This is a genomic window from Chryseobacterium sp. FG46, from assembly GCF_057809135.1.
Map to the genome: position 1 here is coordinate 1 of NZ_JBMDJJ010000002.1, position 230,686 is coordinate 230,686.

175 protein-coding genes and 1 pseudogene (1 of these 176 cut by a window edge) are annotated in these 230,686 nt (G+C 35.8%); 87 read left to right on the forward strand and 89 right to left on the reverse strand.

From position 1 onward, the window contains the following. The 16 genes from ACODR7_RS01610 to glsA all read right to left on the reverse strand — a co-directional run. Window positions 1-3,110 (reverse strand): type IIG restriction enzyme/methyltransferase (locus tag ACODR7_RS01610; RefSeq protein WP_488836741.1); only part of this gene is annotated, 3,110 nt, incomplete at its 3' end. Between the two features lie 411 nt (window positions 3,111-3,521). Then, window positions 3,522-6,278 (reverse strand): COG1470 family protein, encoded by a 2,757-nt coding sequence (locus ACODR7_RS01615; RefSeq protein WP_488836742.1) that lies wholly within the window; start codon window positions 6,276-6,278, stop codon window positions 3,522-3,524. 41 nt (window positions 6,279-6,319) lie between these two features. Further along, window positions 6,320-7,348, reverse strand: coding sequence for a hypothetical protein (locus ACODR7_RS01620; protein ID WP_488836744.1), 1,029 nt, complete (start codon window positions 7,346-7,348; stop codon window positions 6,320-6,322). Further along, the gene (locus ACODR7_RS01625) at window positions 7,341-8,144 is read right to left on the reverse strand and encodes a fimbrial biogenesis chaperone (RefSeq protein ID WP_488836746.1); all 804 of its coding nucleotides are present in this window, start codon (window positions 8,142-8,144) and stop codon (window positions 7,341-7,343) included. The genes ACODR7_RS01620 and ACODR7_RS01625 overlap by 8 nt, the downstream gene beginning before the upstream one ends. Before the next feature lie 75 nt (window positions 8,145-8,219). Continuing rightward, complete coding sequence (locus tag ACODR7_RS01630; RefSeq protein ID WP_076595538.1) at window positions 8,220-8,741, reverse strand: hypothetical protein; 522 nt, start codon at window positions 8,739-8,741, stop codon at window positions 8,220-8,222. Between the two features lie 314 nt (window positions 8,742-9,055). Beyond that, window positions 9,056-9,472, reverse strand: a complete 417-nt coding sequence (locus tag ACODR7_RS01635) for a hypothetical protein (RefSeq protein ID WP_076595539.1) — start codon at window positions 9,470-9,472, stop codon at window positions 9,056-9,058. 46 nt (window positions 9,473-9,518) lie between these two features. Continuing rightward, window positions 9,519-10,349 carry a helix-turn-helix domain-containing protein gene (locus ACODR7_RS01640; protein ID WP_488836748.1) on the reverse strand — a complete coding sequence of 277 codons (831 nt, stop codon included), beginning with the start codon at window positions 10,347-10,349 and terminating at the stop codon, window positions 9,519-9,521. 206 nt (window positions 10,350-10,555) lie between these two features. Next, window positions 10,556-11,038, reverse strand: a complete 483-nt coding sequence (locus ACODR7_RS01645; RefSeq protein WP_488836750.1) for a hypothetical protein — start codon at window positions 11,036-11,038, stop codon at window positions 10,556-10,558. Window positions 11,039-11,100: 62 nt separating this feature from the next. Next, window positions 11,101-12,354: a phthiocerol/phthiodiolone dimycocerosyl transferase family protein gene (locus tag ACODR7_RS01650; protein ID WP_488836752.1), complete on the reverse strand. Its 1,254-nt coding sequence runs from the start codon at window positions 12,352-12,354 to the stop codon at window positions 11,101-11,103. Continuing rightward, the gene (locus tag ACODR7_RS01655; protein WP_488836754.1) at window positions 12,351-13,634 is read right to left on the reverse strand and encodes a condensation domain-containing protein; all 1,284 of its coding nucleotides are present in this window, start codon (window positions 13,632-13,634) and stop codon (window positions 12,351-12,353) included. Before ACODR7_RS01655 ends, ACODR7_RS01650 begins: the two co-directional genes overlap by 4 nt. A gap of 3 nt (window positions 13,635-13,637) precedes the next feature. Beyond that, window positions 13,638-16,040: a glycosyltransferase gene (locus ACODR7_RS01660; RefSeq protein ID WP_488836756.1), complete on the reverse strand. Its 2,403-nt coding sequence runs from the start codon at window positions 16,038-16,040 to the stop codon at window positions 13,638-13,640. Further along, window positions 16,033-16,815, reverse strand: coding sequence for an alpha/beta fold hydrolase (locus ACODR7_RS01665; RefSeq protein WP_488836758.1), 783 nt, complete (start codon window positions 16,813-16,815; stop codon window positions 16,033-16,035). Before ACODR7_RS01665 ends, ACODR7_RS01660 begins: the two co-directional genes overlap by 8 nt. Beyond that, window positions 16,806-17,105 (reverse strand): acyl carrier protein, encoded by a 300-nt coding sequence (locus tag ACODR7_RS01670; protein WP_110366628.1) that lies wholly within the window; start codon window positions 17,103-17,105, stop codon window positions 16,806-16,808. Before ACODR7_RS01670 ends, ACODR7_RS01665 begins: the two co-directional genes overlap by 10 nt. After that, window positions 17,093-21,346, reverse strand: coding sequence for a beta-ketoacyl synthase N-terminal-like domain-containing protein (locus ACODR7_RS01675; RefSeq protein WP_488836760.1), 4,254 nt, complete (start codon window positions 21,344-21,346; stop codon window positions 17,093-17,095). Before ACODR7_RS01675 ends, ACODR7_RS01670 begins: the two co-directional genes overlap by 13 nt. A gap of 19 nt (window positions 21,347-21,365) precedes the next feature. Beyond that, complete coding sequence (locus ACODR7_RS01680) at window positions 21,366-28,388, reverse strand: SDR family NAD(P)-dependent oxidoreductase (RefSeq protein WP_488836761.1); 7,023 nt, start codon at window positions 28,386-28,388, stop codon at window positions 21,366-21,368. Window positions 28,389-29,332: 944 nt separating this feature from the next. Then, entirely contained in the window at window positions 29,333-30,346 is a 1,014-nt protein-coding gene (gene glsA / locus ACODR7_RS01685) for a glutaminase A (RefSeq protein ID WP_488836763.1), read from the reverse strand. 515 nt (window positions 30,347-30,861) lie between these two features. Between glsA and ACODR7_RS01690 the strand changes: the two genes are divergently transcribed. The 3 genes from ACODR7_RS01690 to ACODR7_RS01700 all read left to right on the forward strand — a co-directional run bounded on the left by ACODR7_RS01690 (window position 30,862) and on the right by ACODR7_RS01700 (window position 38,520). Further along, window positions 30,862-35,733: a PKD domain-containing protein gene (locus ACODR7_RS01690; RefSeq protein WP_488836765.1), complete on the forward strand. Its 4,872-nt coding sequence runs from the start codon at window positions 30,862-30,864 to the stop codon at window positions 35,731-35,733. Window positions 35,734-35,805: 72 nt separating this feature from the next. Then, on the forward strand, window positions 35,806-37,671 hold the full coding sequence (locus ACODR7_RS01695; RefSeq protein ID WP_488836767.1) for a T9SS type A sorting domain-containing protein: 1,866 nt from the start codon (window positions 35,806-35,808) through the stop codon (window positions 37,669-37,671). Window positions 37,672-37,821: 150 nt separating this feature from the next. Beyond that, window positions 37,822-38,520 carry a DUF1826 domain-containing protein gene (locus tag ACODR7_RS01700; RefSeq protein ID WP_488836770.1) on the forward strand — a complete coding sequence of 233 codons (699 nt, stop codon included), beginning with the start codon at window positions 37,822-37,824 and terminating at the stop codon, window positions 38,518-38,520. A gap of 235 nt (window positions 38,521-38,755) precedes the next feature. On the opposite strand, the gene ACODR7_RS01705 is transcribed toward ACODR7_RS01700, so the two are convergent. From ACODR7_RS01705 to ACODR7_RS01725, 5 genes are all read right to left on the reverse strand, one after another. Further along, window positions 38,756-39,022, reverse strand: a complete 267-nt coding sequence (locus ACODR7_RS01705) for a heme oxygenase (protein ID WP_488836771.1) — start codon at window positions 39,020-39,022, stop codon at window positions 38,756-38,758. A 29-nt stretch (window positions 39,023-39,051) separates the two neighbouring features. Beyond that, a complete protein-coding gene (locus ACODR7_RS01710) occupies window positions 39,052-39,858 on the reverse strand; it encodes a hypothetical protein (protein WP_488836773.1) in 807 nt (268 codons plus the stop codon). 7 nt (window positions 39,859-39,865) lie between these two features. Beyond that, a complete protein-coding gene (locus tag ACODR7_RS01715) occupies window positions 39,866-40,096 on the reverse strand; it encodes a hypothetical protein (RefSeq protein ID WP_488836774.1) in 231 nt (76 codons plus the stop codon). After that, window positions 40,089-40,427 carry a cupin domain-containing protein gene (locus ACODR7_RS01720; RefSeq protein ID WP_488836776.1) on the reverse strand — a complete coding sequence of 113 codons (339 nt, stop codon included), beginning with the start codon at window positions 40,425-40,427 and terminating at the stop codon, window positions 40,089-40,091. The genes ACODR7_RS01715 and ACODR7_RS01720 overlap by 8 nt, the downstream gene beginning before the upstream one ends. A gap of 140 nt (window positions 40,428-40,567) precedes the next feature. After that, entirely contained in the window at window positions 40,568-40,786 is a 219-nt protein-coding gene (locus ACODR7_RS01725) for a hypothetical protein (RefSeq protein WP_488836778.1), read from the reverse strand. A 440-nt stretch (window positions 40,787-41,226) separates the two neighbouring features. Here ACODR7_RS01725 and ACODR7_RS01730 point away from each other — a divergent pair, with 440 nt between their 5' ends. Continuing rightward, the gene (locus ACODR7_RS01730; RefSeq protein WP_488836780.1) at window positions 41,227-42,324 is read left to right on the forward strand and encodes a calcium:cation antiporter; all 1,098 of its coding nucleotides are present in this window, start codon (window positions 41,227-41,229) and stop codon (window positions 42,322-42,324) included. A 353-nt stretch (window positions 42,325-42,677) separates the two neighbouring features. On the opposite strand, the gene ACODR7_RS01735 is transcribed toward ACODR7_RS01730, so the two are convergent. Further along, on the reverse strand, window positions 42,678-42,809 hold the full coding sequence (locus tag ACODR7_RS01735; protein WP_488836781.1) for a hypothetical protein: 132 nt from the start codon (window positions 42,807-42,809) through the stop codon (window positions 42,678-42,680). Window positions 42,810-42,972: 163 nt separating this feature from the next. On the opposite strand from ACODR7_RS01735, the gene ACODR7_RS01740 reads away from it, so the two are divergent. Further along, window positions 42,973-43,533, forward strand: coding sequence for a helix-turn-helix domain-containing protein (locus tag ACODR7_RS01740; RefSeq protein WP_488836783.1), 561 nt, complete (start codon window positions 42,973-42,975; stop codon window positions 43,531-43,533). 204 nt (window positions 43,534-43,737) lie between these two features. Continuing rightward, on the forward strand, window positions 43,738-44,007 hold the full coding sequence (locus ACODR7_RS01745) for a heme oxygenase (RefSeq protein WP_488836785.1): 270 nt from the start codon (window positions 43,738-43,740) through the stop codon (window positions 44,005-44,007). A 109-nt stretch (window positions 44,008-44,116) separates the two neighbouring features. Here the strand turns inward: ACODR7_RS01745 and ACODR7_RS01750 are convergent, their stop codons facing one another. The 5 genes from ACODR7_RS01750 to ACODR7_RS01770 all read right to left on the reverse strand — a co-directional run bounded on the left by ACODR7_RS01750 (window position 44,117) and on the right by ACODR7_RS01770 (window position 49,920). Then, window positions 44,117-45,439: a hypothetical protein gene (locus ACODR7_RS01750; protein ID WP_488836787.1), complete on the reverse strand. Its 1,323-nt coding sequence runs from the start codon at window positions 45,437-45,439 to the stop codon at window positions 44,117-44,119. A gap of 78 nt (window positions 45,440-45,517) precedes the next feature. Then, window positions 45,518-46,204 carry an ABC transporter ATP-binding protein gene (locus tag ACODR7_RS01755; RefSeq protein ID WP_488836788.1) on the reverse strand — a complete coding sequence of 229 codons (687 nt, stop codon included), beginning with the start codon at window positions 46,202-46,204 and terminating at the stop codon, window positions 45,518-45,520. 1,067 nt (window positions 46,205-47,271) lie between these two features. Continuing rightward, window positions 47,272-47,430 (reverse strand): helix-turn-helix domain-containing protein, encoded by a 159-nt coding sequence (locus tag ACODR7_RS01760; RefSeq protein WP_488837121.1) that lies wholly within the window; start codon window positions 47,428-47,430, stop codon window positions 47,272-47,274. A 221-nt stretch (window positions 47,431-47,651) separates the two neighbouring features. Beyond that, window positions 47,652-49,037, reverse strand: coding sequence for a tRNA uridine-5-carboxymethylaminomethyl(34) synthesis GTPase MnmE (gene mnmE, locus ACODR7_RS01765; protein WP_110367003.1), 1,386 nt, complete (start codon window positions 49,035-49,037; stop codon window positions 47,652-47,654). A 412-nt stretch (window positions 49,038-49,449) separates the two neighbouring features. Further along, complete coding sequence (locus ACODR7_RS01770; RefSeq protein ID WP_076595553.1) at window positions 49,450-49,920, reverse strand: Lrp/AsnC family transcriptional regulator; 471 nt, start codon at window positions 49,918-49,920, stop codon at window positions 49,450-49,452. Window positions 49,921-50,062: 142 nt separating this feature from the next. Here ACODR7_RS01770 and ACODR7_RS01775 point away from each other — a divergent pair, with 142 nt between their 5' ends. The 3 genes from ACODR7_RS01775 (at window position 50,063) to ACODR7_RS01785 (ending at window position 54,841) form a co-directional block, all read left to right on the forward strand. After that, window positions 50,063-51,451 carry an MFS transporter gene (locus ACODR7_RS01775; protein WP_488836790.1) on the forward strand — a complete coding sequence of 463 codons (1,389 nt, stop codon included), beginning with the start codon at window positions 50,063-50,065 and terminating at the stop codon, window positions 51,449-51,451. A 122-nt stretch (window positions 51,452-51,573) separates the two neighbouring features. Further along, window positions 51,574-52,323, forward strand: coding sequence for a metallophosphoesterase (locus ACODR7_RS01780; protein WP_488836792.1), 750 nt, complete (start codon window positions 51,574-51,576; stop codon window positions 52,321-52,323). A 331-nt stretch (window positions 52,324-52,654) separates the two neighbouring features. Further along, window positions 52,655-54,841: an outer membrane beta-barrel protein gene (locus ACODR7_RS01785; protein ID WP_488836794.1), complete on the forward strand. Its 2,187-nt coding sequence runs from the start codon at window positions 52,655-52,657 to the stop codon at window positions 54,839-54,841. Window positions 54,842-55,207: 366 nt separating this feature from the next. Here ACODR7_RS01785 and ACODR7_RS01790 read toward each other — a convergent pair whose 3' ends face one another. From ACODR7_RS01790 to ACODR7_RS01810, 5 genes are all read right to left on the reverse strand, one after another. After that, complete coding sequence (locus ACODR7_RS01790; RefSeq protein WP_488836795.1) at window positions 55,208-57,472, reverse strand: glycoside hydrolase family 3 C-terminal domain-containing protein; 2,265 nt, start codon at window positions 57,470-57,472, stop codon at window positions 55,208-55,210. Window positions 57,473-57,726: 254 nt separating this feature from the next. Continuing rightward, entirely contained in the window at window positions 57,727-58,536 is an 810-nt protein-coding gene (gene metQ / locus ACODR7_RS01795; RefSeq protein WP_488836796.1) for a methionine ABC transporter substrate-binding lipoprotein MetQ, read from the reverse strand. A gap of 87 nt (window positions 58,537-58,623) precedes the next feature. Further along, the gene (gene metI, locus ACODR7_RS01800; RefSeq protein ID WP_488836798.1) at window positions 58,624-59,280 is read right to left on the reverse strand and encodes a methionine ABC transporter permease MetI; all 657 of its coding nucleotides are present in this window, start codon (window positions 59,278-59,280) and stop codon (window positions 58,624-58,626) included. Continuing rightward, a complete protein-coding gene (locus ACODR7_RS01805) occupies window positions 59,273-60,301 on the reverse strand; it encodes a methionine ABC transporter ATP-binding protein (protein ID WP_488836799.1) in 1,029 nt (342 codons plus the stop codon). The genes metI and ACODR7_RS01805 overlap by 8 nt, the downstream gene beginning before the upstream one ends. 18 nt (window positions 60,302-60,319) lie before the next feature. After that, a complete protein-coding gene (locus ACODR7_RS01810; RefSeq protein ID WP_488836801.1) occupies window positions 60,320-61,315 on the reverse strand; it encodes an EamA family transporter in 996 nt (331 codons plus the stop codon). Between the two features lie 595 nt (window positions 61,316-61,910). On the opposite strand from ACODR7_RS01810, the pseudogene ACODR7_RS01815 reads away from it, so the two are divergent. Further along, window positions 61,911-61,967: pseudogene (locus ACODR7_RS01815) on the forward strand (hypothetical protein); the annotation flags it as partial. Window positions 61,968-62,017: 50 nt separating this feature from the next. On the opposite strand, the gene ACODR7_RS01820 reads toward ACODR7_RS01815, so the two are convergent. Next, window positions 62,018-62,215, reverse strand: a complete 198-nt coding sequence (locus ACODR7_RS01820) for a hypothetical protein (RefSeq protein ID WP_488836803.1) — start codon at window positions 62,213-62,215, stop codon at window positions 62,018-62,020. Window positions 62,216-62,416: 201 nt separating this feature from the next. Between ACODR7_RS01820 and ACODR7_RS01825 the strand changes: the two genes are divergently transcribed. From ACODR7_RS01825 to ACODR7_RS01835, 3 genes are all read left to right on the forward strand, one after another. Next, complete coding sequence (locus tag ACODR7_RS01825; protein WP_488836805.1) at window positions 62,417-63,130, forward strand: DUF3575 domain-containing protein; 714 nt, start codon at window positions 62,417-62,419, stop codon at window positions 63,128-63,130. A gap of 347 nt (window positions 63,131-63,477) precedes the next feature. Then, window positions 63,478-63,630: a hypothetical protein gene (locus ACODR7_RS01830; protein WP_488836807.1), complete on the forward strand. Its 153-nt coding sequence runs from the start codon at window positions 63,478-63,480 to the stop codon at window positions 63,628-63,630. 96 nt (window positions 63,631-63,726) lie between these two features. After that, entirely contained in the window at window positions 63,727-65,853 is a 2,127-nt protein-coding gene (locus ACODR7_RS01835; protein ID WP_488836809.1) for a type IA DNA topoisomerase, read from the forward strand. Window positions 65,854-66,071: 218 nt separating this feature from the next. Here the strand turns inward: ACODR7_RS01835 and ACODR7_RS01840 are convergent, their stop codons facing one another. After that, complete coding sequence (locus tag ACODR7_RS01840; protein WP_488836811.1) at window positions 66,072-66,494, reverse strand: hypothetical protein; 423 nt, start codon at window positions 66,492-66,494, stop codon at window positions 66,072-66,074. Between the two features lie 165 nt (window positions 66,495-66,659). Here ACODR7_RS01840 and ACODR7_RS01845 point away from each other — a divergent pair, with 165 nt between their 5' ends. The 4 genes from ACODR7_RS01845 to ACODR7_RS01860 all read left to right on the forward strand — a co-directional run bounded on the left by ACODR7_RS01845 (window position 66,660) and on the right by ACODR7_RS01860 (window position 70,653). After that, window positions 66,660-67,082: a PaaI family thioesterase gene (locus tag ACODR7_RS01845; RefSeq protein WP_488836812.1), complete on the forward strand. Its 423-nt coding sequence runs from the start codon at window positions 66,660-66,662 to the stop codon at window positions 67,080-67,082. 118 nt (window positions 67,083-67,200) lie between these two features. After that, complete coding sequence (locus ACODR7_RS01850) at window positions 67,201-67,545, forward strand: phage holin family protein (protein WP_488836814.1); 345 nt, start codon at window positions 67,201-67,203, stop codon at window positions 67,543-67,545. A 491-nt stretch (window positions 67,546-68,036) separates the two neighbouring features. Then, window positions 68,037-70,031 (forward strand): S9 family peptidase, encoded by a 1,995-nt coding sequence (locus tag ACODR7_RS01855; protein ID WP_488836815.1) that lies wholly within the window; start codon window positions 68,037-68,039, stop codon window positions 70,029-70,031. Window positions 70,032-70,161: 130 nt separating this feature from the next. Next, window positions 70,162-70,653: a DNA-deoxyinosine glycosylase gene (locus ACODR7_RS01860; RefSeq protein WP_488836817.1), complete on the forward strand. Its 492-nt coding sequence runs from the start codon at window positions 70,162-70,164 to the stop codon at window positions 70,651-70,653. Window positions 70,654-70,778: 125 nt separating this feature from the next. Here ACODR7_RS01860 and ACODR7_RS01865 read toward each other — a convergent pair whose 3' ends face one another. The 6 genes from ACODR7_RS01865 to ACODR7_RS01890 form a co-directional block, all read right to left on the reverse strand. Beyond that, window positions 70,779-71,813 (reverse strand): phosphotransferase enzyme family protein, encoded by a 1,035-nt coding sequence (locus ACODR7_RS01865; protein WP_488836819.1) that lies wholly within the window; start codon window positions 71,811-71,813, stop codon window positions 70,779-70,781. Then, window positions 71,804-72,718, reverse strand: coding sequence for a nucleotidyltransferase family protein (locus ACODR7_RS01870; RefSeq protein ID WP_488836821.1), 915 nt, complete (start codon window positions 72,716-72,718; stop codon window positions 71,804-71,806). The genes ACODR7_RS01865 and ACODR7_RS01870 overlap by 10 nt, the downstream gene beginning before the upstream one ends. Next, entirely contained in the window at window positions 72,708-74,105 is a 1,398-nt protein-coding gene (locus tag ACODR7_RS01875; protein ID WP_488836822.1) for a Gfo/Idh/MocA family protein, read from the reverse strand. The genes ACODR7_RS01870 and ACODR7_RS01875 overlap by 11 nt, the downstream gene beginning before the upstream one ends. A gap of 203 nt (window positions 74,106-74,308) precedes the next feature. Next, window positions 74,309-75,844: a M61 family metallopeptidase gene (locus tag ACODR7_RS01880; RefSeq protein ID WP_488836824.1), complete on the reverse strand. Its 1,536-nt coding sequence runs from the start codon at window positions 75,842-75,844 to the stop codon at window positions 74,309-74,311. Window positions 75,845-75,900: 56 nt separating this feature from the next. Beyond that, window positions 75,901-76,593, reverse strand: coding sequence for an AIM24 family protein (locus ACODR7_RS01885; RefSeq protein WP_488836826.1), 693 nt, complete (start codon window positions 76,591-76,593; stop codon window positions 75,901-75,903). Window positions 76,594-76,615: 22 nt separating this feature from the next. Next, a complete protein-coding gene (locus ACODR7_RS01890; RefSeq protein ID WP_488836828.1) occupies window positions 76,616-76,897 on the reverse strand; it encodes a hypothetical protein in 282 nt (93 codons plus the stop codon). Window positions 76,898-77,051: 154 nt separating this feature from the next. Between ACODR7_RS01890 and queA the strand changes: the two genes are divergently transcribed. The 8 genes from queA to ACODR7_RS01930 all read left to right on the forward strand — a co-directional run bounded on the left by queA (window position 77,052) and on the right by ACODR7_RS01930 (window position 85,560). Then, on the forward strand, window positions 77,052-78,101 hold the full coding sequence (gene queA / locus ACODR7_RS01895) for a tRNA preQ1(34) S-adenosylmethionine ribosyltransferase-isomerase QueA (RefSeq protein ID WP_488836829.1): 1,050 nt from the start codon (window positions 77,052-77,054) through the stop codon (window positions 78,099-78,101). A gap of 101 nt (window positions 78,102-78,202) precedes the next feature. Then, window positions 78,203-79,237, forward strand: coding sequence for a dual-specificity RNA methyltransferase RlmN (gene rlmN / locus ACODR7_RS01900; protein WP_488836831.1), 1,035 nt, complete (start codon window positions 78,203-78,205; stop codon window positions 79,235-79,237). Window positions 79,238-79,311: 74 nt separating this feature from the next. Next, window positions 79,312-80,262: a sterol desaturase family protein gene (locus ACODR7_RS01905; protein WP_062672048.1), complete on the forward strand. Its 951-nt coding sequence runs from the start codon at window positions 79,312-79,314 to the stop codon at window positions 80,260-80,262. A gap of 205 nt (window positions 80,263-80,467) precedes the next feature. After that, on the forward strand, window positions 80,468-81,376 hold the full coding sequence (locus ACODR7_RS01910; RefSeq protein WP_488836833.1) for a hypothetical protein: 909 nt from the start codon (window positions 80,468-80,470) through the stop codon (window positions 81,374-81,376). A 72-nt stretch (window positions 81,377-81,448) separates the two neighbouring features. After that, entirely contained in the window at window positions 81,449-82,426 is a 978-nt protein-coding gene (locus tag ACODR7_RS01915) for a polyprenyl synthetase family protein (protein WP_488836835.1), read from the forward strand. A 251-nt stretch (window positions 82,427-82,677) separates the two neighbouring features. Next, window positions 82,678-83,472, forward strand: a complete 795-nt coding sequence (locus ACODR7_RS01920) for a hypothetical protein (RefSeq protein ID WP_488836837.1) — start codon at window positions 82,678-82,680, stop codon at window positions 83,470-83,472. A 340-nt stretch (window positions 83,473-83,812) separates the two neighbouring features. After that, window positions 83,813-84,610 carry a hypothetical protein gene (locus tag ACODR7_RS01925; protein WP_488836838.1) on the forward strand — a complete coding sequence of 266 codons (798 nt, stop codon included), beginning with the start codon at window positions 83,813-83,815 and terminating at the stop codon, window positions 84,608-84,610. Window positions 84,611-84,765: 155 nt separating this feature from the next. After that, window positions 84,766-85,560 (forward strand): hypothetical protein, encoded by a 795-nt coding sequence (locus tag ACODR7_RS01930; protein ID WP_488836840.1) that lies wholly within the window; start codon window positions 84,766-84,768, stop codon window positions 85,558-85,560. A gap of 210 nt (window positions 85,561-85,770) precedes the next feature. Here the strand turns inward: ACODR7_RS01930 and ACODR7_RS01935 are convergent, their stop codons facing one another. After that, a complete protein-coding gene (locus ACODR7_RS01935; RefSeq protein ID WP_488836842.1) occupies window positions 85,771-86,064 on the reverse strand; it encodes a hypothetical protein in 294 nt (97 codons plus the stop codon). A 138-nt stretch (window positions 86,065-86,202) separates the two neighbouring features. On the opposite strand from ACODR7_RS01935, the gene ACODR7_RS01940 reads away from it, so the two are divergent. Continuing rightward, entirely contained in the window at window positions 86,203-88,635 is a 2,433-nt protein-coding gene (locus ACODR7_RS01940; protein WP_488836844.1) for an alpha-ketoacid dehydrogenase subunit alpha/beta, read from the forward strand. A 230-nt stretch (window positions 88,636-88,865) separates the two neighbouring features. Here ACODR7_RS01940 and ACODR7_RS01945 read toward each other — a convergent pair whose 3' ends face one another. The 10 genes from ACODR7_RS01945 to ACODR7_RS01990 all read right to left on the reverse strand — a co-directional run bounded on the left by ACODR7_RS01945 (window position 88,866) and on the right by ACODR7_RS01990 (window position 102,594). Further along, entirely contained in the window at window positions 88,866-89,396 is a 531-nt protein-coding gene (locus ACODR7_RS01945; protein ID WP_488836846.1) for a hypothetical protein, read from the reverse strand. A 65-nt stretch (window positions 89,397-89,461) separates the two neighbouring features. Further along, window positions 89,462-90,016, reverse strand: coding sequence for a hypothetical protein (locus ACODR7_RS01950; RefSeq protein ID WP_488836848.1), 555 nt, complete (start codon window positions 90,014-90,016; stop codon window positions 89,462-89,464). A gap of 282 nt (window positions 90,017-90,298) precedes the next feature. Beyond that, complete coding sequence (locus tag ACODR7_RS01955; protein ID WP_488836849.1) at window positions 90,299-90,676, reverse strand: hypothetical protein; 378 nt, start codon at window positions 90,674-90,676, stop codon at window positions 90,299-90,301. 56 nt (window positions 90,677-90,732) lie between these two features. Then, window positions 90,733-91,206, reverse strand: coding sequence for a hypothetical protein (locus ACODR7_RS01960; protein WP_488836851.1), 474 nt, complete (start codon window positions 91,204-91,206; stop codon window positions 90,733-90,735). Window positions 91,207-91,274: 68 nt separating this feature from the next. After that, the gene (locus tag ACODR7_RS01965; protein ID WP_488836852.1) at window positions 91,275-91,937 is read right to left on the reverse strand and encodes a hypothetical protein; all 663 of its coding nucleotides are present in this window, start codon (window positions 91,935-91,937) and stop codon (window positions 91,275-91,277) included. A 96-nt stretch (window positions 91,938-92,033) separates the two neighbouring features. Next, window positions 92,034-92,615 (reverse strand): hypothetical protein, encoded by a 582-nt coding sequence (locus ACODR7_RS01970; RefSeq protein ID WP_488836854.1) that lies wholly within the window; start codon window positions 92,613-92,615, stop codon window positions 92,034-92,036. A 9-nt stretch (window positions 92,616-92,624) separates the two neighbouring features. After that, on the reverse strand, window positions 92,625-99,356 hold the full coding sequence (locus ACODR7_RS01975; RefSeq protein ID WP_488836855.1) for an RHS repeat-associated core domain-containing protein: 6,732 nt from the start codon (window positions 99,354-99,356) through the stop codon (window positions 92,625-92,627). Window positions 99,357-99,364: 8 nt separating this feature from the next. Continuing rightward, the gene (locus ACODR7_RS01980; protein WP_488836857.1) at window positions 99,365-100,528 is read right to left on the reverse strand and encodes a lamin tail domain-containing protein; all 1,164 of its coding nucleotides are present in this window, start codon (window positions 100,526-100,528) and stop codon (window positions 99,365-99,367) included. A gap of 69 nt (window positions 100,529-100,597) precedes the next feature. Then, window positions 100,598-101,935 carry a tetratricopeptide repeat protein gene (locus tag ACODR7_RS01985; RefSeq protein WP_488836858.1) on the reverse strand — a complete coding sequence of 446 codons (1,338 nt, stop codon included), beginning with the start codon at window positions 101,933-101,935 and terminating at the stop codon, window positions 100,598-100,600. A 305-nt stretch (window positions 101,936-102,240) separates the two neighbouring features. Further along, a complete protein-coding gene (locus tag ACODR7_RS01990; protein ID WP_488836859.1) occupies window positions 102,241-102,594 on the reverse strand; it encodes a winged helix-turn-helix transcriptional regulator in 354 nt (117 codons plus the stop codon). Window positions 102,595-102,760: 166 nt separating this feature from the next. Between ACODR7_RS01990 and ACODR7_RS01995 the strand changes: the two genes are divergently transcribed. Then, window positions 102,761-103,822: an NADH:flavin oxidoreductase gene (locus ACODR7_RS01995; RefSeq protein WP_488836861.1), complete on the forward strand. Its 1,062-nt coding sequence runs from the start codon at window positions 102,761-102,763 to the stop codon at window positions 103,820-103,822. Window positions 103,823-104,050: 228 nt separating this feature from the next. Here ACODR7_RS01995 and ACODR7_RS02000 read toward each other — a convergent pair whose 3' ends face one another. After that, entirely contained in the window at window positions 104,051-105,253 is a 1,203-nt protein-coding gene (locus ACODR7_RS02000) for a C1 family peptidase (RefSeq protein ID WP_488836863.1), read from the reverse strand. Between the two features lie 195 nt (window positions 105,254-105,448). Between ACODR7_RS02000 and ACODR7_RS02005 the strand changes: the two genes are divergently transcribed. The 12 genes from ACODR7_RS02005 to ACODR7_RS02060 all read left to right on the forward strand — a co-directional run bounded on the left by ACODR7_RS02005 (window position 105,449) and on the right by ACODR7_RS02060 (window position 125,842). After that, entirely contained in the window at window positions 105,449-105,967 is a 519-nt protein-coding gene (locus ACODR7_RS02005; protein ID WP_488836865.1) for an RNA polymerase sigma factor, read from the forward strand. A gap of 12 nt (window positions 105,968-105,979) precedes the next feature. After that, window positions 105,980-108,388 carry a vWA domain-containing protein gene (locus ACODR7_RS02010; RefSeq protein WP_488836866.1) on the forward strand — a complete coding sequence of 803 codons (2,409 nt, stop codon included), beginning with the start codon at window positions 105,980-105,982 and terminating at the stop codon, window positions 108,386-108,388. An 82-nt stretch (window positions 108,389-108,470) separates the two neighbouring features. Beyond that, complete coding sequence (locus ACODR7_RS02015; protein ID WP_488836868.1) at window positions 108,471-110,378, forward strand: vWA domain-containing protein; 1,908 nt, start codon at window positions 108,471-108,473, stop codon at window positions 110,376-110,378. Between the two features lie 64 nt (window positions 110,379-110,442). Continuing rightward, on the forward strand, window positions 110,443-113,211 hold the full coding sequence (locus ACODR7_RS02020; RefSeq protein WP_488836869.1) for a TonB-dependent receptor: 2,769 nt from the start codon (window positions 110,443-110,445) through the stop codon (window positions 113,209-113,211). 3 nt (window positions 113,212-113,214) lie between these two features. After that, window positions 113,215-117,735 (forward strand): TonB-dependent receptor plug domain-containing protein, encoded by a 4,521-nt coding sequence (locus ACODR7_RS02025; protein ID WP_488836870.1) that lies wholly within the window; start codon window positions 113,215-113,217, stop codon window positions 117,733-117,735. A 123-nt stretch (window positions 117,736-117,858) separates the two neighbouring features. Continuing rightward, on the forward strand, window positions 117,859-118,362 hold the full coding sequence (locus ACODR7_RS02030) for a GbsR/MarR family transcriptional regulator (protein ID WP_047433713.1): 504 nt from the start codon (window positions 117,859-117,861) through the stop codon (window positions 118,360-118,362). A gap of 426 nt (window positions 118,363-118,788) precedes the next feature. Continuing rightward, window positions 118,789-119,199 (forward strand): hypothetical protein, encoded by a 411-nt coding sequence (locus ACODR7_RS02035; protein ID WP_488836871.1) that lies wholly within the window; start codon window positions 118,789-118,791, stop codon window positions 119,197-119,199. Between the two features lie 153 nt (window positions 119,200-119,352). Beyond that, on the forward strand, window positions 119,353-119,829 hold the full coding sequence (locus tag ACODR7_RS02040; protein ID WP_488836873.1) for an SRPBCC family protein: 477 nt from the start codon (window positions 119,353-119,355) through the stop codon (window positions 119,827-119,829). Window positions 119,830-119,848: 19 nt separating this feature from the next. Further along, a complete protein-coding gene (locus ACODR7_RS02045) occupies window positions 119,849-120,553 on the forward strand; it encodes a YqjF family protein (protein WP_488836875.1) in 705 nt (234 codons plus the stop codon). A gap of 233 nt (window positions 120,554-120,786) precedes the next feature. Beyond that, window positions 120,787-121,686 carry a TIGR01777 family oxidoreductase gene (locus tag ACODR7_RS02050; RefSeq protein WP_488836876.1) on the forward strand — a complete coding sequence of 300 codons (900 nt, stop codon included), beginning with the start codon at window positions 120,787-120,789 and terminating at the stop codon, window positions 121,684-121,686. A gap of 50 nt (window positions 121,687-121,736) precedes the next feature. Beyond that, window positions 121,737-123,179, forward strand: coding sequence for an alpha-L-fucosidase (locus tag ACODR7_RS02055; RefSeq protein WP_488836878.1), 1,443 nt, complete (start codon window positions 121,737-121,739; stop codon window positions 123,177-123,179). Continuing rightward, window positions 123,179-125,842 (forward strand): beta-glucosidase, encoded by a 2,664-nt coding sequence (locus ACODR7_RS02060; protein ID WP_488836880.1) that lies wholly within the window; start codon window positions 123,179-123,181, stop codon window positions 125,840-125,842. The genes ACODR7_RS02055 and ACODR7_RS02060 overlap by 1 nt, the downstream gene beginning before the upstream one ends. Window positions 125,843-125,892: 50 nt before the next feature. Here the strand turns inward: ACODR7_RS02060 and ACODR7_RS02065 are convergent, their stop codons facing one another. Beyond that, a complete protein-coding gene (locus tag ACODR7_RS02065; protein ID WP_488836882.1) occupies window positions 125,893-126,780 on the reverse strand; it encodes a hypothetical protein in 888 nt (295 codons plus the stop codon). 515 nt (window positions 126,781-127,295) lie between these two features. Here ACODR7_RS02065 and ACODR7_RS02070 point away from each other — a divergent pair. The 3 genes from ACODR7_RS02070 to ACODR7_RS02080 all read left to right on the forward strand — a co-directional run bounded on the left by ACODR7_RS02070 (window position 127,296) and on the right by ACODR7_RS02080 (window position 129,825). Beyond that, window positions 127,296-127,559: a hypothetical protein gene (locus ACODR7_RS02070; RefSeq protein ID WP_488836883.1), complete on the forward strand. Its 264-nt coding sequence runs from the start codon at window positions 127,296-127,298 to the stop codon at window positions 127,557-127,559. A gap of 228 nt (window positions 127,560-127,787) precedes the next feature. Then, a complete protein-coding gene (gene lpdA, locus ACODR7_RS02075) occupies window positions 127,788-129,176 on the forward strand; it encodes a dihydrolipoyl dehydrogenase (RefSeq protein ID WP_149832829.1) in 1,389 nt (462 codons plus the stop codon). Between the two features lie 58 nt (window positions 129,177-129,234). Then, a complete protein-coding gene (locus tag ACODR7_RS02080; protein ID WP_488836885.1) occupies window positions 129,235-129,825 on the forward strand; it encodes an SH3 domain-containing protein in 591 nt (196 codons plus the stop codon). Between the two features lie 260 nt (window positions 129,826-130,085). Here the strand turns inward: ACODR7_RS02080 and chrA are convergent, their stop codons facing one another. Next, entirely contained in the window at window positions 130,086-131,213 is a 1,128-nt protein-coding gene (chrA, locus tag ACODR7_RS02085; RefSeq protein WP_488836886.1) for a chromate efflux transporter, read from the reverse strand. A 283-nt stretch (window positions 131,214-131,496) separates the two neighbouring features. Between chrA and ACODR7_RS02090 the strand changes: the two genes are divergently transcribed. Next, a complete protein-coding gene (locus ACODR7_RS02090; RefSeq protein WP_488836887.1) occupies window positions 131,497-132,297 on the forward strand; it encodes a patatin-like phospholipase family protein in 801 nt (266 codons plus the stop codon). A 120-nt stretch (window positions 132,298-132,417) separates the two neighbouring features. Here ACODR7_RS02090 and ACODR7_RS02095 read toward each other — a convergent pair whose 3' ends face one another. Next, complete coding sequence (locus ACODR7_RS02095) at window positions 132,418-132,855, reverse strand: hypothetical protein (protein WP_488836888.1); 438 nt, start codon at window positions 132,853-132,855, stop codon at window positions 132,418-132,420. A 448-nt stretch (window positions 132,856-133,303) separates the two neighbouring features. On the opposite strand from ACODR7_RS02095, the gene ACODR7_RS02100 reads away from it, so the two are divergent. Next, a complete protein-coding gene (locus ACODR7_RS02100; protein WP_488836890.1) occupies window positions 133,304-135,241 on the forward strand; it encodes an SPFH domain-containing protein in 1,938 nt (645 codons plus the stop codon). A 99-nt stretch (window positions 135,242-135,340) separates the two neighbouring features. Here the strand turns inward: ACODR7_RS02100 and ACODR7_RS02105 are convergent, their stop codons facing one another. The 3 genes from ACODR7_RS02105 to ACODR7_RS02115 form a co-directional block, all read right to left on the reverse strand. Next, a complete protein-coding gene (locus ACODR7_RS02105; RefSeq protein WP_076595620.1) occupies window positions 135,341-136,036 on the reverse strand; it encodes an ABC transporter ATP-binding protein in 696 nt (231 codons plus the stop codon). A gap of 80 nt (window positions 136,037-136,116) precedes the next feature. Beyond that, window positions 136,117-136,677 (reverse strand): hypothetical protein, encoded by a 561-nt coding sequence (locus ACODR7_RS02110; RefSeq protein ID WP_488836893.1) that lies wholly within the window; start codon window positions 136,675-136,677, stop codon window positions 136,117-136,119. Window positions 136,678-137,021: 344 nt separating this feature from the next. Further along, window positions 137,022-138,059: a serine hydrolase domain-containing protein gene (locus tag ACODR7_RS02115; protein WP_488836894.1), complete on the reverse strand. Its 1,038-nt coding sequence runs from the start codon at window positions 138,057-138,059 to the stop codon at window positions 137,022-137,024. Between the two features lie 111 nt (window positions 138,060-138,170). Between ACODR7_RS02115 and ACODR7_RS02120 the strand changes: the two genes are divergently transcribed. Further along, on the forward strand, window positions 138,171-138,683 hold the full coding sequence (locus ACODR7_RS02120) for a hypothetical protein (RefSeq protein WP_488836896.1): 513 nt from the start codon (window positions 138,171-138,173) through the stop codon (window positions 138,681-138,683). A gap of 549 nt (window positions 138,684-139,232) precedes the next feature. Here the strand turns inward: ACODR7_RS02120 and ACODR7_RS02125 are convergent. The 7 genes from ACODR7_RS02125 to ACODR7_RS02155 all read right to left on the reverse strand — a co-directional run bounded on the left by ACODR7_RS02125 (window position 139,233) and on the right by ACODR7_RS02155 (window position 150,886). Beyond that, window positions 139,233-140,696: a RagB/SusD family nutrient uptake outer membrane protein gene (locus tag ACODR7_RS02125; RefSeq protein ID WP_488836897.1), complete on the reverse strand. Its 1,464-nt coding sequence runs from the start codon at window positions 140,694-140,696 to the stop codon at window positions 139,233-139,235. A 9-nt stretch (window positions 140,697-140,705) separates the two neighbouring features. Then, window positions 140,706-143,660, reverse strand: a complete 2,955-nt coding sequence (locus ACODR7_RS02130) for a SusC/RagA family TonB-linked outer membrane protein (RefSeq protein WP_488836899.1) — start codon at window positions 143,658-143,660, stop codon at window positions 140,706-140,708. Between the two features lie 193 nt (window positions 143,661-143,853). Continuing rightward, window positions 143,854-144,006: a hypothetical protein gene (locus tag ACODR7_RS02135; RefSeq protein ID WP_488836901.1), complete on the reverse strand. Its 153-nt coding sequence runs from the start codon at window positions 144,004-144,006 to the stop codon at window positions 143,854-143,856. A 624-nt stretch (window positions 144,007-144,630) separates the two neighbouring features. Then, window positions 144,631-146,100 (reverse strand): TolC family protein, encoded by a 1,470-nt coding sequence (locus ACODR7_RS02140; protein ID WP_488836903.1) that lies wholly within the window; start codon window positions 146,098-146,100, stop codon window positions 144,631-144,633. Further along, the gene (locus ACODR7_RS02145; RefSeq protein ID WP_488836905.1) at window positions 146,093-149,254 is read right to left on the reverse strand and encodes an efflux RND transporter permease subunit; all 3,162 of its coding nucleotides are present in this window, start codon (window positions 149,252-149,254) and stop codon (window positions 146,093-146,095) included. The genes ACODR7_RS02140 and ACODR7_RS02145 overlap by 8 nt, the downstream gene beginning before the upstream one ends. 15 nt (window positions 149,255-149,269) lie before the next feature. Continuing rightward, window positions 149,270-150,355, reverse strand: a complete 1,086-nt coding sequence (locus ACODR7_RS02150) for an efflux RND transporter periplasmic adaptor subunit (protein WP_488836907.1) — start codon at window positions 150,353-150,355, stop codon at window positions 149,270-149,272. A 105-nt stretch (window positions 150,356-150,460) separates the two neighbouring features. After that, on the reverse strand, window positions 150,461-150,886 hold the full coding sequence (locus ACODR7_RS02155; RefSeq protein WP_488836908.1) for a hypothetical protein: 426 nt from the start codon (window positions 150,884-150,886) through the stop codon (window positions 150,461-150,463). Window positions 150,887-151,206: 320 nt separating this feature from the next. On the opposite strand from ACODR7_RS02155, the gene ACODR7_RS02160 reads away from it, so the two are divergent. Continuing rightward, on the forward strand, window positions 151,207-152,715 hold the full coding sequence (locus tag ACODR7_RS02160; protein WP_488836909.1) for an amidohydrolase family protein: 1,509 nt from the start codon (window positions 151,207-151,209) through the stop codon (window positions 152,713-152,715). A gap of 249 nt (window positions 152,716-152,964) precedes the next feature. Here the strand turns inward: ACODR7_RS02160 and ACODR7_RS02165 are convergent, their stop codons facing one another. Next, on the reverse strand, window positions 152,965-153,795 hold the full coding sequence (locus ACODR7_RS02165) for a hypothetical protein (RefSeq protein WP_488836911.1): 831 nt from the start codon (window positions 153,793-153,795) through the stop codon (window positions 152,965-152,967). A gap of 274 nt (window positions 153,796-154,069) precedes the next feature. On the opposite strand from ACODR7_RS02165, the gene ACODR7_RS02170 reads away from it, so the two are divergent. Continuing rightward, window positions 154,070-155,119 (forward strand): helix-turn-helix domain-containing protein, encoded by a 1,050-nt coding sequence (locus tag ACODR7_RS02170; RefSeq protein WP_488836913.1) that lies wholly within the window; start codon window positions 154,070-154,072, stop codon window positions 155,117-155,119. A gap of 104 nt (window positions 155,120-155,223) precedes the next feature. Here the strand turns inward: ACODR7_RS02170 and ACODR7_RS02175 are convergent, their stop codons facing one another. The 4 genes from ACODR7_RS02175 to ACODR7_RS02190 all read right to left on the reverse strand — a co-directional run bounded on the left by ACODR7_RS02175 (window position 155,224) and on the right by ACODR7_RS02190 (window position 158,864). Next, window positions 155,224-156,126, reverse strand: a complete 903-nt coding sequence (locus ACODR7_RS02175; RefSeq protein WP_488836915.1) for a hypothetical protein — start codon at window positions 156,124-156,126, stop codon at window positions 155,224-155,226. Further along, window positions 156,092-156,256, reverse strand: coding sequence for a hypothetical protein (locus ACODR7_RS02180; protein ID WP_488836917.1), 165 nt, complete (start codon window positions 156,254-156,256; stop codon window positions 156,092-156,094). Before ACODR7_RS02180 ends, ACODR7_RS02175 begins: the two co-directional genes overlap by 35 nt. 338 nt (window positions 156,257-156,594) lie before the next feature. Then, entirely contained in the window at window positions 156,595-157,806 is a 1,212-nt protein-coding gene (locus ACODR7_RS02185; RefSeq protein WP_488836918.1) for a winged helix-turn-helix domain-containing protein, read from the reverse strand. Between the two features lie 110 nt (window positions 157,807-157,916). Then, entirely contained in the window at window positions 157,917-158,864 is a 948-nt protein-coding gene (locus ACODR7_RS02190; RefSeq protein ID WP_488836920.1) for a beta-1,6-N-acetylglucosaminyltransferase, read from the reverse strand. Between the two features lie 445 nt (window positions 158,865-159,309). Between ACODR7_RS02190 and ACODR7_RS02195 the strand changes: the two genes are divergently transcribed. From ACODR7_RS02195 to ACODR7_RS02210, 4 genes are all read left to right on the forward strand, one after another. Further along, on the forward strand, window positions 159,310-160,026 hold the full coding sequence (locus ACODR7_RS02195; protein ID WP_488836922.1) for a DEAD/DEAH box helicase: 717 nt from the start codon (window positions 159,310-159,312) through the stop codon (window positions 160,024-160,026). A gap of 55 nt (window positions 160,027-160,081) precedes the next feature. Then, window positions 160,082-160,276, forward strand: a complete 195-nt coding sequence (locus ACODR7_RS02200; protein WP_076595634.1) for a cold-shock protein — start codon at window positions 160,082-160,084, stop codon at window positions 160,274-160,276. A 344-nt stretch (window positions 160,277-160,620) separates the two neighbouring features. After that, a complete protein-coding gene (locus tag ACODR7_RS02205) occupies window positions 160,621-161,082 on the forward strand; it encodes a MaoC family dehydratase (RefSeq protein ID WP_488836923.1) in 462 nt (153 codons plus the stop codon). A 369-nt stretch (window positions 161,083-161,451) separates the two neighbouring features. Further along, window positions 161,452-163,122 carry a lamin tail domain-containing protein gene (locus tag ACODR7_RS02210; RefSeq protein WP_488836924.1) on the forward strand — a complete coding sequence of 557 codons (1,671 nt, stop codon included), beginning with the start codon at window positions 161,452-161,454 and terminating at the stop codon, window positions 163,120-163,122. Between the two features lie 153 nt (window positions 163,123-163,275). Here ACODR7_RS02210 and ACODR7_RS02215 read toward each other — a convergent pair whose 3' ends face one another. Then, window positions 163,276-163,746 (reverse strand): hypothetical protein, encoded by a 471-nt coding sequence (locus ACODR7_RS02215; RefSeq protein WP_488836926.1) that lies wholly within the window; start codon window positions 163,744-163,746, stop codon window positions 163,276-163,278. Between the two features lie 406 nt (window positions 163,747-164,152). On the opposite strand from ACODR7_RS02215, the gene ACODR7_RS02220 reads away from it, so the two are divergent. From ACODR7_RS02220 to ACODR7_RS02230, 3 genes are all read left to right on the forward strand, one after another. Further along, window positions 164,153-165,517, forward strand: a complete 1,365-nt coding sequence (locus ACODR7_RS02220; protein ID WP_488836928.1) for a hypothetical protein — start codon at window positions 164,153-164,155, stop codon at window positions 165,515-165,517. Window positions 165,518-165,895: 378 nt separating this feature from the next. Next, window positions 165,896-167,035 (forward strand): helix-turn-helix domain-containing protein, encoded by a 1,140-nt coding sequence (locus tag ACODR7_RS02225; RefSeq protein ID WP_488836929.1) that lies wholly within the window; start codon window positions 165,896-165,898, stop codon window positions 167,033-167,035. Window positions 167,036-167,189: 154 nt separating this feature from the next. Then, entirely contained in the window at window positions 167,190-168,248 is a 1,059-nt protein-coding gene (locus tag ACODR7_RS02230) for a serine hydrolase domain-containing protein (RefSeq protein ID WP_488836931.1), read from the forward strand. A gap of 77 nt (window positions 168,249-168,325) precedes the next feature. On the opposite strand, the gene ACODR7_RS02235 is transcribed toward ACODR7_RS02230, so the two are convergent. Then, window positions 168,326-170,722: a hypothetical protein gene (locus ACODR7_RS02235; RefSeq protein WP_488836933.1), complete on the reverse strand. Its 2,397-nt coding sequence runs from the start codon at window positions 170,720-170,722 to the stop codon at window positions 168,326-168,328. A 484-nt stretch (window positions 170,723-171,206) separates the two neighbouring features. Between ACODR7_RS02235 and ACODR7_RS02240 the strand changes: the two genes are divergently transcribed. The 6 genes from ACODR7_RS02240 to ACODR7_RS02265 all read left to right on the forward strand — a co-directional run bounded on the left by ACODR7_RS02240 (window position 171,207) and on the right by ACODR7_RS02265 (window position 177,665). Beyond that, the gene (locus ACODR7_RS02240) at window positions 171,207-173,117 is read left to right on the forward strand and encodes an amidohydrolase (protein WP_488836935.1); all 1,911 of its coding nucleotides are present in this window, start codon (window positions 171,207-171,209) and stop codon (window positions 173,115-173,117) included. 221 nt (window positions 173,118-173,338) lie between these two features. Next, window positions 173,339-174,163, forward strand: a complete 825-nt coding sequence (locus ACODR7_RS02245) for a helix-turn-helix domain-containing protein (RefSeq protein WP_488836937.1) — start codon at window positions 173,339-173,341, stop codon at window positions 174,161-174,163. 76 nt (window positions 174,164-174,239) lie between these two features. Next, window positions 174,240-175,538, forward strand: coding sequence for a serine hydrolase domain-containing protein (locus tag ACODR7_RS02250; protein WP_488836939.1), 1,299 nt, complete (start codon window positions 174,240-174,242; stop codon window positions 175,536-175,538). A gap of 249 nt (window positions 175,539-175,787) precedes the next feature. Further along, complete coding sequence (locus ACODR7_RS02255) at window positions 175,788-176,459, forward strand: hypothetical protein (protein ID WP_488836941.1); 672 nt, start codon at window positions 175,788-175,790, stop codon at window positions 176,457-176,459. Window positions 176,460-176,662: 203 nt separating this feature from the next. Next, window positions 176,663-177,145, forward strand: a complete 483-nt coding sequence (locus ACODR7_RS02260; RefSeq protein WP_488836942.1) for a hypothetical protein — start codon at window positions 176,663-176,665, stop codon at window positions 177,143-177,145. Further along, window positions 177,120-177,665, forward strand: coding sequence for a helix-turn-helix domain-containing protein (locus tag ACODR7_RS02265; protein WP_488836943.1), 546 nt, complete (start codon window positions 177,120-177,122; stop codon window positions 177,663-177,665). Before ACODR7_RS02260 ends, ACODR7_RS02265 begins: the two co-directional genes overlap by 26 nt. 177 nt (window positions 177,666-177,842) lie before the next feature. Here the strand turns inward: ACODR7_RS02265 and ACODR7_RS02270 are convergent, their stop codons facing one another. Further along, window positions 177,843-180,500: a restriction endonuclease gene (locus tag ACODR7_RS02270; RefSeq protein ID WP_488836944.1), complete on the reverse strand. Its 2,658-nt coding sequence runs from the start codon at window positions 180,498-180,500 to the stop codon at window positions 177,843-177,845. 378 nt (window positions 180,501-180,878) lie between these two features. After that, on the reverse strand, window positions 180,879-181,112 hold the full coding sequence (locus ACODR7_RS02275; RefSeq protein ID WP_047486272.1) for a helix-turn-helix domain-containing protein: 234 nt from the start codon (window positions 181,110-181,112) through the stop codon (window positions 180,879-180,881). Window positions 181,113-181,202: 90 nt separating this feature from the next. Between ACODR7_RS02275 and ACODR7_RS02280 the strand changes: the two genes are divergently transcribed. Next, entirely contained in the window at window positions 181,203-181,754 is a 552-nt protein-coding gene (locus ACODR7_RS02280) for a hypothetical protein (RefSeq protein ID WP_488836947.1), read from the forward strand. Window positions 181,755-182,142: 388 nt separating this feature from the next. On the opposite strand, the gene ACODR7_RS02285 is transcribed toward ACODR7_RS02280, so the two are convergent. Next, a complete protein-coding gene (locus tag ACODR7_RS02285; RefSeq protein ID WP_488836949.1) occupies window positions 182,143-183,360 on the reverse strand; it encodes a hypothetical protein in 1,218 nt (405 codons plus the stop codon). Window positions 183,361-183,934: 574 nt separating this feature from the next. On the opposite strand from ACODR7_RS02285, the gene ACODR7_RS02290 reads away from it, so the two are divergent. The 3 genes from ACODR7_RS02290 to ACODR7_RS02300 all read left to right on the forward strand — a co-directional run bounded on the left by ACODR7_RS02290 (window position 183,935) and on the right by ACODR7_RS02300 (window position 188,785). After that, window positions 183,935-186,439, forward strand: coding sequence for a PIG-L family deacetylase (locus tag ACODR7_RS02290; protein WP_488836951.1), 2,505 nt, complete (start codon window positions 183,935-183,937; stop codon window positions 186,437-186,439). A gap of 100 nt (window positions 186,440-186,539) precedes the next feature. Beyond that, window positions 186,540-188,231, forward strand: a complete 1,692-nt coding sequence (locus ACODR7_RS02295; RefSeq protein ID WP_488836953.1) for a sodium:solute symporter family protein — start codon at window positions 186,540-186,542, stop codon at window positions 188,229-188,231. Between the two features lie 35 nt (window positions 188,232-188,266). Beyond that, window positions 188,267-188,785 (forward strand): DUF2911 domain-containing protein, encoded by a 519-nt coding sequence (locus ACODR7_RS02300; RefSeq protein ID WP_488836955.1) that lies wholly within the window; start codon window positions 188,267-188,269, stop codon window positions 188,783-188,785. A gap of 227 nt (window positions 188,786-189,012) precedes the next feature. Here ACODR7_RS02300 and ACODR7_RS02305 read toward each other — a convergent pair whose 3' ends face one another. The 9 genes from ACODR7_RS02305 to ACODR7_RS02345 all read right to left on the reverse strand — a co-directional run bounded on the left by ACODR7_RS02305 (window position 189,013) and on the right by ACODR7_RS02345 (window position 197,203). Continuing rightward, window positions 189,013-189,663: a MarR family winged helix-turn-helix transcriptional regulator gene (locus tag ACODR7_RS02305; protein ID WP_488836957.1), complete on the reverse strand. Its 651-nt coding sequence runs from the start codon at window positions 189,661-189,663 to the stop codon at window positions 189,013-189,015. A 33-nt stretch (window positions 189,664-189,696) separates the two neighbouring features. Beyond that, a complete protein-coding gene (locus tag ACODR7_RS02310) occupies window positions 189,697-190,395 on the reverse strand; it encodes an SDR family NAD(P)-dependent oxidoreductase (RefSeq protein WP_488836959.1) in 699 nt (232 codons plus the stop codon). Window positions 190,396-190,689: 294 nt separating this feature from the next. Further along, window positions 190,690-190,971, reverse strand: a complete 282-nt coding sequence (locus tag ACODR7_RS02315; RefSeq protein ID WP_488836961.1) for a TIGR03643 family protein — start codon at window positions 190,969-190,971, stop codon at window positions 190,690-190,692. Window positions 190,972-191,123: 152 nt separating this feature from the next. After that, the gene (locus ACODR7_RS02320; protein WP_488836963.1) at window positions 191,124-192,602 is read right to left on the reverse strand and encodes a cryptochrome/photolyase family protein; all 1,479 of its coding nucleotides are present in this window, start codon (window positions 192,600-192,602) and stop codon (window positions 191,124-191,126) included. Continuing rightward, window positions 192,587-193,885, reverse strand: coding sequence for a DASH family cryptochrome (locus tag ACODR7_RS02325; RefSeq protein ID WP_488836965.1), 1,299 nt, complete (start codon window positions 193,883-193,885; stop codon window positions 192,587-192,589). Before ACODR7_RS02325 ends, ACODR7_RS02320 begins: the two co-directional genes overlap by 16 nt. Beyond that, window positions 193,837-193,992 carry a DUF2256 domain-containing protein gene (locus ACODR7_RS02330; RefSeq protein WP_488836967.1) on the reverse strand — a complete coding sequence of 52 codons (156 nt, stop codon included), beginning with the start codon at window positions 193,990-193,992 and terminating at the stop codon, window positions 193,837-193,839. The genes ACODR7_RS02325 and ACODR7_RS02330 overlap by 49 nt, the downstream gene beginning before the upstream one ends. Before the next feature lie 151 nt (window positions 193,993-194,143). Then, on the reverse strand, window positions 194,144-195,460 hold the full coding sequence (locus tag ACODR7_RS02335) for an ABC1 kinase family protein (protein WP_488836969.1): 1,317 nt from the start codon (window positions 195,458-195,460) through the stop codon (window positions 194,144-194,146). 227 nt (window positions 195,461-195,687) lie between these two features. Next, the gene (locus ACODR7_RS02340; protein ID WP_488836971.1) at window positions 195,688-196,347 is read right to left on the reverse strand and encodes a TetR family transcriptional regulator C-terminal domain-containing protein; all 660 of its coding nucleotides are present in this window, start codon (window positions 196,345-196,347) and stop codon (window positions 195,688-195,690) included. Window positions 196,348-196,777: 430 nt separating this feature from the next. After that, on the reverse strand, window positions 196,778-197,203 hold the full coding sequence (locus ACODR7_RS02345; protein ID WP_488836973.1) for a helix-turn-helix domain-containing protein: 426 nt from the start codon (window positions 197,201-197,203) through the stop codon (window positions 196,778-196,780). Window positions 197,204-198,141: 938 nt separating this feature from the next. On the opposite strand from ACODR7_RS02345, the gene ACODR7_RS02350 reads away from it, so the two are divergent. From ACODR7_RS02350 to ACODR7_RS02460, 23 genes are all read left to right on the forward strand, one after another. After that, window positions 198,142-199,647, forward strand: coding sequence for an RCC1 domain-containing protein (locus tag ACODR7_RS02350; protein WP_488836974.1), 1,506 nt, complete (start codon window positions 198,142-198,144; stop codon window positions 199,645-199,647). A gap of 161 nt (window positions 199,648-199,808) precedes the next feature. Beyond that, on the forward strand, window positions 199,809-200,249 hold the full coding sequence (locus ACODR7_RS02355; RefSeq protein WP_488836976.1) for a transposase: 441 nt from the start codon (window positions 199,809-199,811) through the stop codon (window positions 200,247-200,249). Between the two features lie 28 nt (window positions 200,250-200,277). Beyond that, window positions 200,278-200,604: a helix-turn-helix domain-containing protein gene (locus tag ACODR7_RS02360; protein ID WP_488836978.1), complete on the forward strand. Its 327-nt coding sequence runs from the start codon at window positions 200,278-200,280 to the stop codon at window positions 200,602-200,604. A 314-nt stretch (window positions 200,605-200,918) separates the two neighbouring features. Further along, window positions 200,919-201,461, forward strand: coding sequence for a peptidoglycan-binding protein LysM (locus ACODR7_RS02365; RefSeq protein WP_488836980.1), 543 nt, complete (start codon window positions 200,919-200,921; stop codon window positions 201,459-201,461). Window positions 201,462-201,663: 202 nt separating this feature from the next. Next, window positions 201,664-202,209 carry a peptidoglycan-binding protein LysM gene (locus ACODR7_RS02370; RefSeq protein WP_488836982.1) on the forward strand — a complete coding sequence of 182 codons (546 nt, stop codon included), beginning with the start codon at window positions 201,664-201,666 and terminating at the stop codon, window positions 202,207-202,209. A gap of 336 nt (window positions 202,210-202,545) precedes the next feature. Continuing rightward, entirely contained in the window at window positions 202,546-203,091 is a 546-nt protein-coding gene (locus ACODR7_RS02375; protein ID WP_488836984.1) for a peptidoglycan-binding protein LysM, read from the forward strand. A gap of 202 nt (window positions 203,092-203,293) precedes the next feature. After that, window positions 203,294-203,839, forward strand: a complete 546-nt coding sequence (locus tag ACODR7_RS02380; RefSeq protein ID WP_488836986.1) for a peptidoglycan-binding protein LysM — start codon at window positions 203,294-203,296, stop codon at window positions 203,837-203,839. A gap of 81 nt (window positions 203,840-203,920) precedes the next feature. Then, on the forward strand, window positions 203,921-204,721 hold the full coding sequence (locus tag ACODR7_RS02385) for a fimbrial biogenesis chaperone (RefSeq protein WP_488836988.1): 801 nt from the start codon (window positions 203,921-203,923) through the stop codon (window positions 204,719-204,721). Between the two features lie 9 nt (window positions 204,722-204,730). After that, on the forward strand, window positions 204,731-207,535 hold the full coding sequence (locus ACODR7_RS02390; RefSeq protein ID WP_488836990.1) for a hypothetical protein: 2,805 nt from the start codon (window positions 204,731-204,733) through the stop codon (window positions 207,533-207,535). Window positions 207,536-207,545: 10 nt separating this feature from the next. After that, window positions 207,546-208,979 carry a hypothetical protein gene (locus tag ACODR7_RS02395; RefSeq protein ID WP_488836991.1) on the forward strand — a complete coding sequence of 478 codons (1,434 nt, stop codon included), beginning with the start codon at window positions 207,546-207,548 and terminating at the stop codon, window positions 208,977-208,979. A 644-nt stretch (window positions 208,980-209,623) separates the two neighbouring features. Beyond that, window positions 209,624-210,358, forward strand: a complete 735-nt coding sequence (locus ACODR7_RS02400; RefSeq protein WP_488836993.1) for a sensor histidine kinase — start codon at window positions 209,624-209,626, stop codon at window positions 210,356-210,358. After that, complete coding sequence (locus tag ACODR7_RS02405; RefSeq protein ID WP_228402655.1) at window positions 210,355-211,002, forward strand: response regulator; 648 nt, start codon at window positions 210,355-210,357, stop codon at window positions 211,000-211,002. Before ACODR7_RS02400 ends, ACODR7_RS02405 begins: the two co-directional genes overlap by 4 nt. A gap of 309 nt (window positions 211,003-211,311) precedes the next feature. Then, a complete protein-coding gene (locus ACODR7_RS02410; RefSeq protein ID WP_488836995.1) occupies window positions 211,312-212,580 on the forward strand; it encodes a phage integrase SAM-like domain-containing protein in 1,269 nt (422 codons plus the stop codon). An 18-nt stretch (window positions 212,581-212,598) separates the two neighbouring features. Then, window positions 212,599-214,089 carry a hypothetical protein gene (locus ACODR7_RS02415; RefSeq protein ID WP_488836997.1) on the forward strand — a complete coding sequence of 497 codons (1,491 nt, stop codon included), beginning with the start codon at window positions 212,599-212,601 and terminating at the stop codon, window positions 214,087-214,089. A gap of 129 nt (window positions 214,090-214,218) precedes the next feature. Continuing rightward, entirely contained in the window at window positions 214,219-214,494 is a 276-nt protein-coding gene (locus ACODR7_RS02420) for a helix-turn-helix domain-containing protein (protein WP_488836999.1), read from the forward strand. A gap of 123 nt (window positions 214,495-214,617) precedes the next feature. Then, on the forward strand, window positions 214,618-214,941 hold the full coding sequence (locus tag ACODR7_RS02425) for a hypothetical protein (RefSeq protein ID WP_488837001.1): 324 nt from the start codon (window positions 214,618-214,620) through the stop codon (window positions 214,939-214,941). A 149-nt stretch (window positions 214,942-215,090) separates the two neighbouring features. Further along, window positions 215,091-216,320, forward strand: a complete 1,230-nt coding sequence (locus ACODR7_RS02430) for a BT4734/BF3469 family protein (protein ID WP_488837002.1) — start codon at window positions 215,091-215,093, stop codon at window positions 216,318-216,320. Between the two features lie 208 nt (window positions 216,321-216,528). Beyond that, on the forward strand, window positions 216,529-219,051 hold the full coding sequence (locus tag ACODR7_RS02435) for a DEAD/DEAH box helicase (RefSeq protein WP_488837004.1): 2,523 nt from the start codon (window positions 216,529-216,531) through the stop codon (window positions 219,049-219,051). A 221-nt stretch (window positions 219,052-219,272) separates the two neighbouring features. Continuing rightward, window positions 219,273-220,793, forward strand: coding sequence for an LA2681 family HEPN domain-containing protein (locus ACODR7_RS02440; protein ID WP_488837006.1), 1,521 nt, complete (start codon window positions 219,273-219,275; stop codon window positions 220,791-220,793). Next, the gene (locus ACODR7_RS02445) at window positions 220,790-222,526 is read left to right on the forward strand and encodes a DUF4209 domain-containing protein (RefSeq protein WP_488837008.1); all 1,737 of its coding nucleotides are present in this window, start codon (window positions 220,790-220,792) and stop codon (window positions 222,524-222,526) included. The genes ACODR7_RS02440 and ACODR7_RS02445 overlap by 4 nt, the downstream gene beginning before the upstream one ends. 143 nt (window positions 222,527-222,669) lie before the next feature. Beyond that, window positions 222,670-222,939 carry a hypothetical protein gene (locus ACODR7_RS02450; RefSeq protein ID WP_488837010.1) on the forward strand — a complete coding sequence of 90 codons (270 nt, stop codon included), beginning with the start codon at window positions 222,670-222,672 and terminating at the stop codon, window positions 222,937-222,939. Between the two features lie 30 nt (window positions 222,940-222,969). Continuing rightward, window positions 222,970-223,911, forward strand: coding sequence for a HamA C-terminal domain-containing protein (locus tag ACODR7_RS02455; RefSeq protein WP_488837012.1), 942 nt, complete (start codon window positions 222,970-222,972; stop codon window positions 223,909-223,911). Continuing rightward, window positions 223,911-226,160 (forward strand): DEAD/DEAH box helicase, encoded by a 2,250-nt coding sequence (locus tag ACODR7_RS02460; RefSeq protein WP_488837014.1) that lies wholly within the window; start codon window positions 223,911-223,913, stop codon window positions 226,158-226,160. Before ACODR7_RS02455 ends, ACODR7_RS02460 begins: the two co-directional genes overlap by 1 nt. A gap of 89 nt (window positions 226,161-226,249) precedes the next feature. On the opposite strand, the gene ACODR7_RS02465 is transcribed toward ACODR7_RS02460, so the two are convergent. The 5 genes in view from ACODR7_RS02465 to ACODR7_RS02485 are tightly spaced (at most 35 nt apart) and all read right to left on the reverse strand, a layout consistent with a single transcriptional unit that may run on beyond the window. Beyond that, complete coding sequence (locus ACODR7_RS02465) at window positions 226,250-227,140, reverse strand: hypothetical protein (protein ID WP_488837015.1); 891 nt, start codon at window positions 227,138-227,140, stop codon at window positions 226,250-226,252. 12 nt (window positions 227,141-227,152) lie between these two features. Then, on the reverse strand, window positions 227,153-228,214 hold the full coding sequence (locus tag ACODR7_RS02470; RefSeq protein ID WP_488837017.1) for a hypothetical protein: 1,062 nt from the start codon (window positions 228,212-228,214) through the stop codon (window positions 227,153-227,155). Further along, window positions 228,214-228,753: a hypothetical protein gene (locus ACODR7_RS02475; RefSeq protein ID WP_488837018.1), complete on the reverse strand. Its 540-nt coding sequence runs from the start codon at window positions 228,751-228,753 to the stop codon at window positions 228,214-228,216. Before ACODR7_RS02475 ends, ACODR7_RS02470 begins: the two co-directional genes overlap by 1 nt. Next, window positions 228,740-229,951, reverse strand: a complete 1,212-nt coding sequence (locus ACODR7_RS02480; protein ID WP_488837020.1) for a JAB-like toxin 1 domain-containing protein — start codon at window positions 229,949-229,951, stop codon at window positions 228,740-228,742. Before ACODR7_RS02480 ends, ACODR7_RS02475 begins: the two co-directional genes overlap by 14 nt. Before the next feature lie 35 nt (window positions 229,952-229,986). Next, window positions 229,987-230,686: the final stretch of a hypothetical protein gene (locus ACODR7_RS02485; protein ID WP_488837021.1), read on the reverse strand. Its footprint extends 749 nt past the window's final position; the window shows 700 of its 1,449 coding nt (coding positions 750-1,449); its start codon lies off the right edge, out of view — the gene reads right to left on this strand; its stop codon occupies window positions 229,987-229,989.

The window sequence follows — 230,686 nt, forward strand, 5'->3', positions numbered from 1 at the left end:
GGTCGTATGATTTCGGCAGATTTTGGATCTTCGGCAATTAATTCACTTTTCTTTTTTCCATCTATAATGAAAGCTTCATTATATCCAGTCAATATTCCCCTATAAATATTGATATCCCAATCTCTCAATGGAGTTCCTACGGCTTCGATTTTATCTTTTATACTCTTCTCTATATTACTTAAAATTGCCCAACTTTCTGAAGAATTAAAACTAGTATTTTGAGTATTTTGATTAAAATAATCGCTCAAATTTTTTAACTCCTTTTCTTTTACAATACAAGCTAAAGTTTGTTGTCTATTTTTATCCCTTGAAAACATTAGAATATTAGTGTCAACAGTAGCTGTATCAAATATCTGGGTACCACCAAAATCTATAAGAATTTCTGGATTTGTTTTATCTACAAAAAATTTTCTGAGGCTTTCGCCATAAGCTGCACGCATCCACTTGTTAGAAGTGATAAATGTAAGAAGTCCTTTTTCTTTTAAGACATTATATCCTAGCTCATAAAATAAGCTGTAAATATCTCCCGTTCTGGCAAAAGTTTCATAACCTAATGTTTGTAATGCATCACTTGCAACTCCCATTTTCTGTAATTGAATGTATGGAGGATTCCCAATAATGACATCAAAACCTGTAAAGTTTCCATCATTATCCAGTACTTCTGGAAATTCAAAACGCCATTCAAAAGCATTGCGATAAATAACATTGTTTAGAATTTCTTCTTTTTGCTTTTTAGCTTGTTCAGCCTTCAGTTTGAGTTTTTTGAGTTTATCTTTCTCTGCTTTTTTTATAGTTTCTCCAAAAGCAATTAAGTTGTTTTGTCTTTGTTCTTCATTTTGGTATTCCCCTAATGCTTTAGAAACTTTTTCCTTTTCCTTATTGTCAAGACTGGATTTGAGATTGTTTTTGATGGTACTTATAATATCTTCAATTTCTCTTTTTTTAGTCTTTGAGTTAGTCGTCTTATAGTCTTTTACAGCTTGTTTGTAATCTTCGACAGAAAATGTAATTTCCTTACTTTTGAAAGCATTTTTTAAACTGTCATTCAGTGCAAACTTACTGATGAGTGAGTTTCCACATTTGATATTAATATCAATATTAGGAAGTGTCTGTAGTTCTCCCTCATCTGTATAATAAGCATTTTTAAGAAGCTCAATCCATAATCTCAATCTGCAAATATTTACTGAGTTAGGATTAATATCTACACCAAACAAACAGTTTTCAATAAGAGTTTCCTTTTCATGAAAAATTGCTTTTTGGATTTTTAAACTTTGTGGATCTTTGCGGTTATAACTAAATAATTCTCCATCAGCATCAGAAATATAAATTTCATCATTATCAATTTCTATTGTGCATGGTAGTTTTTTTCCATCGTCGTCTCCTAAAATTCCTAATTCGCTTTTAATGACAATCATTTCATTAAGAGCAGAAACCAGGAAATGCCCTGAGCCTACCGCAGGATCACAAATCCTGATAGAGTTAACTACTTCATTGAATTTCTTACGATCTTCTTTCTTGAAAAAAGTATTACAATAATCAATAACATCTTCAAATGTATCAACGGTTTGAATAATCTCTTCTTTAAATTTTTTAACAACAGATTTTCTTAGTGTTTCTCTACACATAAACATGGTAATAGTACCGGGAGTGTAGAAAGATCCATCTTTGTAACCATTAATTTTTTCAAAAATCAATCCCAGAACAGAAGCATTAATTAATGTTTTATTTTGTTGCTTATCATTAATTTCAACAGACGCATCCGCGGAAAAATCATAAGCATCTAAAAATTTAAATAGATATTCTAAAGTATTAAGCTTTCCTGTTTGTTTTTTTCCATTGGAATTTTTTAATACTGTAGATGAATAAACCTCCATTTCTTCATCCATCAGTGCTGTAATGTCAAAGGTGAGGTCTTCGAGTTCACTCTTTTCAAATAAGCTACTATTAAGGTAGGGGATATATTTAAACTTTTCTGCGTATCGTTGGTGGCGTTCTTTTACTGGTTTTGCTAATGCTGAGAAAAACATTTCATTGAGCGCATCAAAGCCAGGAATAAATTCTGAATTTAAAAATTTATATTCCGGAGAATCATTATTATAACTTCTCAATTGGGATTCCAGTAACTTTAAGAAAAGAATTCTGTTAACCCATGTCAGACAAAGTTCTAACCCAACGGTAAACGATTTTTCTTCACTATTAGGGATATTTTTAACCTTGATAAGATAATCTTTGTCTTCAAGTGTAAAAATTGTATTCTCTAATAAAGGGCCATAATCTGCCTCTTTAGTTTTTTTCCGTTGAATAATCTTCTTACCACTTTCTTTTACTTCTTCAAGCCCGATGATATGGAGAAGTTCATTATAAAAAGCTTTATTAAGCTGATTACTGTCATTACCAAAGCTTTTTCCAAGTAAATGAACATCAGAGAATAACTTGTAAATATTAATAAGCTCTTTATCTTTAAATTTTGAAACTTCTTTATTTCTAAAATCGAGATAAACAAAAGGAAGAGTATCTTCTACCTTTTCTATATATTTCTTTGCTATTTCATTATAGAAAAGTTCGTTCTTTATGGTGTCTTTAAGACCATCTCTAAATGCTTTGTATTCCTTAATTAACTCACTGTTTTTATAAAATAAGTTGTAGAAATCACTTGCATTGAAAAAGAACCACTCAAAACCATTTGTTATAATAAGGTGTTTAATATTGTTGTTCTTATAATCAACTCTTTCTCTAAGATAATACAACAGCATTTCCTGAAATGCCTTTTTATTAAGCTGTTTTTCGGTCGGAAATTCAGCTCTGTTACTTGGTTTTTTTGCTTCTATCAAAACTCCCACGTCAGAAGTTGCATCTTTACCCAAATAAATTGCCAGATCAATTCTTTCCTTTGTATTGATTTCATTTTCAGAATAGAAAGTAGATGAAAGGAATTTCGATATTGGAGATTTTAAATGTTCTTCACTTTCATTTCTACTATCTACTAAATTAATAGAATTGATACAGTCTTGAAGTTTAACTGAAAAATCGTCAATATCGGTTCTTAAAGGTTTGAATTTTTTATATGCAGGGTTTAATGCTTTCTGAGGTTCGAGTTTATTAATTTTCATGTATTATTTGTCTAATAAAAGAGGGGATTAATTTAGACAAAATTGTGATATAAAACAAACGGGAAACCTTTATATATCTATATTTTATAGTATTTAAATAAAACAAAACCTCTTAAATATTAATAAAAGAGTTTTTATTGCTTCATTTCTAAAACTATTCCAGCTGTTCTCCTGCAAATCTACCTTCTCAATCTCCACACCAGCAAATACACAAAGGAATTACATCCTATCTTCTCAGAAATAGAAGCCACTAAGAATAAAATGGTGTCTGTAATGGTATAGGGAGGTTTCATATTCTTGATAGTATCATATAATACTATCAAAGATAGGGATTTATATGAGAACCGGATAGATATTTTGAAAATAAACTAGTGATTGAAGTCTACAAATAATGACTTTTATTCTATCATTCTAATTCCCAAACTTCTTCACCCTGATCACCTTCTCCCTTACCTTAATCACAAAAGGTTCCAGTTTTACTATTTTCCCGGCTTCCACTTTGAAGGTATCTGTAGAGCGTTCGCAATAGGTGTTGGAAGGCAGAGAGTTTTTGTTCAGTTCAATCCTGTAATTTCCAGAGGGCAGGAAAGAGGCAAATTCCCCGTTGTCATCGGTGATGATGTGCTGTACTAACTGTTCGTTGCGGTAAATATTGAAGAGAACACCTCCGGTTTTGGGTGTGAAATCTACTGCAGTTTTGGAATCAAAATCATAGGTTACCTTTCCCTGGGTCGTTCCGTTTTGATGGAGAGGAATCTCAAAAGAGTAGTGGTGTTTGTCTACCGTAAATTCGGTTTCATCATAATACCAGCCTTGCTGGATTACCTGTTTCAGGGCATACTTTCCGTAAGGAATGGAGCGGTAACTGATAGAACCGGACGGGTCGGTTTTAAATGAAATATTGTTGAGCATAATCAGGTAGCCTGCCGCTTCTTTGTCGCCTTCATCATAGACATTATTTTCATTCAGGTCATAATAAACAAAGGCTTTGATATTGCCTTTTTTACCCGGATCCAGCGTGCTGTTTCTAAGATTGACGGTTACACCGGCTTCAACGGTCAACAGATTATTGGTGAAATTTCCTGCAGTATAGCTGAAGTAGGAAGAGTTCAGATACAGGGCATACTTTTCCCTTGAGTACTTCAGGTTCATAAAGCCGGAAGGTGATTTTCCATACAGAACATCATCCGTATAAGAAACACCTGAGGTGACATTCAGCTGACGGTTGAAGAAGTTTTTATTCACAAAAGCAGAAAGGGACAGCTTTTCGTAGGGAATGCTTTGGTTCATCATTTTTGAAAAAGCATATTCGGAAAGGAAATAACTTCCGTGCTGATAAATCCCGTTCACGGTAAGCCATTTGTAGCTGTAAGTTCCGCTTACTTTCATCTGGAACTGCTGTTTGTCGTTGTCCGGATAACGCACCAGTCCTGTTTCCATGCTCAGGATGGAAGTGTGCTGTTTATCAGGACTTAGCCAGGTAAGGTATTCCGTAAAACGCTGGGCCTTCAGCTGTTTCGTGTTTTCGTAGGGCTGTGCATTGAAGAAATTATTATAAGAGTTGGAGTTTTCTTCCTGATACTGATAGCCAAGTCCCATCCCGAAATTCCCTTTCTTAGGGAAGTTGATTCCTGTATCCAGTCTTACGTTGCTTGAATTCAGGGTGTTGTTGTAAAAGTAAAATTTAGGGGAAAAGTTGGAAACCATGATGTTGGCATATACATAATGGTCTTTGAAAATCATGGTAGAGAAATTCTGCTGGATCTGCAGGATTCCCCTTCGGTTTCCGGGATAATAATCTGTGCTGTAGAAATAATTTCCGTTCAGATTCACCTTTTTGATCATTCCCGAATACTGCGATTCCAAAGCTAAAGAAGGTTTGGAGGGCTGGTTATTTTCGTAGAAACTCAGTCCGCCATATAACTTGGTATTCGTTTTCCAGTCTTTGCCGAAGGCATACTGAAGGTCTGTTCCGGCTACATGATGTCTGGCTTTTTCGTAAGGATCATCCCTGAAAATATACGTTCCGGAGATATTACGGGAAGCATTTTGAGCCCCAAGAGTTCCTCTGGTGTAAAATCCATAGCCATACTTCAGAAAAGAATTTCTTTCGATGAGGCTGTACGTCTGGTCTACAAAACCAGCTTCAATTTTCTTGTTTTTATCCGGAGAAGTGTAGGCATATTCCAGTCCTCTTCCAAACATAGAGAGTTCCAGTAATTTATTGATATTTCCGATCGTGAATTCGCTGTTTTCCCTGTGATAGGTAAGATAGGTGTTGTTCACAATAGGATCGCTCTGATTCGTCATGGTATAGATATTCCCCCGGATGAAAATATATCCTGAAGGAAGATTAAAGCCTCCCGAACCTACTAATTGATACATATCCAGATTTTCTCCGGCATGTCTGTAGCTTGCAGTGATGGTGTTCCTGGTAAAATTGGAAAAAGCGGTGGATTCCATATCTTCATAACGCTGCACTGAAGAAACATTCTGGATAGAGACACTGGTATTACCGAATATTTCTCTGTCCGGCTCTCTGAAGCCTGCAATAGTAACGGAAATCTGAGGACTGCGGGATCTGATTCCGGAAGGCAGAAAACGGAAGACAAACACAGAGTCTTTCTGTACACCAATACTTCCTTTTTTTTCTATAAAAGCATTTCCCTGCTCAACTTCCGGAATTTTAAAGACGACTGTTACATTCTGCTTTCTGTTCCCAAGGTTGGAAACCCTTGCCCTTACTTCTACTGAATCGGTAGCCTTATTCACATAGATCAGAGGATTTTCCGCAGTGATGCGCATGGCATTGTTTTCAGTAACCGTGTGCAGTATTTCTTTTTCTGTAGTTGTTTTATTCTGAAGGTCCGAAAGACGGAAACCCAGACGGGATTCTCCCGAAACGGCATTATTGCTGACCAGTATTTTTACAGGTAAGAAAAGGTGTTCACCAGGTTTCATATCGACCTGAAGATTGTTTCCTGAAATATTCCTGAAACCTTGAGGAATGGTAATATTTATTTTTCCTTTGAAATCATTGGTGCTTTGATTGTCAAGGACGATGATCAGATCCAGTATCGCTGTTTTATCTGTTCTGGACTCATTCCGGATATCAAGACTTACTCCGGAGCTGCTTTGTGCCGGAATCCATATCTGAAGCGAAATCAAAAAAATGAAAAAGATTTTTTTGAACAGGTCTTGAAGCATGGTTATTGGGGGATAATCTCGTATTGAAGGGTGGTGGAATATTCTTCCGATTTGGCATTAATCAGCCTTTCATCATTGGCTTTGGTGGAATATCTGATATCGTAATATAGGCTTGAATTTCCTGTTGAGCCTCCTGTAGCAATAAGCTGCGGAGAAGCACTCAGTAGGATAGGATATACATTCCCATTGTTTCCAGAAACGGGGATGAGATTCATTTTTACGGTTCCTAAAGGAATGTAGTTTCCGGCCGGAGAGCTGAACTGCCCCTGAAGAGAACGTAATTTGATCTGATAATTGGTATTGCTTTTTACAATCAGTCCATTGGAATAAGTGACGCTTACTCCGTTTACATAATCCGACATGCTCTTGAATTCCAGTGAACCGTTGACCGCTTTTGCGGAAAATTGAAGTGACATTTCGGGTACATCGGTCGGAGTTCCGCTTAGCGTTCCGATGTGAATCTGAAAATTATGATCAGCTCTGCCAATAATATTGTTGTACTGATCATACGCAGTAAACTGTACCGGAGCGTTAAATCTGGTCCAGGAAGGGTAGCTTCCCAGATAAGATCCTCCCATAACGGTCAGACTGTATTTTACCTGCAGGTTGTAGTAGCCATTGGGCTGGGGCGGCTGATTATACAGCGCTGCATTGGATTGTGGAATTAAAAAGACTTCCTGGTTGGCCTGAAGAAAAGTATTTAACGGCATTCCGATCTGAGGAATGGTGGGCACAGGTCCCGGATAAGCCTGTCCTGAAGTGGAAACCGGCTGAAATGATATTTTGCCGGCAGGGATCGTATAGTTTCCGTCTGTAGAAGTGATAGGCTGTTTCAGCCTCATAGATATTTTCCAGTAAGGAATATTAAATGCACCGTTACCGGCCAGGGTAAAGGTATAAGCATCCGGATTGGTATTTCCGCTGTAAGAATTAATCTGTAAGTAGCTGTTCACCCATGAGTTGTAATTTACCTGTGAGAAACAGTGCAGAGAAAACAAAAGAAAGAACCAGAAGAATTTTTTACTATTCATAGCTGAAACTTAATTCTCCTAATTCCAGATTGTTGTTGTCTCCGTAATCAATCATTACAGAAGCGGTATACTTTCCTTTTTCAAGGCCTGCCGGAAGCGGGATATCCATTTCCCTTTTGTTTCCGGGCATGGTATAAAAGATAACAGGGTCCAGTGACACTTTTTTTCCGGTTTGGGTATTCACAAAGTCAGTGTATATTTTTCCGTCACCCCATACATCTCCCTGGTTGTCAAAAAAGAGGTTGACTGTATTGGTTGTTTTTCCGTATACCAGATTCTGGATTTCAAGTTTTTTAGTTTTGGCAGCAGGCATCTTGTGGAATAATTTGATTCCTGAACGGATGCTTACTTTGATGTTGGTGCCTTTATGGTCCACGTCATCTACCGGATTCATCTGGCTTACATACAGAACAGCCGTATGGGCAGCCAATTGGTCTGAAAGCGCATTAGGAACTGTAATGGTTACCTCAATATCTTTTTTTTCTCCCGGAGCCAGCGTGAAGTAATTATCTTCTTTTTTGACTGAAACCCAACTTGCGCAGGAAGAGGGAAGGGTATTGGCAGGATATGTTACATTCTCACCTTTGCCGTCATATTCCCAGTCTCCAAGGCTTATGGCAAGATCCAGAGAATTTTTGGCACTTACATTGGTTACCGTTATGGTCTGGGTATTGCTGTTTCCGTTCCCCGATTCAAAATACAGTCTTGGCGGTGAAACCGAAACTCCTGTTTGTGCATATCCATAAAAAGAGGATAGGAAAAGAAGACTGAAAAGGAGAAGAGAAAGTCTGCTCATGACGGAGATTAGTTTTTAAGTGTTGATAAAGTGTTGTGGTAGGTACAACACTTTATCATTACATAATGATAGCTATTATTGAGAAATAATGGTATACGTAAGTTGAGTAGTGTATACTGTAGGATCCTGTCCGGCAATATAATTGTTCAGGTAAGTGTTACCTCCGGCTCCTGTGTATTCAATGTTAATTTTTTTGTCTACCCCTCCGGCAGAAGAAGTTACCAAAGTTGCTTCGTTAGTTGATAACTGTACATTCTGAGCATATTGAGCACCGTTTACAGCGTCAGAACCTGCGCTTGCTTTAATCTGGATGCTGTTAGCCTGGATGTTTTTACCTCCATACTCTAATACATCGTTACCACCTTTTACTTTTACCTGGAATCCTCCTGTACTGTAAATGCTTAAGTGATCTGCGTTTACAGAAGTTACACCGTTTGCGTAGTCATCTTTAGTTACGTAGTCTAAGTTAACGATTTTCTGAGCGTTGTTAACGACAAGAGTCTGGATGGGCTTAAGTCTAACATTCAGTGTTACATTTTGTGCTTTTAATGTAGAGAATCCTACGATAGCGAAAGATGCTAAAATAAATTTTTTCATAAGGTTAAAGACGTTTTTTTGTATTAATTATTTTAAAATTGCGGATGCAAAGGTAAATACAAAGAACATCAGGATCTTTGTGAAAAAATACTTATTATTTGTGAATTTTTACAGAGAAATAAGCACACATGCATGAATTCTTTTTATGAATAATTACATAAAAAGTATCATTTAAATGCTGATAAAATCACCATAAAGTAAAAAAAATGCTTTATTGATATCAAACATTAATTTTACTTAATATAAAGGGAATGAATAAATTGCAAGATTGTTATTCAGTGCATAATTATTTTTTTAAGGCTTTGCTTGATTTTTTACTGAGAAATTAGAGTTAGTATTAAAAAATTTTGCTCATAGTTGGTGTTGGAGCTTAAATTTTTTATTGCATCTTCTAACTCATGATCGATAATATATCTCTTTTGCACCACTCCTTTGTGATGGCTGATAAGATGATATTCTTCAGATCTTTCTCTGTTGGTATCGGTATTACCGATTGTACCTAAATATTCATCATACTGTGCATTAAGCTGAAACCCTGACGGACTTGAGATCATTACAGACTGAACCTCCCGGAAGGAAGACTCATTCCCCTCATCCGAAAATCCTGTGCCCACAGCAAGCATCTGTACCGGATAAAGCCTTACATTAAGTCTTAAACCGTCTGCTGCCTGTGCAAAAGATTTTGTAAAAGCAAAATATAACAAAATGAATAAAATGTACTTTGCAAGCATATAACCTATATTTTTCCCCAAAAGGTTACTTATGTAAATATACAAATTATTTCATTTCGGAGGGATTTTTTCCCGTATGTTTTTTTATAAAATTGGTAAAATTTCCTTCATTGCTGAAACCCAGGTCATAAGATATCTCAGAGATTGTGGAGTTTGAGAAACTCAGGGCTTTTTTGCATTCGATAATGAGCTTTTCAATGATGATATGTTTGGCTGTTTTGCCAAGTACATACTCTGTCATCTCAGTGAGTTTCCTTGGTGAGATATTAAGTTCTTCTGCATAGTATGCTACTTTCTTTGCCTTTTTGTAGTCTCTTTGCAGCAGAACTTTGAAGCGGTTCACATAATACATATAGTCAAACTTGATATCCTTTTTGATTTCTTCAGTGGGAATATGTAAAAGGGCGTCCAGCATCAGTCTTTCTATGGCATTATGGGCAGCAGAGATATATAGGCTTTCATCTTTTTTCCGGAAAGTTTCCATACGTTCCAGGAATATCACTCTCATCTGTTCTACATCGAGGAAAGGGGCTATAAATATGTCGGAATTATAATTATAAAAAAGTTGGGAATTGATAAAAAGGCTGTCTTTGTTTGATCTTTCATAAAAACTGGATGAAAATGCAATGGAATAGACATCTGATCTTTTGGTTTCCCCAAAAACGATTTTCTTTTGCGGGCCTACGAAGGCAATATTTCCCCCTTTTAATGGGTATGGAACATTATTTATCGTTAACTGGATATCTTCCAGAATAATATAGATACAAAAATATTCTAAGGTATTGAATTCTCTTTTGTTGTTATTTCTATTGATAAGGTAATCTAAACGATTGATACTGAATCCTATATTTTTTAACTGATCCGTTATTTTGTACATACATTATTGGTCATTCTGTTCAATAAAAATTCTTGCAAATTTTTCATATAAATATAAAAAATTTACCAAATACTAAGTTTCAAAGAAAAAAATTAATTAAATCTGTGTGTAAAAATAGCCGGTGACCTCATGATCATCCGGTTATAGTTATTTTTTTTATTTTTAATTAAATGATATCCAGTATTGTAGCTGTTTTTATTTGAAAATTATGGGTTTATATCTGCTGGTACTGGTGTTACTTTGCACATCCATCTTCTTAACCTCCATACTGGCAAATACACAAAAATCACAGATAATATTCCCGCCAGTATTCCCACTACCACAGCCATTGCTGTTGCATCCAGTTTATAGTCTTTTGAGAAATTATACTGTCCTATAAAGAGGATGGATAATACCAGTAATCCTGTAATCAAACCATGTAAAATGCTTAGTTTGGTCATCAGTTTTTTGATATTCAACTGTTCGTCTACCGTAAACTCTATGGCTTCCTGGCTGGCGGCATCCGTTACTCTTTTGATGATATCAATGGTAAGAACTACCGGAAGGAAGACGGCCATCGGCAGGGTAAGACGAGCCAGGTTTTGAGTTCCCGAAAAGAAATGCGTGTAGCCCAATTCTTTGAAACTGGCATAGGCAATAATGAAATTAAAAAATACATTCGGAAGGACATAGTAAATTGTACGCCTCATGAGAAAGCGTTTGAGGGTGGTTTTCTTTATAGGTCTGGGTTTCGGAGGCTTTATTTTAAATTTCATAGAGAGAGGGTCAATAGCTCGATGGCTTTATCTTTGATCAGATGAGCTTCTTCTTTGGGAAGAAAGTTTTCATTGGACATGAAAGTGAAGTCCATCTGTTGGTTGTATGTACTGGTGACTAAAGTATTTGAATTCAGCCATGGGAAAGCTACGGTAGGACTAAAGACTGTTTCCAGACTGAAATTTTTGTAATCATTAGGAATATTTACCTTTCCCATATTGGATAAGGTGATATCATGTCCGCCTTCACTGGATTTCAGCATATTGATCATACGTCCCACAACAGGATGCATATGCTCACCCATCCACAGAAGTTCACGGGCTTCCATCTTGTTGATTTTCTCAGTAAGATCCTTTTTGATCTCTTTGGCATTGCTCATAACATCCTTGCTGTTTTTTTTCACAGACAGTTCTACTGTCGGAGCAAAAGCAAATAAATGATCTTCTTTAATCTCCGGAATAAAATGGCGCACATCTACAGGACTGATCACTTTGCCTTTGGCACGGTCTCCCTGAACTTCACGGAAGGCCTGCATCACCGAAGAACACAACAAAGCATGCACAGAAATTCCGTTAACTTTACATTTTTCAGTGATCAGTTTGGTGTCCTCTTGAGTCATTTTCCAGTGAATCGCATAATTTTTTCCCTGGTTTCTCTTTTTACTTTTTCTTTGGATGGAAAAGAATACTTTGGCAAACAGCAGGTAAAGGCTGGCTTTGTATTTTTTTATTCCAGTGTTAAAATCCGAAGGCAGGAAATCATCAACAGATTCAAAAGCAACATAAGGAATTAATGGAGCATATGGATTGTCCAGCAAGCTTAAGAGTTCACGAATTAAGGTTACTCCGGTTGTTCCGTCTGAAATACAGTGGGGGATGATCCAAAGAATTTCAGAAGTATCCTGTCCCTTTACCCATACTACTTCGGCCAATGGCTTTTTGGGTGTTTCAAAAAGTTTAAACCATCCTTTTTCAGATTCTTTAAACCAGTCCTCGTCTGTTTTACGCTCAACAATACGAAGTGGAATAGGTTCAATATCTCTTTGTCCCATAAAAAAAGGATAGTATCCTATGTTATGATCAATATTCGTTCTCAGAATAGGATGCTTCTGCTGGATTCTTACTAAAGCAGCTTTAAAATTTTGTTCGGGAATTTCTCCTTTGATTCTTGCCGTGTAAATACAGTTTAAGGGCGTTTCCGGATCTACATACATAATCCTTTCCACCATCATTAAAGGTCTTTTGATCATGATACTGCCATTTGTTTTAGTTGTGAATGAATGGTCTGTATTACCTCATCACGGACGGCTAATGCATCGGTGTAAGGTAAATATCCTTCGCTTCCCATGAATGAAAAATCCATTTCACCACGGTAGGTTGAGGTCACCATCGTAGTTGTATTTCCTAAAGGTCCTATTACTGTAGGGCTGAAAATAGTATCTACACTGAAAGCTTTATACTGATGAGGAATCTGAATACGTCCCAGATTGGAAAACATACAGTCATTGGATGATTTTCCGTTCTTTAAAAGCCTGGTGAAATTATTCAGCGCATCGTGCCCGGATTCCATCACCATCATCGTGATATAAGGATTCAGTTTTGAGGTCTTTTGTTCCACAGATTTCTGCATCGCACGAAGGTTATCTGAAAAACTCAGTTTTTCATCGGAAGAAACCACTATCATTAATCCAAAAGCAAAAATATGATCTTCTTTAATCTGCCTGGCGAAACGTCTGATATCTACCGGGCAGGAAACTTTATTGAAAGATTTTTCTCCTCTTACTTTTTTAAATGCCTGCAATACTGCTGCACTCAAAAATGTATTGACGGTTACTTTCTGAGATTTGCAGTAATCAATTAATTGTTTGCTCACCGTTTCATCCAGTTTCCAGTGGATCAGATAGTCATTCTGTCTTTCCACGGCTTTCCTACCTACGGGAATGCATTTGATGGCAGTAGCAGCCAGTCTTCCGATAAATCTGGCTTTCAGTTTCTGCCTGCGGCTGTTCAGAATACTGGCCGGAACTACATCTTCGATGCCTAAAATTGGTTTTTCTACCCCGATTTCAGCAGCAGGATTGTCCAGTACCTCCAGGAATTCATGTGAAAAAGCCATGGCAGAGCCACCATCGCATAAACAATGGTGGAACGTAAACAGCATATCAGAAACGTTTTCACCCTTGATCCAGATAAACCGGATCAGGGGCAATTTTTCGTAATTAAAGTTGGTGTTCCATTCTTTTCTGGATTCTTCCTGCCACTGATCTTCACTTTGTCTGGTGATGATTCTTACAGGGATAGAAACAGGTTTTTCAGGAACATTGAACCAGGGAATATTTTTTTCGTCATGACTGATCAATGCTCTCAGCCATGGATGTTTATTTTGGATTCGTGCCAGAGCCTGCTGGATTTCTTTTAATGTAAAAGAACCTCTCAGCCGGAACGCAATGACTACGTTGAAGGGTTCTGTTCCGTCTCCCAGCAACATACGCTCACCAAATAACAGTCTTCTTTTTATAGGTGGATTCATAGGCTACACAGAAGCTAATGTTGAATGTTCCTGTACAAAATTTTCTAACAGTTCTACCGCTTTATCGTTACCTCCTGCAAGAGTAAATGTATTTCTGACTTCCTGAGCGGCGGCTCTGTATTTAGGATTTTCCAATAATTCAAAAACGGTTTCACGAAGAGCATCTACGCGGAGTCTTTTGTATCGTATGCTGATTCCGCAGCCTGCCTGCTCAATCAGTTTTGCAATATGGAAATGATCGTAAGCGATTGGCGTGATCAACATTGGTAATCCGTTACGGAAAGTATCATTTACGGTATTGAAACCACCGTGGCATATCACCATATCCATTTGCTGCATCACCGCAGATTGAGGGACAAAGCTGTTCACAATAAAATTATCCGGCCATTGTTCAAAAATTTCCGGTGGAGTAGCGGCAATTACGGTAACCGGCTGGTCTTTAAATGCCGCGATGATTTTTTCAAAGAATGCTTTTCTGATATCTACCAGCAGTGTTCCCAATGATACAAATATCTTTGGAGTGGCAGAAGCATTCAGTTTATCCCAATCGAATGGAGCATCATTGGGACGGCCTTTTACCGGGCCTACAAATTTCATATGGGGCGGAACGGTTTCAAATCCGGCGAACGCCTGTGAAGTAAACACCATATTCAGTTTGTGAGAATGGATATAAATGCCTTCCTCATGAATGCCCACTTCTTTTTGAAGGTCTTTGATCAGGTTTTGCTGCCATTCCCAGATTTTAGGAGCACTTTTTTCTGTATCTCCCATGACATCCGGTGGAACTGGCGTTGTGGTTACACAAGGAATATGATGTTTGTGAGCGAAAAGAGCGCCTCCAAAAGTGATACAGTCGTTTACAATCACATCCGGCATCCAGCTTTCAGTAAGTCTCGTTAATCCTGGCATCATCATTTTAGCAAAAGGAACATAGGTTTCTTCCAGTGCCAGTTTCATGACTTCAGGTCCGGAACACGCGGGTCCGTCATCCTGTCTTTTTAAAATCCGGGCAATTTCCTCCTGGTATGGAATAAGATCTTCTTCAGGATAGAAATAGGATCCTCCTTCAGGAATATGCTTATTGTCTAAAGGGGTAATTCCGAACCATTTTACTTCGTGTCCACGGGCAATCAGACTTGCTCCCACACTTAAAGTAGGACTTACATGTCCGAAAAACGGAGGAACTACGAATAAAAATTTTGATGGTTTTTCAGGTTTTGAAGCTCTTGATAAAGCCTGTTCCAATAGGTTGGCTGCTGTAGCTGAACCTCCTGCTTCCACAAAAGACTGTCCAACTTTTTGGGCTGCTTCACGGTAGCCTGGATTATTTAATATCTGTTGTACAGCTTCTCTCAGGTGGTTGGCTTTAAATCGGTTAAAATTAAGACGTTCACCGGCTTCTGTACGCACCACACGTCCTGCAACGTGCGACTGGTCATACGCAATCGGGATCACAACCAAAGGAATTCCGTTGGATAATGTTTCAGAAACGGTATTATGACCGCCATGGCAAACTACGCCGTCAAGATGAGGCAGCAGATCCAGTTGCGGAACTTGTTGATACACCATAAAGTTATCCGGCCACTGTTCGAAAAGTTGTGGATCGGAGACTACTACAACAGTTAGATCTTCATCTTTAAAGGCATCAACGACCTTTTGGAAAAATGCTTTTTTATGATCATGATCGAAGGTTGTTCCGATACTTACTAAAATCTTTTTGTTGTCAGCACTTTTTAATCGGTCCCAATCAAACTCACATGAGATACGTCTTTCCGTAAGAACCGGACCTGTGAACTGGTATTGAGAAGGCAGATCATCCATTTCACCAAAGAAATAATTAGAGGTCAGAACAAGTGTCAGCAAGTCTGAAGTCGCCAGAGAACGTTCTTCATGGAAACCCAATTCTTTCTGTAAATCTAGGATCTGATTCACTTCCCATTCGTGTACTTTTGGAAGCTCATTCATGATTTTAATGGCGGCCGGAGCGGTAACAGAAGTGGCATAAGGAATACCAAGAGTTTTGGCTGCAACCGGGGCTGCGAATAACTGATGATCCCCGATAATCAAATCGGGTTGCTCTATTTTTAATAAAGAAACAATTCCATTATAGCAATGTCTGTTCAGCGGAATAAGCACCTCTTCGTACAGGAACTTAACGCTGTCTATACCGTACACTACTTTTTTTGAAATAATATCGAGATATTGTTCACTTTCTTTCTTTTCTTCGTCGGTCTGGTCGTATTGGATCAGTAATAATTTTCCTCCCTCGGGAAGTTTAGCCTCCAACGTTGGGTCAAGGCTGATCCAGGCTACTTCATGTCCTCTTTTCAGCAGCGTAGCACCGATGCTTAAGGTAGGGTTGACATGTCCTGTCAGAGGTGGAACTATAAATGCAAATTTAGCCATGGTTTTGTGTTAAAATTTTAGATAAAAATTGAGCGATCGTTTCCGCAATCAGATTCGGTTCCTGGATAGGAATGTTGTGATCGCCCGGAATTAATTCAAGTTCAGATCCGCTGATTTGAGACTGAAGCCATTCACCTGTAGGTCTGCAGTTGGAATCAGCGCCATAAAGCAACAGAGTGGGAGCTGTCAATTCATTGAAACAGGCTTCACCAAGGAAATGTTTTTCCTTAATCATATCTGCTTTAATGCTGGTCTGGTTAAACAGAAATTCATACATACGGTGGTTCTTCTCCATTTGTCTTTTGCCCATCTGTACTTTGGTGGTGTCTGTAAAGTTGGCTACATAGTGCTCAAGAAATTCTTTGCTGTATTCATCAATGATGTTACGGGCTTTTTCGTCCTGAGGATCCGGAGCTTCCATAACTACAAGCTGATTTACTCGGTCTGGATATTCTAATGCTGTTTTCAACGCAATAAGACCTCCGAAGCTGTATCCGACAAGGTGTACTTTTTCCAGTTGAAGGTGATCTATTAAACCTATTAAATCGGATGACATATTGTCAAGGTCGTACCCATCCGGAAAGCGTTCACTCATACCGTGGCTCTTCAGATCGTACATTACTACATGGAAATGCTTCGCCAGCACCGGTGCAATATTAAAATAATAGATGGACAGGTTGCTGAACATACCGTGGATGAGTACCACGGTTTGTCCGGCTCCTTTGTTGAGTTCCTGTATATGAACTTGTCTGTTATTGACAGTGATTATTGGCATTCGTAGATATAATTGATGATCATACTAAGGTCAAGATTAATCAGCTGGTCAAGATCCATAGAAGATAACCAACCTGTAAAGTCGATCTGATCGCCAAAATGCGCTTTGATCTTTTCAGAGAAAGAGACAATCTCGATGCTGTCCATTTCAAGATCTTTGGTGAATGAACTTTCAGGAGTAATATCCATCTCTTCTACAAATTCGGCCCCAATCACTTCAGTAATAAAACCTTTTAATAAAATAAAAAGTTCTTCGTGGTTCATTTTTAATGTTGCGTTTACAGTGTCCATCCGATAATATAATTTTTATGTTTAATAGTTTTGATTTCAATATTGTTGATCCACAGGTGATCGTCTTTTATCATTTCGACTTCGAAGGCTTTAGGATTTCCTTTCAGTCCTGTTCCCAGGAACTTTCCGTAAGCTTCCTTGGCTACCCAGAAACGGGTGGTCCATTCTGCCTGATCTCTGTCTTTTAATAAGGTTAATTCTTTGGCGGTAAATACCATGTCATAGAATCCTGAACTGCGTTCTTCCATCAGTTCCATATCGATTCCTACAGATTTTCCATATCTCGCGATTCCCACGGCTTCTTTTCCTTTGTGAGCTAAAGAAATATGAATGTCTTCTGTAAAATCGCTGATGAGGTAAGGTTTCCCCACTTCATCGGAACGGATTTCAAACGTGATCGGGAAGCAGGCAAGATTTTTTTCCTGACGAAGAAGGTTTCTTACAGCATCTTTCACCGCCACACGGCTTACCATCCAGTTTTTCTTCTTGTTGGGTAATAACTGCTGGTGATGCTGTTTTTCCGTTTGGTTGAAGTATCTTTTCAGGATAAAATCCCATGAAGCAACTCTGGTGTAGGCCTGATGAAAGAAGAAAACTTCAGGGGCAATCTCTTCCGAAAGGCGGTTGTGCAGTGGTGACATGGAAACATTCCATAAAGGAGCATCAATTTCCAGTCTTCTGTTTTGCCAGCCGGTAATGGCACACCATACTTTTCCGTCTCTTTTCAGGATGATATCTGCAATGGCAAATTCATCATTCAGTTCGGTCAGCATGCAGGTACATTCAAAAATACCTTCCTGATCATGCATATCTCCGAAGAATTCAATATCTCTGATTTTTACAGGAAATGCAATACGGTCTTTCACTAAAGTAAGCTGAAGCCAAAGTCCGAACAGCTGTCCTGCATTGTCCAGTAAAGAACCTTTGCCGTCGTTTCCTTTTATTTTTCCGATGATTCCTTTGTCTCCAACGGCTGAAACTTCAGTAATTCCCTGGTATTTTTCTCCATGAAACATGTGCATGTCATAGATTTCTTCAGGGGTTCTTTCGATAGGTAAAAGATTACCGATGGAAAGATTGACGTCAGGTGTTGGAACAGGAGCAGATTTTAAGACTACTTCTGCGTTCGCAAAGTTTTCAATATCGAGATAAGCGTGATTCGGTGAGCGCCATTCTCCTTTTACCGTTTTTTCAAATGGTTTGGCAACGTTCATCCATTGGAATACGCTTACGTTCATGATTTTATGAACCAGCGTTCCCGGAATTTCTGCTTCTGCAATTTCTGCCAACTGCTCAAAAATCATGGTCATCGGAATTACCGGTTCCATATCTGCTACATGAGCCCATCCTTTAGGCTGTCTCAATAAGCTGTGGTCGATCAGGTAAGGATGACTTTCTAAGGTTACGTACAAATCTTTTGAGAAGGTTGTGCTTCTTACGGGTTGTGGAGCTGCCTGAACTACAGGAGCAGGTCTTTGGATGGTAATTTCCGGACGGTTCTGGAATAAAGTCAGTACTTCTTCCTGCATACGGATCATATCTGCAACGTTTTCCTGAAATGCCTGTACCAGCGGATGACCGCTTTTTGTGGCGATAGCTGAAGCCGTTGCTGTATATTGTTTTGGCGTGTCAAAAGACTGAGCCAAAGCTTTCACTTCTTTAAAATTACGGATGATGGGAGAACCTAATTCCAGCTTAATGCCTTTTCCTGAAGGTCTTTTCGAATGATTTTGAATCTCCAGAAAATCAAGAGCAATTGTTTTTCCTTCTACAAATAAGGAAGCTACAACACGTTGTAGTTGTGCTAATGCAGAACGGGTAGGAACGCTGGAAGCAATGGTACTGAAAGCTTTTCCTTTTAAGGTATCATCAATAAATCCAATCAGACCGCCAGTTCCGACTTGAATGAAGACTCTTGCACCTTCTTCGTACAATTTATCGGTTAGTTCACGGAAACGGACAGGTTCTACCAAATGTTCTGCACTCAGTTTTCTGATCGCTGCCTGATCTGCAGGATAAGGTTCTAATGTTGTAGCAGACCACAATGGAATTTTTGTCTTCTGGAATTGTGCCTTTTCCATTCCTGCAAGGATCACATCCAGTTTATCAGCGATAAATGGAGAGTGGAATCCGGATTGGAACGGTAATACCTGATGGAAAATCTGATTGGCTTTTAACAAAGGAACCAATTCATCTAAAGCAGCATTACTTCCGCAAAGAATCACCTGGTTAGGGCAGTTGTCATTGGATACATAAAGGTTTGAAATTTCTACAATAAAAGGTTTTATCACCTCAATTCCGGCTCCTATGGCAATGAACTTGGAATCTTTTAATTCAAAAGTTTCAGGATTCAGTACATCAATTAAAGCTTTTACTGAGTTGGCTTCTGCCAGCTCAGATGAATATCCTGCCAGCCATTCTCCTAAACTGTGCCCGGCATTCATATCAGGGATAATTCCCAGTTTTTTCAGTGAATTATCAAGGATACTGCAGTTGTTGAAAATGTTTAAGGCATCGGTTAAAAGGCCTTCACCTTCCGTTTCGATAGGAGCTGTCAGTCCAAAATAACGGCTTACTGTTTCTACCTCACCTTTTGCCAGACCATCTAATCCAGGGAATACAAAGGCTACTTTACCTCCATCTTTTAATAATGGGGTAGAAGTGTACCAGATATCCTGTTTGTTTTTCCAGATGATATTTTTGGAAACAATTTTTATGGCTTTTTCTATTCTGGCAGGAGTTGGATCGAATATCGCAACTCTGAAATCTCCTTCGCCGATAGTTGTTTCATTATTTTGTAATGCAGATAGCAGTTCTTCATGAGTAGGTCTGGCCAAGATCAATACCTGATCTTTTTTAGGCATATCATACCCTTCCAAAACAACGTGTGCATTGATTCCTCCGAATCCGAAAGCATTCACCGCAGCTACTTTTGGTAGTCCTGTTTTTGACCAGTTTCTGGCTTCCTGTACCGGTTCAAACCTTGTATTCTGCATCTCCGAAGTCGGATTTTCGCAATATAAGGTTGGTGGTAAAGTATCGTGATGTAAGGCAAGACAGGTTTTAATTAATCCAGCAATTCCGGCAGCTGGCATCGCATGCCCGATATTGGACTTTACAGATCCGATACCCGCGGCTGGAGCTGATGCTTCTTTTCCGAAGAACTGAGCTAAAGTCTGAAGTTCAGTTTTATCTCCAAGGGGAGTTCCTGTGCCATGAGCCTCAAGATATCCCACTTTATTTTTATCTAAATCAGCATTGATCCATGCCTGTTCCAACGCCTTCAGCTGGCCTTTTACGGATGGGCTCATCACACTGGTTCCGGTACCATCACTGCTTACACCCACTCCTTTGATCACAGCATAGATTTTATCCTGATCCCGAACGGCGTCTTCCAGTCTTTTTAACACGACGAAACCACAACCTTCACCGATCAATAGGCCGTCAGCATCCACACTGAAGGGTTTGATCTGCTGTTGACGGGACATGGCTCCCAGCTGGGCAAAAATACTCCAGAAAGCAGCATTCTGTCCTGTGTGTACGCCTCCTGCGATCATGATATCAGAACGGCCTCTCTGAAGTTCCTGTACGGCATGATCTACAGCAATTAAGGCAGAGGCACAAGCGGCATCTACAGTGAATGCGGCTCCTCCTAAATTGAAGCGGTTGGCTACAAGAGAGGCAACAAGATTGGGTATTAATCCCATCGCAGTATCTGCTGCGAAACGTCCTTTACGCTGTTGAAAAGCATGTTTTACTTTTTCAATATCCGCAGAAGAAACTTGAGGCAGTAACTCTTGTAACAATGAAGAAATCTGTTCTCCTGTTCTTACAATTTCTATAGCTCGGGTCGCACCTGGACCTGTATAATTTCCTTTACCGATGATAATTCCCGCTTTTTCAAGAGAGGTATTCTTTTGGAATACGCCGGCATCTTCCAGGGCTTTCTGCACCAGATCAAGGGTAAGCAGATGATCAGGTTCCGTTCCTTCAACGGCTAATGGCAGAATACCAAAAGCGGTAGGATCGAATGTATACTCAGGGATAAATCCTCCACGCTGACAGTAAAAACGATCAACTGGACTGGTGGCATCACTGAAATGAACCGGATCTATCCGATCTGCCGGAGCCAGCTCGGTAGAATCGACTTTATTGACAATATTCTGCCAAAAAGTGTTGGCATCCTGTGCCCCGGGAAAGACACAGGATAGACCAATTACAGCAACATCTGTTTTTTTCATACTTCGTTTATACAGCGTTTTACCAATTATTTCCTGACATGATCAGCACCTGGCTTTCCGTTCCGTATTTAATCTCGTTAAGGAAGATTTCTTTTCCTTCATCCAATGGAATCATAGAAATACCTCTGCGTTCGTACTCAGATTCAAGGGTGGAAGAAACCATTCCGGCACCTTTCCAAGGTCCCCAGTTGATCGAGATTACTTTTCCTTTCAATCTTTTATTTAAAGCATTGGCGTAATCATCCAGTACACTGTTGGCCGCCGCATAATCTGTCTGGCCTTTGTTACCGTATACGGAAGCAATACTTGAGAATAATACTACAAACTGACAGTCTGAACGAAGCTGTTCTGCCAATACACGAAGGGGTTTTACTTTGGTATCAAATACACGTCCGAAAGAGCTTGTCGTTTTTTGCTTGAATAATTTATCTTCTAAAAGACCTGCTCCGTGGATGACTCCGTCAAGACGGTCGTATTTTTCATAGATATTGCTGATTAATCTGCTCAAACCTTCTTCGTCACAAAGATCCAATGATTGGTAAATGATGGTATTTCCAAGGTTTTCCATGTCACGGATAGTACGCAGGATCTGATTGTTTTTGAAAATTTTTGTCGTTTCTTTTTCTATTTCTGCAGGAGAAGTGAATTGTCCGGATCTGATCAGGAAACCTCTGATTTCCTCTTTGGTTTTCATTCCTTCGAAATCTTTCGCAGAAAGTTCATTTCTCGGGTCAGCTGATCTTCCTACCAGAATATAAGTACAAGGATAGGCCTGAGACATGTGTTTTACCAACTCGGCAGTGATTCCCTGTGCGCCTCCCAATACCAGTACCACAGATTTTTGATCTAACTGGATATGCGCTTCATGTAAGCTTGTAGATAATGGAGAAGGAATGATGTCTACCTGGTGTCTCTGATCATTCTTATAAATCACTTCAGCAGGTTTATCGTTGGTAAGGATTTCTTTTAAAGCGATTTCAGCAATCTGATCTACTTCCTGAGGTGTATTAAGGCTGATTAATCTGCAGGTTGTATTGTCAAATTCTCTTGCTAAACTTTTGAAAAGTCCCGGATATCCCTGATGGTGGCGTAATACGCTTACATCAGTAATTTCCTGAAGATGAGCCGGAATATCTGAGATCAGGTATACCCATTTTGCTTTATCAAAATCCAGTTTCTTGATCAGATCTACGTGATCGATGATGCTTGGTTTATCAACTGCTGAGAATAGGTCCAGCATAATTAATCCGTCAATATTGGAAAGATCTTTTTCTGTATCTGCCAATTCTACAATAGCTCCATGTTTTTCCAGCGCTTCTTTGATCGCTGAGGTTTGTTTGCTGTCATCCTGTGTAATGGCAAAACGTTTTCCCTGTAAAACTTCTGTATTTTGTATTTTAGAAGAATCTGTTGGAGTGATGTCAAAACGAAGACGTGAGAGTACATTTTGGGTTGGCTCTGCAGTATTTTCTTCTTTCGCTTCGTGAGTGGTTTCGTTGTTTTTACCATTCATTTCGCTGATCCAGCTTGCCAGACCGCGAAGGGTTTTGATGGCAGCCAGTTTTTCCATAACATCATCCGCCTGTTCAAGGTTTTGACCAAATCCGATCTTGATTTTAAGATCACCAATGATTTCCATACGTTTAATGGAGTCTATACTCAAATCTGCTTCCAGATCAAGATCCAGACCCAGCATTTCTTTCGGATATCCTGTTTTTTCGCTTACAATATTCAGAATAGCATTTTGAAGGTCTTCAAGAGAGAATGCCGGCTGAGCTTGTGATTTTGAAACTGCAGGCTCAGTAGCTGATCCTTTTTTTTCAGTCGCAGCAGTGGTTTCAGCTCCTGAAAATTCAGTAAGCCATGAAACAAGTCCGCTTAAAGTTTTTATTCCGGCAAGCTGCTCCATAACGGTATCTTCATTAGCATTTCCGTTACCCAGAGTTCCCAGTTCGTTACGAAGTGTTCCGATGATTTCAACTCTCTTAATAGAATCAATACTTAAGTCAGCTTCCAGGTCCATTTCCATACCCAGCATTTCCTGAGGATATCCTGTTTTGTCGCTTACCACCTGTAGTAATAAGGATTTAATATCTCTTGAAGGAGCTTGCTTTACAGGAGCTACAGCTACAGGTTGCTGATGAACTGGCTGAACCGGAATAGCAGATATAGGCTGATGCGCAGCTACTGGTGCTGGTGAATGGTATACAGGAGCAGGGAATGCCTGAGGATTCTGTCCCATAAAGGAAAGCATCACATCACGCTGTGCCTGTATCATTAATTTCATGCTGTTTAAATATTCCTGCAGCATACGTTCAGCGGTAGACTGAGCTTCAGTTGCTGGTGTCTGTGGTTGATGGGTAAAATTGTTCATGGGAATAGGGTTTATAAGTGGCAACGCACCATTGGATGGCAGATTACCAGTAGTTGGGTGGGCTGTCTGCCCGTTAACACGCCAGATGGCAGGGCTTTTCTTGTAAAGCTCAGGCTGGTTAAGATCAATGATCGTAACACTTCTGCCATCGAAAAGTTTATCAATATTAAAGCTTCGGCCTGTTCCTAAATATTGGGCCAGCATGCAAAGCAGGTGACTGAATTTATTACGGCTGTTGTCTTCTACATATAAGGTCAGCTGATCTTTTTCAAGGCAGGATTTGGTTAGTCCGGTAAGAACTTTTCCTGGTCCTACTTCAATGAAGATTCTTGCCCCATCGTTGTACATCGCCTGAAGCTGTTCTACAAATCTTACAGGCTGTACCAGATGGTCGGTAAGTCTTTCTTTTATTTCCGCCGGATTTGCCGGATATACTTCCGCCGTGGTATTGGACCATACAGGAATCTGCATTTCACTGAAAGGAATATCCTTCAATATTTCCGCATACAAATCCTTGGATTTTGCCAATAATGGGCTGTGGAATGCACAAGCAACTTCCAGTTTTTTAGCAGAGATTCCTTCCTGTTTAAGTACTTCCAGTAAGGTATTGATGGCTTCCGTACTTCCGGCAATAACACATTGTGCAGGAGCGTTGAAGTTGACAGGATAGCAGCCTTCCACTTTAGCAATGATCGGTTGTAAGCGTTCCGCTGTAGCGCTTGCCGCCAGCATTGATCCCGGATCTCCGCCTTCTACTGAATCTAAAATAGACTGAGCTCTCTTAACACTTAAGTCAACCAGTTGATCTTCTCCAAACACTCCTGCAAAACATAAAGCGGGGATTTCACCATAGCTGTGACCTGCCAGCATATCTGGAATAATGCCTAATGATTCTAAAAATTTAGCCAGTGCAAGGTCTACAATTCCTAAAAGCGGTTGTGCTAAACGCGTATCTTTAATGGTTTCTTTCTGTTGTTTTAAATCAGCTTCATTAAACGTTTTCGATGGGAAAACTACTTTTTCAAGTTCAGGATACTCATCAATAATCTTACGCATGGCCGGGAAAACAACAAATAAGTCACGAGCCATATTGATTCTCTGACTGCCCTGTCCGGGGAATGTGAAGGCTACTTTACCTTCTTTTTTATTCACGGTAAAAGTGTCTTTTGTCTCAATCCCCAGCAATACCAGTTCAAGCTTCATCATCAGGTCTTCAGCGGTGTCTGCAACAATACTGAACTGGATTGGCTTTTCTGAACTGATGCTTAAACTGTAAGCAATATCTTTTAAGGGAATACCATCGTTAATTTCTAATAATACTTTAACCTGACTTGCCTGTCCTTTAGCTTCTTCATAAGTTTCTCCACGGAAAACAAACAATTCCGAAGGCCATGACTGCATGGCAATTGAATTGTCCTGTTTAGGATGGTTTGCAATGACTGTATGAAAGTTTGTTCCTCCAAACCCGAAAGCACTGATTCCTGCATAACGGTTTTTCTCCGCCCACAATCCGCTTTCCGCATGGAAGGCAAACGGACTGGTTTCTGCATTATAATACGCATTAGGCTGCTGAAGGTGTAGAGTAGGTGGTTTTACTCCGTGATATACTGCAAGCGAAGCTTTGATTAATCCTGCTAATCCTGCCGCACATTTGGTATGCCCGATCTGTGTTTTCACAGAACCTAAATGAGTCTGTCCGGGTAAAGCTCCTGAACGGCTGAATAGATTTGTCAAAGCACTAAGTTCAGTTTTGTCACCCACTACCGTTCCTGTACCGTGAGCTTCTACAAGACCTACGGATGCAGGACTTATTCCGGCTTGAGAATAAGCACGTTCTAATGCTCTTACCTGACCTATTTTTCTAGGAGCGGTCAAACCTAACGCTTTTCCGTCACTGGATCCGCCAACTCCTTTGATTACTGAGTAAATACGATCTCCATCGCGTACAGCATCTTCATATCTTTTTAAAACAAGGATCGCAATACCTTCTCCAAGAGCAATGCCATCTGCATCACTGTCGAATGTAGCACATCTTCCTTTTCTGGATAAGGCATGCGTGCTGGAGAACATCAGATAATCATTGATACCGTTATGTAAATCTGCACCTCCGGCAAGAACCATATCAGATTTTCCTAATACAAGTTCCTGGCAAGCCAGATCAATAGCTGCCAAAGAAGAAGCACAGGCTGCGTCTACTGTGAAGTTTCTGCCTCCAAGATCCAGTCGGTTTGTAATTCTTCCAGCAATTACGTTGGCAAGAATACCAGGGAAAGAATCTTCGGTTGTATGTGGAAAGGCTTCTTTTACTTCTTCGTGAAGTTCTCCGAAAACCTGTTTATAATATCCTCTGAAACTATAGCTGTTGGCAAGATCATTTCCTCCTTCAGCACCTATAATGACAGAAATGTTTTCTCTGTTGATGTGTTTTTCGCCATAACCGGCATCTTCCATGGCACGCTTGGCAACCAATAAAGTTAACAGTTGAGTAGGTTCAATAGCGGCAAGAGATTGTGGCGGAATCCCGAATGCCAAAGGATCGAAATCGATTTTAGGAATAAATCCTCCCCATTTGGAATGAGATACATCCGATTCGTTGGAATCAGGCTTATAATAAAGGTCTTTATTCCATCTTTCATCCGGTACTTCGGTAACACTGTCTTTTCCTAAAATGATATTTCTCCAGTATTCATCAAGATTTTTAGCGCCAGGGAAAATACATTCCATCCCTACGATTGCGATATCAAGAGGTTTTTCTGTAGAAACCGGTTCTTCTGGTAATACTGCATCCTGAATATATTCGTAATTGTCTACCACACTTTGATGAAGGGTTGCCAATGAGATCACACGATTCTGCATGGTGGCTACCTGCCCGATCATATACATTCCTAAGTCCAGTTGGTCATCTTTAGGAATATTGACCAATTTGTCGCCCTGACGTTCTATTCCTTTAGCGGCAATACGTAAACGGCCTACATTTAATTTTTCAAGCTGTTCCCATACCTGCTTTTTGTCCATACCTGCGGCAAGAAGTTTTGCTTTTTCTGTATTAAAGTGGTGAGCAAAAGCTGTATTTAAACAACGGGTTTCATGTCCGGGAGCAGTTTCCAGTAAAACGGTATCCTTCGCCTGCATGGCCTGAGACTGGAATTCTTCCTGAATAGCTCCCGTTTGTACAGCTTCATGGGTATACAGATAAGCTGTACCCATCAGTACCCCGATTTTCACTCCTCTTGCGGCCAATGGTGCAGCCATGATAGAAACGAATGCGGTTGAAAAGGCGTTGTGAATTCCTCCTGCAAAAAAGACACTGATGTTTTCAGGATGATCTTCTTTTAAAATACGTTCAATTTGTTTTTCCCAGAGAACTGTACTGGACAAAGGGCCTACGTGGCCTCCGCACTCACGTCCTTCAAAAATGAAGTTTTTCGCGCCTTCTTTCAGGAAAATATCCAGAAGAGCAGGGGAAGGAACGTGTAAGAATGATTTTATTCCCGCTTTTTCAAATACTTTAGCTTGTGCAGGTCTTCCTCCGGCAATCAAAACTACAGGAGGTTTTGCTTCTAATATATATGATGTCTGTTCATCTCTTAATTCCTGTGGAGCAAATCCTAAAATTCCTACACCCCATGTTTTTTCACCAGCCAGTTTTTTGGTATCCATTACCAAAGATTTTGCAGATTCTCCTTTCAATAAGGATAAAGCAACAAAGGGTAAGGCTCCCGCATCTGCTACTGCATTGGCAAATGAAGGAACATCACTTACACGGGTCATAGGACCTTGAGCAATAGGGTAGTTCAGACCCAATTCCTGAGCTAAAGGGTTGTTTTTATCAATTACTTTCAGTGCTTTTGCCTGCTTCAGGTGTCCATACATGGCTTCTTTGAAACCGAAAATCAGTTTTTTCAGGGTTTTAAAGTCTTCATACAGATCTGTAGCTAATGAAATGTCTTGTCCCATAGGGATGTAACATGTACTGAGGTCTAGACCTGTAAAATATTGTCTCAGATCTTCGGCGGTTGCATTTTCAGGTAAAACCGGTGAATGGGGTCTTACCAGTACACGATGGTTAGCAATCACTTTAGTTTCTGTACCATTCAGTTTTGAGCAGATTTCTTTCAGATCCTGAGGGACCGAACTTTCCGGAAACAGAGCCAGTTGGCTGTCCAGTACAATTCCTGTTGCTCCCAAAGCTTTTGCTGCTGCTGCGGTATGGAGACCTATTCCTCCCTGTACCCACACCGGAATGCTCTGAATTTCTTTGATCACACGCTGGAATAATACAAACGTGGATTCATAGCCTACTAATCCACCCGCTTCATTTCCTTTGATAACGATTCCTTCTGCTCCCGACTGTTCAGCCTGTCTGGCCTCTTCCAAGCTGGTTACCTGAAAAATAACAGGTATATTGAGTGGCTTAGACATTCCGAACGGAAGGATCGCAAATCTTACTTTTTCCGGAATTTGAAGAGTGGTGAAATCGTCGTTAGAAAAATAAATACCATACGATGGTACGTCTATCTGATCAAGTTGATGTAACGCTTCCTGGGCTTTCGTTAGCTCATTTCCTAAACTTAGTACGGGTAATGCACCCGCCTGGTGCAGTCGGGATACAAGATTAACGTCCGGCTTTTCAAAAGGCGTCAGTCCAATAATGGTTAATTTTTTCATGGCGTGTTAATTGAATTATTGAATGATAGCAAGAGTTTAATAACAGAATGCAAGGTCTTTACATAGTAAGACCATTACTTTTTGTTAGGATATAATAAAATTGGTTTTTATCAAATCGTTAATAATTGCTATTGTTTTATGGTAATTATTTAATAATCTATCGGTTGTAGATAGATTTTGGGTTATAGTAATTATACCTGGCTTTTCAAAGGATAATAGCCAGATTTTGGTCAAGTTTTTCATAGCATTTACGGTATAGAAATGATTAATGATATCTCATGGCAAAATGCTGATATTATTTGCATAAATAGCAATTTGCAGTTATGAGAAAATAAAAATAATAAAACTATAATATATCTTTAATCATAAATGCTATTTGATAACGATTTTTTAATATTAAAAGATCTGTTATTCAAATGTTATTAAAGTATATTTATTGTTTCCTTATTCTTAGAAACATGGCCGGTACAATCTTTAAAATTTTAACTATAAATAGTTATAGTTTAAAAAAACGTTAAGCAAATATAGAAATAAAAAATAAAATATTTCAAAAACAAGAGAATTGTTTTTAGGTATATTACAAAAAGATAATATACCATGGATAATATACAAAAATGTAAAAAATACCTTTATGAATCTGATAAAATGAAAAAGCGAATTTAATTAAAATTAATCAATATATTGTGATTTAACTTAAATTATTCATGAACTTTTTATATCTTTTTGATAAATAATTAGAAAGATATTTTTAAGGATAATTTAAATATCTTTCCGAAATTCATAAAAAAAACAGTAAGTATCTGATATGCTTACTGTTTTTGTATGTGTTGATTGTTGAAGTTTTTTTGACTAATAAGCCATTTTGCGGATGTGTGTGTCGTTTATATCGATGTTTTTTGAATAACTGATAAACGATCTGCTCACTAATAGGGATGCTGAAAATATTAAAATATAGTTAATCCGTACTGCTTTGCCAGATCTAATATCATATGATACCCGGCCAGAGAATTTCCATGTTGATCTAAAGCAGGGCTGAATACCCCGATTCCTATTTTTCCGGGAACACTTACCGTAATTCCGCCCCCGACACCGGATTTGCTTGGCAAACCAACTGTTCTGGAATATTCACCGCTGAACTCATACATTCCGGCGGTCAGCATTTGTGATTCTACTAATTTTGCTGTATCTGCGTTTTTATAAGTGGTATCTCCGTCGAATCTAACGCATTGGTTGGCAAAGAAGTAGCCTATTTTTGCAAGATCTTCAGCAGTAAGTTCAATGGAACATTGCTTGAAATAATTGTCCAGCTGGTCTTCGTTTCCTGAAATCAGTCCGCTGTTTTTCATGATGTAAAACATACCACGGTTGCGGTGGCCTGTTGATTTTTCAGATTCATAAACTGATTTGTTATAATCTATGGATGGGTTTTTGGTAATGTATCTTACCATATCCAGTATTTTAAGGAATGGTTTTTCGCCATCTCCGGAGATTAATGAAGTGGTAAGAATTGCTCCGGCATTCATCATTGGATTAAGCGGCTTTCCCGTAGTCTCAAGGTTTGAAAAGTGGTTGAAGGGTTTATCTGATCCGAAATACCCCATTTTGTCGAAAATATGAGCTTCTCCTTTTTCGTTTACTGCTACCATTAATGATATGATTTTGGAAATACTCTGCATGGTGAATTTTTTATTGACATCACCGGCATTGAATACTTTTCCATTTTTATCAACTACTGAAAAAGCTATTGCCTTAGCATCCATTTTCCCTAGTTCAGGAATGTAATCTGCCACTTTTCCCTGAGTGTAATACGTTCTGTTTTTTTCCAGAATGGTACTTAATGTTTTTTCTGAAAGGGTTGAGATATCTGCTGCTTTCTGTGCATAAAGGATTGTGTTTAAGGAAAGAAAAGCTGCAGTACAGATTCCTTTTGCGGAGAGTAAAAAGCTGTTGTTTTTCATATAGGAGGTTTTGAAATATAATTTTTATGATAAGCCTCAGGAAACAAAGATAAATTATTTAAATCTTGTCGGCAATTCTCATGATTTTTCTTGCAGATTATGATAGATACTTATGGGAGAAGACCGCATTGTTGAAAACACTAGAGATTTTTAAGAAGAAATGGATAGAAAGTTTGCTGTTTTTATCTTTTTTTTAAATGTGATTAATTTTAATGTCAATCGTTATTTTTAAGTAAAAAAGTAATTTAATTTGGTTTTTAGTTGTTTATTTTGGTTTTTAATAGGTCAAAATGTATGATTTTATTCTGTTAAAATCAGGTTGTTGTTCTCAAATTGAGCAAAGACAAGGATTTTTTCACATAACTAATAGGCTGGTGAAATAACATATAATCATGAATTTATCTATATTGTTGGAATTCAATTGTGAAATAATGTTGTTTTTTTCACGATTAAATGACTTTTGTATTATTATTTTTATTAATTTGACAAAAAATTAATAACACTTTTTAATAACTATGAAAAACAACACCTATTTTGGTAGGCAGCACATCTTCAGATGGCTCCTGCTATGTTGGCTTCTGGTACCGTGGGTACTACAAGCACAAGCTCGAATTACATGGACCGCCCAGGTTGGATGCCAGGAATTCCGCGGCGAAAAAGACGGTCAGATCCCTGACAACGGAATCGCCTATTCCTACATCAATTCATCCCAATGTCTCCGTGTCTGTGAACAATCAACGGTAAAATATGAGATTCAGGGACCGAATGTTTCCAATGTGCAATGGACGGTTTCCGGAGGTACTGCAGCTATTTCAGGACCCTCGAATACCGTGGCCAATGTAAGCTGGGGAGCAGCGGGTAATGGATCTTTACAGGCTGTCATCACCTATAATGACGGAACAGTGGAAACACAGACTATTTGTATTGAAAAGATTAACAGGCCAATTGCTAAATTTGAAATGTTAAATCTTGCCGATACTGTATGTAAGAATACGACAATCTATTTCGATAACCTTTCTGAACAGAACGGTGGGTCTGATATTGTTAATTATTTCTGGGACTTTGGAGATGGTACAACTTCTACCGCTTTTGAGCCTTCTCATTTGTATGCTAATCCCGGAAACTATACTATTCAGTTGACGGTAACGAACAAGTGTGGCTGCCAGGATAGAATTAAAAAACAAATCAAGGTATTAAAAGCAGATCCTGTACAGATCAACTGTGCTTCCGTAGTATGTGAAGGCAGTACTGAAAAATATAATGTACAGGATGGATGTAACAAAGGACAATGGAAAGTTATCGGAGGATCAATTGTTAACAATAACGGTAACGAAATCGAAGTTGTTTGGGATCAGGTTGATCCGCTTGACGGCTTCGGATATGTAATGTACATGTCAGAATGTGCTTGTCCTGAGTGGACGACAATTAAAATTCCTGTTGTTTTAAAAAATGCAAAAATTAAAGGACAGGAAGTGATATGTACTGGCAGACAGTATACCTATTCAATTCCTCAGTGGCCTACAACGAGCGTTCAGTGGAATGTGACAGGTCCGGCAGGAGGTCAGCTGACGAACACCCAGCAGAGAAATGAAATTGTTTTCAGAGCAAATCAGCCAGGTACTTATCACCTTACGGCAAATTATTTCAATACTTTATTGACATGTGAAGGACAGGCTTCTATAGATATCGTAGTAGAGGAACCTGTACTGGTAAGTGGTGGTGTGGATGAAATCTGTGCAGGAACAAGCCAGGGATTTACAGCAGTCCCTAATGTACCGGTGATCTGGAAGGTGACAACGGGAACATCTACCTATACTTCTCCACCAATGACAGGAATATTCAACTACAACTTTGCAACAGCGGGAACTTATACTGTGACGGCTACCAAGCAAGGAGGAGGTTGTGAAAGTAATGGAAGAATTATTAAGGTATTACCAATTCCGCAGGCACCAAACGGAACCATTTCCGGAGAAACAAAAGTATGTCCCGGAAAACCTTATGTTTATACCATCAGTTCAGTAGATCCTGGTATGGTACCGGTTTGGAATGTTACCAACGGAACGATTCAGGGAAGTAATGCAGGACAATCTGTTACTGTTATATTTAATGCCGGTGCTACATCGTATACAGTATCTGCACAGAACAAATCTATCAGCAGTGCGGCATGTCTTTCAGCTCCAAAATCATTCAATGTAACGAAGCTGGATCTTAGCACGGTTGTTATTAATCCAAACTCAGGACCTTTCTGCCCGAGTAGCACTCAAACTTTCAGTGCTAACCTGAACGGTATTGTTCCGGATTTTATGGAATGGTCATTTGCAAGTTCCAACTTCGGAAGTGTAGTGGGAGGACAGGGTACAGCTAATATCACGGTAAACTTCAACGAGATTTCTTCAACGAGTACTACTGATCTTATTTTGAAAGTCGTAAAATGTGGAGTAACACAAATTATCACGATGCCGGTATCTTTAATAACGCTTCCGGTAGTGAGCTTTACAAGTGTTGGCGGAGTTTGTTTAGGTTCAAACCTTACTTTTACAGTAAATCAGGGAAGCATTACTTCAGCAACAAATGTGACTTTCACTTTTGCTAACGGAACAACGTTTACCACAGCGTTTAATCCGGCTGGAACTTACAGTTTCCCGAACAACGGCTATATTCAGAATAATTCAGGAAACAATGTTTCTCAAACCGTTACGGTAGCTTATACAGGAACAAACGGATGTAATTATAAGCCTACAGCAAGTGCTAACTTTATTATCTATCCGGAAACTATTATTACAATTTCTCCGGTATATAATATTGTGGTTTGTGATCCTGTAACGATGACACCGTATACACTTACGGCTAACAGTTCTACAGGGCTTACGAATATTTCATCATGGCAATGGTATAAAAACAATTCTATTATACCAGGTGCCACTACCAACTCATATACCATCTCAGGAGCAGGTGCTTTTGGAACGTATAAAGTACAGGCAGTAGATATTAATAACTGTGTGGTTTATTCCCAGAATGTTAATGTAACACAGTCCTGCCCGAGCAGTGGAAGCTGTACAGCGGATCCACAGATTAATTTCGTTCCTGCATGGTCTGCTTGTAACAATATTACGGTTTCAGGATTAACTTATAATGGAGTTCCTGACGAAATCCAATGGCTGTCGGATACGGTACTTACTTTAGTTTCCGGTCAGGGAACGGCTTCACCGGTATATCAGACTAATCTTGCAGGCGCGCACATTGTTTTTGTACGTCTGAGATACGGTTCATGCTGGTACAGTAAAGGGGTAGAAGTGAGAAAGAACTATGAGCCTAAATTCAATATCAGTACAGTTTGTAACGGAAGCGGATATACAGTAACGCTTTTCAATACCTCTACGATATTTGAAATCAATCCGGCGTCTATTACCTATACATTTACTTCGCCGGGACAGCCTGCCCAAACAGGACAATCGGCCACGTATAATCTTGCGCCGGGTACTTATACCTTTACAATGACAGTGTCTGCACCAGGGAAACCAACGTGTACCACTACACAGACTATTACATTAGCTCCGGTTCCTGATACCACCTTCCTGGTTCCAGGCTGGCTATGTGCACGTTCACCTGTTACGTTCAGCCCTATAAACTATGTTCCGGGAAATACATATACCTGGATCTTTGATGGTACCTCTTACGTTACAACAGGACCAGATGCTACAATAACATATAATACTGCAGGAACAAAAACCATTCAGCTGAAAATTAAAACTCCTATGGGATGTGAATATACTTCTGGTGTAATTGGTGTTAATGTAAAAGAGGCGACTCTGGATGGTACTATAGCACCTCCTTCACTTATAGCTTGTATGGGAAGCGCTCCTAATATCGTATTTACCAGTACGCTTGGATCTCCTAACCAGTATATCTGGATGAATGGTTCTCAGGCTGTACCAGGTGCACCAAACTCTCCGGTATTTACTCCAACACAATCTGGTAACTACTGGCCGGTGCTGGTATCATCAGACGGATGCAGAACAAGTATTATGAGTACTAAAGCCATACCTGTAACGCTTAAAAACCCTCCATATGTTAATATAGCAGGAACAGCTAATATCTGTGAAGGGTCATCAGCAGTACTTACTGGTATTGTAACGGATAATACATTGGAATATCAATGGAAAAAAGGAAATTCGGTAGTTGTACCATGGGCTTCTGCTCCTTATCCGATTGCTCTAAGTACAGGACCATTAGCTGCAGGTACTTATGTGTATACACTGGAAGTTAGAACTCCGGGTACTTCAGGATGTACAAGCAGTAAAAGCTTTACAGTTACTGTAAATAGCCCTCCGGCACCAGTTTCGGTAACTTATAATATGGTAAGCTGCCAGCCTTATCAGGTTGTGTTAACAGCATCAGGACCGTCTGCAGGAGTGTATAACTGGAGCAACGGAATGACAGGTCAGTCTATCACAGTATACGAAGGTGGTGCTTATCAGGTTATTTACACCGCACCAAGCGGATGTAAAGTTGTAGGTAATACACAGGTGCCATTAAGTCTTGAAAGCCTGATGTGGGTATTCCCGACAGGATGTTATGATGAATGTCTCAGAAAGAATTATGTTTTAGGACCAAAAGGAGTCTTTGATCATCATGACTGGCAGCTGTTCGGAAACAGTATCCAGAGTGGAAACAATGATTATATTTATCCTTTGTATATTGGTGCTGCAGGAACCTATCAGTTACAGATTAATCATCTGGGATGTCAGTTTACTTCCGGAACCATGAATTACTATCCAGGTAAAGAATGTGGATTCGAAACAGAATGTAAACTGGAAGCAAGTATCAAAGACATGAAATGGGTTGGAGATCACTATAATGTGTATGGTATTATCCACAATGGCGGAAGCCAGCCAATCAGCCTTACCGTTTCCAGTCTTAATGGATTTGGAATTTATCTTCCATCTATTATTACGATTCCGGCAGGCGGAGTGTATGATATGAACGCTAATCCATTGGCATTCTATCCAAACTCAGGCTTCCAGGGTGCTGATGAGATTTTATTCTCCAATGAAACATGTAAGTTTACTACCAAAGCGGTAGATCCTAACTGGATGGGTATGAAAAATGCAGGAAGAAGTGTGATGGCAACTTCAGTTTCTTCTCTGAAAATGACCCCAAATCCTGCAAAGGAAAAAGTGAAAATCTCGTATAATACGGGCAATGAAAAATTACTGGCAAAACAGGTTACGGTTTTTGATGCCATGGGCAATGTCAAATTCCGTAAGGAACTGAAAACGGCTTCCGGAGAGGTAGACGTGGAAGTTACCAGCTGGCTGCAAGGTGTTTATATTGTTATCGTACAAACGGGAGACACCTCATTACAAGGAAAACTAATTAAAAATTAGTAGCTTATCAAGCAGTGTTCTCTCCGGAGAACACTGCTTTTTTTATAGTATGTGATAATTAAATGAATTTTTATGATACAATTTAAAAACAAACTTTGGGCACTCCTTCTCATACTACCGGGATTATCTTTTAGCCAGGCTTATCAATGGCAATGGGGAAAACAGGCAGGAGGATTAACAGGTTCAGCAGATCCGGGCTTTCATTATGTCTTTGATGAATCCATAAGGGATATTGTAATAGACAACAACAATAACACTTATTATCTTGCAACGATGCGCGAACAGGGACAAAACCTGAATGGTACTTCTGTAACCAATTACGGGCTGAGTGATCTTTTTCTGTTCTCTGCTGATTGTGCGGGAAATATAAGATGGTCCAGACCCATTGGTGGTTCAGGAGATGGAGAAAATGCATGGCATATTAAAGTGGATAACAACGGAGGATTATACGTGATGGCAACCCTTTATAACAATTCATATGTAGGAGATCCTAATGCGGTTCCTGTACATTTTGATGATACTCATACACAGCCCCTGTATACTTATTATGATCAGACAATAGAACCCGCCCATAAAGCAGCTTTTCTGTTAAAATATAATACTTCGGATGGTACACTGGCGTGGAGCAAATCTTTACAGGGAGATGTTAACTATTTCTCCCGTATGTGTGATGTTCAGATGATGTATATGGATTCTTCCAAAAATATTCACGCTGTAATGGGATTCAGGGCAGGAACCCATTTGAACGGATTAATTACCGTACCTTCCTCCTTTACATCAACGTATCAGTATTATGCAGTTAAGTTCAATTATGATAATGGAAATATGACCCCGGCGGCTCCTTTGCTTCTTCCTATTACAGGAGATGCAATAAATGCTGTAGGAAGAGAAGGGAAAGTGAATGTTGTATACGATGAAAGCTTGAATCGTTATTATATTGCCGGTAAAAGAATGGATCCGGGATTCAGTAATCTGGTTGATCTTTCCTATAATAATGTTCCTTTTACGAAAGCTGCTTATGTATTTGCTTTTGACGGTACTACAGGGGCTGAGGTATGGAGAAAAGAACTTAATAATGGGACAACAAGTACGGATGACGAAATTCATTCTATTATAAAAGATCCGGTGACTTCAGATATTTATATTTCCGGACGTTATTACAACGGAATAACGGTGCCTGCTACTTTCGGAAGTTATACTTTTCCTCTGAGAAGCTATGTGGAGGCCGTTCCGTTTGTTATGAAAATGAATGCTTCAGGTGCGGTACAGTGGGCAAGAACTCCGGAAGCAATGTCTGGTCTTCAGTTTGGCTATCGTTTTACCAAAGGAACAATTGCCATTAATGGAAACGAAATAGCATTTGCTAAAGGAAGCTGGTCTGATGTCTGGGGCAGCTATGCAATGGTACGTCCTGATGGAGACAGATCAGATCCTTTATTGGTGAGACTTAACAAAGATACCGGAGATGTTTTGGGAACAGGAGAGATTCGCAGTAACTTTTATGTTATCGATGAATTTACGGCGGTTGCAGCAGATAATGACGGTAATTATGTAGTGGGAGGCTTTTTTCATGATCAGTTATTTACAGATGCCAATGATAATGTCAATACAATGGCTGTTAATGTAGCAGGAGGGAAATCTCAATCTTTTTTTACAAAATATGCTAAATCGGCGTGCAGCCAGATGTCGGTAGAAGAAACTGCTGCTCAGGCCGGAATGCAATTATACCCTAATCCGGTTCAGGATGTACTTACCATAAGGAGCAAAGAGCCTTTGGTTTCTTATGAAATCTTTGGAGCAGCCGGACAGCTGGTAAAACATGGAACTTTGAATATGATGCAGGAACAGATCGTATTATCTTCTCTTCAAACAGGAGTATATTACATCAAACTTCAAACAAAATCTTCTACAGTAACGGAAAAAATACTAAAGAAGTAACAAAAACAAAACTGAAAATTAATACCCTTATATATAAACGGCATTCTTTGAAAAGGATGCTGTTTTTTTGTAGAGTTTATCTGATGTAATTGAAAAATCTATTCCGTATTTTTGTACAGAATTAAGCAGCGAAATTGTTTATTCCAACATATGAGTAAAACGTTTTCCGGCCATCATCAAGTAGGTGTGGTTTCTTCCTTTTCTGAACTTGTGAATACCCATTTTCAAGGCACTGTGAATGCAGTTTGCTGGCTTAGAAATTTAGTGGGTGACTTTAAAGAAATTGTCACAAAGCTTCAGCTGAAAGATGATATTACAGAAGTTTCCGGCGAAGATCTCTTAGCGTTGGAATTGTCGGAAGAGGGGAGTATGGCGAGAGAAATTATCCTGAATGACCTGCAGTTATTAACAGATTTCGGAGCATCTCCGGTTCTTAATTTGCTTAAATGTTATGAGCGCGATGAGGAACTCGGTTTTATTTCAACAGATGTGTACTCCTATCATGTTGACCGTTCACCTGTAGGAACAGACACTTTTCTTTGTACTTATCATGGAACAGCGAGTGATATTATACCCAATGATCAGGTAGAACAGAAAATTTTAATTCCTGAAATCCGGGAACAGCTCAGAAAATTACATGACGGTACTGAAGAAGAGTTTGAAGACTTCCTGAAAGAATATTTCTTTGATCTTCATTATCAGCCTAAACCCGATGCAGAGCCTGTCAATTTAGGGGTTGGTCATCTTTGGCGCATTGCAGTAGATCATCCTGATCAGAAGGCTTTACCTTGTGTTCACAGAGCGCCTGTTGAAAATGATGGAGAGTACAGGCTGCTGTTGATTTGTTAAGTGATCTGCTATATTTTCAAAGACAGAAAAAATCCAACATCTCTGCTATTGGATTTTATTTTTGATAAAGATACCTCTGTAACCCAATACTAAAACATTACCCTTTTTCGCTATTTATTTAAGCATGAAAGAAGGACCGATTCTAAATCAATCCCCTGCAGGTGGTACTTGTTTGCCTGTTAAAAATGGTAAAAACAAATAAGTTCAAGTTAATGAACCTAGCCCTTTAATTGCATTACATTTTTATCTCATAATTATCCATTCTGATCACAAAGTAATGTTCAATTGTTTTTTGAGCTTTTTTACACATTGACAAAAGATCGTTTCTGGAAGTGTTATCAAAAGTAAAATCATCTTGGGTTTTAACAATATACTCCGTTACTATTTCAATATTCATTATATCGAATTCTACTGCTTCATTTTTTAACCTCTGGTCTTCATGGAAGAAAGGAAGGTTACGGAAAATGGAATTTTTAAACTGAAAAAGGTGTATGATCTTCACTGTGCTAATATTTATTAAATTAAGTTGATTTAGGGTTTTTTCGGAAAACTTTCTTTCATTTTTACATTCATCCATCGGTTCAGCATAACTTGTTCTGAAGGAAGCTGGTAAATACCTCCTGAAAGTATATGCAGTAAGCTTTCCCAAAGGTTACCTTTTTTACTGTATGCATGGCTGTAATCTGTTAATATTTTCAAATATTCCTGTTCGTATTTTCTGGCTTCTTTTAACGTGTAATTTTGGGGTATGTTTTTAATAATATCAAAAGTAGTTTTATTAAAGATTTTTGGGGTGTATTTATCTATAAAGTCAGATTCAAGTCTGCATATATTTATCAGAGGCGTGAGTAAAGATAATATTTCGTCATAAAAGCTGCATATACCGGTTTTCCAGGGTAACATTTCTTCTTTTGGTAAAATCTGATCACCTAGTTGAATGAGTTTTTCATGGTTACCTTCTAATGCATTGATATAGATTTTATTTTGCTGCCAGAATATAGAGTAATTGATTTTGTTTTTTGTTAAAATATTCTCTGCTATATATTCAAACTGTAGTCTGATATATTGTATATTATCATTGATATCAACCAAAACAGACTGCCAAAGATTATGTTTGCAGAGACTGCAGTGGGTAATGAAAACTAATCTTGATTTATTATTGAGAATCTGTAATTCCCTTAACATGCGAATAACTTCCCTGGCATCCCTTTCTAAGGTGATGCTGGTATTTCTGATGTAAAATAAAGAGATAAATTGTGTATAAAAGGCTCTTCTTGAAATATTTTTTTTATTTCTGAGCCCCAATTTGCTCTTTGGATGCTTAGTCAGCTTTTTCATTATAATTTTATTGTAAATCATTTTTTTTGATAGGCCCTTTTTCAAAGTACTTTTGTTGTATTATAAGGGAGATAAGATATTGTCTTAAATCTCTGGTCGTGATTTCTTTATCTGTAAAAGAAAAGAATAATGGTGTCTCGTCTAAAAGCTCATACAATTCAGGAAATTCTTTTTGAATTTCAACCGTTTTTTTTAATATCTTTTTGGTTAAAACTGATAGGGTATCTATATTATTCATAGCCATTTTTTATTATCGTTAATATCATCTTAAAACGCTTATTCCCTTTTACAGAATGAGATTTATGAGCAGGAATTACGATACATTCACCTTTTTCCATGAAATAAGAAGCTCCGTCTATAATGATTTCTGCTTTACCGTCAATAATCTGTGCAATCATATCAAAAGGAGAAACTTTTTCGGGCAGCCCATTGTCTTCATCAAATGACAAAGCAATGATATTGCCGGTTGGTTTTTCCAGTATTGTCTTGCTGACAACGGAATTGGGTATATATTCTACAATCTGGCTGGTAATATATATTTTTGATTTTTTGATTTCTTTATCATTCATCACGGTTTGTTTAAGCATGAAAGAGTAGAAGCTACTGAACATAAAAGGGATAGAACTGTCTAATATCCCATCCCTTTTTTACAGTTAAAACTTTTGATAAATGTACCTTTTCATTGGTTTTAACTGTTTTTGAAAACAATTTATGAAAGATTAATTTCTTTTATAATACTGAGAACCTCTTCACGATTTTTTCTTAGTCTGTTTCCAATTCTTTCCAGCATTTCCTTTTCTTTACCTTCTTCAAGTTTCAGGTCGTGATCCGTTAATATTGAAAATTTTTCTTTCAATTGTTTTGACTGTTCAATCCAGTCTCCGGGAGTTTTGAAAAATTTGTCGCCTTTGTTGTGGTTTGTGTCCATAAGGTTGAATTTTAATGTAACATAATTGCTACAGTACAAAGTTGGATGTTTTATAATCTATTGTTTTACAGATTGTTTTTTTAATGTTGCACATATCACACTTTATAAAAATTTTGGATTGTTAGGTGTCTGGGATTGGGGTTCAAAAAAGAATGAATATGATCTGGAGTTTTAATAGGAAAGACAAGAATTAGAAAATTTAAAATACTAATAATATATAATTCTAAAATAAGTGGTTGATTATTCGTACCTTGTTAAATAACTATTCTGAACTGTTGAGCAGGACTCTAAGTTTGTTTTTATTTACTTCTTTTTCTTTCATTATTTGATATTCCTCCAGAGTATATTCAAATCATTTGTAAAAACTGTTTTAATGGAAATATCTATCCTGTTAATTTTTTTAAGAATACAGTTGATCGCAACAAAAATTACTGTTTTATATGGATACAAAAAAATATTTAGGAATGTGGACGTTTTTGGTTCCCATTCTGGCATGGCTTTCTTATATTGGAAATTCTGTTTTTTCTTCAGGGTATTACTCCGTACTTCTGGCTTTATTTTTAATGGGAAGTGTTTTGGCCGCCGTGTATCATTCCGAAGTCATTGCCCATCGTCTGGGTGAACCATTCGGAACTTTGCTTCTGGCATTTGCCATTACAGTGATAGAAGTAGGGCTTATTATTTCAATCATGATGGGAGCTAAAGGGTTAGAAACTATTACCCTTGCCAGGGATACGGTTTTTGCAGCAGTGATGATAATCCTTACCGGAATTATCGGAGGCTGCATTGTAATTGGCTCTTTAAGATATAGAGAACAAAGTTTTACTTTACAGGGGGTAAGTACTGCACTCATTACTCTTACCTCTGTTGTTATTTTTGTGCTTATTCTGCCCAATTATACGGTTAGCCATCTCGGAGGAGAGTATACTTCCTTTCAATTGCTTTTTATTGCTTTGATTTGTTTAGGGCTTTACCTTGGCTTTACCATGATCCAGACCTTCAGACACCGAAGCTTTTTCATTTCTCCACAAAATAAACTATCCGGTAGCCAGCCTGTACAGAATACTCATGAAAAGATTTCCCGCAAACAATTGTTTATCAGTTGTATATTATTGATCCTATGCTTGGGGGTAGTTGTTTTTTTGGCAAAACTTCTTTCAACGGATGTTGAACATATAGTAGTTTCAGCAGGTGCTCCAAAATCTCTGGTGGGTATCATTATTGCCGGAATTGTTTTGCTTCCGGAAGGGCTGGCAGCATTCAGAGCGGCAAATAGTGATCAGATCCAAACCTCACTCAACCTGGCTTTTGGTTCTGCTTTGGCAAGTATCGGACTGAGTATTCCTGCCATTGCCATTATATCTGTAATAACCGGGATAAGAATGTCATTAGGAATAGACATTAAATCAACAATACTTTTGGGACTATCCCTTTTTATCATTACCGTTTCACTGGCAACGGGCAGAACGAACATCATGCAGGGAATTGTACTGATCGCTATATTTTTAATTTATCTTTTCATTACGATAGTGCCATAAGTTCCTGTTTTTAAATTTTAAATTAAGTACATTAATATCTAAGGATAGCTATTTTGGAAAACAGCGCCTTGCCATGAGATAGCTGCCGGTTGATTCCGTTCCCTGATTGAGGTTAATATTTTTTTCTTGAGTTGTCATAACACACAACCGTTGTAGGGCTATAAATGATCTGATGTAAATGATTTTTTCCTGGAAAATAAGTAAAAGCACTCCTTATCATCTTTTATAATTTTTGGATCTTCAGAACCTTGTTTTTTGTATTCAAACTAGGGGATGATACCCGGACTGCCTAGCCGGGGTTTAAAACAGCTTCAGTCCCAAAGTCTAATGTCGTTTTTGATCAGAGATAGTATTCAGTTATGGCTATTTCGGGCTTCGTTTTCCCTGTCTCTTCGTTTATTCATTTTATCTTCCCGTTTCTCTTTTGGAGATTTCGCAGGTGGAGTTTTATCTGATTTCTTTTTTCCGTCTTTTTCTTTTGACATTGTGAAATATTTTTTGTAGCGGTAAATTTCAACCCTTAAAAAAGGAAAGCTTTGCAATTGTTTTTCAATTTGTTATATAAATCATAGATATTTCAGATTTAATAGACTAACTTTGGGTAAATATCTGTTAATGAAATAATTGCAGATGTAAACAGTAAGGGAGATGAAGTTGTACATAAAATATATGGTAAGTTTGCGCTGCAAGATGGTTGTTCATCAGGAATTAGAAAGACTGGGCATTAAAAATGCTGTTGTAGATTTGGGAACTGTGGAATTATTGGATGATATCAGCACCGGACAAAGACAGCTTCTGAAAGAAAATCTACTTAAAACGGGCCTTGAGGTATTGGATGATAAAAAAAGTATACTGATAGAAAAAATAAAAAATGTAGTCATAGAAATGATTCACTATTCAGATGCTCTTCCAAAAGAAAATTTCTCCGATTATGTAAGTGAAAAATTAGGCTATGATTATACCTACCTGGCCAATACCTTTTCTGAAGTGAAAGGAATGACTCTTCAGCATTTTATCATCATTAATAAAGTAGAAAAGGTAAAAGAATTATTATTGTATGATGAACTCAATCTTACAGAAATCTCTTATAAACTTAACTACAGCAGTGTAGCACATCTCTCTAATCAATTTAAAAAAATTACGGGCCTTTCCCCTTCATTCTATAAACAATTGAAACAAAGGCGTCTTGGAAATCTGGAAGACTTATAAAAGGTAGGATATATGTAAAACTATTCTGGATATATAGATCTTTTTATATACTGAAACGGTCATCTTTGTAATGTAATTATCTTTTTATCCCCTGTTTATTACCATAAAAAAATCTAACCGCTGAATCCATAAAAAAGCCTGTTTGAGCATTAATACAGTTTATACGATAAACAGATTTATATTATTAACCCAATAGAAGAAGCTATGAAAACAATACATCTTTTTCAGTTTAAAAATTCCATTTCCCGAAAGCTTCCCTTTTTTAAGGAAGAATGCAGATTAGATAACTTAAATGATTTAATGGCGTATGATCTCATGAATACTGAAAAAGTGACCGAGTTCATTATTGAGATTCATGATGATTTTATTTTTGAAGATACGAATAGAGAAGATCTTTTAGTGATGTGCCAAAATGCTAAGGAAATAATTGAACATTATTTCGTAACAACAATGAATGATTATGATGTTATCTGAACATTGATTACAATGAAGTACTTCATACATTCACCTGATTACTGTATGACATTTTTAAAATAGATAGGTAATTTGAACTATTTCTATCATAAATATAGTAAGGGATTTTTTAAAATTTATAATAAAGTATATCAATTAATGGAGATTTTGAAACATAGCTTACATACATAACAATTAATATAATATTTGCTACAGTAGTATTTTTTAGTAAATGAATACTTGCTAATTGGAAAATTGAAATAATTGAAAAATTTAATATAAGTAATAAAATAACATGTATTTCTCCAATACGGAAAAAATATGGGACAAGTAATAAACAATATAAACTCAAAACAATTATAAATTTTGATATAAAATATAATATATATGGAAAGCTATACAATTTTTCATAAATAAACGTATTATAAAAATAGGGTTTACCTAAGAAGAAATCATTTACCTTGCTACTTAATAATAACAATATCACTAATGTAAAAAGGAAAAAATTTTCCTGTACAATAAATGAGAGAATCCAAAAAAGGAAAAAAAACGATAATGATTTATTACTAACACTAATTCTGAATAGAAAGAAATCTTTTTTCAAATAACTAATCAAGGATAAGTCTGTTTGATTACCATTAGATCTATTTTCAATTGAAAAATTATCATTTTTAATACCAGTCGAAGAATTATTCAAATATATCAGATCATCATTACTATTATTAGTGGTAAAAATCCTTTTAATTTTAATAAAGGACAAAATATAAGTAATAAGGATAGTTAAAAATATTATTAATAATTTATAAAATGTAAAGTTGGGTTTTATAAAATGTTTTACTGTTATTAGATTTAGTACTTTTTCTTTAGAAATAAAACCAAGTGCAAAGTTTTTCACAGGAACATTTAGGTTCTTATAAAAAAGAAAAAGTTCTGAATGGCCTGTAATGTATAAAAGCTTATCGTCATAAATAATAAGCAGTATAAAAATGGAGTAATAAATAAAATATTTGAGATACTTATTCTCTACAAGATATTCTATGAAATAACAAAGAGCAGAAACAAATAACAAAAATGGAATACAAAAATATAAAATTGGGGTAATGAATAATACAATATTAACATTTTGACTATTGGCTAAGATTAATGATAAATTTAATACCAAAAGCAGCAATAATGAGATTAGATATATTGCTGAAATTTTGTATAAGTTTTTAAAAAAAGGATGTAATGGAGACAGATCTTCATTTATATAATAACCAGCAACAATGTCTTTTTCTTTATCTCCTGCTATGATAAAAAAAAGTAATACATAAATAATTAAATTAGAGAAAACACCTGAAAGATTACCAATCCAATACTCATTACTAACAATTGATGAATTATTGCAATAAAAAGTAACATAATTTGAGTTTTCATTAGGAATGAGAAAAAAGCCTAATAAGCCTGATAACATAACACATAATAAAAATATTTTTTTATTAATTAAGTGTCTGAAATAGATTGTGGTTAATTGTAAAAAAGACAACAGCATTTAAAAATAATTTTTTATATCTAAATTTTTCATATTCACTATACTTTCATTTAATGAAATATTACCGTCCTTCATTACTATGACTTTATCACAATGCTTAATAGCCTCATCTATTAAATGGGTTGAAAATATAACGATTGTATTAGCACTTATACTTTTTAGCAATTGATATAAACGATTCCTTTCTATTTCATCTAAGTTGTTAGTAGGTTCGTCCAATATCAATAATTTTGGATTATTGATAATCGAAATAATGATTGATATCCGTTGTTGTATTCCTCCGGATAAATTTTGAACTCTAATATTTTTGAATGGAAGTATACTAAAGGATTCTAAAAATAAATCTATTTTCGCCCCAATCTCTTTTTTTTTAGCCCCTTTGAGAAGCCCAAAATACATTATATTTTGATAAACTGTTAAATCTAAATATAAATTAGGTTGTTGGGGCATAAACCCTATTTCCTTTTTTATTTGGCGATTTTTTTTTACACTTATCTGATTGTATTGATAAATACCAGAAGTAGGAGGCGTTAGTGTACTCAAGAGCCTTAAAATGGTAGTCTTTCCAGATCCATTACTGCCTAATAATATGTGAAGTCCATATGACAGTTTAAAAGAAATATTTTTTAATATTTGGGTATCTTTTATTTTATAAGATATATTATCAAGCTCAATGTTTGTTGTCATTTAATCTATATTTTTTTAAAAGTGTAAAATCAATATTTATATAATTACCCCATGCTATATAATTTAATAAAATCATTATAGTACCAAACGTATAAAATTGCATTGTAATCGCTATCATCAGATGTAATATAATCTTTACTCGGCTTATATGTTAATTCATAAAAAAAACGATTTGCTGTGATTTGTGAGAATATTACTGATGAAAAATTAACTAAAATTATAGTGATAATTTTCAGTGTAATTTTATGAATACTATTCATGGTTTTATATTTTGTGTTTTTAATGTTTCTTGTAGCCCTTACTAAGAGACGGATAAAGATAGCTGAATATTTCATAGTTGTTGGAAATATTTCCATTATCTTAAAAGTTTTTGAGCCATTTGCTGATATCTTAACTTATGGATTAAAATTTTTCTATTTTTGATTTTAATTATAGGTTGTTTGTTAATCAAAAAATAAAAAAATCATATTTTCCAAAATTGGTTACATTTGAACTACCGTCAGAACTTCACATTTAAAGTAATGATGTGCAGAGGAATCACTTAAATCCCCAATAATTTCAGCGGTGTAATTTAAATAGAACATATCTTTAAATAATCGCTTCCAATTGATTTAATGGTTTTAATTTCTTTACAATTCGACGTATTTAATTCTACGATCTGATGATTATCGGGAGTATTTTAAATCCGTATAACTGTCCGTTTTTTGAAATAGCTAAATGATCATATCCGAAGTAGCTAAAAGATTCCGTACTACCTTGTAGTATTGATTGTATAAAGAGATTTTGTGGTGTTATTTTCACAAATAAATGGTATTGGTATTTTGTGAAAAAGTTTTCTTTGAGTAAAAAACAGAATGTTCCAAGCCGTAAAATTATTTATCGTTTGAGAAAAAAGATGAAGGAAAATCAATGTTATATAAATTATTCGAATGGAATTCAAATATTTATAGAAAATATATTTAAACACCATTTAAGTGAGATAGAACTTTGTTTTTAATATTTCTTCAAATATTAAATCTCCGATTTAAAATTGTGGTGACTTAAGATAAATAGCATTCTACAAAGAATTAAATGAATCCTTCCAAGTGAGATTTAGGAATAATATGTTTCTTCCCAAGCCGGAACGTTTTAATTTTATCCTGTTTAATTAATTTCCTTACCGTAGAATCCCAGATATTCAAAAGGACGCAAACTTCTGATATGCTTAGGTTATATTTAGCTTTCAGTTTTTATATATCAAAAGTAGCAGTAGTTTTTTTAGTGTATTAATTTTTGAATCTGTACTGAATTCTTCTTTAGATTAATGAAGTTTTTCCTCCTTGACTTTTACTTGTAATCCCTTTGATTACAGGTGTGAGAACAATATTTTGTAGTAAATGTTTGGGCTACGAATGTTTTTATCATAATAGCTACAAATACGATTACTCCTGATGTTACTGCTTATAGTTTACTTTCCAATACAAAACTTAGAAAAAATATTCCCCAGCACTTCATCATTGGTCACCTCTCCGGAGATTTCTCCAAGATGTTCCAGGGCATTTCGAAGCTCATAAGCCAGTAACTCTGTGGAGATCTGGAAAGAAATAGCTTCTTTCACTTTATGAACGGCATCCATTGACTTTTTTAAGGCTTCAAAGTGACGTTGGTTGGTGATCACAACATTATTTTCTTCAGTTTTTAAATGCTCCACATAGGAGGAAAGCTCATTTTTAAGATCCTGAATATTTTGATTTTCAACTGCTGAGATTTTGATGAAATCAAATTCGTGAGAAATAGCTTCTCTGAAAATATCTTCTACCATTTCGTATTGGGTAGGAATCACTTCATCAATTTTTGTAGCACAGATAATCAGCTTAAGATCTTCTCGTAACAAGGATTGAATCATCTCAATATCCTCAGAAAAATCCTCAGTAGCAGCATCCGCCAGATACACAAGAATATTGGCATTTTCTACCTTTTCTTTAGCTTTTTTTACTCCGATCGCTTCAATTTCATCCATGGTTTCACGAAGTCCGGCAGTGTCAATTAATCGGAAGGCATTACCTTTAATATGAAGAACTTCCTCAATCGTATCTCTCGTTGTTCCCGCAATATTACTCACAATCGCCCTTTCTTCCTTCAAAAGCGAATTCAGCAGCGTAGACTTTCCGGCATTCGGTTTTCCGATGATGGCAACGGCTGTTCCGTTTTTAATGGCATTTCCGTATTGGAAACTTTCAATCAGAGAGTTTAATTTGACTTCAATTTTATCCAATAATCCGCTTAGGGCACTTCTGTCTGCAAATTCCACGTCTTCTTCAGCGAAATCAAGCTCCAGTTCAATTAAAGAAACGAAATTTAAAAGATCAGTTCTTAATACTGATATTTCATTGGTAATTCCTCCCTTCAGTTGATTGATCGCTACCTTTCTCGAAGCTTCATTTTCAGATGCAATGACATCGGCAATTGCTTCTGCCTGAGAAAGATCAATTCTGCCGTTGATAAAGGCACGAAGGGTAAATTCTCCCGCTTTGGCCATTCTCGCTCCGTTTTTGATCAGGGTTTCAAGAATACGTTTTCCAATATGCGGGGATCCGTGAAAAGCAATCTCCACAGAGTTCTCAGTGGTGAAACTTTTCGGTGCCAGGAAGATGGAAAGCATTACTTCATCAATAGCTTCCTCCTCATCCATAAAATAACCGTAATGAATGGTATGGGATTTTTGTTTTTCCAGATTTTTTGCCGGAAAACTTTTCTGAACTACAGATAAAGCTTCATTTCCTGAAACCCGGATGATGCCTAAAGCACCTATTCCATTGGCAGTAGCCAGTGCACATATCGTATCGTTATTCATGCTGCAAATTTACGGTTTTTAATGTGAATTTTCATTCAGGTCTTTTATTCAGATTATCTATTGCCTTATTCAGTTTAAAACAAGGAAGATTTGAAATTTGCCATGTTTTAAATGTTGGTACATAGTAAGTGTGCTTGCTGTGTTAGAAAATAAAGAATTTCTCTTATTAAACAGCTAAGGAAAACACCATGTTAAATCTAGGTTATATAAAATAATTCTGTTGAATGTAAATCGCATTTCAATGTAAAAATCCTTATCCGGGGATGATGTGCTGTAATACAGTGAGTAAAACACTGGCGGTATTTGAGGGATCAGTCTGGAATTACTGGAAATAGATGATAAGAGATTAATACAAAAGATTGGGTTTACAATAAAAAGCAGCTGTATGAAAACGCTTAGGTGCTTTTGTTGCTCAAATAATCTGCGCGCTTTCTTTGATGCTGTTCATCACAAAAATACTTTTAGTTTGCCCTATTCCCTCGATTTCTGATAATTTGTTGACGAAAAACTCATGAAATTCATCCATATTGGGAGCCAGGATCTTCAGCATAAAATCAAAATCTCCACTGATATTGTAAAATTCTACAACTTCCTTTAGTTTACCAACTTCCTCAATAAATTTTCCCGCTGTTTTTTTATTATGAACATTTAAAGCGATCATACAGATCACCATCATCCCTTTATTGACCTTTTTGCGGTCTACCACAGCAGTATATTCTTTAATGATTCCTTGCTTTTCCATACGTTTGATACGTTCGTGAGTAGGCGTAGGACTCAAATTGATCCTTGCTGAAATATCGCGGACACTCATCTTCGCATCTTTCTGAAGCAGGCGTAGAATGGAGAGGTCTTTTTCATCAGGAATATAATTTTCTGCTGCCATTTTGTTCTGTTTTAATAGGTTTTATCTGATGTTTCAGGTGTTTTGTTCTTTTAATTATTTTATATATTAAATATTGTTCCAAATTTACGATAAAATTTCCAAATACGTTCTGTTAATTTTAATTTTGCAGGAAATTTAAAACATGGATAGAAGGAAGAATTTAGTATTAATTTTAGCATCGGTAGGAACATTTGTAGAGGCTTTGGATATTGCCATTATTAATTTAACAATTCCTTCTATCCAGCAGCAGTTTCAGATTGGAGCTGAGACTGTTCAGTGGCTGCAGACACTCTATGTTTTGTTCTTTGGAGGATTTCTGATCATCGGTGGAAAACTTTCAGACCAGATGGGAAGAAAGAAAATGTTTTTATGGGGAGCTTTGATTTTTATGCTGACTTCATTGGGGGCAGGATTGTCCCCGAATTTTGAAGTCCTGGCGATATTCCGTGCTTTACAGGGATTGGGAGCTGCATTGGTAATGCCTTCTGCATTGTCTATTGTTACCAATACTTTCAGAGGGGAACAGGAGAGAAACCGTGCCATCGGAATTTTCAGTTCATTTGCCGCCATTGGTTCAGGAAGTGGTCTTTCGGTAGGAGGGATTATCAGTACATACCTGAGCTGGCATTGGGTCTTTCTGATTAACGTTCCCATTCTTTTAATCACATTGGTGTTATCGTATTATTATCTGCCGGCAGATGATAAAAATGAAGCCGCTCAGAAAACAGATATCATATCCGGGATATTGATGGTATTTGGACTTTTAAGTCTGACTTACGGTACGCATGAATTGGTTCATATTAAAGAACAGCCTTTCCTGATAGCGGGTTCTTTGGTTTTAGCATTGGTACTGCTTGTCATGGTATACTACCGTTTACAATCTGTAGCGGAGCCTTTGGTAGATTTAAAATTGTTTAAACATCAATCCTTAGTAGTTTCCAATGCTGTATTCTTTACCTTGGGAGCATTTTTTATCGGATTTTTATTCCTTATTTCACTGATGCTTCAGAAAGATATGGGATTTAGTGCTGCTTCAGCAGGATTAATGCTTGTTCCGTTCAGTATCATATCGGCTTTAACGGCTAAATTTATTCTGCCACATGTATCAAAACGTCTGAGCTCTTCTCAAATGGGTGTTTTAGGATGGCTGTTTATGCTGGCGGGAGGATTGCTGCTGTTGATTTCTGTTTACGCGGGACATCCGCTAACGATAGTTTTATTGGGAGCTGCATGTATTTCCGGAATTGGAATGACATTTTGTTTTACCGCACTTTCAGTAATGGGGATCCAGGATGTTGAACCCGCGCATTACGGACTGGCATCAAGTTTGAGTTCTACAAGTTACTTTTTGGGAGCAGGAATTGGATTGTCATTCATGACGTTAATGAGCCAGATCTTTCCTTCGGAACTATCAGTGGGAAGCCTGAATCTGATTATTTTGATCAGTTACGCTCTGCTGGCTCTCGGAATGTTATTCTTTTTTATAATAAAAAGCCTTAAAGTGAAGCAGACAGAAGTTGCTGTTTTATAATAAACGGTCTTAAAAATTTACAAACTATATGACGAAAGAACCGGTGCTTAGGGATCGGTTCTTTTTTTGGCTTTTTGCGATTCTGTTTCCCTTTACTATCTTTGTTTTTTTTACTTTTCATCATGAAAATACAGGTTATCAGCGATCTTCACAAGGAATTTGGAAGTACGGAATTATGTTTTGATCATTCGGATATGATTGTGCTGGCGGGTGATGTCAATTTGGGAACCAAAGGGATTGAATGGATTAAAAATGCAATTCCGGATAAACCTGTAATTTACGTTCTTGGTAATCATGAGTATTATAAAGGTTCATATCCTAAAACACTCCATAAAATCAGAGAAGCAGCGCTTGATTCCAATGTTCATGTGCTGGAAAATTCATCTATAGACATTAACGGTATTCGTTTTCATGGGGCAACCCTGTGGACGGATTTTTCGATCTTCGGAAATCCTGTTCAGTACGGCATGCTTTGTCAGCCGAAGATGAATGATTATAAAATGATCAGAAGAGACCCTTCCTATTCGAAAATGAGAACCCTGGATACCTTTAAAATTCATCAGCTTTCAAAACAATGGCTGTTAGAAAGCCTTGAAAATTCGAAAGGGTTTAAAAATATAGTGGTTACCCATCATGCTCCCAGCATACAATCTGTTCCCGAACATTACAAAGAGGATCTGCTAACAGCAGCGTACGCTTCTGATCTGGAAGATTTAATTACAGAATACCAGCCATTATACTGGATTCATGGGCATATTCATACCCCATGCAGATATAAGATCGGAGAAACAGAAGTCATTTGTAATCCTCATGGTTATATTGATGAAAAATATAACGGTTATGATAAGGAACTGCTTATTGTTGTTGAGTAAATCAGTAAAAAGAAAAAATCCAGTTATTTTCTTTTTCTTATTTTTTTAAATATCCAGAGATGATTAATGCTTTTTCATGAACTGCTTATAAAAAATTAAGTGTTTAGGATAAATTTTAAATTTTTTTTTAATTGAAGATAAAAACTGTTTTTAAGAATAATTGGTATGAATGTGATTCGTATTAAGTTTCTTTTTTGTGGAATTTGTATCTTTTCTTAATTTATGTTTAAAATATATTTAGTTATATTGCTGGAAATTAAGTATTTATTTTATTTTTTGATGTAACGAAATTATGGAGATAGTGGTCTTATAGATAAAACTATTATCTCACATGAAAATAATATTATTTCCTATAGCAATATTAACAGGCTCATTAGCAATGGCTCAGCAGGCTTCGGCTCCCGCAGCCAAAGATACTGTAAAGGGAAATGCAAAAGAAATAGAAGCTGTTACTCTGGTTGCCAGAAAGCCAACAGTAGAATCTAAAGTAGACAGAACTGTATTCAATGTAGCGAATAGTGCAATTCTGGCAGGAAATACAACATGGGATGTTCTTAGAATGACTCCTTTGGTAAGTATTGATAACAATGATGAGGTAAAAGCCGAGGGACAATTGGTTACCGTATACATCAACGACAGGAAATCTGTTTTTACAGGAAAAGAATTGAAGGAATACCTTAAAACAATTCCTGCAGACAATCTGATGAAAATTGAAGTGATTACCAGCCCGTCTTCCCGTTATGAAACTTCAGGGTCCGTTATCAATATTGTTCTTAAAAAAAGGGATGACGAAGGCCTAAAAGGCAGTATTTCTCTCAACAACAGGCAGAGTACCAAGAATTCACAATACACGAATTTCAACCTGAACTACCATAAGAAAAAGTTTACCCAAACCCTTACAGGAGGATACAATAACGGAAATTATGTACAGAAAACCCAAACCTGGGATAACCGTTATGAAAAAAATAAGCTTACCCGGTTCAACCTGGAAAACTTAATGAGGAATGAAAGTCCTTCTATTTCTTCTACCTCGGAGTTTGAAATTAATGATAAAAATAATTTCGGACTTGTATTGGAGTATTCACAAAACAGAAATTTGCTTTCAGCGGAATCTGATGGGATGACTTCAAAAGATGGAGATCCTGGAGAATCTTTCCTCCAAAGCCAGAACAATTGGGGATTCAGCCGTACTCTGGGAACAAATGCTTTCTATAAATACTATGATAAAGAAAAGAACAGAATTTTAGATATTAATTTGGGAACCAATTACTCCGGTGATAACAATGATAACCTCATAGATAAACTAATGGATAAACAGGGAGTGAAAACAGCCCAGCAGCTAGGAGTTATCAGTTCAAATCAGATGCGTAATTATTACCTGAAAGTGGATTATACACAACCTTTTGGTAAATCAGGCGGTACAATGGAAGTGGGTGGTAAAACGGAAATAAATAATCATGCAATTTCCAATAGCCTTTATGGATTCAGCATGAATAATCCTACCCCGGAATTTGCTAATCTATCCCAAAATGACAGATTCCGTTATGAAGATCATCTGAGCTCTTTATATGCCAATTACAGTAAAACATTTTTCGAAAAACTGGAAACGAGAATCGGAATCCGATACGAATATATTGACTATAAAGTAAGACAGGAGGTAGCAGGTACAGAGAGGAGAGATTCTTACGGCACTTTTCTTCCCAATCTATTACTGAAATATAATTTTTCGGAGAAATTTGACTTGAGTCTTACCTATAACCGAAGCATCTGGAGACCCTGGTATTCTGAGTTTAATCCTTTCCTGATGCCTGAAATTAACGGAACGTATTCCAGAGGAAATCTTTATCTGAATCCCAACCCGAATGACCGGCTTTACCTTAAATTAGGAATTCTGAAGAAGTACTTTATTTCTGCAAGATATATGCATACCAATCAGGATTACTGGACAACTTATGTAACGGAAAACGGAAGAACGGTTTCATTACCCGGAAACTTTGACGGTAAGGTTGAAAAATATTACCTTTTTGCCAATACCAATCAGAATTTCCTGAAAAATAAACTGAATGTGAATGCCGGATTTGGATGGTATTACATTAATAATAAAGATTTTAATGTGAAAAATAAACTGGGTGCCAAAGACTATATCAGTTATTGGGGAGCTTCCGCCAATGTATCTTATACGAATCTTTTTAATAAAAACATTAATATAAGTGCATGGATGGAATTGGCCAATCAGAACAACGGAAATTCATACGCGAACAATACCAATGTCTTCCATAATATTTCAGTGACTAAAATATTCCCGAAAACTCAAATGGAGCTAAGTATGCAGCTGATGAATATTTTTAAAAGACCTTATGGAGATAACACAACGTATAGTGCGGATGGAACTTTCAGAGAGTACTCAAAATGGGACTGGTATGGTGTTTCGCTTACTTTTGTAAAACGTTTCGGAAACCAGAAAGTAAAAGAAAATACAAAGACCGATGTAGAGAAAAACGGAGGCGGCGGAAAATAATTCAAAATTTGTTAGATAAAAATAAAAGCAGGTTTCAATTAGGAACCTGCTTTTTGTTTTTGGCAGGAAACAGGAAACTCAAAGAGGGGAATAGCAAGATCTATTCTTGATGATTGTCAAAAAAACTGTGCAATCTCTGTGATCTGTAGGAGAAAAAGAATTTAACGCAAAGTTTTCATCTGAAATTCTGACAATTCTAAGGAAGCAGGATGATAATATTTCTTTGCGTTTAAAACTTTATCCCGCAAAATTTACAGGTCAAAATATCGTAATTCACGATATAAATAAAAAACAGATCCCAATTGGAATCTGTTTGCATTCTATCAAATAATTATTAAATAGAGTTTATACTCTTAACTCTCAGTTTTATTTAAGGGTAAACTTCACTTTAGTTTTAATGGCATCTGAAGAATTTCCAATCAATGCTTCAAAGTCTCCCGGTTCAGCTACCCAATCGTGTTTTTGAGCATCAAAATAGCTTAAAGCCGTTTTATCAATGGTGAAAGTCACTTCTTTTTGTTCTCCCGGATTCAGGTACACTTTTTCAAAACCTTTCAGCTCTTTTGCAGGACGGGGAACAGATGATTTTAAATCGCTGATATAAAGCTGCGCCACTTCAGCACCTGCTTTTTTACCTGTATTTTTAACGGTTACGGTAAATGTGATTTTACCATCCTGTGAAATAGTAGTCTGGTCGGCTTTCGCTTTCCCGAATTCAAAAGTGGTATAGCTCAATCCATGTCCGAAACTGAACAATGGTTTTATATTCTTAGTGTCATGCCAACGGTACCCTACAAAAATGCTTTCATTGTAAGTAATATTGATAGGATTTTTCTGGTCTTTCCCTTTTCCTGCCGCCAGCTCATCTTTCTGTCCCGGATATTCTCCAAGCTGGTGCGCTGAATTGTCTTCAAGTTTTACTGGGAAGGTAAACGGAAGTTTTCCTGATGGGTTGGCGTCTCCGGCTAAAATGGCAGCAATAGAATTCCCGGCTTCAGAACCCAGATACCAGGCCTGTACAACCGTTGGAACATCTTTAATCCATGGCATGGCCACTGCATTTCCGGAAACTAAAACCACAGCAAGGTTTTTGTTAGCTTTTGCAAGAGCAGAGATGATTTGATCCTGATTGTAAGGCAATCCATAGCTTTTTCTGTCGTTTCCTTCACTGTCCTGGAAGTCAGCTTTGTTCAGTCCGCCTACGAAAATGACGTAATCTGATTTTTTTGCCAGTTCTACGGCTTCATTCAGTAATTCAGTTTCAGATCGCGTATCTTTTAAGTCCTGTCCGGATTTTACTCCGTTATATTCACCTCTTATATCACCTACATAACCTCTCGCATACTGTACGTCTGCCTGTTTCCCGAATCTGGATTTGATTCCGTCCAAAGGAAGTGTTTCATATTTCACTTTTAAAGATGAAGAACCACCGCCAACAGTCATTATTTTAATAGCATTCTCTCCGATAACGGCTATTTTTTTAGCTTTATTTATATCAATTGGAAGAATATTTCCCTGATTTTTTAATAAAACGATTCCTTCTTCACCAATTTCTTTGGCAATGGCTTTATGCTCTTCAGAAGCAATATTTCCGAAAGGTTTGTTGCGGTTCATCGTCGTTTTATAAGCAAGACGAAGCAATCTTGTTACCTTGTCATCCAATTCTTTGGTGCCTACTTTCCCTGCTTTAATCAGATCAAGATAAGGTTTTGCCAGATAATAGTTGTCGTAGGCATTTTTAGTTCCTGCGGAAAGTCCGTTGGTCCATGATCCGAATTCCAGATCAAGACCATTGTGGATGGCCTGTTCAGTATTGTTGACAGCACCCCAGTCGGATACTACAACGCCTTTATAGTTCCATTCTTTCTTCAAAATATCATTTAAAAGATACTGATTCTGGCTGGCATACTGGCCTTTGTACATATCATAAGCACCCATAATGGTCCAGGAATCACCCTCTGTTACCGCTGCTTTGAAAGGAGGAAGGTAGATTTCATAAAGTGCTCTGTCATCCACATTCACATTGCTTGTATGACGGAACATTTCCTGATTATTCAGGGCAAAATGTTTTACAGAAGTTGCTACTCCGTTGGATTGTACCCCTTTAATATAAGGAACTACCATTTTTGAAGTCAGATAAGGATCTTCACCCATATATTCAAAATTTCTTCCGTTTAACGGAGTTCTGTAAATATTGACTCCAGGTCCAAGAAGAATATCTTTTTTTCTGTAACGGGCTTCTTCACCCAAAGCTTTCCCATAGTTCCATGACATTTTTTTATTCCATGTTGCGGATAAAGCAGTCAGGGCAGGGTAGGCGATGATAGAATCGTTGGTCCATCCGGCCTGATCCCATTCGTCCCACATTACTTCAGGACGAACTCCGTGAGGACCATCTGTTGTCCAGAATTCAGGAATTCCCAATCTTGGTACCCCCGGCGAACTGAATTTCGACTGCGCATGAAGCATTGCTACTTTTTCTTCCAGGGTCATTCTTGATAATGCATCCTGAATACGCTGTTCTACAGGTTTGGATTCATCTAAATAAACGGGTATGGTAGTATTGGTCTGAGCCATGTAAGAAGCAGAGATAAGAGTGAATAAACTTATAATGACGGTTTTCTTTAACATATGCCTTTCTATTTGATTAAAGGCAAAAATAAAGAAAATTTCTTTATTATCTCAAATTGAGAAAATAAAATTTTAGCGAATAAAAAACTGCCTGCTTATTTACAGACAGCTCATTATTAAATATTTTATTTGTAATGACGAAAAAAATAAAGAGAAGCATACGAGTGAAAAGCAATACTCTGAATCCCGAAAACTCGTACCCTGAATCTCAAATCCACTCTCACAACTCTAATACTCTCAAACCTTCACACTCATCAATCCCAGCCCTTCACAGCACCTCCTTTGAAAATTTCTTTAGCTTTCTTTTCCACTTCGGGAGACTGATAGGCTTTTACAAAGTTTTTTACTTTCTGGCTGTTTTTATTATCCTGCCTGGCAACCACTACATTGACATACGGTGAGTCTTTATCTTCAACAAGGATACCTTGTTTCTCCTGATCAAGGCCGGCCTGAGCGGCAAAATTATTATTAATCACTCCCACAACAACATCTCTGTCTTCCAGCACTCTTGGAATCTGAGCACCTTCAATCTCCATGATTTTCAGTTGTTTCGGGTTTTCTGTAATATCTGTTACTTTGGGTAGAAGTCCAACACCGTCTTTTAATTTTAAAAGACCGCTTTTCTGCAAAAGAAGTAAAGAACGTCCTCCGTTGGTAGGATCATTCGGTATAACAATGGTGTTGCCTTCCTGTAACTGGCTGATATTAGTAATTTTTTTTGAATAAGCTACAATAGGATAAACGAATGTATTTCCCACTGGCACAAGGTTGTAACCTCTCTGCTTTGACTGTTCTGTTAAATAAGGAATATGCTGAAAGGCATTGGCATCAATATCTCCGTTAGTCAGTGCTTCATTGGGAACTACATAATCATTGAAAGGGATAAGCTCTACTTCCAGATTATATTTTTCTTTAGCCACTTTTTTCGCCACTTCGGCAATTTCCTGTTCCGGACCATACGTAATGCCTACGCGGATAAAGTTCGGGTCATCTTTTCTTCCCGAGCATGCACTGAACAGCAATATTCCTGCAGCCAATAAACCAAAAATCTTTATTTTTTTCATTCTATTATTTTTTTTTAAATGCTATTGAGGTAAAAGATAAAAGATGAATGAAGGAACTCTCATACACTCAAACCCTCCAACTCAAAACTACCTGTGATCAAATCTTTTTGAAAACCTGTCGCCCATAAACTGGATGATGAAAACCAAAAGAACAAGAAGAATCAGAACGGTATTCATAATGACAATGTCATACCCGATATATCCGTATTGGTAACCTACCTGTCCAAGTCCTCCTGCGCCTACAGCACCACCCATTGCAGAGTACCCTACAAGAGTAATTAAAGTAATGGTGGCATTGTTGATTAAGGAAGGAAGTGCTTCAGGTAGCAATACTTTTCTGATGATCTGTAACGGAGAAGCTCCCAAAGCTCTTGCTGTTTCTATAAGACCGTGAGGAACTTCAATAAGGCTGTTCTCCACGAGTCTTGCAATAAAAGGTGCTGCTCCCACACTTAGCGGAACTAATGCGGCATTCACACCAATAGAAGTTCCTGCCAGAATTCTGGTGAAAGGAATCATCCATACAATGAGAATAATGAAGGGAATGGCACGGAAAATATTAACCAGAATAGATAGACTTCTATGGTAGACTGCATTTTCCAGCAGTTGTCCTTTTCTGGTTAAAAATAACATGATTCCTACCGGAAGTCCCAATACAAATCCAAAAAATCCGGATAAAAATGTCATATAAACCGTTTCCCAGGTTCCTTTTGCCAAAAGGGCAATTACCGTATCACTAAGCATATCCTTTTACTGTATTTTGAATTTTATTTTGGTTGAAATAATAGATCGCCTGCTGGTTTTCTTCAGTTTCACCCTGAAGCTGCAAAAGCAGTTTACCGAAATTGGAATCTCCAAAATATTCTACATCTGCTTTTAACAATTTATAAGGGATTTTATATTGATTATATAGCGTTGAAAGAATTTCTTCAACACTGATGTTTTCGTTAAGTTCTATTTCGATCAGCGGAAATAAACCTTCTTTAGGCTCTTTCTGCAGTCTGTTGATGAGTTCCTGTGGCAGGGTCATGATGTCTGAATTGATGAACTGGCGGATGATCGGGTTTTCTTTATCCGAAATAATCTCGCTTAAAGTTCCTTTTGTTAATAATTTTCCTTTGTCGATAACGGCCACATGGTTGCAGACCGCTTTGATGACTTCCATTTCGTGGGTAATTAAAAGAATGGTAATTCCCAGTCTCTGATTGATATCCCTTAAAAGCTGCAAGATAGACTGCGTTGTAGCAGGATCCAGTGCGCTGGTGGCTTCATCACAAAGTAAAAGGTGAGGGTCGTTGGCTAAAGCCCTGGCAATAGCTACTCTTTGTTTCTGCCCTCCTGAAAGGCTTTTGGGATAATCGTTGGCTTTATCTTCAAGTCCTACAATCTTCAGGAGTTCATTTACTTTTCTGTTGATTTCGTCCTTGCTGGTATGATCCAGTTCCAATGGAAGCGCTACATTATCAAAAACAGTTCTTGAAGAAAGAAGATTGAAATGCTGGAAGATCATTCCGATTTTTTTACGCTCTTCAGCCAGTTGTTTGGAATTGAGCTTTGTAAAATCTTTTCCATGGATAATAATCTGCCCCTCATCCGGTCTTTCCAATAAATTGACCGTACGGATCAGCGTACTTTTACCTGCACCTGAAAAACCTATAATTCCTACAATATCTCCTTTATCTATAGTAAGACTCACCTTATCCAGTGCCTTAAACGACTGTTTTTTCTGGTGAAATGTTTTGGATATGTTTCTGATTTCTATCATTCTGATTTTATATACTTTTTAAATAGGCTGATAGGGTCTGCCTGCTTTGTTTAAAAATCTCCTTACTCTTCTGATTTTGACCTTGGCCCGTTTTGAAAGTCTGAAATACTTGGTGACATTGGTTAGAAGTACTCCCAGCAATATAATAAATAAACCATACAGCTGACCTCCATTGATGCTTTGGTTCGCAACAATCCAGCCTGCAATCACTGTTACAATAGGATTGATGTAGGTATGGGTGCTTACCAAGGCAGCGGGTTTTACGGACAGAAGCCAAATGTACGACAAATAAGCGATTATCGATCCAAAGAAGATCAAAAATAGAACCCCAAACCATGCCGATAACGGAACCGCAGAAACTGAAAAATCAGTCCATTCCTTTCGGAAAAAAGCAATCAGAAAAGAAGCTAATCCTGCTACTATAAGCTGTTGGGCAATATTCATAAACGTAGATTGGGAAGCAGGATTTTTCTTTGAATAGAGAGCACCAAGTACCCAGGCAATGGAGCTTAATCCCAAAACTATAAACGCAGTAATACGCAGACTTCCGTCAGCAACTACATGAATATTAGAATTTATGCTGCCTTTTAAAAAGAGCACTAATCCTACAAATCCTATGACCAGTCCTATCGGAATAAATTTATCCGAAAAATAATATTTCCAGTTCTTTTTGTCGATCGCAATAAACCAGAATGGGCCGGTTGCAATAGAGATAGCCGCTTCTGAAGCCGTTACATATTGTTCTCCCCACGCAACAAGCCCGGTTCCTCCTGTAAGAATAAGAACCCCGATAACTGCATTTTTCTTCCAGTTGATCAGAGAATTTGCTTTTTCTCCTTTAGACAGAAGATATCCGATCATCAGAATTCCGGCAACCAGAAACCTTAATCCCGAAAGAATGAATGGCGGAAAACCTTTTAAGCCAAATGAAATCGCTAAAAAAGTAACTCCCCATATCACATAGATGTTTGTAAAAGCTAATGGAATTAACCATTTGTTTTTGGAATTATTCATTTTTATGTTTTTAATGTTGTTGTATTTAACAAAAAAAGGCTCTACCACGTGGTAAAGCCTTTGAAAATATATCTAAATAAAAGTAAGGTCAACCACAGTGTTCTTCATGTACAGGCATACAGATATCCTTCATCATATTTTTGATGGTATATTTCTTCATTGGATTATTCTTTAATTCTGCCTTCATTTTTTTTTATTTCCTGAATACGTTTGCAAATATAGAATATAATTTTTATTAGTCTACTAAAAAAGTAGATGTTTTGAATATTAAATTATTGTTAATGATTTAAATTGTTGTTTGTCAATATATTATATATTTTTTTATTTTTATTTTTTTTGGTAGAATATATTGATTTCATATCTTTTTGTTCCAGTTAGATCAAAATTTTATTAAAATAGATGTTATGGAAAAGTCAATATAAATTGAAATTTATGAGAATTATGCAATTGTGAAATGCCGGTAAAGGTGATTACAGAAACACAGGTGTTGCATTTATTAAACCAGTTAAATGCACAGGATTTCTGTTCACAGTAATTCAGCATCAAAATTAAAAGAAATAAAAAGAAATAAACGGTAGAATATTAGGCCTGTCATATTACTCCTGTTGCAGACAATGCCAAAAGAAATTTAGATTTTTATACCAAAGTTTTAGGAGTAAGACTGGTAAAGAAAACCATAAATTTTGATGATCCGGGAACGTATCACTTTTGTTTTGGAAATGAAAACGGAACACCGGGAACGATTCTTACATTCTTTCCCTGGGAAGGAATAGGTAAAGGAATAAACGGAAGTGTTATGGCTATCCATATCGGATCTTCAGTACCGAAACTACGCTCGAACTTATTAACTCGAATCCCGAAATCCCGCCTTCCATCATAATAACCAATTAACAATTTCAATACATGGTTATCCGATATTTTCAATGTAAAAAAACAAAGGCTTCAATAGTATGAATTTTATCATGCAAGTGAAAATATAATGAAATATTGTTGGGGAAACCAGTATTTTTGAAGTACTTTTTGTATATAATAAAACACAAATTTACGATTATTTCAGAAAACAAAATCAATGGCTTTTTGTTTTTAAATAATAGAATCTTTATGAAAAAAACAATTATTTTTAGTGGATTATTCTTATCCATTCTAATCAATGCTCAGAAGAATAACGTTATGTTTAATCCTTTTTCCCTCGCTTTTGGAAAAATTCAGATAGGGTATGAGCGACCCATTAATTCTAACATGACTTTAGGCTTAACTATAGGGGCAAAGATGTCATCAGGTGTTTTTAAAATCTCGGGGTTAAATACAAATGCAATCCAAACTGATGATTTTAATTATAAAGGTATTGAGCTGCAACCAGAATATAGATGGTATTTACAGAAAAATGTAAAAAATTACACCGGATTTTTCTTAGGAAGTTATTACAGATACCGGAATTATAATAACAAACTTGCTATTGTATATAGACCGAATTCAGCCGATGATTCTAAAAATTACAACCTTGAATCTGGTCTTATATCTCATACCTTAGGCTTTGAAGTAGGCTATAAGCTTCCTGTTTATAAAAATTTGTTTGTTGATTTTATCATAGCGGGACCAGGGGTGAGTTTTAATAAAGTTACCTTAGATACTTCTGGTGTAAACATTGAAGATCAGTTTTATACTGATTTGGCTGGTGCTATTAAAGAAAAATATAGTTTTGTAAATAATTTAAATCCAAACTTAAACTTCAAAAACGAGGGTAATTCAAACAGGAGTTCAAAAATTGTATTACCAGCTTTTAACTATGGAGTAAAAGTGGGGTATTCTTTTTAATTCTGGATTTGTAAAATACAGTAAAAAAAGCCAAGGGAGGCAGCGTTATGAATAATACATTAATCAAAAAGCTCTTCTCCTTATTAAAGAGGTTGGGAATTCACAGTATTACAGAGAATTTAAATAAAGTTATTCTTTAAAATATTCTATAAAATTAAATAGGTTTAAGAATAAAACATACCCGTGTGTTTTCCAAAAACAACAATCCAATATAACCATACTGCCGGATGCAAAAAGTTTCCGGCATTTTTTTTTGCAGGAAAGTCATTTATTAAACTAGTTAAATGTGCAGGGTTTCCAGTCTCTCTAAATCTGTCCTGACAAACAAGAACAAATAACAATCTGATATGGACAGAAAAGATTTTTTAAAGAAAGGATTATTGGGAACAGGAATGTTTGTAGCATTAGCTTCTCTGGCAGGCGCTATGAAAAATGACATCGACGAGATCGAATCCCTTAGAACCGATCGGATACAATCATCTTTACAATACAGAACCTAATTTACTCTCTTTCAACTTTAAGCCCTCAACAATCAACTAAATTTGAAAAGTCAAAAAAAATCCCGATTTTTGCACTCCTTCAATAAACCCGAGTTCATGAAATTATGTATTGCCGAGAAACCCAGTGTTGCCAGAGACATCGCCAAAGTATTGGGCGCTACCACGCCTAAACAAGGCTATATGGAAGGAAACGGCTATTGCGTAACATGGACGTTCGGACACCTCTGCACCCTGAAAGAACCTCACGACTACGGTCCGCAGTTCAAATCCTGGAATCTCTTTTCACTGCCGATTATTCCCAGCAGCTTCGGAATCAAGCTGATCCCGAATAAAGGAGTGGAAAATCAGTTTAAAGTGATTGAAAGATTGGTAGAAGAATGTGATGAGGTCATCAACTGCGGGGATGCCGGGCAGGAGGGAGAACTCATTCAGCGTTGGGTATTGCAGAAGGCAAAATGCAACAAACCTATCCAGCGTTTATGGATTTCTTCATTGACGGAAGATGCTATTAAAGAAGGGTTTGCAAGTTTAAAACCTGCCGAAGATTATAAAAATCTATATCTGGCCGGAAATGCCAGAGCCATAGGAGACTGGTTATTGGGAATTAATGCTACCAGACTTTTTACCAAGAAATTCGGGGGAAATAAAGCGGTTCTTTCCATTGGAAGAGTGCAGACTCCCACACTGGCCATGCTGGTTCAGCGTCAGAAAGAAATTGATGCTTTTACCGCAGAAGAATACTGGGAGCTGAAGACCAAATACCGTGATGTCATTTTCAATGCAGCGATCGATCGTTTAAAAACATTGGAACGGGCAGAAAAAGGGCTGGAATATCTTAAAGTCAATCCATTTGAAATTGTTTCTTTCGAAATTAAAGAAGGAAAAGAAAAAAATCCACGACTTTTTGACCTTACCGGACTTCAGGTGGAAGCTAATAAAAAATATGGATACTCAGCAGAAAATACGCTGAATTATGTACAAAGTCTTTATGAAAAGAAGCACGTAACCTATCCGCGTGTTGATACCACCTACTTATCCGATAGTTTATATCCGAAAATTGCAGGAATTCTTCAGAAAATGTATCCTTATCAGGATCTGATTGCTCCGTTGCTGGAAGCTCCGATTCCGAAATCGAAAGCGGTTTTCGACGATACAAAAGTAACCGATCACCATGCGATCATTCCTACAGAAATTCCACCTTCACAGAATCTGAGCAGGGAAGAAAAGCTGATTTATGATCTGATTGCCAAACGTTTTATAGCTGTGTTTTATCCGGAATGTAAAATTTCCAATACCCTGGTAGAAGGAAAAGTAGGAACCATTCCTTTCAAAACAAGCGGAAGACAGGTTCTTGAAGCAGGATGGAGAGCCGTTTATGCCAAAGAACCCAAAGAAGAAACTACCGATAAGGAAAAAGAAAAAGAGGAGGAACAGACGATCCCTGAATTTATTGTAGGAGAAACGGGACCACACGATCCGATGATTCACCAGGGAAAAACCACACCTCCAAAACCTTATACCGAAGCAACCCTGCTGAGAGCCATGGAAACAGCCGGAAAGCAGGTTGAAGATGAAGAGCTTCGTGAAATGTTGAAAAACAACGGAATCGGAAGACCATCTACCCGTGCGAACATCATCGAGACCCTTTTCAAAAGAAAATACATCGAGAAAAAAAGGAAAAATCTCATCGCTACTCAAACCGGAATACAGCTGATCGATACCATCGAAGACGAGCTGTTAAAAAGCCCGGAACTTACCGGAGAATGGGAATCAAAACTTCGTAAAATTGAGAAAGGCGAGTACGAAGCCAATCTTTTCAAAGAAGAACTGATTCAGATGGTTACAGAACTGACTGAAAAAGTGGTGTACGGAAAAGGAAAAGTGATTACCCTTCAGGAAGAAGAAAAAGAAGAAGTGAAGGAGAAGAAAAAAAGAGAACCTGCCCAGAAAAAAGAACTTCAGTCCTGGGAAGAAACAAAATGTCCTAAATGTAAAGAACACAATCTGATCAAAGGAAAAACAGCGGTAGGCTGCTCTGATTTCAAAAACTGCGGCTTTAAAATTACCTTTGAAATTTTCGGTAAAAAATTATCAGATAAACAGCTCCTGGATCTCGTATTAAAAGGAAAAACCTCAAAACTAAAAGGTTTTTCTACCCATCCGGAAGCTATCACAGAAGGTGTTCTCATTTTAAATGATGATTTTCAGGTACAGCTTAGTTGATCAATTTCAAATCGACAATTCCATTCGGAAAAACAGTTAACAAGAATGATTAAGTAGAGAATACGGGATTCGAACCCGTGACCTTTTGACTGCCGGTCAAAGGTAGTAAATCTTTGTATACGCTAGTTCTATTGGGAATGACAAGCTTTAGGGATAGACTAAAAGCTGTATTTGTCATTCCGCGGGTTGCAGCTTTATACTTTCTCTGACAGAGTGGTTTATCGGAACAATCTCCTGTACCAGCCATCAACATCACTCCTAATCTCCTCATGATGCTTGCATAAAATGACTGCCAGCTCCAGCTCAGACCTCTCAGGTTGATAAGGATTCAAAGTAAGAAATCCGAAGAAATTTCCATCCTGATCAACAATCGCCGGAGGATAAGAAGCGTAAGCATTCCATGGAGAATATGCACCATATGTACTACCGTAGTTTCCATAGGTATTCCAGATAGATTTTGAACCGAAGGTATTTCCGTAATCGCTAAACTTGTTCCAGATCGAATTTTTATCAAAATTATCACAGTTTAGGCATCCCAGATATTGATCATGATCTGCACCGCCATACAAATGCAGCGTTTGCGCATGAAAAATACTGGCTGCCAGAAAACTTAAAAACAGAAGTGCTTTTTTGATATCCATAGAAGTATTCCTTTATTACAAAGCTAACTCTTTGAACCGGAATTTTGATAAAGCAAAAATAATGAGGTTGCCTGCTCAAAAGTTCATACCCTTAGAAATTTTTTACGCTTTAAATTCTTTACTCTTTAAATCAATCTTTAAATTTACATGCAAATTCAAAAAATAATGACTCCAGAGAAAAGAAAACTCATTACAGACAGCTTTGGCCGTTCAGAAACCCTGAAATTCTATCAGGCAGAACTGCTGGAAGCAGAAACTGATTTTATCTCCATGAAAATCCCTAAAATGAAAATGATGACCCGAAAAGCAGGAATGTTCAATGGAGCAATGATTGCCTCTCTGGTGGATGTTTCTTCAGGATATGCTGCCGTGAGCCATTATCCTGAAGACTGTTATGTAGTGACCGTTGAGCTGAAAGTGAATTACCTTCGTCCTGCAATGGGGGATGCATTGGTTTCAAAATCTTATGTTATCAAAGGTGGAGGAAAAATTGTTGTAGTGAGAACAGAAATTTACGTTCAGACCGAAGGCTCTGATTCAGAAAGTCATGTGGCCACCTCATTAGTTACCATGATGAAAATAAAATAAGAATTTAAAGGAAATAAAAGACGGAATATTCCTTCAATAAAGGGTTTCAGAGAATTCTTTTTTCCGAAATGGAATGGCTTTTGCTCCACAAATCCCATAAACATTAAAAAATATCACAATGAACTTAATTATCCGACTATTTATCACAGCGATTGTCGCTTACCTTTTAACTAAAATCTTACCTGGAGTACAGTTTGAAGGATTCTCTTCAGCCGTCATCTTTGCTATTGTACTTGGGGTTCTTAACATATTTGTAAAGCCTGTTTTAAGTCTGTTTGGCCTTCCGTTGACCATTCTTACCTTAGGATTCTTTGCTTTGGTAATTAATGCTGCAATTGTCCTTATTGCAGACTATTTTATAGACAGCATGGTAGTAGATGGCTTCTGGTGGGCATTTATCTTCAGTATATTATTGTCAATCGTAACCTCCCTGGCGAACTCCATGTTCTCAGATGGAGAATAATTCATGATAAACAATCAAATAAGTTCCGCTCTGTTTTAGAGCGGAATTTTTTATTTCTTAATGAATTTTACTACTGCTAAATCACCTTGTTGATCTTTTATTCTTAGGTTTCATTCTAAAACACTTGGGTTCACTTAAGTAAGTTTAAAATGATACCGCAGAAAAGTTTACATAAGATGAACATTTCGACTTCGCTCAATAGGCAAAGATTATCACAAAACTTAGGTGTACTTATTACACATAAGTTATGGTTCTGAAAAAACTTGAGTGTTTAAAACTTTTGTGCCTAAAATAATGATTATAAAAGTTTAAACAGCCTCAAAGTTTTGCCCTACATACATCAATTATTTTTTCAGGTTTAAAAACTTAAATGTTAATTCTTTCGTCCGTTTTTATTTTAAATATTAACTTTGGCAATCTTTGAATTTAATAAAAGGATTTCATGAAATCACTCCAATTTCATAGATCCGTTAAAAAATGAATATCAACATATGAAACTTAAGTACAGTCTGCTGGCTTTGGCAGCTCCGCTTTTAATGAATGCACAACAAGTAATGACGCCTGAAATTCTTTGGACTTTGAAAAAAGTTGGAGTACAGGCAGTTTCACCGGATCAGGCTTCTCTTATCTATAAAGTAGGACAGGTTGATCTGAAAACAGAGAAAACAAAAAATGAGAACTATTTTCTGAATGTTCTTAATCATCAGTCTTCTAAAATTGATTTCGGTAAAAAAGCACTTATTCAGTGGGATAAAAACGGAATTTATGCTCAGGAAGGTGATAAAATCTATCTTTCTAAAGATGCCGGAAAAACCTGGACAGAATTTTATACCATCGGGGAAGCTGATAATATTGTCATTTCTCCGGATGGGAAGAAAATTGCCTTCAGTAAGCAGGTGCTGGTGGAGAAAGTAATGGGGAAAGATAAATTCAGTGATACTCCCAAAACTACGGCACAGGTATACACGGACCTGAACCACAGACACTGGGATTATTTCAATGAAGGAAAATACAACCACGTATTTGTAGTGAATACTTCGGATAAAGTAGAAGGTGCTAAAGATCTTCTGGAAGGTAAAACCTGGGATTCCCCGCAAAGACCTTTCGGTGGGGCTGAAGATTTTATCTGGAGTCCGGATTCTGCACAGCTTCTATATGTCACCAAACCCAAAAGCGGGAAAGAGTACGCTACCAGTACCAATACCGATATCTTTGCTTATGATTTGGCATCAGGTACAACCAAAAACCTTACAGAATCAAACAAAGGATATGATGTAAACCCAAAATTCAGCCCGGACGGAAAATCTTTAATCTGGCAGAGCATGGCCAGAGATGGATATGAAGCAGATAAAAATGATGTGAAAATTCTGGACTGGAAGTCAGGGAAGACGACTAATCTTACTTCAGGATGGGATGAAAGCGTTTTAGGAGATGTGTTTTGGGGAGCAGATTCAAAAACAATCTACTTCACAGCAGCATTCAGAGGGACGAAACAGCTTTTTGCCCTGGATTCAAAATCAGCAAAAGTACAGCAGATTACCAAAGGAGATTTTGACGTAAACGAAATCTTTACAGACAATAAAACTTCACTTTTAGTAGGAAGAACAGACGTAAACCATGCCACAGAATTATTCTCTGTAAACATTAAAAACGGAGAAATGAAGCAGGTTACTGAGGCGAACAAAGAAACATATGCTAAGTTAGCTCAAGGGAAATCTGAACTTAAAATGGTGAAAACGTCAGATGGTAAAGAAATGGGAGTCTGGTTTCACTATCCACCCAACTTTGATCCAAACAAAAAATATCCTACTTTGGTATACTGCCAGGGCGGTCCGCAGTCTGCATTGACACAGTATTTCAGCACAAGGTGGAACTTTGCTTTGATGGCTGCCAACGGTTATATCGTAGTAGCTCCGAACAGAAGAGGTATGCCGGGCTGGGGAACAAAATGGAATGAAGAAATTTCAAGAGACTGGGGCGGACAGCCAATGAGGGATTATCTGGCAGCCACAGACTTTGCGAAAACTTTACCATACGTAGATGGAGACAGAGTAGCCGCTGTAGGAGCAAGTTACGGAGGATACAGCGTATTTATGCTGGCAGGAATCCATGAGAACAGATTCAAAACATTCATTGCTCATGACGGATTATTTGATATGAAATCATGGTATCTGACTACCGAAGAACTTTGGTTTGCCAACTGGGATCTTGGTTCTCCATGGGAAAAGCCACTTCCAAAAGCATACACAGAATTCAACCCAAGCAATTTTGTAGAAAAATGGAACAAACCCATCATGATTGTTCAGGGAGGAATTGATTTCCGTGTTCCTTACGAACAGGGGCAGGAAGCTTTCCAGGCTGCAAAATTAAGAGGATTAAAATCTAAACTGGTGTACTTCCCGAACGAAAATCACTGGGTACTTCATCCGCAAAACGGATTGGTATGGCAGCGAGAATTCTTCGACTGGCTGAAGGAAACTTTATAAGGCAAACAACAATTTATGATCAATAGAAACGGGCTTTAGCCCGTTTTTTTATAATGAATAATCTGACTAACTTCCAGCCTCTCTCTTCCAGCTTCCTAATCTGCAAGTAATAAAATCTCTATATTTGAATATGCAAAACCGTATTTCTTCATTTCCACCTCTTATTGATATCCAATCTGAAATTTTAATTTTAGGCTCAGTTCCCGGAGTAAAATCACTGGAAAAACAGCAATATTATGCTCATCCACAAAACAAATTCTGGAAAATCATTTTTGAATTGCTGAACGAAGAATTTACAGAGGATTATTCTCAAAGAATTGCAACAATAAAGAAACATCATATTGCCCTCTGGGATGTCATTGATTCCTGTGAGAGAAAAGGAAGTCTGGATTCTGAAATCAGAAACGAAGAAGCTAATCAAATTGAAGAATTGCTTGAAGAATATCCAAATGTCAAAGCCATTTTTTGCAATGGCGGAAAATCTTATAAAAACTTGCTGAAACTCTTGGGTAAAGAGTATAAACTGCCCATTTTTTTATTGCCCTCTACAAGTCCGCTTCATACTGTTTCCTTTGAAAAGAAGCGGGAAGAATGGAAAAGAATTCTGGAGTTTTTGGTTTGAGAGTGAGAAGATAAAGCTAGATTCTTACCGGAATGACAAAGTGTTCGGATAAATAAAGCGCTCTGTTTGTCATTCCGTAGGAATCTTCGTATGTAATCTTAGTACAAATGATAAGAATTTAAAAATCATTTACTTCCCAAGTATTCTCTCAATCCTTTCAACAGTTCCAGCTGGTTTTTGGTTCTGTCCAGATTGTGTTCAGGATGTGTGATAGAATAGTAGGTACTTCCGTTAAGGTAATCCGTCAAAAAACGAAGTTCCTGAATGTAAATAGCGACCTGTGCTGCATAATCAAGATTGTCAGATTCTGTCTTAGTCAGTTTTTCTTTTAGATAAAATAAAAAGCCTTCTTTTACAACCTTATACATTTCAGGATTGAAATTGTTTTGGGCAGCTCCGTCATCTTCCTGTGTGGTATTGGTATAAGATTGGATCATTGTTCCAAAATCATATAAAATGGTAGAAATCATCATGGTATCCAGATCAATCACAGCCAGCGGCTTATGATTCTGATCAAAAAGAATATTACTGATTTTTACATCGGCATGAATAATTCTTTTAGGAATCTGATGGGTTTTCTCCATTTCGATCCATTGATCAGGCAAGGACAGAAGCTGGTTGGTGATTTCTATTTCAGCCTTTGCATTTTCTTTTAATTGAGGTGCTGCATCTTTGAGTGCATTTTTATAATCTGCAATCCTTTTCTCGAAATTGAGGAAATTGGGAAGAGAATCTTCAATGGCAGGCAGTTTTTCAGTATTTACAGTGTTCAGAAAATAACTGAAGGTTTTAGCAGCATCAAAAGCGGTCTGTAAAGATGGAGCAGTAAGAAAAGTAAGGCTGTTCTCTATAAAATTAAGCATACGCCAGGGCTCGCCATTTATATCTTCTACCAGCAGCTTATTAGCCAGAGACGGAATAGACTCAATAATCTGAAAATGATAATTATTGGACTTCAGAACTTCATTAATCAATAAATGATTATTAACGACAACCTCCGGCTGTTTAAAAACATGATTGTTGATTTTCTGCAGAATAAACTTTTTCCCCTGATCTTTATCCTCCAGAAGATAAGTTGTATTGATCAATCCGTCATTAATAGGAGTGAGTTCATAATTATCCTTACCAATAAATTCAATAACAATATCATTTATTTCCATAAATCTTTCGGGTATCTGTTGTTGTTAGTTTCTGAAATCAGAAAATCTTGAATTTCTTTTTTATCATCAGCATAGGTAATTCCCATCCATTGGGATGGAGAGGCTTTCACTTTTACTTTTACTCTGTTTTCGTCTATCATTTTTTGTACTGCGGAAGGAATGTAAAATTCCTGATTGGGAAGCGGATCAGATTCAATGAAATCATAGAAATAGGCTTCCAGATAACAAAAAATATGAGGATGAAAAATAAAAAAGTTCATAGATACCAATGTTTCGGGATCTAATTTTATATTTTTTCCGTTGTCCACATAAATGATTGAACTATTGATTTTTTGGATAGACGTTTGTTCCTCTACTTTAATCAGGTAATTTCCGGCATCCAGAGTACATATTCCCCTCGCCACAGTACCGTTATCACTCAATGTTGTATCTACAGGGTAAGCAATCATCCCCAATTGTGTATCTGAAATATAATGATGATTAATTTCATGGGCAGCCAGTTGATAGGCTTCTTTTCCATAAAAATCATCCGCATTGATCATAACAAAAGGTTCCTGTACTGAATATTTAGCACAAAGTACGGCATGAGCAGTTCCCCATGGCTTCTCACGATCAGGATAATCAAAGCCTTCCAGTAAAATAGGAATAGTGTCTTTCTCCTGATATACCCAAAGCAATTCAAAATTTTTAGCTTTTGAAATGCTGTTGAGCCTTTCAATATAACTTTCAGGAATCAGTTTGTTCACAATGATAACTATTTTTTGAAAACCGGCTTCCAGAGCATCAAAGATAGAATACTCAAGAATCGGCGAACCGTTATCAAGTATTCCATCCACTTGCTTGAGACCTTTGTATCTGCTGCCTAATCCACCAGCTAATATGAGTAATGTTTTCTTAGAACTCATCGGTCATTCCAAATACAGGTTTACGGGTTTTCCATTTTCCATTGGTGAAATCAGGAATATCAACTACCTGACCGCCTTTGGCAATAGACTCTTCACTCAGTGGTGTAATGGAATACCATAAAGCAAGATCGTACACATCCATCGGGAATTCTATATTTCGTTTGATACATTCAATAAAAGTATTCATCACAAAGAAATCCATTCCGCCATGTCCGGCTCCTGCAGCGGTAGCTTCAAACTTCTTCCACATTGGATGATCGTATTCTTTCATCCATTTTTCAGTATTATCCCAACGATGGGTATGGTTCATTGTTTTTTCAAAATAGATGTGTCCCTGGTTGAAATCTCCCCACCCGAAATCCTGCCACAATCCTTCAGTTCCCTGAACTCTGAAACCAAGATCATAAGGTCTTTGTAAGCTTGTATCATGAGTAAGAAGAATGGTTTCTCCATTAGCACAGGCAATCTGTGTAGTTACAATATCTCCCTGGTTGAATTTTACTTTCGCACTCGGATGGTTTTCTCCGCCTTTTGGATGCTCAACAATGTATTTGTGAAGCCCTACGGATTTTGAAGAGAATGAAGAAAGCCTTGTTAAACGGTTTCCTCTGTTGATATCCATCATCATGGCAACCGGTCCTAAGCCATGCGTAGGATAAAGTTCTCCGTTACGTTTTACATAATGTTCAGTTCTCCATTTAGCCTCACTGAATCCTTTTTCTCCAAATTCAGCACCGGAATTGTACGGAGTAACTCCGTCATTGAAAAGGACACCTCTCAGATCATGCTGATAACCGCCTCTTCCATGTACCAGTTCCCCAAACATTCCTTTACGGACCATATTCAGGATGGCCATGATATCTCTGCGGTAGCACACATTTTCCATCATAAAGATGGGAACTTTCGTTTCCTCATATACCTTTACAAATTCCCAGCAGTCCTGAAGCTTTATTGCTCCGGAAACTTCCATACCCACAATTTTCTTAGCACGCATAGCTTCCACCCCTTGGGTAAGATGCCATTCCCATGGAGTAGCAATAACAACAGCGTCTATTGTTTTTAATTTTAAAAGATTCCGATAGTCATATTCTCCGTTGGAAAACTCCTGAGCAGTCGGTTTATTATTGTCTTTTAATATTTTTTGAGAAGCAGCAAGCATCCTTTTCTCCGGATCTGCAAACGCAACAATCTCTACATCATTTCGTTTTGCCAGTAATTTTACATGCTCCTGACCACGAAGGCCTACGCCGATAAAACCTACGCGGACTTTTTTATCTGTTTTAAAATCATTGGAATAAGCAAATAAGGAATTGGGTAAAACCAATGCCCCAAAGCTTGCTAAAGCAGCAGTCTTAAGAAAGTTTCTGCGGGAATTACTATCGTTCATCTATTTTTTTTCTTAAATATATTAAAACTTTTGTAAATCCCCATAACGTGATGGATAATCAGATAATGAATTGAGGGAGGCGGTTTGTAAGAATTTGAAGGTTGTTGGATTTTAAAGTTGAATGGTTTTGGAGTTGTTGAATTATAGGTTATTAATTTTCACTATTTTGTTTATTTATGTTTTTTTTTTATCTGCCTGAAAATTTATTGATTAATCCAGGCCTTTCTTAATGCAATTTGTTTTGAATCAGGATGGGACACTGAAGTTACCTTTCCGGTAGCTTCATCATAATTGAATCCTGCTTTTTCCAGATATTCTTTCAAAGGAACGGGTTGGGTACCTTCAATATAGTCTCTGAAAAATGTACGTATTTCGGGATAAGTCATTTTTGTAATTTCAGCAAAAAGTTCATCGTCGTTAAAATATTTACCTGCTCCATACTTTTTCATAAGCATCTGCATCATATCCTGAGTTCCCATTTTTCCGTTGGAAAGTTCTCTTAGCCGGATGTCTAAACAGAGTCCGAGTAATGCTCCTTTCATATAAAAGTTCATATACTGATCCTGCCTTTCCATGGATTTTTCACTCATTTCTGTAAAAGACAGGGTGTTATCAAATTCTTTCATGCCTTTGATCTTTTCTTCCAGACTTTTTTCAAAATCTTCCAGACTGATCATTTTTTGTTTGATAGGCATATGAATGGTCGCATACTCCGTCATCCCTTCGTATAGCCACAAATGTTCAGACATGACAGGATTCAGGAAATCATAATGCTGAATTTCCCCTGAATGAATGTTGAGCGGGGTAACAACATGAAAAAACTCATGGGAAGCAACCCTGTTTAAAGCATGCGGAAGAAATTTCATATTTCCGGAACGGTAGAGGCAGACTGTAGAGTGAGAATGTTCCAGGCCATCGCCCAGGTATCCGTTTTCATTGGAAGATTCATAATAAATCAGAAAAGCATATTTGTTGACAGGCAATGTTCCGCCAAGATAAGCCTGCTGATTTTTCAGAATGTTTTCTATTTCGTGAGCAATCGTTTTGGAGTAATGTCTTTCCTTTTTATTGTAGAATGAGACAAGTACTTTGGTATGGCCTATTTTCAACCACGTGGTATCAGGAACGGAATATAAAACAGGAGAGTCTACCAGTTCGCGGTAATCCTTTGCCCAAACCATGTCCGTAATTTTATCTTTCTGTTTGTAATCCAGAGCAGAGGAAGCATAAAAACCCTTGTTTTTTGTAATGGTAATGTGATAGGGAATATCTTTCAATTCTTCAAAATATCCCACCAAAGAATTATAATTGATGACAAAAACGCTGTCTTTTATAAACATGGTGCCGGCAGATCTGGCTTCATGAGATTCTTTTTCCAGAGAATCCCATCCATCAGCTACCTGATAAGATATTTTCTTTACCCGGCTGAGATCATGTACCATCCAGCTGTTTTTGTCCAGGCGTTCCGTTAAGACTTTTTTACCGTTTTTATCAGTGGCTGTGAAATCGGAAATATATTGTCCGAAATTCATAGCCTGATAAAATCCGGGTACCAGTTTGGGAATGATAAATTTGCCCTGTTTAAGATTATTCTTTGGAGGCGAAAAAGATACCCGGACTTCGTCATTGGACATATGAAGAAGATCAATAGAGTATTCGTAATTTTTCTTTGACGTTTGGGCAATCATTAGGTTGGGGAGCATAATGATCACAAAAAATAACTTGATAAGGGTATTCATTGTGTGCAATTTTGATGATTACGAAAATTCTAAATCACTTCTAGGTTTTGTTGGTTTTATTTTTCCATGTAGTATACTTCTTCATAAGGCTGAATCAGTACCCATCCATGTCCTGAAAACTTCATCTGAAATTCTTCACCGCTTCCTCTTCCGATAAGGCTTTTGAAAGAAACATTGGTTTTGAGTTCCGGGCTTAGGTTTCCGGACCATGCAACAGTAGCATTAGGATCTGTGAAAACAGGAGTGTCGGGAGTTACCAACAGCGTAAGAGGATCTCCATGAGTGGTAATGGCAATATGCCCTGTTCCTGAAAGTTTCGCCTGAAAAAGTCCTCCGGACATCATTCCTGCGATACTTTTCAACATGGTGATATCGCTTTTTACAGTTTGTTCATGCGCAAGAATGTCATTTCCGTTTACGCAAACAGATTCATTGTTCAGATAGAGAATACGGACTTTCTTCCCGGAATCTGCAACATATAATTTTCCGGTTCCTTCTGCTTTCATCAGCCTGGCTCCTTCACCGCTTATAGCTTTCTTTAAGAGGTTTCCAATTCCTCCAGACAGCATTCCCTGTCTTTCAAAATTAATATTTCCCACATAGCTTACCATGCTTCCTCTTTTCGTCCATACTGCCTGATTATTAAGGTTGATTTCCAGAAGATGTTTCGTTTCCAGCTCAAAATAATCTCTTTGCTGCGGATTTTCTTTTGTTTCGTTGATAAATGCTTCAATCGAATATTTGCTCATAATTATATTTTTGTTAGCGTTATTACTTTAGTTTGTCGAGTTTATACTCTCTTTTGTTACTTTTAGGATTCAGATCTACAAACCCTGAGTTCCGGGCAGACACATCTTTACCTTCTTCCTCACTCTTTTCATCATCATTGGCATAATAATTTTCAGTTTTTAAATGAAAATCAAACCAGATAAATCCATATTCATCAGTCCGTCCGCTGCAGCTGAAATTTTCAATTGTATGACCGTCAGGATACGGATTATCAATGAAGTATATTTTACTTACAGATTCCATATTGAATTTTAATTTTTCCAAAAATACTCTTTTTATACCTTGAAACTCCCTGTAAAATCACGGTTTTATATTTGATTGTAAATAAAACTTGACAAAGGGGTGTTCAATGTCGTATATTTGCACTCCGAAAATTACACCTTGTAATTTCAATAATTTTTAAACCGTAATTTAAAAAATGAAAACATCAGATTTTAATTTTGATCTTCCTGCGGAATTATTAGCAGAACACCCATCAGAGCACAGAGACGAAGCGAGATTAATGGTACTTGATAGAAAAACACAAACTATCGAGCACAAATTATTCAAGGATGTTGTGGATTATTTTGATGAAGAGGATTTGTTTATCTTCAACAATACGAAAGTTTTCCCTGCACGTCTTTACGGAAATAAAGAAAAAACAGGTGCTAAAATTGAAGTTTTCTTATTAAGAGAGCTTGATAAAGAAACCAGAGTTTGGGACGTTTTGGTAGATCCGGCAAGAAAAATCAGAATTGGTAACAAATTATTCTTCACAGAAGATGAGTCTTTGGTAGCTGAAGTTATTGATAACACTACTTCAAGAGGAAGAACATTAAGATTCTTATTCGACGGTTCTTACGACGAATTCAGAACGAAACTTAAGGAATTAGGAGAAACTCCGCTTCCAAAATATATCAAAAGAGCTGTAGAACCGGAAGATGCAGAAAGATATCAGACAATTTATGCAAAAGTAGAAGGAGCAGTTGCTGCACCTACAGCGGGTCTTCACTTCTCTAAGCACTTGATGAAGAGATTAGAGATCAAAGGGATCAACTTTGCTGAAGTTACCCTTCACGTAGGATTGGGAACATTCAACCCAATTGAGGTGGAAGATCTTTCTAAGCACAAAATGGAGTCTGAAGAGATCATTATTGATGAGAAAAATGCTCTTATCATCAACAAGGCAGTAGAATCTCACAGAAAAGTATGTGCAGTAGGAACTACTACCATGAGAGCATTGGAAACTTCTGTTTCTTCAAACAAAAAAATCTCTGCTTTCAACGGATGGACAAACAAATTCATTTATCCTCCTCACGATTTTGGAGTTGCTAACTCAATGATCACGAACTTCCACACACCGAAGTCTACTTTGATCATGATGATTGCTGCATTTGCCGGAAGAGATTTCGTAATGCATGCTTATGAAGAAGCCGTAAAAGAAAAGTATAAATTCTATTCTTACGGTGATGCAATGCTTATTTTGTAATTAATTTTAAATTATAGATTATAAATTTTAGATTGGATTCTAAACTTTGGAAAGGATTTTAATCTAAAATTTATAATTTAAAATCTATAATCAACACTATTTTGAAAGATATCCGTACATTATCATTAGACCAGCTTAAAGACTACTTTGTGTCTTTAGGAGAAAAGCCGTTTCGTGCAAAACAGGTCTATGACTGGCTATGGAGTAAAAACCTCCATTCGATTGAAGAAATGACGAATCTTTCAAAATCACTTCGTGAGAGAATTTCGGAAGAATATACCATTAATCCTGTTTCCGTAGACCTTCTTCAGAAAAGCTCTGACGGAACCATCAAAAACGGAGTGAAACTTCACGACGGGCTGATGGTGGAATCTGTTCTTATTCCTACAGAGACAAGAACTACAGCCTGTGTATCTTCGCAGGTAGGATGCTCATTAAACTGCGAATTCTGTGCTACAGCAAGACTGAAAAGAATGAGAAACCTTGAAGTCGCTGAAATTGTAGATCAGGTAGCCCTGATTGACAGCCAGAGCAGAATGTATTTCGACAGACCGCTTACCAATATCGTATTTATGGGGATGGGAGAGCCGATGATGAATTACAAAAACGTAGTGGAAGCCATCAAAAAAATTACCCAGCCGGAAGGTTTGGGAATGCCTCCAAGAAGAATTACCGTTTCCACATCCGGTATTCCTAAAATGATCAAAATGCTTGCAGATGACGAACTGCGCGTAAAGCTGGCTTTATCCCTTCACTCTGCTATCGAATCCAAGCGTAATGAGATCATGCCTTTCTCTGATAAATTCCCGTTAACGGATATTATGGAGGCGCTTCAATACTGGTATCAGAAGACAGGCTCTGTTATTACTTTTGAATACTGCGTATGGAAAGGAATCAATGACGGTGATGAAGACATTAAAGCTTTAATCAAATACTGTAAACAGGTTCCTTCAAAAGTAAACCTGATTCAATACAACCCGATCGGAGATGGAAAATACGATCAGTGCAACAAACAGGCTGAGGAAAATTACATCCGGCAGCTTGAAAATGCAGGCGTAACGGTAATGGTCAGAAGAAGCCGTGGAGGTGATATAGACGCTGCTTGCGGACAGTTAGCCAACAAAACAACAGATTAAAATTTCCTTAAAAAAAGCCTAAAACTTTCTTAAAAAATAGGTTAAAACCCTACCTTTGCACAAATTATTTTGTGATGATGGATTTTCTTATGAGCGAGGACGGGCTGGAAAATGTGTATGCATGGGCAATCCCATTGCATGCTACTGTTATTTTAGCTGAAATGATTTACAGCCACGTTTCAGAAGCTAAGTTATATAGTGGGAAAGATCTCGCCACCAATGTTTATCTTGCATTGATGAACTTTGGCCTAGACCTTATCATGAAGGCATTTGCCATGGGAGTGATGTTTTTCTTTTACCATCACAGACTTTTTTCCTGGGATCTTAGTGTGTGGTATTTGCTGGCATGCTTTATCATCACAGACTTTGCTTATTATGTACTGCATTATGTAGACCACCGTTCCAGAGCATTCTGGGCAGTTCATATTACGCACCACAGTTCAGAATATTTTAACCTGACAACAGGATTCAGAAGCCCTGTATTACAGCCACTTTACAGATATTTATATTTTTCACCATTAGCATTTTTGGGATTCAATCCATGGCATATTATGGTAGCATATGCTATCGGACAGGTGTATGGAACATGGGTGCACACACAGACTGTAAAGAGTATGGGATTCCTGGAATATATTCTGGTAACGCCTTCTCATCACCGTGTACACCACGCATGTAATGTGAAATACCTGGATAAAAATATGGGAATGTGTCTCATTATCTGGGATAAAATATTTGGAACTTTCCAAAAAGAAGATCCGAATGTACCTGTGAAGTATGGAATCTATCCAAAGATGCCGGATAACAGACCGGATACGGTACTTTTTTACGAATGGAGAAAAATCTGGAAAGATCTTAAGCAGCCAGGATTAAAATTTACAGACAGAATCAATTATATTTTCAATTCACCGGGATGGAGACATGACGGAACCGGAAAGACTGTAAGGCAGTATCAGAAAGAATATTTTGCCAGACAGGCACAAAAGAAAGAACAACAGCAAAATCAGAAAGAGCAGAAAACTGCTTAACTTTTGATTTAAAATCAATAGAAATCTAAGGGAAAACGGGCTAATTTGGCCCGTTTTTCTGTTTTAAGAAGAGGATGGACAAAAGTTGAAAATAAAAAGTAAAAAGAGCCAGGCAATTGGCAATAAAAATATCTTTAACCCTCAAACCCTCAAACCCTCAAACTCATAAACCCTCCAGCTCAGAATAAAACCCTACTTTTGTCATATGAAAAAACTCCTTCTGATTATTACTCTTTTTGTTGGTCAATCTGCATTTTCCCAACAGCTTGATTTTCTGAAAATAAAGAAATACAGAGTTCATTATCTGGATAATAAAATTGAGGAAACCTCAGGACTGAATATTTTCAACGGAAAGCTGTATACATTCAATGACAGTGGAAATGCTGCTGAACTTTTTGAAATTGATAAAAAAAGCGGAGAAATTATCAGGACACTGAAAACCAATTTAATCAATACGGATTGGGAAGCGTTAGCTAATGATGGAGAGAATTTCTATATCGGAGATTTCGGAAACAATGCCGGAACAAGGAGAGATCTTAGAATTTATAAAGTTCCTTTTGGGCAGCATGATATGGTCAATACGGATAAAAATTCAGGTTCAGAAAGAATGTTGGACGGAACGCAAATTCTTTTTCACTATCCTGAACAGACTGAATTCATTTCAAAAAATACAAAGAATGACTTCGATGCAGAAGCCATGATCTATTTGAATGGAAAGCTGCATATTTTCACCAAAGAATGGGCTTCCAAAGCAACCTCACATTATATTGTAGATCCTGAAATTTCAGAACTGCAAAAGGCAGAAAAAACAGAAACCTATACAACAGGTTTTGTGGTTACAGATGCCTCTTATTTTGATAAAAAGCTTTATTTAGTAGGATATACCAGGAAAACGGAAGTGTTTTTAGATATTTTTACAGAAACAGAATCCGGAATATTTTTTAAAGAAAAGCCAAAGCATTACTACCTTGGAACTGCTCTTTCATTATCGCAGATTGAAGGAATAAGTGTAGATGAAACGGGAATTTATATTTCAGGAGAAAAGTTCAGGTCTCCTTTGGGAACTACAAAACCTTCATTTTATTTTATCCCGAAAGATCAACTCAAAGATTAATTTTATCTTAAAATTGAGCGAAAAAAATTATCTTTGTGAGAATTAATAATTATTCACCCAGCATCGCAGATTGTGGCAAACATTGTAGAAGAGATTAAACGACCGATCAATGATGAAATGAAACTTTTTGAACAGAAGTTTTATGAGTCAATGCAGAGCAAAGTAGCTTTATTAGATAAAGTAACCCGTTTTATTGTTACCACCAAAGGAAAGCAGATGCGTCCTATGTTTGTGTTTCTTTGTGCCAAACTGGTGGGTGAGGTGACGGAAAAAACCTATCGCGGTGCTTCTATGATCGAGCTGATCCACACGGCTACTCTGGTACATGATGATGTGGTGGATGAAAGTTTTAAACGCCGTAATTTCTTTTCAATCAATGCGCTGTGGAAAAATAAAATTGCTGTTTTGGTGGGAGATTATCTTTTGTCAAAATCAGTTTTACTATCTACAGACCACAAAGATTATGATTTGCTTGGGGTTATTTCCAGAACCATCCGTGAAATGTCTGAAGGAGAACTTCTTCAGCTGGAGAAAGCCAGAAAACTGGATATCACAGAGGAAGTGTATTATGAAATTATCCGCCAGAAAACGGCTACTCTGATTGCTGCCTGCTGTGAAATAGGAGTTCTTTCCAATAATGCAGACGAAGCTCTTGCCAGGAAGATGATGGATTTTGGAACTTTTACCGGAATGGCATTCCAGATTAAAGATGACCTTTTCGATTACCTGAGTTCAAACGTCATCGGTAAACCTGTAGGAATTGATATTAAAGAACAGAAAATGACGCTGCCTTTAATTCATACTCTGAAAATAGCCAATGATAAGGATAGAAAGTACTATTTCGATACCATAAAACGATATAATAATAATCCTAAGCGTGTAAAAGAGCTTATAGAATTTGTTAAAAATTCCGGTGGCCTGGAATATGCCATTACCATCATGAAAGATTTCCAGCAAAAAGCAAAAGATATTCTGAATGAGTTTCCGGATTCTGAAGCAAGGAAATCGTTACATATCATGCTAGATTATGTCATTGAGCGAAAATTCTGATGTAAATATATTTTAGCTTTCCCGATTTTTTTGTTCTTTTATTTTTCTTTCGATCCTGCAGGGTATATACAGTCTTTATTATTGAAAATAAAAATAGTGCTATCTTTCAATAATTCAACAGGTTATGAATGTTTGTTTTTGTAAATTACTGTAAACTAATATTTTGCGCAATTTACATAAAGTACTTATTAACAATTCTTTGGGTTTCAATATAAATTTTGTTTCTTTGTGGTTAGAAAAAACAACAAATAATGAAAAAAATTCAGACGATGATGATAGCGTGTGCTATCAGTTCAGGTTTTCTTACGTACGCACAAGTGGGAATAGGTACTCAAAATCCCCAGACAACTTTTCATATTGACGGTTCTAAAGATAATCCTGCCACAGGAATTCCTTCCGCAGCTCAACAGGATAATGATTTTAGCGTAACTTCTGATGCCAAAGTAGGGATTGGAACAACTACCCCGAGTGAAAAATTAGACGTAGCATCCGGAAATGTCCGTATCCGTAATATTAATTCGAATATAGGTGTAGGAGGAACTGACAGGGTAGTTGTAGCTGATGCTGCCGGAGTTTTGAAGACTATAGATTTTACTGCTTATTCACTGTTTCATGCCCGTTTAGCGGCTAACCAGAACATCAGTTCTTCTACAATTACTACATTATTATTCGCGACACCTTTAGCTACTTCTCCTTTCTATTCCTATAATACCGGGACTGGTGTGCTGACCTTTAATCAGCCAGGTAACTATCTGATTACACTTCAGGGAAGTTTTACCAACATACCAGCAGGAACTCAGCTTCTTCTTGGGATAAGACCTGTGCCTGATGCTAATTATCTGGGCAGGGGAAGTCATTATAATGCGGTAGCTAATTCAGGGACGGTGGGAGAACTGATGAATTATACAACTGTAGTAGTTGTTCCTGCAGCAGGGTATCAGATCCGTTTTACAGCAGCTCCCAATCAAAATGGTACCGTTTTAGCCACAGAAACAGGTAGTACAGGAAGTGGTAATGTTACCAATGTAACTGTTCAGAAGATTTAATTCTATTTTTATAGTAAAATTAGAAACAGAAGAGTGTTTTGGATATGCTTTCAAGAAATTGAAAATGTATGCAGAACACTTTTTGCTGTATAGCTGTTCAGTTTTTAGCTATAAGGATGTCCTTACTAAATCCAGAAGAGATAATTTCAGAGTATGTTATATTTTGTACAGGATAATGAATTGAAAAACAGTTTGTTTAAATGTATTTTTTAATGATAATGTTTAGTTTTCTGTATGATTTTAATGTATATTACGGATTATTAACTGTTTGTAGTTAGTGACTGTTTATGGTTTTGTAAAAGATTTTTTGTTAATTTGTAATACCATAAAAATAAAAACAATGGAAAAAAAAATTAACAAATTGGCAGTTATTTTTGCCGTCAGTTTAAGTTCCCTTATGTTTTCCCAGGTTGGGATAAGCACCCAAAATCCCCAGACAACTTTTCATATAGACGGAGCCAAGGACAATCCTGTCACAGGGGCTCCCTCTGTAGCTCAGCAGGCTAATGACTTTAGCGTAACTTCAAGTTCCAATGTTGGAATAGGAACAATTGCCCCATCCGAGAGACTTGATATAGCTTCCGGAAATGCCCGTATCCGTACCATTAATTCAAATATTGGTGTTGGGGGAACGGACAGGGTTGTTGTGGCTGACGCCAGCGGTATTCTGAAGACCATAGATTTTACTGCGTATTCATTGTTTCATGCACGTTTGGCAGCTAATCAGAATGTAACTTCAGCTACAATTGCCACTTTATTATTTAGCACACCAGTTGCCACCTCTCCATTCTATTCTTATAATACGGGAACTGGAGTTTTAACCCTGAATCAACCTGGTAATTACCTGGTAACATTACAGGCTAGTTTTACTAATGCAGCTGCTGGGACTCAGTTGCTTTTAGGGATAAGACCTGTCCCTGATGCCAATTATTTAGGAAGGGGTAGCCACTATAATGCTATAGCAACTTCAGGGACTGTAGGAGAACTGATGAATTATACAACTGTAATTGTAGTTCCGTCTGCTGGATACCAGGTACGGTTCACAGCATCTCCGAATCAAAATGCTACAGTATTGGCAACAGAAACAGGTGCCACAGGAAGCGGAAATGTTACCAATGTAACCGTTCAGAAGATCTAATTCTATCTTTACAGTATAATTACAAACCGAAGAGTGCTTTGGATATGCTTTCAAGAAATTGAAAATGTATACAGAACATTCTTAATTATATGTATTTTCAATTTTTATCTATTATAAGATTTTTCGTTAACTAGTAACGTTATAAAAATAAAACAATGAAAAAAATTAACAAATTGGCAGTTGTTTTTGCCTTCGGTTTAAGTTCCCTTATGTTTTCCCAGGTCGGAGTAAACACGCAGAACCCCCAAACAACTTTTCATATAGACGGAGCCAAAGACAATCCTGTCACAGGTGTACCTTCTGTAGCTCAGCAGGCTAATGATTTTAGTGTAACTTCAAGTGCCAATGTTGGAATAGGAACAATTGCCCCATCCGAGAGACTTGATATAGCTTCCGGAAATGCCCGCATCCGCACCATTAATTCAAATATTGGTATTGGGGGAACGGACAGGGTTGTTGTGGCTGACGCCAGCGGTATTCTGAAGACCATAGATTTTACAGCATATTCACTGTTTCATGCACGTTTGGCAGCTAATCAGAATGTAACTTCAGCTACTATTGCCACTTTATTATTTGGTACACCCGTAGCGACTTCTCCATTTTATTCCTATGATACAGGAACAGGCGTGCTGACCTTTAATCAGGCAGGTAATTATCTGGTAACATTACAGGCAGGTTTTGCCAATGTAGCCGTTGGAACTCAGCTGCTTTTAGGAATAAGGCCGGTTCCTGATGCCAATTATCTGGGAAGGGGCAGCCACTATAATGCTGTAGCTCCCGCAGCAGGTATTGGAGAGCTGATGAGTTATACAACTGTAATTGTAGTTCCGTCTGCCGGATACCAGGTACGGTTTACAGCGTCTCCGAATCAAAATGCTACAGTATTGGCAACGGAAACAGGAGCTACAGGAAGCGGAAATGTTACCAATGTAACTGTTCAGAAGATTTAATTCTATTTTTATTATAATTTAAAACTAAAGTGTTTTATATATGCTTTCGGGAAACTGAAAATATATATAGAACACTTTCTCTTTTTGTATCCGGAATCTGATATTGATTAGGTTAAAAAATAGAAAAGAACTCTTTAATGAATTCTCGGATTCCTATATAATTATCCTTATATATTGCCGTTAATTATTCAATTTGACGAAAAATTTAAATTAAATAATTTTTAGGGTGACAATAATAACAGCTAGAACTATACAAAATAAAGCGATTAAAAATAAATAATCCGCAATACTCTCAAAGGTAGATTCGCGCTTTTCAATTTTCGTTCTGATCGCCAGAAAAGAAAAGAAACAGCTGCAGGCAAAAAGAATACAGGCAAACCCGGCAAATTCGTCCAAATAGGTATTCTGACTGATTTTAGAGATTTTCAATGACGTAATAATGATTAATGAAAATCCTAAAAGATTGCTGGAAGCATTCAGGATGTGAGGTGACTTTTTTTCCATCTTTTACAATTTTTATCAAAATAAAGCACAATTTTTTTTATTATCAAATTTTTAAAAAAGATTATTAAAAATTAAAATTAATTTAAAAAGTGTATATTAGCAAAATACTTGAAGATTAAAAAACTTTTTTACTTAGCTATGCAAACAACCTATATTGAAACACAGGAAATATCCTTTCAAGATTTTAAAAATCAAATACTTGAAGACTACAGGTTAGGAAGGATCTCTCGTGAAATGTCTTATCTCGGAAGGAGAGAAGTACTCACTGGAAAAGCTAAATTTGGAATTTTTGGGGATGGAAAAGAACTTCCTCAGCTTGCAATGGCGAAAGTTTTCAGAAATGGAGACTTCCGTTCAGGATATTACAGGGATCAGACTTTTGCATTGGCAATAGATGCCTTAACGGTAGAAAGTTTCTTTGCGCAGATGTACGCAGATACGAGCGTGGAAAGAGAGCCTGCTTCAGCAGGAAGACAAATGAACGGGCATTTTGCAACAAGAAGTTTAAATGAAGACGGAAGCTGGAAAGATTTGACAGCTCAAAAAAATATTTCTTCCGATATTTCTCCTACAGCAGGACAAATGCCGAGATTGTTGGGATTAGCTCAGGCTTCAACTATCTATAAAAGCGTAAAATTTGACGGTTCAGAAAAATTCTCAAGAGAAGGAAACGAAATTGCCTTCGGAACTATTGGAGATGCTTCTACAGCAGAAGGACACTTCTGGGAAACACTGAATGCAGCATGTGCTCTTCAGGTTCCTGTGATTGTTTCCATCTGGGATGACGGATACGGAATTTCAGTTCCTACGAAAAATCAGAGAGCAAAAGCTGATATCAGCGAAATGCTAAGCGGTTTCCAGAGAAAAGAGGGAGAAAACCAGGGTTGTGAGATTATCCAGGTAAGAGCTTGGGATTATCCGGCATTATTAGATGCTTATGCTAAAGCAGAACATTTTGCAAGAACAGAAAGTGTACCGGTGGTAGTGCATGTGGTAGACGTTACACAACCTCAGGGACACTCTACATCAGGATCTCACGAAAGATATAAAAACGAAGAACGTCTGGCTTGGGAAGCTGAGTATGACGGCCTGGCAAAATTCAAAGAGTGGATTCTGAACTATTCTATCGAAATTGATGGAAAAGAAGAAGTGATTGCTACCGCTGAAGAACTGGAGGCTATAGACGATGAAGCGAAAAAAGCAGCAAAAGCAGGACAGAAAACAGCCTGGGAAAACTATCAGAAAGCTATTTCGGAACTTATTAAGTCTGTTTTACCTTTAGTAGAAAACCTTAAAGGACAAAATGCTGAAGTTGAAAATTATATCGCTCATTTCAACAAATTGGTTTCAAAAGCTAAGAAAGATATCTTCCATCTGGTAAGACAGACTTTACTGGCAACAAGAGGAACAAATTCTGCAGAAAGAAATCAGCTGATGCAGAAATATAATGAAGTAGCTGCTGTTGAAAAAGATAATTATTCTTCTCACTTATACTCTCAATCTCAATGGAAGGCTGAAAATGTTCAGGAAATCAAGCCTGTCTACTCTGACAGTTCTGAAGATGTGGACGGAAGAGTAGTGATCAGAAACAATTTTGACAAAATTTTTGAAAAATATCCTGAAACTTTAATCTTTGGAGAAGATACCGGAAATATCGGAGACGTCAACCAGGGATTGGAAGGAATGCAGGAAAAATATGGTGCTTTACGTATCGCTGATACAGGAATCCGTGAAGCAACGATCCTTGGACAGGGAATTGGTATGGCGATGAGAGGCTTAAGGCCAATCGCTGAAATCCAGTACTTAGACTATGTTCTTTACTGTTTGCAGGGAATGAGTGATGACCTGGCAACGGTACACTACAGAACAAAAGGAGGTCAGAAAGCTCCGTTGATTATCAGAACAAGAGGGCACAGATTAGAAGGAATCTGGCATTCAGGTTCCCCAATGGCTGGTATTCTGAATCTTTCAAAAGGTATTCTTGTTTTGGTACCTAGAAACCTTACTAAAGCTGCCGGATTCTATAACACAATGCTTCAGGCTGACGAACCTGCAATCATCGTAGAATGTCTGAACGGATACAGATTAAAAGAAAAACAACCAGATAACTTAGGCGAATTCACTGTTCCTGTAGGGAAAATTGAAGTTACAAAAGAAGGAAAAGATGTTACTTTGGTCACTTATGGTTCTACCTGGAGAATTGTAACGGAAGCTGCCAACGAATTGGAAAAAATAGGAATTTCTGCAGAAGTGATTGATATTCAGTCATTGATTCCTTTCGATTTATCTCATGAAATTGCTGAAAGTGTTAAGAAAACAAACAGATTAGTCGTAATTGACGAAGATGTGGAAGGAGGAACTACAGGATTTATCTTACAGCAGATTCTTGAAAAACAAAAAGCATTCAGATACCTGGATTCAGATCCGTTGACGATCTCTGCCAATGATCACAGACCTGCCTATGCAAGTGATGGTGACTATTTCAGCAAGCCGTCTGCAGATGATATGGTAGAAAAGATCTACGCTATGTTTAATGAAACAAATCCTCAGAAATATCCAGCGATATTCTAATTGGGGTTTTAGATAAATATAAAACCGCTTCCTTTTGGGGAGCGGTTTTTGTTTTTAGGTAATGTGGTTAAAATAACTAAGCTGTCTGAAACCGTCCCAGAAGTTTCCTCCTGCAATGGTAGAGGAGATTCCGCCGGATGAGCTTTTCATTATAAACATAGTGACTTCATAAAGCTCTAATTAAAGTATAATAAGCTGCTACTATCAGCTATATTAAAAAAAAATACAATCTAAGGAACTAAAGGGATTTTTGCAACAATACTATCTTCTAATACTTTATATCCTTTAGCTTCTAAGTCGCTTACATAATTATCACAACCTAAGATAGTAGCATTATATCTATTATGAAAAGATTTTACAAATAATATATAGCTTTTTTCTTTATTATAATCATATAGGCTATTATCTTTACTATTTAAACTTAGTTCAACTTCTTTTGACTCTTTAGGACCAATAATTAGTAAATCTCTTTTACAATCGTTATTATCAAAACGACTGTAATAGCCTCTGGTAAAATAATTAATTGGAATAATTTTTCTATTATTCTCCAAAGTATAAGACGTCCCATAAAATCCATTGGGGTCTATTATATAATAATAATTCGTATTGTTTATAATTATATATTTTTTTTTACTATTATCACTTATATTATATTCTCCTTCTTTTAGAATAATATCAATATCTTTACTTTTATTTATTTTCATTTGATTAGAGCAAAAAATAAATAATAAAGAAAAAGGTAAAAACAACATTTTTTTCATAATTCTATCAGTTAATGATATAACAAATTAAAAAAACAAAATATATTCTATACATCAATATAAAGCTATTTATAAGGTATGAGTTTTACTTTGCCTTTTAATGTCCCATCATAAATTTTGTCTCCTTTAGTCAACAAACTGTCAACGTATTTTCTACAACCATAATAGTAAGGAGATTGTTTAGTATGTTCTGTTTCAAAATTAACTACATATTCCGAATCATCATCGACTTTATACCAACCTCTTAAAATTGAGAGATACAATATTGCATTCAAACTTTTCCCTGGAGGAATTAATAATATATTTTCTCTACATTCAGCGTCATCCCAATCTGCTGGCTTAGAAATAGGCTTCTGTAAATAAGGAGTTTGTATTTCTCCATTTTTATAAACTTCTCCTGACTTCTCCATAAATCCTTTGGTGTTAATAATATAACTTTTGTCTGTATTATTTATAATTAGAAAGGAATTTTTATTGTAATTACTGGGAGAGTCATTTATCATATTATCTTCGTTCATATATATTTTAAAGCAAGATTCATTATTTAGTAAAATTTGAGACTGTACTTTTATAGTTACAAACAAAGTAACAAGTGCTATTTTGAAAATTAAATTTCTCATCGTATAAAATTAAAAAGTGAAAGATGTATTTGCATTGAATTCATAATATGATTTTGGCCTATATCATTGATATATCCTCCATTCCATTTTGCTTCTTCCATATACGCTCTAGACTCTATGTAATCATGTCCTATAGAAAAATTATTCCAAAAACTCTGCACTCCAGACATAACATCTATGGAATGAATCATTTCATGTATAAAAGAGCCGCCGAGAGCATAATTATTTATGTCAGTAGATAATAATACCTTGCCATTAATTGGATTTGTTATACCATAATCTTTATGACCAGCCAGCCGTAGAATAAATCATTCCTTTCTTTAAACTTAAAAAAACCTTATATTCTTTTCCTTCCCATTGTGCTACAGTTTCCTTTGTAGCAAACTCTGCCCATTGTGCACTATTATCCCAGTATTCTTTAAAGATTATTTTAAGCTGATTTAATGTCTCTTGCGTTGCTTTTTTGGTTGGATCAATATTATGCTTTTCTAAGATTTTTTGTAATGGGTCTTTTCCGAAAGTAAGTACAGAAAAATGTGCCAAGTGGTTCAATTCACTGGTAATGATGCCCTGTCTGAAACCGTCCCAGAAGTTTACTCCTGCAATGGTAGAGGAGATACCGCAGGATAAGCCTCCTATGGCAAGCATGTTGGCTTTCATAAAGTCTTTGTCAAATTGTTGTAAGCCTACAATCAGCCATATTAAGGAGATATAATTTATGGAACTAAAGGTATTTTTGCCACAATACTATCTTCTAATACTTTATATCCTTTAGACTCTAGTTCTTCAATATATTTTTCACAACCTAACAATGTGACAGTTTTTTTGTTATGAACAGAATTAGTAACTTCAAAATATTCATTACCTTTTGAATATTTATAAATACCTCTATTATTTACATTGTAATTCACTGATTGCTGTATAGTCTGGAAAGGCTTCAGTATAACTAATAATTCATGACATAGCCTATCATCTTTAGATACATAACCTTGTACAGCATTCATGTACGGCTCTATGATTTTTCCATTTTCCAATACATAGGACTGTCCATAAAAGCCATATGGATCAATAATGTATGTATTATTTGTATTATTTTTTATTGTTTCTTTAATAATACTTCCCATATCCTTTGTTGGTAAATTATTCTGTGGAAGATAAATATCAACATCTTTGCTTTTGTTTATTTTCATTTGATTAGAGCAAAAGATAAATAATAAAGAAAAAGGTAAAAACAACATTTTTTTCATAATTCTATCAGTTAATGATGTAACAAATTAAAGAAAAACCAGGAAACGTTCTGTGCATGTACATATCCTTGTTTTTCCATAAAGCCAGTCCATTGAGCAGCAGCATTATATGCAGATAATTCATTCATTTCTTGTGCAATGTAGCTATTTCCTTGCAAAAACCCCATTTGGAAATTACAGTAATGATCCTGTTCATGAATAACTACAGATGCAGCTGTAAAATTATCCTCTATGTTATCCAATAGTCTTGGTGCTAGTATAATTTTCCCATTAACAGGGTTCGTTATTCCCCAAGCAGGAGAATTACGGACAGTATTATTTATGATCAGATCTAATAATTTATTGTTATCAACAATAGATTTTAGGTATCCTTCTGACCAATCTGCCAATGTTTTTTCATCTGCAACTTTTACCCATTGTCCATCTGTTGTAAATAATGCTATTATTTTCTTCAAACTTTCTGTTGTAGCAGGGTCATAAGGCATAATTCCATTTTTTACTAAAAACCCTGCCAGTCTGTTTTTATACTCTATGGCTGTACCTGCTAAATGCCCCAAATGGTTCAATCCAGAAGTAATAATTCCTTGTTTGAAACCTTCCCAGAAGTTTCCTCCTGCAATGGTAGAGGAGATACCGCCGGATAAGCCTCCCATGGCAAGCATTGTTGCCTTCATATAATCTCTGCCAAAGAGATACGTTTAAAGAAATTTACAATAGATGCTTTTTGCGACAAAACTATTTCTAATCCTTTATATCCTTTAGCTACTAAATCACTTATTGCTTTCCTTTAGCGTTGAAAATTTTATAGGGTAAATAGGAATTTTAGCATTAATACTATCTTCCAAAACACGATATCCTTGCTTTTCCAGTTTTCTAATATACTCAGCACAACCTAAATAAGTGATCGTCTGTCTATTATGGTGAGATTTTACAGATTCATAGTAACTGTTTCCTTTAAAAAACTGATACTCGGAATTATCCATATAATTGGTGTTAAAATTTTCTAATTTCTTAGTCTCTTTTGGTAATAAAATGATTAAATCTCTTTTACATTTTTTTTCATTATCGCCTCTTTCATAATAACCTGCCAACCTAAGTATATAAGGTTTTATTTGCTTCCCATTTTCAAAAACGTATGTTTTACCTATATATCCAAAAGAGTCCATAATAAAAACAGTATTAGTATTATTTTTCACATAATAATTTACTTTTTTCGAGTAAATACTATCAGCTTCTATTCTTATAAATAAATCAACATTTTGTGATTTGTTTATTTTTATATACTCAAATTTTTCTTTTTTTACTGCTGTACAGGCATATAAAATTATTAACAAGTTAATTATATATTTCATAATATTATTTTAAAAGTGAAACAAAGAAAAAATACTAATTGCTTCCAACATATAGTTATTTACCCTATAATCAAGAACACCAGTCCATTTTGAAACTTCGAAATAGGCTTTGATTTCATTAATGGAATTCCCAAAATCACTTAAATTTCCCAATTTAAAATCAATTGAATGAGTTTGTTCGTGAATAAAAGTTTTTGCAAGGTAATAAACCGATTCTTGAAGTAAAGAAGGAGCCAAAATTACCTTACCGTTAGTTGGATTGGTAACACCTTCTGCATAATGATTTTTGCCTTCAGCATCTGTATATTTTAACAATTCAGATATCTTATCTATTGTGTAGGTAAGATAATTTTTAGACCATTCAGCTAAAGTTTCTTCTGTAGCAAACTCTGCCCATTGTGCACTTCCTTTCCAATATAAATCTTTAAAAATTTGTTTTAATAGAACTAAGTCGTTTGTAGTAGCGTTCTTTTTTTGTGCATTATAACTAATACCATTATCATTTAAATATTTCTCTAGTTTATTCCTGTACTCTATTTCCTCTGTAGCGAAATGCCCCAAATGGTTCAATCCAGAAGTAATAATTCCCTGTCTGAAACCGTCCCAGAAGTTCCCTCCTGCAATGGTAGAGGAGATACCGCCGGATAAGCCTCCCATGGCAAGCATTGTTGCCTTCATATAATCTCTTCCAAAGGTATTATAAACAGTTCTGGTATCGGTACTTGCACCAAAATTTATACCTAAACTCTGTATTCCGCTTGCCATAAGGGAAGAGATCGCCCCGCTCAACGCTCCTGCTTCAAATTTCCCGCCATCTATAGCAGACATGGCTCCACTCGTCAGGGCATGCGCCCCTGCTTCAAAGATAGCTTTTCCTATGGTAAGAACCTGGCCAAACAAGGAGGTAGCTGCTGCTCCTATCCCAAAACTTATCGCTCCGGAAACGGCTCCCATTACTGCTGCTTTTCCCATACCGTACCATACCGGGATGCCGCTTATCATATTCATGATGGCTTTGGTCGTGATAGCCACTGCCACCCCAATAATTACAGCTGCAGTAAGCGATATAAATTCATTACCATCTATATCTACATACAGCAAAGGATTATTGTATACATATCCGAACCGGTTATAGCTCTGGGTATTAAAAGGATCCTGTACCAGATTATCCGGACTTAAGAATCTCCTTAGAACAGGATCATAGAGTCGGGCATTCATATTGATAAGCCCCGCTTTCCAGAGATGCTCATGCCCTGTATACCCTCGGTCCAGGAATAATGTATAATTGCTGATGGCTGCAGGATCAGTAATCATCTGGCCTGCAGCATTTACAATACCTTTCAGATTACCCCATGCATCAAAGAAACGTTTTTCCACTACTGAACCATCCGTTTTAGAGATGGCCACAATACTTCCTACATTATCACGGTGCAGGTAATAATTAGCATTCTCAGCAAGTGTTCCTCCATTCAGCACTTCTTTTTTGATATAGTTGGCGGTGTAAGGATCTCCGGTAACGTAGGTGATAAGCTGAGTCTTTCCATTAGCTTCTTTGGTAATCTCTACCGCAAAATCAGATGAATAGAACTTTTGCCGCCCTGTAACAGAGGACTTCATAGCATACCTTGTTTTGAGGATGTTGTAGTCAAAACTCAGATCTTCTTTGCCTGCCAGAGTAATCTGGAGCGGGCTTTTAAAGGCATTATATTTTATGGCAGCAAAACCCCTTTGTGCATTTACATTCTGCCCGTTGGTATTGAAGTCAATTCCCTGAAGCCTGTAATCTGTTTCATTATAATTGTATTTACCAAGCTCTGTATTGGAAGTTATTCTTCCCCTCTTATCATAAGTGTACTGGTTGGTTATGACACCGTTTACAGCTTCTGTCAGCAATCTGTTAAGCTGGTCATAGGTGAAATCCTCTTTTTTGCCAAAAATATTGTTTTTCCTTAAGATCAGAATTCCTCTGTCTGAATTATGGAAATAATCTATGTCCACTGCCATATTTCCATTATTGGTATTCTGATGCCTGATATTAAACAAAGAATAATCAAGATCATAGTATTGGTTCACCAGGGTATAGCCGTTTCCATATTCGGTCTGTTTTACCTGACCTCTCGCATTTATGTCAGACAAATGCCATATCATAGCGCCTGTACTATTGTCATTCTGCTGGATCAGAATTCCATTGGTATCATATACATTTTTAACAGCAGAGCCTGAAGTATAGTTCGGGTTTACTAAGGTAGTAGACATACTTACAATATCGGCTCTTCCCAATGCATCAAAGGTCGTGGATGATGTATAAGTAAAGTCGGGAGTCTGCTCTTTCTTACCCTTTATCCTGAAATATTGATCATAATAAGTAGTGTAGGTAAATGTTTTTCCGTTGCTTAGTCCTGTAATGGTTTCAGGAAGCTTGGTCTGCCCATTATAGGTATAGGTTTTCTCTATTGTTGTATTTTCAGCAGGAGTATTCCCATAGGTTTTTTCCGTAAGAGGTCTTCCCAGATCATCATAGCTGTACAAAGTATATCCTTTGGGGGTCGTTTCTTTGGTAAGTCTGCTTAAAGCGTCATATTGATAGGTGAAAGTTCCGGCAGAGGGATCTGTCATTTTCGTTTTATTACCCCAGCCATCAATTTCAAAGGTTGTTTTTATTCCTTCATAGTTTGTTTCCTTAATGGCTCCGTTAGGATAATAGTAATAGTTGATAACACCGCCCTGATCCTGCTGTCTTATGGTATGTCCCATAGCATCAAGGGTTTTGGAGGTCTTCTTAGTGACCAGATCATCTACGGTTACTTTCAGTCCTTCATAGCAGGTCATTATTTCGTGTCCTTTGTAGTCTTTATTCTTTACCGGGCGGCTCAGCTCGTCATATTCTATGGAATTCCACCTTACAGGTTCTCCTTCATAGAAAGGTTCTGAAAACCTGACTTTTCTGCCGAAAATATCATATTGAGTCTTTACAGCAGTCCATTTTCCATTAACAGACTGTGTTTTAGACTGAACCTCCCTGTCAAATTTATCAAAAGTAACAACAGTCTCTGTTCCTCCTTCTCTTTTCTTATGAAGATTATATACACCGCCTGTGGAAGCATCGGCTGCAGATTTGGATATCGTTGTTTTCTTCCCAAGAAAATCAGTAATTTCTTTAATATTTCCCCATGAATCATATGCATAAGATGTGGTAAGTCCCAATGGAGATACTTCAGAGGATGTACGTCCCAGCGCATCAATGACAGCAGTGGAGTACAGCCCGTCCGGAGTAATGGTTTTATTTACATACCTGCCTGTGGCTTCATATTCATACGTAATGGTTTGTGACGCTACCCCGGCAGCAGATAAAGTCTGGGTTTTCAGATTCCCGATGTTATCGTAAGTATATGCTGTAACAACAGGTGCTGCTCCGGATTGGTTACCATATTTTCTTACCTGCGAAACACTTCCATCAGGAAAATGGTCAGATTCATCCCTGGTGGTAAAGGACAGTCCGTCTTTAGAAACTATATTTTCTACAGAAGCTATTTTGCCATAGAAATAATGTTCTCCACTTGAAAATTCAGGTTTGTAAATATAATTGGATATGGAAGACCCGGCTCCGCTGAAATCTGTGTAGGCTGTCTTAAGTTTCAGGTCATCTGCTTCATCATAAACATATTTTTTTCTAATGGTTACCTTTTTCAGATAGTCTATTGAAATTTCATCTGTGGCAAGGATGAGGTACTGGTGGTTACCTTTATCGAATTTTTTATTAACTGTCAGATTTTCTGTAAAGAACTTATTAATACCTCCATAAGTAGTAGACATTACCATATTATCCATCTCCGGATATCTGGTTGTGATATTCCAGAAAACAGCATTTACAGGATTTTTATTGATGTATTTTCCATTTTTGATTTCAGATTCATATGCATCGCTGGCATATGTTTTCTGAAATCCCATAAAACCTTTCCCCTCCAGATGCTGTATACCGTTTTCATATCGGTATTCTTTAGTCAGAATTTTTCCATCAAAGGTAGTATGGATTTTTCCTACCAGATAAAGAGCAGGATTCGCTTTGTGAACATAATAAGGATATCTTTGCTCACCCTGTGGTTTATAAAGATAAGTAACCTCACTATGATCCTGTGAGAAATATTTATCTTTAGGAACCATGTTTCTGTATTCCACTTTTTGTAAGACATCCGTACCATTATTAACCTCCTGAATTTGCTTTTCCAGGAAATTGCTGTTATCAATAACAATATCACTGGAAATTCCTACTAAAGGATCATAGATATAAACGCCGGATTGAGAAGTGTTGAGATTGTCAAAGTTCCTGGTTGAAAGGATTAGGGAAAGGGGAGATATCTTATTATTCTCAATAGAAAATGTAGATAACTGCTGGAAAGTTCCTCCGTTCAGGGTTTTATTTTCATAGAAATTAACCCGGTTGGCTATTACAGAATTAAATTGCTGATAGACAAAAGGAGCAGTCATCATGGTTAAGTTACTACTCAGGTTATCCACTGGAACACCTGCAAGGGATCCATTGGCATTGTACTTAGCTTTTCCTATTTTATTAAAGGTGACAATATCTGAGCGTCCGTCATTATTGAAATCAGTAATAATAATATTGTGTGTGGAATATCTCGTATAGGAATACTCATCAGGCTTCCCATTCCAGAACTTCTGCCAGAAGGTAGACCTTTTGATATAATTGCTCTGTGAAGGTTTCAGGTAAGCTATTTTCTGTTGGGTATAATTTTCCTGATTTTTTGTAAAAGAAACTCCATTTCCGACATATTTCCACCAAAGAAGTGTTTCACTCTGCATTCTGTAATAGGTATCAGCCAATTTCAGTCCGGAATTATCATTTTCAGGAATTTCATATACTACCTGCGGAGTGATGAAATCAGTAAGTCCGTCACCATTGAAATCTCCCAGAAAAAGAGGGGTTTTACTTTCAAAATTAGCAAGGGCAGCATCTGATACCAATGCATTTATGGTATTGCTGCTGAAATTGATCTTGTATACTGAATATTTTGCGCTATACTTATCTACAACAAGCAATTCAGGAATACCATCACCATCAAATTCAATAGGATAAATATCTTTGCCGTGAAGATATAAGGTTTCATTCAGGATGACAGGAACCGCTTGTACAGAAGTACCGGAATTTTGTTTTCCGATTTCTACCCAGTATAAACGGTTTCCTCTTGTAAAGTCCTTCGGTTCTATAATTAAGAAGTCTACCAATCCGTCATTATTGAAGTCCCCCTGTACATATTCTCTTCTGGTTTCATCCCGGGTATAGGATGTTTCATAGGTTCCGTCACGGTAATTATCATAAGGATCCGGTGGTATATAAGTCTGAACTTCTGCCAGGCCTCCCTTTACCGGTACAATTACTTTCCTTTGCTCTCCTGTAATCAGATTTTTAACTTCAAAACTGATTTCATCTTTCAACAGCTGGTTCGAGGAAATAGTTGGATTGCTTTCATCTGCTGTCCCAACAGATGTTTCATTAACCACAATAAGCTGGTCTTTCTCAGTAATCTTATTATTAAAATCCAGTACTTTGCCAGAAAATAATAAAGTCCCGGAATTATTAGCAGAAATACCGGAAACATGGGTAGAATAATCACCTGCGCCGACCTTGATATCATAACCGCTGGTAAGCCTTTCCTGGTAGATTGGCTGTATCTTGTTATCACTACTTAAAAAATCACCCAGAGTTACACTTCCCAGCCCTGTAGTATTGCTTCCTAATGTAGATTGTGGAATTCCATCGGTCATTTTTACTGTGCCCTGGGAAGAGTTATTATAATTGAAATTAAGCGGTTTTAGGCTTTCTCCATTCTCATTGTTGACAATAACGGTTCTTAAACGTTCCACAGTATTTCCTTCAACAAAATCATGAGAAAGACTGTATTTTCTATATAGCTGAGTATATAGAGAACCTGTATTTATTTCTGATAAAACTTTAGAAGTGATATAAGCTATTCCTTTTCTGAAAACCTGTATATTCTTTTGCCTTGCTTTGTAGATGAAATTAACATAGAATTTATCATTAGCAGGACTTGTCCCTCCATATGAAATTTTTGTAACAACAGGGACATTATTCTCCACCAGGTAGGCGTAATGTATTTCATTATTGGAAGAGTCTGTAAAGGATGATATATAAAACTGACCTGTTACCAATTCCTTATATCGGGCAATCTTTCCATCAGGATACCAGATAATAAACTGATATTCTCCCGATGCAGGTTTGCTTATTTTAATCTTCGAAAATTTTTCTGTAACAAAAGTAGTTTCACTGATTTTGATCAGTCTTTGGCCATCTAAATAATAAGGATCTGTATTATCAAACTGGCTGCCTATCGTAATTCCATCTATTTCTTTACTTTTACCACCACGGGTAATAGTAGAAAGCCCTACAATATTCCATCCCCAACCAGCCTGTCCGTTTCCTGCCTGGCTATTATAAGTAAGTGATATATTAGGTTGAAAATTATTAAGCCCTTTTACAGGCTCAATGGGAAGTGTATAAGTAAGCGCTCCTGATTCACTGACACTCATTTCTGCTTTCACTGATGGATCCAATACATTGGATATAATTGTTTTTTGTGTAGCAGCAAGGTTTTCCCGGTAACCTGCAGTATTGTACTGTAACGGAATTTCTTTAACTTGCTGGGCAGGGAATAATGCCAGCAGGGCAAAGGAAATAAGTAGGGAAGATATTTTTAGTCTCATCTGTGAAATTACCATTTTAGAATGTTTTTAGATACTACCTGCCCGGAGGTTAAAATGAAATTAGCGATAAATGTTCCCGGAAGTTGACTCTGCATACTGAATGAAGTAGTATTGGTGCCGGGGGTATAATTATAGATCTGATATCCTGTAGAATTAAAGACCTGAAGGCTTTGAATTTTACCCAAAGCAGCTCCAGACCAGGAAATAGTCACATTGTAACCACTGGTGGAGGTAACAGGGTTGGGATATATGGTGATATTGTTTTTTATGTTTTCCATTTCATCGGCAGAAAAAACTGATGATCCTGAAACAGAAGTAGTACTGCCACTACAGTTCAAACCGGAAATCATATTCCCTGCACTATCATATGAAAAACAATTGTTTCCATTTCCACTATATGAACCTGGAGGAGACTGGGATATCTTTTCGATAATGATAGGGCATATTTTATCAACTAAAAAGGTTACATTATCTGACCAGTCCAGAAAGGAATAATAAGTCTGCTGTTCATCTTTTACTATAGCATCATAACTTTCCATATCAGGAACATATGTAGCATCCAAAGGATTGGGGGTATCCATTGTCATTAACGGATTAGGATGATACTGTATGGACTTTACAGTATAATAAGCAGCGGGGATTGTCCATATATTGGGTATGAAATTTATAGCGGGTTCAGTTCCAAACTCCCATACCATGGTACTTTTGTCAAAAAATGTATAGCCATTAAGAGAATATCCCAGTGTAACACGATCTTTTTTATTTCTTAAAAGAATCTGGTCCTGGTAGATAATCTGACTTTCTTTTCCTGCTGTAGTAGTAAAAAGTTCCGGAAATATAGTTGTATTATAAGGGAGTGTGGTATAAGCTACAATAAGAAACTGTCCTCTTTTAATGATCATTTCAGGAAACCAGAATATTCCCTGAAGATCTTTTAAATACCAATTTTTGAGATTAATATCCTTATCACTGTAATTATAGATCTCAATAAATTCTCCCTTATGGTGCTTGGGAGCATCAGTATACTCAGTAACTCCATTGACTATACTTTTAGTGTGAAGAATTTCGTTAAATGGGGTATTGTTATAAATCTCTGTAATCAACAGCTGGCAATAAAAAAGGGTTCCGCCACATATAAACAGAAGGAAAGAAATAATAGATTTCGTTTTCATAGATGTGTTTTTTATTTAATTCCGGACCTAAACCTTTTTGATCCGTTCTCCTATCTATTAAGAATTTTTTTACAGATTACTAATCAATCTTTGGAGATTCTGGGTATGGGTAATTTTGGTGAAATTTCTGTTCTGATTTATTAAAGCCAGAGCCTGTATGAGATTATCAGAAGATTCAATATAAGATTGGGGATTAGTAACAATACTCAAAATTTTTTTTTTGCCTTCATTATCTCCACTTTTTGCATAATAGTTTGCTGCCAGCATATTCATACGATCTATGGTGTGTGTATTGGAAATCCCATACATATTCTTACATTGGTTCAGTATTTTGACTTTGGCTCCATTAAGTTGACTATTCATTATGTCAAGTTTGATTTTCCGGGTCGTAAACTCAAACTTTTTATCAGGAGAATCTGCGTGGCTTTCTAAAAAGGATAATAATGAAGGTACTGAAGTAGGTAAAGGAGTATGCTGATGCTGGGCTTTTTTTGTATAAGCATCGAATAAAGCCAATGCTGACCAAAAATTGTTTTTTAAAACATGATTTTGAGTTTCTATAGTTATTAATGTATCATATTTTTTTTGCAGTTTTGATAAATCCCGGATATATTTTAAAAATAACGGATCATTTTTATCTACCGTATTATAATAGGAAATTGCTTTATTTAAAGCTTCTGCATTATTTTTCTCTTTGCGGAGTTTTCTTAAAGAAATCGCATAAAGTTCCCGGATGTGCCGAATACGATCCTTAGAATAAGGTTTAGCAAGTAGTGTGTTAAGTTTCGCTTCTACTTGGGTGGTGCTCAGAATATCAAACCTGTGCTTAAAACTCTTTTGATGCTCCTTGCGATAGGATTTCAAAGCAGTATTCTGTTTAGGATTTTGAGTATCGGCATTCCATTCGAGAAGCCTAGAAATTTTAATATATTGTTTCTTCAGATTTTTGTTTCCAGGATCATCCTGAACGAGAGCCTCATATTTTTGTTGGATATCAGACAGCAATCTTCCATTGAAGTTAATAAGCTTTTTTATCTTTTTATTTCCAACAGAAGCTGTAAGATACTCTTTATATAGCCGCTGCTCAAGTTCTGTGTTATTGGGATTAGCAGAAAGTGCTGATTTTAGCATAACAATGACCTCCCATCCTTTCTTTTGTGACAAAAGTATTTTTCTCATACCATCATAAGCCCTTATCTCATTCGGAAATTGAATTATGATTTTTTCATAGATCTGCTTTGCCTGATTATATTGTTTTTGCTTTCTGAGATCTGCTGCTGATTTTAATAAGGCATTAACATCCGTGGGAGGGAACTTTATTCTTTCTTTTGAGAATAAAAAACTAGGAATTAGGAGAGAAGCAAACCCTAAAGAACTTAGGGATAAAAATTTTTTTCTGGTTATCATTGAAAGTGTTTTTTAAAAGAAGGAGAAGAGAGGATTACAAGCCTCCATTTTGGCACCACGAGAGTTATAAATTCAAATGTTTGACTTCTCCTTGATTGCAAATATAATATTATTTTACAATAGAATTCTATTTATTTTTAAAAAAAACATATGATTGTTTGATAATATATCTGATTTATGTATTTTTTATTACTTGTTCTATATTTATTGTTAATTTTTACTATGAATTTTATTATTAAAAGTGAAAAATAAATAAATGTTTCCCAGTGCTAATTTTTAGATTTTCCTGTTTTTTAACTTTTTCGTTATCCAATACCACAGTTCTCAGGATATAATCCTTTCACCTGATATTTCGCTTCCCACTCTTCAAGCAAATATAAAATCGGCAGCAAAGCCAATCCTTTTTCTGTAAGAGAATATTCTACTCTTGGAGGAAGTTCTTTAAACTCTTCACGGATAACCAATCCATCGGTTTCCATTTCCCTCAGCTGATCAGTCAGAACCTTTCTGGAAATGACATTAATGCGTACGGCCAGTTCCCCGAAACGTAATTTCCTGTCTTTGATAACAAGAACAATAATAGGCTTCCATTTGCTTCCTAAAGCTGCCATTGCCTTACCCAGAGGGCAGCTGTATTGCATTAATTCATTCTTTTTCATAGAGAGATGTTTATTTTAAATATCATACAGAACCGAAGTTTCATACGTTACTTTGATGTTACTAATGTAGGTTACTGCGAAGTTACCACTATTTTTTTAGTAAAAGATACAAAAGTGAACTATTATTAGTTACTTTGTGTAACAATTATAAAATATAAATTTAAATATGAGCACATCATCATTATTTAAACCGTTTCAATACAAGAATTTACATCTTAAAAATAGAATTGTAATGGCTCCAATGACCAGAGCACAGTCTGATAATGGAGTTCCAACCCAAAACATCGCAGATTATTATGGAAGAAGAGCTGCCTCAGAAGTAGGACTGATTCTTTCTGAAGGAACTGTGATCAACAGACCGGGATCAAAAAACTTGCAGAACATTCCTGATTTCTATGGTACAGAAGCTTTAAATGGCTGGAAAAACGTCATCGATACTGTACATCAGAATGGAGGTAAAATGGGTCCTCAGATCTGGCACGTAGGAGATACAAGAATGTCCGAAGACTATCCGTTGGTTCCAATGGAAAAGGCTTCCACAATGACGATTGAGGATATTCAGGATACGATTGCACAGTTTGCAGCATCAGCAAAATCAGCAAAAGAGCTTGGTTTCGACTGTCTTGAAATTCATGGCGCTCACGGATACCTTATCGACCAGTTTTTCTGGGAAGTTAGCAATACAAGAACTGACGAATACGGTGGTAAAACATTAAAAGAAAGAAGCAGATTTGCTGTTGAAGTCGTAAAAGCAATCAGAGCAGCAGTAGGAGAGGACTTTACCATTATCATCCGTCTTTCTCAGTGGAAGCAGCAGGATTATAAAACCAGACTGGCATTTACTTCAGGCGAGATGGAAGACTGGTTATTACCATTAAAAGAAGCTGGAGTAGACATTTTCCACTGTTCACAGCGTCGTTTCTGGGAGCCGGAATTTGAAGGCTCTGATTTAAACTTTGCAGGATGGGCAAAAAAAATTACAGGGCAGCCAACCATTACAGTAGGTTCTGTAGGCTTAAACGGAGATTTCCTTAATGCTTTTGCAGGGCAGGGAACAGAAAAAAGTGATCTTACGGAGCTGATCAGAAGACTTGACAATGAAGAATTTGATCTGGTTGCAGTAGGAAGAGCTATTCTTCAGGACCATCAGTGGGTACAGAAGATCAAAGATGGTAATACAGAAGCTCTTCTTGACTTTTCAGCAGAGAGTATGGGCGTTTTATTTTAATATCATAATGAATTGTGAATTCGTTTCGCATTGGTTTCTTAACAGCATAATTTATTCACTTGCGAAGAGGAATTGACGATTCAACCTGGTATTAAATCAGCATAATTCACTTTATTTTATATTTAATTTTCACCTATTTATTAAAGAACCCGCTCACAGAATTTTCATGAGCGGGTTTTAACAGATTTAAATATCTAAAACTGCCTGTAATTGGCAGAAATGATTTCCTTATAAACCAATATTCTTGGTCGGTTTCAATTGTTTTAAGATGCTTTTTGGGATTGCATTTTTGTGAACAAGGATTGCTGTTGATTTGTATTCAACATAAGGTCTTGTTACATAAAGGTATCCGGCAAAATCATTGGTTACTCCCCATGAGTTTTTTACCATATAATACTCTTTACCCGTTTGATCTTTTGCCAAACCTACGATATGCATACCGTGATCATCCGTTGTAGAAAGGTTATTAAGTGCTTTCTGACGCATGTCTTCAGTGATGGTTTTATCTTTTTTAGGCTCTGTAAACAAAGTCTGTTTGTTCTCTGCAGTGATTTGGTCAAGATCCATGTCCGGAACATAAGCTACACCATTTTTATAAGAGAAATAAGGCTCAGAAACATCAGTTGCCCAACCTACAGAATATCCTTTATTTACAGCGTTGTCTATGATTGCTGTAAGATCTTTCATCGGAACATTCCAGTCAGAATCGTGGCTCCAGTTATCAGGAATCGGAACTACAAATTTCTGAAAATACGGATAATCTTTATAGGAAGATAATTCTACATAATCTTCAGGATTGATTCCTACCACTTCCTTAGCAAATGTTTTCGGAGTGTAGTTTTTCCCTTCATACGTAAAGTTGGCTGGTACTTTTCCTAAATATTCATCAAGAATAGCATCTACAGAATCCATCCAGTTATCTGTCAGTTTTCCTTTTGAGGAAGCCTGCACCAGACTGTCAAGAACCGGCTTCAGTTTCCCTTGCATTTCTTTGAAATTGTTGGTTGTTTGTCCGGATTTTAATCCAGTGTAAACATCCTGAGGAACTGCTCCGTACTTCTTATACATATTGATTACGTCATGAAGTTCTCCTCCGTCACCCCAGCTGATAGCACCATTATTTAAAACATATAATTTTGCTTTGTCGTGGTAAGAGTTTCTTGCCGTAAAGATTTCAGCAAGATCTACAGGTTTTTTGCCCATTCTCTGCATTTCAGATTCAAGGAAAGAGTTTCCTGAGTAGCTCCAGCAAGTTCCTGATGAACCCTGGTTCTTTACAGAAGTTGCACCCACGTCTTTTAATGTTGTGAACTGAAAATTAGCGTTTTGTGATTGGTTGTTTTTTAACTTGTTGATTAAGTCATCTTGGGCAAACATCATACTTCCTGCAGACAAAACAAAAAGTAATGATGCAATTTTGGCATTTTTCATTACTATAAAAAGATTATTTGTATTAATAGTCGTTGATAATAGAGATTTGTTACAGATAGAAAAGTTAAATTTGAAATTAAGAAAAATACAAAAAACTTAATAATATAGGCTCATTTATCCCTTTACTCAAAAAAGTTGATCATGTTTCCAACTCTTATAAAAGTTTCTGCATCTATAATAATATAACTCCTGACTATGGAACAAGAATTATTATTGGAATGCCAGCGTAACAACCGCAACGCCCAGCGGAAAGTTTACGAGAAAATGGCGGGCAGGCTTTATTCAGTCTGCAGACGCTATTTGAAAAATGAAGAAGACATAGAAGAAGTCTTGGCTGATACATTCTACAAGATCTTCACGAAAATTACCCAGCTCCAGAATGCTGATACCTTTGAAGCATGGGCGAGAAAAATAGCGGTGAACGAATGCCTTCAGAAATTAAGATCCCGCAAAGGACTGTTTATTTCCCTGGAAGAAAACTTTATTGATCATTCTGAAGGAACTACAGAAAGCCTTTCTCTGGAAAAAGATATTCTGAGCTTACTGAATTTTCTCCCGGAAGGCTGCAGAGCCATCTTTAATCTTTTTGCTATTGAAGGATATCCTCATAAAGAAATAGCCACCATGCTTTCCATCAGCGAAGGAACATCAAAATCACAGCTCAATTTTGCACGAAAAAAGCTGCAGGAACTTCTCGTGAATCAAAACATTTAAACTTTTACAACAATGGAAAATAATCATATAGATCAACAATTCAATGAAGCTTCCAGGCTTTCAGAAGAACCAACTGTTTTTCCTGGTTTTGATAAAGTATGGGGAAAAATTGAGGAAAAATTAGATAAAAAAGAAGAGAAAAAGAAAATCAGTTCTATCTGGCTGCCCTATGGTATTGCCGCAAGTTTGATGATTGGTTTGGGAGCTTTTTATTTTATGAATAAAAATGAGGTTACAGAACCTTTACAACCTGTAATTGCAGAGAATGCAAGTTCAAGTGGCCCGATTAAAAAAACGGATATTGCAAGAATAGACAGTACTATAAAGGAGAATATCAGAAAAGAAGAGTTGCCTTTATCTGTGCCTGATCCCATAGCATATCAATCTTCAGCAGTTGTGGGAACAGACTCATATAAAACGCATCCGAGCTGTAACATACCGACAGTAAAAGCTCCTGATAAAATAACAGCATCTTTGCCTCAGATATACAGTGATACCTTAAAAACAAAAGAAATTGACGAAGTTATTGTCAATGCGTATGGGATTAAAAAGAGTTATGAGTCCGTTACAGCATCTTCAACAGTTATGATTGCTTCTACAGATAAAATTCCTGTGCATGCTCCGGCTGCCGTTTCTTCATTGCAGGGAACTGTTCAGGGAATTCAAATCAATGGACCAGGAAATCGGGGTAGCCATATCGCTCCTGGATATATTAAAAATAATCAGCTGATGATCAGAGGAGCTGCGTCTGTAAAATCGGAAAATAAAGCATTGTTTGTTATTAATGGAGTCGTAAAATCAGAGGAGGAACTCAGAAAATTAGACCCTAATAAAATTGAAAGCATAAATGTCTTAAAAGGTTACTCTGCTACTGCTATCTATGGAAGTAAAGCAGCAAATGGAGTAATTGTTGTAACCACCAAAGATCTTTCAAGGAGAGAAAGGAAAAAATTGGAAAAACTGCAGGAGGAGATCAGTAAACAGCGGCAGATCACTTCGGTTACTCAAAATAATGAAAGCTATGATGCTTTTGTTGAAAATCCTTTTGAACTGACCCGAAGCCAGCCGTTATCTACTTTCTCTATTGATGTTGATAACGCTTCTTATTCCAATGTAAGAAGGATGATCAATAATGGTCAGGCAGTCGATAAAAATGCTGTAAGAATTGAAGAAATGGTTAATTATTTTAAATATGATTACCCTCAGCCTAAAAATGGAGATCCTTTTTCAATCAATACAGAATATAGCGATTCCCCATGGAATCCTAAACATAAATTACTTAAAATAGGTCTTCAGGGGAAAAATATTCCAATAGACAAACTGCCTGCATCCAACCTTGTATTTCTTATTGACGTTTCAGGCTCAATGAATGAAGAAAATAAATTACCATTATTAAAATCTTCCTTTAAAGTGCTGCTGAATCAGCTCAGACCAAAAGATAAAGTAGGAATTGTAGTCTATGCAGGAAGTGCAGGAATGGTTTTACCTCCTACCTCAGCAGGAGAAAAAGATAAAATTATTGAGGCTTTGGATCGTCTTCAGGCCGGAGGAAGCACAGCCGGAGGAGCAGGAATTGAGCTTGCTTATAAACTGGCGCAGGAAAACTTTGTAAAAGATGGAAATAATCGTGTTATTATTGCAACCGACGGAGACTTCAATGTAGGGATGTCTTCCACCTCAGACCTTAAAACACTGATTGAAGATAAAAGAAAATCAGGAGTTTTCCTTACTTGTTTAGGTTTTGGGATGGGCAATTATAAAGATAATACACTGGAAACCCTTGCCGATAAAGGAAATGGGAATTACGCTTATATTGATAATATGCAGGAAGCGAATAAATTTCTGGGGAAAGAGTTTGCAGGAAGTATGTATGCTATTGCCAAAGATGTAAAAATCCAGATTGAATTTAATCCTGAATATGTAAAATCATATCGCCTGATTGGTTACGAGAATAGGAAGCTAAAAAATGAAGACTTTGCAAATGATAAAATCGATGCCGGAGAATTGGGAAGCGGACACACAGTTACCGCTTTGTATGAGGTGATTCCAGCAGATGTAAAATCGGACTTTGCTCCTAAAGAAAGCACCCTGAAATATACACAAAATACTTCATCGAAAGAATTTGGAGAGGAACTGGCAACGATTAAATTCAGATATAAAAAGCCTGACGGAGATACCAGTCGTGAAATAAGTCAGATTGTTAAAAATACAGAGAACAGAATATCTTCAGCAAGTCCGGATTTTAAATTTGCATCTTCCGTAGCTTGGTTCGGGTTAGTCCTAAGAAACTCAGAACTTATTAACAAAAAAGATCTTTCCGATATTGAAAACCTTGCTAAACAGGGAAAAAGTAAGGATGAAGAAGGCTATCGTTCAGAATTTATAAGGCTGATAGAGAGCTATAAAACAATTCAAAAGTAATTTTTAAGAGAAAAATCTGTTTTATTTAATAATTATTGAGGTTTGAATTTATTTTAATAATTTCCTGTCGAAATTTTTAAAGATGAAAAAAATTGTAATAACCATGCTAGTGCTTGTTGCATTGACAAGCTGTAAAATTCAAAAAAATACTGAAACATCTGGTGAACCAAAGACTTACAGTGTCAGGAAGGATAAAGATCAGGATAGGATTCCTAATCAATTAGATAAATGTCCTGATATTGCCGGTCCGGTAGAAAATGAAGGTTGTCCGTGGGTAGAGTCGGATGGAGATGGTGTTATTGATAAAGATGACGCATGTCCTACAGTGGCAGGACCTCCTGAAAATAATGGATGTCCATGGCCGGACACAGATGGAGATGGTGTTTTGGATAAAGATGATGCCTGTCCTACGGTTCCAGGATTGCCTGAATATAATGGCTGTCCAAAACCAAAATCAGTTACTGCAATGGAAGTAGAAAGTTCCATAAAATTCCATGAATCAGGAAGAGTGTATGACCATCAGGTAGGTGACAAAAAAAATGGTGAAAAGGCTACAAAAAAAGCTGATCAGGATATTGATTATAACAATGAAGAATATGCAGCGTTAGTTGAAAATGCATTTGAATTAACCCGTAATCAACCTGTTTCTACCTTCTCTATTGATGTAGACAATGCTTCCTATTCCAATGTCAGAAGAATGATCAGTTACGGAGGTAAGGTTGATAAAAACTCAGTGAGAGTAGAAGAGATGATCAATTATTTTAAATATGATTATCCCCAGCCTGAAACTGGTCATCCTTTCTCGATTAATACTGAATATGGTAATTCTCCATGGAATCCTAAACATAAATTGCTCAAAATAGGACTTCAGGGGAAAAATATTCCGATGGATCGTCTGCCTGCTTCCAATATTGTTTTTCTTATTGATGTTTCAGGTTCAATGAGTGAGGAAAATAAACTGCCATTGCTGAAGTCTTCTCTTAAAGTTTTACTGAACCAGCTCAGACCTAAGGATAAAGTTGGGATTGTAGTATATGCGGGTAGTGCAGGAATGGTACTACCACCAACGTCAGCAGGTGAAAAAGAAAAAATAATTCAGGCACTAGATAAGCTCGAGGCAGGAGGAAGTACAGCAGGAGGGGCAGGAATTGAACTGGCCTATAAACTAGCGAAGCAAAACTTTATAAAAGGAGGAAATAACAGAGTTGTTCTGGCAACAGATGGTGATTTTAATGTGGGAGCTTCTTCTACCACCGATATCGAAACGCTGATCACACAAAAAAGGAAAACAGGGATTTTCCTTACCTGCCTTGGCTATGGAATGGGAAATTACAAAGACAATACCATGGAAATTCTGGCGGACAAAGGAAATGGAAATTATGCCTATATTGATAATATGCAGGAAGCCAATAAATTCCTGGGAAGAGAATTTGCAGGAAATATTTATACCATTGCCAAAGATGTAAAAGTGCAGATTGAATTTAATCCTAAATATGTAAAATCATACCGACTGATCGGCTATGAAAACAGAAAACTGAGAAATGAAGACTTTGTAAATGATAAGATTGATGCAGGAGAACTAGGAAGCGGACATACAGTAACTGCTTTATATGAAGTTATCCCGGCAAATGTAGATTCTGAATTTATTCCTAAAGAAACAAAATTGAAATACTCTGAAATTTCTAAGAAGAAGAACTTTGGAGATGAAATGGCAACAGTAAAGTTCCGGTACAAAAAACCTGATGGAGACAAAAGCATTGAGATGACTAAAGTGATTAAAAAAGAAGATAAATCTGCAGTAAGTCCGGATTTTAAATTTGCATCTTCCGTAGCCTGGTTCGGGTTAGTACTAAGAAACTCAGAACTGATTACAAAAAAAGATCTTTCTGATATTGAAAACCTTGCTAAACAGGGAAAAAGTAAGGATGAAGAAGGCTATCGTTCAGAATTTATAAGGCTGATAGAGAGCTATAAAACAATTCAAAAATAGTTTATAAAAAAAGAAATTTCCCCGGAAATTTCTTTTTTTATATTTTTAAGCATACTAATAACTGATGAAAAAGAATTATTTGCTGTTGCTGCCATTTACGATTACCCTATTACAGGCACAAAATTCACAACTCTATTACTCTGGAAAATTTTTAACAACTAAAGATAAAGAACAGAACTTTTTAAAGGTTTATAATAAAAACAGCGGTATCTATGAACTGACTGATGAGAAAGGATTTGCTATTATTGCGGCTAAACCTTATGATACCCTAGTGTGGAACCAAGGGAAAAATACCCATATTATTTCTTCTTATGAACTCAGGGAATTAAAAACGATTCTGGAAAATCAGACAGGAAGTAAAAGTGTTGGAAACATTTACAGTAAAGCTTATGACAGTCTTGTTTCAAAGGAGATTAAAGACGATTTCAGTATTGAAAAAACTAAAACCCAACTCAGTAATAGATCGCATTCTTATTTTGATGAAATAAGAAAACTAAAGCAAAAAAATGATACTGTTTATGTTTTAAAAAGGATCAATGAGACAACATTACTGTTTAACGGAAGTTTTACCACATCTTTTGATATTAAAAACAGAAATGCTGTTCCAGGGACTCAAAATAAGTATGTTCAGGGAAGATCAGAAAACGGAAATCTTGTTTGGAAAGGTCCTGAAACGAATGAAATGTTCAGTTTTGGACCAGATCTATTTACCCTTGGATTTAATGGATTACCTTATGAGTACGACCAGAATGGAAAACTGATTCCGTGGGTTAATGGACTTCACCGTGCGCAAAGATATGATAATAACCTTTTTAAAACCACAGTAGGTTATAATAACCAGCTGAATGTAAATGCTTTTATAAAACAGGGTTACAATGAAAAATTCCGTCTTTCACTGAATCTGGGGCAGCAAAAGAACCAGATGTATTTTATTGATCAGTTTGATATTACCAATACCCTTAAAGCAAAACTGAATGCAGATTTGGGTAGATATTACATTAATCTGGCTTTTAATTACGAAGAAGATAAAGCAACCAATACCAATAGAATAGGCCTGTTCAACAGAGCTTACCAAAACTCATTGTTAACACCGGTTTCTTTTTCAAACGAACAAAATATTTTCCTGAATAATGGCTCACAGAGAAGTTACAGCAATAATGCAGACAATCCTTCATTCCTTTTTGAGCAGGATAGCAAATACCGCTATAAGAATCGGGACAGGCAGTTGAGTCTTAATGTAGCGAAAGACTGGGGCAGTTTTAAACTGAATATCAGTCAGTCCTACGAGAATATTACTAGCTGGAATCAGGATCAATATCAACCTTCTACTTATGGTTATATCAACGGAATATCCAATGAAAGGATTCAAAACAACAGTTCCTATCATTCCAATATACAGGGTTCTTATTCATTGGGAGGCTATGACTTTAGAAATACTTTCAGTCTGAATTTTATTTTAAACGATAAAAAATCTGATGTTTATAACAGCCTGACCCACCAAAAATATTTCTATCAGAGAACTTCACAGGATCATATTTTTAATTACAATATGAACATCCGCGATTATGATTTTGAAGCAGGTTTTAATCTTGGGAATTCATTTTACATCTCCAATACTTCCCTTAAAAATAATTATTGGCTTCCAAAGGCTAACTTTTATCTGAAGTTCAATGAGATCTTCAATTGGTATAACCACAGTTTTAAATTACTGGGAAGTTACACCCAATTAAGCTCCGAGCCGGAAATAACAAGATCCTATGCTCCATATTCTACTACTTTGCTGAACGCAGAAAATTACAATCAATATTTTCCGGTACAGGAAGTAGACAGTTTCAGAGGTTTGTCCAATATCAATACTAGGGAATGGAAAATTGGAGCCAGGCTGAATCTTGGGTATAAAATAAGTATAGAAGGAGAGTATTTTAATAAAAAGAATAAAGATGATATATTTCCTGTTTTTGAAAACAATCAGCTAAGATTAAAGAATGTAGCAGATCATACCTACAGCGGATATGAATTCAATTTTGCTTACGAAAAGTTGCAGCTTGGATATGATCTGTATATCACCAATAAAGTTTCATTCTTTAAATACAAAGATATTGTAGACCGCATGGCTCCGGGATATCAGAACCTTGCCGTTTCGGGATTTAAAGACATTTACAAAACATTGGCAGAAGGTCAGGTTTTGGGTGCTGTCATGGGAAGTTACTTTGAAAGAAATGCAGCCGGACAACTGATCATTGATGAGTTCGGTTTTCCTAAAAAAGCAGACGGTATGAAAATTATTGCAGATCCTACACCGGATTTTGTGATGAAATTCAATCATAGTTTTGCCTATAAAAACTGGTCTTTAGATATCAACTGGGAATGGAAAAAAGGAGGTCATCTTTGGAACGGGACACAGGCTGTTCTCGATTACTACGGTCGTTCTTATGGCTCAGGAGAAGAAAGGAATATCAAAAATTATATTTTCGAAGGCATACAGGCCAATGGAACTGTCAACCAGATTCCTGTGGATTTTTATGATCCCAATCAGAATGTTCTGGAAAACAGATGGTCGAGGTACGGTTATTTAGGAGTAGCTGAAAATTATGTTCAAAAAGCAGATTATGTAAGGATCAATAACATATCCCTATCCTCAGATTTCCCGATTAACAAGAATAAACAGACTCTCAGACTGACTTTTTATGTAAATAATATCATGCTTTGGCAGGCCAATAAAGGCGTGGATCCTAATCAGAATTTCTACGATTTGAGTAATGGAAGAGGACTGGATTTTTTTAATCTTCCCTCCTTTAAAACATTTGGCTGTATTGTTTCACTTAAATTTTAACTCATGAATCTCAAGTTTATATCCACCTATATCATCCTGCTTTGCTTATTGTTTTCAGCCTTTTCTGTGAAAGGCCAGCAACCATTTCAGGATTTTGAAAAAGAAAAGACCTACATTCAGACCAATCATGTTTTTTATAAACCTGGAGAGCAGATGTATTTTAAAATATATATTGTAAAAGGAAGCAATAATTTACCGGTCGAAGAAAGCAGAGTCGTCAATTTCGAAATAACAGATCCGGCAGGAAGTGTTGTAAAAAAATTAAAATATGAAATTACCAATGGATATGCCCGGGGAGACTTCTATTTTGCTGAAGACATGAAGGGTGGCATCTATAAAATAAGAGCTTTTACCAACTGGATGCAGAATGAAGAAGGAAAAAATACCTTCGAAAAAGAAATTACCCTTCAGAAAATTGTATCTCCAAGGATTTTAATGAAGCTGGATTTTCCGAAAAAAGGATATGGACCGGGAGATGAGGTGACCGCAGATTTTTCAATGAGAAGTCTTAGCAATCTTCCGATCCCTTTTTATGAAGCTGATTATACGGTAATGCACAATGGAGAAACTGTGTCAGAAGGAAAATTTATAACTGATAAAGAAGGCAAAAAGCTTTTGGCCTTTAAGCTTCCTGAAGTTTTGAAATCCTCTGATGCTCTTTTGAATATCAAAGTGAATTTTGATGGATTTACAGAATCCATTTCCAGAAATATTCCTATTGTTCTGAATAATCTGGATGTGAAATTCTTACCCGAAGGCGGAACTTTTATCAATGGAATAGAGCAGAATATAGCCTTTAAGATTCTGGATGAGTTTGAAAAGCCTGTAGATGCTGTTCTGGCAGTTTACAATCAGAATCACGAAAAAATAAAAGAGATTTCAGCCTATAATTTCGGAATGGGAAGCTTACGGTTTACGCCTAAAATAGGAGAAACTTATTATGCAAAAGTTCTGAAACCTGAAAATATTACCCAGACTTTTAATCTCCCGGCAGCAAAAAATGAAGGACTGATTTTGAATATTCAGAATGAAAATAAAAATCTGAATTTCACCATCGTTTCTACCCGGGAAAAAACAATTACCCTGCAGGGAAGTTTCCGCGGAAAAGAAGTTTACAGCAAAATAATTTCACTGAAAAAAGGAATGAATTTGTTGGAAATTGCAGAAAAGGATTTCCCTACAGGAATCTGTAGATTCACTGTTCTGGAAAACAACATTCCGCTTGCAGAAAGAATTGTTTTTACCAATAAAGTAAACCAGCTGAATATAAAAGTTACTCCTGTAAAGCAACATTATCTGCCAAGAGAAAAAGTAATACTGAAGATTGAAACTACCGATGAAAATAATAAACCTGTTCCCGCCAACCTCGGAGTAAGTGTAGTAGATGATAAGCTATGGACGTATGCTGATGATAAGCAGAATCATATTATTTCCTGGCTTTTGATGGACTCTGAGCTTAAAGGGAAGATTGAAAAGCCTCAGTTTTATTTCGATAAAAAAGAAGAAAAAGCAGATAAAAGCTTAGACCTTGTTATGCTGACAAACGGCTACCGATATTTTGAGCCTATTCCGGAAATTGTGAAGAGCAATAAATACAAATACCTTCCTGAAAAGAAAAACACAATCTATGGCGTGGTAGAAGATGAAAACAAAAAAACAGTGAAAGCAGATGTCTTTCTTTTGGACACCTATAATAAAAAGATCCTCAAACAGGCTGTTGCTGAAAACGGGAAGTTTTATTTTTCGGATTTAAATGCAAATAATTCTTATAAAATTGTTGCAAAGTCTTTTCAGCCTAAACATCAGCTGAAAATTCGAATTCTGTCTTATAATCTGGATATTAATCCTTTAGCAAAACAGAAACTTACCCATATAGACGTAGAAGAAATTGTAAAGGAAGCTGAAAGAAAAGAAGAAGTCAAAACAGAAAACAGAAACAATACCAGTCAGCTGAATAATCCCGGCAGATCAAAAACCGATACAATCAGTAGAAATAAGAGTATTGAAGAAGTAATTGTTGTGGGGTACGGTGTAAAGAAAGATCAATTAACGGTTGCTTCTACCACAGTAGCATCTGCTATGGAACTTCAAAACTCCAATGTAACTTCCGTATTGAATGGGAAGGTTGCCGGATTAGTTGTAACTGGTGGCGGGCAGCCGGGTGCAGGAGAACAGATCAATATCAGAGGAACGGCCTCTATTAGCAACAAAAATCCTTTATTCATCGTGGATGGCGTTCCTGTAGAAAACTTTAATACTACCATCAACCCAAATGACATCAACAGCATTACCGTTTTGAAAGATGCTGCTGCTACCGCTATTTACGGAAGCAGAGCTGTGAATGGAGTTATTATTGTGACCTCACTTAAAAACAGAAAATCAGAAATAAGTTTTGATATAACTCCGAAATCTTATTTTGCCATAGAAACTTTGCCTTATGGAAGACTTGTTTCATATGCCGGGGCAAGAGAATTTGTGTATCCTGAATATAAAACAACCAATACCTCTTACCGTTTTGATTACAGGGAAGCGCTTTACTGGAATCCGGTAGTAGAAACCGATAAAAATGGAAAAGCAAAAGTAGAGTTTTATAATTCGGATGCCAATTCCACTTTCAGAATTATGACAGAAGGAATTGCTGCATCAGGACTTGTGGGAAGAGATGAAACAACCTATGCTGCGCAGAGTTTAATTTCGATAGATACCAAAATTCCTCAATACCTCACGAGAACAGATCAGATGATAATTCCGGTGGTCATTAAAAATAATTCTCCCGAAACCCGTAAAATGACCATGGAGGTCATTGTTCCGAACCATGTGAAACTCATCAGTTCTGATAGTCTGATTACTCTGAAACACCTAGAATCAGGAAGATTATTTGTCAGAATACAGACAGATGAGGTGGTGAATTCCAATATCCAGTTTACCATAAAATCCGGAGAGTTGAGAGAAACGGTGATCCTTCCGTTTAAAGTAGAAGAAAAAGGATTTCTTCATCAATTTTCCATCATTAATAATGAAACAGAAGATCTTAAAATCAATATTCCGGAGTATATCAATGGAAGCCTGTATTCATCCTATTATGTATTTGAAAATACAGCTCTGAAGATGTTTGAAGACATAGAACAGCTGAAAAAAGAACCTTACGGATGCTTTGAACAGCTTTCTTCTACCGTATATCCTAACATTTTTATTCTTGATTACTTAAAGTCAAATAAAAAAATAGACACAGCAACTGAAAATCTGGTGATAAAAAACCTGAAAAAAGGCTTCCAGAAGCTGCTGAGTTATAAAAATAAAGACGGAGGTTTCGGATATTTCAGTTCTGCAGAATCAGATGTTGCTCTTTCCGCATTTGCGTTATTGGAATTTACGGAATTAAAGAAGTATGTAAATCCGGATGCTAAGCTTATCCAGGAACTTTCTTCATTTATTCTGTCAAAAAAGAATGCAAACGGATTATTCGAAGTAAGAAAACCCTATGAGTCTAAAAAAGATTTTTCGGAATATTCATGGTCAAGAAACATGTATGTTATATACGCTTTATCCAAACTTGGGTTTAAAAATGAAATTGAAGATTCCTTTCAGGTAATGCTGAAAAGAGCTTTAGCTACAAAAGACTCTTATCAGTTGGCTTTGCTTGCCAATGCTGCCGTTCACTTAGGAAAACAAAAGGAATATGATGAACTGATTCGGATACTGGATCAGCAGTATAAAACGAAGAATATAAAAACTAAAGTCACTTTTACTGGTTCATGGGGAATGTCTGCCGATGCAGAAACACTTTCGTTATACCTTATGGCACTTCAGAAAGATGAGAAACTTAATCAGTTGAAAATCGCTGAAGCGGCTGATCAGCTTATTAATTTCAATGGATATTACGGGTTTGGTTCTACACAGGCTACTACATTGGCGATACAGGCATTGTCTGAGTTTTTCTCTAAAAATAACGAGTTATACGGATCTGAAAAGCCGGTGATCACCATTAATAAAGCACAAATTTCACCTATGATAAGTGCTTCATCAGCATTTAAAACCGGAGAAAATACTATGAATGTTCATTATCCAAATAAGAGTGGATTGCCTTATAAACTGGAATATCAATATTACACCCTGCAGGCTCCGGAAAGCAAGGATATTCCTCTTACCATGGAGACCAAATTAAAATCAGGAACGTTAAAAATAGGAGAGACCAACAGAATGACCATTATTGTCAAAAACAAAATAAACGGTGAGCTGCCAATGACCATTGCAAAGATTGGTATACCAGCAGGACTGACTCTGCAAAATGCCTTACTGAAAGACATGGTTGATAAAAAACAGGTTTCTTACTATGAAATTTTCGACAACTATCTGGTTTTATACTGGGAACATTTCAATGCTGAGGAAACAAAGACTATTAATCTTGATCTCAAAGTAGAATTTGCCGGAACGTATACAGGGAAATCAAGCAATGTATATCTGTATTATATGCCGGAAGCAAAATATTGGAATCAAGGCATTACAACCCGTATTGAACCTTAATTTTTATATATTAAAACAGACATTCTAAGGAGGTCTGTTTTATTTTTAAAATTAATTTTCAAAAATTATTGAAAATTCAAAAAATATAATTATATTTGTTATAGAAATTAAAAACAAAACAAGATGCAACTTTCAGAAGCAAAAGAAAAATACATTCAGACCTGGGGAACCTTTGCTACCAATTGGGGAATCAACCGTACGATGGCACAGGTACATGCACTGCTTCTGGCTAGCGGAAGACCTCTGTCTACTGATGAAGTGATGCAGCAGCTGGAGATTTCAAGAGGAAATGCCAATATGAATCTACGTGCTCTGATAGACTGGGGAATTGTGAAGAAAGAGTTTGTGAAAGGTGACCGTAAAGAATATTTCGTTGCCGAAAAAGATGTCTGGTATCTGTTCAAACAAATTACTAAAGAACGCAGAAAAAGAGAGATAGAACCTGTCATTTCCTTTCTTGAAGAATTAAAGAATATTGAGGATAAAGATTCGGAAGAAGCTCAGGAATTTATTAAGCTGATGAATGACTTCAGTTCTGTCACCGGGAAAATCAACAATATCATGGACCTGGCGATAAAAAGTGATGACCACTGGCTGGTAGGAAAGATTACCAATCTGCTGAAATAAAACAAAAGAGGATGAAAATCCTTTTTTATTTCAATTTAATTTTCAAAAATTACTGAAAATATAAAATATATAAAATGTTTAATATTGTATCATATGTGATTTTCCTTTGCATCAGCTCATATATAACAATTGATGTGGGAAGAAGATGCTATCATGAAGGAAAAGCCTATCTTAAATATTTACTTCATGATGATGGTCTTTGCCTTACAATTAATAGGATACTTCTTGGATGTTATTATTTGGTGAATTTAGGATATATCGCAATAAATCTTACAGCCTGGAGTACCATAAACAACTTCGAAGATATGATAACTGTAACAGCAGAAAGAATTGGAAGTATCATTTTAATTCTTTGTTCATTGCATTACTTGAACATTTTCATCTTTTACTTTCTGAGAAATAAATTAACATTAAAATAATATTACTATGGCAACTACAGTTTTAACCGCAACGTATAATTTTTCAGCGTACATGATCTATTTACCAATTGTAATTACCCTTACTGTATTGGTATCACAGTTTTTATTTAAAAATTCGAAGACATTCATGATTGATATTTTTCATCAGGAAAAAGAAATTGCCATGGCAACCAACTCTCTTTTTAAAATAGGCTTTTACCTTTTAAACATTGGTTTTGCTCTTTGCATCATTGAATTTTTCCAAATTGAATCCATCGAAAGGCTGGTTGTAGCACTGAGTAAAAAAATCGGAGGGTTTTCAATTTATTTAGGAATAATGATGCTTCTGAACCTCTTGCTATTTCTGAAAGGACGTAAACATGCAATGAGAAAAGAAAAATTGATAAGTGATGAAACAACTGTTGACAAAGGAAATTAGGTTTTTATTTGAATCCAAATTTCAAAAATTACTGAAAATTTTAAATAAATAATAATTATGAAAAATTTAATCATTCACTTATTCCTGATTATTTATTTCAGAAGAAAAGGATCACTTTAAACTATAGTTAACAACTTTAAAATCTTTTGAAAAATGTCAACTATCTATTTAAACACAGTCATCAAAGCAGATATTCACTATGTTTTTGATCTGGCAAGGAATATTGATCTGCATCAGCAGTCTACCTCAGAATCCCATGAAAAAGCAATTGCAGGACGTACCTCTGGATTGATTGAAGAAAATGAGACTGTTACCTGGCGGGCAAAACATCTGGGAGTCTATCAAAATCTCACCACAAAAATTATCAGCATGGAAAAACCGTTTCAGTTTGTTGATGTCATGCAGAAAGGAGCTTTCAAATCTATGCGCCACAGACATATTTTTAAATCTGTAAACGGAAATACCCTGATGACCGATATTTTCGAATTTGAATCTCCGCTGGGTATCATTGGAAAGCTATTTAATGCTGTTTTTCTCAGAACGTATCTCAAAAACTTTCTGATCCGAAGAAATGAAATGATCAAAACCATTGCAGAATCTTCTATCCATGAAGGAATAGCCATTTTTTAATCCAAAAAAACAGAGTATTATGAATTTTTTAAAGGCAGAGTGGCGAAAGCTGGCCATCATCAATTACGAGATCAACCCTGAAGTTTTGCTGCCCTATCTTCCAAAAGGAACAGAACTCGATTTTTATAAAGGCAAATGCTACGTAAGTCTTGTGGGATTCATGTTTTTAAATACCAGACTACTGGGACTACCGATTCCTTTTCATCGGAATTTTGAAGAAGTGAATCTAAGATTCTATGTAAAGAAAAAAGAAAATGGAATCTGGAAAAGAGGAGTGGTGTTTATTAAAGAAATTGTTCCAAAGCCTGCACTAAGCCTGGTCGCCAATACTATTTACAAAGAAAATTATCATACAATGCCCATGAAAAATCAGATTCAAAAAAGAGAGGATGAACTGCTGATTCGTTATTCATGGAAAGATAAAAACTGGCATTCTATTCAGATTACAGCCGAAAATACTGCAAAACCAATGGAAGAAAACTCAGAATTTGAGTTTATCACAGAACATTATTTTGGCTTTACAAAAAAGGAAAATACAACCTCCGAATACGAAGTGTGTCATCCGAAATGGGAATGCTACAGCGTAAAAGAATATGAGCTGGAGGTAGATTATCAAAAAATATACGGCAATGATTTTGAATGCCTGAATCATCAGAAACCTCTTTCCGTAATGCTTGCCGAAGGCTCAGAAATACAAGTCAAAACAAAGAAATACATCAGCTGAAAAATGAAGAGATTAAAACATCTTGTCTATTCATAAAAATCTGTGAAAATCTGTGCATTCTGTGGGAAAAAAAACACTCTCCAATAATAGTTGTGACAAATTATTTTAAACACAAATATCACCAATATTTTCACAAATATGCACAAGGAAAATACAACATAATCATCTGTGAAAATCTGTGAAATCTGTGGGAAAACCTTAAACATTGAACTCCAAACTTTAAACCTTAAAAAATGAAAATAATCATAGCCGGAGGCACCGGATTTCTCGGCGAAAACTTAGAAAAATACTTTACTGAAAAAGGAGATCAGATTTGCATCCTTACCCGCAATCCTCAACGTAAAAACGAAATCTATTGGGATGCCCAAACAATAGGTGAATGGAAAAACAGTCTTGAAAAAGCAGATGTTCTCATCAACCTGACAGGGAAGTCAGTGGATTGCCGGTATCATGAGAAAAATAAACAGGAGATCTATTCTTCAAGAATCAACAGTACAGGAATATTACAGAAAGCGGTAGATGAATGTTCTGAAAAACCCAAAATATGGCTGAATGCCAGTTCTGCAACCATTTACATTCATTCCGAAAATAACTTAAACACAGAAGAAAACGGAATTATCGGAGACGATTTTTCTATGAATATCTGCAAAAGCTGGGAGAAAGAATTTTTTAAAGTTGAAAATGAAGAAATACGAAAAGTTGCCCTCCGGACTTCTATTGTTATGGGAAAAAATGGTGGAGCTTTTCCAAAACTGAAAATGATTACAAAACTGGGCCTCGGGGGAAAGCAGGGAAGAGGCACTCAGATGGTAAGCTGGATTCATATTGAAGATTTTTGTAAAGCAGTGGACTGGATTATTCGGCACGAGACTCTTTCAGGAACATTGAATATAACCGCTCCGGCTCCTCTTTCCAATCAAAATATGATGAGAAAACTAAGACATGAAATGAAAATGCCGTTTGGACTCAATGCTCCTGTCTGGCAGCTGGAAATTGCATCTCTATTCATGAATACAGAAACGGAATTATTATTAAAAAGCAGAAATGTGTATCCGGAAAAACTTATAAAAAGCGGATTTAAGTTTTTATATCCTGAATTTGATGAGGCGATTCTTAATCTCTTGGATTCCTAATGTTTGCGGGTTTCCCAAAGGATAATTAAATTAGCGGAAAACTATTCCATATGCTGGTTATATCCAAAATAAAACCCTTTTTTCTTTCATCCTTTTTAATAAGTTCAATTACTTTTTCACAAGCTCATAATGTATCGGACGGATATCAGAAACCCACAGACCCGTTGGTAGTCCAGAATCTGGAGCAATGGAAGGATATGAAATTCGGGCTGTTTATGCATTGGGGAACTTACAGTCAGTGGGGAATTGTTGAAAGCTGGAGCTTATGCCCGGAAGATGAATCATGGACACAGAGAAAACCCGAACATGGAAAATCTTACTACGAATATGTGAAGAATTATGAAAATCTTCAGACAACTTTCAATCCAACCCAGTTTAATCCTCAGAAATGGGCGGATGCCGTAAAAAAGGCTGGAATGAAATATGTGGTTTTTACGACCAAGCATCATGATGGTTTTGCTATGTTTGATACCCGGCAGTCAGATTATAAAATTACTTCTCCAAAAACCCCTTTTTCAAAAAATCCAAAATCTGATGTAACGAAAGAAATTTTCAATACGTTCAGAAAAGAAGGATTTAAAATCGGAGCTTATTTTTCTAAGCCTGATTGGCATTCCGATGATTATTGGTGGTCTTATTTTCCACCCAAAGACAGAAATGTCAATTATGATCCCAGGAAATATCCGGAAAGATGGGAGAACTTTAAAAAGTTCACCTTCAATCAGCTGAATGAAATTACTTCCAATTATGGTAAAATAGATATTCTTTGGTTAGACGGCGGTTGGGTACGCCCTTTTCATACCATAGACCCGAAAGTAGAATGGCAGCGCACCATCAAAGTAGAGCAGGACATTGATATGGACAAAATAGGAACAATGACGAGAAAAAATCAGCCGGGAATAATCATTGTAGACCGCACTGTTCCAGGAAAATGGGAAAACTATGTCACTCCTGAGCAGGCAGTTCCGGAGCACGCCCTTTCCATTCCCTGGGAAAGCTGTATCACCATGGGTGATTCTTTTTCTTACGTTCCCAATGATAACTATAAGACCTCCCAAAAGATCATTGAAACCCTGGTAAAAATCATTTCAAGAGGTGGAAATTACCTCATGAATATTGCACCCGGACCTAACGGAGATTATGATGCCATTGTATACGAAAGATTACAGCAAATTTCCGGCTGGATGGAAAAAAATCAGTCCGCTGTTTTTGCAACCAGAAGCATTGCGCCTTATCACGACGGACATTTTTATTATACACAAAGCAAAGATGGAAAAGAAGTGAATATTTTTCACTTGGATGAAAAAACAAATTATGAATCTCCATCAACGTTAAGTTTTACAATTCCTGATCATTTTAAACCAAAATCTTTGAAAGTTTTAGGCTTATCAAACAAAATTCAATGGAAAAAATCAGGGAATTCAATTGAAATTAATTTGCCTAAAGAAAGATCTCAGTTAAAATATTCAACTGTAATTCAAATCGTTCAATAATGAGATGTATTTGTTTTAAACTTGCCGTAGCCGTATTATTGTTGAATGTTGTGATTACTTTTGCTCAAAAACCTCTATATAAAGATCCCAAACAACCCATCGAAGCCAGAGTTCAGGATCTGTTGAAGAGAATGACACCAGAAGAAAAATTCTGGCAGTGTTTTATGATTCCCGGAGATCTGGATAACGTTCCGAAAGGACAATATTCCCACGGAATTTTCGGATTGCAGGTAAGCGCAGGAAATCAGGGAGGCGGAGCCGCAGGACAGCTGCTGAAATACAATGCCAGTGAAGATGCAGAGATACTTGTGAAAAAGATCAACACCATTCAGAAATATTTCGTAGAAGAATCAAGGCTGGGAATTCCCATTATTCCTTTTGATGAAGCCTTACACGGATTGGTTCGGGAAGGTGCTACCGCTTTTCCGCAGGCAATAGGTCTGGCTGCTACTTTCAATCCTGAATTAATGACCAGGGTTTCAACAGCGATTGCAAAAGAATCAAAACTGAGAGGAATCCGCCAGATTCTGACACCTGTAGTAAATCTTGCCAATGACGTCAGATGGGGAAGAACAGAGGAAACCTACGGTGAAGATCCGTTTCTGACCTCCGTAATGGGAGTCAGCTTTGTCACTTCGTTTGAAAAGATGGGAATTATTACTACTCCTAAACACTTTTTAGCGAATGTAGGAGAGGGTGGAAGAGATTCATACCCGATTCATTGGAGCAAAAGATATCTGGAAGAAACTCATTTAATTCCTTTTCACAACGCTTTTACAAAAGGAAAAAGCCGTTCTGTGATGACTTCTTATAATTTGCTTGATGGAAGACCGTCAACCGCCAATCATTGGTTGTTAACTGAAAAATTAAAAAAAGACTGGGATTTCAAAGGCTTTGTCATCAGTGATGCCAGTGCAGTGGGTGGAGCAAATGTTCTGCATTTTACGGCAAAAGATTATGATGATGCCTCTGCACAGGCTATCAATGCCGGACTTGATGTCATTTTTCAGACAGAATATAAACATTATCAACTCTTTATTCCTCCGTTCTTAGATGGAAGAATTTCAAAAGAAAGAATAGACGATGCCGTCTCAAGAGTATTGAGAGCCAAATTTGAACTTGGATTATTCGAAAATCCCTATGTTTCTGCTAAGGAAATTGAAGAATTAAAAAAACTCAATCATAAACCTTTGGCAGGAAAAGCAGCTGCAGAATCTTTTGTGCTGCTTCAGAACAATAACCAGACGCTTCCTGTTCCCAGCAATGTTAAAAAGATTTTTGTAGTGGGAAGAGATGCTGTGGATGCAAGATTAGGAGGGTATTCAGGGCCTGGAAACAAAAAAATAAATATTCTGGATGGTCTTAAAAATTATGTAAAAAATACAAATACTGAAGTTGTGTATTCAAGAGGAATTGACTGGAATGTAAAAGACTTCACCACAATTTCAAATGAATATTTATCCTCCGAAAACAAAAAAGGATTAAAAGGAAACTATTTTTCCAATACGGATTTAAAAGGCAATCCGGTCTTTGAAAAGCAGGATGAACAATTCAAATTTAAATGGACTTTGTATTCTCCTGATCCGGAAAAATTGCAGCCGGATAATTATAGTATTCGTTGGACAGGAAAACTGGAAGCTCCGGATTCCGGAAAATATATGATAGGCTTGCGTGGAAATGATGGTTTCAGGCTATACCTGGATGGGAAATTAGTGATTGATCAATGGGAAAAGCTGAGCTATTCTACAAAATCAACACCTGTGGACTTTATAAAAGGAAAGAAATATGATCTTAAGATTGAATTCCATGAGAATCGTGGAGAAGCCAATCTGGAACTGATCTGGAACTATGGTTTGTACGATTATCAGAAAGATTTTAACGAAGCTTTAGATCTTGCCCAAAAAGCAGACTATATTCTTGTTACGGTCGGAATTCATGAAGGTGAATTTCAGGACAGATCATCATTAAGTTTGCCTGGAAATCAGGAAGCGTTTATTCATGAGGTTTCAAAACTGAAGAAACCTGTAACAGTTCTTCTGGTAGGTGGCTCTGCCATAAAAACAACAGCGTGGAAAGATAAAGTAGGAGCCATCTTAGACATTTGGTATCCGGGAGAAGAAGGCGGAAATGCGGTAGCAAAAACGCTTTTCGGAGCTGAAAATCCATCCGGAAAACTACCGGTCACATTTCCGGTTCAGGAAGGGCAGTTACCTTTAACTTACAATCACCATCCAACAGGAAGAGGAAATGATTATTATGATCTGAGTGGAGAACCACTATATCCGTTTGGCTTCGGACTCAGTTATACCTCTTTTGAAATTTCTGACCTGCAATTGAGCAAAGCCCAGTATTCAGAAAATGACACTGTGATTGCTAAAGTCAAAGTACAAAATACAGGTTCAAAAGCTGGGAGTGAAGTCGTTCAGCTATATGTAAGAGATGTATTGGCTTCAGTGTCAAGACCAATTATTGAGCTCAAAGGCTTTCAGAAAGTCGAATTACAACCGGGAGAATCAAAAACGGTCACCATAGAAGTTCCGGTAAAACAACTACAGTTTTTAAATGAAAACATGGACTGGACTGTAGAAAAGGGAACGTACAGAATTATGATCGGTAATTCATCGAAGAACCTTCCTTTAAAACAAAATATTGAAGTTTTATAACCATAAAAAAGAGCAGAAAAGTCTGCTCTTTTTACATATATTGAAGATATTTAATACTTTCTTGCCAGCAGCACGTTCAGTAGGAATGTTCCTGCCCAGTTACTGTTATTGGTCGTGGCACCATTTGTACCGATAAAGTCTACACGGGCAACAGATACAGTAAGCCTGGTTCTACCACCTGTACCATTATTGGCCAGACTTACAAAAGATGCTGTAAACACATCCGGGAAACTTGAGTTGTTTCCTGCAGTAAGAATAGGGTACATATTGGTAACATTGAAAGGAGTTCCCTGATATTCATAAACAAGGGTCATTCTGCTGGCATTGGAGTAGGAAGCAGTTTGGGCTCTGTCCACAGATGTTTTACTCACGATCCACCATCTGTCTGTTGCAGTACCTGAATCGTAACCTGCATTAGCGTGATTGGTCCAGTCAGCAAGAGCCGCCGTTCCAAGGGCATGAGGAGGAATAAAAAGCTGCGTACCATAAATCTCTACGTTGCTCGGTTTTGGAAGCACTGTAAAAGATAAATCCCACGTTCCTCCGGAAGTATTGCTGTTGTTGACTACTTCAGCATATGCTCCTGTAGGAATTACAAAAGAGGAAACCGGTGTGTTGTCTATTCTTAAAGTATTTCCACTGGAAGCCTGTAATGTAATGGCATTCGGAGAAATGTTTTTAATCTTATAAATTCTTCCGGTAAAACTGGTTGTTCCGGTTCCGATTACAGGTAGGGTGAAAGTGGCATCAGCCGTTCCGTTATAAGTGATGTAATGATCAGTAGCCAGGATATTATAGCTTGTAGCAGTGATCTGGGTATATCCGGCTCTTAATGAGCCGTTGATGGCGAGAGTACTGTTAGGATTTGAGGTGTTTATCCCTACCTGTCCCATTAAAGGTAAAGCTCCCAATAAAGGGATCAAAATATATTTTTTCATATTGTGATGTTTTTATACAAATGTAAAAAAAAATATATAAAATTCACTAAATATTGAATAATTACAATACATATAATACAATATGTTGTGATATAAAATGAGTAATTAATCTTAAATCAATCAGCAGAGTATTTCAAGTTATTAACTTATCCCTTTAATTAATACACGAGATTAATGATTAACAAAGGTTTTCTTATTGATAGACTTTCGACCGGCTCAGGGTGAAAACTCAAATACCATCCGAAATTTTTAAGCATTGTCAGGCTGAGCCTGTCGAAGCTATTATTACTAAAAGGGATAGGTTAATCAAGTTATCAAGTGAGATAATACCTGCAGGATAGTCGGTGATAAACATCCGCAATAATAAATGTTGGCAGAAATTTCTTGTTTTTTTCTTTTTTAAGATTTTATTGTATATAAATCTTGGTATGATATATGCAAGATTTATTGCGAACCGGAATGAATTTCATTAAATAATATTGAATTAATTGAAACCATTCAAAAATATGAACATTATGAAAAAGTTATTAATTTCAACAGTATTGTTATTAGGTTTATCTATGAATGTTTCAGCTCAGAAACATCCAGTACCGCCTCCACATCCTTCAAAAAGTGAGTTGGTAAATATTAAAATGCAGGAACTTACCAAAAAATACAATACTGAGAAAAAACTGATCCTTAATCACCCGCTTGCTACCAAAAAGATGAAAAGAGATCAGATGAAAGCTCTGAATGAAAGATATGCGGCTGAAAAACGATTACTTAAACAGGCAAAATAATACAGTATTTTTGCGGTTATTAAAATTTGAAAAGCCGTTTTTTATACTTTAAGTTTTGATGAGTTTTCAGTATAAGACAAAATTTATTGAAAGAGAATGCGTATTGTATTCTCTTTCTTTGTTTAAAATTGAATAAAAATAGCTTTATTAATGCATTTTAAGATCAGTTTGCAGAAACATTAAACATCCAATATTTTTCCTTAAATTCGCATAAAAATTTTTAAAGTAATGAATTACGATATTATTGTCATTGGAAGTGGTCCTGGTGGATATGTTACTGCGATCAGAGCAGCGCAATTAGGTTTCAAAACCGCAATTATCGAGAAAGAAAATTTAGGAGGAATTTGCCTTAACTGGGGATGTATTCCAACTAAAGCTTTATTGAAATCTGCTCAGGTTTTTCATTATATCAACCATGCAGAAGATTATGGTTTGAATAAAGTGGAGGCTAGCTTTGAATTCCCGAATGTAATTCAGAGAAGCCGTGGTGTTGCCAGCAAAATGAGCAAAGGAATCGAATTCTTGATGAAAAAGAATAAGATTGACGTAATTCTTGGTACTGCAAAAGTACAGAAAGGTAAAAAAGTTTCTGTTACAGATAAAGAAGGTAAAGTAACTGAATATTCAGCAAATCACATTATCATCGCTACAGGAGCCCGTTCAAGAGAATTACCAAACTTACCACAGGATGGTAAAAAAGTAATCGGATACAGACAGGCATTGTCTCTTCCTGAGCAGCCGAAATCTATGATCGTTGTAGGTTCCGGAGCTATCGGGGTAGAATTTGCTGATTTCTATAACACAATGGGAACTAAAGTTACTGTTGTTGAATTTATGCCAAACATCGTACCTGTAGAAGACGAAGAAATCTCTAAACACTTAGAGAAATCTCTGAAAAAGACAGGAATCGAGATTATGACAAACGCTTCTGTAGAAAGTGTTGATACAACTGGTGAAGGAGTAAAAGCTACTGTGAAAACAGCTAACGGAAACATTACTCTTGAAGCTGATATCTTATTATCTGCTGTAGGTATTGCTGCTAATATCGAGAACATCGGTTTAGAAGAAGTAGGAATCCAGACAGATAAAGGAAGAGTATTGGTAAACGAATGGTACGAAACTTCAGTACCTGGTTACTATGCCATCGGAGATATCATCCCAACTCAGGCTTTGGCTCACGTGGCTTCTGCAGAAGGAATTACTTGTGTTGAGAAAATTAAAGGAATGCATGTTGAAAAAATCGACTATGGCAATATCCCTGGATGTACTTACTGCCACCCTGAAGTAGCTTCTGTAGGCCTTACTGAAAAGCAGGCTAAAGAAAAAGGATATGAAATCAAAGTTGGTAAATTCCCTCTTTCGGCAAGTGGTAAAGCTACTGCAAACGGAAACACAGACGGATTTATCAAAGTGATTTTCGATGCTAAATACGGTGAGTGGTTAGGATGCCACATGATTGGTGAAGGAGTAACAGATATGGTTGCTGAAGCTGTTGTTGCCAGAAAACTGGAAACTACAGGTCACGAGATCATCAAGTCTATTCACCCGCACCCAACAGTTTCTGAAGCGATTATGGAAGCTGCTGCTGCTGCTTACGGTGAGGTGATTCATATTTAATCAATTAATTTAAATATATAAAAGCCCAGATTTTTCTGGGCTTTTTTAATAATTAACCATGAAGAAAATATTTTTTTTATTAGCAATTCTTTGTTTTGCCTTCGTTTTTTCTCAAGAAAAAGAAAACAAAAGGTATTTTCCAACAGAATATGTTTTAAAAAAGTCCGGAGATACTCTAAGGGCTAGAGTGAGAAATACGGGTATGTATACCAATAAAAAATATTCATTTGCCACTGTTTTATTTAAAATGAAAATGATGGATGAAAAAGGGAATACAACTTGGGTTCCCATTAATGAAGTAAGATATATTAAAATTTTGGATGAGAATCAGCAGAAGCATGAATATTTTGCATCAACAGATAAATTTCTTAAAGAGAAAGGACTGGTTGAAGTAGTTTATGAGGGAAAGAATATAAATTGGTATAAAGCCTTTAATAACTCTATTCTTTCATCAGGTATTCAAATTTTGAATTATTTAGTTGATAAGGATAAAAATATTCTTTATGAAGAGAGTCTTTTAGATAATTTCAGCCGGAATTTAAAGAAGCTATTTAAAGATGATTTGGACTTGACAGAAAAACTAAAGCAAGCCAAAACAGAGAAAGATTATCTTGAGCTTTTACAATTGTATGATACTAAACTAGAATAAGATAAATATAAAATACAGATTCTATGTATTTTTTTTAAATTAAAGAAAAATAACCTAACAGGTTTCAAAAACCTGTTAGGTTTATTCTCTATTTTTCTTAAGAGATTTCTGATGAAATTTTTAGCTTAAAATTTTTAAAACCTATTAGGTTTAATGCACATCTAATTGATAAGAATAGAAATTAGCTTCAGGATTAATCATACAACCACAGATTTTCATCTGTGGTTTTTTATGGAAAATGATTACTGTTTATACCATATTCACGTCAGAAAATATAATAAATAGCCCATTAACGCTCCTCCGATAACCACAAAAGCACTGTTTAGTTTTTTAAAAACGAACAGGATAGCTATACTGACACAGGCAATAAGAGTTGTTTTCCAGTCGGTAATGCTGTCAATTCCCATAGTGATGCATACAGAAATAATGAGAGCTATTGAGGCCGCATTTACACCATTAAGAAAAGAAGAAAATGTTGAAGAATTTCTCATTTTATTGACGAAAGGACCTGTTAAAGCAACCAATATGAAAGAAGGAAGGAATATAGCTAACGTAGATACCAGAGCTCCCGAAATCCCATTGATCTGGTATCCGATAAATGTCACTGAAGAAAACACCGGACCCGGTGTAAACTGGCCTACAGCGATAGCATCTATAAGTTCCTGGCGTGTAATAATTCCTCTGGAAACAAGCTCTGTATCCAGAAAGGCGAATAAAACATATCCGCTGCCGTATAATATGGCGCCCACCTTCAGAAAGATCCAGAATAATTTTAAATTGAGCAGAGAATAAGCATAGGATAGTAAAAACTGAAGTGGGCTAATAAAAATAAAATTATTCAGTTTTTTATTTCTTTGCTGATACTCTATTATCAATATTAAAAACCCGGCTCCGAACATTAATCCTATTTCATTGATTTTAAAAAAAGAACATAGGAGAACAATTCCTCCCACAGCCGCTAATGGGAAAGTTTTTACTGATTTTTTTGCCAATGGGAATACAGCACCTATTATAATCGCTATAATAGCAGGCTTTATTCCATAAATGAAAGGATATATTTCGGGAAGCTGGCCATATTTTTTGTACAGCCATGCAAAAGTACCGGTAATAATAACGGCGGGAAGGATAAAACAAAGCCCCGCAACAATAAGCCCTTTCCAGCCTGCTCTTTCACGCCCTATATGAATTGCCATTTCAGTACTGTTAGGACCTGGAATGATATTGGTAGCTCCAATAAGATCCAGAAATTCCTGATCTGTCAGCCACTTTTTTTCAGCCACCACTTCTTTTTGCATCATTGCAATATGGGCTGCCGGGCCTCCAAATCCAATGATTCCCAGCTTCAGAAATAATTTGGCAAGGTCTTTTAAGTCATTACTATTGTTCACTTTAATTTAAACTATTTGTTTTACAAGGATCATTTATTATAAATTGATTTGATAAAAGTAAAAAACTATGGTATATATTTAATATCTGCATGATCATTTTTACATTAATTTTTGAGAAGTATGAGCTTTAATAGCAGATTGAAGGTCAGGCTGCTTAAGGAGTTAAAACTGTTTTGATTGAATTTTGATATGATTACAGTGATTTTTCTTAAAATAATTTTAAAATTAGCATATTTATAAAAATTAACTTAATTATTTCAGACTGTTTTCTTACATTTATTCAATGAATTTTGAGAGAGTAGGACTTGTTTTATCAGGAGGCGGTACCAAAGGAATCGCTCATGCAGGAGTATTAAAATTCTTACAGGAAAAAGGTATTGAGATAGATATTCTTTCCTGCTGCAGTGCGGGATCTATCGTAGGATGTCTGCACGCTGTCGGAAAAACTCCGGACGAAATCCTGGAATTCTTCAATTCTGTGTATTTTTTCAATTGGAAGCACTTTACATTCAATCAGCCGGGATTGGTTTCTTCAGTGATCTTCAGGAATTATCTGAAACCTATTTTTCAGGAAATGAAATTAGGTGATCTTGATATCGAAGTGAAGATTGTAGCAACAGAATTAGTTGCCGGAACCCAGAAGATTTTTGATAAAGATTTTGAAATCGTAGATGCCATTATTGCGTCATGCTCCATTCCTGGTATAACCACTCCTTACATCATTGGTGATGAAATGTATTGTGACGGAGGAGTATTGAATAATTTTCCAGCGGATATTATCAGAGAAGATTGTGATAAATTAATTGGTGTGTTTGTATCACCACCCAATGAAGCTAAAATTAAAGATCTGAACTCTATCAAAGCAATTGTTTCCCGATCTTACGACCTTCTTTCCTACAGGATTGAAAAAATAAAATTTGATTATTGTGACTGGTTCATTTCTTCTCAGAAATTATCTTCCTACGGAACTTTTGAACGAAGAAAAGACCGACTGGAGGAAATTTTCAATATCGGTTACAAAGCAGCTAAAGAAAGCTACGAAGAAAGCTCCCTTTTTACAGAATTAAAACAATCCGGAACATAAAAAATCCCGCATATATAATTTGATGCAGGATTTTTATTGTATAAGAGAGTTGGAAAGACCTTAGGTTCTAAAAACGAGGCTGTCAACTTCCAGCCTCCCTCTTCCAGCTTTTACATCATTCTAATTTTTCACCACATAACCATCCTGGCGAACGATTTCACGATCATTAGCATCATTTACAACCAAGGTGTAAGGCGCTTTTTTCGGAGAATCTGTAAGGTAATTTCTCCAGATCTGATAGCTGTGCCCCTCATTACTGAAGCTGATGTAATAGTTGCCTCCCGTACCGTCAGGGATCAGTTCACCATCACTGATGATCATACTTGGCTTAGCCGTAATCTTTGTGTTGGCATTCCAGGATTGATAAAGGTATTTTCCATTCGGTTGTTTATCAATTCGGATTTTAAACTTTTTGGTTTTAATAATGACAGTCTTCGGTACCTGCTGAAGAGCAGAAGAGGTTATAAAACCGTCTGTTTTCGGATTCGGAACTTCTTTAGCATGAACAAAAGAAAACTGAGCCAGGCAGAAGGCTCCTAATAAAATATGCTTTATCATATGAAGTGGTTATTGGTTAACATTTCAGACTCTATCAAATATAGAGCCATTTTTCAATTTAGAATATAAATATACAGTGTTGAAAATTAGATTTTTACAACTCTTGAATACCCGTTTTAGGAAAATAATAATACTGATTTTCAATTGATTATTGTTTAACTGGTGAAATATTGTCAAATTCCGAAACAACCGATTACTTTTCTTATGTACATTTGTATCATCAAAAGGATCTCGTTCCTTTATTATCAAAATGAAACTCATTAATTTTAAGTTTTTCGTATTAAAAGTATCAGAAATCATCTTCACGATTTTTAATACATCTCCTCCCTCAATTTCTTAATTTTTTCGAAAGAATTATCATATAATTCGTACTCTGCTTTTTCATATTCTGAAGGATCAGAGCGCAATCCCTGTTTTCAAATTTAATCAAAAAAACAAAAAACAAATTATGGAATTAGCTTTTCATGGCTGGATGATTCCGGCTGTAATTGCACTTTTGTGCGTACTTTTTTACAAATTCATTTTAAGAATTTTCTTTGGATTGATCATTGTTCCTCAGGACAAAATCGGTTTGGTTACCAAAAAATTTGTGCTGGTAGGAAAGCAGGAACTTCCGGAAGGAAGAATTATCGCAACCAACGGAGAAGCAGGTTTTCAGGCTCAGACATTAGCTCCGGGAGTTTATTTTGGAAAATGGATCTGGCAATATTCTATCTATTTTCAACCTTTTACAGTAATCCCGACCGGAAAAATAGGATTGTTGCTTGCAAAAGATGGTATAGAACTGGAAACCGGAAGGATTTTAGCCAGAAAAGTAGACTGTGATTCTTTTCAGGACGCCGAAGCTTTTTTAAAAAACGGAGGAAGAAAAGGCCGTCAGACCGCGATTATTGCACCGGGCTCTTACAGAATCAATACGCTGCTGTTTGAAATAGAATTAACGGATATGACTCAGATTCCTGACAATGCAGTCGGAATTATCACAACGATGGAAGGAAGTCCTTTGGAAGAAGGTCAGATTGCGGGTAAAATTATCAATGATCATAATAAGTTTCAGGATGTTGATACTTTTTTAAATAACGGAGGATATAAAGGACTTCAGGAACAGGTAATCCTGGCAGGTTCTTATTTTCTGAATCCCTGGTTTACCAAAGTTGAAATGGTAAAAATGACGGAAATTCCGATTGGTCATGTTGGCGTAATTATCAGCTATGTAGGAGAAGATGGAAAAGATCTGAGCGGAGTAGATTTTAAACATGGTAATATTGTTGAGAAAGGTCATAAAGGCGTTTGGGCGGAACCCATTGGCCCCGGAAAATATCCTATCAATCCTTATATTATGAAGGTTGAGCTTGTCCCTACTACCAATTTAGTCTTGAACTGGGCTTATGAAAGAAGCGAATCTCACCAACTTGATAAAAATCTTTCAACTATTACAGTAAGAAGTAAAGATGGTTTCCCTTTCAATCTGGATGTTTCACAAATTATTCATATTCCTACCTATGAAGCTCCAAAAGTGATCGCCCGCTTTGGAAATATGATCAATCTTGTGAGCCAGGTTTTGGAACCAACCATTGGCAATTATTTCAGAAACTCAGCGCAGGACAGTGATGTGATTGCATTTTTAGGAACCCGAAAAGAAAGACAACAGTCGGCCAAAGACCACATCAGCAGTGTTTTGGAGCAATATAATGTAAATGCTGTTGATACTTTGATTGGAGCTATTGTTCCACCGGAAAGTTTGATGAAGACCTTAACAGACAGAAAACTGGCGGAAGAGCAGAAAATTACTTATGAAACTGAAATGCTGGCTCAGGAAACCCGTCAGGCTCTGGAGAAAGAAACGGCTGTTGCTGATATGCAGAAAGAAATTGTAAAAGCAGATCAGGGCGTTGTGATTGCAGAAAGAATAGCTGATGCATCGGTAAAAAAAGCAACCGGAGACGCCAATTCTGTAAGATTGCAGGCCAACGCAGAAGGAGACCGATTGAAGCTGCTGGCTACCGGAGAAGCTGAGAAAACAAGACTTCTTGCCAAAGCTGAAGCTGAAAAAATAGAACTGCTGGCTAAAGCAAGTGCAGAACAGATTTCATTAACGGGTAATGCAGAAGCTGAAAAAATTCTTGCCATTGGTAAATCTAATGCGGAATCTTACAAATTATCTGTAGAAGCAATGGGGGGCAATAATTTTACACAATTAAAAATAATGGAAAATATAGCCAGTCAGAATGTAAGAATAATGCCTGAAGTATTAATCGGAGGAAGCGGAGATTCTGCCAATGGTGGTATCAGCGGACTTTTGGGACTTCAGCTGTTGGAGCAGGTTCAGAAGAAAAATGCTGAAACGGTTTCTGCAACGGAAGAAGGAACGGATAATAATTCCTAATAGAAATGCTTAAACGATTTTAGGGTAAGAGTTTCTTTACATAAAAGATGAAAAACTAGAACAAAAATGCTCCAAAAAACTTGGAGCATTTTTTATTCTTTATGCAGTATAACTTGCAAAAGCGTCTTCCAGGCTTTCAAATTTTCCTTTAAACTCATCAATAGGGCAGTCCTGAAGAATATTTCCTTTATGAATCAAAATGACTCTGGAACATAGTGCTTCTACTTCCTGCATGATGTGGGTAGAAAGTAAAACTGTTTTTTCCTGACCAATTTCTTTTACCACATTACGGATTTCAATAATCTGGTTAGGATCCAGACCATTGGTAGGTTCATCCAGAATCAGTAAATCCGGCTGATGAATAATGGCCTGTGCCAATCCTACACGTTGCTTGTATCCTTTAGAAAGCTGTCCGATCTTTTTTGATTTTTCCGGAGTAATTCCTACCAGTTCAATCACATCATCTACTCTTGATTCAGAAATTTTGTGGATATTGGCCACAAACTGAAGGTATTCTTTCACATACATTTCCAGATAAAGCGGATTATTTTCAGGAAGAAAACCGATTTTCTTTTTGCTTTCAATCTCATGGTCAGCAATATTCATCCCATTGAAAATAATTTCTCCCTGATCAATTTTCAGTGCACCGACAATAGATTTCATCAGGGTAGATTTCCCGGCACCGTTTGGACCAAGAAGACCAATGATCTCATTTTTATCAATAGAAATGTTGATATTGTCAAGGGCAGTCTGTTCACCAAATTTTTTGGTTAAATTGATTATCTGAAGCGGCATAGGTTTTACTATCTTTCTGCAAAAATAAAATAAAAAAACTCATCCGATAGAATGAGTTTCGCAATATTTATAAAATATAATTATTTTCTTGATTTTTTCTTGGCTCCGCCTGATGCAGGAACTGCTGTAGAAGCTGTATTGGTGGTTCCTTTTACTGCTGCCGGGTTTATACTGGCGGGTTTGTCATACATAGTATATTTTCCGTTGGTTCGGCCAAAGATTTTTTCCACCTGTTTTTGGGTTAAATACTGTGACTTGCCAATGTATTTTCTATTTTTGTTGATCACCTGAATAAACTGCATGGTTTGCTGCCCGTAGTTTTTTTCATAGTGAAGTTCTATAATATCATTGGGCAGTTCCAATACAACATTTTCTTCTGGAGTGGAAATAAAACCATCCATAATAAGTTTATATAATCCGGCAACATCTCCATTAATGTTCTGGAATGAAAAAGATCGGATTGTATTCAGGTTGCTGGTGTTCAGATCCTGGTAGTTGACTGTAAATTTATCTTCCTTTTTATAGAGACCAACGGAATTATCTTTACCAATTTCCACCAAACTTTCATTTTTCAACACTTTGATCTGTGAGAAAACTGAAATACCGAACATACATGTAATAAGTAGAATTATTTTTCTCATGGAATGAATTTTAATGTTTTATAACTTGGTGCACATAAATTTACTCATAAAAAAGCTTAAAAACAATTTTATTCGTTAAAGCAAAAGTAACATTTTTTTTTAATATTTATGAGAGATCATCTACTGATGCTATGGATTTCATTGTTTATGTAAAGAATTGTGAATCATGGTTTTGATTCTGTTTTCTAAAAGGACTGTTATTTTTCTTTAAATCAGGTTTATAATTCTGGATATCGTGTAAGGTGTTGAAAAACAGATTGGAAATTACTCAGGTATGGTTAAATTAAAAATTTATTAAAAATAAATGTTAAAAATGAGCTTTTGTAAACTAATGAATAAAAATATCAATGGGTAGCTATGGCTGTAATAATCACATTCTTTATCGAAGCTTCTTTACCACTCCAGTATTCACTGTTTTCAGGCATCTGATTTTCAAGAATAATGAGGGTAGTATCTGTGGAAGGAAAATAGGTGTTAAGGCAGGTGAAACCATCACCAAGACCTGTCACCGCAAAATAATCCAGCCCAGCCTCTTTGATAAATCTTACATTATACCCGAACCCCATACTTTCTTTTCCGAAAACATTGTGCTGGGATTGGGTAGAAGGTGTCAGCATCAGCTTTTGAAATTCAGGAGAGAGAAGTTTCCCTTTAAATAAGGCCTTATCCCATTTTGCAAGATCCTGCACTGTGGAAATGACACCTGCAGCAGATGCTATTTTATCATTCAGAAAGGTTTCCTTTACTTTTTCAAACCGGTTATTTTTGTTCATATAACCAGGAACGAGAGATTGATTATTCTTTGTATTGTAGACGAAAGTTTTATTCATTCTCAGCTTTTTGAACAGGGTATTGGCCAATTCTGCGAAACTTTTCCCTGTTGTATTTTTAAGGATTTCCCCAAGCATCATATAGGAAAGATTACCATATTTGAACTGTGAACCGGCTTTGAAAGCTGCAGGTTTCTCCGGATTGGTAATCCCGTGGGTATGGTTCAGAAGATGATGGATCGTCACCGTATCGGCCCAGGTTTGGGTAAGAGAAGGAAGGTATTTTCTGATAGGAGTATGAAGATTCAGTTTCCCCTGTTCGGCAGCCTGTAAAATTAAAACGGCAGTCATCTGCTTGGAATTTGACATGATTTCAAACTGATCATCTGTTTTTAAAGGAATCTTCTTTTCGAAATCTTTGTAACCATTGGATTTCAGATATTGTATTTTTCCTTTTTGAGCTACCAAAACAACTCCGTTGAATGCTATTGGGCTGGCAGAGGTTATAATACTGTCTACTTTTCCCGTATAGCTGTCTTTCTTCTGAGCTGTTGTGATAATGGATAAAAGAATAGAAAATACACCTGTTAAGAATAGTTTTGTCGAGGTCATTATGTTTTTTTGTATTGAGAGACTAAGAAATGGATATGACATTAAAATGTTTCCAAATATATGTATTTCCTCTTTTGCTTTTATTTCAAATATTTAATAATTTAGTTTCCCATGAAAATAAAAACCATTAGTCTTCTCATCCTTCTTTTGTCTGTTATATCCTGCAAAAAAGATAAAGAATATCCTCAATATGCTGAACTGGAATCTGGAAATGGAAACTATTCACTTTATATAAAAGACGGAACCTTTGAATTTTTAAAGACAGAACATATAAGCTATGATCAAATTGTAACAGCACCTTTCTCAGAAGGGAAATATGAAATATCAGGCGATGAGTTGATTTTAAAGAGTAATCAAAGGAAAAAATATATTTTCAAAATCGGTGAGGAATCTGAGTTGATCCCTGAAAAAATGGATTCATTAAAAGATTTAAAAGGATTATTTCCGATTCAGATTCTTCATAACAATAAAATGCCGATGGAAATAGGACGAAGAGATTCTCTGGGAAGGAAAAATGCTTTATGGCTTTATTTTAATGAAAAAGGGAAGGTGATTAACCAGAGACTGTATAAAAATGGCGAGCTGGTGAAAGATCATTACAAATCTGATATTATTATAAAATAAAGAATCTGTTGATTTCTTTTATCTCTCACAGATTTTGCAAATTAAGCAGATCTTTATGCAAAAATTGTTGAAATCACGAGAAAATTTTAAACATTCTCTTGCTAAAAATCTTTGATTTTTTTTGTGCCTTAAAATTATACTCAAAATTTAGAAAAACTTTGCGAAATCTTTACGATTTTCCAACAACAAACAAGAGATGATCTATCTTAAACACAAAGTTTAATAAAGCTAAAAGAATATAGTAAGCGAGCAAAGTAAGTGACTTTGTCGCTGATGAAGGTGAATGATAATGCGTTTGCTTATAAAGAATCAATTATTCATTCTAACTTTGTCTCCTTAAAAATTATAAAAGCATCAAAGAAACTTCGAATTTAAAAATACCTCGTAGACTCTGGAACGTCCACCCAATTTTAAAATCAGTGTGAGGACATTAAAGTTTAGATTCCTTGCTATGCCCGAAATGACAAAGATGACATAAAAAGGCACCACTTACAAGTAAATGATGCCTCGTCACTGAATATATTTGAATGTAAAATTGTTTCTGTTTATCTACTCATTCTGTTTGATTTGCGGGTTATTATTAATCTCTTTATTAGGAATCTGGAATCTGAATTTATCTGGTGTCAGATTGAATCGTCCAAAAGTATGATTCGTTCCGGTGTATACTCTTTCTAAAGGAGTATTGAGCCTTTTCATATCAAACCAGGCGTAGCCTTCACCCCAAAGTTCTATTCTCTTTTGCAGTACAATTTCTTTGATCAGTTCAATGCCCGATTTTGTAGACAGGGTATAAGCCTGATCCCTTTTAGAAGTAATATCGAATAATACCTGTCTTGCTTCAGCTTCTCTTCCTTGTCTGGCAAGCGCCTCAGCCTGGATATAATACAATGAGGAAGCTCTGATGTAAATATAATCTCCTTCAAAAAGGGTAGGGTCTTTAAATTTCCAGCTTACATATGGTGGATAGTTTTTCGTTTTTCCATTAAAAGTATACGTTGCATTCTGACTTCCATTGAATACCTTCTTACGGTAATCCGTTGCCGGAATGGCTTCATAAAGACGCTTGTCTATCAGTTTACGGATCTGTGCCGCTCCCGCATAGCCTTCATTGGTATTATCAAACATGGAGAAGAAAGAAGCATAATAATTTCCGATACTCATCGTAGAAATGGTATTATGAAAGCCCCATATTACCTCAGGATTATTGATGTTGGAAAATCCGGTAGAGGTATAATCATTTTCGGTCATAAGGGCAATTCCTTGTTTACTTTCCCCAGCGTATTGGGCTGCTTTGATATAATCTCCTGTTTCCAGGAATACCTCTGCGGCAATAGCTTTAGCAGTTCTTTGGTCTATCTGTGCTCTGGAAGGACGGGCATATGTGTCCAAAAGCGTAACAGATTCTTCTATATCTTTTTTGATTTGAGTATACACCTCAGCAACAGTTGATCTCGGAAGTCCCTGATTTGGGTTAGCTGCTGTAAGAACCAATGGAAGTCCCGGCTCAGACTGATGTCCATTGTAATCATTAGCATAAAAGCGAACAAGATAAAAATAAGCATAGGCTCTTAAAGCGAGCAGCTGTCCTGCAATCGCTCTGTTTTTTGCATTGGCATTTTTATCCAGACCATCAAGAAGCTTGTTGATCACAAATATTCTTGCATAAAAAGTGGTCCATACAATCTCAGAAGCAATATTGCTGGCATTGGTGGCCTCATAATTATAAAACATTCCCAGGTGCTGGTTGGTAGATTGGATGACATCATTGGACATCAGATCTGCACCTGCTTTGATTCCCATAATCCCGAAATCCGAGTGAACGGTAGTACCGCCGGCACCGTTGCTCCGAAGATCAAGATATACGCCCCCCAGAATTTTTTCCGGACTGTTAGCATCATTATTGAGCTGCTCCCCGGAAATATCTCCTTCCGGTAAAGTATTGAGATCATTGGCACAGCTGGTAGCCATAAAGCCTATGGCTGCAGCTGTTATAAAGTATTTTATTGTGTTCATTCCTGTTTTTTAAAAATTAAGTTTAAAGCCTAAAGAGACACTGGACAAAAGAGAATAACGGTAAGCATCAGAAACTCCCGTCAGTGAAGCTCTTGGGTCATATCCTTTTCTCTTGGACCATAGGTACAGGTTGTTTCCTGTCACGTAGATTTTCAGGGCTGATAAGCCTGCCTGTTGTGCAAAACCATCAGGAAGCTGATAGGATAGGGTTACATCCTGAAGACTGATATAATCTGATTTGATCAGATAAAGCGTTGAATTTCCGTTCTGGTTTGTAGCCGTAAGATCTACTCTTGGTAATGCAGCAGTGGGATTCTCAGGTGTCCATGTTTTATCCAGATCTGTTGAATAGTTAGAACCATAACTGTCAGAATGGAATAAGCTTCTGTAAATATCATCATATCCATATCCTCCGAACTGATACGCAAAATTCACTGCCAGATTGAATCTTTTATAGCTGAAATCTGTCCCGAATCCACCATACACCTTTGGAATAGCAGACTTTCCGGTGTTATAGTCCGTGGCTTCCTTATAATTATTGGTCACTGTTCTTTCTTCCTTTTGCGTGGTTGGGTTGATTTTTGTACGGTACCACAAAGCATCACCATTTTCAGGATTTACTCCGGCAAATTCTTTGAGGAAATAGGTGTAACGGTCTCCACCTTCTGTTAAAATAAATAATCCGCTAACCAAGCCTGTATTTCTCTGCTCAGCCGGTAATCGGGTAATCTTATTTTTGTAATGAGTGGCATTCGCATACAAACTCCACTGGAACTCGTCACCACGAAGGATATCAACGCTTACATTAGCCTGAACACCTCTGTTGGTCATATCTCCGATATTTCCATACTTCACATATGACCCTGCATTGGAGGGAGGAAGGGGAAGTGTGTAGATCATATCCGAAACTTTCCTTTCAAAATAATCAGCATTCAGACTGATTCTGTTTTTTACAAGTGAAATTTCAAAACCGGCATTCAGATTTTTGGAGGTTTCCCACTTCAAATCCTTGTTTCCCTGTTTTTTTAGCGACAGAACAGGTTTGTCGTCCCCGAAGTTATTGATTCCGTAAATATCCTGATAAGCATAGTAATCTCTGCTGGAACCACCTAGAAGGATGTTATCATTTCCCTGCTGGCCGTAAGAAGCTTTTAATTTTAAAGAATTGATCACACGGTTGTCTTTAAGAAAATCTTCTTTTGCGATATTCCATGCCAGCCCCAGCCCATAGAAATTTCCCCATCTGCTCTCCGGAGAAAATACAGACGAACCGTCTCTACGGATATTGGCATTGAAGAAATATTTACCATCATAATTATACAATAATCTTGTGAAATAGCCTTCTACCGCATACTCATAACCGCTTCCTGATAAACCGGTAATTTTCACGGCATTATCAAAAGCTTGTGAGTCAGGTAATAAAAGCTGCTGCTTTGATCCGGAGAATCCGTTATCTTTTATCTTATTCAGCTCATGCCCTGCAAGGAGATTGAAGCTGTGATTTCCCAGCTTTTTCTGATAAGTAAGCAATTGCTGATGGTTCAGCGTATATTTGAAATTAGAACCTTGAGAAATTGTTCCTCCCACAGAAGATGAAGTTCCCCCTTCCGTATTTCCAAACTCAAGGTTTCTTGTATTTTCAAGATAGGCACCAAAATTATAAGTAAAATCCAGTCCTTTGATGATTTCATAATGTAAACCCAGGTTCAGGTTGGTAATGTTGCTGACGATCTGTGACTTATCTTTCTGAAGGTTACCTACCGGATTTTCAAATACAGCATAAGATCTTGTGGCACCATTAGGTCCTTGGCCATCTCCATAGTCATATAAGGCATTTCCATAACTGTCATACAGCCTCTGATAGTTGTTATCTCTCAGGAAAACAGGATAGAAAGGAGCTATATTTCTGGCAAACTGGAAAGGGTTGGAGAAACCTCCGGTCTCACCGAAATCCTGCTTGCTATAAGTGTAAGATAAAGCACTGGTTAGCTTCAGTTTTGAAGTGATAGAGTAGTCTACATTAGATCTGATCCCGAATCTTTCAAAGCCTGAAGAAATCAGATATCCTTTATCATCCAGATAATTAAGGGAAGTATAGGATTTTACCTGATCCCCGTTAGCGTTGATTCCTACCGTGGCTTCTCTTCGCAAAGCAGGTCTGAAAAGCAGTTTCTTCCAGTCGTCCTGGTATAAAAGTTTCGCGTCAGGATTAAAAGAACCGTCTTTTGAAATCAATTGATTAAACGGAACATTATACACATTGTATCCCAGTTTGGCCAATGCTGAAAGTCCCACATCATGAGGAGAAGGGCCGGAAGGAACTGCTCCCGGTTGTTTCAGTCTTGCAATTTCACCAATTCTTGCTCTGTTATAATAAGCTGTATAATAATCCTGAGGAGAAGTATAAACCGGATAATCTTCAATGGATCTGAAATTAACCCCTGTTTTTACATCGGCTTCAATACTTACACCTTTACTTTTTCCTCTTTTGGTGTTCACAATAATCACTCCATTGGCTCCTCTGGAACCATACAAAGCATTCGAAGAGGCATCTTCCAGAAAAGAAATACTTTCAATGTCTGATGCCGCAATACTGTTCAGGTTTCCGCTGTACGGAATTCCATCCAGTACAATCAGCGGGTCACTGGAGGCGTTGATAGAGCCTATTCCTCTCATTCTGATCGTAGGCTGAGAACCTGGCTGGCCGGAAGAAATTACCTGTACTCCCGCCACTTTTCCTCCAATTCCCTGAAGAATATTTCCGTTTTGAAGATTAGAAAGATCTTTAGCCTTCAATGATTGTACAGATCCTGTAATCTCTTCTTTTTTCTGCTTTCCAAAAGCTACCACCACTACTTCTTTGATGGAAGTTTCCTTGGAAAGACTGTCTTTACTTTGTGCAAAACCATATTCCGCGAACAGCAGTAAGGCCAATACACCAAGCTTGCATTGTTTCTTTTTCATTATATTAATCTAGGTTTAAACTGAATTGTGTATTACTGCTGATCTCCCGGTAAAAAGTGTGACTTTCCGCCTCCTTTTTCAGGGAGGTTTTACAAAATAGAAAAGTAAAATTTACAGGAGATATACCCGGATGAAAGAAGCCTTGAACTCTTTGGCTTTAATTCCTACAGTAATGAATGTATCTCTTAAAAAGTTAGCACATCATCATCATGCACATCATATCAAAGCACATGTTTTGAGAAATACAGTTGTGCTGTGAAAGGGCAGACATTCCACAACAATTTTGCTGTGCAGGAGCTGCCGCCGTAATGGTGCATAGGTAAGAATTAAAGGTATTCTTATTCATGAGAATAAAGTTTATGATTTTTTTAACTGGGTCAAAATTATTTAATAATTGACAAACCCCTATAAAAGGAGAGTATGAGATAAATCATATTAGTCTACTAATTTAGTAGGTTAATTTAAAAAAAATGAAAAATTTGAATTTATTTAATTGACAATCAGTGTTTTATTTTGTTATGTGAAATGTTGAAAAAAGATAAAAAAGTAACATTTTTGAATATGAATTAAAATTAATAGCATTAAGTCTATTGATTTTGTAGACTTTTGTTTATTTTATAGCTGTATTTTCATGAGAATGAGGATCAGGAGCTTCATCCTGCTATCCGCTCATACTCCTCGCCCCTGGCTGAATCCACTTTTTGCTGCGGGGTAACCGCTGCTATCAGGGCTAGAATAGAATTATAAATTATGAATTATGAATTATGAATTATGAATTATGAATGAAAGAAATAGACTCAAACATCTGTGTTGATCTGTGTAATCTGTGGGAAAAATGAAAATATTCAATAGGTACGGGCTTTAGCCCGTTTAACGAAGATTAAAAAATTCATCAGGCTTCAGCCAAAACCTAAAAAAAGAAGCCTACCTTTCGGTAGACTTCTTATGAAAACAAGATTAAAATATGGATTTATTCTTTCTTAATATCCGGAACGGTCAACGGAGTCTGATCCCAACCACCACCAAGCGCTCTGTAAACAGCAACACTCGCTTTAAGTTGGTTCACTTTCTTTTCTACCAGCTCAAATTTGGACTCCAGTGCATCCCGCTGAGTCAGCAAGACTTCCATATAATCAGCACGGGCATATTTGAACAGGTCGTTGGAAATATCTATAGACTTTGTTAAAGCATTCACTTCCTTCGTTTTGATATTCACGCTGCTCTCCAGATTATGAATTTTAGACAACTGATTGGCTACCTCAATATAAGCTCCCAAAACAGTCTGCTCATAATGATACACTGCCTGAATCTGTTTGGCATTGGCATTATTATAAGCCGCTTTAATCGCTCTTCGGTTGATCAGAGGAGCGGTAAGTTCTCCCGCAAGAGAAAACAGAAACGACTGAGGTTTAATGATGTACAGCGGATTAAAAGCCTGTAACCCGACTCCTGCAGAAAGATCAAGAGAAGGGTAGAACCTTGCTTTGGCTGCCTTAATGTCAAGCTTGGCAGCCGCCAGTTCATATTCAGCCTGTTTGATATCCGGACGGTTTTCCAATAGTTCGGAAGGGATTCCTCCATACACAGCTTGCGGAACAACAGAATCAAAAGAATCCTGACTTCTTTCCACGGGTTGAGGAAATCTTCCCACCAGATAGTTGATCTTGTTCTCCGTTTCAACTATCTTCTGCCGGATATCATACTGCATGCCCTGGGTTTTCAGAACCTGAGCTTCAAATCTCTGTACTGCCAGTTCATTGGATCGCGCATTCTTTTTTAGTTCTTTGATAATCTCCAAAGCATCATTCTGAATTTTGATATTCTGATTCAAAATAACCAGCTCATTATCCAGCGCCAGCAGCTCATAATAAGAATCGGCAATCTCAGAAATAAGATGAGTCGTCATAAAATTCTTTCCTTCAATGCTCGCAAGATACCTTTGTACCTGTGCTCTTGTGGCATTATGAAGTTTTCCCCAGATATCGGTTTCCCACTGTGCCTGAGCACCTACACCAAAGTCAAACAAAGGTTCCGGCATTTCTCTGCCGGGTTCTATTTCAGTATTAGCTTCCATAGCCCCGATATTGGTGTATCGGCTTACTTTGTCTACACCAGCTCCGGCTTTTAAACCTACAGAAGGAAGATATTCCCCTTTTTTGGCTTTGATTTCGTTTTTAGATATTTCAATTTCCTGAAGGACAATATTCAGTTCCTGGTTATTCTGAAGAGCCTGACTAATCAGCTCCTGAAGATGAGGATCACTGAAATATTCATTCCACTTCATTTTTCCGGTATTGATGGTGTCATTCTCTGCTGAGCCGTATTTTTCAGGGACAGTTTTATTTTCAGCACGCTGTACGATTTCTATAGGTTTACAGGCAGTAAGACTTAATAAGACGACTGCCAGACCTGCATATTGATATATTTTTCTTTTATTCATAATGGATCATGTCTTCGCTTAATGGAGATTCATCTTCGTCTTTAATCATTTTTTTACCGTCAGACCACTTGGCAAATATGTAGTAAAGCCCTGGAATTACAATCACTCCGAATAGCGTTCCTATCAGCATACCTCCCAGTGAGGATGCTCCAATGGTATGGTTTCCGATAGCTCCGGCACCTCTTGCAAAAACAAGCGGAACCAATCCTGCAATAAAGGCAAAAGAAGTCATCAGGATCGGTCTGAAACGGGCTTTTGAGCCTTCTACAGCAGCTTCCAAGATAGAATCTCCTGCCTGGCGTCTTTTCACGGCAAATTCTACAATAAGTACTGCGTTTTTACCCAGTAATCCGATAATCATGATCAATCCAACCTGTGCATAGATATCATTTTCCAGTCCCATCGCTTTTAATAATAAGAAAGATCCGAATACTCCCACTGGTAAAGAGCAAAGCACTGCAAACGGAATAAGAAAACTTTCATACTGAGCGGCCAGAACCAGATACACAAATACCAGAACAACAAGGAATACATAGATGGCTTCATTACCACGCTGTGCCTCGTCATAAGACAATCCTTCCCATGCCACTTTGTATCCGTGAGGAAGTGTTTTAGCCGCTGTTTCATTGATAGCCTGAATAGCATCAGCAGTAGTATACCCTGCAGCCGGAAGACCGCGGATGGCAGCTGAATTGTACATATTGTAACGGGTAATCTCGTTTGGTCCCTGAGTCTTTTTCATCGTCATAAATGCCGAATAAGGAACCATTTCATCACGGTCATTTTTTACATACAGATTCATAATATCCGTAGGAAGTCTTCTGAATTCCGGAGACGACTGTACATATACTTTAAAGAACTGTCCGAAACGGATAAAGCCCTGTTCATAGGTACTACCGATCAGAATGTTGAGATTGTCCATCGCTTTTCCGATAGAAACTCCTTTCTGCATCGCTGCATTATTATCAAATACCAGTTCATACTGAGGATAATTGGCTGCAAAGAAGGTGAATACTCCTGAAAGTTCCTTACGCTTTTTAAGCTGTGCGATGAAATCTTTATTGGCTTTATCAAATTCCTGATAATCGGTCGTTCTGTTAAGGTCAAGAAGTCTCATGGAGAAACCTCCCGAAGACCCGAATCCCGGAACAGCAGGTGGCTCAAAGAACTCAATGGTAGCTCCAAGATCTTTAGATTTTTCTTCCAGCTCTTCCATTATTTCCTTTACAGAATGATCACGGTCGTTCCAGCTTTTAAGGTTAATCAGACAGGTTCCCGCATTCGATCCACGTCCTTCTGTCATAATTTCATATCCTGCCAGGGATGATACAGATTCCACACCATCTACACCCATGCAGATTTTCTGCAATGTTCTGGAAACTTTATTGGTTTGCTCCAGTGTAGAACCCGGAGGGGTCTGGATAATGGCATAGATGGTTCCCTGGTCTTCATTCGGGATAAATCCGCCCGGAAGTACTTTATTGATCATCACAATTCCGGCACAGAAAGCAATCAGAATTCCCCATGTTACCACCTTTCGACTTACGATTTTTCTGAGGAATGAAGCGTATTTTCCTGTTACTTTATCAAATGTTGCGTTAAAAGAATCTAACGCTTTGGTGAAAATATTTACTTTTTTAGGCTTTCCATGATGGTTTTTCAATAACATTGCTGCCAAAACCGGAGTCAGAGTAAGCGCTACTACCGCTGAAATCACAATAGAACTCGCCATAGTAATCGAAAACTGACGGTAGAAAGTTCCCACCGGACCCGTCATAAATGAAATAGGAATAAATACCGCAACCATCACGGCTGTAATCGCAATAATAGCACCTGCAATTTCACCCATCACTTCTTTTACGGCTTTATAAGGCGAGATATTACTGTCTTCCATTTTGGCGTGAACTGCTTCTATTACTACAATCGCGTTATCAACCACAATACCGATTGCCAATACCAATGCGAAAAGAGTAACCAAATTGATGGTTAACCCAAAGAATTGGATCACAAAGAAAGTTCCGATCAAAGAAACCGGTACGGCAATAATAGGAATCAAAGTAGAACGCCAGTCTCCAAGGAAAATGAAAACCACGATGGCTACAAGGATAAATGCATCTCTCAGGGTATGCATTACCTGCTCAATAGAAGCATCCAGGAATTGTGAAACGTCATAACTGATTTTGTAATCAACACCCGGAGGGAAGTTTCCTTTCATTTCTGCCAGTTTTGCTTTCACATCCCTGATTACATCATTGGCATTACTTCCGTAGTTTTGTTTTAAAACGATAGAAGCGGAAGGATGTCCGTCAAGATTGGAATAAATATCAAAGAATTCACTTCCAAGCTCTACTTTGGCAATATCTTTCAGCTTCACATTTTCTCCTTCAGCATTGGAACGGACAATGATATTTTCATACTCTTCCGGTTTGTTGTATTGTCCTTTATAAGTCAATACATATTCCAGAGACTGGGCTGCAATCCCGGAACTTTGCCCGATTCTTCCCGGGCGTCCGATGATACTTTGTTCGCCAATCGCTTTCATTACCTCATCTACAGAGATGTCATAAGCACGCATACGGTCAGGATTCAGCCAGATACGCATGGCATATCTGCGGCTACCCAGAATCTGAGACTTTGCAATCCCGTGGATACGGTTGATTTCCGGGATGATATTCACCATAGAGTAGTTGTACAGGAATTTTTCATCCATACTTTTATTCGTACTGTAGAGATTCACGTACATCAGCATACTTGGCTGAATCGGGTTTACGACTACTCCTTCTTTCTGTACAAGCTCCGGAAGTAGAGGCATTACCTGATCTACTCTCGTTTTTACCAGAACTACGGCCTCATTGGGATCGGTTCCCGGATCAAAGACAACATTTACAGTCGCTTCTCCGGCACTGGTGGCATCGGTGGTGATATAACGCATTCCCTGAACTCCATTGATGGCATTTTCAATTGTAATCAAAGATGATTTTACCAATACATCTGCACTCGCTCCCGGATAAGCAATAGAAACAGCTACGGTGGTAGGGGCAATTTTTGGAAACTGTTCAGTAGGAAGCTGCTTCATAGCAATCCCTCCCATAAACAGGATCACAACCGATATCACAATCGCGAAAACCGGTCGGTGTATTACTTTTTTAAACATAATGCTGCTTTTGGGTTACTCGGCGTACAGATCCAGATTCGACATTACTTTTTCAGGTTTTTGGTACTTTGAGCTGATCTTCTGGTTTTCCTGAACCATTCTAAGACCCTCAAGCAGGATTCTGTCATCCTTGCCAAGTCCTGAAGAAACTACATAAATATGCGGTAATTCGGCAGCTACTTTTATTTCTCTTGCATGTACTTTGCCGTCTTTACCAATCACATAGACATATTTCTTTTCCAGCTCTTCGAAAGTAGCTTTCTGTGGAATCATCATCGCATTAACATAAGGGGAAGTAATAACAATGTTTCCGGTTTCTCCATATCTTAACAGTCCTTTTGGATTCGGGAAAGTAGCCCTGTAAGCGATATTTCCTGTTTCATTGTCAAAATCAGACTCTATGGTTTGTACGATACCATCTTGGGTAAACTCTTTGCCATTGGCCATTCTTAAACGTACATGCAATGGATTATTATCTTTTTTCGCATCCATCTGATTAAGATATTCAGCTTCAGGAACATTGAAGTATACCCACATTTTGCTGTTGTCTGAAAGTTCAGTTACCAATTCACCTTCATCTACAAGGCTTCCTTTACGCACATGTAATTTTCCTACAATTCCGGCAAACGGAGCACGGATTTCTGTGAATCTCAAATGGGTATTCATTGAAGAAAGCTCGGCCTGGGCTTTTTCATATCTTGCTTTGGCCATAGCCATTTCCTGAGGAGCAACGATATTTTTGTCAGAAAGGTTTTTGGTATTCTGATATTCAATTTCTGCGTATTGGGTTTCCGCTTTGGCGCGGTTTACATCAGATTCGTAAAGATTAGGCATGATTTTGAACAGCAGCTGTCCTTTTTGTACAAACTGCCCTTCATCTGCATAAATAGACTGGATGTATCCTTTTTCCTGAGCACGAAGCTCAATATGATTAATAGAACGGATTTGCGCAACATAATCTTTGTTCACCAATGTATCTTTTATAAGAGGGCTTGTAACGTTGAATGAAGCTGTTTCTGTTTTTTCCTTTTTTTCAGATTGACAGCCTACAAACAGGAGAATAAGGCACAAGTTGATATACATGAGACTTTTCTTGACCATGATAAATATTGTTTTTATAATAATTTATAATTGAAAAAATAGAGCTACCGACTCTCATAGCAGTGTATGAAAGCAGATAAGATTTTCGAAAAAATTAGTATAAAATCACAGTCGGATGACCCTGTACTGGATGTACAGATCATCGTCTAAGGTTTTTAAATGTTCTGATTGAGCAAGTGAAACAGCAATTTGTCTGTTGTGAAATGTAGTGACAAAGCCTGAAATAAGATGCCATAAACCATCTTTAAAAAGGGCAAGAAGTTTGGTAGAATCAGATGTTTCTACATTGTCGTCATTTTCATTGTCGTTTTCAGAAAGATTAGCTATGATTTTGTTGTATGGCGGATGGCTGACATTGTAAGTCTCATTGTCCTCATTATTTTTAAGAAATGCAAAAGATTCTTTGAAGCTCTTTTTCTTATGAATAAGAAGATCAGTGGTAAAATGAATATCAGAAGAAAGATCCGTTGAAATATACTGCTTGATTTGCACATAGTACCAACCTAAAATGGTAAGTAATGCAAATAACATACTGTATAAATATTGATAATTTTTTTTCCGCATCTTAGAGACAAAGGTAGCTAAACTTCAAAATAAGTGCAACCGTTGAAGATTAAAAAAGTGTTAAAAGTAGTTTGTTTACTAAAAAATAGATCTGTTTCTCCGATTTTCCTTTTTGGCTAGGAAGATAGATCCGTAACAGACAAGGAAAGTGAATATTGTAAAGTTTTTCAATATAAAAATTAATCTTTTTTTGAATTAGCTTTATTTTGCACAATTTTTGCTGTAAAAAGCTACTTTTAAAGGTTAAAGCATAACCGATAGTACAAAAAACTCCTCCAATATTTATTATGATGAAAAAATACCTTATTTATATATCACTTTTTGGAGCATCCTTATTCTGGGGACAAAGTAAAGTGACTGAAAAATCTGCTTATCAACAAAGCCTGACGCTGTCAGAGACAGAAAATGCAGCAATGGCGTTTGATGCTGATATAAAATTGTCTGATGCGGAAATCGCTTTGGATAAAAAACTCTTTCAGCTTCGTAAACAGCTTCTGAGTGATTCCGAAGCAAAGAAAATATCTTTATATAACAGCTCTTTTAATGAGTTAAAACCATTAATAGAAAGCAGCAAGCTGTTTGAAATCCTTCAGACAATGCCGAAAGGAGGTCTGCTCCATACCCACAGCGGTGGAATTACAGATGTGAAATGGATTATTTCAACAGCCAGAAAATACCAGGAATGCTATGTTTATGATCAGAAAGATAATGATCAGTTTATTTCCGGACAGCTGGGATTTTTTGAAAAAGGAAAAATTCCGGACGGATTTGTAAACCTTGATAAAAAACTCACTTCAAACCCTGATTTTGAAAAAGAACTGCAGGATCTTCTTACGCTGAAACGTAATAACCTTTGCTCTTATACAGATTATTGGATTGAATTTGAAAAACGTTTTAAGCGTATCAGTTTACTGCTTCCCTACCGTCCTTTCTTTAAAGAATATTATCTGAAAGGATTTCAGGATTTAGTAAAAGATAAAGTACAGCATGTAGAAATCAGATATATTTTTGATGAGCTTTATGATTTTCAGCATGGAAAGTATCCTTTGAAAACTTCCATCACAGATCTGCAGGACATTCTTAAAGAAATACACCAATCAGATCCCCGGTTTACTCTGAAACTGATCTATTCAAGCTTTAAATTCTTAGATAATGAAAGTATTGAAAAACAGCTGGAAACGGCATTCGAAATGAAGAAAGAATTTCCGGGTATGATCTCAGGCTTTGATCTTGTGGCAGATGAAGCGGCTGGGCATAATATCAGTTTTTTTGAGAAAAGCTGGGCCAAAATGAGCGGACTTAGCAAAAAGTACAAAGTGGAACTGCCTCTTTTCCTTCATGCCGGCGAAAGCAATTCTATTCTGAATAAAAATATTCTGGATGTAGTACTGCTGAACAATAAAAGAATTGGCCATGGACTGAATCTGATTTACTTCCCAAAAACAATGGAACAGGTCAGAAAGCAAAATAAACTGGTGGAAGTAAGTCCACTCAGTAATCAGATCTTAGGATATGTAAGTGATCTGAGAAATCATCCGGCAAGAGTCTTATTGAGCAATGGTGTACAATGTTCCATCAATAGTGATGATCCATCAGTGTATGGATATACCGGCCTGAGCTATGATTTTTGGGTGACACAGGTCTATTGGGAACTGGATGTGAAAGCCCTTAAGAAGCTGGTCTTCAATTCCATTACTTATTCTTCTTTGAATGATAATGAGAAAAAGAAAGCCGTTGATTACCTGAATCTGCAATGGAATGACTTTGTTCAGAAAGCAAATCTGCAATTAAATTAATTGTCATTTTGGTAAAAGCAGTATCCGGTTTTCAAAGACATTCAGAAGAGTCCTGACAGTTGAATCCGGTCTTAACTTTGCATAAAATCAGTCCGGGATCAATATTATCCCGGACTATATTTAGATATTTGTGTTTTTGAAGCTGTGTGGTATACAAGACTACTTCTGTAAGATATCTTATAGTAATAAAAATAGGAACAAAAGCTTATTGGACAGACTTTATTTTGATCTGATAATATGCATAAAGTATTATACGATAGTAACCTGTACAGCGATCCACCTAACGCCGTCACTTACTATTTTTACTTTAGGATAGTTCTCAAGTATTCTGTAATCGCCTCCGTTACCTGTTGTATAGTTAGTACTTATCCCGTTAATATATGTTCCGTAAATAGGATAATTGGTATATGCATGCACTCCTGCGGCTATTCCGTTTACACCATCGGAATCATTAATCAGATAAAGTTCACGCCCGGGAAAAAGTGCAGGATTCGGTAACTGAATATTATAATTCGTATTGATAAAATCCGGAGCAGATCCGGAATTGGTAGGCCCTGAGATGGTACCGGACAGTCTTATAAAAACATAATAATCACTATCCTGTACAATATACGGATTGGCAGGGGTCCTGCTTCCGGTAACAAAGGTAATATTTTGAGTGATTCCCGCTCCCAGACTGAACCTTCTCCATCCCGTTCCGTCCCAGTAATAATATCCGGGCGAGAGATTGGTCCCTATATTGTAGACAAGAAGACCTGTTGCCTGGCCGCTTATGCCGTCCAGATCCATTGTATAGGAGGTAAGATCTACTCTTGGAGGAAGAAATCCCTGGCTAGATGTGCTTACATCAAGCTTTGCAGAAGAATCAGGTGAAATAGTCCCTATTCCTACAGATCCGTTGGCGGTCACAACAAAATCATTGGCTTGTTGTGTAGATGTCAGACTACCTGATGTGGGGTTATCTTTTGCTGCATCAACATGGAATGCTCCCAATGGAGTAGTTGTGTTAATACCTACCTGTGCAAATAAAACTGTACATGTTAATAACAGTGCCATCGGCAGTAAAATCTTTTTTTTCATTTTTGATTTTTTGATTTTTTGATTTTTTTGTGTTTAACGATAATGGTTAGTATGGATGCCGGAGAATTGTTTTCTCAAACTTATTATCTGTGCAAAGATAGAGTGAATAATAAACTGAATATGATAAATTTACAATGTTTATAAAGGTGTTTGAATTAGAGTAAGATTCTGTATATTAGTAACTTGATTAAGTTGATTTATGAAAATATTCTATGAATAATTTATGATGGGTTAAAAAATGACTAATTTAGTATAAAACATAAGCGTTATAGTCATGATGAAATTGAATGGTACCAAAGAAAATGAAGATCACAATATGTCTTCCCTGAATAATCTTTTCAAAAGATATCTTCTTCATTACAATTTAATATTAGTAAGCGTATTACTCATTCATGAAACTTTCTTCTATTTTGAAGGAAATACCAATATTGCGATGGTGATGTTCGGCTTTACTCTTTTTCTTATATTGGTCACTGTGGTGGTTTATAAACTGGATTATTTTATTCTCAGACACCTGATCACCTATTATATTATTGTGGATATCGCCATTTTAAGCATTTTACTTTTTGCTTTCTGGAAAAATACTCCTGAGATTTCTGTGTTCATTCTTTTAATTCCTTTTGGAATCTATAATTTTTATAGTTTCAAGACAGTTATATACTGGACGGTTACTATAATGTTGTCCTTTTTGATTATCATCTCACTGCCGGATCATTATTACCCTGATGTTCTGCAGGTTCATTATAGTGCTTATGTAGGGACAATAAAAATTATTTCTACCTTTTTTATTATAGGATTATTTCTTCTCTATTATAATATTCTGATTTCAAATGAAAAGGTTAAAATTTATTTGAGGAATAGTAGTATTAAGCATAAAAATGATACTACTTTAGATGAGGAAGATTATGCAGCTGCTATAAATGAAACTTATACAGAACTGTATGAGCAGATTATTGATCATTTTAAAAGCGAGCCGTGGAAAGATCCTGATTTTTTGGCTCAGGACCTTGCAGAGAGCCTTAATACGAATACAACCTATATCTCCAGAGCTATCAATATCAATACGGGAATGAATTTTAAAACTTTTGTAAATAGCTACAGGATCAATTATGTTAAAGAAGAATTGAAAAAAGATAATAATTATAACCGGTACACCCTGATGTATATTTATACTTCAGCTGGTTTCAGACATCAGTCTACCTTTAATAAAACGTTTAAACAGTTTGAAAATATGACTCCCTCAGAATTCATCAATTCCGTACCTAAAAAAGAGGTGCCTGATCTGATAGAAGAAATGAAAGCTGTAGGCAGTTCTGCGGAATAATATTCTCAGATTTATATATCAATAAAACAGGGCTTAAATTATTTAATTTAAGCCCTGTTTTATTGACGATTTTAATGACATTCAAAAAGATTTTATAGGCTATTCTATCTTGATCTGAAGCTGTCGTAAATACTGAAGCCTATACTGCTGGATGAACTTGTATTTCTGTAGGTAATACCTGCAGCTGTTTTTTCAAGAATAAAGTCTACACCAAGATCAAAATCAAAAGTAAGAATATCTGTTCCTTCACCGCTTACTGTAAGGTTGTTAGCTCCTGTTCCTGGTGCAGATCCATAATATCTGCATTGGAATTTATTAGTAGTAGACCATACAACTTCACCATAAACTATAGCTCCAGAGCCTGGAACACCAAATGCAAATCCTGAATGAACTGTGAATTTTACAATTGATCCCTGGTTAGTCGCTACTAAAGTCTGAGCAGTGGGAGTACTTACATAATTACCGTCAAAAGTGAGCGCAGTAGTGCTGCCTGACGTTATACTATATTTGGAAAAGATGTTTCCATTATTATCAGCATGCAAAGGGAACGTTCTATTGTAATTGATGGATGAAGCTGTTTTGGTGTTGCTATTGCTCAGCCCGGTCAGTTTAAGAATAGAATTGGTATTCAATGTATTGATGGTAACCATTGCACTGTTGTCAGCGGAGCCGATACTGATTCTCCCATTATCTGCCACTATAAATTCAGTGCCTGCAGGTCTGGATGTTGTGCCGTCTGAAAGTTTCCCTATTTCAATTTTACTGCCTGAAGGAACATTGTTCCATTCATCATTGGTCTGATCGAATGGGCCGGCTGCGATTTTGATCCATTTATTGATAGTAGCATCACCATTAAAATAATAATATCCCAAAGAAACAACATCCACTGTTTGTCCGGAAGGAGAAGAGTCAGCAGCTGTAACGTATACCAGCGCTCCGGTTTGTTGTGCAGTGTATGTTTTTGTTTTAAGATCAACCCCTGTTAATTCTTGGAGCAATAATTCCATCAAATATGGAAGGGTCTGAAGGTTTTCCTACCACATCTAGAGTAGATTTAGGAGTGTTTGTATTAATACCTACCTGGGATAAAAGCATGCTGCAAAATAATATATTCAGCGCAGTTAATTTTTTTTTCATTTTAGAATTATTTTAAAGGGTTACTATAAATACTTTCTAAATGCAAATTGAAATATAATTTGTTATTAAAAAAAATATATATAAGTGGATTTATAAATGCAGTGAATAATAGTAATTTTACTTTTTACAATCCTGATTATCAGTTGCTAGTGTTCTGTTTGCTGAAGCAGCGCTTTATTTACGACTAAGAGTGGATGTCCTGTTTTTCAATTAATTGATAGGGTAAAAAAAGAAATCCGTAGCTGCTTTTTTCAGTTGCGGATTATTTTGACCATACAACAGGTAACAGGTCGCCTTATTGAAGTGATTAATGTGATTTGTCTTTTAAGAAATCTTACCTACTTTTTGAACTTTAATCCTGACAATTCTTTTTTTACAGGGGTACTCAACTTTGACGGACTTACTTTTGTCAGAATCAAAGATTCACAGTTATTGAAAATGGCAAAACGTTTTACTGTTTCTATGAAAGGTTTCAGCCATAACTCTACGTCTAGAGTATGGTTTTCAATATGTAAATGAATAAGCTCCAGCTTTTTTTCTTTTCTGTGAGCTTTACAGTCCACCCTTCCTATAAACTGATCTCCAAACAGGATAGGCAGGCAGAAATAGCCGTACTGCCTTTTTTCTTTTGGAGTATAGCATTCCAGCCGGAAATCAAAATCAAAAATCTGTCTGATTCTATCCCGATGGATGATAGCGTTGTCAAAAGGAGAGAGCAGCCGGATATTGGAATCTTTAAGATCAAATGTCTTGTCAAGAACATCGTTCCGAACAAAGGCGGAAGACAATCCTTCTATTTTGACCTGAGATATCAATCCTTCTTCAAGCATTGTTTGTAAAACCTTATTAACGTTATTCTTTAAATCATTTCCCTTCCTGAGATGGGTAATCTGCTTTAATGTCGTAAATCCATACGCTCTCAGATTGGTTTTTACCAGATATTCTGCAAACTCAAGTGGAGTAGGTTCTGTAGTGTTAATGAAAGATGGCAGAACCTTCTCAGCGAGATCATAAGTTTTCTGCATTCCGGAGCGTCCGCTGATCATCAGATCTCCCTGCATAAAAAGTCTTTCAAGAGCTAGTTTGGCAGGTTTCCAATTCCACCAGCTTCCTGCTTTATGGCTTTCATTTTCAAAATCTCTTGCTCTTTTAGGCCCTTCATTACGGATGGTATCTGTCACATATTCCATCACTTTGGGGTCAGCATTGTAGTAACGGGATTCACCTCTTTTAATTGTCAGCATTTGGGGTAAAACATACCGGAAATCTTGTATGGGAAGATAGGAAGCAGCATGAAACCAATATTCAAATACTTTACGTTCCTCTACCAGTTCTTCCAGATAATCTGTCTGAAAATCAGGGATTCTCACCCATAGCGTATGATGATGGGCACGCTCTACCATAGATAAAGTATCAATTTGTATATATCCCAGATGCTCCAAAGCAGTAAGAACCGCATTTTTTCCGCTTCCGAAAGGGGTATTTTGTGTTAATCCCTGGCTGTCTAATGTGGCAAGCTTTAAGTGTTCCGGTGTCAGCTTCTTTTCCATTTTTAATTTGAAGAAAACAGGTTTGATGATGTTTCTTCAAATATAATGATTTAGCAGAAAAGCATTGAAGAGTATCTGTTTTAAGTATCTTGGGTAAGCTGTTCAAAAAATCAGTTGTTTTGACGGCTATCTCTTTTCAGTTCTCTTTCGATTTCATTCACATAGGGAAGGGGAGTGAGATAGCTGTCTTCAATATATTTTGTGATACTTTCATCTGTTTTTTTATTGACCTTTCTGATGAAAAGCTGATTCCCGGATTTCAAAGACTGAATGTAGTTGAATGTATTCTGTGTATTTTGAAAGAGAGAGGTCTCAAGTACCGCTCTTTTATCATCATTGATAATAATATCACTGAATGATGTATTCATAAGAACCGTCTGAAAAAATGATTCTGCAGGTAAAAAAGTATGAAGATAATAGTCTTCAAAATCCATTACCGTTTTGTTGTTGGTTAAAAATAAGCATGTTTCTCTTGTGAAAATGAACCATTTGCCTCCTATATAAGGGATTACATTTTTCATAAAAGATCTTTTGTAGATGAGAGATGAGATTACATAAGCCAATTCTGTAAAGTGATTTTGTATTCTTTGCAGGGTATCAGGTCTGTAAAACTTCTGATCATAATAAAAAAGATAATTCCTGCCTTTATTGGTGGTAAGAAATTTACGTATAATATTTTGTGACTTCAGCGGATAGTCTTCACCGCTCAGATTAATAAAAAAATCCCATTCTTTGCTAACATTGAGGAGGAATTCCATAGCGTTCAATTCTGCCTGAACGATGTTGAAGCCTCCCGAAACTATATTCATACTGTCCAGAATATAGACATTGGGAAAATGAACGATAAAAAGCTGTATTTCTTCAATGAAATCTTGTTTCGCTTTTTTATCAATATGGATAAGATAAAACTGATCCCTTGTATAGATCTTCTGAAACATCTTTTTAAATATTTCAGGTCTGTGATGTATCATGATGAAATAAGCAATTCTTACATGAGGGTCTGTATGTGATTCTAATGTTCTGGGAGAAGGGCTGGGTATGGCGGATGAAGCTTGCATGTTCCGGAGTTTAAAATCATCCGCGTCAGCAAATAATTCGGTTAATTTTCGGAAGGTACGAATAAATTTTTGATAATCAGTTAATTAAATAAAGTAGTATTCGGTTTTTTTATCGTAGGTTTGCAGAACATTTATAAAACAGGTCACTGCCTTTGCTATTCTGTCATAGTTTAAAATCACTTTTTTCTTTCAGTTTTGCTTTTTCAGCTACCAATTTATAGTCTTTGTTTTCATAAAGAGAATACGAGATTGTAAAGTTCTATTGTAGATAAGAGCGATGCGTTATTGCCGGGTATCAGTAATATATTTAAGAATATTATTGTAGCTGAGGCAAGAAAAAGATGAGCAGAAAAGAATACTCTTTTGTTTATCATTATAATAGACCAATTCAAATTCTGATCAACAGATTTGTTTGTAAAATACCGGGAAAAAACCGGAATTTATAATGAATTTTAAAAATTTAAATTTAATTAATCCTATTATCCGTGCAGTAACAGAAGCCGGATATTCCAGACCTACTGAGATACAGTATTCTGCAATTCCGCATATTTTAGCAGGAAGAGATATTGCAGCGTCTGCACAAACAGGTGCCGGGAAAACAGCTGCCTTTGCTATGCCCATTTTACAGCTGCTGAAAAGACAAACTCCGGATCATAAAGAAATACGGACTTTAATACTTACCCCAACTCAGGAACTGGCAATACAGATAGAAGAGAATTTTAAAATCTACAGCAAGTATTTACCATTATCCCAGCTTTCCATTTATGAAGGGGTTTCCATTGGAAGCCAGCTTGCAGCACTGAGAAAAAGAGTAGATGTTCTTGTGGCAACACCTGGAGGACTGCTTGATGTAGAAAATCAGAGACATATTGATCTTTCTAAAATTGAGTTATTTGTTTTAGATGATGCAGATAAAATGCTTGATATGGGATTCATTAATCATATAAAAAAAATATTGAATCTGGTTTCTCATAGAAGACAAAATCTGATTTTTTCTGCTACAATGCCGGGAAGTTTAAAATATTTTGCCAAAACAATCCTGAATAATCCTGTAGAGATTATTGCAAATCCGGCTTCTTCAATACAGCAGACGATGAAGCGTCCGGACCTTAAAAATATTCAACCGCTGGTGGGAAGCACAATGCCTGCCGGAATATCATAAATAAAATCTGTAGCGTTTACAGATCATAATAAACAATTTTTTAATAATAATTACAATGCAAGAAGGCACCGTAAAATTTTTCAATGAAGCAAAGGGCTTCGGTTTTATTACTCCAACAGACGGAAGTAAAGATATATTTGTACATTCTTCAGGATTAAACACAAGATTGATCCGTGAAAATGATAAAGTAATTTTTGATGTACAAAAAAGCGATAAAGGGTTAAATGCTGTTAACGTAAAGTTGACATAATAAAAACCTCAATTGCGAATATGTTATAATAGCATTCATTGTCATATTAGTCTCATATTTTTATATTTTTCCATTCAAAATCCATGAAACTTCAGTATCTGGATATTTTGTTTGAAAGAACATTGATGTAATGTAGATTATTTTATTTTCATTATGTTCATAAGCCTCTTACTTTTAAGTAAGAGGTTTTTCAGGAATTTAATAGATTAAGGCGGCAATTGGTCTGAATATTGACAGACTAAGACGGATACCCGGAAAATAAATATGCAGACTTGATATCCACTTACTATAGTGATGATTGAGCTGAGCATATTTTAATCCTTAAAAAGGGTGTAGAAAAGGATATGATTATTATTAATAATTTTAATGAGTATAAGTCTCTTGAAGGACAGGTGTTGGGAGATTCTTCCTGGCATACAATAAGTCAGGATCAGATCAATAGATTTGCAGATGCAACCCATGATCATCAATGGATACATACGGATCAGGAAAAAGCAGAGAGAGAAGGTCCTTTTTACTCAACCATTGCCCATGGGTACTTAACAGTGTCTTTGATTCCTTATCTCTGGAAACAGATTGCAGATGTGAGAAATGTAAAAATGGAAATCAATTACGGAATAGAAAACCTTAAGTTTGGAGAAGCAGTTCCGGTAAATAGTGATGTAAAACTGCAGGCAACCGTAAAATCCGTGACTGATCTTAGAGGTACTGTAAAAGCAGTCGTGGAGGCCAAACTCCTAATTAAAGACCATGTAAAACCCGCCTATACAGGGGATGTGATTTTCCTTTATCACTTTAAAGATTGATTTGCTTTTTATTGGGCAAATTATTGATATTTAACATCTTAAAACAAAAAGCATCATTGAATATAATGATGCTTTCAGTTTATATGACCTGTTTGTAAAAAACGATTGTGGTTTTGTGGTTTTCTTTTCCAGCAGATGACACAGATTTCCCCGATTTTTATGGTTAATATTATGTATGGTTCTTTACACGTACAAATGCCTATAAACTCAAGTACAAATACTGGGCTTCAAAATCGGAAATTTATACCTTAAAATTCACTCTTTTTTCGCCGTTACTTTGGTATGTTCAAAAGAAGCTTCAAAACCATGAACAACGGCAGCATCCGAAAAGCCAGGAAAAGAGTAGGAACCATATCAAATATTTTAATCATGAAAAATCCAGAAAATGTTGCTCCCTTTGTGGAAGCATCACAAATTATTACAGAACTGAAAGACAGAGCCAATGATATTCTTTCCAGTGTTTTAAGTACAGACCTGTCTGCAATCACTATTAATGGAAAAGGAAATTTCCCTTATTACTGGCAGGATCCGTCTAACCTGAAGTTTAATAAAAAAACTTACGACTGGATCTCTTCCAATCTTAGAGCCAATACTGACCCGGTACAGCTTGATCAGGTGTTTACCAATTACTTTATTGATGCTTTCTCAAAAGTCAATTATTCCTTATCTGTAGAAGATACGGCTGTACTGAATGATGCTCATACAAGAGCTACAGATCAGCAAATGGCTTTACTCAATGCCTGGGTAGCAGCTTATAATACGCTTCCTCCTGCTACGGATACCATGCAGCCTATTGATATCATTATGGATAAAATTGCTACAGAATGGGCGAATCCTTCCACTACTTTGTACCAGATTCAGAAGAGTGATAACCTTGATGCGTTACTGAATAAGACACCGGCAAGCGGTAAACCTATTCTCCCTGTCTTAGCCAATTATCTGGATGCGTTGGGCGCCACAATATCCTTACAGAATAATGTGACAATGAATAATGGTTATCTGTCCAAAGCATTGAAGAATGTACAGAATCCTAAAAAAGAAAACGGCGGGCTGCTCCTGAATGACGACAGTGTTTTACCCGCTTTTGAGGTGACCACCCCGCTCAACGAAATTTTAAACGGCCTTAAAAATACTTCTCAGACCGCTCAGATCGACATGGAGGTAAGCCGTGAATCCGAAAGCCGTTTCCGGGTTTCCGTAGAAGGGAAAACGGGTTTTTCTATTCCTATCTTTGATTTCTTTACCCTGGGAATTGGAGGGAATGCCAATTATTTCAGTGAAGATATTGCGATAAGCAAAAACTCTATCAAAATATCAATGATGTTTACAGGGGTTACTCTTGTGAACTTTGGACCAAAAGACTTTAATATTGCCAGCAATATGTACTGGGCATGGTTTGACCCAATCCGTAAAGCACAGACCAACAGCAGAGACAAAGAGGAAGAAAAGCATATCTCAGGATATAAGTTTTCTCCGGATCCGGGGATGAAATTCGGACCAGAAGGACCTTTCGGATTACTGAACGGAGTAGCAATTTCCAATTATCCTACTGTAGAGATCACGGTAACGGGTGAAGATTATAAAAGTATTCAGAAAACCTTTGAACAGTCTTCTTCGGCTACGCTTTCTTTCTTGGGAATTCCGCTGGCAAGTGTTAAAGAATCTACTTATTCTTCTTCCTTCTCTGTAGATCATTCAAAATCATCAATCAAAATTACACTCAGTCCTCCGCCAAGTCTTGTGGCTGGTAACAACAGAGATTCCATAGCATGGGTTCTGGGTGCGGTTGTGGATTATCCGGCAGAAGTGAATGATGACGTTGTACTTATTAGTGATGAAGAACTAGTCGGTAAAGGAGCTTATCCTAACTATCAACTGTATAAAGATAACTTCGGAACTACTTATTGTTCCGTAAAAAAAGTAAAATCTCACGCCGTGGGTGCCACATGGGTAAGTGAATGTCTTGCCGCCCATCCGGGAACAAGTGCTGCAGGAAAACCATGGACAAGCCCTAAACAATCCGGGGTGATCTGGCCATAAACCAACAAAAAAATAAGTAGTAAAAAATAGACTGTCTGAACAAGGCAGTCTATTTTGTTAGATTTTATTTCAAGATCTTCTTATTCTGTCAATTTTCAGAATTTTTGCTGGTTCCAGCCAGGGAAACTTTGAAGAATAGGACATTTTAAAAAACTATTTGACCAGGAGATAGATTCCGACTCCAATGGCAGCATAAGCTGTAACAGTAAGAATATCAGCAATAGGCTGTGAAAAGCGTTTTTCTGCAATTCTCTCGCTATTGATCTGGTTCTTATGGAACTTCAGACTTTTTTTGGCATTGCGAACAGGATGTGCTACCAGGCTGTCTCCTTCCCAACGGTCAACAATTACTTTATAACTTTTGTTGTCTACTTCAATTCTGACATTTTTACCGGCAGCCAATTTTTCCTGAACATTGACAGGAGCAGGGGCGGGCTGTGCATTCAGACTTGGAGCTGAAGTGTTGGTATCCATCATTTGCTGGGAAGTATTATTAGCTACAGCGGTATTCTTTTTAGGATTCTGATTATTGTTGGCGGCCAGATCTACTGGCTTTTTTACCTGATAGGTATAGCAGCTGGTAAGCATACATAATATAATGATGAAATAAAAATTCTTTCGCATAAGCCAAATTTAAGAATTAAACGGAATATTTGGGACTTTCTTTTGAAAGATGATGTTTTTTTTGAAAATTCTCCTTTGTTCCTGATGTAAAAAGTCTCAAAATATGAGTACGGCAAAAGTAAAAAACAGTGTCCTGTTTTTACAAGTACAATATAGCTTTTGGATAAAGGAATGTATATGTTATCCTCGTCGGGGGTTAAAGCTTTGACAAAGATTTTTTTTTCAGATTTATATTGAGAGCAAGAGGAAAATATATTTTTAATATATCTCTCATGTATGATATATGTAGTAGGTAAATGTCTTGTTGATGTATGGATAGTTTGTTAAAAATGCATTTTTGATGTATGTGTATATTGTTGGTGTATTTCTTATCTCCTTACATTTATAAAAACAAAATGATCAAATAATGAAAGAAAAATTTCTATTACTTGGAGGCTTTATCATCAGCCTTCAGGTGTTCTCACAAGTAGGTGTTAATACACCAAATCCTCAGGCCAGCCTGGATGTAGTAGGTAAGCCTACCTCTACTAATGTATTCGATGGTATTATTGCTCCCAGAATTACGGGAGCACAACTCAGAGCAAAGACATATACCCAAAAACAGCAAGGGGCAATGGTGTATGTAACAGCTGCTGATACAGCTCCCGACGGCCAGACAACAGAGGTAACCAGCACCGGATATTTTTATTTTGACAGCAACCTGAACCGCTGGCAAAAACTGAACTCGGGAGTTGTCACCGTTGGGGATCCTACAACAGATGCTTTCATTGATGATCCGTCCAATACAATGGTAAAATTAGGAGCAACTTCTACCGGAGCAGCCAGATCTTCCAACACCGATTTCGTTATTAAAGACAACGGAAGAGTGGGAATAGGAACTGAATTACCTGATACAGCCCTGCATATAAAAGAAAACGACAACACTAACAGTAATCAGCTGAAGGTTCAAGCAACCAATAGTTCTCCATTGATTAATCTGGAAAGAACAGGAAGCACTAATTTATCTTCCGGAACAGAGCTTGGAAAATTATCCTTTAATGGAAAGATTGCAGGAGCTAATTTTCCATTAGCAGGGATAAAAGCTAATTACTGGGGAAACGGGACAAGCAATTCTTCAGCTCTTACATTTTCTACCAGTGACCGGCCCGCTGTCGTAATTAATGAGAACGGGAATATGGGAATAGGGCGTTCTGATACAAATTATGCAATGTCTCCCACGCAAAAGCTGGATGTAGACGGAAATGTAAGATTCAGAGATGTTCCGGCATCCACCATGAACAGCACGGACATGTTAATGGCATTGGATGCTAACGGAGTTGCTAAAAAAGTAGACATCAAAGCACCGGCAAGCGTTTTGGTTGCTACAAGAACAGGCCCTTCTGCTAAACCAGGAGATAGCTCCTGGGCTATCATGTGGTTTGAAAATACCCGTCTTTCTGATAATACCTATCTGACAAGAGTTGATAACGGCACGTTTAAGGCAGTCAAGACAGGATTATACACCATAAATATCACAGCCCACTTTGACCAGGTTCCTGACGGGACATTAGCACAAAACCACTACAGAGGAGTAACAGTAGGGGTTAGTACTACAGCAAACAAACTTACCCAGCATTATGGATCTAATTATATGGGAAATGGATATACCAATATTACTGCTGTTTTTATATTAAATGCAGGAGAAGAATTTCATGCATACAGCCAATGTGATAAAGGAGGTACATACAGACAGTTGGAAGCTACTATGTCTGTTGTTTACACACCTTTATAATATGTTAGTATCATTTTTATATAAAAAGACAAAGAACTGTTTTTGCCTACCCGGTAGGTGTTTCAGACAAAGAGACTTATGTTTTGGTATCCTTGTCAAGGTTTTAAAACTTGACAAGGATATTTTATTGTTTTAGAATGCTTGATTTGTAATCGTAAAAGCCACATGAAAGGATTCGTGAGCTAGCGGGGGTATTCTGATAACCTTCATAACGTCCAGTTCCCACCTTCCAGCCTTTCATATATGATAGATAAAAAAATCAGCCAGTATCAATCAAATTTTTATATTTGCATGGGTTGGGGCAGAACTCTTGAAATACTGCCAGAATACCCGTAAAAACTTAAAAATATAATAACCCAAAACAAAGAAAGATAAGGAATGGATAAGAGTAATTTATTAATTATTATAGCTTCGGTTTCTATATTCATTTCTGTACTTCTTGCTGTTTTCCTCCTTACTGTAAAGACCAGGCACAGGGTAAGCAATGTTTTATTTGCTGTTTTTCTTATCCTGAACGCTATAGATATTTGTGATCCTTTATTTTATAGGATGGCAGATGGTCCGTCTAATCTGGGAATGTTTAAAAACATGTTTGTTTTCCTGCAAATTCCGGTCTTTTATCTCTATGTATTATCCGTTTGTTATTCGGATTTCAAACTGAAACCTCAGAACCTGCTGCATGTGCTTCCTTTTATCATTACTAATCTTGTTTTAGTGCCTCGTTTTTATGGTGTAGATACTGCATCCAAAATTTTCTTTATTGAAAACCGGCAAAATATGATAGAACTGAAGTTTAATCATATTCTCCTCCATGTTCAGATGATCATTTACTTTGTTGCGGTTTTCAGGGTATTGAGAAAATCGAAGACGCTTTATCTTGAAAATTATGCAGGGAAAAGTATAAGCTCCTACAACTGGCTGTTTCAGTTTACGGTTGTATTGTGCATTGTATATAGCATTGCTCTTTTAAAAAACATCCTGAAATTTTCAGAGTATGTTCATATTTCAGAAGGGATAAAGGCTGGACTTTTATTATTATCCCTTTTTATTACCTGCTGGTATCTTTTCAAGGCACTGAATTATCCTGAGCTTTTCAGAAATGTGGATTCAAAATTGAAGTTGGTGTCTGAGCTGGTTTCGGAAGAGAAAAGCAATGAAGAATCTGCGGTAAGCGACAGAGAATGTAATGAGAAGCTTTTGAGATTAAAAAACTATATGATTGAGAAAAAACCTTTTCTTAATTCTTCTCTCACCATTCAGGATGTGTCCGGTGAAATTGAAATTCCTGTGCGTGAATTATCTCTTTTGATCAATCACCAATTGGGACAGCATTTCTATGATTTTGTAAATACCTATCGCATAGAAAATGCAATGAATATGTTAAAAGATGAAACCAAAAGTAAGGTGACGATCCTTGAAATTCTGTATGAAGTGGGATTCAATTCAAAATCTTCTTTTAATACAGCCTTCAAAAAGCATACGGGGACTACGCCTACGCTTTATCGTAAAAATTTGTAATACAGTAATTTGTAATTACTCGTACGCTTTTTTGGAATGATTCGAACGTATTTTTTCTGATCAATCGGGACGATTACTTTTATTCGGTCGCCTGTCTTGAGGAGCTTCCACATCTTTGTATCGAAATTAATATTTAACATTAAACAACGATACAATGAAAACGTCATTTCAATTTTTAGCAGTACTGTTATTCTTAAGCAGTTTTTCTTTCGGACAAAAAGTTTCCACAAAAATAGATTCTATCATCCGGGATAATTATAAAAAAAATCCAGAGGTAGGAATCAGTGTTGGCTTTATCAGTAACAATGAAGAATACTATACTGCATATGGAAATATAAGTAAGGAAAGTAAAGGCAGAATCGACAAAAACTCTCTGTTCGAAATTGCTTCGATTACTAAAATTTTAACTGCCAATTTAATTGCCCAGGCAGTGATAGACCACAAGATAAAACTGGATGATTATATAGACCGTTTCCTTCCCAAAGAATATGTTTTGCATCAAAATCTTAAAAACAAAATCAGAATTTCAGATCTCGCATCCCATCAATCTGGTTTACCTGACATCGACTTTCCAAAATTAATAGAACTGAATCCTCAGCAGCCTATAAGCAGTGTTAACCAAAATACCTTGACCACTTTAATCAATACCTGCAATGAGCTGAAAGATTATGGTAAATACCGGTATTCTACCATTGGCTATACTTTATTGGGACAGATTCTTGAAAAGGTATATGGGAAGAGCTATGATGTCATTGTAAGAGAAAAACTAACGGCTCCCTTGAAAATGACCACTACATTAACGAAAGATTTTAATGTGAAAAACAGAACTACCGGCCATAATCCGGATGGAGGAATTCAGGAATTTTTCTATTGGAATGTGACTGCTCCTGCGGGATTGTTAAAATCTAATTCAGCCGATATGATCAGGTTTTTAAAGGCTGTACTAAATGATAAGACCCAAGTAGGACAGGCTTCCATCATAGGGGAAAAAATCTTTTACAAAGATGACAAAAGAGAGATGGGATTAGGCCTGAATATCTCAACGGATGATCAAAATACGCTCTATTTAAAATCCGGAGATTCTATGGGACAATCTTCCATCATATGTTACAACAGGGCTAAAAAGTGGGGAATTATTATCCTTCTTGATCAGAGAAACTCTAAAATGAGACAGGATCTTCTGAATACAATTTATGATACCGCCCTGAAATAACAGTAGTATCCCTGTTTATTACATCAATATTCATTTTAATAAAAAGGGACAAGCTCAATACAACTTGTCCCATATGATTATTGTAAAACCTGCTGGTCATAAAGAAGATTGTCGTCTTCATCAAAGCTTATGATCAACACTTTATATTGTTTTGCACTGTCATTATTAAAGAATTTGATTCTTGGAGGAACATAGTCGCTGTCAAATAAATTAGGATTCCAGTATAGTGTTTCGCGGGTATCATTTTCAATTTTTTCCGGAGCATCGTCATCTATCATTTCAATAGGGAATTCAGAAGGTTTATCATATCCTTTGATGATGGATGAGTTGTTCTTCCTCGTTTCTTTTTCATTACTTTTAGATTTCATATTCCCCTTCATCGTGTAGATGGCTACGGCATCACCTATTAATCCGGATCCTTTAATGATTTTTACCATCGCAATATTATTAACCGGAAGACTGGAAATCATGGTAGGATCGGTAGGTATTTCATCTAAAAATAGTTTAGCTTGCTGGCCTCGGATATAAGGTACGCTTGCTCCTGAGTTGTTTTTCTGAAATGTTAAGCCCGCAGCTCTTCCCTGCAGCCAGTCTAAAATATTGCTTGATCCTGATATATGCTGATCTTCATTGACGAAATCAAATACAGTTGAATTTAAGGAACTGAACATTCCGCTGGACAGCTGTTTATCAAGCTCTGCTTTCGGATCTTTCTTTTTTCCTACTAAAGCTACTGCCTGGATTTGTATATCATTACTTTCTTTCTTTTTAATGTTTTTCTGAGTGTTGATAGCTCTGGAAATTGTTGAAGGCAGGTTTTTATTTTTGTCCGTTTTTACCAATGTATATTGAGTTGCCGGGAAATTGCCTTTAAATTGAGAGGGAGTAATTAACGGTTCTATGGTGACATATAAATCATCATTTCCTGATTCTTTATTTTCTGAATTGACAAAGGCTGTAATTTCCAGCGGTTCATCATTATTGAGGTTATTTAAATAAATATATCCGTTTTGATCTGTTTTGAATTGGCTGAATGCAGGCTGGTTTTGGCCGGATTTTGCTAATAAATTGACATTCGTATTGGGCAGAAGAGCATTGTTTTTAATGGGTTTTACCCTGTAAGAAAGGTATTTTTGTGATTGGGTTTTAATGACGGGGGCAGTTCCGCTGAGTACTGAACTCCAGTCGAATCTTTTCCAGTTTTCAGAAATAAGCAGGGCGTCCAAAGCTTCAGTATTGGTATTCTTGGAGAAGTATTGGGCCGGGCTGTCTATTCTTGAGGTAAAATCTCCCGTTAACCAAAGTGCGCTCAGAATATTATCTGCTTCCGGAGTTTGAGCCCCGTTATCTTCACTTACCAAAACCGTATAGTTTTTGAAATAAGATTCCGGAGAAAGATCAATACTGTTGAAAGCTCTTGGCGTTGGTTTTAAGCTCTGACCTACTATTTCCGCTTTCTCAATTTTTAAATTACCAGGTTTTATAAAACAAAGCCTTTGTGCAACAACATTATCCTGTTCATCAAAAATAACCAATTGCAGAATACCGTTAGCGCCATTACTGATTTTCGTGGGAATAAGACTTGATGCTTCATTGGTCAGATGGTTGATATTGGCTCTGTAAGCAAGATGATTATTGATGAGTCCGATAATTTTATAACCCTGAAGCTGTTGTTTTAGATTAACACCTTTTAAGTTATATTTTATCCCTTCTTTGGAACTTGAAACTTCTATATTCAGGCCGCTGTCTGCAACTTGTGGGAGATCTATTGTTTGGCTTTTTCCTGTATTATCCTGAATAATGGCCTGATATTTCTTTCCTGATGCCGGAGTTATCTTAAAAGAAGCAACATTTTTATCAAAAGATTTGAATGTGGTAACAGCAGTGTTGGGATTTTGGCTGTCTATAATTTTTCCGGACCAGTTTTCCGGCAGCGAAGAATTGGAAGATAACCTTACCGCAAATTTTGTAGGCATACCGTTAATGAAGGTTCCGCCTTCCGGAAAAACTTTGGCAGACCAATCGGAGCTTTTTGCAATGACTAGGGATTCCAAAGAGTTTGGATTATAAACCGGAATTGTTTTGACAATTTGGAAATCTTCATTAAAATTGGTCATGTAAGGAGTATAAGCTCTTACAAAATATACCTGTTCAGGAAGATCTTCTTTCAGTTGAAAATCTCCGCTGCCTTCACCATTGGTAAGGAGTATTGTTTTCCAGTCTATTAATTTTTTATCAGAATTATACAGCTCAACAAACAGAGTAGTGGATAATGCGGAACGGTTATAACCGTCAAACACAAAACTTTTGAACCAAATCTTATCACCAGCGGCATATTGCGATTTATCGGTAAGAACATATACTTTCTCCTGTTCGTAATTATTCTCAAGATTAGTAATTGCTTTTTCTAATTTGGTTTGTGCCAGTACAGGCTGTACCATTGAAAGAAGCAATACACAGAACATATTTTTCATAGAAATCTCAGCGCATTTTAATTCTTTGCTAATGTAATCATTTAAAGGCTTCTGGAGTTGATTTTTAATATGTTATTTCACAAGAAAGAAAATAGCTTGATGATGGTTTTCAGTCAAAAATCCCGGCATGCAGTGCCTGATGCTGTATTGCGGTTATCAGGTTGCAATAGTGAATTAAACAGGAACGTACTGTAAATTACGATTTTAGATATTGAAATTTAATCAATATTTAGTGATAAAAAATATTTTGAATGAATATTTTTATTATTTTTATAAAATAAACTAAAACATGAAAATATATGAAATTTATTCACGTTCCCGAATTCAACCTTACATAGTACCTTAAAAAATCCTTTTCAATTTAAATGACAAATAAGCCTCACCTGATGAGAGGCCTGTATTTCTATGTACATCAGGATACACATAATTAAAATTGATACAAGCAAAATTAAGCTTAAAAAAATCCTTAAATCCAATTATTCCTATGGAAAAATCACACAATCACACCCATGGCTGCACCCATTGCTCTTGCCACAATCCTGTTTTGGATGTTCTTAAAGAAGAACTTTTCAGTGCAGAAAATATGACAAAAATAAATCCGGGTTCCGGAAAAGCCATCCACGAAAAATCACAAACTCTAATGATAAGCGGAGGAATCATCCGTCCTATGATTGGAGGATCAACAGATACCGTTGAATCCGTTGGAATTGCTGATGGAAAAGTAGTGGTAACCGGTACAAAAGATCAGGTAGAAGAATATATGAAAGAGAACTATCAGGGATTTCAAAAAAAAGAATTAACCGGTCCTCAAACTTTACTTCCCGGTCTGATAGAGCCTCACGTTCATATGGTTCCAACTGCAATGATGCAGGGCTGGCTGGATCTGAGCCCTTTTGAAGGACAGAATTTGAAGGCTGTATATGACCTGGCATCTGTGGGAACAATCATCAACATTCATATTCCCAAAATTCCCGGGGCTGTTATTTTGGGCAAAGGATTGGATCCGTCTTTAATGCCTTTTAAGGAAAAAGAGGGCAAAAAAGAGCTGATAACGATTGATAATGTAATACTTGATACCATTAATCATGATGTTCCCATGATGCTGTTAAGCGCCTCTATGCACACCCTTTATCTGAATACAAAGGCGCTGGAGTATGTATTTAATCATAATCCTGATATAAAAAACGAGTATAAAACGGTTGACAAATATATCAGTGAGACAAAAGGCCAGCTGCAGGAAGGCTTACAAATGACTCCGGCACTGAAGACAGTAAAGCTTCAGATTATTGCGATGAGTATAGAGATTAACAGGTATCTTACCCATCTTTTCAATACTGCCAATTCAAGAGGAGTTACTTTTATGTATGATGCCGGACTGAATAAAGGCTCAGAAATCCTTTTAAGCAAATATTTCGAAACTCACCCTGAACGGGTAAGAACAGGCGGGGCATATCTTTGTTCCAGCCAGGAAGATGTTGATCAACTGGAGCATTATAAAGAGCCGGAGCATTATAAACCCGTCTATTACGGTCATATCAAAGTAGTTTCAGATGGCTCTAACCAAGGTTTAACGGGATATCAGAGTACTCCTTATCTGTGCGATCCTGCAAACAATACCGGAGTATTTAATTTTCCGCAGGCAGGTATTCCTGCCCATACGATTCCGCCAGGCTATAATACATTAATTAATAGTGTGGTAGCTGTAAAAGGCTGGCCGCTAATGGTTCATGCCAATGGAGATCAGGCGGTAACATTTGCCATTAATGCGTATCAACGTAGTTTAGCCCAATATAGAGGTCCGGAGCTTCGTAACCGTATAGAACACTGTTCACTGCTGACGGCGGAGCAAATTACCAATATGCTTCAAATGGGAGTTTCCCCAAGCTTCCTTATCGGGCACGTGGGCTACTGGGGCTACGCTTTTAAAGAAGTAATCTTCGGTGAAAAGGCGCAAATGCTTGATCTTTGTGGTTCTACGCTTGCTGCCGGTATGAGAATTACCCTTCACAGCGACAATGAGGTAAGTCCATTGGGTCCATTAAGAATGATGGAACAATCGATTACCAGAATCATGGAAAAGAATCCTAATGATATTGAAGTGTTGAACACGGCAGAACGTCTTACCCCGGAACAGGCTTTGATTGCCGTTACTTATGATGCTGCCTGGCAGTGTTATGCTGATAAATGGGTAGGTTCCTTAAATAAAGGCTTCTTTGCAGATTTTGTTATTTTGGAAAAAGACCCTCTTTCATTAAATACCCCTTCATTGCAATATATGAAAATGAGAGACATTCCGGTACTGGAAACCTGGGTGGGTGGAATACCTGTGTATATAAATGATAAAGTAACAAAACCTGTCACTGAAAAAGACATGCTTTTTTCAGATAATTCATAGCAGGATTTTAAATAATTGCTAATCAAATCTTAATCAGAGTAGAGAACCATCTACTCTGATTTTTGTTTTTATAGGGGGATTTTATGAAGGGATTTTAGCAACTATTTATTATGTTTTGAATTCTGTTGAGCATTTTAGTTTGTATCTTTCCTTTTCTAATCCAGGAAAAAAGATATTGGCTAATGGAGCTGGATTCACATAAATTTAAAAGCCAAAAAAGAATGACCATAAAAATCTATAGACCTGAAAACCCTGTACTAAAAAAATATATTGAATGCTTTTATATTCTCGAGCAGACCTCTGAAGAACCCTCAGCTGCTTATTTTACCTTTCCGAGTATCTATACCATTGTCACTGCCAGTGAGAAAACAGAAACCCTGGTCACCAAAAATAAAATAACAACCAGATACTGCCAGTCCAACCCAATTGAAACAAATCTGGTAAGCGATTTTAATGAACCGGTATTGGTTAGCTATGAGGGCGTAATCAATGAAATTACTACCTACTTTAAGCCATTGGGGATCAATGCTTTTATACCGAATAACCTGAGAGATTATTCAAATGGGAGCTTTCCGGATTTTAGTCCATATGAGGATTATAAAGAAACCATGGCTGTTATTCTTTCCACAAAAGATCCTGAAGAAAAAATAAAGGCGTTGGAATCATATTGGCTTTCAAAATTTCGTCCCTTTGAAGATGTCCTGCTGACAGAAGTACTCACAGAAATGCTCCATACAGATAATATCAATCAATCTATGACAAAGCTGTCTTATGCAACGGGTAGGTCACGAACAACGATCAACAAACATTTTGATCAGCATATTTGTAAAACACCCTCTCAGTTCAAAAAAATTATCAGATTCAGGGCAGCTGTTCAAAGCCGGCTTGACGACAAAAACAGAGCGGGTTTGTCTTATAGTCTGGATTATTTTGACCAGTCACACATGATCAGGGATTTTAAAAAATTAACAGGTTTTACGCCAAAAGTCTTTTTTTCAAAAATAACAACACTTGAAAAAGGATTCATAAAATGGATGTTTATTTAGCAGGGTTTACAAAAATACAATGATGATGATGGATTAAGTAGTAACATTGCAGCTTAATCATGTCATTCAATAGTTTATGAAGCCAATCCTAATAATACTTTTATTCCCGGTTTTTATTTTCGGGCAGAAAAATGGGTCAGCAAACCTTGCGAAATATATGCAGGCTCAGGTTGAAATAAATAATTTTAGCGGAGCTGTTCTTGTATCGAAAAACGGCCGGGTTTTACTAAAAAAAGCGTACGGTCTGGCAGATTATGAATGGAATATTAAAAACACCATAGATACTAAATTTCAGCTGGCCTCAGTAACAAAACAATTTACCGCCACCGCTATACTTCTGTTGATTGAAAAAGAGAAACTGTCTCTTGATGATAAGCTGAGTAAATTTTTACCAGATTACCCAAAGGCTGATAGTGTTACGATCCATATGTTATTATCACATAGCTCAGGGCTGGCTATGGGTTTTAAAGAAATAGCTTTAAGCTCAATGGATAAAGATTCCGCGTATGCCAAAATAAAGAAAATACCTTATGAATTCTCTCCGGGAACTAAAAGCGGATACAGCAATATCGGCTATTATTTATTGGCTAAGATCATTGAAAAAGTGTCAGGCGAGAAGTATGCTGTTTTCTTAAAGAAGAATATATTTGAAAAAGCAGGAATGAAGAATACCGGCGTTAGTAATAATGAATCGATTGTTGAAAAAAAAGCAAAGGCTTACTATAAGACAGAAAGCGGGCTTATTCATAATCCCTTTATCAACTGGGAGATTAATGTAGGTCATGATGGCGTTTATTCTACGGTTGAAGATCTGGCCTTATGGGATAAAGCCTTATATGGAACAAATATTCTTTCTGCACAGATGAAGAAACTCATGTTTAGTCCGTACGGAGCTGAAAATTGGGGCTATGGCTTTATAATCAATCCGTTTTACAATCACGGGCATCAATTAATTGCTCATGACGGAGGTTTTTTCGGGACAATGACTTCCTTTAACCGTTTTACGGAAGACAAACTCTTCGTGACCGTACTTTCTAATAATGAATCATTTTCCTATATTATAAGTTATGGACTTTCCGCTATTGCATTGGGAAAAGAGGTGGAACTTCCTTACAAGCATCACAGGGTTGAAATAACCCCCGATTTATATGATCAATATATGGGTAAGTATGATAAAATTGACATATTGAAAATTGACGGTAAGCTTTATTTTAACAGTGTGGAAATGGAACTCATCCCAGAATCTAAAAACAAATTTTTCAGAGCAGATAATAATGACAGAACCATTGAGTTTATTCCGGACAGTGCGGGCCTTTACAATTCTATAATTCTGACAAAAGGAGGAGTAAAAGAAGTTGTAAGAAGAAGTAAATAGCCAAAATGGTCTTGATGCGTCAGAAATATAAGTAATCTGTGTTTTATCATCATACCATTTATTGGGATAAGGAGTAGAATTAACATTTTTATAAAACAGAATCGGCAGATCCAGGCATATGATGCCATAATTTTTTCTATATTTAGAGGAAGTTTAATAGGATATAGGTTTTAGTGATGTTTAGAAACAGGGCTTGTGTTTTTATTTTGCACGCTGCCTTGCCTGTAGATACCAATATAAAAAAAGACAATGCCGATAAACCTAATACCTCCGGACGGAGGCCTGTTATACAAAGAAACAGATATGACTCAGTTGTTCCCTGAGCCATTCAATGCAATAACTGCCCTGTTTTTTTTAGCCATAGCCGTTTTCTGGACGCTTAAATTGAAAGGTCATTACAAAGAATATCCTTTTTTAACCTACTGCCTGGTTTTATTATATATTGGTGCTATTGGGGGAACTGTTTACCACTCATTCAGACAGTGGCCGGTATTTATTATGATGGATTGGCTGCCCATTATGCTGCTCTGCCTTTCTGCCGGATTTTATTTTGTAGCGCAGAGTACCATATGGTATTATGCGGTTGCAATGGTTCTGGGATGTCTGATATTGATGCTGGGTTTGAGAAACTGGATTCTTATCGGTAATCCTTCTCTTTTTATCAATGTCAATTACGCCATCATGGCCTCATTTGTAGTTTTTTCGGTACTAAGGTATTTGATCTATACCCAATGGAAAGCGGGCAAATGGGTAGGTTTTGCCGTGTTGTCATTTGTTTTTGCACTCACCTTCCGCATCGCTGACAAATGGGAATGGTTCAGTTTCGGAACTCACTTTTTATGGCATACTTTCGGGGCGATAGCAACGTTTTGTATGTTTAATTATATCTATCTTACGCGGAATGTAATTAGGAAGAGATAGGTGGGTTTATTTTTATGTTGAGTAAGGTTGGGACTTTGAGCTGTCCAATAAGATTAGTTTCCTTTTAAAATGTTCCGAAACCGGAGACTTCGTAGAGCTGGTAATACACCTTCGTTGAAGTTAATTAAGCTATCAGAAAAAGAAGTAATTAGCGGTAAAGTTTACATTATATGTAAACTTATTTTTGTATATTTGTTAAGTAAATGTATGTATTAAATAAAATCACTGGTGAGAAACAGGCTGCAACAATAACTAAAATTGATGCTGCTGAAATTTCGCAAATTAATAAAACCAGGCGATTTGACTTTAATTGGAACAAAGAAAAAAGCTTTCATGTTTATAAATTGACAGCAGAAGATAAAGAAGAACCAATAGGTCTGTTATCAATCAATGAACGGCCACAGGATTATGCTTTGGAAATCAGACTTCTGGCGGTATCCAAAGAAAATGTTGGTCAATCGAAGAATTATAACCGGATTGCAGGCTGTCTTATTGCATTTGCTTGCAGAGAAGCGTTTAAAAAAGGATTTGGAGGATATGTATGCTTAAAGCCAAAAACAAAGCTTGAAAAACATTATATACAGCAATATGGCTTACAGTCAACCAAAATATATTTGATCACTGAAGGAGAAAATTCATTACAATTAATTCAGGAATATTATGAAGACAAACAGGAAGGAAATTAAGGAAACAGATTTTTCAAAATTTACAGGTGAAGAACTTGCGGATGCTTTTGTCTTTCCTGCTGATCAAGTTTTGAATACGAAGGAGAAAAAAGAGGAGGAAGACTTCTGGGCAGCTCGCCGGAAACAATTTGACAATCGCACTCACAGTCAGAAAATGTATTCAAGATTGTTACAGCTAAAGTTTCAATTGGAAGACTATATAGATAGCAGCCAATATCTGGAAGCGTTTAGTTTTGGATTTTTTTTAAATGAGTACGTTAACAGACAAGACAAAAAAGATAAGGACTTTGCTGTTGAGGTGGATGTGAAGCCAGCTGTACTTAGCCAATATATTAATAACCATCGAAAGCCGACAGATGAGTTCATCATCAGGCTTGAATTACATTCCAACGGACTGATTCCCGCAATAAGTTGGTTTAAGGTTATCCAAAAAAATAAAGAACATGAGATCATGACCAATCAGAAATTAAGAGAGGAAGAAAGTAAGCATGTTAAAAACAGACTTGGATTTGCTTATTAACTTGATGAAATAGCTTAGAAACTTCAGATCAGTCAAGACTTGCTTAAAAATTGGACTGCCCCCAAAAAGTTAGACACTTTTTAGGGGCAGTCCAAAGCTGGGATTTTTTTATTTTGATTTCCTTTAAAATTGCTCTAAAGTTGGGAGACTTTGAATAATTGGCTATTACAAGTTATCTTATCTTAACCAAGTAAGTGCCTTAGTTGCATATATTATTTTTGAACTTTCTTTTTCACCATCGAAAAAATTATCAGGGAATGAACCGATTAGTTCTCTTGATTTCAAGTTTGCATTATTTGTAAGTATAGCTTTTATTTCATTCATCTTAGGCAATTCAAGAATTTTATTTTTTAAAACTTTGATTTGTTGATTTTCATCTTTTGTTATTAAATCTTCCCCGAAGTCCGTTAATAATAGTTTATCATCTAGTAAATCAATTAATAATAAGTCTCTATTAAATCGTCCTTTTATAAGGCTTTGGTTGGTTGATAAGAGTGGTAATATTTCTAAAATCTCTTTAAGAGAGCTCCTTGGTATTAGGTTTGATTTATCTCCTAGAATAATACTAGCTTTACTTTTTCCTCTACCTTTTGTTGGTTCTATTAATTTAGTTTTAATATCTAAATCAGATAATAAGAACCAACTCATTAAAATTTTTGCATAAGAATCCCACGTATTATCTTGAAATTCTTGTTTGAAAATACTTTTTAGTACATTAATCACATCACTTTTAACTATCTTACTTTGTGATAGTTTTTTAAGAGCGATATAAGGAGTGTAATTTTGAAATTTTGTTGTTACAAATTCAATAAAACCTTCCCTCGAAATGGTTATATCCTTATTAACAATATAATTTTCTCCTATTTTTCTTATGAAGCCTAAGTTCCTTAATTCAATTAAAATATTATATAGAGTTTCTGCTCCTATCCCTTTTGGATGTTTAAATAGAAGAGAATCAATGTCTTCTGAGTCAATGTTGTTGAACAACAAAAACACTTCTAAACATAAATTCACTCCTTGTCTAAGTAAATAACTTTCACCTATTGTAGGAATAGTCCCCGTAACTAAATAATCTCTGTAAATATCCCAATAGATATTATAATTAGCACCAGATCTGATTATAAGTCTTTTATGTAAAAGAGAAGATATTGTCTCACTTTCTATTATATCTCCAACTTCTGTTTCATCAAAGAAATTCCCATCATATGCTTTTTTTGCAATTATTTTAATTGCTTTAAACTCTTTAGAAAATAATCTTTCTTCATCCTTTTTAAAAAGATCTAGAATATTCAAATTAGATTCAATTAAACTTTCTTTTGAAACCCCAGATTGCAGCTGATCAAATACATGAATACATAGTTTTTTTGTTAACCAAGGTAGTCCTTGGGAACTTTCTTTTATGCGATCTTTAACACCTTTATCTAATTTACCAACCGAGTCTTCTAATTGTTTAATTATACCATCAATTTCTTTTTCACCAAATTCATTTATTGTAAATTCTCTTGCTTGTTCTTTTGCTTGTTGCCAAATATGATAAGATGGATTATCACTTTGCATGAAAAAGTCTGATTTCCATGAAAATCCAATTATTAAATTTGGCTTTGAGTCAGTAACATCTGTAAGAAATTTATAAAATGTTTTGAAATAGTCATTTTTTCTAAAAACATCTTCAAATTGATCAAAAATTAAAATTAGAAATCGGTTTGTTAACTTCAAATTTTCAAGAATTGCTTTGACGCTTTCTGATGATAACAGATCATTTGTAGATGTAAAATTAATTTCTTGATTAAAAAGACCTCTTTCTAAAAAATTATTTCGTAATGCGGATGAAATCAATTTATCAAATGAGAGAGCAACAAAATTGTCAGAAATTGCACTTCGTGTGTCAATTGCGAGGGAATAAAACTTTTTTTTGTAATGTTTGTTATGACATCTATCTTTAATTTCTAATACTAATGAACTTTTGCCCCAACCAGATTTTCCATTAAGGTAAAATATCCTTTTATTAGAATTGCCGTCTCTTATATTTTTAAAAAATGATAAAATATTAGTTCTTATTTCGTCTCTACCAACAAAGTGTTTTTTGCCTGCTGATGCAGGTAAATAATCATACCAATTTTCACTTTCTTGAACTTCAGATATTGTTTCAAGATTTAAAGCTGATTTTTCAATAGCTAGAGTTTTTTTATATTTTGTATGATTAGATATAATTTGTAGGTTAGAAATTTCATCTACTTTAGATTTTAATAATATGATAATTTCCTCAGAAATTTTTTTATCATTCTCCTTAGCGTCTATTAATAAAAATTTTGTTGGTAATGCATTTGATTCATTTATTAAGTAGATGAAATAATCCCCAAAATATGTTACGGCTAATATTTTCTTTGAAATTATGTATGACGAGGTACTTGAGTGTGGTTCATATATCATATTAGAATCACATAGCATTCCAACAATATCAGACGGTTCAAAAAAAGATAAATTCTTATATTTTGGTTTCTGCCTTATTTCTGATAAAAGTGCACCTGCTTGATATTCCAATTCCTGTGTTCTAAAAAAATATCCTTTATCTGCTTCTTTATAATCTACATTAAATGCAAATTTTGATATTTCATCGGAAGTAACTTTCTCTTTTGCTTTACATTCTACATAAAGTACCTCTTTATTATGTTTATGTTCGGCAATCAAATCAATTTCCATTCCAGAGAAATTTATATTACCTTTAATTGTATATTGATGTATCGTTAAAAGGTTTCTGATTAATGCTTCAAAACAATTACCTTTTGCTTTATTTGATGAACCTGCTTCTAAAATTATCTTTAATTCTGTTATCATTCAGTTTGGTTATTATTTACCCTACAAAGTGTTTTAAAAATTTTAATATAATGATGGCTTTAATTTGAATTAAAAATCTGTATAAAATAGCTTTGAAGGATTATCACAAATTTATAAAATTTAACATATATAAACCAGAATGCTTTCTACTTAAAAATAATATTTGTCAATAGGCTGAAAATTCATTAAATCAGGATTTTTCATAGCTTAGATAGTTTATAATCTTTGTTTTGTCTAAAATATAAATAACTCTATAAAAGATATTCCGGGTTTCCGTAAGACCAAAAATAAAGAGATGTTAAAATTTTCATTATTATTTTACGGAATTTCTTAAGATTTCGAAAGATTCCACACAATAAATCCCAACTTTCGTCAGGATTATTCATTTATAAGTTTAAAGAAATCAGATAAACTAATTTTTCTGGCTTCACATATTTTAAAAAGTGTTTCAACGGGTATTCTGTAAGTTTCTTCACTTTTAATTTTTCTAATAGTACTTTCTTCCACGCCATGATTTTTGGCAAAAGAATTTTGTGACTTGCCTTCTTGAAGCCAAGGTATCAACCATTTTTTTGTAATGTATAAACAAATTTTTTCGTTTATATCTGTCATGGAACAAATGAAATAATTAAATAATAAAAAATTACGGTCGATCGACCGTAATTAAATTTCTTTTCCTACATTTATAAAAAAATACGAACAATGAAAAAAAGCAGAAACTTTAATTCCCGGTTTCGGGCAGATAAAAAAAACTCCGGGTTGCAGCTGATGGAGACATTCTTTCAGTTCAATGAGCTGGATGTTTCCAAAGAAAGGCTCAGCAACATTATAAATTATGCGGTAAAGAGAAATAGCTGGATCCATGAAGATCCGGCGGTCATTTTTGAGTTTCATCAGTCGATGAGGTCGTTAATCCGGGCAGGTTACCTCATGATGCTGAAGGAAAGAAAATGGACGGTTGATGCCGGATCGGAAAAGATTTCTCCGTGGGTTCTTGGTCTGCTTTCGGAGAAGGAATACCGGAATCCTCTGCTGGTTTTCAAAAAAGCATTCAGCGCATATACCATCAAAGAATTTGATTATTTTATGTCCGGAATTGTCTATTTCTCTATGGGTGTCTATGAAAATATGCCGGAAAGGAATATGGTGATGCCTTACATCCATACGGTGAAAATGCTGGATGCCGCACATCTTATTCTTCAAAGAAAAAGAGAAAAGAAAATGGCTGAGACCAGTTCAGAAGAAGAAGGTTGAGTGTAAATAAAAAGCAGGAAGTTGTGGATACAGGTGATTAATCTGCTATAACCTATTTTTCTGACGCAAAGATTTCTATTTTTGAAACTGTTGGTGATAAGCGAACAAAGTATAGAATCAACTTCTTTGCTTCGCAGAAGCTTATGAGTAAGCGTACCACTTGATCAGCGACAAAATCGCATTGCTTTACGCTTAATGAAAGCAGAATTATTAATAGGAACTTTGCGTTACTCTTTTCAAAAATGATTTTATAAATTCCTGAAAGGTAACGCAAAGTTTCTATTTAAAATAGACCTTGTTTTATTTGTAAGGAGCTGGGAGACAGTTGATTTGTCAATCGGTTATGATAAAGGATATGAATAACATCCGCTTCATAGCGCCTGTCTTATTATTGTGCTTTTACCTGCTCCAGCTTTATGAATATTTTAGAAAGGTTAGGCTGGGCATTACCTGAAGTGGGAGCTCCTACCATAATGGTTGCGGTATAAGCAGTTTTTGAAGAAGCATTACTGTCTATCCAGGTATATCTTCTATGTTCAGGTCCGCCGCCGGATCCATCTATAATCCCTATATTCCCCCAGTACGCGTTCCCCATTGCCCCTGTGCCCTGAGGGAACCAGCTGGTTGATGAGTCTGCCATACCACCCCATACACCTGAAGTAATATTGTTTGTGGTTACAGCTGAACCAATATAGCCTCCATATTCGGTATTATAATTCCAATACAGATTAACGGTGGAACCCGTATTATTAAATAATTGTACGTTAGGATTGGCAGGGGTTGTACCACTTGTGGTATCAAATATTACCCTGATAGAATATTTACCATCCGGGCTGGCAAGAGGTAAAGTATAGGCTTGTTTCCCGTTGGGATCGGTTGTTAGGGTAGGGTATCCCATCACAGCTACAGATGAAATGTCGGCACGGCTGCTATTTCCCACTGTAGCGGTACAGTTTTGTCCTGCTGTTAAGAAAGGAACTGCAGTGCTGGTTATAGGAAGGCTCATGTCATTGTTGGTGGTAGGAGTTCCACTCACAGAGAAAACCAGTTCGCCACCACCAAATTCCAACGTTCCGGGTCTTAGCTGAAACGTTAATCCGTTTACTGTAAAAGGAGTACCGGAATTATACGAACCTCCATTTCCCCCGGTATAAGTAATTCTCAGGTTTCCGCTGTAAGGAGTACCGGCAGTATAAGTAGCAGGGTTTAGATAAGCTGTACTACATTGTAATGCAGAAATGGCGGGAGCGATGGCATTGGTTGCCTGTGTCAGTCTCTGCCATACTGTTCCATCAAAGTAATAGTAACCCATAGCAGTAACATTGATACGCTGTCCTGTAGCATCTCCGCCAGTGATATCGGTAATATAAATTAATGCTCCGGTTTGATCGCTGCCATAGGTAGCAGTATTGGCGGTAAGCTCAGCTCTTGTAAGCCTTGGAGCCTGTAATCCGAATGTTTGTGTGTTATTCGTAATCAGTCCCGAATTATCTCTTGTAGCCGATACATCCAATGTTGTTTTGGGTGAGGCTGTATTAATACCTACTTGAGCAAATGAGATTCCGGAAATAAAAATAGCACTGAATTGTATAAATTTTGTTTTCATATTGAGGTGTGGTTTTGCGTAAGTCAAATATAACTTTTTTTTATGAAAAATTAAGAAAAAAACCGTTCTAATTGATAAAAATTAACTAATTGGTAATATTATGTTTTATTTTTGAGTTTCATATGGGTTTAAAACTATTTATATCAAATTCTGTTTTTTCTCTGCATCACATTATTTTCTGGCGCAAAGCTTACATTTTGAAACCGTTGATTGTAAAAGAACAAAGGATAAAATCAACAAAGTTGCTTCGTTGAAATATACATATAAGCATCCCGCTTCATTACTAAGCCACAAAAGTTATTATTAAAGTTTAAACAACCTCATTGTTAATACTTTAGAAAGTGTAAGAAAATACAACACCATTACGTTCACATATGATGAAGATCTTTGATTATCAAAAAAAATCAGGGGTACTTCTTACAGGCAAAGTAAATAACTTAAATATTTAAAATCTTTTTTTGCTTTTGTAGTTTAAAAAAAGTTAAAACATCTTTTTTGTGAAATTTACAGTCTGATTCTTTTATGGTTGAAAGAAAAACGATTTACTTATATTTGCTCTGCAAAGCAAATTTAAATGTTCAAAAAAGTAATTACTGTATGTGTCCTTAGCTTTTATACGGTTTTTTGTTCGGCCCAGCAGGTTCGGCCTTCCAAATCATCTGAAATTTACCGCGAACTCAAAACCCTTAAACACCTTCCTAAAGTTTTATACCTTGCGGCTCATCCCGATGATGAGAATACAGGATTGCTCTCCTGGTTAATCAACGATCAAAATGTAGAAACGGGCTATTTATCTTTAACAAGAGGAGATGGTGGTCAGAATTTATTAGGTACAGAGCAGGGAGCTGCATTGGGTTTAATCAGAACACATGAGCTTTTGGAGGCAAGAAAATTAGATGGCGCCCAACAGTTTTTTACCCGTGCCATTGATTTCGGATTCTCTAAAAATACTACTGATACTTTTAAACAGTGGGATGCAGACAGCATTACTGCGGATGTAGTTTGGGTAATCCGTCAATTCCGTCCTGATGTTATCATTTGTCGTTTTCCTCCTACTGCTGCTGCGGGCCACGGACAACATGCGGCTTCTGCGGTGGTTGCAGAAAAAGCTTTTAAGCTGGCAGGCGATAAAACGGCTTTCCCGGATCAGCTGAAATATGTTAATACATGGCAGCCAAAACGCGTATTGTGGAATACTTTTCGGTTTGGCGGGGTTAATACCACCGCAGAAAATCAACTGAAAGTTACCGTTGGACAATATGATGCTCAACTGGGAATGGGCTATGGTGAATTGGCAGGATTAAGCAGAAGTTTACACAAAAGCCAGGGTGCAGGAACACAGTCTGTGGCAGGCATCAGAACTGAATATTTTTCCCACGTTATTGGTGAGCCCGCAAAAGCAACACTATTTGATGGAGTAACAAAGACGTGGACCTCACAGGGAAACGCTGATATTGACCAGGCATTGGATAAAATTATTTCCGCTTTTAATTTCAATAATCCTGATCTTAGCTTACCTGCTTTGCTTGCTTTGCGAAAAAAGGTCATGGCAATCAAAGATGCAGACCTGAAAAGGGATAAAATGAAATCTCTCGACAATATCATTTTAAGCTGTGCCGGATTTATGGGTGAGGCAGTTACCAGCCAGGCTGAAGCTGTTGCCGGGGAGCATTACAATTTCAGGTTAAACCTGATTTCAAGAACTGCAAATCCTGTTGTTTTAGAAAATGTAAAATGGGTAAGTCAATCAGAGAGTTTTAATAGAGAACTATCAAAAGATTCTTTAATTACCATTCAGCATGACATTCAGATTCCTGCCGATGCATCACTCACAGAACCTTACTGGCTGGCAAAACCACCTGCGGACGCAGCCACTTTTTCTGTTCCCAATGATACTTTAGTCGGTTTGCCAGAGGCAGAATCCCCACTGAATGTTTTGCTTGGTTTAAAAATCGGTTCAGAAAAGTTTCAGGTTAAACTTCCTTTATCTTTCAAGAAATTAGATCCGGTTCGTGGCGATGTAGTTGAAGCCTTGCGTATAGTTCCTGCCCTGGAACTGAAATTTACACAACCACTTTATCTTGTCAAAGAAAATGAAGATTTACACTTGAGTTTAAATGTTAAGATGAATTCTGACAAACAGTACAATAAAGGTACTCTGAATCTGATGTATAACGGAGAACGGTTAGGCGGCGCAGACATAAGTTCAGCAAAAGGTAAAGATTTTACCGTGGATTACGTTATTCCCAAAGCTAAGCTGGCTTCTATAAACTCATCTCGTTTGCAATTGGATGCCGGTTTTCTTGCGGATGGAGTAACTTATAATAAAAAACAGATATTAATTCAATACCCGCATCTGCCTTCCTTACAATATTTTGCTCCTGCAGCCGTCGTTGTAATGAAAGGAGAGATTCAGACTAAGGTTAAAAAAGTGGGTTATATAGAAGGCGCTGGAGATTTCATTCCTGAGTTTCTACGCATCGCAGGAGTTCAGGTAGATGTCCTTAAAGACGAAGATTTTTATGGTAACTTGGATGAGTCTGGTGGAAGTGGCAGTCTAAACAAGCTATCGCAATATGATGCCATCGTGCTGGGTGTTCGTGCCAATAATACAGAAAAAAAACTGGGCCGCTGGATGCCTTTTTTATGGTCTTATGCAAAAGCTGGGGGTAATCTGGTGATGCAGTATAACACCAATCAGGATACAACCGTTAACCAATTGGGAATGTACAATTTCAGTATTGCCAATAAGCGTGTTACTGAAGAAAATGCTGCCGTTACGTTTTTAAATCCCAATCATAAATTACTGAACTTTCCGAACAAAATTACTGATGATGATTTTAAAGGCTGGGTACAGGAACGTGGCGCCTATTTTCCTAATCAATGGGATGCCGCATATGAACCGCTTTTTGAAATGCATGATACAGGTGAAGAGCCTCTGAAGGGATCAACTTTATATGCCCGATACGGGAAGGGTAATTTTATTTATACATCGCTGGCATTTTTCAGACAACTGCCTGCGGGAAATGTTGGGGCGGCACGTTTATTTTTTAACTTTTTATCTGCACAGAAAAACTGATGAACAAGCAATTTAAAAATTGGAATACCTGGTATATACTAATGGTTGTTGCATTAGTATTGCAGATCGCATTTTATTATTGGTTTACTAAATTCTGGGCATGAGTAATATAGATTGGACAGTTCTTATTGTTACACTTGTTGCAGTGGTGGTTTACGGCGTATTCATCGGTCGTGGTCAAAAAAGCAACGAATCCTACCTGAAAGCAGATAATAAAATGCCCTGGTACATTGTGCTTATCGGTATTATGGCTACGCAGGCAAGTGCCATTACATTTCTTTCAGCACCGGGACAGGCTTATACAGACGGAATGCGTTTTGTGCAGTATTATTTTGGTCTGCCTTTGGCGATGATTGTGATCTGTATTACTTTCATCCCGATTTTTCAGCGCTTGAACGTGTATACCGCCTATGAATATTTAGAAAATCGTTTTGATAAAAAAACAAGGGTACTCACTTCACTGCTTTTTCTTTTTTCCAGAGGTTTATCAACGGGAATCAGCATTTACGCTCCAAGTATCATCTTATCAAGCGTTTTAAACTGGAATATTTATTTAACGAATGTTTTAACAGGGGGCATTCTGCTGATTTATACCTATGTTGGCGGAGCAAAAGCGATCGCTCACACCCAAAAATTACAGTTTCTCATTATTCTGGGAACAATGGCTTTTGCAGGCTATCTGCTCATTCAGAATATGCCGAATGGAATTGGCTTTAAGGATGCGCTTTATCTTGCGGGAAAATCCGGAAAGCTGAACGTAATCACTACAGAATTCGATTGGAAAGATAAATACAATATTTGGAGCGGCTTAATTGGTGGTTTTTTTCTTGCCCTTTCGTACTTCGGTACAGACCAGAGCCAGGTTGGAAGATATATTACCGCGAAAGACAATACCAATGCGAAAATGGGTCTGTTGTTGAACGGATTGGTCAAAATTCCGATGCAGTTTGCTATTCTTCTTATCGGTGCTTTACTTTTCGCTTTCTTTTCTCTGAAACCGGCTCCGATTTATTTTAACGAACGTTCCTATCAATACTTAAAGGAAACAAAACCTGAACAGGCTGCGGTTTTTGAAAAAGAACATCAGGATTTACAAATAAAATTTAATGCAGAATCGAAAGAAATTTTAAGGCTTAAAGAAGCTCATTCTCCTCAACTTATAAAAACAATTCAGGATTTTAAAAATACACAAACAGAAGTAAAAGCACTGCACGGCAGGGTAGAGGAAGCGATCAATAAATCAAACTATAATGCGGAGAAAACGGATACGAATTACATTTTCCTGTATTTCGTGAAAAATACCCTGCCTGTAGGGATGATCGGTTTACTGTTTGCCGTCATTTTTCTGGCCAGCTGGGGTTCCATTTCTGCAGCACTAAATTCCCTTGCTGCCTGCTCATTAAAAGATGTTCATTTGATATTCAGCAAAGAAATTCCTGATGAAAAAACCGAACTGAAGTACAGCCGTCTGCATACGTTGGCCTGGGGGATTTTCTCAATCGGAGTAGCCATGTTTGCCACGCAGATGGGTTCCCTCATTGAAGCGGTTAATGTATTGGGTTCTCTTTTCTACGGCCCGATATTGGGAATTTTTCTTGTCGCATTTTACTATAAAAAAATCAATGGCTCAAATGTATTTATTTCTGCAATTTTATCAGAAATTACAGTTATTGCCGTTTATCAGTTTGATATCGTTTCTTTCCTTTGGCTTAATGTGATCGGTGCAGCGGCAGTTATTATATTTTCGGCAATCATAATACTGTTTTATAAACAGAAAGTAGTAAATTCGTAAACAAACAATAACAAAAACAAACAAATAAAAATAGTATGAAAACAATGATTAAATCTGCTACCGTGCTTTTTGCTGCAGTAACACTTTCAGTGAATGCCTTTGCACAGGAGGCTAAAAAACCTGCCAGCCCTCCGGCTACTGCTACGGGAAAAATTAAAGATGCAACTATTACAATAGCCTATAGCAGTCCTTCTGTAAAAGGGCGTACAATCTGGGGCGGTTTAGAAGCTTATGATAAAGTTTGGCGTGCAGGTGCCAATGAAGCAACTACTTTTGAAACGGATAAAGATATTACTGTTCAGGGTAAAAAACTACCTGCAGGTAAATACAGCTTTTTCTTAATCCCTAAACAAAGCGGAACCTGGACTGCGATTTTTAATAAAGAACCAAAACAATGGGGCGCTTATAAATACGAACAAGCTAAAGATGCTTTACGTGTAGAAGTAAAAACAAAAGCTTTACCAGCCACACAGGAAACTTTAGTGTATAAAATAAACAGCAATGGGTTCACGATGGATTGGGATAAAATCTCAGTTCCTGTAGAGATAAAATAAATATAAATATAAGAACTAAAAATCCCGTATTAACGGGATTTTTTTTGTTTAAAGTTTTGAATTGTATCAAAGATTACGATTGAGGCATTTCTATTCCGTTTATTTAAGCAGAATAAGCATTTTGTCTTGTTAATTGAGTCAACGGGCGTATCTTCAAACACTTTTATAGATGATTTAATTCTTTTAAACTTAATTAAACAAGAATTAGGGATCCTCAATAAAGCCTTTTAAGAACCAGATAATTCAAAGATTTTGTCGATATCTAAGTTTCTGTATTCTGAATATACATGTGAATGAAAATCATTCAATTTTCTGAGCAATTCTAAAAGTTCTGCTTTTTCTTTATTTTCAAGCTTGCCTGCGAGAATTCTGGACGTCATATTCACTTTTTCAACGGAGCGGTGAAAATAATCTTCTCCTTTTTCAGTGATGTTGAGGCGTTTACTCCTTTTATCCTCAATATCGTTCTTTTCCTCTATTAGGCCATATTCCAGAAGACGTTTGATAATCTGCGTTCCGGTCTGTTTTTCGTGTCCGTTTCTTTCAATCAGCTGAATTTTAGTGAGATTCGGTTCGTCTTTCAGCCGGTAGAGATAGGTGAATTCTTCATTGGCCAATTCAGGGAAATTATGAAGGCCTTTTCTGATCAATTGTTTAGAATACCTTCCCAAAAGTAAAACCTGTTTGCAGATTTCATTTTCTGTAAAAGAAACCTGATGCTTTTCATTTTTAAAAAGCTTTGTCGGGCTTTCCGTTCTGTATTTTTTATCATTCAGCCACAAGCGGAAATCCTCAACAGTGGAGTGAGGTTTATAGGCTTCGGAGTTTTCAAATTCTTTTACCTGATGCAGTAAATCAATGAAAAAGTCAGTATTCATAGCGCAAATTTAAGCTAAATATTTTTTCTGTAATTACAGTTTCACACTTCCCATTCCGCCGTCAATTCCAATAACCTGCCCTGTGATCCAGGAAGATCTGTCCGAAACCAAAAAAGCCGTAATTTCCGCAATTTCTTCAGCAGTTCCCACTCTCTGTAACGGATGTCTTTTGGCAGAAGCTTCTCTTTTTTCCGGAGTTGATAGAAGTTGTGATGCCAGATTCGTGTCCGTTAAAGAAGGTGCAATGGCATTGACCCTGATTTTCTGGCCAGAAAATTCTGCCGCTAAGCTTTTCGTAAGACCTTCCACAGCATTTTTACTTGCCGCAATAGAAGCGTGAAAAGGCATTCCGAGTTTTGCAGCAACCGAACTGAAAAGAACAACCGATGCACTTTCAGATTTTTTAAGATGAGGCAAAAGCTTCTGAATAATTTTAACTGCTCCTAAAACATTGATTTCAAAATCATTTTTAAAATCATCCAAAGAAAGCCGGTTGAAAGGTTTCAAATTAATGCTGCCTGGCGCATAAACCAATCCGTCAACAACTTCAGGAAAGCTGATTTCATCTAAATTTCCCGAAAGAATGTCCATTGCATGGAATTCAATATTCGGATGATTCAGTTCCGGATTTTCTGTTCTGGAAATTCCGATGATTTTGTGCTCTTGTGCAAGATTTTTTGCCGTTGCCAGTCCGATACCTTTTCCACAACCGATGATGACGATATTTTTCATATGTAGATATTTATTGTTTTTTTAAGGTCATATGGAATCGCTGTATCTTCATTGGTGTTTGAGCAAGCTAATAATGGCGATTTCATAATGATTTATTTTTGATATTTTAACGCTATGAGCGTAGAATTTTTTAATTTGAGACACTTCTACCAGCTCAGTGTGACAACTCTAATACTTTTCGCTTAATTATTTCTATACTGTCAGGCTGAGCTTGTCGAAGCCATTTACATCAAACTTTTATGCTCTTTTGAACAACTAACTTATTCGTAAACTATTCTTTTATGTTAGGATTAATTACCTTTTCGATATTTTATTATTGTTGATCATCCGTTGTCTGCTGCATTTAAAGCGGTTGATTTCTTCGCTTCTTTTTTTCAGATGTTTCTGGCTCACTCCGGAGTTCACTCTTTTTCTCCACAGCTTAAAACTGGATTCTTTCAGTTCCGAACGCATCAGTTCAATCACTTCCGATTCGCTCATTCCAAACTGAAATTGTATGGCTTCAAACGGCGTTCTGTCTTCCCACGCCATTTCGATGATTCTGTCGATTTGTTGTATGTTGAGGTTTTTATTCATTTTTTTGTTTTTTTAACTGAAATATCCTCCGGCAAGTTTGTGATGATATCTCTTATACTAACTTTTATTCTGCTTTGTCAGGCTGAGCTTGTCGAAGCCTTTTTTTCTTTTTCAAGATTTATATTCAAACATTTCTTGCGTGGCTAAAAGAATCATTTAACATTCCCAATAAACTTCTTTGCCGCTTTAAAATGCTGTTTTCGTTTTTCTTCCGGCATTTTCTCCAAAGTTCTCAGCATCATTCCCAGTCTTGGATTTTGGGCAAAGAAATCCTGATGGTCATTAATAAAATTCCAGAATAGGGCATCCCATTGTTCCGCCCAGTCTCCGTTGCTGTAATCACTCATTTTTTTAATGTAATTGCTTCCGCTGATGTAAGGTTTGGTGCTCATTTTTCCGCCATCCGAATAGCTGCTCATTCCATACACATTCGGAACCATCACCCAATCGTAAGAATCAATGAACATTTCCATAAACCACTGATAAACCTCATCGGGACTGAACTGACAGAGATTCATAAAATTGGCAAAAATCATCAGTCTTTCGATGTGATGGGCATAGCCGGTTTTCAGAATTTTCTGAAGTGTACTGTCAATCGGGCGGATTCCAGTTTGGGCAGTATAAAAAGATTCCGGAAGTTTCTGCTGATGTTTCCAGTAATTTTTATTTCGCTGATACGTTCCCTGATAAACATAAACGCCCCGTACAAATTCCCGCCAACCCAAAATCTGGCGCACAAAACCTTCCAGAGAATTCACCGGAATATGATTCTCCTGTGCAAATGATATTGCTTTTTCCAGAACATTTTCAGGTGTTAAAAGTCCGATATTCATCAACGGAGAAAGTACGCTGTGATGGAGAAAATATTCTTTTTCCACAATGCTGTCTTCATAAACGCCAAACTCCGGAAAACGGTTCTCCAGAAACTGTTCCAGCCATTGTTCAGCTTCTTTAAAAGTGGTCGGGTAGAGCTGCTCATTGCTCAGTGTCCCGTAATTTTTGGCGAAATGTTTCTCAGTATATTGTTTCGCTTCTTCATAAAAGTTATTGTTTTGCGGGAAATAAATTGCAGGAGCTTTTTTATTTTTCGGATATTTTTTGCGGTTTTCTGTGTCGTATGTCCATTTTCCGCCCAACGGTTTTCCTGCTTTCATCAGGATATTTCGCTTGATTCTCTGCTGTTTGTAAAAATCGGTCTGATGATAAGATTTTTTATCTTCAAAATAATCTTTCAGGTCTTCTTTGGTATTGATGAAAAGCGGACTTTCCAGCATTTCGAGTTCCAGTTTTGTCTTTCCGAGCCTTTTTTCCAGCCAGTTGTCGCAGACATCAGTTGTTTTTATGGTTTTAAAATCTTCTTTTTCAAGCTTTTGAATTAAATTTCTGAGGTCTGAAAATTTCGATGAGCTTTCGATATATTCAACTTCAAAACCTGCTTTTTTCAGCTCATTTTCATAAAATTTCATGGTTGCCCGGTGAAACGCAATCTTCTGTTTATGAAAAGAATATTGTTTAAAAAACAGAAATTCCTCTACCAGAAATACAGGCTGATTTTTATCCAGATAATCCACATCCTCAAAAAGCTGATGCGGAAAAATCAATTGAGCGGTATGTTTTATTGTTTGATCCATAATCTTCTGAATTCCTGGCGGGAATCATACATTTCTGCCTGTTTTTCGGGATTGAAAGTTCTGTTACGGTTATCATTTCCGACTCCGGCGAGATACATCCAGTTGCCATAATTGCTGTGAACATCGTAATCAATAAGCATTTCCTCAAAATAAGCCGCTCCAGTTCTCCAGTCCTGTTTCAGGATTTTACAGAAGTAGGAAGCCGCATTCTGACGACCGCGATTGCTCATCCAGCCCGTATTTTTCAGTTCAAGCATATTCGCATTCACAAAATCGGAATCAGTTTCTCCATCCTTCCATTTTTGAATCGATACTTTATTTTTTTCGGCAAGATAACTCTGATGATTGATTCCGGTTTTTTGGAAAATTAAATCCTTGTACTGTAAAGAAATATATCTGAAAAAATCCCGCCACAGCAGTTCAAAAACCAGCCAATACGTTGAATCATTAGCTCCGAACTCTTTTTCATATTTTTTAATTTCATAATAAATCGTTACCGCAGAAAGACTTCCGTCCGAAAGCCATGCTGAAAATTTTGAACTGTAATCTGTTCCCGCCAAACCGTTTCGTGTGTCTTTATATCTGCTCAGATTCTGTGTTTCCGGGAAATAATAATGTAATCTTTTCAAAGCTGCATTTTCTCCGCCGGAAAAAGGGAAGGCTGTTCTTTTATCGGTTTCAAAAGCTTCAAAACCTAATATTTTCAAAGAAATTTCATCACTTTTCAGGTGAATATCTGCTTTGTCATATATGTCATTTTCCGATGCAAATTCAGGACGAATCAGGAGATTTTTTTCAATTTTCTGTCTGAACGTTGTGAAAAGCAACGGAATGTTATCCAAAGCTTTAAATGCAAAAAGCGGATGTACCAAAAACTGAGAATACGATTTTTCCCAAATTGCAGACGGAACAGCTTTTTCAATTTTAGCCTGTAATTCAACTTCCTCCTTTGTCCATTCTTCCTGACAGAAAATCTTAACTACTTCAAATTCTTTGGAAATGTCTTTGAAAATATCTGCCGTTTTTCCGTATTTAACTAAAAAAGAAATCTTTTGTTTGGCTAAATTCTGTTTTAAATTTTCAACCGTTTCTAGCAGGAATTTGGCTCTGAATTTAGCAATTCTTCTACAGCCGGACTGCTTTTGAGCAAAAAATTCACAATCAAAAACATAGACGGCAAGAAAAGGTAGATCTTCCTGCATCGCGTTGTATAAGGATTCTGAATCTCTTGTTCTTAAATCTTTGGTGAACCAGAGGATGTTGATTTTTTGTTTTTCCGGCATCTTTCGCTGCAATATTTTACATTGTCCCAGTTTTTCTTCCACTTTTTCCGCCAGCTGAAAGGCAGTCCGCAGACTTCACAGATTTTGGACGGTAATCCTGAAGGCATATTTCTATAGTTTTTATTTTTGACTTCGCTTTTTCCTGATTCTGCTAAAGACCCTTTGACAAGCTCAGGGTGGCAACTCTAATACTTTTCGCTTCATTATTTCTCTACTGTCAGGCTGAGCTGTTGAAGTCTTTATTTATTCTTGAAAAAATTACTTTAAGGAGTTTTTAAAATTATTAATCACCACGTCTTTCGATTTCAAATCGTGCATCATGTTATACAGTCCGAAAAACGTTCGGTTCAGGTAAATGAAATGTCTGGAACCGCGGTTGGTGTTCATTCCTTTCATATCACTTGCTTTTGCATATTTTTGCCCTAGATCGGCGATTTCCTGAAAGAAAGATTGATCAGAAAAATCGAATTTTTCCTTGTTAAACGGCCTTGTGAATAATTCAAGCAATTCATAGAACAGCTTGGCAAAAAACTCTTTTTCCTGCGGAGAATCTTCTTCACGGAGAATTTCCAGTGTGAATAATTTTTCACGGAAAATTTCAGGATTTTTAAGATTTTCTTCTTTAGCCAATTCAAAATACGGAATGTAGAAATCTTCCGGAATCTCTTTGATACAGCCAAAATCGATCACCAGCAATTCTTTATTTTCCGAAATCAGGAAATTTCCCGGATGCGGATCTGCGTGAACTTTTTTCAGGACATGCATCTGATACATATAAAAATCCCAAAGTGTCTGTCCGATTTTGTTCAGATCTTCCTGCGAATTCTGTCTTTTGGTAAATTCTGAAAAATGAATTCCCGACATCCAATCCATAGTAATGATTTTCTCACAAGAATATTCGGGATAATAATGCGGAAATTTTACATTCGGAAGATGACTGCATTCTTCTGCAAAATGCTGACTTCTTTTAAGTTCCAGATTGTAATCGGTTTCTTCAAACAATTTGTCTTCTACTTCCTGAAAGTAAGATTCTGAACCTTCTTTTTTGATATTGAACATTTTCATCGCAATCGGTTTTACCATTTTAAGGTCACTCGAGATACTTTCTCTTACGCCAGGATACTGGATTTTAACTGCCAGTTTCTGACCTTCCTTTTTTGCGGTGTGAACCTGTCCGATACTTGCTGCATTGACTGATTCGGCGGAAAATTCATCAAAAATATCTTCCGGATTTTTGCCGAAATATTTTCTGAATGTTTTCTTCACCAATGCGCCCGATAAAGGCGGAACGGAAAACTGTGAAAGCGAAAATTTCTCGACGTATTCTACCGGAAGGATATTTTTTTCCATACTCAGCATTTGAGCAACTTTGAGCGCGGAACCTTTCAGTTCTTTCAGAGAATCGTAAATATCTGTTGCGTTGTCCTCATTTAATATCTTACGTGCTTCATCTTCGTCTTTTGTTATTTTGTTTCCGTAGTATTTCAGGTAATTGACTCCTACTTTTGCACCAGCTTTTAAGAGACTGCTCGTCCGTTCAATTTTTCCTGTGGGGATTTTATTTAATGTTTTCATTTTTACATTTTGTTTATTGTGTTTTTAAGCGTAAAGGCTTAAATATTTAGCGGCTGGCAGGGCTTATCGAAGTTCTTTTTCTATCATTTTTATTGCAGCCCGACCTGAGTGGAGCTCTTTTTGTACGTTTTCGGAAAAGTTTGGGCACAAAAAAGCGGGAACGGAGGGCGGAAATAGCTGCCCCAATCATGAATAGTCCTTTTTGAAACCAAATCCAGATCTTTACTTTAGCTCATTTTAAATTTTTCCTTCCAAAGGAATTTTCCGAGGTCGAAAACTTTTCTCAAGGGTTCGTTGTCCATCAGTTCAAAGCCAGTATCTATGGTTTTTTCGATAAAAATATCGGTCTTTTCAAAATCGGGAGAAGTATCTTTTTTCCAAAAGTCAATTGATGAAATAAGATGCAGCCAAAGCGCTTCCTGTCTTGATTTTTCGTTGAACTTTCGGAGGTCTTCTTTCGCTTTTTCAATCATTTCCCATTCATTGAAATCCAAAGTGTTGACAAATTGTTTGTGGGTTTCCCTAAGATTCTGAAGCGTTTTGATATTCTGAATTTTGCTGCTTCCCAGTATGGATAACACGAGGGAACGGTTCATCGTCAGATTTTCAAAGAAAATATAATATACATTCAGGAGTTTTTCCTTGGCTGTTATTTCACTTGATGAATTAACCTCTGAGGCGAGTTCCAGCGATTTTGTGAAAAGATGATTCAGCATTTCTCTTTCAATCTGCTCAAAACCTGAAAAATAATGGTAAAATTCTTTCTCTTCAAAGTCGTTTTCTTTAGCAAAGAGATAAACGTTTTTCGGTTTTTCTCCGTGATTCAAAAGATAATCTCCATATAATTCAAATATTTTTTCCTGCGTGATGTTGGTTTGTTCTTGCATGATAGAATTTATTTACCAACAAATTTAGTAATTAATTTTATTTTTAATTATAATAAAGTATAAATTTATACTATATAAGCGATTTGATTTTTGAATTATTTAAAAATACAGGCACAATCCAATAAGCCTGCAAATTATAGAATGTTTACTGTTTATGAGTTTTCAGAATAAGAAGATGGCTGGAATCTTAACTTGGTTTGGGTAGTAGAAAAAAGATTTCAGGAAAATATTGAACGTCAGTTTTCACTCGGAAAGTATCCCAGGAGAGATTTTTCATTCTAAAAAATATCAAATAAGCTGATTAACTGTCAACTTATTTCAGGACGGGACAAAGACGCAGATCCAAAAACAGATGTGTTATTCTTAAGATTCTTGACAAGAAAAATCAAGTTTAATTCAAAAAAGTGGAAATCTCAAGGATAGTATTTAATTAAACCTGATATTTCTCCTGCTGTAAGTATTCTGTTGCTGTACAGCCGGTAACCTGTTTAAATACTCTGTTAAAACTTGCCTGATATGCAAATCCTGCTTTCTGGTAAATGAATGCAATCGTAAAATTTTTATGTTCCAAACGGTCAAAATCATCAAGAACCTGTTTGATTCTATAGCTGTTCAGCAGATTGTAAAAGTTTGTATTTCCTTTTTCTTTTAATGTTCTGGAAAGATAAGTGCGGTTGGTACAAAGGATCTCGGCAAACTGATTAAGAGAAAAATTAGGGTCCTGCCACAGTTTTTTTTCTTCGAGACAGGAAATAGCTTTTTGATAAAGTTCTTCGAATTTATCAGAAGTAACAGATTCAGGGGTATCAGGGTTTTCATGATTAATGTCTGTTGTTTTTACCGTGAATGTCTGCATAAGAGAAGGTCTTTTATCTTCATTTTGTGGTTTTATGGCTTCATCTTCCTTTATTTTGTGAAATATTTTAATGTAATAAAGATTAAAGCATACACAGAATAGAACAGTAACAAATGTAGATATACTTTGAATAAGATCTTCGGTCTTGCTGAGTTTAAGGGGATGTGAAATGTTAAAATACTTACTTATCAGGAAAGGACTAAGAAAAGAAATAACTATATAGATAGACCATAAAAGCATGATTTTGATATTATAATGGTAATTTAAAAGTAAAAAAATAGGAATATAATAAAGAGCCTGTATTAAAATTGAATTGTATAGAAGATAAAAGCTATACTGAAGGATTGAGTAGGCGAATATATATAAGGTTGAAAGGAATTTAAAACTTAGATTTTTTTTTAAGCCTACAGTCCCTCCAGACAGTACACATAAAAAAAATAAAAAGATGAGCAGATGTCCTATACCTTCAGGGTCTACGGTATAATAGAAGGCTCCCATAAATAAATGAAATGGAGCCGTAAATAAAATGAAATTTTTCATAAACTCCCTTTCCTTTTGGAGTAAAAGATTATTTGTTTGCATTTCTAAAATTATTACTAATTTTTTTAAAAAGACAATGAGCAGAAACAATGGTACAAATAAAAGCAATCAATTAATAAATTATTGTTTTTTTGTTTGAATCAATAATACAAAAATAGGTTTTGTTTTTATATGTATTTAATTGTTAATTATTGTTTTTTAGTTGGTTACTGTTTTTTTTAGTTTTTTTTAATCTTTGATTTAATGTTTTGTTATTAAGATTTTTGGTATCCTATAGATTTGCCAAGTACAATCTTATACATCTGTTTTTTACATTGTTATAAGAGCTTTTTAAGAAATAATTCTAAAAAGTATTGTCTGAAAAGTCACAAGATTTAACCCTTAAAATATTCAACAAAATGAAGAAAAATGCATTACTAGTTTTAATTTCTATTTCGAGTTTTTATACTGCGCAAGTAGGTATAAATACGCAGAATCCTCAGGGAGTATTAGACATAAAGAACAAGGGCGGTCTCAAAAACGGATTGGTTCTTCCAGTCGTTGATGACGCTAATAACACTGTTACACCATCAGGAAGCACTGCTGTAGAAAGTACTTTGGTATACGACCAGACGGGTCAGTGTATCCGTGTAAAGACAGGCACCGGGTGGTCCAACTGTTTAATTGATCAGTCTAATGTGAGTATTACGGCTTTAGGAAGTACCTTTTGGGTTGCAAGTTCTTTTTCCACATTGACAGAGCCGTTAATGCAGAAAAAGTTCAGTGGAACTCAGTATGCTACGGTATTCAGTAATGCTGCGGATAAAGATTACTCTACAGGCGCAGGATATCCGGCATATGGTTTGGGGGTACCCGGACCCCCGGTAGCTGTATCTCCGGCTAAGAGAGTCTATAAAAGCAATATATTAACCGTAAGCGGTAGTTATCAATCCAGCATTATGATCAATACGGATGGAAAGATTTTTGTTACGGGAGTTAACAGTAATGGAAAATTGGGAACAGGAAATCTTTCAAATCTTGATACATGGCAGGAGGTTACATTAACGGGCGCCACCGCAGATGAGAAAGCAATACAGGTACAAATGTCACCTTATGCGTCCATTATTCTTACCAACAAAGGATATGTATACTCTGCAGGAGGCAATGGTTTTGGGCAGACGGGTCTGGGAACTGTAAATGGAAATACAACAAGTTTTACAAAAATACCCTCTTTAAGTAATGTAAAATCCATCTGGGGCGGGGATGATGTTGATCCCAATGATATGTTTACTGCTATTACAAATAATAATAAAATATATGCGTGGGGAAATTACAGTAATGCAGGATTAAGCTCAAGTCTTGGAACTAATGGCATTAAATCAACTCCTATAGAAATTACATCTTCTTTTGCTGCAGCTACGGCATCTGGTGGTGTTGTAAAAAAAGTAATGATTGGTAATAATGGAAGTTTTGCGTTGCTAAGTAATGGTACAATATGGGCTGCGCAAGCTGTTGGAATTTCAAAATCTTATATCGGACTGGGAACCACAGCTTCAACTTCTTCAGACTTACAGGATATTACCAATTATATTACAATGGCTGCAGGTGAAAAAATTGTTGATTTTGACTTTAGTGATAATGGTGGGGCAATTATAACCAATCATTATGTGTGGAGGTTCGGAGTGGATACAGCTTACAGATTTTCAAATACCGGTGGGCAAATTATGACCTGGGCTAAGTTAAACAGTGAAATATATGACGGTGACATTATACTTACTTCTCTTGATTTAGATTATTCAGGTTTGCTTATAGGAACAGGTCTGGAAAACTCCAACAGAATAATAGTCTGCGGCTATAATGCCTATCGTCAATTGGGAACAACAAATAATGATAATATTTTAACTCCGACTTATGGTAGATATTAATTGTCATTATCAGAGCCTTTACCTTTAGTTCTTTATTTATAAAACACAATATCTAAATACTGCATTATATGAACAATCATTAATTTCGATTGTTCATATAATTTGTAGATCAGAATTGTTCTCAAGAAATTATTATTGAAGTTATAATAACAATCTTATTCATGAATTTTAAGACTATAAATATAGGATCTTTGATCCGGCAAAGAGTGGAAGAATGCGATATAGAACCGGAGCGCATAGGTAAATTCTTTAAATGTAATGAAGAAAAAATTGAAGAAATGTACCAGTCGGAAAATATGAATACGGATATTTTGCTTAAATGGAGTAAATTATTACAATATGATTTCTTCAGAATATACACTCAACACCTTATTTTGTTTGCTCCCCAAAATGTAAATCATATTTCACATCTGAGTACGGACCATTCTAAAATGCCGGAGTTCCGGAAAAGTATCTATACCAAAGAGTTGATTGATTTTATTTTGGAAATCATTGAAACGGGTGAAAAGAGTATTAGTGATGTGATTAATGAATATAAAATTCCTAAAACAACGTTGCACAGATGGTTATATAAGTATGGTAATAGACGAGTCAGGCCATAGTTTACGTCAAAGAAAAATCAATTTTATAATGGAAAAGATCAATTACCCCAATTATAATTATATCTACATGGATCTTATTAAAAAAAAGTTTCCGCAAAGAAGTGAAGAATTTAAGCCATTATTAAAAAATAATCTGGATATTCTGAGTGTAATAAAGGTTAATAAAATGTTATTTGGTGAAGAAGACAGATCCGGTAAGCAGACCAGTCAAAAATACCGGTCATATGATAAGGAAGCTATCCTTAGAATTTTAAATTATCAGAAAGTATATGGTTTGAATAACGTTCAGACAGCACAACATTTTAATATAAGTAGGAATAGTGTAACGAAATGGAAAAGATTGTTCCGAAAATAATATTTTATTATTACCATGTAAAATATCAATAGGCCCAGCTACAAAAATGACTTGAATGTATGATGTAAAGTTTAAAATCTTTATCCATGAATAATGACATCAGTTTTCGGGCCGTTCAACAATTTACTTAAGTATTACTGATAACGGTAAAAGATCGTAATAAGAATTAACTCTAGATTAAAATATCCTTATACTTTATGATGACAATATGTAATCAATGATGAAAAAGGCTTTGGTAATGTTAGATAATGTTATTAGATTTATAATTAGTTCTGAATGACAATATTTTATACACCTCTCTAAATTTATTAATCATGAAAAAACAAATCTTTATCGTTGCACTGTCTCTGGGAGCAATAGCCTTAGGAAATCAACAGGTTATGGCACAAAATTCAGAGCAGGTGAGTACATCAGTAAATATTATTTTATCGGACGTTATTGCGATGGACATTGGTTCTGTTGCTTCAGAAGGCGCTGTAGATTTTAATTATGGGAACACAAATGACTATAATTCAGCAAAAAATGTGACCGTTCCCAATAGTTTAGTCATTATTTCCTCCAAAAATTTTGATGTAAAAGTAAAATCTGAAGGTACACACTTTGTAAGTGGCACAAACGTAATTCCTGTAGATATATTACAGGTAAAAGCAATACCGGGCGGAAGTTTGGTGGGAACCCTGAATGAGGTTACTTTATCTACACATGATCAGGTGCTGGTGAGTAAGGCAGGTTTAGGGACCAAACAGTCTTTAAATATTGCCTACTCCATTTCGGCGGAAAATGCATTCAAGGTACTTTTAGGGAAACCACAGGGAACTTATACACAAAAAATAATTTATACTGCCACTGCATTGTAAGTAAATACCAATTTTTAAATAGAAAGGCCTCAATACTACAAAAGTATTGAGGCCTTTCTTATTTATCATATGAATAAACCGTGTAGTTATTTTACTACGTTAACTTCCTTTTTCCACTACAAGGAAACTTTTATCACCGCTGTAGATTTGTAATGTTCAAAAGAGAACAATTAAAAAAGAATAACAATTAAATAGTACTACCATGACAAAACAAATCGTAATCACAGCCTTAACTATTGGAGCAATGATATTAGGAACCAACAATGTTCAAGCTCAGAATACCACCGCAACCACAACCGTAAACATTACCCTGAACGATGTCATCTCTATTGATGCAGGAAGTACAGCAATTGGTAATACGGTTGATTTTAACTATGTTACCGCAGCAGACTATAACTCTGATCAGACAATTACTAAAGCCAACTCTTTAAAAGTTACTTCCACGAAGAACTTTAATGTTAAAGTAAAAGCAGGAGGTGCTAATTTTATGAATGGAACCAACTTAATCCCTGTCAATGTTTTAACTATCAAAGCAGCTACAGCTGCCGGAACAATGGGCGGAACAAAAAGCGCTGTAGTTTTATCTGCAACGGATCAAACCTTAGTCGCCAATGCTCCTCTTGGAAGTGCCTTAACATTGAATCTGGACTACACCATTCCCGCGGCAAAATCCTCATCTTCTGATATTTTAGGTAAGCCAGCCGGAACTTATACGCAAACAGTAACTTATACTGCAACAGCTTTATAAGTTAATTTTTTCATATTAATATTTTGTGATTTGGTGTTTCGAAGGCTTCCTCAGGAGGCCTTTGATTTTGTATGTATTGTACCTATATAGATAAAATTCAAAATCCGGGAATTTATATTACGACAGCTTTATAATAGAAATAACGGCAATTTATATACGTCCTCAACACTTTCTAAGTGTTGAGGCTTTACTATTTAAGTCAAAATGATAAACCCTGTAGTTATTTTACTACGTTAACTTCCTTTTTCCACTACAAATAAACTATTATCACCGCTGTAGATTTGTAATGTTCAAAAGAGAACAATTAAAAAAGAATAACAATTAAATAGTACTACCATGACAAAACAAATTGTAATCACAGCATTCACTATTGGAGCAATGATATTAGGAACCAACAATGTTCAAGCTCAGAATACCACCGCAACCACAACCGTAAACATTACCCTGAACGATGTAATCTCTATTGATGCAGGAAGTACAGCAATTGGTAATACGGTTGACTTTAACTATGTTACCGCAGCAGACTATAACTCTGATCAGACAATTACTAAAGCCAACTCTTTAAAAGTTACTTCCACGAAGAACTTTAATGTTAAAGTAAAAGCAGGAGGTGCTAATTTTATGAATGGAACCAACTTAATCCCTGTCAATGTTTTAACTATCAAAGCAGCTACAGCTGCCGGAACAATGGGCGGAACAAAAAGCGCTGTAGTTTTATCTGCAACGGATCAAACCTTAGTCGCCAATGCTCCTCTTGGAAGTGCCTTAACATTGAATCTGGACTACACCATTCCCGCGGCAAAATCCTCATCTTCTGATATTTTAGGTAAGCCAGCCGGAACTTATACACAAACGGTAACCTATACCGCGACTGCTTTATAATAAAAAAAACACATCAATATATATGTCCTCAGTACTTTCTAAGTATTGAGGGTTTTTCTGTTTAAACCCAATGAGTAATCCTGTAGTTATTTTACTACGTTAACTTCCTTTTTCCACTACAAAGAAACTTTTATCACCGCTGTAGATTTGTAATGTTCAAAAGAGAACAATTAAATAAGAATAACAATTAAATAGTACTACCATGACAAAACAAATCGTAATCACAGCATTCACTATTGGAGCAATGATATTAGGAACCAACCATGTTCAAGCTCAGAATACCACCGCAGCCACAACCGTAAACATTACCCTGAACGATGTAATCTCTATTGATGCAGGAAGTACAGCAATTGGTGGTGCAGTTGCCTTTAACTATGTTACTGCAGCAGACTATAATTCGGACAAAACAGTTGCTCAGGCCTCCGCTTTGAAAATCACTTCAACAAAGAATTTTAATGTAAAAGTAAAAGCAGGTGGTCCGAATTTCGTTAATGGTTTAAACTCAATCCCTGTAGATGTTGTGACAATCAAAGCTGCAGCAGCTCCTGGAACAATGGGTGGAACAAAAAACGATGTGGTTTTATTTCAAGGAGAAAGAACCTTAGTAGCTAATGCTCCTCTTGGAAGTGCATTGACATTGAATCTGGACTACACTATTCCAGCGGCAAAATCCTCATCTTCTGATATTTTAGGAAAACCAGCCGGAACTTATACACAAACAGTAACCTATACCGCAACTGCTTTATAACAAAATTTTTAATTTGTAAAGGTTCCTTTTGCTATGTTTTCAGTAGTTTTGGGAATCTTTTAGTATTAAACTATTTACACCATGTACAAGCTTATTCACCTTTTCATTTTCTGTATCCTCACAGGCTCTTCTTCACTTCTGGCACAAAGTATCTCTATGTCGCCTACACGCTTGTTTTTCACAGGTAATCCGGGAGAAAAAGTAACAAAGACAGTCACGCTTCAAAACAGTTCGGATAAGGATTATGTTTTTAACCTCAACTATAAAGATTGGGTTAGAGAAGAAGACGGCAATAAGGTTTATCTTGAAGCAGGCAGTTCAAAAACTTCGAATGCTTCCTGGGTATCTACCTTAGAAAACGCTGTAACAGTTCCTGCAAAAAGTACAAAGGAGATTGTAGTAACCATGCAGATTCCTGCAAACGCATCACAGTCTGCCGTTACAAACAGCATGTTGTTTTTCACTCAACTTCCTCAGCAGGCAGATAAGGCACGTGTTCAGAACGGTATTGGTATTATCACCTTATTTGAAGTGGGGCTTCACATTTTTTATACTCCACCGGGAAACCATGTAAAAAGTTTGGATATTACCAATATTTCAGAGGCAAGTAATGAGGGTGCAGCGAACAGAAAAGTTGCAGTAAGCATCCATAATGATGGAAACACCATCAATGATGCCACTGTTGAGTTTGAACTCACGGACACAGACAGTGGTAAGGAAATAAAATTGCCTTCAATTGCTATCTCCATGCTTCCGGATACCAATCAGGTTGTTCAGTTTTCTTTACCAGAGAACATTTCAGGGAACTTCCTTGGCGTGGTAATTATCAAAATGGCAGAATCCAATGACTTACGCGTAGGCGAAAAAAACTTTAAATTTTAAAATTACGTTTTGAAACCACAGAATGGAATATCGTTATCAATCTTAAGAAGAACAATCTTATTTTTTGCAGTTGTTCTTCTGAACTTTTCGTTGGCCTTTGCGCAGGAAAAGAAAGATATTCAAATCCATTTTGAAAATGACAGTGTAGCGGTTGAGAAGGGTTCTACTTTTACTAATTTCCTGGTCATTGAGAATAAAAGTTCTGAAGAGATTATTATTCAGAATATCATACCTCAGGAAAACTATCCGGGATTGCTTTTCTATCCCAAAAATGACTTTACCTTAGGTGCGGGACAGTCTAAAAATCTTCCTGTAAAACTGATCGCGAATGTGGATTTTATGAAGATGAAATCCAATGAGATTCAATTCCAGATTTCGTACACCACACCAACGGTCACCAGAACTGAAAGTGCCTCGTTCTTCATTGCTAAAGGCGAGAACAAAAACATCGCAATTTATACCGCCACGTACGAAAATTTCATTAACCCTGCTTTGCCGCAGTCCACAATTCTGCTGACTGTAGAAAACCAGGGTTATAGTAAACGAACCGTTAAAATTGATTTGCAATCCATTCCTGATGGGTTGGAAATTTTGCCAAAACAACAAACTGTATCGCTGGAAGGTTTAGAAAAACAAACGGTTGAGATGAAAATTGCGGTAAGAAAACAGAATACACTTTATCCGGAATTTAATATTAATGCAATAGTCACAGACCTGCTTGACAATAAAATTGTGGGAAGTAACACGCTCTACTTAGTTGTTTTATCGCATAACAGACAAATTGCCCGGGGAAACGAAGCGGTGAGCGGAAATAATTTTGCAGAAATGAGCTATAATGAAAACAGTTCACGTCTTAATTTTCTTCAATTGAGGGGAAACACAGCATTTCGGATGACTGAGAATTTGAAATCACGCTTCAATATTGGCGCAGATTACTATCTTGAAGACGGCCGTTACAACCTGTATGATACCTGGCTGGAACTGGAGAGAAAAAATACGGTATTGCGTGTGGGAAACGTTAATAGCAGCGATTACGATTACCCGGTTTTCGGAAGAGGAGGGAAGGTTTCTACCAAATTTGGTAACAATAATCAGATTGAAATTCTTGCATTGGAAAATAACTATAATCTGTATGGTACTTATTTCCAACAAACAGAAGGATCTACCATGGTGGGTGCAAAATATGCTTTTGGGAATGCTAAATCTTTCAATGGGAAAGTGTCCTATATTTTTGACCATGATCCGCGTCTTAACGTAGATACGCAGGTAGCGAACGCGCTAACATCATTTTTAATTAACGATAAACATTCAATCCGTACGGAAGTGGGTGTGAGCCACGAAAAAGGCCTTTTGAACAAAGATGAAAACGCAGGAGCTTCAATGGGAGCCAATTACGAAGGGAAAATAGGAAAATGGGATATACAATCTTTCAATTCCTTTGCTACTAAAAGTTATGCAGGGATCAAACGGGGATCCTTTTTCTTAAATCAGCGGATCGGCCGCCAATTTTCTGCTTCTCAGCGCGCTTTTATACAATATCAGAATTCGCAGGTAGAACCTGAGTTCCTGAGTTTCCAGAATGAGCCAGTCCAGCCTGGAAATACTGCTAATTTGCGTTATTATTTCAACAGTACGGAAGCTTTGGGGTTAGGGTATCAGTTTTCTTTAAAGAAATGGAATTTCCTACTTTATCCAAAGGTTGAAAAACAAAAAACAGCTAATTTTTACACATCGCAGGAACTTTTTTCTTACCGGTTGGAAGCCAATATCAGTACTACATTAGGTGCTCACGGATTGAACCTGACGGCGGAATATTCTTATTCAAAAGAGAATAATAAACCGGATTGGTTCAACAGTTTGAAAACAACTTTATCCTACAGATATAAATCATTCTCCCTCAACGGAACAGCTCAATGGAACGCAACCAGTGTCTTTGATTTAAATTCTTATTATGATGTAACCCGTAATTTCGCCAACTATAATGTTTATGCCTCGTATAATTTCCAGATGCTTAATCATAATCTCACCGGATCTTTTTCAGCCGGAACCTTCTATTCGGAACTTTATAAAAATCTAAACAGCAATATCACCGGCAATCTGGAATATAAGATTTCGCCTTCCTGGTCCACCACAGGTTATTTTAATTTTTCCGGTTATAAATCTACGGCTGAATATGCAAGCAGTGGCAGCTATTACCAGTTCAGAGTAGGGATTAAAAAATATTTTACCACAGCTACGGCTCTCGGAAATCATAGAGTAGCGTTTCAGTTCTTTGAAGATAAAAATTTCAATGGACTTCTGGAGTCCGGTGAATCGGTACTTGCTAATGAAATTGTAAAACTGGACAATTATGTAGCGATGACGGATAAGAACGGAAAAGTAGTTTTTCAGAATGTACCCGAAGGTACTTACACACTGAAGGTGAACGAAACTGCGGGTGCCCGATTGATGATGGATCCTGCTATTATGGTACATAGTAATATTAACCGCAAAGTGGGCTTGGTGAAAAACATCAGGGTAAGTGGGAAATTAACAGAGATCAAACAAGCCTATGATGTTTTGGAAACGGATGTTACCGGAATAGTGGTGTATGCAAAAAGTGAAGATGGTGTGATTTATACTGCCGTGGTTAACCAAAAAAATGAGTTTGAGTTTTTCCTGAAAGATGGAAAATACAGCCTCTATATTGAAAATGACAAATACAATTATACACAACCTACCCAACCTATTCAGGTGACAAAAGAAGGTTATTCAAAAACCGTGGTTTTTGAATATAAGAAGAAAGACACCAACATTAAGGTGAAAAAGTTTTAAATTTAAAAGTATGAAAAAGATGAGGGCTTTTCTAATAGGAATTTTTACTGTGTTCTGCGGGTCTACAGTCATGAAAGCTCAGGATGTGTACCTGTCGGTTCCTGACAATACTATTTTTAACAGGAGCGAATTTACCTCAGTACCTACAAGGGTAATGACGAACGCCAACAGAACAAACTGGGATTATGCCTTTTTGGGATTACTCCCAACAGCTCCTACATTTACCTCTGTTTCCGGACCAAATTTTACTCACTCTTCTTCCTCACTTACTTTACCAAGTTCCACTCTTCTGTGGCAATTAGAAAGTATGGGCGGGCAGCTGCCATCTACTGGATTTTCAGGTTATTTACCAGGTTTTCAGTCATTCAGTGCAAGTGCTGTAAAATGGTTTGAACCGCCATCAATCAGTCTGGCAGGAGGATTCAACCGGGGAAATATCAATTTTACATTTAAAATTCCTGCCTCACAATTTACAGCCAATGCCTTCCGGGCCGGGAATTACTCCATGGATATCACTCAGAATTATAATGACTTCACACCACGTAATTTTAAAACAATTTTAGTCATTCCTTCATCTATGCGATGGATCACAAACTCTTTAACAAAATACATAGAAATATCTTCTTTGAATGACTACCGCAATACCAGCACGCGGGTGTGGGATTTGGGGAATACGGAAATTGCGCATACGGTCGATTTTAATTTTTGGGCGAAAGCTGCTTCCACAAACATTCAGTTCACTTCTTCTAAAGGTGTTCCAGGAACCAGAAATATAGCAAGCATTAAATTGGGTAGTAACGGATCTGCACTCACAACCAAAGCCTTGTCTGCCGATTTTCAGAATTTTTCCGCTGCTAATTTTAGTGTTGTAGCGGGAAACAGAAGCAACTTTATTCCGGAGCTTTATGTATCTGCGGATGATTTTAAAAACTTTTTTTTTGAAGCTGGAACTTACACGTTTGAATTGAACTTCAATGCCAGAAGTACAGATAACTCAATTAACAGTTTGCAAAATACGGCTGTTCAGCTAAAGGTGCTTCCTCTGTCGGAGATCACCATCCCCGGTTCCGGACGAAATGTAAACTTCAATTTTAATACTGCAGCCCATTACACTGATGGTCAGTCACAAATGATTCCGAACCAAATTATGTTGTCCAATAATGAAAATTTTGAGCTGTATGTAAAATCGGACGAAAATTATTTCAAGAAAGGCGGTCTGCAGACCAGTATTAATTCAAATATTTTACAAATTGGCATGGATGGAAGCTCTGTAAATGTTCCTTTATCAAAAACGCCTCAAAAACTCCTCTTTAACGGAACACCGGTTTTGGACCGCAGATTGAACGTAAGATACACCATATCACCTGCGGGTGCACAAAGTTTGGTAGGTAAGGAAAATACTACTTACTCTATCAATGTTTATTACAGCTTTACGGCAATTTAACAATACTTTTTGAAAATGAATCCTCTTATTTGCTGATGAAAAATTCCTCCATCAGTATAAATAAGGTGCATGCCTTCCAATAATTCGTTTTCTGAATGCATTTTGTGACAGCATTTTATGGCTGTGGTTTCATCATGTAATTGTCGGAAAATACAAAACTGCCCAAAAGATTTCCTGAAGTATCGCCATAAATACGTTGTCTTACTTTGATGATTTTTCCTTCATCAAACCCCTATATTTTCAATACCTGTAGATGTATTTTGGTAGTCTGGCTATCAATGATTGTTACTTCAGGCTGCCTTTTTTATCTTGCATCATTCAGCTGTTTGTGATCAGTAATCTGTTGATACTGTTCTATATTTCACCTTTTCTCTATTTTCGATAATACCGGTAAACAGTCTGCCAGAGTCAAAATTCTCATGGAATCTGACACAGTCATTTTTGTGAGATAAAAAAGGACATGTATTATTTCAGGTAAATCCCATTTGATTTTTTTAAAACTAATATGATATTTTTTTTAACTTGCTGCCTTCTGGAAGAAAGGTCTGAACTATATGTTTTTAGTTGCATTGAAGCAATATAACCCTTTCTGCCTTCTTTCAAAAAATAATTCAAACAGCTTCTAAAACCGTGATACTTAATTTATGAATGATTTTATCAACGAACTCCAATTAAAAATCGAAAGACTGGAAAACGAAATCAATTTCAAGAACGGACTGATCTCGATATTGTCTCATGACTCAAAAGAACTGTTTGGAACTTTTCTGTGGCTTATAGAAGAGCTAGAGCAAAAAACTTTAAGTGAGGAAGATTTTTTTAAGTTGTTGCCGCAGGTAAAACGTGATGCCCAGAAGAATCTGCAAACTACCCAGGACAGTATTGCCTGGCTAAAAACACAATACGGGGAATTTAAGATTAAACCCGTTAAAATCATGGTGATGGATCTTTTTCACTATTTAGAAGAAAAATACGCTGCAAAATTAAAAGAAAAAAACATTAAATTTTATTTTAAAGGTGATCAGAATGTATGGCTTGCAAGTGATCGCCTGTTGCTCGAATACGTTTTAGACAAAATTTTTAACAATGCGCTAAAGTACTCCTTTCCGGATCAAGATATTTATTTACAGGTAGCTACGGAAAGTGATCAGATTGTGATTTCTATAATTGATTTCGGGACAGGAATGAACGAAAAGTATTTATCTGCGATCTACACTTATGATAATCCCATATTCCTGGGAACTGCTGGCGAGAAAGGAGTTGGATTAAGTTTGAAAATTGTAAAAAATTTTATATCCTTGCTTAATGGAAACATACAAATCATTTCCACTGAAAATAAAGGTACGACAGTTTCCCTTTTTTTACGTAAATTTATAGAATGATGGGTTTAAAAGTAAACATTCGCATTGTTGTAGCAGACGATCATGGTATCGTCCGGATGGGTTTGATACAAACAATCAAACGATTCAGACCCGATGCCATCATTTCAGAAGTAGAGGATTATAAATCGCTGTATAAATTAATTCTGAAAGAAGAATTTGATCTGGCCATCATGGACGTTAATATGCCTAATGGTACTGTTCAGGAAGCAATAGATTACATAAAAATTCACCAGCCTGAATTAAAAATTTTAATATTTTCTTCGCAGGATGAAGAGTTGTATGGGATGCGTTATTTGAAAATGGGTGCTGGTGGCTATCTCAGCAAGCTAAGCTCCACTGAAGTCATTGAGACTGCCTTAACGGCGATGCTCAGTAAGGGCCGATATGTCAGTGATAATATAAAAGAAGCTATTTTTTTAGAATCATTAAATGGTGCGGCAAAAAAATCTCCCTTTGAAGCGCTATCAGACCGCGAATTGCAAATTGCCAATAAACTTGCAGAGGGGCTTCCGCTTAAAGAAATTTCTAATCAACTGAATCTTCATTCATCAACGATCAGTACTTACAAAAACAGGTTGTTTGAGAAGCTGAAAATACGATCCATACCTGAATTGGTGGAGATTCTCAGGCTGTATAATCAGTAAGTTTCTATCAAAAAAATGATTGTGATTCAAAAATAAATCAATTTAGTTTCCCCCAGATTTTGCGCTTGATCCATTTTTATGCATAAAAAAAGAGAGACAACTATCAAATAGTTGTCTCTTTAAGTGACCTCGACAGGACTACATCAAGTTAATTTATATTATTCTCCTAAACTTTAATAGTATCTGTAAATAGCTTATAATAGGCATGTTTAATTAAAGTGAATTTAAATTAATTTAGGTAAAATAAATAATTCGGATACAAAAACGGATACATTTTAGTATTTTAGAAAACAAAAAAATTATTTAATTATGGCATCAGTCGTATTTTTTCTGAGAAGTAACATTAAGAATAAACCTAGCAGTATTTGGGTAAGATTTAAGGATAAGGATATTGATATTAGTTTATCCATGAAAGAATTAAAATGTAGTGTTGATGAATGGAAAAATGGGAAATGTAAAAATGCCAATAAAAAAATGTTTGATACAGATTTAGAATCTATCAATACCAAATTATTAAAAATAGAAGGATATATTTTACAAGAGTACAACAATCTTAACTCTGTTTTGGATTTAAAGGTTTGGCTAAAATCTTGTGTAAATGACATTTTAAATCCTAAAGAAAAAAGTGTTTACTCATCAAATCTAATTGATTTTATTGATACTTATTTAGAGCTTAGACAAAATTCAATTACAAAAAGAACCAACTACAAAATTAAAGTTCTGAAAAGTATGTTAATTGACTTTTGTAATTTCAGTAAAAGACCTCCTGTTATACAATTTAAAGAAATGGATAACTATTTTAAAGATAGTTTTGAAAAATATTGTTTAAATATAAATTATAAGCATGATACAATATACAGCAAATTAAAGGATGCAAAAGCTATATCGAAATTTGCTGAAAATTATGACATTGAAACCCATCCACACACGAAGGAGTGGAAACTTGGAGTTACAAAATTTGTAAAAGATAAACCAAAACATATTTATTTGAATTTTGAAGAATTGGAAAGCATTAAAAAATGTAAATTAATACAAGAAGATTTAGATATTGCAAGAGATTGGTTAATTATTGCTTGTTTTACAGGTCAAAGGGTGAGTGATTTTCTTAGATTTGAAAAATCTATGATTGTGGAAGATAAAGACATGAGATATATAGAGTTCAGACAGGAAAAGACGAGAAAATTAATGCAAATTCCATTACTTATAGAAGTACAAAAAATATTGGATAAAAGAGGTGGAGAGTTTCCTAAGAAAATATCAGATGTTAGACTTAATCAGGATATAAAAATTGTATGTAAACATGCTAAAATAAATGAACTCGTTTATGGTAGTAAATCTCAAGTTTTAGAAGATAAAACAAAAAGAGGAGTTCTAGGCGATTATCCAAAATATAAACTTGTTGCAAGTCATATCGGCAGAAGAAGTTTCGCAACTAATTTTCACACTCTGCTACCTACAGCAGATGTTATGTATGTAACAGGTCATTCAACTGAAAAGCAGTTTTTAATGTATATTGGTAAAACAGAAAAAGAAATGGCGGTACGGACAGCAAATAGTTTTGCTAAAATTGGGTTTTAATAATTTACGCTATCAAATATGATTAATATAGAATCCAAAAGAGGAATAGCGCTAGATTTTATTGTTTATGTCATAGCTATGGAAGACCCTGTTTCATATCATGGCATACATGAGTTTTTTTTACAAAATTTTGAAGTAGAAAAGCCTACATACATACCTGATATTAGAGATATAAAAGTTAGGTTGGACGTTATACAACCAGACATAAGCACTGATATTAAAAATATAATAATCTCAGAAACGATAAATGATTTATTATCTTATTATCCAAGCGAGCTGTCACCTCAAAAAATAGAAAACTCAGAAGAATTAATAGCAGATTATTTCGAGTATATAAACCGTTTTTTAAATATAAATGCAGTAATAGTTAATGACGGATTAGTCGATTTTTCTAATATTGGGTCTGTTGATGAAATTTATAATGATGAAGAGATTACTAATATTGTACGTGTAATTAAGACTATAATTATTATTTCAGCTAATATAGTACAGCAGCTTCAAAAAAATAAATCTGAAAGTTTACCAATTAATGAAAATGAAATTAATTCCGCTGTCATATCAGAACACTTTCAAAATTACTTACTTCTTAAAATTACATCTCCAAATATTTATATAAGTTATTATGCTTCACTTGTATTTTCTTTACAAAAAAGGGCATCAAACTTTTTAAGTCGTTTTATAAGGGAAGTTAATGGGGTGTCAGAATCAATACTTATCAATAAATATTCTAGCCGTGAGAAATATCTGGATTATCAAATAAATGAAAATGAAAAATTACTTTTTGAACATTCATTTCAGACTCCGCAACTTGATGGTTCTTTTTTTAATAATACCGAATCTTCTATAATCTCTTTACAATCATCTTTTATCTCTTTAGAAGAATCTCTTAAAAATTATATTAACATATTAAACGCATCAGAATTATTACGATTTGCAGACCTTACAGGAGTCAATTTATATCAGTATTTAGAATTAAATGCAGAGCATTCTCTTTACGGAATGAAGCTAAAATATCTGAATTTACTGCGATATGGAGATAAAGTGTATTCACAGGAAAACAAGTTTCTTGAGAATGAATTAGATATTTTTATGAAAGAAAAATCGGCTTTTGTTGATTATTTACAATCAAAATCGTTTGATAACGGTACTATAAAAATTATTTTAAATGCACTTTCAGAAAATAAATATAGTAGTAATGGTGTTAAAGGAATAGAATTTAAAAATGATATTTATTTTTTTAGGTTTTGTTATTTCTTCTATATTTTTGATTACTTCTATGAGGTTGAAGGAAAGAGATTTGATACCATTGCTTCCTTTGAAAGAATTACTAAATTCAATACAGATAATAAAAGAGAATTAAAACAACAATATCTTAAAAATTTTATTGACATTGACAATTCACAGGGTAAACACTATCCTTTCACTTATAAAACTACTGATATTTTTCTTACAGAAATTGAATATTCATTAGGAATTAATAGGGAAAAATTAAAACCGATTCTAGGATAAAAAATAATTAAAATTTTTATAACTGATAATCAGAAAGTTGAATCATTTTGTCTTAAAAACATTTTCCCTGTTTTTTCCCTGTTTTCCCTATCTGGACCTTTGCATCATAATCTTAAACAAATAAAAATTATGACAAATTCAGCAATTCAATTGATGCAAATAGATTTAGATTCTTTTGGTCAATTCATTCAAAAATTAGTTAGGGAAGAATTAGAAAAAATCATTCCTGCACAATCAACAGAAAAAGAGTTCTATACCCGTGAAGAAACAGCAAAACTTTTAAATGTAAGTTTGACAACATTATTTCATTGGAATAATGACGGTACATTGAAAAATACCAAAATTGGCAATAGAGTGTATTACTCAAAAGAAGAAGTTTTTTCAAAATTGAAACAAGTTTCTTAAAACTACGGGAAATTCTTACCATTCCAATTATTCCTTAATTATTTACCACACTTTTAATGTTTAATCAAAGCACAGTCGAGTATTGTGTGGGTATCCCTTGTGCTAAAATTTAAGTTATAGAAAATGAAAACAAATTTAAACAAACAGACAATTAACGAAGATGAAAAAATTATTACTAAAACGTATTATGAGTCAAATTTCTATTTTGAAGAAGATGACGAAGAGTTAATTTGGGTTCATTGTGAAAATGACTGTATTGCTGAAGTATTTATAAGTATAGAAGTTGATAATACAATTTATTGTAGTGTAAATCTAAATCCTAATTTTGAGGTTGATTTTGATAATTTGCAATCAGAACTTGAAGATTTTTTAGCTTGTGAAAGAGATTACAATCTATTGGACATTCACGTAAAGATGTCGCCTTTCAGCGGTGACATATGGACATGAGTTCTTAGTTTCTGATATTCCTAATTATAGCTGAATTTCAATTTGACTATTCGGCTCAAACAAAATAAAAATTTTTAACATAATCTAAAATGGCATAGTGAAAGTTACTGTGATAGCCTATGCTATGCCTTTTTTAAAACAATATTAATATGATTAGCAAAATAGATTATTGTACTAATCGCACTATTACTGATTCATTCCAAGATATCAAAGAAGTTGTAAAATTTATTAGTAATCCACCACCTGAACATTTAGAACAGGTTGAATATGTCCGAACTTTAAAACGAGATTCTGTAGAATATAAGACAATTAAAATAAGCAAACTTCCTGCAATATCCATTAACTTTAACTTTTCAGACGGATATATTATAGGGAAAAATGTAGCAGAATCTACAGGATACCTTTATATTGATGTGGATGGTAAGACCGAGCAGGATTTAGAAATAAATACTACTTATATATGTGCCTATTGGAGGAGTCTATCTAATGCGGGTCTTACATTGGTAGTTAAAGTAGACGGTTTGACACCTGCTAACTTTAAAGCTGCTACCCAAGAGATTGCAAAGCTACTTGATATACCTTTTGACAGTAAGGCGGTGTCTATTGACAGGCTTACAGTACTTTCTTATGACCCGAATGCATACTATAATGATGATGTAGAGGTTTTTCCTGTTGCAGAATTAGTTTCTGAGCAGTCAGTAGAACTTAGTAGTACAGGCTCTAAAAATTTCCGCCACACTATCATTAAAGATAAATCTTTAATAGGTATACACTGTGACGGAAAAATTCGTATAAGATATAATAATCTTAATGAAGCTATTGAAGGTCTGAATATTATATACGATGACCGAGGTATTTATGATTGTGGTCAGGATAAAGTAAAATATCATAGTGCCTTTATGCCTAAAAGAGTAAGAGAGGGCAACCGTGAGAAGGCTTTGGGATTGTATGCAAAGCGCTTACTTTTTCTAAACCCAGATTTAGATAGGGATACATTATCTAAAATGATATTCCATGCCAATATGATAAATTTACTGACCCCATTAGAAAATGGCGAAGTTCGGGGAATAATAGACAAAGCGTTTAAGAATAGACAACATCTACGAACAAATAAAACCAAAAGATTTTTCTTTAAAGATATTACTCTTACTGCTATTGAAAAAAGCAGAAAATGTTTAGAAATCCTGAATCAGGAAAAAAGAGAAAAAACGCAGGAAAAGAAAAATATAATCTCAGAAGTATTCTGTAACTGGAATTGTCACGAAAATGGCACAATTACTCCTAAAAAAGTAATGGAAATAACAGGATTAAGAAAAACAATGATATATGACTATTTTAAAGAAAATAAAGAGACTATACCGCATTGTGATAATTTATAGATTGTAAATTCTGTTTTTAGAGTCTACCACAAAGATTTATTTAAAATATTCTTTGGTGTTTACCAATTTTTAAGACGGAAATTATGTGACTTATTATATTAATTTTCTGCAAGGTTAATATTAATAATTCACTTATGATAAAAATATGGTTTCCCGTAAAAATTATATAGGTTAAATTTTTATATTTGAGTTTAAAAAACTAATAACGATGGTAGATTTTAAGAAAAGGTTGAATAAACCTGATATTGAAAAGAGAACAAATCCTATAGAGATATATTCAACTCTTGATAGACGAAGCATTGCGGGACCTTTAAGACCTGCTCAATATAAAGTTTTGACGGAATGGTTTGAAAAAAGATTAAATGATAGAGATTTAATTATTAAGCTGCATACAGGGGAGGGGAAAACGTTAATTGGATTACTAATTTTATTGTCAAAAATTAATTCTGGTAAAGGTCCTTGCTTGTATATATGTCCGAATTTATATCTCGTACATCAGGTAAAAAAAGATGCGAAAAAATTTGGTATTCCTTTCTGCTCAATTGAAGAAGATGGGGCATTACCTAACGACTTTATTGAAGGAAATAAGATATTGATAACGCATGTCCAGAAAGTTTTCAATGGTAAAACGATATTTGGATTAGGAAATGATTACATACATGTTAATACTATAATTTTAGATGACTCTCATGCTTGTATAGATTCTATTAAAGACTCTTTCACAATTTCAATCAGTAAAAGTCATATAGTTTATAAAAAAATATTTAATCTGTTTAGTGATAGTTTGCCTGAACAAGGGCATGGTACATTTCTAGAAATTGAAAATGGTGATTATAATTCTTTTTTACCCATTCCCTATTGGAATTGGATTGATAAATCTGATGAAATTTTACAAATTTTATCTGAAAATAGAGATGATAATAAAATAAAATTTGCTTGGTCATTTATTAAAGATAATATTACTAATTGTCAAGCATTTATTTCGGGACAAGTATTAGAAATTAGTCCTATGCACATACCGATAGAAAAGTTCTCTTCTTTTCATAAAGCAGAGCAGAGAATATTGATGTCTGCTACTACGCAAGACGATTCTTTTTTTATTAAAGGGTTAGGTTTTGATATTGATGCAGTAAAAAAACCTCTTGAAAATCGTGAACAAAAGTGGTCAGGAGAAAAAATGCTGTTAATTCCTTCATTAATGGATGATTCTCTCGATTATACTACAATTGTCAATAGTTTAATACCTCCATTTAAGAAAAATTATGGAATAGTATCTTTAGTATCTTCTTTTTCTAAGACAACAACATATAGAGATTTAGGAGCTATATCTCCAGAAAGTGAAGAAATTGAGGGAGTTGTTAAAGATTTAAAAAATGGTCATTTTGAAAATTCTGTTGTTTTTGCAAATAGGTATGATGGAATTGATTTGCCTGACGAAGTGTGTAGAGTTTTATTAATAGATGGGAAACCATATTTTTATTCCTTATCTGATAGATATGAGGAATCAAACAGAATTACTAGTGACTTAGTAAATATAAAAGTTGCTCAAAAAATAGAACAAGGGTTAGGCAGAAGTGTTAGAGGTGAAAAAGATTATAGTATTATAATTATTATTGGCGCAGATTTAGTGAAATTTATAAAAAGTTCAAGAACTAGCAAATACTTTTCAGCCCAAACAAGAAAACAAATAGAAATAGGTTTTGATATTGCTCAAATGGCAATTGAAGATATTTCAAATAATACTAAGCCTATTGATGCTTTAAAGGGGCTAATGCTACAAAGTCTACAACGGGATGAAGGATGGAAAGAGTTTTATTTGGAGGAGATGAATAAGGTAATTGATTCTCAGGAAAATATTAATATTTATGAGATGCTTGTGCTTGAAAGAGATGCATATCTTGCAGGGTTTATTGGAGACTATGAAAGAGCAGCAAGCAAAATTCAAAAAATAGTAGATGATTTTTGTTTTGATGATAGTGAAAGAGGGTGGTATCTCCAGATTATGGCACGCTATAAATATTTTACTAGTAAGGTTGAATCAAATAATCTACAGAAATCATCATTTTTAAAAAATCATGAATTATTAAAACCTAAAGAAGGAATAACTTATAAAAAAATAAATTTTATTAATGAAGATAGGATAGTAAGAATTAAGAATTACTTATCTGACTTTGAAAGCTACCAAGATTTAATGATTTCAGTAGATGGGGTATTGTCCGATTTAGAATTCGGTACAGATTCTGATAAGTTCGAAGCTGCATTTAGAGAGTTAGGTTTAATGTTAGGTTTTTTAAGTGAAAGGCCAGACAAAGAGTTTAAAACTGGTCCAGATAATTTATGGTGTGGAGTAGGTAATAAATATTTTATTTTTGAATGTAAAAGTGAGGTTGATGGAGGTAGGCAAGAGATTAATAAAAGTGAAGCTAGTCAGATGAATTCTCATTGTGGATGGTTTCATGATATTTATGGTGATGCAGTTGTCAAAAGAATTTTGATAATACCAACAAAGAATTTGGCTTTTAATGCTAATTTTACTCATGATGTCGAGATTTTACGAAAAGGAAAGCTTAGATTTTTGAGAAATAATGTAAAATCATTCTTTAAAGAGTTTTCAAATTATGACCTTCAATCACTTACTGATTTGAAAATAAACAGTTTCTTGGATTCTCATAAGCTAGATTTAAATTCTTTGTGGACTGAATATTCAGAGGCTTATTATAAGAAAAAATAATCAATAAGATATTTTGTTAAAAAGAATTAGTTTCAGAATTCAATGATGTGGTTGAGAATTCTTTGAATGAAAACCATTCTGATAGAAGGTCAAAAAAAATCATAAAAGAAGTCCGTTTTCACTAGTTGTGATACGGACTCTTTACTATTTTATAGACAATTTACCAAGTACGCAGATACAATGCGTAATAGTGTTGTATTTTTGATTAAATCTGAATTTTTATGAGAAATACGTTAAAAACTTTTTTAGAGTTAGATAATATAAATGAAAAGACACCCAATGAAATTAATCTAATCTTAGGTACTATCTATGAATACTCAAGAGAACTAAATACCCTTAAGGATTTAGAAAGAGGTATTAAAATTTCATCTATGATTATTCTAGATACTTTTACAGATGATGATAAAATGACATTTTATTACAACTTGTCTAATGCTTGGTCTTACAAGAAGATGATGATTCAAAATTTAAATAGTCCAGAGTTTTGGGAATTTGAAAATGAAGAATTAGTTCAAGAAATTCTAAATTGCAGAAAAGCTCTACTCCATTCTAAAGATACAAAGAACATCTCTAGAAAATGTGAAGTATTGACAAATTTAGGAAATGATTTAAGCCATTTAGGAAGATTTTCAGAAGCAATAGATGCTTGGCAAAGAGTATTAAGTATTAAAAAAGATTTTCCAATGGCAATAGGAAATCTTGGGTTTGGATTATTTCATTATGCACAAGTTCTCTATGATGATTCTCACAAAGCTTACTTCTTAAAAGAATCATATAATTACTTAAATAAAGCAATAATGTCAAATGATATTTATCCTGAAGCTAAAATGTCCTTTTCACAAATTGTTTCTTGGATAGAAGAAAAAGTAGATAATACATTTTTAAGTTCTGAAAATATTTTTGACAATTATTCTTTAGGAGAAAGTTTAGAAGAAAAAAACTATAGGAAATGGTGTATCAATAATAGCTTATTCTTAAATCCACTAAATGATATTATAAATGATGATATTGTTGCGCAAGACATATTGTGTCTCCCAACAATTATTGTAAAAAAAGCAGATTTAGAGATTTACAATTATCATTCGTTTTTTAATCAAATTAAGCAAGAGTTTTGCTCTGCAAGATATTTATTTTATGATTCTATTACTAATCAAGAACCTCATTTCTCTGATAGAGAAAATGCTATCATAGATATTCTTGATTATTCAACATATTCTTATAATCTTGAAAAAAGTAAAATAGCATTTAGAACATTTTATTCTATTTTAGACAAAATAGCCTATTTAATAAATACCTATTTAAAATTAGGTTTTGAATCTAGAGAAGTTAATTATAGAAAAATATGGTATGTGAAAGGAAAGCCAAATCCAATAATCATGGAAAGTCAAAATTTGGCATTAAGAGGATTGTTTTGGCTTTATAAAGACTTTTTTGAAAAAGAAGATTTACATTCATTTCTAGAACCTGAAGCTAAAGAGCTATCTACAATTAGAAATTTTATTGAACATAAATCATTTAAAATTGTAGAATTTGAAAACTCAAGAACCCCCAAAGATAATTTTACATACGTTATAGACAGAAATGATTTCATAGATAAAACATTTAAGCTAATGAAAACAATTAGAGCTGCAATAATATATACTTCTCTATTCATTAATATCGAAGAAGGTAAGAAGGAATATAACTCTAATGAACTTGGAAGCATGCAATTATTTACTTTAGATGACCAATTTAAAAAATGATGGAAAAAGCTAACCTAAAAGAACTGTATCAAAAACTTGAACTTACTAAGGATATTAATACAAAAGACACTGATTATGTTCTTGAAATTAAGTTTGATAAGATATTAGATAATGAAGAAATAGAACTTATTAAAATTGAAAGAAAAATTCTTTCACTAATGTTCAATAAAGGCAAACTTATAAGTAGGTTTTTTAGTCCTGAAATTGTCTTTGATGAATTATTCTCTGATTATGAAACAGATTATATAAAAGAAAGGATTGAAAATACTCAAAACTCTTACATTACAATAAGATACCTTATTATCCTTTGGAATAAAACTAAAAATCAAGAATATTCAAAAATAGCATTTGACAAAACTTTTAATATCTTAAAAAAAGAAATTAAATCTAAAAATATAACATTTGGAGATGCAAATGAATTATTTCTGATTTGTAGAAAAATTGTAGAAAAAACTAAATATAGAAAAGAAGACTACTTAAATTATCTCCAGGATTTTAAAAATAATATTTCAACTCCTTATGATTTTTATTCCTATTTAGAACAATTAGTTGATAATAAACTGATTTCATCGGTATTATTAAAAACATTACTTTCAAACTATAGAGATTATATAAAATTTGAGATACAATATTATTTTCCAAACCAATATGGATTTGAGATATTGATTCCATTAATTCAGAAAGCTAAACTACCTATCAAAGAATTATATTCAATGATGGCTGAAAATGAGAATGTGTTAATTAATCATAGAAAAGAAAATGATTTTGTTAAACTCAATTTATTAAGAAAAAAAGCTGATTATGAAAAGCTAGCAGGAAAGACTGTTGATAGTGAACAAACTTTAGAAGAATTAACTAAAATCAAATTTGGTGTAAATCTTAATAAAGTTAATTTTTCAATGTCCAGTGAAACTAATAAAGGGTTGGAAATATTATGGGAAATCATTGATTCTAAAAGTAGTTTTCTTTCAACATTAAGTGCAGAATATATCATTGGATATTTTGCAACTCAATTTGATAATCTACATACAGTAACAACAGAAAAAGGGAATAAATCTTTGTTTGATGGTCATTTCACAACAATATTGATGGATATAAATAATAATGCTAATGAAAAGAAAAGTAGAAATAGTCTCAGTGAAAATATCTCAACTTATTATAGTTTATTTTTTATGCCAATCTTTGAACAAACACTTTATAAATCAATTCTCAATGGGCATTTAAATTATCAAAATTTCAGTAATTTTTTCAAAGGAACATGGATAGGCCGACCGACCAAATTTTACAAAGGGGATATTGAAATTGAAGAAAGTTGGTTAACCTTACTCCGACCTGGTTTGTATAATTTTTTTAGTTTGTTTGAATATCAGACTATTCATAATAAACTTAAAACTGATTCATTTATATTAAGTATTGATTCTTTGACATTAAAATTTGAGGGTATTCTTAGAGACTTTATAAGATTATGTGGCGGAACAACAATAAAAATAAAAAATGGAATTAGTGAAGAAATTTTGTTAGAAGAAATGCTTGAACATAAAGTGATAAAAGAAACTTATGAAGAAGCTGAGATAGAATTGTTTAAATTAGTTTTTACAAGGCAAGGTCTTAATATTAGAAATGATATAGCCCATGGTTTTTATAAATTATCTGATTATAATTTGAAAAAAATAAGTTTGATTTTGTTATGCATTTTAAGAATAAGTCGGTTTGAATTTGACGTAGAACAGTGATTATTTTAGATAAAGTGAAATATTATTTCAATGATTTCTAATAAACTTTAGTTTACTCTATAATTCAATTTCATATATTTGATTATTAGAGCTTTTCGTTGATTTGAATTGTGATAAAATATAATATTTAGGATAAAAAATATATGGGAGCTACAAAAAAAATAATGGACGATAATGAACTGAACAATTTGCTAAATGATTTAATTGTTGATGACACTGAATTTATTGTTGATAAATTTAATCGACAGCTACTAACTTCAATTAGTATTCCTGAACCAAGATTAAATTTTAATAATAGAGGAGAGTTAATAACATATCAAGATGGGGACCAGAAAAGACTAGTAATTCAATATCTTATTTCGGAATATCCTTTAATCTATGAGTCAAAATTGTTCAATTATAAGAAAAAATAATTTTAATAAACTAATAACCTTGTTAATCAAATGTATAAAACACCTTTTGGCTCAGAAAATATTATTACTAACAAAATAAATGAGGTAGACTTTAGTACGTTTTTAGTCGGTTTTGATTTAGATGATAATGGTGGGAAAGTATATAGACTCAAGCCATTAGTTAAAAAATTGACCGAGGTGATACATGAATTTGCTTTCGGCTTTCATGAAGACACACAAACGGATAATACCCAAACACTAAATAAACTTACTGATGCTGCTGCATCAATTTATAAGATAGACGCTTTTCAGAAAGTTAAAGATATTTATGATAATGGTGGAGAAATTGATGACGATTTAGAGGATAAATATTTAAAACGTGGAGAATTTGGGGAGCTCATACTTCATCTATTATTACGGGATTTTTATAAAACCGTACCACTTTTATCAAAAATTTATTTTAAAGACTCTCTTGGTCATGCTGTACATGGATTTGATTCTGTGCATATCCAAGAAGATAATGGGACATTGTGGTTAGGAGAATCTAAACTTTACACTAATAGTAAAAAAGGGATTAAGGAATTAATTAATGATATCAAAGAACATTTTAAATCAGATTATTTAAAATCTGAGTTTATTTTAATATCTAAAAAATTAAAACACTTAAATAATATCCCTAATATGGATTATTGGCTTAACACTCTTACTAATTCTGGAGCTCTTATTGAAAAACTAAAAACTATTAATATTCCTTTATTATGTACATACCAGTGTGATTTATTTTCAAAATATGACAACGAAGTATTAGATGAATTTGTAACTGAATATTTAGAAGAAATGAATTCCTTAAAAAAATATTTTGATGATAATAATGACCATCCTTTTAAAACAAATCTTAATATAATTCTAATATTATTTCCTATACAGAATAAGAAAGAGATGGTAAAAGCATTACATCATAAATTATCTTTATTACAATCTATTGGAGAATAATGGAGGATATAATTAATTATATAGAAACGCAAGAGTTTATTGATTTTGAAAATACTTTTAAAATTTTCAAAATAATTTCTGATTTAATCACAATCGATGAAAGTAGTTCGCAAAAACTTCTAGTTAATGTTTTAGCTAATCTATCTAAATTCGACAGTTCACTTAATCCAATTTTAGCTGACTTGATAGAAGGAATAGGATTTTATCCATATATATCTAAAGAAAATTTAGAATTAACATCTACAGATGCGCTAATACGAAATGCATATCATTCCTCCTCTAATATTGGAAAGGTACTACACGAAGACCAAAAATATTTATTGTCACTTCTAAACAATAATCAAAATATTATAGTAAGTGCACCTACTAGTTTTGGCAAAAGTCTTTTAATTGAAGAAATTGTAGCAACTTTAAAGTATAAGAATATTATAATTATTCAACCTACTTTAGCTCTACTAGACGAAACAAGAAAAAAGCTTTTAAAATATAGAGAAAATTATAAAATAATTGTACGCACTACACAAACTCCTAGTGCTGATAAAAAAAACTTATTCTTATTAACTGCAGAAAGAGTCAATGAATATAAACAGTTTACTAATGTTGATTTAATCATAATAGATGAATTTTATAAATTAAGTGCAAAAAGAGACGATGAGCGCGCAGATTCATTAAATAATGCTTTTAATTACATACTAAAAACATTCAATCCGAAATTTTATCTTCTAGGGCCGAATATTGATTCTATTTCAGAAGGATTTGCTGAAAAATATAATGCAATATTTTATCGAACAAAATCTTCATTAGTTGACACTAAAGTTATTGATATGTATAAACCTCATAAAGACTTTTTTGACAAGCCAATTAAATATAAGGAATACAAAGAAAATGTGCTATTTGAGTTATTATTATCACTACAAAATGAACAATCTATAATATACTGCTCATCACCTGCTAGAGTAAGATATTTATCATTAAAATTTCTTGAGTTTTTATTAAAGAACAAAGTAAATTTAAATCAATATGTAGAAATTGATTTGATTGAATGGATTGAAATTAATATTTCAACAGAATGGTCACTAATTGATTTACTTAACAATCAAATTGGTATCCATGATGGGGCTTTACAAAAACATATAACAAATACTATTATAGAATATTTTAACGAAAATAAACTAAAGTTTCTTTTTTGCACGAGCACCATTATTGAAGGGGTTAATACTAGTGCTAAAAATATAATTTATTTTGATAAAACTAAAGGTAATAATGTTGAAATCGACTTTTTTGATTACTCTAATATAAAAGGACGTGCTGGCAGACTGATGATTCACTATATTGGTAAGGTTTTTAATTTTAATTTAGTTCCAGAAGATGAAAAAGTAATTGTTGATATACCATTTTACGAGCAGAACCCTATATCTGATGAAATCTTGATAAATTTAGAATACAATGAAGTTAAAGATGAAAATCTTAAACAATATTCTATTATTTTAGAAATTCCCGAAAACGAAAGAAATATAATACGAGATAATGGGGTACAGGTTTTTGGTCAAAAAAATATTTTTGAGGAAATAAGAGTTAACTTTAAAAATGTTTACCCACTAATTAGCTGGACAAGATATCCAAATTACGAACAATTAAAATATTGTTTGACATTAGGATGGAATTACTTAATGAAAAAAACAGAATCAAAAAGTTTAGGAATAGGAAGGTTAGTTAATAAAACATTTGGTTATGGGAATCATAATAGTATAAAAGTCTTAATTAATAATGATATTGATTATGTTATAGAATGCATTAATTTTTATGAAGACAATAAAGATAAGAGTAAAGATGAAATTGAGGAAATAAGAAAATTCAATTACGGAAAAAAGTATTCGTCAAAAAGTAATTTTGAAATTGAGGAGGAATTTATTCTTATGAACTTTCAAATTCAAAAACACTGGTTTGAATATAAAATTCCTAAATGGTTATCAGTCATAAATTCAATTCAGGAATGCATTTGTAATGAATATGGAGTTAGACCAGGAAATTACAGCTATTACAGTAATCAGATAGAGAATGATTTTTTACGGGAAAACCTATCATTATTAAGTGAATTTGGAATTCCTTCTTCTGCTTTAAAAAAAATAGAAAAATTAATTCCACCAGATTTAAATGAAGAACAAGTTATTGATTATATTAGAAATGAAGAGATATATACTAATGATATTTTCATAAATTATGAAAAAAAGAAATTTAAAGAAATTTAAAGAAATTTAGATTTTACCTATTAATTTGAATTAGTCAATACTTAATCTGACTGTTACTTTATTGAAACATTGTATTGGCTAACTTAATTTTATTTAAAAATATTTTTTATTAATTTGCTGTAAGCTTTTCCAAAAATGTTGATGAAATTTCTTGTCTCTCTCTTTTTTAGGAGCATTTTGTTTTTCTTTATACATGAAAAATTTTCAATTTCATTATAAAATATATTTTCAAAAACACAAGAATATAAGTCTAACATAATCAATGCTCGATGACATATTAAAAACGTTTTCTCTCTAGACCGTAGAATCACTCCAGACTCCTTTTCATCTTTAAGATTGACATAATAATGGTTTGCGAATTGTGAAGAATCAATATGAGTTTTTGAACTAAGTTCTCCATAAAGAATGCCAATACTTGGATAGAATTCTTTTAATTTAGAAATTGATTTTGTCGGTGATTGAAAATCTTTTATTTCATTTCTAAATTGTGTATCATATGCAAAAGCTATTTGTTCAATCATCTGTCGAATTATCGCATAACATTCATAAATATAATCATACTTAATCAACATTCTTAGTGCGCTGAAATTACTATCAAGCTTTTTATAAATTAAACCACAATGAAAATATGCAACGTTTTTTTCTTCAAAATTGATATTATATAATATTTGTTTGTAATTAAAATATATTTTTTCTTGAAATTCAAAAAACGTATTCCTCAAATCATCATATTCTTTAAGTTCACTTTCTTCATAATTCCTTTTATTTTGAAGCATGATTTCAACATTATCTTTAAAATAACTACTTTTTAAAATATTATCGACCGAAGTATTTCCATAAAATAAAGTTCTTAATGCTGCTTTTATATATTTTTCTTGTTCAAACGTTAGTGTTTCAGGTACAATTAATGGCATGCCAGCAAACCAAATAACTTTAGTTTTAGCAAAATCAATTGAATAAATATTTTGTTCAAAATCCAATGTCAAAGTTTTTTAATTTTGTAGCCTTTTATCTTCATACTTCGGTCGTTCAGTTTTCAAAGAAACCAACCAATCTAAATACATTTCCTCTGGCATACTGCGATAACCTATTTTGTGAATATGAGCATATTCTGTATTCATCAAATCAAATAACTCTTTTGCTTTAGAATCGGATAATATAGTTTGAATATTTTTAGCATTCTTTTCTTTCATAAGTTTTTGAAATTGCTTCTTATGAGTTTCAGCCTGTAATATCAAGGCGTTTGCTAAATAAGGGTGAACCTGTATTGCTCTTTCCGCACATTTCAAAGAAAAGCTTCCATCATTTTCTGGATAGCTTCTTTCATAGGCATTTGCTAAGTCAACTAACAACAATGCAAGGCTTTCTTTATTGTTAAGCGCCTTCATAAAAACACCATTTTGGATGGCATCTAAATGGATATATCCCGAAGCCATTAACCAAGAGTCCTGTGGAAAAATACCGCTTGTCAGCTCTGTATTAAACCAGCCTATTGATTTAATGTTATGCTTAATGTAAATGTGATTTGGTGCTAGTGCTAAATTAGCATCAACTCCTAATTCTTCAGCAATAATTTTGTATAGATAAGGCATGGAATTACAGTTTCCTTTCTGTGTATCTAACAATTTTGATACAAACAGATTAGACAACTCTTTATGCCCAAATACATCCTCAAAATCATAGGTGAAAGGTTTATATTTCAACGTATCATTTCCTACAATTACAGGGGTAGCTTGGCACATTATCGTATATATTGAAGCATACTTGTTTACAATTGCTTCATCTTTTTCTGAATATTGCAATTTTCTGTTCATAATAAGCTGATTGCAAAACTTTGTAAGAAATGTGATTTTACGGTTTAATTCTTCCGTGTTTAACTTCCCTTGGTAATATGCATTTTCAACGCTAAAAACGGCTGATTTAAAACTGTAGGACTGTTTATCAGTAAGCATACTCTCTAATGTTTGATAAGCATCATTATAGAATTGATTTTCTTGCGCTTTTGATAAAGCAGATAAAATTAGAAAGGTTGTAAATACAAATATCTTTTTCATCATTTTGCTGGTGGTGGGGCTGGTTCTAACATTGGAGGATTAGCAAACAGATTATTATAATAATAGCTATTTGTAGGGATTTGAACTAGTTTTCCATTAATAAGTTCATACATATTAAAACAAGGAATTCCTGTACCTGTATAATTACTTTTATACAAATCCCATTGAGAATTCTTTTCAATTATTCTTTTACTTTTGTCATTATTATATTTCAGAATTTTTCCAAAAAACTCTTTGTTATAGAAAGCTATAACATGGTTTTTCTTCTCTTTAAGCATAAATAATGAATCGGTAATAAAAACATCTTGAGCCGATATTTGTATGAATTCCTTTTCATCATACTTTTGATACCTAATTGCTATAACTTTATCCTTTCTACAATTTGCAGAATCCATAAATGAATCAGCTTTATCATAAATCTTTTGTTCCAGTGTTTGAGCTTTTTTAGGAGCAAGTAGAATTTCTTTTTCCTTTTTACAGGAAGAAAACAATAATATTATCAACACAAGACCTATTTTGTTTAAATTATTTGCTACCATAAACTCTTTTAAGTGATTTTAAAAATTGAACATTAAATGGTTGGGTATTACTTGTATTCTGACCTGTTCGAGTTATCTCAATCATCCTATTATTATCATTTACAGTAAAAAATCTAGGAAATCCTAATCCCTTACTTGCATTATTTCTAAAGATACCATTCATTGTAATTTTATCCTGTCCCCACTGGTTTCCAACATTTTTGTAATCCAAACCTCTTGGTCCATCATGATTATGAACCGACCAAATCAAATTATCATTTGAAAATCTATTCGACTTAATTTGAGAACCATCTATATCATGCATAGTTGCAATTTGAAAATTATCCTGTCCATTAACGTCATAATTTGCTAAAGAAAATTCAACACCACTATTAGTATTATTATCTAAAAAATTATAAACATTAAAAGCATCATTAAGATTTTGAGTAAAACCCTCTGAAAAATATGGAGCTGTAGATTGTCCTAATATTTTAGGGGTTAGTTCTCCTCCTTCACTTAATCCACTAATAACTGAACCATCACTTGGTTTATCTTTTGCTACAGTCACACTTTTACTTTTATCTACATTTCCTCTGCTATCTGTTGCAAAAAGTGTATCAGATTTATCTTTTTCAGTGCCATCCAATGGATTTACACGTTGAACCTCACCATTTTTTAATAACTTATAGTCAGTAAGAGGGGCCATTCCATCAGGGTCTATATTGCTTATGGGATTATTAAATACATAATTATATGGGGACCAGCTTGAAAATTCTTCACTTAAGGGGTCAGGAGAAATCCACCTACCATGAGTATCACCAATAGGTTGTGCATCTGGGTCTGATAAATCTATTTCCAGAATATCAATAACCTTTTGTGTTTTTGTGTTGAATTTTACTGAACCTATGACAACAATACTATCTTTATCATGAAATTCCAGATATTTTCCTTTGCTCAATGTAGCAACTTTAGGATAATAACCATATTTCTTGAATGGATTTCCTGCTTCAATATTTTTACGCCTTCTTTCAGCTTCTTCAGGAGTAAGAGGGTCTCTTGTTTTCAGAACTTCACTCATATATGGACGGTTTCTCTCTTCTTTTGTCAGCTTAACAGGGTTCACCCATTCTTTCTCTGGTTTCTTTGACTTACTTTTTTTAACCTGTGCTTGTGCTAAACCTGCGAAGGTCAAAAAACTAAAAAATACAATTCTTTTCATATAACAATTATGCTTTTCTAAATTTACAATTTTACTTATAACCATGCTTTAGGAATGGTGTAAACTTTAGGATTTTCTTTTTTAGAAGGTATTGGTCTTAATTTTTGTTTTTGCTGGATTTCTTTTTGCTTTTGTGCATTCAGAATTCTCATACGTTCTGCAATTTCTTCACTTTTTTGCTTGTTTTCAGCAGTATTCAGTGAACTCAACCATTGTTCATAATCTTCTGGAGGCATTATACTAAATCCTGACTGGTCAATTTTATCGAATTCATTATTAATCTCTTGGAGTTGACCTATTAAATTTGGATAGTTTCGTATGTTTTGTAATTCCTGTTTATCTTCATAGTTAATTCCTAGCCTTTTACAAGCTTCCTGAAAGCGGATTTGATTGGTATTACTTTTCCATAAAGTAGCGTTGATATTATTAGGATTAAGTTCTAATGCTTTATTTAGAACTTGTCCTACAAATTCATCATATCCGAATTTGTGAATGTAACCACTTGCTAAATCAACAAATGTTTGCGATAAGACTTCTTTCTTACTTAAATTCTGCATATACAGTTTATTCTGTAATGCTTCAGATTTGATGTAACCAGAGTTAAGGACAAAGGAATTTGCTGAAAACATTCCGTTAGTAAGCTCTAAACTTAGCATTTCTTCCGAATCATCCATGTATCGAATGTAAGAGTGATTCGGAGACATTACTAAAAAGGCTTCCGCTCCGATTTGTTCT

What these genes read in the sequence shown, in the direction of transcription:
- ACODR7_RS01620 (WP_488836744.1), bottom strand. Translation starts at nt 7,348, where the DNA reads ATGAATAGTAAAAAATTCTTCTGGTTCTTTCTTTTGTTTTCTCTGCAC.
- ACODR7_RS01625 (WP_488836746.1), bottom strand. Translation starts at nt 8,144, where the DNA reads ATGAGCAGACTTTCTCTTCTCCTTTTCAGTCTTCTTTTCCTATCCTCT.
- ACODR7_RS01630 (WP_076595538.1), bottom strand. Translation starts at nt 8,741, where the DNA reads ATGAAAAAATTTATTTTAGCATCTTTCGCTATCGTAGGATTCTCTACA.
- ACODR7_RS01635 (WP_076595539.1), bottom strand. Translation starts at nt 9,472, where the DNA reads ATGCTTGCAAAGTACATTTTATTCATTTTGTTATATTTTGCTTTTACA.
- ACODR7_RS01640 (WP_488836748.1), bottom strand. Translation starts at nt 10,349, where the DNA reads ATGTACAAAATAACGGATCAGTTAAAAAATATAGGATTCAGTATCAAT.
- ACODR7_RS01645 (WP_488836750.1), bottom strand. Translation starts at nt 11,038, where the DNA reads ATGAGGCGTACAATTTACTATGTCCTTCCGAATGTATTTTTTAATTTC.
- ACODR7_RS01650 (WP_488836752.1), bottom strand. Translation starts at nt 12,354, where the DNA reads ATGATCAAAAGACCTTTAATGATGGTGGAAAGGATTATGTATGTAGAT.
- ACODR7_RS01655 (WP_488836754.1), bottom strand. Translation starts at nt 13,634, where the DNA reads ATGAATCCACCTATAAAAAGAAGACTGTTATTTGGTGAGCGTATGTTG.
- ACODR7_RS01660 (WP_488836756.1), bottom strand. Translation starts at nt 16,040, where the DNA reads ATGGCTAAATTTGCATTTATAGTTCCACCTCTGACAGGACATGTCAAC.
- ACODR7_RS01665 (WP_488836758.1), bottom strand. Translation starts at nt 16,815, where the DNA reads ATGCCAATAATCACTGTCAATAACAGACAAGTTCATATACAGGAACTC.
- ACODR7_RS01670 (WP_110366628.1), bottom strand. Translation starts at nt 17,105, where the DNA reads ATGGACACTGTAAACGCAACATTAAAAATGAACCACGAAGAACTTTTT.
- ACODR7_RS01675 (WP_488836760.1), bottom strand. Translation starts at nt 21,346, where the DNA reads ATGAAAAAAACAGATGTTGCTGTAATTGGTCTATCCTGTGTCTTTCCC.
- ACODR7_RS01680 (WP_488836761.1), bottom strand. Translation starts at nt 28,388, where the DNA reads ATGAAAAAATTAACCATTATTGGACTGACGCCTTTTGAAAAGCCGGAC.
- glsA (WP_488836763.1), bottom strand. Translation starts at nt 30,346, where the DNA reads ATGAAAAACAACAGCTTTTTACTCTCCGCAAAAGGAATCTGTACTGCA.
- ACODR7_RS01690 (WP_488836765.1), top strand. Translation starts at nt 30,862, where the DNA reads ATGAAAAACAACACCTATTTTGGTAGGCAGCACATCTTCAGATGGCTC.
- ACODR7_RS01695 (WP_488836767.1), top strand. Translation starts at nt 35,806, where the DNA reads ATGATACAATTTAAAAACAAACTTTGGGCACTCCTTCTCATACTACCG.
- ACODR7_RS01700 (WP_488836770.1), top strand. Translation starts at nt 37,822, where the DNA reads ATGAGTAAAACGTTTTCCGGCCATCATCAAGTAGGTGTGGTTTCTTCC.
- ACODR7_RS01710 (WP_488836773.1), bottom strand. Translation starts at nt 39,858, where the DNA reads ATGAAAAAGCTGACTAAGCATCCAAAGAGCAAATTGGGGCTCAGAAAT.
- ACODR7_RS01715 (WP_488836774.1), bottom strand. Translation starts at nt 40,096, where the DNA reads ATGAATAATATAGATACCCTATCAGTTTTAACCAAAAAGATATTAAAA.
- ACODR7_RS01720 (WP_488836776.1), bottom strand. Translation starts at nt 40,427, where the DNA reads ATGAATGATAAAGAAATCAAAAAATCAAAAATATATATTACCAGCCAG.
- ACODR7_RS01725 (WP_488836778.1), bottom strand. Translation starts at nt 40,786, where the DNA reads ATGGACACAAACCACAACAAAGGCGACAAATTTTTCAAAACTCCCGGA.
- ACODR7_RS01730 (WP_488836780.1), top strand. Translation starts at nt 41,227, where the DNA reads ATGGATACAAAAAAATATTTAGGAATGTGGACGTTTTTGGTTCCCATT.
- ACODR7_RS01735 (WP_488836781.1), bottom strand. Translation starts at nt 42,809, where the DNA reads ATGTCAAAAGAAAAAGACGGAAAAAAGAAATCAGATAAAACTCCACCT.
- ACODR7_RS01740 (WP_488836783.1), top strand. Translation starts at nt 42,973, where the DNA reads ATGAAGTTGTACATAAAATATATGGTAAGTTTGCGCTGCAAGATGGTT.
- ACODR7_RS01745 (WP_488836785.1), top strand. Translation starts at nt 43,738, where the DNA reads ATGAAAACAATACATCTTTTTCAGTTTAAAAATTCCATTTCCCGAAAG.
- ACODR7_RS01750 (WP_488836787.1), bottom strand. Translation starts at nt 45,439, where the DNA reads ATGTTATCAGGCTTATTAGGCTTTTTTCTCATTCCTAATGAAAACTCA.
- ACODR7_RS01755 (WP_488836788.1), bottom strand. Translation starts at nt 46,204, where the DNA reads ATGACAACAAACATTGAGCTTGATAATATATCTTATAAAATAAAAGAT.
- mnmE (WP_110367003.1), bottom strand. Translation starts at nt 49,037, where the DNA reads ATGAATAACGATACGATATGTGCACTGGCTACTGCCAATGGAATAGGT.
- ACODR7_RS01770 (WP_076595553.1), bottom strand. Translation starts at nt 49,920, where the DNA reads ATGGCAGCAGAAAATTATATTCCTGATGAAAAAGACCTCTCCATTCTA.
- ACODR7_RS01775 (WP_488836790.1), top strand. Translation starts at nt 50,063, where the DNA reads ATGGATAGAAGGAAGAATTTAGTATTAATTTTAGCATCGGTAGGAACA.
- ACODR7_RS01780 (WP_488836792.1), top strand. Translation starts at nt 51,574, where the DNA reads ATGAAAATACAGGTTATCAGCGATCTTCACAAGGAATTTGGAAGTACG.
- ACODR7_RS01785 (WP_488836794.1), top strand. Translation starts at nt 52,655, where the DNA reads ATGAAAATAATATTATTTCCTATAGCAATATTAACAGGCTCATTAGCA.
- ACODR7_RS01790 (WP_488836795.1), bottom strand. Translation starts at nt 57,472, where the DNA reads ATGTTAAAGAAAACCGTCATTATAAGTTTATTCACTCTTATCTCTGCT.
- metQ (WP_488836796.1), bottom strand. Translation starts at nt 58,536, where the DNA reads ATGAAAAAAATAAAGATTTTTGGTTTATTGGCTGCAGGAATATTGCTG.
- metI (WP_488836798.1), bottom strand. Translation starts at nt 59,280, where the DNA reads ATGCTTAGTGATACGGTAATTGCCCTTTTGGCAAAAGGAACCTGGGAA.
- ACODR7_RS01805 (WP_488836799.1), bottom strand. Translation starts at nt 60,301, where the DNA reads ATGATAGAAATCAGAAACATATCCAAAACATTTCACCAGAAAAAACAG.
- ACODR7_RS01810 (WP_488836801.1), bottom strand. Translation starts at nt 61,315, where the DNA reads ATGAATAATTCCAAAAACAAATGGTTAATTCCATTAGCTTTTACAAAC.
- ACODR7_RS01825 (WP_488836805.1), top strand. Translation starts at nt 62,417, where the DNA reads ATGAAAAAAACAATTATTTTTAGTGGATTATTCTTATCCATTCTAATC.
- ACODR7_RS01830 (WP_488836807.1), top strand. Translation starts at nt 63,478, where the DNA reads ATGGACAGAAAAGATTTTTTAAAGAAAGGATTATTGGGAACAGGAATG.
- ACODR7_RS01835 (WP_488836809.1), top strand. Translation starts at nt 63,727, where the DNA reads ATGAAATTATGTATTGCCGAGAAACCCAGTGTTGCCAGAGACATCGCC.
- ACODR7_RS01840 (WP_488836811.1), bottom strand. Translation starts at nt 66,494, where the DNA reads ATGGATATCAAAAAAGCACTTCTGTTTTTAAGTTTTCTGGCAGCCAGT.
- ACODR7_RS01845 (WP_488836812.1), top strand. Translation starts at nt 66,660, where the DNA reads ATGACTCCAGAGAAAAGAAAACTCATTACAGACAGCTTTGGCCGTTCA.
- ACODR7_RS01850 (WP_488836814.1), top strand. Translation starts at nt 67,201, where the DNA reads ATGAACTTAATTATCCGACTATTTATCACAGCGATTGTCGCTTACCTT.
- ACODR7_RS01855 (WP_488836815.1), top strand. Translation starts at nt 68,037, where the DNA reads ATGAAACTTAAGTACAGTCTGCTGGCTTTGGCAGCTCCGCTTTTAATG.
- ACODR7_RS01860 (WP_488836817.1), top strand. Translation starts at nt 70,162, where the DNA reads ATGCAAAACCGTATTTCTTCATTTCCACCTCTTATTGATATCCAATCT.
- ACODR7_RS01865 (WP_488836819.1), bottom strand. Translation starts at nt 71,813, where the DNA reads ATGGAAATAAATGATATTGTTATTGAATTTATTGGTAAGGATAATTAT.
- ACODR7_RS01870 (WP_488836821.1), bottom strand. Translation starts at nt 72,718, where the DNA reads ATGAGTTCTAAGAAAACATTACTCATATTAGCTGGTGGATTAGGCAGC.
- ACODR7_RS01875 (WP_488836822.1), bottom strand. Translation starts at nt 74,105, where the DNA reads ATGAACGATAGTAATTCCCGCAGAAACTTTCTTAAGACTGCTGCTTTA.
- ACODR7_RS01880 (WP_488836824.1), bottom strand. Translation starts at nt 75,844, where the DNA reads ATGAATACCCTTATCAAGTTATTTTTTGTGATCATTATGCTCCCCAAC.
- ACODR7_RS01885 (WP_488836826.1), bottom strand. Translation starts at nt 76,593, where the DNA reads ATGAGCAAATATTCGATTGAAGCATTTATCAACGAAACAAAAGAAAAT.
- queA (WP_488836829.1), top strand. Translation starts at nt 77,052, where the DNA reads ATGAAAACATCAGATTTTAATTTTGATCTTCCTGCGGAATTATTAGCA.
- ACODR7_RS01905 (WP_062672048.1), top strand. Translation starts at nt 79,312, where the DNA reads ATGATGGATTTTCTTATGAGCGAGGACGGGCTGGAAAATGTGTATGCA.
- ACODR7_RS01910 (WP_488836833.1), top strand. Translation starts at nt 80,468, where the DNA reads ATGAAAAAACTCCTTCTGATTATTACTCTTTTTGTTGGTCAATCTGCA.
- ACODR7_RS01920 (WP_488836837.1), top strand. Translation starts at nt 82,678, where the DNA reads ATGAAAAAAATTCAGACGATGATGATAGCGTGTGCTATCAGTTCAGGT.
- ACODR7_RS01925 (WP_488836838.1), top strand. Translation starts at nt 83,813, where the DNA reads ATGGAAAAAAAAATTAACAAATTGGCAGTTATTTTTGCCGTCAGTTTA.
- ACODR7_RS01930 (WP_488836840.1), top strand. Translation starts at nt 84,766, where the DNA reads ATGAAAAAAATTAACAAATTGGCAGTTGTTTTTGCCTTCGGTTTAAGT.
- ACODR7_RS01935 (WP_488836842.1), bottom strand. Translation starts at nt 86,064, where the DNA reads ATGGAAAAAAAGTCACCTCACATCCTGAATGCTTCCAGCAATCTTTTA.
- ACODR7_RS01940 (WP_488836844.1), top strand. Translation starts at nt 86,203, where the DNA reads ATGCAAACAACCTATATTGAAACACAGGAAATATCCTTTCAAGATTTT.
- ACODR7_RS01945 (WP_488836846.1), bottom strand. Translation starts at nt 89,396, where the DNA reads ATGAAAAAAATGTTGTTTTTACCTTTTTCTTTATTATTTATTTTTTGC.
- ACODR7_RS01950 (WP_488836848.1), bottom strand. Translation starts at nt 90,016, where the DNA reads ATGAGAAATTTAATTTTCAAAATAGCACTTGTTACTTTGTTTGTAACT.
- ACODR7_RS01955 (WP_488836849.1), bottom strand. Translation starts at nt 90,676, where the DNA reads ATGAAAGCCAACATGCTTGCCATAGGAGGCTTATCCTGCGGTATCTCC.
- ACODR7_RS01960 (WP_488836851.1), bottom strand. Translation starts at nt 91,206, where the DNA reads ATGAAAATAAACAAAAGCAAAGATGTTGATATTTATCTTCCACAGAAT.
- ACODR7_RS01965 (WP_488836852.1), bottom strand. Translation starts at nt 91,937, where the DNA reads ATGAAGGCAACAATGCTTGCCATGGGAGGCTTATCCGGCGGTATCTCC.
- ACODR7_RS01970 (WP_488836854.1), bottom strand. Translation starts at nt 92,615, where the DNA reads ATGAAATATATAATTAACTTGTTAATAATTTTATATGCCTGTACAGCA.
- ACODR7_RS01975 (WP_488836855.1), bottom strand. Translation starts at nt 99,356, where the DNA reads ATGAGACTAAAAATATCTTCCCTACTTATTTCCTTTGCCCTGCTGGCA.
- ACODR7_RS01980 (WP_488836857.1), bottom strand. Translation starts at nt 100,528, where the DNA reads ATGAAAACGAAATCTATTATTTCTTTCCTTCTGTTTATATGTGGCGGA.
- ACODR7_RS01985 (WP_488836858.1), bottom strand. Translation starts at nt 101,935, where the DNA reads ATGATAACCAGAAAAAAATTTTTATCCCTAAGTTCTTTAGGGTTTGCT.
- ACODR7_RS01990 (WP_488836859.1), bottom strand. Translation starts at nt 102,594, where the DNA reads ATGAAAAAGAATGAATTAATGCAATACAGCTGCCCTCTGGGTAAGGCA.
- ACODR7_RS01995 (WP_488836861.1), top strand. Translation starts at nt 102,761, where the DNA reads ATGAGCACATCATCATTATTTAAACCGTTTCAATACAAGAATTTACAT.
- ACODR7_RS02000 (WP_488836863.1), bottom strand. Translation starts at nt 105,253, where the DNA reads ATGAAAAATGCCAAAATTGCATCATTACTTTTTGTTTTGTCTGCAGGA.
- ACODR7_RS02005 (WP_488836865.1), top strand. Translation starts at nt 105,449, where the DNA reads ATGGAACAAGAATTATTATTGGAATGCCAGCGTAACAACCGCAACGCC.
- ACODR7_RS02010 (WP_488836866.1), top strand. Translation starts at nt 105,980, where the DNA reads ATGGAAAATAATCATATAGATCAACAATTCAATGAAGCTTCCAGGCTT.
- ACODR7_RS02015 (WP_488836868.1), top strand. Translation starts at nt 108,471, where the DNA reads ATGAAAAAAATTGTAATAACCATGCTAGTGCTTGTTGCATTGACAAGC.
- ACODR7_RS02020 (WP_488836869.1), top strand. Translation starts at nt 110,443, where the DNA reads ATGAAAAAGAATTATTTGCTGTTGCTGCCATTTACGATTACCCTATTA.
- ACODR7_RS02025 (WP_488836870.1), top strand. Translation starts at nt 113,215, where the DNA reads ATGAATCTCAAGTTTATATCCACCTATATCATCCTGCTTTGCTTATTG.
- ACODR7_RS02030 (WP_047433713.1), top strand. Translation starts at nt 117,859, where the DNA reads ATGCAACTTTCAGAAGCAAAAGAAAAATACATTCAGACCTGGGGAACC.
- ACODR7_RS02035 (WP_488836871.1), top strand. Translation starts at nt 118,789, where the DNA reads ATGGCAACTACAGTTTTAACCGCAACGTATAATTTTTCAGCGTACATG.
- ACODR7_RS02040 (WP_488836873.1), top strand. Translation starts at nt 119,353, where the DNA reads ATGTCAACTATCTATTTAAACACAGTCATCAAAGCAGATATTCACTAT.
- ACODR7_RS02045 (WP_488836875.1), top strand. Translation starts at nt 119,849, where the DNA reads ATGAATTTTTTAAAGGCAGAGTGGCGAAAGCTGGCCATCATCAATTAC.
- ACODR7_RS02050 (WP_488836876.1), top strand. Translation starts at nt 120,787, where the DNA reads ATGAAAATAATCATAGCCGGAGGCACCGGATTTCTCGGCGAAAACTTA.
- ACODR7_RS02055 (WP_488836878.1), top strand. Translation starts at nt 121,737, where the DNA reads ATGCTGGTTATATCCAAAATAAAACCCTTTTTTCTTTCATCCTTTTTA.
- ACODR7_RS02060 (WP_488836880.1), top strand. Translation starts at nt 123,179, where the DNA reads ATGAGATGTATTTGTTTTAAACTTGCCGTAGCCGTATTATTGTTGAAT.
- ACODR7_RS02065 (WP_488836882.1), bottom strand. Translation starts at nt 126,780, where the DNA reads ATGAAAAAATATATTTTGATCCCTTTATTGGGAGCTTTACCTTTAATG.
- ACODR7_RS02070 (WP_488836883.1), top strand. Translation starts at nt 127,296, where the DNA reads ATGAAAAAGTTATTAATTTCAACAGTATTGTTATTAGGTTTATCTATG.
- lpdA (WP_149832829.1), top strand. Translation starts at nt 127,788, where the DNA reads ATGAATTACGATATTATTGTCATTGGAAGTGGTCCTGGTGGATATGTT.
- ACODR7_RS02080 (WP_488836885.1), top strand. Translation starts at nt 129,235, where the DNA reads ATGAAGAAAATATTTTTTTTATTAGCAATTCTTTGTTTTGCCTTCGTT.
- ACODR7_RS02090 (WP_488836887.1), top strand. Translation starts at nt 131,497, where the DNA reads ATGAATTTTGAGAGAGTAGGACTTGTTTTATCAGGAGGCGGTACCAAA.
- ACODR7_RS02095 (WP_488836888.1), bottom strand. Translation starts at nt 132,855, where the DNA reads ATGATAAAGCATATTTTATTAGGAGCCTTCTGCCTGGCTCAGTTTTCT.
- ACODR7_RS02100 (WP_488836890.1), top strand. Translation starts at nt 133,304, where the DNA reads ATGGAATTAGCTTTTCATGGCTGGATGATTCCGGCTGTAATTGCACTT.
- ACODR7_RS02105 (WP_076595620.1), bottom strand. Translation starts at nt 136,036, where the DNA reads ATGCCGCTTCAGATAATCAATTTAACCAAAAAATTTGGTGAACAGACT.
- ACODR7_RS02110 (WP_488836893.1), bottom strand. Translation starts at nt 136,677, where the DNA reads ATGAGAAAAATAATTCTACTTATTACATGTATGTTCGGTATTTCAGTT.
- ACODR7_RS02115 (WP_488836894.1), bottom strand. Translation starts at nt 138,059, where the DNA reads ATGACCTCGACAAAACTATTCTTAACAGGTGTATTTTCTATTCTTTTA.
- ACODR7_RS02120 (WP_488836896.1), top strand. Translation starts at nt 138,171, where the DNA reads ATGAAAATAAAAACCATTAGTCTTCTCATCCTTCTTTTGTCTGTTATA.
- ACODR7_RS02125 (WP_488836897.1), bottom strand. Translation starts at nt 140,696, where the DNA reads ATGAACACAATAAAATACTTTATAACAGCTGCAGCCATAGGCTTTATG.
- ACODR7_RS02130 (WP_488836899.1), bottom strand. Translation starts at nt 143,660, where the DNA reads ATGAAAAAGAAACAATGCAAGCTTGGTGTATTGGCCTTACTGCTGTTC.
- ACODR7_RS02135 (WP_488836901.1), bottom strand. Translation starts at nt 144,006, where the DNA reads ATGAATAAGAATACCTTTAATTCTTACCTATGCACCATTACGGCGGCA.
- ACODR7_RS02140 (WP_488836903.1), bottom strand. Translation starts at nt 146,100, where the DNA reads ATGAATAAAAGAAAAATATATCAATATGCAGGTCTGGCAGTCGTCTTA.
- ACODR7_RS02145 (WP_488836905.1), bottom strand. Translation starts at nt 149,254, where the DNA reads ATGTTTAAAAAAGTAATACACCGACCGGTTTTCGCGATTGTGATATCG.
- ACODR7_RS02150 (WP_488836907.1), bottom strand. Translation starts at nt 150,355, where the DNA reads ATGGTCAAGAAAAGTCTCATGTATATCAACTTGTGCCTTATTCTCCTG.
- ACODR7_RS02155 (WP_488836908.1), bottom strand. Translation starts at nt 150,886, where the DNA reads ATGTTATTTGCATTACTTACCATTTTAGGTTGGTACTATGTGCAAATC.
- ACODR7_RS02160 (WP_488836909.1), top strand. Translation starts at nt 151,207, where the DNA reads ATGATGAAAAAATACCTTATTTATATATCACTTTTTGGAGCATCCTTA.
- ACODR7_RS02165 (WP_488836911.1), bottom strand. Translation starts at nt 153,795, where the DNA reads ATGAAAAAAAAGATTTTACTGCCGATGGCACTGTTATTAACATGTACA.
- ACODR7_RS02170 (WP_488836913.1), top strand. Translation starts at nt 154,070, where the DNA reads ATGATGAAATTGAATGGTACCAAAGAAAATGAAGATCACAATATGTCT.
- ACODR7_RS02175 (WP_488836915.1), bottom strand. Translation starts at nt 156,126, where the DNA reads ATGGAATTATTGCTCCAAGAATTAACAGGGGTTGATCTTAAAACAAAA.
- ACODR7_RS02180 (WP_488836917.1), bottom strand. Translation starts at nt 156,256, where the DNA reads ATGAAAAAAAAATTAACTGCGCTGAATATATTATTTTGCAGCATGCTT.
- ACODR7_RS02185 (WP_488836918.1), bottom strand. Translation starts at nt 157,806, where the DNA reads ATGGAAAAGAAGCTGACACCGGAACACTTAAAGCTTGCCACATTAGAC.
- ACODR7_RS02190 (WP_488836920.1), bottom strand. Translation starts at nt 158,864, where the DNA reads ATGCAAGCTTCATCCGCCATACCCAGCCCTTCTCCCAGAACATTAGAA.
- ACODR7_RS02195 (WP_488836922.1), top strand. Translation starts at nt 159,310, where the DNA reads ATGAATTTTAAAAATTTAAATTTAATTAATCCTATTATCCGTGCAGTA.
- ACODR7_RS02200 (WP_076595634.1), top strand. Translation starts at nt 160,082, where the DNA reads ATGCAAGAAGGCACCGTAAAATTTTTCAATGAAGCAAAGGGCTTCGGT.
- ACODR7_RS02205 (WP_488836923.1), top strand. Translation starts at nt 160,621, where the DNA reads ATGATTATTATTAATAATTTTAATGAGTATAAGTCTCTTGAAGGACAG.
- ACODR7_RS02210 (WP_488836924.1), top strand. Translation starts at nt 161,452, where the DNA reads ATGAAAAATCCAGAAAATGTTGCTCCCTTTGTGGAAGCATCACAAATT.
- ACODR7_RS02215 (WP_488836926.1), bottom strand. Translation starts at nt 163,746, where the DNA reads ATGCGAAAGAATTTTTATTTCATCATTATATTATGTATGCTTACCAGC.
- ACODR7_RS02220 (WP_488836928.1), top strand. Translation starts at nt 164,153, where the DNA reads ATGAAAGAAAAATTTCTATTACTTGGAGGCTTTATCATCAGCCTTCAG.
- ACODR7_RS02225 (WP_488836929.1), top strand. Translation starts at nt 165,896, where the DNA reads ATGGATAAGAGTAATTTATTAATTATTATAGCTTCGGTTTCTATATTC.
- ACODR7_RS02230 (WP_488836931.1), top strand. Translation starts at nt 167,190, where the DNA reads ATGAAAACGTCATTTCAATTTTTAGCAGTACTGTTATTCTTAAGCAGT.
- ACODR7_RS02235 (WP_488836933.1), bottom strand. Translation starts at nt 170,722, where the DNA reads ATGAAAAATATGTTCTGTGTATTGCTTCTTTCAATGGTACAGCCTGTA.
- ACODR7_RS02240 (WP_488836935.1), top strand. Translation starts at nt 171,207, where the DNA reads ATGGAAAAATCACACAATCACACCCATGGCTGCACCCATTGCTCTTGC.
- ACODR7_RS02245 (WP_488836937.1), top strand. Translation starts at nt 173,339, where the DNA reads ATGACCATAAAAATCTATAGACCTGAAAACCCTGTACTAAAAAAATAT.
- ACODR7_RS02250 (WP_488836939.1), top strand. Translation starts at nt 174,240, where the DNA reads ATGAAGCCAATCCTAATAATACTTTTATTCCCGGTTTTTATTTTCGGG.
- ACODR7_RS02255 (WP_488836941.1), top strand. Translation starts at nt 175,788, where the DNA reads ATGCCGATAAACCTAATACCTCCGGACGGAGGCCTGTTATACAAAGAA.
- ACODR7_RS02260 (WP_488836942.1), top strand. Translation starts at nt 176,663, where the DNA reads ATGTATGTATTAAATAAAATCACTGGTGAGAAACAGGCTGCAACAATA.
- ACODR7_RS02265 (WP_488836943.1), top strand. Translation starts at nt 177,120, where the DNA reads ATGAAGACAAACAGGAAGGAAATTAAGGAAACAGATTTTTCAAAATTT.
- ACODR7_RS02270 (WP_488836944.1), bottom strand. Translation starts at nt 180,500, where the DNA reads ATGATAACAGAATTAAAGATAATTTTAGAAGCAGGTTCATCAAATAAA.
- ACODR7_RS02275 (WP_047486272.1), bottom strand. Translation starts at nt 181,112, where the DNA reads ATGACAGATATAAACGAAAAAATTTGTTTATACATTACAAAAAAATGG.
- ACODR7_RS02280 (WP_488836947.1), top strand. Translation starts at nt 181,203, where the DNA reads ATGAAAAAAAGCAGAAACTTTAATTCCCGGTTTCGGGCAGATAAAAAA.
- ACODR7_RS02285 (WP_488836949.1), bottom strand. Translation starts at nt 183,360, where the DNA reads ATGAAAACAAAATTTATACAATTCAGTGCTATTTTTATTTCCGGAATC.
- ACODR7_RS02290 (WP_488836951.1), top strand. Translation starts at nt 183,935, where the DNA reads ATGTTCAAAAAAGTAATTACTGTATGTGTCCTTAGCTTTTATACGGTT.
- ACODR7_RS02295 (WP_488836953.1), top strand. Translation starts at nt 186,540, where the DNA reads ATGAGTAATATAGATTGGACAGTTCTTATTGTTACACTTGTTGCAGTG.
- ACODR7_RS02300 (WP_488836955.1), top strand. Translation starts at nt 188,267, where the DNA reads ATGAAAACAATGATTAAATCTGCTACCGTGCTTTTTGCTGCAGTAACA.
- ACODR7_RS02305 (WP_488836957.1), bottom strand. Translation starts at nt 189,663, where the DNA reads ATGAATACTGACTTTTTCATTGATTTACTGCATCAGGTAAAAGAATTT.
- ACODR7_RS02310 (WP_488836959.1), bottom strand. Translation starts at nt 190,395, where the DNA reads ATGAAAAATATCGTCATCATCGGTTGTGGAAAAGGTATCGGACTGGCA.
- ACODR7_RS02315 (WP_488836961.1), bottom strand. Translation starts at nt 190,971, where the DNA reads ATGAATAAAAACCTCAACATACAACAAATCGACAGAATCATCGAAATG.
- ACODR7_RS02320 (WP_488836963.1), bottom strand. Translation starts at nt 192,602, where the DNA reads ATGGATCAAACAATAAAACATACCGCTCAATTGATTTTTCCGCATCAG.
- ACODR7_RS02325 (WP_488836965.1), bottom strand. Translation starts at nt 193,885, where the DNA reads ATGCCGGAAAAACAAAAAATCAACATCCTCTGGTTCACCAAAGATTTA.
- ACODR7_RS02330 (WP_488836967.1), bottom strand. Translation starts at nt 193,992, where the DNA reads ATGCCTTCAGGATTACCGTCCAAAATCTGTGAAGTCTGCGGACTGCCT.
- ACODR7_RS02335 (WP_488836969.1), bottom strand. Translation starts at nt 195,460, where the DNA reads ATGAAAACATTAAATAAAATCCCCACAGGAAAAATTGAACGGACGAGC.
- ACODR7_RS02340 (WP_488836971.1), bottom strand. Translation starts at nt 196,347, where the DNA reads ATGCAAGAACAAACCAACATCACGCAGGAAAAAATATTTGAATTATAT.
- ACODR7_RS02345 (WP_488836973.1), bottom strand. Translation starts at nt 197,203, where the DNA reads ATGCAGACATTCACGGTAAAAACAACAGACATTAATCATGAAAACCCT.
- ACODR7_RS02350 (WP_488836974.1), top strand. Translation starts at nt 198,142, where the DNA reads ATGAAGAAAAATGCATTACTAGTTTTAATTTCTATTTCGAGTTTTTAT.
- ACODR7_RS02355 (WP_488836976.1), top strand. Translation starts at nt 199,809, where the DNA reads ATGAATTTTAAGACTATAAATATAGGATCTTTGATCCGGCAAAGAGTG.
- ACODR7_RS02360 (WP_488836978.1), top strand. Translation starts at nt 200,278, where the DNA reads ATGGAAAAGATCAATTACCCCAATTATAATTATATCTACATGGATCTT.
- ACODR7_RS02365 (WP_488836980.1), top strand. Translation starts at nt 200,919, where the DNA reads ATGAAAAAACAAATCTTTATCGTTGCACTGTCTCTGGGAGCAATAGCC.
- ACODR7_RS02370 (WP_488836982.1), top strand. Translation starts at nt 201,664, where the DNA reads ATGACAAAACAAATCGTAATCACAGCCTTAACTATTGGAGCAATGATA.
- ACODR7_RS02375 (WP_488836984.1), top strand. Translation starts at nt 202,546, where the DNA reads ATGACAAAACAAATTGTAATCACAGCATTCACTATTGGAGCAATGATA.
- ACODR7_RS02380 (WP_488836986.1), top strand. Translation starts at nt 203,294, where the DNA reads ATGACAAAACAAATCGTAATCACAGCATTCACTATTGGAGCAATGATA.
- ACODR7_RS02385 (WP_488836988.1), top strand. Translation starts at nt 203,921, where the DNA reads ATGTACAAGCTTATTCACCTTTTCATTTTCTGTATCCTCACAGGCTCT.
- ACODR7_RS02395 (WP_488836991.1), top strand. Translation starts at nt 207,546, where the DNA reads ATGAAAAAGATGAGGGCTTTTCTAATAGGAATTTTTACTGTGTTCTGC.
- ACODR7_RS02400 (WP_488836993.1), top strand. Translation starts at nt 209,624, where the DNA reads ATGAATGATTTTATCAACGAACTCCAATTAAAAATCGAAAGACTGGAA.
- ACODR7_RS02405 (WP_228402655.1), top strand. Translation starts at nt 210,355, where the DNA reads ATGATGGGTTTAAAAGTAAACATTCGCATTGTTGTAGCAGACGATCAT.
- ACODR7_RS02410 (WP_488836995.1), top strand. Translation starts at nt 211,312, where the DNA reads ATGGCATCAGTCGTATTTTTTCTGAGAAGTAACATTAAGAATAAACCT.
- ACODR7_RS02415 (WP_488836997.1), top strand. Translation starts at nt 212,599, where the DNA reads ATGATTAATATAGAATCCAAAAGAGGAATAGCGCTAGATTTTATTGTT.
- ACODR7_RS02420 (WP_488836999.1), top strand. Translation starts at nt 214,219, where the DNA reads ATGACAAATTCAGCAATTCAATTGATGCAAATAGATTTAGATTCTTTT.
- ACODR7_RS02425 (WP_488837001.1), top strand. Translation starts at nt 214,618, where the DNA reads ATGAAAACAAATTTAAACAAACAGACAATTAACGAAGATGAAAAAATT.
- ACODR7_RS02430 (WP_488837002.1), top strand. Translation starts at nt 215,091, where the DNA reads ATGATTAGCAAAATAGATTATTGTACTAATCGCACTATTACTGATTCA.
- ACODR7_RS02435 (WP_488837004.1), top strand. Translation starts at nt 216,529, where the DNA reads ATGGTAGATTTTAAGAAAAGGTTGAATAAACCTGATATTGAAAAGAGA.
- ACODR7_RS02440 (WP_488837006.1), top strand. Translation starts at nt 219,273, where the DNA reads ATGAGAAATACGTTAAAAACTTTTTTAGAGTTAGATAATATAAATGAA.
- ACODR7_RS02445 (WP_488837008.1), top strand. Translation starts at nt 220,790, where the DNA reads ATGATGGAAAAAGCTAACCTAAAAGAACTGTATCAAAAACTTGAACTT.
- ACODR7_RS02450 (WP_488837010.1), top strand. Translation starts at nt 222,670, where the DNA reads ATGGGAGCTACAAAAAAAATAATGGACGATAATGAACTGAACAATTTG.
- ACODR7_RS02455 (WP_488837012.1), top strand. Translation starts at nt 222,970, where the DNA reads ATGTATAAAACACCTTTTGGCTCAGAAAATATTATTACTAACAAAATA.
- ACODR7_RS02460 (WP_488837014.1), top strand. Translation starts at nt 223,911, where the DNA reads ATGGAGGATATAATTAATTATATAGAAACGCAAGAGTTTATTGATTTT.
- ACODR7_RS02470 (WP_488837017.1), bottom strand. Translation starts at nt 228,214, where the DNA reads ATGAAAAAGATATTTGTATTTACAACCTTTCTAATTTTATCTGCTTTA.
- ACODR7_RS02475 (WP_488837018.1), bottom strand. Translation starts at nt 228,753, where the DNA reads ATGGTAGCAAATAATTTAAACAAAATAGGTCTTGTGTTGATAATATTA.
- ACODR7_RS02480 (WP_488837020.1), bottom strand. Translation starts at nt 229,951, where the DNA reads ATGAAAAGAATTGTATTTTTTAGTTTTTTGACCTTCGCAGGTTTAGCA.